Source organism: Variovorax sp. OAS795, from assembly GCF_040546685.1.
Classification (GTDB): domain Bacteria; phylum Pseudomonadota; class Gammaproteobacteria; order Burkholderiales; family Burkholderiaceae_C; genus Variovorax.
The window spans coordinates 330,601-554,148 of the sequence record NZ_JBEPOH010000001.1 but is presented as its reverse complement, the minus strand read 5'-3'; the positions used below and the strand labels follow the sequence as shown (position 1 = coordinate 554,148).

General features: G+C 66.8%; 199 protein-coding genes, 7 pseudogenes and 1 riboswitch (2 of these 207 cut by a window edge). Of the genes and pseudogenes, 113 read left to right on the top strand and 93 right to left on the bottom strand.

The annotated features are described in order from the left end of the window. On the top strand, positions 1-246 hold the final stretch of the coding sequence (locus ABID97_RS02715) for a polyhydroxyalkanoate granule-associated phasin (RefSeq protein ID WP_354397021.1). The gene continues 252 nt to the left of window position 1, outside the view; 246 of the gene's 498 nt are visible here — the last part of the coding sequence; its start codon lies beyond the left edge, outside the window; the stop codon is at positions 244-246. 12 nt (positions 247-258) lie between these two features. Here ABID97_RS02715 and ABID97_RS02710 read toward each other — a convergent pair whose 3' ends face one another. The 3 genes from ABID97_RS02710 to ABID97_RS02700 form a co-directional block, all read right to left on the bottom strand. Further along, positions 259-1,446 carry a metallophosphoesterase gene (locus tag ABID97_RS02710; RefSeq protein WP_354397020.1) on the bottom strand — a complete coding sequence of 396 codons (1,188 nt, stop codon included), beginning with the start codon at positions 1,444-1,446 and terminating at the stop codon, positions 259-261. Positions 1,447-1,636: 190 nt separating this feature from the next. Next, the gene (locus ABID97_RS02705) at positions 1,637-2,137 is read right to left on the bottom strand and encodes a hypothetical protein (RefSeq protein ID WP_354397019.1); all 501 of its coding nucleotides are present in this window, start codon (positions 2,135-2,137) and stop codon (positions 1,637-1,639) included. Between the two features lie 118 nt (positions 2,138-2,255). Further along, positions 2,256-2,774, bottom strand: a complete 519-nt coding sequence (locus tag ABID97_RS02700) for a hypothetical protein (RefSeq protein ID WP_354397018.1) — start codon at positions 2,772-2,774, stop codon at positions 2,256-2,258. Between the two features lie 299 nt (positions 2,775-3,073). Between ABID97_RS02700 and ABID97_RS02695 the strand changes: the two genes are divergently transcribed. Beyond that, positions 3,074-3,340, top strand: a complete 267-nt coding sequence (locus ABID97_RS02695) for a hypothetical protein (RefSeq protein ID WP_354397017.1) — start codon at positions 3,074-3,076, stop codon at positions 3,338-3,340. A 36-nt stretch (positions 3,341-3,376) separates the two neighbouring features. On the opposite strand, the gene gyrB is transcribed toward ABID97_RS02695, so the two are convergent. From gyrB to dnaA, 3 genes are all read right to left on the bottom strand, one after another. Then, positions 3,377-6,001, bottom strand: coding sequence for a DNA topoisomerase (ATP-hydrolyzing) subunit B (gyrB, locus tag ABID97_RS02690; protein WP_354397016.1), 2,625 nt, complete (start codon positions 5,999-6,001; stop codon positions 3,377-3,379). Between the two features lie 134 nt (positions 6,002-6,135). Next, a complete protein-coding gene (dnaN, locus tag ABID97_RS02685; RefSeq protein ID WP_354397015.1) occupies positions 6,136-7,242 on the bottom strand; it encodes a DNA polymerase III subunit beta in 1,107 nt (368 codons plus the stop codon). Positions 7,243-7,330: 88 nt separating this feature from the next. Then, the gene (gene dnaA / locus ABID97_RS02680; protein ID WP_093020203.1) at positions 7,331-8,710 is read right to left on the bottom strand and encodes a chromosomal replication initiator protein DnaA; all 1,380 of its coding nucleotides are present in this window, start codon (positions 8,708-8,710) and stop codon (positions 7,331-7,333) included. Positions 8,711-9,030: 320 nt separating this feature from the next. Here dnaA and rpmH point away from each other — a divergent pair, with 320 nt between their 5' ends. The 6 genes from rpmH (at position 9,031) to ABID97_RS02650 (ending at position 13,659) form a co-directional block, all read left to right on the top strand. Further along, entirely contained in the window at positions 9,031-9,165 is a 135-nt protein-coding gene (gene rpmH / locus ABID97_RS02675) for a 50S ribosomal protein L34 (RefSeq protein WP_007834827.1), read from the top strand. A gap of 98 nt (positions 9,166-9,263) precedes the next feature. Continuing rightward, positions 9,264-9,656: a ribonuclease P protein component gene (locus ABID97_RS02670; protein ID WP_354397014.1), complete on the top strand. Its 393-nt coding sequence runs from the start codon at positions 9,264-9,266 to the stop codon at positions 9,654-9,656. Further along, the gene (yidD, locus tag ABID97_RS02665) at positions 9,653-9,940 is read left to right on the top strand and encodes a membrane protein insertion efficiency factor YidD (protein ID WP_354397013.1); all 288 of its coding nucleotides are present in this window, start codon (positions 9,653-9,655) and stop codon (positions 9,938-9,940) included. The genes ABID97_RS02670 and yidD overlap by 4 nt, the downstream gene beginning before the upstream one ends. Then, on the top strand, positions 9,937-11,622 hold the full coding sequence (gene yidC / locus ABID97_RS02660; protein WP_354397012.1) for a membrane protein insertase YidC: 1,686 nt from the start codon (positions 9,937-9,939) through the stop codon (positions 11,620-11,622). The genes yidD and yidC overlap by 4 nt, the downstream gene beginning before the upstream one ends. 73 nt (positions 11,623-11,695) lie before the next feature. Next, a complete protein-coding gene (gene mnmE, locus ABID97_RS02655; protein WP_354397011.1) occupies positions 11,696-13,105 on the top strand; it encodes a tRNA uridine-5-carboxymethylaminomethyl(34) synthesis GTPase MnmE in 1,410 nt (469 codons plus the stop codon). A gap of 92 nt (positions 13,106-13,197) precedes the next feature. Further along, positions 13,198-13,659, top strand: coding sequence for a Crp/Fnr family transcriptional regulator (locus tag ABID97_RS02650; protein WP_354397010.1), 462 nt, complete (start codon positions 13,198-13,200; stop codon positions 13,657-13,659). Here the strand turns inward: ABID97_RS02650 and ABID97_RS02645 are convergent. Beyond that, the gene (locus ABID97_RS02645) at positions 13,652-14,026 is read right to left on the bottom strand and encodes a hypothetical protein (protein WP_354397009.1); all 375 of its coding nucleotides are present in this window, start codon (positions 14,024-14,026) and stop codon (positions 13,652-13,654) included. The genes ABID97_RS02650 and ABID97_RS02645 overlap by 8 nt on opposite strands. 94 nt (positions 14,027-14,120) lie before the next feature. Between ABID97_RS02645 and ABID97_RS02640 the strand changes: the two genes are divergently transcribed. After that, the gene (locus ABID97_RS02640; protein ID WP_354397008.1) at positions 14,121-14,693 is read left to right on the top strand and encodes a hypothetical protein; all 573 of its coding nucleotides are present in this window, start codon (positions 14,121-14,123) and stop codon (positions 14,691-14,693) included. Between the two features lie 50 nt (positions 14,694-14,743). Here ABID97_RS02640 and ABID97_RS02635 read toward each other — a convergent pair whose 3' ends face one another. After that, positions 14,744-16,729 carry a monovalent cation:proton antiporter family protein gene (locus ABID97_RS02635; RefSeq protein WP_354397007.1) on the bottom strand — a complete coding sequence of 662 codons (1,986 nt, stop codon included), beginning with the start codon at positions 16,727-16,729 and terminating at the stop codon, positions 14,744-14,746. Between the two features lie 87 nt (positions 16,730-16,816). On the opposite strand from ABID97_RS02635, the gene ABID97_RS02630 reads away from it, so the two are divergent. Genes ABID97_RS02630 through ABID97_RS02615 form a run of 4 tightly spaced genes read left to right on the top strand, consistent with a single transcriptional unit; the run spans position 16,817 to position 19,819 of the window. Continuing rightward, positions 16,817-17,815: a KpsF/GutQ family sugar-phosphate isomerase gene (locus ABID97_RS02630; RefSeq protein ID WP_354397006.1), complete on the top strand. Its 999-nt coding sequence runs from the start codon at positions 16,817-16,819 to the stop codon at positions 17,813-17,815. Beyond that, on the top strand, positions 17,815-18,363 hold the full coding sequence (locus ABID97_RS02625; protein ID WP_354397005.1) for a KdsC family phosphatase: 549 nt from the start codon (positions 17,815-17,817) through the stop codon (positions 18,361-18,363). Before ABID97_RS02630 ends, ABID97_RS02625 begins: the two co-directional genes overlap by 1 nt. Continuing rightward, entirely contained in the window at positions 18,360-19,004 is a 645-nt protein-coding gene (gene lptC, locus ABID97_RS02620) for an LPS export ABC transporter periplasmic protein LptC (protein ID WP_354397004.1), read from the top strand. The genes ABID97_RS02625 and lptC overlap by 4 nt, the downstream gene beginning before the upstream one ends. Before the next feature lie 32 nt (positions 19,005-19,036). Continuing rightward, a complete protein-coding gene (locus ABID97_RS02615; protein WP_354397003.1) occupies positions 19,037-19,819 on the top strand; it encodes an SDR family oxidoreductase in 783 nt (260 codons plus the stop codon). An 85-nt stretch (positions 19,820-19,904) separates the two neighbouring features. Here the strand turns inward: ABID97_RS02615 and rbp are convergent, their stop codons facing one another. Then, entirely contained in the window at positions 19,905-20,531 is a 627-nt protein-coding gene (gene rbp / locus ABID97_RS02610) for an RNA-binding regulator (protein ID WP_354397002.1), read from the bottom strand. A 262-nt stretch (positions 20,532-20,793) separates the two neighbouring features. Next, positions 20,794-20,976, top strand: a riboswitch (yybP-ykoY riboswitch). Positions 20,977-20,986: 10 nt separating this feature from the next. Here rbp and ABID97_RS02605 point away from each other — a divergent pair. From ABID97_RS02605 to ABID97_RS02590, 4 genes are all read left to right on the top strand, one after another. Next, on the top strand, positions 20,987-21,550 hold the full coding sequence (locus ABID97_RS02605; protein WP_354397001.1) for a TMEM165/GDT1 family protein: 564 nt from the start codon (positions 20,987-20,989) through the stop codon (positions 21,548-21,550). A gap of 127 nt (positions 21,551-21,677) precedes the next feature. Then, positions 21,678-22,856 carry a homoserine O-succinyltransferase MetX gene (metX, locus tag ABID97_RS02600; protein WP_354397000.1) on the top strand — a complete coding sequence of 393 codons (1,179 nt, stop codon included), beginning with the start codon at positions 21,678-21,680 and terminating at the stop codon, positions 22,854-22,856. Next, a complete protein-coding gene (gene metW / locus ABID97_RS02595) occupies positions 22,853-23,440 on the top strand; it encodes a methionine biosynthesis protein MetW (RefSeq protein ID WP_354396999.1) in 588 nt (195 codons plus the stop codon). Before metX ends, metW begins: the two co-directional genes overlap by 4 nt. Before the next feature lie 34 nt (positions 23,441-23,474). Next, positions 23,475-24,065 (top strand): IMPACT family protein, encoded by a 591-nt coding sequence (locus tag ABID97_RS02590; protein WP_354396998.1) that lies wholly within the window; start codon positions 23,475-23,477, stop codon positions 24,063-24,065. Here ABID97_RS02590 and ABID97_RS02585 read toward each other — a convergent pair. After that, positions 24,010-24,933: an ion transporter gene (locus ABID97_RS02585; RefSeq protein WP_354396997.1), complete on the bottom strand. Its 924-nt coding sequence runs from the start codon at positions 24,931-24,933 to the stop codon at positions 24,010-24,012. The two genes, ABID97_RS02590 and ABID97_RS02585, sit on opposite strands and share 56 nt — an antisense overlap. A 136-nt stretch (positions 24,934-25,069) precedes the next feature. Between ABID97_RS02585 and ABID97_RS02580 the strand changes: the two genes are divergently transcribed. Then, entirely contained in the window at positions 25,070-25,585 is a 516-nt protein-coding gene (locus ABID97_RS02580; RefSeq protein WP_354396996.1) for a bactofilin family protein, read from the top strand. Between the two features lie 18 nt (positions 25,586-25,603). Here ABID97_RS02580 and ABID97_RS02575 read toward each other — a convergent pair whose 3' ends face one another. After that, positions 25,604-26,401 (bottom strand): DUF72 domain-containing protein, encoded by a 798-nt coding sequence (locus tag ABID97_RS02575; RefSeq protein ID WP_354396995.1) that lies wholly within the window; start codon positions 26,399-26,401, stop codon positions 25,604-25,606. A gap of 90 nt (positions 26,402-26,491) precedes the next feature. Between ABID97_RS02575 and ABID97_RS02570 the strand changes: the two genes are divergently transcribed. Next, the gene (locus ABID97_RS02570) at positions 26,492-28,003 is read left to right on the top strand and encodes a M20 family metallopeptidase (protein ID WP_354396994.1); all 1,512 of its coding nucleotides are present in this window, start codon (positions 26,492-26,494) and stop codon (positions 28,001-28,003) included. Continuing rightward, entirely contained in the window at positions 28,000-28,863 is an 864-nt protein-coding gene (locus tag ABID97_RS02565; RefSeq protein WP_354396993.1) for an alpha/beta hydrolase, read from the top strand. Before ABID97_RS02570 ends, ABID97_RS02565 begins: the two co-directional genes overlap by 4 nt. Before the next feature lie 8 nt (positions 28,864-28,871). Here the strand turns inward: ABID97_RS02565 and ABID97_RS02560 are convergent, their stop codons facing one another. From ABID97_RS02560 to ABID97_RS02540, 5 genes and pseudogenes are all read right to left on the bottom strand, one after another. Further along, a complete protein-coding gene (locus ABID97_RS02560; RefSeq protein WP_354396992.1) occupies positions 28,872-30,047 on the bottom strand; it encodes an MFS transporter in 1,176 nt (391 codons plus the stop codon). Positions 30,048-30,178: 131 nt separating this feature from the next. Continuing rightward, positions 30,179-30,631, bottom strand: a complete 453-nt coding sequence (locus tag ABID97_RS02555) for a YidB family protein (protein ID WP_354396991.1) — start codon at positions 30,629-30,631, stop codon at positions 30,179-30,181. A 103-nt stretch (positions 30,632-30,734) separates the two neighbouring features. Continuing rightward, entirely contained in the window at positions 30,735-32,099 is a 1,365-nt protein-coding gene (locus tag ABID97_RS02550; protein WP_354396990.1) for a M20/M25/M40 family metallo-hydrolase, read from the bottom strand. Between the two features lie 68 nt (positions 32,100-32,167). Next, positions 32,168-32,903: pseudogene (locus ABID97_RS02545) on the bottom strand (16S rRNA (uracil(1498)-N(3))-methyltransferase). After that, positions 32,904-34,041: pseudogene (locus tag ABID97_RS02540) on the bottom strand (aminoglycoside phosphotransferase family protein). It abuts the pseudogene before it with no gap. A gap of 234 nt (positions 34,042-34,275) precedes the next feature. Between ABID97_RS02540 and ABID97_RS02535 the strand changes: the two are divergent. Genes ABID97_RS02535 through rsmA form a run of 3 tightly spaced genes read left to right on the top strand, consistent with a single transcriptional unit; the run spans position 34,276 to position 39,052 of the window. Continuing rightward, complete coding sequence (locus tag ABID97_RS02535; RefSeq protein WP_354396989.1) at positions 34,276-36,858, top strand: LPS-assembly protein LptD; 2,583 nt, start codon at positions 34,276-34,278, stop codon at positions 36,856-36,858. A gap of 17 nt (positions 36,859-36,875) precedes the next feature. Then, a complete protein-coding gene (locus tag ABID97_RS02530) occupies positions 36,876-38,282 on the top strand; it encodes a peptidylprolyl isomerase (protein ID WP_354396988.1) in 1,407 nt (468 codons plus the stop codon). Beyond that, entirely contained in the window at positions 38,282-39,052 is a 771-nt protein-coding gene (rsmA, locus tag ABID97_RS02525) for a 16S rRNA (adenine(1518)-N(6)/adenine(1519)-N(6))-dimethyltransferase RsmA (RefSeq protein WP_354396987.1), read from the top strand. Before ABID97_RS02530 ends, rsmA begins: the two co-directional genes overlap by 1 nt. Before the next feature lie 267 nt (positions 39,053-39,319). On the opposite strand, the gene ABID97_RS02520 is transcribed toward rsmA, so the two are convergent. From ABID97_RS02520 to ABID97_RS02510, 3 genes are all read right to left on the bottom strand, one after another. Beyond that, complete coding sequence (locus tag ABID97_RS02520) at positions 39,320-39,745, bottom strand: barstar family protein (protein WP_086012221.1); 426 nt, start codon at positions 39,743-39,745, stop codon at positions 39,320-39,322. 50 nt (positions 39,746-39,795) lie between these two features. Continuing rightward, the gene (locus ABID97_RS02515; RefSeq protein WP_354396986.1) at positions 39,796-40,209 is read right to left on the bottom strand and encodes a guanyl-specific ribonuclease; all 414 of its coding nucleotides are present in this window, start codon (positions 40,207-40,209) and stop codon (positions 39,796-39,798) included. Between the two features lie 179 nt (positions 40,210-40,388). Next, on the bottom strand, positions 40,389-42,731 hold the full coding sequence (locus tag ABID97_RS02510) for an NADP-dependent malic enzyme (protein WP_354396985.1): 2,343 nt from the start codon (positions 42,729-42,731) through the stop codon (positions 40,389-40,391). A 164-nt stretch (positions 42,732-42,895) separates the two neighbouring features. Here ABID97_RS02510 and ABID97_RS02505 point away from each other — a divergent pair, with 164 nt between their 5' ends. From ABID97_RS02505 to ABID97_RS02465, 9 genes are all read left to right on the top strand, one after another. Continuing rightward, positions 42,896-43,945: an SPFH domain-containing protein gene (locus ABID97_RS02505; protein WP_354396984.1), complete on the top strand. Its 1,050-nt coding sequence runs from the start codon at positions 42,896-42,898 to the stop codon at positions 43,943-43,945. 9 nt (positions 43,946-43,954) lie between these two features. Continuing rightward, positions 43,955-45,433, top strand: a complete 1,479-nt coding sequence (locus ABID97_RS02500; protein WP_354396983.1) for a DUF4178 domain-containing protein — start codon at positions 43,955-43,957, stop codon at positions 45,431-45,433. A 59-nt stretch (positions 45,434-45,492) separates the two neighbouring features. Then, on the top strand, positions 45,493-45,711 hold the full coding sequence (locus ABID97_RS02495; protein ID WP_354396982.1) for a DUF350 domain-containing protein: 219 nt from the start codon (positions 45,493-45,495) through the stop codon (positions 45,709-45,711). Between the two features lie 14 nt (positions 45,712-45,725). Next, positions 45,726-47,267: a polyamine aminopropyltransferase gene (locus tag ABID97_RS02490; RefSeq protein ID WP_354396981.1), complete on the top strand. Its 1,542-nt coding sequence runs from the start codon at positions 45,726-45,728 to the stop codon at positions 47,265-47,267. Positions 47,268-47,274: 7 nt separating this feature from the next. Further along, positions 47,275-48,888, top strand: a complete 1,614-nt coding sequence (locus tag ABID97_RS02485) for an FAD-dependent oxidoreductase (RefSeq protein WP_354396980.1) — start codon at positions 47,275-47,277, stop codon at positions 48,886-48,888. A gap of 138 nt (positions 48,889-49,026) precedes the next feature. Beyond that, positions 49,027-49,533, top strand: coding sequence for an SRPBCC family protein (locus ABID97_RS02480; protein WP_354396979.1), 507 nt, complete (start codon positions 49,027-49,029; stop codon positions 49,531-49,533). A gap of 281 nt (positions 49,534-49,814) precedes the next feature. Then, complete coding sequence (locus tag ABID97_RS02475; RefSeq protein WP_354396978.1) at positions 49,815-55,820, top strand: alpha-2-macroglobulin family protein; 6,006 nt, start codon at positions 49,815-49,817, stop codon at positions 55,818-55,820. Positions 55,821-55,875: 55 nt separating this feature from the next. Further along, complete coding sequence (gene pbpC / locus ABID97_RS02470) at positions 55,876-58,179, top strand: penicillin-binding protein 1C (RefSeq protein WP_354396977.1); 2,304 nt, start codon at positions 55,876-55,878, stop codon at positions 58,177-58,179. Positions 58,180-58,255: 76 nt separating this feature from the next. Then, complete coding sequence (locus ABID97_RS02465; RefSeq protein ID WP_354396976.1) at positions 58,256-59,608, top strand: esterase-like activity of phytase family protein; 1,353 nt, start codon at positions 58,256-58,258, stop codon at positions 59,606-59,608. Positions 59,609-59,633: 25 nt separating this feature from the next. Here ABID97_RS02465 and ABID97_RS02460 read toward each other — a convergent pair whose 3' ends face one another. The 3 genes from ABID97_RS02460 to speD are packed head-to-tail and all read right to left on the bottom strand — an operon-like array spanning position 59,634 to position 62,139. Continuing rightward, positions 59,634-61,028 carry an aminopeptidase P N-terminal domain-containing protein gene (locus ABID97_RS02460; protein ID WP_354396975.1) on the bottom strand — a complete coding sequence of 465 codons (1,395 nt, stop codon included), beginning with the start codon at positions 61,026-61,028 and terminating at the stop codon, positions 59,634-59,636. Next, positions 61,025-61,735, bottom strand: coding sequence for a nucleotidyltransferase family protein (locus ABID97_RS02455; RefSeq protein ID WP_354401660.1), 711 nt, complete (start codon positions 61,733-61,735; stop codon positions 61,025-61,027). The genes ABID97_RS02460 and ABID97_RS02455 overlap by 4 nt, the downstream gene beginning before the upstream one ends. A gap of 23 nt (positions 61,736-61,758) precedes the next feature. After that, the gene (gene speD / locus ABID97_RS02450) at positions 61,759-62,139 is read right to left on the bottom strand and encodes an adenosylmethionine decarboxylase (RefSeq protein ID WP_354396974.1); all 381 of its coding nucleotides are present in this window, start codon (positions 62,137-62,139) and stop codon (positions 61,759-61,761) included. A 135-nt stretch (positions 62,140-62,274) separates the two neighbouring features. Between speD and ABID97_RS02445 the strand changes: the two genes are divergently transcribed. After that, entirely contained in the window at positions 62,275-64,383 is a 2,109-nt protein-coding gene (locus tag ABID97_RS02445) for a transketolase family protein (protein ID WP_354396973.1), read from the top strand. Between the two features lie 63 nt (positions 64,384-64,446). After that, positions 64,447-65,448, top strand: a complete 1,002-nt coding sequence (gene gap, locus ABID97_RS02440; protein ID WP_028259923.1) for a type I glyceraldehyde-3-phosphate dehydrogenase — start codon at positions 64,447-64,449, stop codon at positions 65,446-65,448. A gap of 74 nt (positions 65,449-65,522) precedes the next feature. Here the strand turns inward: gap and ABID97_RS02435 are convergent, their stop codons facing one another. From ABID97_RS02435 to ABID97_RS02415, 5 genes are all read right to left on the bottom strand, one after another. After that, positions 65,523-66,119: a hypothetical protein gene (locus tag ABID97_RS02435; RefSeq protein WP_354396972.1), complete on the bottom strand. Its 597-nt coding sequence runs from the start codon at positions 66,117-66,119 to the stop codon at positions 65,523-65,525. 19 nt (positions 66,120-66,138) lie between these two features. Further along, entirely contained in the window at positions 66,139-66,735 is a 597-nt protein-coding gene (locus ABID97_RS02430; protein ID WP_354396971.1) for a hypothetical protein, read from the bottom strand. Between the two features lie 76 nt (positions 66,736-66,811). Further along, a complete protein-coding gene (locus ABID97_RS02425; protein WP_354396970.1) occupies positions 66,812-67,120 on the bottom strand; it encodes a putative quinol monooxygenase in 309 nt (102 codons plus the stop codon). 97 nt (positions 67,121-67,217) lie between these two features. Then, positions 67,218-67,556 carry a protealysin inhibitor emfourin gene (locus ABID97_RS02420; RefSeq protein WP_354396969.1) on the bottom strand — a complete coding sequence of 113 codons (339 nt, stop codon included), beginning with the start codon at positions 67,554-67,556 and terminating at the stop codon, positions 67,218-67,220. Beyond that, on the bottom strand, positions 67,553-68,623 hold the full coding sequence (locus ABID97_RS02415) for a M4 family metallopeptidase (protein WP_354396968.1): 1,071 nt from the start codon (positions 68,621-68,623) through the stop codon (positions 67,553-67,555). Before ABID97_RS02415 ends, ABID97_RS02420 begins: the two co-directional genes overlap by 4 nt. A gap of 145 nt (positions 68,624-68,768) precedes the next feature. Here ABID97_RS02415 and ABID97_RS02410 point away from each other — a divergent pair, with 145 nt between their 5' ends. Next, on the top strand, positions 68,769-69,059 hold the full coding sequence (locus ABID97_RS02410; RefSeq protein ID WP_354396967.1) for a YciI family protein: 291 nt from the start codon (positions 68,769-68,771) through the stop codon (positions 69,057-69,059). Between the two features lie 14 nt (positions 69,060-69,073). Here ABID97_RS02410 and ABID97_RS02405 read toward each other — a convergent pair whose 3' ends face one another. The 3 genes from ABID97_RS02405 to ABID97_RS02395 all read right to left on the bottom strand — a co-directional run bounded on the left by ABID97_RS02405 (position 69,074) and on the right by ABID97_RS02395 (position 72,230). Next, positions 69,074-70,234, bottom strand: a complete 1,161-nt coding sequence (locus ABID97_RS02405; protein ID WP_354396966.1) for a pirin family protein — start codon at positions 70,232-70,234, stop codon at positions 69,074-69,076. 79 nt (positions 70,235-70,313) lie between these two features. After that, positions 70,314-70,736 carry a VOC family protein gene (locus ABID97_RS02400; RefSeq protein ID WP_354396965.1) on the bottom strand — a complete coding sequence of 141 codons (423 nt, stop codon included), beginning with the start codon at positions 70,734-70,736 and terminating at the stop codon, positions 70,314-70,316. Between the two features lie 105 nt (positions 70,737-70,841). Next, entirely contained in the window at positions 70,842-72,230 is a 1,389-nt protein-coding gene (locus tag ABID97_RS02395) for an amidase family protein (protein WP_354396964.1), read from the bottom strand. Positions 72,231-72,241: 11 nt separating this feature from the next. Here ABID97_RS02395 and ABID97_RS02390 point away from each other — a divergent pair, with 11 nt between their 5' ends. Continuing rightward, the gene (locus ABID97_RS02390; protein WP_354396963.1) at positions 72,242-73,822 is read left to right on the top strand and encodes a CYTH and CHAD domain-containing protein; all 1,581 of its coding nucleotides are present in this window, start codon (positions 72,242-72,244) and stop codon (positions 73,820-73,822) included. Positions 73,823-73,849: 27 nt separating this feature from the next. Here ABID97_RS02390 and ABID97_RS02385 read toward each other — a convergent pair whose 3' ends face one another. The 4 genes from ABID97_RS02385 to ABID97_RS02370 form a co-directional block, all read right to left on the bottom strand. Then, complete coding sequence (locus ABID97_RS02385; protein ID WP_354396962.1) at positions 73,850-74,326, bottom strand: FKBP-type peptidyl-prolyl cis-trans isomerase; 477 nt, start codon at positions 74,324-74,326, stop codon at positions 73,850-73,852. Positions 74,327-74,499: 173 nt separating this feature from the next. Continuing rightward, the gene (locus ABID97_RS02380) at positions 74,500-74,679 is read right to left on the bottom strand and encodes a hypothetical protein (protein WP_354396961.1); all 180 of its coding nucleotides are present in this window, start codon (positions 74,677-74,679) and stop codon (positions 74,500-74,502) included. Then, entirely contained in the window at positions 74,661-76,160 is a 1,500-nt protein-coding gene (locus ABID97_RS02375) for an anti-phage dCTP deaminase (protein WP_354401659.1), read from the bottom strand. The genes ABID97_RS02380 and ABID97_RS02375 overlap by 19 nt, the downstream gene beginning before the upstream one ends. Positions 76,161-76,460: 300 nt before the next feature. Continuing rightward, positions 76,461-77,390 carry a LysR family transcriptional regulator gene (locus ABID97_RS02370; RefSeq protein WP_354396960.1) on the bottom strand — a complete coding sequence of 310 codons (930 nt, stop codon included), beginning with the start codon at positions 77,388-77,390 and terminating at the stop codon, positions 76,461-76,463. 187 nt (positions 77,391-77,577) lie between these two features. Between ABID97_RS02370 and ABID97_RS02365 the strand changes: the two genes are divergently transcribed. From ABID97_RS02365 to ABID97_RS02355, 3 genes are all read left to right on the top strand, one after another. Beyond that, positions 77,578-78,444 carry a pirin family protein gene (locus tag ABID97_RS02365; RefSeq protein ID WP_354396959.1) on the top strand — a complete coding sequence of 289 codons (867 nt, stop codon included), beginning with the start codon at positions 77,578-77,580 and terminating at the stop codon, positions 78,442-78,444. Between the two features lie 103 nt (positions 78,445-78,547). Beyond that, positions 78,548-79,753, top strand: coding sequence for a M20 aminoacylase family protein (locus ABID97_RS02360; protein WP_354396958.1), 1,206 nt, complete (start codon positions 78,548-78,550; stop codon positions 79,751-79,753). Positions 79,754-79,791: 38 nt separating this feature from the next. Next, on the top strand, positions 79,792-80,769 hold the full coding sequence (locus tag ABID97_RS02355) for a tripartite tricarboxylate transporter substrate-binding protein (protein WP_503012741.1): 978 nt from the start codon (positions 79,792-79,794) through the stop codon (positions 80,767-80,769). Between the two features lie 16 nt (positions 80,770-80,785). Here ABID97_RS02355 and ABID97_RS02350 read toward each other — a convergent pair whose 3' ends face one another. The 6 genes from ABID97_RS02350 to ABID97_RS02325 form a co-directional block, all read right to left on the bottom strand. Continuing rightward, complete coding sequence (locus ABID97_RS02350; protein ID WP_354396956.1) at positions 80,786-81,109, bottom strand: hypothetical protein; 324 nt, start codon at positions 81,107-81,109, stop codon at positions 80,786-80,788. Between the two features lie 87 nt (positions 81,110-81,196). Next, entirely contained in the window at positions 81,197-81,367 is a 171-nt protein-coding gene (locus ABID97_RS02345; protein ID WP_215248308.1) for a hypothetical protein, read from the bottom strand. 96 nt (positions 81,368-81,463) lie between these two features. After that, complete coding sequence (gene dbpA, locus ABID97_RS02340) at positions 81,464-82,921, bottom strand: ATP-dependent RNA helicase DbpA (RefSeq protein WP_354396955.1); 1,458 nt, start codon at positions 82,919-82,921, stop codon at positions 81,464-81,466. Positions 82,922-83,003: 82 nt separating this feature from the next. Continuing rightward, positions 83,004-83,276, bottom strand: coding sequence for a translation initiation factor IF-1 (infA, locus tag ABID97_RS02335; protein WP_015867950.1), 273 nt, complete (start codon positions 83,274-83,276; stop codon positions 83,004-83,006). 58 nt (positions 83,277-83,334) lie between these two features. Continuing rightward, positions 83,335-83,601 carry a hypothetical protein gene (locus ABID97_RS02330; RefSeq protein WP_354401658.1) on the bottom strand — a complete coding sequence of 89 codons (267 nt, stop codon included), beginning with the start codon at positions 83,599-83,601 and terminating at the stop codon, positions 83,335-83,337. A 397-nt stretch (positions 83,602-83,998) separates the two neighbouring features. Further along, a complete protein-coding gene (locus ABID97_RS02325; protein WP_354396954.1) occupies positions 83,999-85,054 on the bottom strand; it encodes a sugar phosphate isomerase/epimerase family protein in 1,056 nt (351 codons plus the stop codon). 127 nt (positions 85,055-85,181) lie between these two features. On the opposite strand from ABID97_RS02325, the gene ABID97_RS02320 reads away from it, so the two are divergent. Further along, a complete protein-coding gene (locus ABID97_RS02320) occupies positions 85,182-86,069 on the top strand; it encodes a gamma-glutamyl-gamma-aminobutyrate hydrolase family protein (RefSeq protein WP_354396953.1) in 888 nt (295 codons plus the stop codon). A gap of 36 nt (positions 86,070-86,105) precedes the next feature. Here ABID97_RS02320 and ABID97_RS02315 read toward each other — a convergent pair whose 3' ends face one another. Both ABID97_RS02315 and ABID97_RS02310 read right to left on the bottom strand, forming a co-directional pair. Continuing rightward, positions 86,106-86,288 carry a hypothetical protein gene (locus tag ABID97_RS02315; RefSeq protein ID WP_354396952.1) on the bottom strand — a complete coding sequence of 61 codons (183 nt, stop codon included), beginning with the start codon at positions 86,286-86,288 and terminating at the stop codon, positions 86,106-86,108. A gap of 83 nt (positions 86,289-86,371) precedes the next feature. Then, a complete protein-coding gene (locus ABID97_RS02310) occupies positions 86,372-89,314 on the bottom strand; it encodes a DNA topoisomerase III (RefSeq protein WP_354396951.1) in 2,943 nt (980 codons plus the stop codon). A 183-nt stretch (positions 89,315-89,497) separates the two neighbouring features. Here ABID97_RS02310 and ABID97_RS02305 point away from each other — a divergent pair, with 183 nt between their 5' ends. From ABID97_RS02305 to ABID97_RS02295, 3 genes are read left to right on the top strand one after another with little or no spacing between them, the layout of a single operon-like run. Further along, positions 89,498-90,118: an SET domain-containing protein gene (locus ABID97_RS02305; protein ID WP_354396950.1), complete on the top strand. Its 621-nt coding sequence runs from the start codon at positions 89,498-89,500 to the stop codon at positions 90,116-90,118. A gap of 2 nt (positions 90,119-90,120) precedes the next feature. Next, positions 90,121-90,942: a biotin--[acetyl-CoA-carboxylase] ligase gene (locus ABID97_RS02300; protein ID WP_354396949.1), complete on the top strand. Its 822-nt coding sequence runs from the start codon at positions 90,121-90,123 to the stop codon at positions 90,940-90,942. Positions 90,943-90,950: 8 nt separating this feature from the next. Further along, entirely contained in the window at positions 90,951-91,157 is a 207-nt protein-coding gene (locus ABID97_RS02295; RefSeq protein ID WP_354396948.1) for a sporulation protein, read from the top strand. 15 nt (positions 91,158-91,172) lie between these two features. Here the strand turns inward: ABID97_RS02295 and ABID97_RS02290 are convergent, their stop codons facing one another. The 3 genes from ABID97_RS02290 to ABID97_RS02280 form a co-directional block, all read right to left on the bottom strand. After that, positions 91,173-92,618, bottom strand: a complete 1,446-nt coding sequence (locus ABID97_RS02290; RefSeq protein WP_354396947.1) for a sensor histidine kinase — start codon at positions 92,616-92,618, stop codon at positions 91,173-91,175. Positions 92,619-92,655: 37 nt separating this feature from the next. Next, positions 92,656-93,330 carry a response regulator gene (locus tag ABID97_RS02285; RefSeq protein ID WP_157616436.1) on the bottom strand — a complete coding sequence of 225 codons (675 nt, stop codon included), beginning with the start codon at positions 93,328-93,330 and terminating at the stop codon, positions 92,656-92,658. A gap of 67 nt (positions 93,331-93,397) precedes the next feature. Further along, the gene (locus ABID97_RS02280; protein ID WP_354396946.1) at positions 93,398-93,883 is read right to left on the bottom strand and encodes a MarR family winged helix-turn-helix transcriptional regulator; all 486 of its coding nucleotides are present in this window, start codon (positions 93,881-93,883) and stop codon (positions 93,398-93,400) included. A 145-nt stretch (positions 93,884-94,028) separates the two neighbouring features. Between ABID97_RS02280 and recA the strand changes: the two genes are divergently transcribed. The 3 genes from recA to ABID97_RS02265 are packed head-to-tail and all read left to right on the top strand — an operon-like array spanning position 94,029 to position 96,075. Continuing rightward, positions 94,029-95,144, top strand: coding sequence for a recombinase RecA (gene recA, locus ABID97_RS02275; protein ID WP_354396945.1), 1,116 nt, complete (start codon positions 94,029-94,031; stop codon positions 95,142-95,144). 48 nt (positions 95,145-95,192) lie between these two features. Continuing rightward, positions 95,193-95,666 carry a recombination regulator RecX gene (recX, locus tag ABID97_RS02270; protein WP_354396944.1) on the top strand — a complete coding sequence of 158 codons (474 nt, stop codon included), beginning with the start codon at positions 95,193-95,195 and terminating at the stop codon, positions 95,664-95,666. Continuing rightward, positions 95,635-96,075, top strand: coding sequence for an SRPBCC family protein (locus ABID97_RS02265; RefSeq protein ID WP_354396943.1), 441 nt, complete (start codon positions 95,635-95,637; stop codon positions 96,073-96,075). Before recX ends, ABID97_RS02265 begins: the two co-directional genes overlap by 32 nt. A 51-nt stretch (positions 96,076-96,126) precedes the next feature. On the opposite strand, the gene yiaA is transcribed toward ABID97_RS02265, so the two are convergent. Then, positions 96,127-96,564 carry an inner membrane protein YiaA gene (gene yiaA, locus ABID97_RS02260; protein WP_354396942.1) on the bottom strand — a complete coding sequence of 146 codons (438 nt, stop codon included), beginning with the start codon at positions 96,562-96,564 and terminating at the stop codon, positions 96,127-96,129. Between the two features lie 182 nt (positions 96,565-96,746). Between yiaA and ABID97_RS02255 the strand changes: the two genes are divergently transcribed. Next, positions 96,747-97,484: a hypothetical protein gene (locus ABID97_RS02255; protein ID WP_354396941.1), complete on the top strand. Its 738-nt coding sequence runs from the start codon at positions 96,747-96,749 to the stop codon at positions 97,482-97,484. A 28-nt stretch (positions 97,485-97,512) separates the two neighbouring features. Here ABID97_RS02255 and argC read toward each other — a convergent pair whose 3' ends face one another. Beyond that, complete coding sequence (argC, locus tag ABID97_RS02250; RefSeq protein WP_354396940.1) at positions 97,513-98,436, bottom strand: N-acetyl-gamma-glutamyl-phosphate reductase; 924 nt, start codon at positions 98,434-98,436, stop codon at positions 97,513-97,515. Positions 98,437-98,641: 205 nt separating this feature from the next. Between argC and sucC the strand changes: the two genes are divergently transcribed. From sucC to ABID97_RS02140, 22 genes are all read left to right on the top strand, one after another. After that, positions 98,642-99,808 carry an ADP-forming succinate--CoA ligase subunit beta gene (gene sucC, locus ABID97_RS02245; protein WP_354396939.1) on the top strand — a complete coding sequence of 389 codons (1,167 nt, stop codon included), beginning with the start codon at positions 98,642-98,644 and terminating at the stop codon, positions 99,806-99,808. A 10-nt stretch (positions 99,809-99,818) separates the two neighbouring features. After that, positions 99,819-100,712, top strand: a complete 894-nt coding sequence (gene sucD, locus ABID97_RS02240) for a succinate--CoA ligase subunit alpha (protein WP_015867930.1) — start codon at positions 99,819-99,821, stop codon at positions 100,710-100,712. Between the two features lie 93 nt (positions 100,713-100,805). After that, positions 100,806-101,492 (top strand): TerC family protein, encoded by a 687-nt coding sequence (locus tag ABID97_RS02235; protein ID WP_354396938.1) that lies wholly within the window; start codon positions 100,806-100,808, stop codon positions 101,490-101,492. A gap of 27 nt (positions 101,493-101,519) precedes the next feature. Continuing rightward, positions 101,520-102,326 carry a Stp1/IreP family PP2C-type Ser/Thr phosphatase gene (locus ABID97_RS02230; RefSeq protein ID WP_354396937.1) on the top strand — a complete coding sequence of 269 codons (807 nt, stop codon included), beginning with the start codon at positions 101,520-101,522 and terminating at the stop codon, positions 102,324-102,326. 71 nt (positions 102,327-102,397) lie between these two features. Next, on the top strand, positions 102,398-103,051 hold the full coding sequence (locus ABID97_RS02225) for an FHA domain-containing protein (RefSeq protein ID WP_354396936.1): 654 nt from the start codon (positions 102,398-102,400) through the stop codon (positions 103,049-103,051). A 36-nt stretch (positions 103,052-103,087) separates the two neighbouring features. Beyond that, complete coding sequence (locus tag ABID97_RS02220) at positions 103,088-105,349, top strand: CHASE2 domain-containing protein (protein WP_354396935.1); 2,262 nt, start codon at positions 103,088-103,090, stop codon at positions 105,347-105,349. 29 nt (positions 105,350-105,378) lie between these two features. Beyond that, positions 105,379-106,182, top strand: coding sequence for a 3',5'-cyclic-nucleotide phosphodiesterase (locus tag ABID97_RS02215; protein ID WP_354401657.1), 804 nt, complete (start codon positions 105,379-105,381; stop codon positions 106,180-106,182). Between the two features lie 202 nt (positions 106,183-106,384). Continuing rightward, entirely contained in the window at positions 106,385-106,891 is a 507-nt protein-coding gene (locus ABID97_RS02210) for a pilin (protein ID WP_503012740.1), read from the top strand. Positions 106,892-106,981: 90 nt separating this feature from the next. Next, the gene (locus tag ABID97_RS02205) at positions 106,982-108,673 is read left to right on the top strand and encodes a PglL family O-oligosaccharyltransferase (protein WP_354396934.1); all 1,692 of its coding nucleotides are present in this window, start codon (positions 106,982-106,984) and stop codon (positions 108,671-108,673) included. Between the two features lie 41 nt (positions 108,674-108,714). Further along, positions 108,715-110,622 carry a polysaccharide biosynthesis protein gene (locus ABID97_RS02200; RefSeq protein ID WP_354396933.1) on the top strand — a complete coding sequence of 636 codons (1,908 nt, stop codon included), beginning with the start codon at positions 108,715-108,717 and terminating at the stop codon, positions 110,620-110,622. Between the two features lie 11 nt (positions 110,623-110,633). Continuing rightward, positions 110,634-111,920, top strand: a complete 1,287-nt coding sequence (locus tag ABID97_RS02195; protein WP_354401654.1) for a nucleotide sugar dehydrogenase — start codon at positions 110,634-110,636, stop codon at positions 111,918-111,920. Positions 111,921-111,927: 7 nt separating this feature from the next. Continuing rightward, positions 111,928-112,881, top strand: coding sequence for a Gfo/Idh/MocA family protein (locus tag ABID97_RS02190; RefSeq protein WP_354396932.1), 954 nt, complete (start codon positions 111,928-111,930; stop codon positions 112,879-112,881). Continuing rightward, on the top strand, positions 112,878-113,459 hold the full coding sequence (locus ABID97_RS02185; protein WP_354396931.1) for an acyltransferase: 582 nt from the start codon (positions 112,878-112,880) through the stop codon (positions 113,457-113,459). The genes ABID97_RS02190 and ABID97_RS02185 overlap by 4 nt, the downstream gene beginning before the upstream one ends. A gap of 11 nt (positions 113,460-113,470) precedes the next feature. Beyond that, positions 113,471-114,577, top strand: coding sequence for a DegT/DnrJ/EryC1/StrS family aminotransferase (locus ABID97_RS02180; protein ID WP_354401652.1), 1,107 nt, complete (start codon positions 113,471-113,473; stop codon positions 114,575-114,577). After that, complete coding sequence (locus ABID97_RS02175) at positions 114,574-115,422, top strand: class I SAM-dependent methyltransferase (RefSeq protein ID WP_354396930.1); 849 nt, start codon at positions 114,574-114,576, stop codon at positions 115,420-115,422. The genes ABID97_RS02180 and ABID97_RS02175 overlap by 4 nt, the downstream gene beginning before the upstream one ends. After that, entirely contained in the window at positions 115,419-116,609 is a 1,191-nt protein-coding gene (locus tag ABID97_RS02170; RefSeq protein WP_354396929.1) for a hypothetical protein, read from the top strand. The genes ABID97_RS02175 and ABID97_RS02170 overlap by 4 nt, the downstream gene beginning before the upstream one ends. Before the next feature lie 14 nt (positions 116,610-116,623). After that, positions 116,624-117,721, top strand: coding sequence for a glycosyltransferase (locus ABID97_RS02165; protein ID WP_354396928.1), 1,098 nt, complete (start codon positions 116,624-116,626; stop codon positions 117,719-117,721). A gap of 96 nt (positions 117,722-117,817) precedes the next feature. After that, complete coding sequence (gene wecB, locus ABID97_RS02160) at positions 117,818-118,909, top strand: non-hydrolyzing UDP-N-acetylglucosamine 2-epimerase (protein ID WP_354396927.1); 1,092 nt, start codon at positions 117,818-117,820, stop codon at positions 118,907-118,909. Next, a complete protein-coding gene (locus tag ABID97_RS02155; RefSeq protein WP_354396926.1) occupies positions 118,906-120,132 on the top strand; it encodes a glycosyltransferase family 4 protein in 1,227 nt (408 codons plus the stop codon). The genes wecB and ABID97_RS02155 overlap by 4 nt, the downstream gene beginning before the upstream one ends. Positions 120,133-120,176: 44 nt before the next feature. Further along, on the top strand, positions 120,177-120,857 hold the full coding sequence (locus tag ABID97_RS02150) for a class I SAM-dependent methyltransferase (RefSeq protein ID WP_354396925.1): 681 nt from the start codon (positions 120,177-120,179) through the stop codon (positions 120,855-120,857). A gap of 7 nt (positions 120,858-120,864) precedes the next feature. After that, positions 120,865-122,028: a DegT/DnrJ/EryC1/StrS family aminotransferase gene (locus ABID97_RS02145; protein ID WP_354396924.1), complete on the top strand. Its 1,164-nt coding sequence runs from the start codon at positions 120,865-120,867 to the stop codon at positions 122,026-122,028. Between the two features lie 5 nt (positions 122,029-122,033). Continuing rightward, positions 122,034-122,630 carry a sugar transferase gene (locus ABID97_RS02140; RefSeq protein ID WP_354396923.1) on the top strand — a complete coding sequence of 199 codons (597 nt, stop codon included), beginning with the start codon at positions 122,034-122,036 and terminating at the stop codon, positions 122,628-122,630. Positions 122,631-122,667: 37 nt separating this feature from the next. Here the strand turns inward: ABID97_RS02140 and ABID97_RS02135 are convergent, their stop codons facing one another. From ABID97_RS02135 to pilV, 6 genes are read right to left on the bottom strand one after another with little or no spacing between them, the layout of a single operon-like run. Continuing rightward, positions 122,668-123,243 (bottom strand): GspH/FimT family pseudopilin, encoded by a 576-nt coding sequence (locus ABID97_RS02135; RefSeq protein ID WP_354396922.1) that lies wholly within the window; start codon positions 123,241-123,243, stop codon positions 122,668-122,670. Continuing rightward, the gene (locus ABID97_RS02130) at positions 123,240-123,701 is read right to left on the bottom strand and encodes a type IV pilin protein (RefSeq protein WP_354396921.1); all 462 of its coding nucleotides are present in this window, start codon (positions 123,699-123,701) and stop codon (positions 123,240-123,242) included. Before ABID97_RS02130 ends, ABID97_RS02135 begins: the two co-directional genes overlap by 4 nt. Then, positions 123,698-128,089, bottom strand: a complete 4,392-nt coding sequence (locus tag ABID97_RS02125; protein WP_354396920.1) for a pilus assembly protein — start codon at positions 128,087-128,089, stop codon at positions 123,698-123,700. Before ABID97_RS02125 ends, ABID97_RS02130 begins: the two co-directional genes overlap by 4 nt. A 13-nt stretch (positions 128,090-128,102) precedes the next feature. Beyond that, the gene (locus tag ABID97_RS02120) at positions 128,103-128,726 is read right to left on the bottom strand and encodes a pilus assembly PilX family protein (protein ID WP_354396919.1); all 624 of its coding nucleotides are present in this window, start codon (positions 128,724-128,726) and stop codon (positions 128,103-128,105) included. Beyond that, positions 128,723-129,754 carry a PilW family protein gene (locus ABID97_RS02115; RefSeq protein ID WP_354396918.1) on the bottom strand — a complete coding sequence of 344 codons (1,032 nt, stop codon included), beginning with the start codon at positions 129,752-129,754 and terminating at the stop codon, positions 128,723-128,725. Before ABID97_RS02115 ends, ABID97_RS02120 begins: the two co-directional genes overlap by 4 nt. Next, entirely contained in the window at positions 129,751-130,338 is a 588-nt protein-coding gene (gene pilV / locus ABID97_RS02110) for a type IV pilus modification protein PilV (protein WP_354396917.1), read from the bottom strand. The genes ABID97_RS02115 and pilV overlap by 4 nt, the downstream gene beginning before the upstream one ends. A 128-nt stretch (positions 130,339-130,466) precedes the next feature. Here pilV and ABID97_RS02105 point away from each other — a divergent pair, with 128 nt between their 5' ends. Beyond that, the gene (locus ABID97_RS02105; RefSeq protein ID WP_354396916.1) at positions 130,467-132,203 is read left to right on the top strand and encodes a PglL family O-oligosaccharyltransferase; all 1,737 of its coding nucleotides are present in this window, start codon (positions 130,467-130,469) and stop codon (positions 132,201-132,203) included. Between the two features lie 18 nt (positions 132,204-132,221). Here ABID97_RS02105 and moaC read toward each other — a convergent pair whose 3' ends face one another. Further along, complete coding sequence (gene moaC / locus ABID97_RS02100; protein WP_354396915.1) at positions 132,222-132,704, bottom strand: cyclic pyranopterin monophosphate synthase MoaC; 483 nt, start codon at positions 132,702-132,704, stop codon at positions 132,222-132,224. Between the two features lie 54 nt (positions 132,705-132,758). Here moaC and ABID97_RS02095 point away from each other — a divergent pair, with 54 nt between their 5' ends. Continuing rightward, on the top strand, positions 132,759-134,324 hold the full coding sequence (locus ABID97_RS02095; protein WP_354396914.1) for a M48 family metalloprotease: 1,566 nt from the start codon (positions 132,759-132,761) through the stop codon (positions 134,322-134,324). Between the two features lie 21 nt (positions 134,325-134,345). Here the strand turns inward: ABID97_RS02095 and ABID97_RS02090 are convergent, their stop codons facing one another. From ABID97_RS02090 to ABID97_RS02080, 3 genes are all read right to left on the bottom strand, one after another. Further along, positions 134,346-134,699 carry a phage holin family protein gene (locus ABID97_RS02090; RefSeq protein ID WP_354396913.1) on the bottom strand — a complete coding sequence of 118 codons (354 nt, stop codon included), beginning with the start codon at positions 134,697-134,699 and terminating at the stop codon, positions 134,346-134,348. A gap of 86 nt (positions 134,700-134,785) precedes the next feature. After that, on the bottom strand, positions 134,786-135,250 hold the full coding sequence (locus ABID97_RS02085; RefSeq protein WP_354396912.1) for a hypothetical protein: 465 nt from the start codon (positions 135,248-135,250) through the stop codon (positions 134,786-134,788). A gap of 79 nt (positions 135,251-135,329) precedes the next feature. Continuing rightward, on the bottom strand, positions 135,330-136,076 hold the full coding sequence (locus ABID97_RS02080) for a TerC family protein (RefSeq protein WP_354396911.1): 747 nt from the start codon (positions 136,074-136,076) through the stop codon (positions 135,330-135,332). 485 nt (positions 136,077-136,561) lie between these two features. On the opposite strand from ABID97_RS02080, the gene ABID97_RS02075 reads away from it, so the two are divergent. After that, the gene (locus ABID97_RS02075; protein ID WP_354396910.1) at positions 136,562-137,026 is read left to right on the top strand and encodes a DUF3717 domain-containing protein; all 465 of its coding nucleotides are present in this window, start codon (positions 136,562-136,564) and stop codon (positions 137,024-137,026) included. A gap of 9 nt (positions 137,027-137,035) precedes the next feature. After that, positions 137,036-137,341: a putative signal transducing protein gene (locus ABID97_RS02070; RefSeq protein ID WP_307580501.1), complete on the top strand. Its 306-nt coding sequence runs from the start codon at positions 137,036-137,038 to the stop codon at positions 137,339-137,341. A gap of 3 nt (positions 137,342-137,344) precedes the next feature. Here the strand turns inward: ABID97_RS02070 and ABID97_RS02065 are convergent, their stop codons facing one another. The 4 genes and pseudogenes from ABID97_RS02065 to purB form a co-directional block, all read right to left on the bottom strand. Then, positions 137,345-137,905 (bottom strand): YaeQ family protein, encoded by a 561-nt coding sequence (locus ABID97_RS02065; protein WP_354396909.1) that lies wholly within the window; start codon positions 137,903-137,905, stop codon positions 137,345-137,347. A 34-nt stretch (positions 137,906-137,939) separates the two neighbouring features. Next, on the bottom strand, positions 137,940-140,072 hold the full coding sequence (locus ABID97_RS02060; RefSeq protein ID WP_354401651.1) for a TonB-dependent receptor family protein: 2,133 nt from the start codon (positions 140,070-140,072) through the stop codon (positions 137,940-137,942). An 80-nt stretch (positions 140,073-140,152) separates the two neighbouring features. After that, a complete protein-coding gene (locus ABID97_RS02055) occupies positions 140,153-141,289 on the bottom strand; it encodes a PepSY-associated TM helix domain-containing protein (RefSeq protein ID WP_354396908.1) in 1,137 nt (378 codons plus the stop codon). Between the two features lie 136 nt (positions 141,290-141,425). Next, a pseudogene (purB, locus tag ABID97_RS02050) lies at positions 141,426-142,806 on the bottom strand (adenylosuccinate lyase). Between the two features lie 118 nt (positions 142,807-142,924). Between purB and ABID97_RS02045 the strand changes: the two are divergent. After that, positions 142,925-143,536, top strand: a complete 612-nt coding sequence (locus tag ABID97_RS02045; protein ID WP_354396907.1) for a glutathione S-transferase N-terminal domain-containing protein — start codon at positions 142,925-142,927, stop codon at positions 143,534-143,536. Between the two features lie 281 nt (positions 143,537-143,817). On the opposite strand, the gene ABID97_RS02040 is transcribed toward ABID97_RS02045, so the two are convergent. Further along, positions 143,818-144,453, bottom strand: coding sequence for a glutathione peroxidase (locus ABID97_RS02040; RefSeq protein ID WP_503012739.1), 636 nt, complete (start codon positions 144,451-144,453; stop codon positions 143,818-143,820). 129 nt (positions 144,454-144,582) lie between these two features. Here ABID97_RS02040 and ABID97_RS02035 point away from each other — a divergent pair, with 129 nt between their 5' ends. From ABID97_RS02035 to ABID97_RS02025, 3 genes are all read left to right on the top strand, one after another. Next, the gene (locus tag ABID97_RS02035) at positions 144,583-145,440 is read left to right on the top strand and encodes a ferritin family protein (protein ID WP_354396905.1); all 858 of its coding nucleotides are present in this window, start codon (positions 144,583-144,585) and stop codon (positions 145,438-145,440) included. A gap of 78 nt (positions 145,441-145,518) precedes the next feature. Then, positions 145,519-146,400, top strand: a complete 882-nt coding sequence (locus ABID97_RS02030; protein ID WP_354396904.1) for an RNA polymerase sigma-70 factor — start codon at positions 145,519-145,521, stop codon at positions 146,398-146,400. A gap of 89 nt (positions 146,401-146,489) precedes the next feature. Next, entirely contained in the window at positions 146,490-146,957 is a 468-nt protein-coding gene (locus ABID97_RS02025; protein ID WP_354396903.1) for a carboxymuconolactone decarboxylase family protein, read from the top strand. A gap of 23 nt (positions 146,958-146,980) precedes the next feature. On the opposite strand, the gene ABID97_RS02020 is transcribed toward ABID97_RS02025, so the two are convergent. Further along, complete coding sequence (locus ABID97_RS02020; RefSeq protein ID WP_354396902.1) at positions 146,981-148,015, bottom strand: septal ring lytic transglycosylase RlpA family protein; 1,035 nt, start codon at positions 148,013-148,015, stop codon at positions 146,981-146,983. Beyond that, on the bottom strand, positions 148,008-150,800 hold the full coding sequence (gene glnE / locus ABID97_RS02015; protein ID WP_354396901.1) for a bifunctional [glutamate--ammonia ligase]-adenylyl-L-tyrosine phosphorylase/[glutamate--ammonia-ligase] adenylyltransferase: 2,793 nt from the start codon (positions 150,798-150,800) through the stop codon (positions 148,008-148,010). The genes ABID97_RS02020 and glnE overlap by 8 nt, the downstream gene beginning before the upstream one ends. A gap of 25 nt (positions 150,801-150,825) precedes the next feature. Between glnE and ABID97_RS02005 the strand changes: the two are divergent. From ABID97_RS02005 to ABID97_RS01990, 4 genes and pseudogenes are all read left to right on the top strand, one after another. Further along, positions 150,826-155,009, top strand: a pseudogene (locus ABID97_RS02005) (YhdP family protein). Then, a complete protein-coding gene (locus ABID97_RS02000) occupies positions 155,006-155,821 on the top strand; it encodes a carbon-nitrogen hydrolase family protein (RefSeq protein ID WP_354396898.1) in 816 nt (271 codons plus the stop codon). The pseudogene ABID97_RS02005 and the gene ABID97_RS02000 overlap by 4 nt, the downstream one beginning before the upstream one ends. A gap of 2 nt (positions 155,822-155,823) precedes the next feature. Beyond that, positions 155,824-157,872, top strand: a complete 2,049-nt coding sequence (locus tag ABID97_RS01995; RefSeq protein ID WP_354396897.1) for a two-component system sensor histidine kinase NtrB — start codon at positions 155,824-155,826, stop codon at positions 157,870-157,872. Positions 157,873-157,912: 40 nt separating this feature from the next. Beyond that, positions 157,913-158,539 (top strand): response regulator transcription factor, encoded by a 627-nt coding sequence (locus ABID97_RS01990; RefSeq protein WP_354396896.1) that lies wholly within the window; start codon positions 157,913-157,915, stop codon positions 158,537-158,539. Between the two features lie 14 nt (positions 158,540-158,553). Here ABID97_RS01990 and ABID97_RS01985 read toward each other — a convergent pair. Together ABID97_RS01985 and ABID97_RS01980 are read right to left on the bottom strand one after the other, a co-directional pair. Next, positions 158,554-159,215 (bottom strand): annotated as a pseudogene (locus ABID97_RS01985) (YiaD family glycine zipper/OmpA-like lipoprotein). A gap of 194 nt (positions 159,216-159,409) precedes the next feature. Continuing rightward, on the bottom strand, positions 159,410-159,574 hold the full coding sequence (locus ABID97_RS01980) for a hypothetical protein (RefSeq protein ID WP_354396895.1): 165 nt from the start codon (positions 159,572-159,574) through the stop codon (positions 159,410-159,412). Here ABID97_RS01980 and mltA point away from each other — a divergent pair. Together mltA and ABID97_RS01970 are read left to right on the top strand one after the other, a co-directional pair. Beyond that, positions 159,573-160,721, top strand: coding sequence for a murein transglycosylase A (gene mltA / locus ABID97_RS01975; RefSeq protein ID WP_354396894.1), 1,149 nt, complete (start codon positions 159,573-159,575; stop codon positions 160,719-160,721). The genes ABID97_RS01980 and mltA overlap by 2 nt on opposite strands. Positions 160,722-160,808: 87 nt before the next feature. Beyond that, positions 160,809-163,079: a PhoX family protein gene (locus ABID97_RS01970; protein WP_354396893.1), complete on the top strand. Its 2,271-nt coding sequence runs from the start codon at positions 160,809-160,811 to the stop codon at positions 163,077-163,079. Positions 163,080-163,123: 44 nt separating this feature from the next. Here ABID97_RS01970 and ABID97_RS01965 read toward each other — a convergent pair whose 3' ends face one another. Then, the gene (locus ABID97_RS01965) at positions 163,124-163,588 is read right to left on the bottom strand and encodes an Lrp/AsnC family transcriptional regulator (protein WP_354396892.1); all 465 of its coding nucleotides are present in this window, start codon (positions 163,586-163,588) and stop codon (positions 163,124-163,126) included. Positions 163,589-163,693: 105 nt separating this feature from the next. Here ABID97_RS01965 and mdeB point away from each other — a divergent pair. The 10 genes and pseudogenes from mdeB (at position 163,694) to ABID97_RS01915 (ending at position 175,313) form a co-directional block, all read left to right on the top strand. Next, positions 163,694-166,362, top strand: a pseudogene (gene mdeB / locus ABID97_RS01960) (alpha-ketoglutarate dehydrogenase). Positions 166,363-166,431: 69 nt separating this feature from the next. After that, on the top strand, positions 166,432-167,208 hold the full coding sequence (locus ABID97_RS01955; protein WP_354396891.1) for a FadR/GntR family transcriptional regulator: 777 nt from the start codon (positions 166,432-166,434) through the stop codon (positions 167,206-167,208). A gap of 142 nt (positions 167,209-167,350) precedes the next feature. Continuing rightward, a complete protein-coding gene (locus ABID97_RS01950) occupies positions 167,351-168,679 on the top strand; it encodes an MFS transporter (protein WP_503012738.1) in 1,329 nt (442 codons plus the stop codon). Further along, on the top strand, positions 168,672-169,616 hold the full coding sequence (gene ltnD / locus ABID97_RS01945) for an L-threonate dehydrogenase (RefSeq protein WP_354401649.1): 945 nt from the start codon (positions 168,672-168,674) through the stop codon (positions 169,614-169,616). Before ABID97_RS01950 ends, ltnD begins: the two co-directional genes overlap by 8 nt. Before the next feature lie 20 nt (positions 169,617-169,636). Further along, positions 169,637-170,653, top strand: coding sequence for a D-erythronate dehydrogenase (gene denD / locus ABID97_RS01940; RefSeq protein WP_354396890.1), 1,017 nt, complete (start codon positions 169,637-169,639; stop codon positions 170,651-170,653). A 3-nt stretch (positions 170,654-170,656) separates the two neighbouring features. Then, positions 170,657-171,928 (top strand): 3-oxo-tetronate kinase, encoded by a 1,272-nt coding sequence (gene otnK, locus ABID97_RS01935; protein WP_354396889.1) that lies wholly within the window; start codon positions 170,657-170,659, stop codon positions 171,926-171,928. A 225-nt stretch (positions 171,929-172,153) separates the two neighbouring features. Continuing rightward, positions 172,154-172,819, top strand: coding sequence for a class II aldolase/adducin family protein (locus ABID97_RS01930; protein ID WP_354396888.1), 666 nt, complete (start codon positions 172,154-172,156; stop codon positions 172,817-172,819). A gap of 18 nt (positions 172,820-172,837) precedes the next feature. Then, positions 172,838-173,656, top strand: a complete 819-nt coding sequence (otnI, locus tag ABID97_RS01925; RefSeq protein WP_354396887.1) for a 2-oxo-tetronate isomerase — start codon at positions 172,838-172,840, stop codon at positions 173,654-173,656. Beyond that, positions 173,653-174,849, top strand: a complete 1,197-nt coding sequence (locus ABID97_RS01920; RefSeq protein ID WP_354396886.1) for an amidohydrolase family protein — start codon at positions 173,653-173,655, stop codon at positions 174,847-174,849. The genes otnI and ABID97_RS01920 overlap by 4 nt, the downstream gene beginning before the upstream one ends. Continuing rightward, the gene (locus tag ABID97_RS01915; RefSeq protein WP_354396885.1) at positions 174,846-175,313 is read left to right on the top strand and encodes a RidA family protein; all 468 of its coding nucleotides are present in this window, start codon (positions 174,846-174,848) and stop codon (positions 175,311-175,313) included. Before ABID97_RS01920 ends, ABID97_RS01915 begins: the two co-directional genes overlap by 4 nt. On the opposite strand, the gene ABID97_RS01910 is transcribed toward ABID97_RS01915, so the two are convergent. From ABID97_RS01910 to ABID97_RS01865, 10 genes are all read right to left on the bottom strand, one after another. Next, positions 175,306-175,956, bottom strand: a complete 651-nt coding sequence (locus ABID97_RS01910) for a TetR family transcriptional regulator C-terminal domain-containing protein (protein ID WP_354396884.1) — start codon at positions 175,954-175,956, stop codon at positions 175,306-175,308. The genes ABID97_RS01915 and ABID97_RS01910 overlap by 8 nt on opposite strands. Continuing rightward, positions 175,953-176,924 carry a PDR/VanB family oxidoreductase gene (locus ABID97_RS01905; protein ID WP_354396883.1) on the bottom strand — a complete coding sequence of 324 codons (972 nt, stop codon included), beginning with the start codon at positions 176,922-176,924 and terminating at the stop codon, positions 175,953-175,955. Before ABID97_RS01905 ends, ABID97_RS01910 begins: the two co-directional genes overlap by 4 nt. A 20-nt stretch (positions 176,925-176,944) precedes the next feature. Beyond that, entirely contained in the window at positions 176,945-177,535 is a 591-nt protein-coding gene (locus tag ABID97_RS01900; RefSeq protein ID WP_354396882.1) for an NAD(P)H-dependent oxidoreductase, read from the bottom strand. A gap of 143 nt (positions 177,536-177,678) precedes the next feature. Further along, the gene (locus ABID97_RS01895) at positions 177,679-178,707 is read right to left on the bottom strand and encodes an ABC transporter substrate-binding protein (protein WP_354396881.1); all 1,029 of its coding nucleotides are present in this window, start codon (positions 178,705-178,707) and stop codon (positions 177,679-177,681) included. Between the two features lie 102 nt (positions 178,708-178,809). After that, positions 178,810-180,189, bottom strand: a complete 1,380-nt coding sequence (locus ABID97_RS01890; RefSeq protein ID WP_354396880.1) for an FAD-binding oxidoreductase — start codon at positions 180,187-180,189, stop codon at positions 178,810-178,812. Continuing rightward, positions 180,179-181,069: an ABC transporter permease gene (locus tag ABID97_RS01885; RefSeq protein ID WP_354396879.1), complete on the bottom strand. Its 891-nt coding sequence runs from the start codon at positions 181,067-181,069 to the stop codon at positions 180,179-180,181. The genes ABID97_RS01890 and ABID97_RS01885 overlap by 11 nt, the downstream gene beginning before the upstream one ends. After that, positions 181,053-181,841 carry an ABC transporter ATP-binding protein gene (locus tag ABID97_RS01880; protein ID WP_503012737.1) on the bottom strand — a complete coding sequence of 263 codons (789 nt, stop codon included), beginning with the start codon at positions 181,839-181,841 and terminating at the stop codon, positions 181,053-181,055. The genes ABID97_RS01885 and ABID97_RS01880 overlap by 17 nt, the downstream gene beginning before the upstream one ends. After that, complete coding sequence (locus ABID97_RS01875; RefSeq protein ID WP_354396878.1) at positions 181,838-182,659, bottom strand: creatininase family protein; 822 nt, start codon at positions 182,657-182,659, stop codon at positions 181,838-181,840. Before ABID97_RS01875 ends, ABID97_RS01880 begins: the two co-directional genes overlap by 4 nt. A gap of 150 nt (positions 182,660-182,809) precedes the next feature. Beyond that, positions 182,810-184,438: an MFS transporter gene (locus tag ABID97_RS01870; RefSeq protein ID WP_354396877.1), complete on the bottom strand. Its 1,629-nt coding sequence runs from the start codon at positions 184,436-184,438 to the stop codon at positions 182,810-182,812. Between the two features lie 23 nt (positions 184,439-184,461). Beyond that, entirely contained in the window at positions 184,462-184,941 is a 480-nt protein-coding gene (locus tag ABID97_RS01865; protein WP_354396876.1) for an Lrp/AsnC family transcriptional regulator, read from the bottom strand. A 186-nt stretch (positions 184,942-185,127) separates the two neighbouring features. On the opposite strand from ABID97_RS01865, the gene ABID97_RS01860 reads away from it, so the two are divergent. From ABID97_RS01860 to ABID97_RS01840, 5 genes are all read left to right on the top strand, one after another. Then, the gene (locus ABID97_RS01860) at positions 185,128-188,736 is read left to right on the top strand and encodes an indolepyruvate ferredoxin oxidoreductase family protein (protein WP_354396875.1); all 3,609 of its coding nucleotides are present in this window, start codon (positions 185,128-185,130) and stop codon (positions 188,734-188,736) included. A 272-nt stretch (positions 188,737-189,008) separates the two neighbouring features. Next, a complete protein-coding gene (gene yajC / locus ABID97_RS01855) occupies positions 189,009-189,344 on the top strand; it encodes a preprotein translocase subunit YajC (protein WP_018905224.1) in 336 nt (111 codons plus the stop codon). An 82-nt stretch (positions 189,345-189,426) separates the two neighbouring features. After that, positions 189,427-191,310, top strand: coding sequence for a protein translocase subunit SecD (gene secD, locus ABID97_RS01850; RefSeq protein ID WP_354396874.1), 1,884 nt, complete (start codon positions 189,427-189,429; stop codon positions 191,308-191,310). Between the two features lie 18 nt (positions 191,311-191,328). Beyond that, positions 191,329-192,282, top strand: a complete 954-nt coding sequence (secF, locus tag ABID97_RS01845) for a protein translocase subunit SecF (protein WP_354396873.1) — start codon at positions 191,329-191,331, stop codon at positions 192,280-192,282. 138 nt (positions 192,283-192,420) lie between these two features. Beyond that, positions 192,421-194,772 (top strand): DUF1631 family protein, encoded by a 2,352-nt coding sequence (locus ABID97_RS01840; protein WP_354396872.1) that lies wholly within the window; start codon positions 192,421-192,423, stop codon positions 194,770-194,772. Between the two features lie 18 nt (positions 194,773-194,790). On the opposite strand, the gene ABID97_RS01835 is transcribed toward ABID97_RS01840, so the two are convergent. From ABID97_RS01835 to ABID97_RS01825, 3 genes are all read right to left on the bottom strand, one after another. Next, positions 194,791-195,309 carry a Smg family protein gene (locus tag ABID97_RS01835; RefSeq protein ID WP_354396871.1) on the bottom strand — a complete coding sequence of 173 codons (519 nt, stop codon included), beginning with the start codon at positions 195,307-195,309 and terminating at the stop codon, positions 194,791-194,793. Positions 195,310-195,382: 73 nt separating this feature from the next. Continuing rightward, positions 195,383-196,543 carry a DNA-processing protein DprA gene (gene dprA, locus ABID97_RS01830; protein WP_354396870.1) on the bottom strand — a complete coding sequence of 387 codons (1,161 nt, stop codon included), beginning with the start codon at positions 196,541-196,543 and terminating at the stop codon, positions 195,383-195,385. Between the two features lie 18 nt (positions 196,544-196,561). After that, positions 196,562-197,776, bottom strand: coding sequence for a LysM peptidoglycan-binding domain-containing protein (locus ABID97_RS01825; RefSeq protein ID WP_354396869.1), 1,215 nt, complete (start codon positions 197,774-197,776; stop codon positions 196,562-196,564). 160 nt (positions 197,777-197,936) lie between these two features. Here ABID97_RS01825 and def point away from each other — a divergent pair, with 160 nt between their 5' ends. Genes def through ABID97_RS01800 form a run of 5 tightly spaced genes read left to right on the top strand, consistent with a single transcriptional unit; the run spans position 197,937 to position 200,998 of the window. Continuing rightward, positions 197,937-198,458, top strand: a complete 522-nt coding sequence (gene def / locus ABID97_RS01820) for a peptide deformylase (protein ID WP_354396868.1) — start codon at positions 197,937-197,939, stop codon at positions 198,456-198,458. Next, positions 198,455-198,961 carry a hypothetical protein gene (locus ABID97_RS01815; RefSeq protein ID WP_354396867.1) on the top strand — a complete coding sequence of 169 codons (507 nt, stop codon included), beginning with the start codon at positions 198,455-198,457 and terminating at the stop codon, positions 198,959-198,961. Before def ends, ABID97_RS01815 begins: the two co-directional genes overlap by 4 nt. After that, on the top strand, positions 198,958-199,923 hold the full coding sequence (gene fmt, locus ABID97_RS01810) for a methionyl-tRNA formyltransferase (protein ID WP_354396866.1): 966 nt from the start codon (positions 198,958-198,960) through the stop codon (positions 199,921-199,923). Before ABID97_RS01815 ends, fmt begins: the two co-directional genes overlap by 4 nt. Further along, positions 199,923-200,663 (top strand): AzlC family ABC transporter permease, encoded by a 741-nt coding sequence (locus ABID97_RS01805; protein WP_354396865.1) that lies wholly within the window; start codon positions 199,923-199,925, stop codon positions 200,661-200,663. Before fmt ends, ABID97_RS01805 begins: the two co-directional genes overlap by 1 nt. Then, positions 200,660-200,998, top strand: coding sequence for an AzlD domain-containing protein (locus ABID97_RS01800; protein ID WP_354396864.1), 339 nt, complete (start codon positions 200,660-200,662; stop codon positions 200,996-200,998). The genes ABID97_RS01805 and ABID97_RS01800 overlap by 4 nt, the downstream gene beginning before the upstream one ends. A gap of 9 nt (positions 200,999-201,007) precedes the next feature. On the opposite strand, the gene ABID97_RS01795 is transcribed toward ABID97_RS01800, so the two are convergent. From ABID97_RS01795 to ABID97_RS01770, 6 genes and pseudogenes are all read right to left on the bottom strand, one after another. After that, positions 201,008-201,982, bottom strand: coding sequence for a Bug family tripartite tricarboxylate transporter substrate binding protein (locus tag ABID97_RS01795; protein ID WP_354396863.1), 975 nt, complete (start codon positions 201,980-201,982; stop codon positions 201,008-201,010). A gap of 37 nt (positions 201,983-202,019) precedes the next feature. Next, positions 202,020-202,997, bottom strand: a complete 978-nt coding sequence (locus tag ABID97_RS01790) for an MBL fold metallo-hydrolase (protein ID WP_354396862.1) — start codon at positions 202,995-202,997, stop codon at positions 202,020-202,022. Continuing rightward, positions 202,994-203,197: a DUF2783 domain-containing protein gene (locus tag ABID97_RS01785; RefSeq protein WP_354396861.1), complete on the bottom strand. Its 204-nt coding sequence runs from the start codon at positions 203,195-203,197 to the stop codon at positions 202,994-202,996. The genes ABID97_RS01790 and ABID97_RS01785 overlap by 4 nt, the downstream gene beginning before the upstream one ends. Next, positions 203,194-204,844 (bottom strand): annotated as a pseudogene (locus ABID97_RS01780) (FAD-dependent oxidoreductase). Before ABID97_RS01780 ends, ABID97_RS01785 begins: the two are co-directional and overlap by 4 nt. Positions 204,845-204,851: 7 nt before the next feature. Next, entirely contained in the window at positions 204,852-205,973 is a 1,122-nt protein-coding gene (locus tag ABID97_RS01775; protein ID WP_354396860.1) for an alpha/beta hydrolase family protein, read from the bottom strand. Continuing rightward, on the bottom strand, positions 205,966-206,514 hold the full coding sequence (locus ABID97_RS01770; RefSeq protein ID WP_354396859.1) for a VOC family protein: 549 nt from the start codon (positions 206,512-206,514) through the stop codon (positions 205,966-205,968). The genes ABID97_RS01775 and ABID97_RS01770 overlap by 8 nt, the downstream gene beginning before the upstream one ends. Before the next feature lie 87 nt (positions 206,515-206,601). On the opposite strand from ABID97_RS01770, the gene ABID97_RS01765 reads away from it, so the two are divergent. The 3 genes from ABID97_RS01765 (at position 206,602) to pyk (ending at position 210,328) form a co-directional block, all read left to right on the top strand. Next, entirely contained in the window at positions 206,602-207,510 is a 909-nt protein-coding gene (locus tag ABID97_RS01765; protein ID WP_354396858.1) for a LysR family transcriptional regulator, read from the top strand. A gap of 91 nt (positions 207,511-207,601) precedes the next feature. After that, complete coding sequence (locus ABID97_RS01760) at positions 207,602-208,795, top strand: phosphoglycerate kinase (RefSeq protein ID WP_354396857.1); 1,194 nt, start codon at positions 207,602-207,604, stop codon at positions 208,793-208,795. Between the two features lie 84 nt (positions 208,796-208,879). Continuing rightward, the gene (gene pyk / locus ABID97_RS01755; RefSeq protein ID WP_354396856.1) at positions 208,880-210,328 is read left to right on the top strand and encodes a pyruvate kinase; all 1,449 of its coding nucleotides are present in this window, start codon (positions 208,880-208,882) and stop codon (positions 210,326-210,328) included. Positions 210,329-210,334: 6 nt separating this feature from the next. Here pyk and ABID97_RS01750 read toward each other — a convergent pair whose 3' ends face one another. After that, positions 210,335-211,351 carry a 1-aminocyclopropane-1-carboxylate deaminase gene (locus ABID97_RS01750; RefSeq protein ID WP_354396855.1) on the bottom strand — a complete coding sequence of 339 codons (1,017 nt, stop codon included), beginning with the start codon at positions 211,349-211,351 and terminating at the stop codon, positions 210,335-210,337. Between the two features lie 146 nt (positions 211,352-211,497). On the opposite strand from ABID97_RS01750, the gene ABID97_RS01745 reads away from it, so the two are divergent. The 4 genes from ABID97_RS01745 (at position 211,498) to ABID97_RS01730 (ending at position 215,137) form a co-directional block, all read left to right on the top strand. Further along, on the top strand, positions 211,498-212,004 hold the full coding sequence (locus ABID97_RS01745) for an Lrp/AsnC family transcriptional regulator (RefSeq protein WP_354396854.1): 507 nt from the start codon (positions 211,498-211,500) through the stop codon (positions 212,002-212,004). 57 nt (positions 212,005-212,061) lie between these two features. Beyond that, positions 212,062-213,000: an alpha/beta hydrolase gene (locus ABID97_RS01740; protein WP_354396853.1), complete on the top strand. Its 939-nt coding sequence runs from the start codon at positions 212,062-212,064 to the stop codon at positions 212,998-213,000. A gap of 64 nt (positions 213,001-213,064) precedes the next feature. Continuing rightward, a complete protein-coding gene (gene fba / locus ABID97_RS01735; protein ID WP_354396852.1) occupies positions 213,065-214,129 on the top strand; it encodes a class II fructose-bisphosphate aldolase in 1,065 nt (354 codons plus the stop codon). A gap of 102 nt (positions 214,130-214,231) precedes the next feature. Then, the gene (locus ABID97_RS01730) at positions 214,232-215,137 is read left to right on the top strand and encodes a phosphoribosylaminoimidazolesuccinocarboxamide synthase (protein WP_354396851.1); all 906 of its coding nucleotides are present in this window, start codon (positions 214,232-214,234) and stop codon (positions 215,135-215,137) included. A 25-nt stretch (positions 215,138-215,162) separates the two neighbouring features. Here the strand turns inward: ABID97_RS01730 and ABID97_RS01725 are convergent, their stop codons facing one another. From ABID97_RS01725 to ABID97_RS01710, 4 genes are all read right to left on the bottom strand, one after another. Beyond that, complete coding sequence (locus tag ABID97_RS01725; protein ID WP_354396850.1) at positions 215,163-215,603, bottom strand: META domain-containing protein; 441 nt, start codon at positions 215,601-215,603, stop codon at positions 215,163-215,165. Positions 215,604-215,665: 62 nt separating this feature from the next. Continuing rightward, entirely contained in the window at positions 215,666-216,946 is a 1,281-nt protein-coding gene (locus ABID97_RS01720) for a type II toxin-antitoxin system HipA family toxin (RefSeq protein WP_354401645.1), read from the bottom strand. A 41-nt stretch (positions 216,947-216,987) separates the two neighbouring features. After that, positions 216,988-217,296, bottom strand: coding sequence for a helix-turn-helix domain-containing protein (locus tag ABID97_RS01715; protein WP_354401643.1), 309 nt, complete (start codon positions 217,294-217,296; stop codon positions 216,988-216,990). Positions 217,297-217,422: 126 nt separating this feature from the next. Next, entirely contained in the window at positions 217,423-218,343 is a 921-nt protein-coding gene (locus ABID97_RS01710) for a tetratricopeptide repeat protein (protein WP_354396849.1), read from the bottom strand. Between the two features lie 36 nt (positions 218,344-218,379). Between ABID97_RS01710 and purE the strand changes: the two genes are divergently transcribed. Genes purE through ABID97_RS01695 form a run of 3 tightly spaced genes read left to right on the top strand, consistent with a single transcriptional unit; the run spans position 218,380 to position 221,113 of the window. Then, the gene (gene purE, locus ABID97_RS01705) at positions 218,380-218,928 is read left to right on the top strand and encodes a 5-(carboxyamino)imidazole ribonucleotide mutase (RefSeq protein WP_354396848.1); all 549 of its coding nucleotides are present in this window, start codon (positions 218,380-218,382) and stop codon (positions 218,926-218,928) included. After that, positions 218,925-220,115: a 5-(carboxyamino)imidazole ribonucleotide synthase gene (locus ABID97_RS01700; RefSeq protein WP_354396847.1), complete on the top strand. Its 1,191-nt coding sequence runs from the start codon at positions 218,925-218,927 to the stop codon at positions 220,113-220,115. Before purE ends, ABID97_RS01700 begins: the two co-directional genes overlap by 4 nt. Beyond that, the gene (locus ABID97_RS01695; RefSeq protein WP_354396846.1) at positions 220,112-221,113 is read left to right on the top strand and encodes an L-threonylcarbamoyladenylate synthase; all 1,002 of its coding nucleotides are present in this window, start codon (positions 220,112-220,114) and stop codon (positions 221,111-221,113) included. The genes ABID97_RS01700 and ABID97_RS01695 overlap by 4 nt, the downstream gene beginning before the upstream one ends. Positions 221,114-221,151: 38 nt before the next feature. Here the strand turns inward: ABID97_RS01695 and ABID97_RS01690 are convergent, their stop codons facing one another. Continuing rightward, positions 221,152-222,738, bottom strand: coding sequence for an alpha/beta hydrolase family protein (locus ABID97_RS01690; RefSeq protein ID WP_354396845.1), 1,587 nt, complete (start codon positions 222,736-222,738; stop codon positions 221,152-221,154). A gap of 129 nt (positions 222,739-222,867) precedes the next feature. Further along, on the bottom strand, positions 222,868-223,548 hold the 3' portion of the coding sequence (dacB, locus tag ABID97_RS01685) for a D-alanyl-D-alanine carboxypeptidase/D-alanyl-D-alanine endopeptidase (RefSeq protein ID WP_354396844.1). Its footprint extends 753 nt past the window's final position; the window shows 681 of its 1,434 coding nt (coding positions 754-1,434); the start codon falls outside the window, past its right edge; the stop codon is at positions 222,868-222,870.

Below are 223,548 nucleotides of genomic sequence, written 5' to 3'. Positions count from 1 at the left end.
TCGCTGGCGAACCGCGCGCTGCAGCAGTGGTTCCAGAGCGCGGGTGCATTTTTCTCGATGGCGGGCAGCATCACGCCCGCGCAGGCCGCGGTGCGCAGCGATGCTTTCATGAAGGCCACCGCGCGCGCGGCGGGCTCGGCCGGCCAGCTCTCGGGCGCCGCAGTGCGTATTGCGCGGCAGGGACTGAAGCCGATCCATGCCGCCGCCACCTCGAACGCCCGGCGCCTGGCCGAGCTGCGCGGCTGACCCGCTGCGCGGTCAGCCGCGCGCGGGCACCAGCGTCAGCAGCGTGATCTCCGACGGCGCCCCAAAGCGCTTCGGCGGTCCCCAGTAGCCGGTGCCGCGGCTCACGTAGATCCACATGTCGTGCAGCCGATGCAGCCCCGCGGTGAACGGCTGCTGCATCGGCACGAACAGGTTCCACGGAAAGAACTGGCCGCCATGCGTGTGGCCCGACAACTGCAGCTGGTAGCCGGCCTGGGCCGCGAGCGGCGCGCTGCGCGGCTGGTGCGCGAGCAGCACCCGCGTGTGCACCAGCGGAGGCGCATCGAACAGCGCCAGATGGGGGTCGCTTTCATGCGCGGCGTCGAAATGCCCCGCGGTGTAGTCGGTCACGCCGGCCAGCACCAGCTGGCTTTCAAACAGTTCTTCGTCGTTCTGCGCGCCGCGCACGTTGCGCGTCTGCAGCACCACATGCTCGTTGAGCAGCACCTTGAGGCCGAGCCGGCGCAGTTCGTCGATCCACGCGTGGGCACCGGCGTAATACTCATGATTGCCCGTGACGACGAACGTGCCGTGGCGCGCACGCAGGCCCGCCAACGGCGCGATGTGCTCGCGCAGCTCGGCCACCGTGCCGTCCACCAGGTCGCCGGTGATCGCGATGGCGTCGGCGCCGAGCCGGTTCACCGCGTCGACGATGCGCTGGATGTAGGCACTGCGGATCGTCGGTCCCACGTGGATGTCGCTGAGCTGCGCGATGGTGAAGCCCTCGAGCGCCGGCGGCAGGCCGCGGATGGGAACGTCGACGCGCTTCACGCCCGCGGTGCGACGCGCGTTGATGAAGCCGATCAGCGAGCTGCCCGTGGCCATTGCCAGCACCGCCAGCGCTGTCCATGGCAGCCACATGTCCCAGCGCACCTGCAGGCCGCCCAGCGCACTGGCCAGCCAGGCGAGCAGCAGGCCGGCGTCGCGCACCAGCGTCAAGACGAACATCGAAGAAAACCAGCCCATGCTGATCAGGCCGACCCACTTGAGCGTGTTGCCAAGCGCAGGGCGGGCCCCCGTGAGGCGCGAGACAAAGGGCAGCGGAATGGTGGTGGCCGAGATGGCAAGGGCCGCCACGGCGAGCGGCCACACGGGCGTGAGCATGGCGAGCGCAGGCACGAGGCGCAGCGCTATATAGGCATGCAAGAGCGCGGTGAGAACGCTCAGGGGACGTATCGGCATGGGGGCGATGGGGACGGGGTGACCCGGGACAGGGTATCTGCAAGGCGCGTGCCGTGCATTCAAGAACATGCCCGGGCCGCCTCACGCTATTTTTTCTATAGCGCGAGCCAACCGGATAGCGGGCGCTGCCCGCGATGAAGCAATTCAGGACCGGCGCCCCGGCCGTCGGGCGCCGGTTCAGGCAACAGGATCACTGCACCGCGTGCGTGCCCGCCGAGGCCATGTCGGTGCCTGTTGGCCACAGAAATGCCATCCGCGCGGGCGCGCCCGGCAGGACTCGGAGCGTTTGCTTGAGCGTATTGCCACGCAAGCGAGCCTCCACTTCGTAGGTACCCGGGTCCAGCCGGGCCACCATGAGTGGGCCTTCCGACGCGACGTGGTCGAGCAGCACTGTGCCCTGGGCGTCGCGCACCGTCACGCGGACATCCGATGCGAAGTCGGCACCCTTGTGGTCCTTGATCGCGAACTCGAACGTGGCCGGCCAGCGCGGCGCCACCGTTTTCATCAGCTCGGCTTCGTCGCTGCCGATGCCGCCGCTCATGTATTCGATGCCGTGCGTCATGCGGATCGGCGGGTTGACCGTGGCAGAGGCCGGCGCCATCGCCGCAAAAAAGGAAAAAGCGGCGCTGCACAGCACGGCGGCAGCCGCAGGTGCGCGCCGCTTGGGCGATGAAATCCGGGGGGCGGTCATGGTCTGGATCCTTGCTTGCGTGTGCGTGGCGGGACGCCACGGCGCCACTGTGCGGCGCACGGCTTAGGCAAGGCTTAACAAGGATCCGGGCCCCGCACGGGGGGCCGCAGGCGATGGCTCAGCGGGCCGAGGTTTGCGCCAGCGCCTGTGTCTGCGCGGCAGGCGGCAGCACGGAGGCCATGTCGAAATTCGACGGCCACATGAACACGGCGCGGGCCGGCACGCCCGCGATCACCGTCAGCGTTTGCGTCTGCGTGAGGCCGCCGAGCGTGACGTTCACGTCGTAGGCGCCCGGGTCGAGCCGCGCGAGCATGTAGGGGCCTTGCGACTGCGCCTCCATCACCGCACGCCCGGTGTACTTCTCGCGCACCTGCACTGCCGCCCGCATCGGGAAACTGGCCTTCTGCGTGCTGTCGTTGACGCCGAACTCCAGCGTGGCCGCCCAGCGCGGCGAGACCATCTGCATGAACGCGGCTTCGTCCTTGCTCGTGCCTCCGCACATGTATTCGACGCCCTGCGCCATCTGGATGGGCGGGTTGGAAAACGCATGGGCCGATGTCGCCATCGCGCCGAAGAATGCTGCTGTGCCGCCCAGTGCCAATGCAGCCATCGGCTGCCGGAGACGCATAAGGTTCATTGCTTCGATGTCCTCGATCATGGGTGACGTGAATTCCGTCGAGGATTTTGCTTAGCAAGAGTCGGGCTAGATATAGCGTTTACGAGGAACGATCCTCGGCAACGCACTGAACGCTATTGTTTTAATAGCTCGCGGGCGGCCCGGGTCGGCGCTCCAAGCCGCTTTGTAACGCTTCCCCTGTGGAAACCCTGAGACGGGTGCCATGTGCGCGCGATCCGACGCGGCGCACGCGACGGGCACCTACAGCGGTGCGCCGCCCCGTTGGTTATCAAGGAGGCCGTACAGAAAAGGAGCTTCCAATGACCATCGGATCGAAGATCGAGGCACTCAAGAAGATGGACGCGCGCCGCCCCGGCGTTCCGGGCGAGCACCTCGCGGTCCTCGGGGCCGGCCTGTTGCTGCTGCTGAAGGCGGGAAGCAGCCGTTCGCTGCTTCGCCGCGTGCTGGCCGGTGCGGCCGGCGGTGCGCTGGTCGGCCGGGCCGCCAGCGGGACCGGCGGGCTGGCCCGCGTGGCGCAGCTGATGCAGGGCGCCAGCCCCGGAGGCAAGGTGCGGCGGTCGATCTGAGGGCCGGATCACCGGCCGCTCAGTCGTTGCCTGCCTTCAAACGTCGATATTCGCCGCCCGCAGCGCGTTCTGCTCGATGAACTCGCGCCGCGGTTCCACCTCGTCGCCCATCAGCATCGTGAACACGCGGTCGGCCTCGATCGCGTCGTCGATCTGCACGCGCAGCAGGCGGCGCACGGTCGGGTCCATGGTGGTTTCCCACAGCTGGGCGGGGTTCATCTCGCCCAGGCCCTTGTAGCGCTGGCGCGAGGTGGCGTTCTCGGCCTGGCCGATGAGCCACTTCATTGCGATGCGGAAGTCGGCGACCTTTTCTTCCTTGGCGCGCTCGCCCTCGCCGCGGCGGACGATGGCGCCCTCGCTGCTGAGCAGGTTTCGGAAGGTGTTGGCGGCCTCGGCGAGCGCGGCGTAGTCGGCGCCGTGCACGAAGTCCTGCGTGAGCACGCTGCTCTTGATGTTGCCGTGGTGGCGGCGGCTGATGCGCAGCAGTGGCTTGTCGGTGCGGGCGTCGAACTCGCTGCTCACTTCGGCCGGCACGCCGGTGGTGTTGAGCTCGCGCAGCTTGGCCTGCAGCGCCACGGCGGAGGCTTCGGCCGCGGGCGTGGTGTCGAGGTCGAGGGCCACGCCGTCGGCAATGGCGCGCAAGGCTTCGGCATCCATGAAGTTGCGCAGGCGCGCGATCACGGCCTCGGCCAGCTGGTGCTTGCGCGCCAGTTCGGCCAGGGTGTCGCCGGACAGCGTGGTCGAGTTGGCCCCGCCGGTCTCGATGCTCGCGTCCTTGAGCGCCACCTTGAGCAGGAAGGAGTCGAGCGCGGGGCCGTCCTTCAGGTACTGCTCTTCCTTGCCGACCTTGACCTTGTACAGCGGCGGCTGCGCAATGTAGATGTGGCCGCGCTCGACGAGCTCGGGCATCTGCCGGTAGAAGAACGTGAGCAGCAGCGTGCGGATGTGGGCGCCGTCGACGTCGGCGTCGGTCATGATGATGATGCGGTGGTAGCGCAGCTTGGCGACGTTGAAGTCGTCCGCCCCGCCGCCCGCGCTGGTGGCGCCGGCACGGCCGATGCCGGTGCCCAAAGCGGTGATCATCGTGAGGATTTCGTTGCTGGTGAGCAGCTTCTCGTAGCGCGCCTTTTCCACGTTCAGGATCTTGCCGCGCAGCGGCAGGATGGCCTGGAACTTCCGGTCGCGGCCCTGCTTGGCCGAGCCGCCGGCGGAATCGCCCTCCACCAGGTAGACCTCGCAGAGCGCCGGGTCCTTTTCCTGGCAGTCGGCCAGCTTGCCGGGCAGGCCCATGCCGTCGAGCACGCCCTTGCGGCGCGTCATTTCGCGGGCCTTGCGCGCGGCCTCGCGGGCGCGCGCGGCCTCCACGATCTTGCCGCAGATGATCTTGGCGTCGTTCGGGCGCTCCTGCAGGTAGTCGGTGAGCAGGCGGCCGACGATGTCCTCGACAGGCGCGCGCACTTCGCTGGACACCAGCTTGTCCTTGGTCTGGCTCGAGAACTTGGGCTCGGGCACCTTCACGCTCAGCACGCAGCACAGGCCTTCGCGCATGTCGTCGCCGGTGACTTCGACCTTGGCCTTCTTGGCGAACTCGTTTTCCTCGATGTACTTGTTGATGACGCGGGTCATCGCGGCGCGCAGGCCCGTGAGGTGGGTGCCGCCGTCACGCTGGGGAATGTTGTTGGTGAAACACAGGACTTGCTCGTTGTAGCCGCTGTTCCACTGCATCGCCACTTCGACGCCGATGTGCGTGCCCGGGATGCCGCCGTAGGTATCGGCCGGCTTTTCGCCGGCGGCATAGAACGAGTTCGGATGCAGGACGGTCTTGCCCTTGTTGATGAACTCCACGAAGCCGCGCACGCCGCCGGCGCCGGAGAAGTCGTCTTCCTTGCCGCTGCGCTCGTCCTTCAGGCGGATGCGCACGCCGTTGTTCAGGAAGCTCAGTTCGCGCAGCCGCTTGGAGAGGATCTCGTAGTGGAAATCGGCGTTCTCCTTGAAGATCTCGGCGTCGGGCAGAAAGTGGACTTCGGTGCCGCGCTTGTCGGTCTCGCCGATGATGCGCATCGGTGAAACCTCGACGCCGTTCACCGTCTCCACGATGCGGTTCTGCACGAAGCCGCGGCTGAATTCGAGTTCGTGGATCTTGCCCTCGCGGCGCACCACCAGGCGCAGCATCACGCTCAGCGCGTTCACGCAGCTCACGCCCACGCCGTGCAGGCCGCCCGACACCTTGTAGCTGTTCTGGTTGAACTTGCCGCCCGCATGCAGCTCGGTGAGCGCGATCTCGGAGGCCGAGCGCTTGGGCTCGTGCTTGTCGTCCATCTTCACGCCGGTCGGGATGCCGCGGCCGTTGTCGGTGACGGAGATCGAGTTGTCCGTGTGGATGGTGACGACGATGTCGTCGCAATGGCCCGCCAGCGCTTCGTCGATGGAGTTGTCGACCACTTCGAACACCAGGTGGTGCAGGCCCGTGCCGTCGGAGGTGTCGCCGATGTACATGCCGGGGCGCTTGCGCACGGCCTCGAGCCCTTCGAGGATCGTTATCGAGCCTTCACCGTAGCTGGTGTCGGGGGGCGTGATCTCGATCGGCACCGCACTCTCGATCTCGGGCGTGTAGACCGGTTCGGTGTGGGGCACTTCGGGCTTGTTTTCTTCTGCACTCATTCGGATATTCCTCTATCTCTCACGGCGTTCACGGGAATTGGCGGGCTCGAGGAGCCTGTTTTTCCGGCCTCTTGAAAGCGCAAACCCGCGGAGGGCCGCGGGCTGTCTGCGCAAGGCGCTGTGTTTTCTGTCTGCTAGATCCGCATCGGCATCACGACGTATTTGAAGGATGCGTTCTCGGGGATGGTCAAAAGGGCGGAGCTGTTGGAGTCGGCCAGGTCCAGCTTCACCATGTCCTGGTCCATGTTGGACAGGGCATCGATCAGGTAGGTGACGTTGAAGCCGATCTCGATGGCGTCGCCGCCGTAGTCGATGTCGAGTTCGTCCTGCGCTTCTTCCTGCTCGGCGTTGTTCGATGCGATGCGCAGCAGGCCCGGCTCGATGTTCAGGCGCACGCCCTTGAACTTCTCGCTCGTCAGGATGGCGGTGCGCTGCAGGCTGGCCAACAGCGGCGCGCGGCCCAGCGTGACGCTGTTCTTGTGGTTCTTGGGAATCACGCGGTTGTAGTCGGGGAACTTGCCCTCGACCAGCTTGGTGACGAACTCCATGCCGCCGAAGCTGAACTTGGCCTGGTTGTTGGCAAACTGCATTTCGATGGCGCCTTCGGCGTCCGACAGCAGGCGCTGCATCTCGAGCACGGTCTTGCGCGGAAGAATGACTTCCTGGCGCGGCACTTCCACGTCGAGCGTGGCCGACGAGAACGCCAGGCGGTGGCCGTCGGTGGCGACCAGGCTCAGCTGCTTGCCCTCGGCCACGAACAGGATGCCGTTCAGGTAGTAGCGGATGTCGTGCACCGCCATGGCGAACGAGACCTGCGAGAGCAGGTCTTTGAGCGTCTTTTGCGGCACGCTGAACACGGGACCGAAGTTGGCGGCCTCCTGCACCAGCGGGAAGTCTTCGGCCGGCAATGACTGCAGCGTGAAGCGGCTCTTGCCGCCCTTGAGCACCAGCTTGCTTGCGCTCGATTCGAGGCTCACGGTCTGGTCGGCCGGCATGGTGCGCAGGATGTCGATGAGCTTGCGCGCGCCGATGGTGGTGGTGAAGCTGCCTTCATCGCCGCCGAGCTCGGCCGTGGTGCGGATCTGGATCTCGAGGTCGCTGGTGGTCAGCTGCAGCTGTCCGCCGGTCTTGCGGATCAGCACATTGGCCAGGATCGGCAGCGTATGGCGCCGTTCCACGATGCCCGCCACCGATTGCAGCGCAGCGAGGACTTTGTCTTGGGTTGCCTTCAAAACGATCATGTCTTCTTCCTCTTCTCTTATCTCTTTGAATCCGCTTGTAAGACGCCATTCTCCGCTGTTGCGAGGCGCATTCCTGGTGACATTGCTGTCAGCCCTTGAGCGTTTGCTCCAGCACGTGCAGCTGCTGGTTGAGTTCGGTGAGCTGCTGGCGCTCGCCCGAAATCTTGCGCACCGCATGCAGCACCGTGGTGTGGTCGCGCCCGCCGAACAGCTCGCCGATCTCGGGCAGGCTCTTTTGCGTGAGCTCCTTGGCCAGGTACATCGCGATCTGCCGCGGCCGCGCGATGCTGGCCGGCCGCTTCTTGCTGTACATGTCGGCGACCTTGATCTTGTAGTAGTCGGCCACCGTCTTCTGGATGTTCTCGACCGAGATCTGCCGGTTCTGGATCGACAGCAGGTCGCGCAGCGCCTCGCGCGCCAGGGCGATGGAGATCTCTTTCTGGTTGAAGCGGGAGTACGCCAGGATCTTGCGCAGCGCGCCTTCGAGCTCGCGCACGTTGGAGCGCACGTTCTTGGCGACGAAGAAGGCCACTTCTTCGGGCATTTCGGCCGATTCGGCGCGTGCCTTGTTGATCAGGATGGCCACGCGCATCTCGAGTTCGGGCGGCTCGATGGCCACCGTCAGGCCCGAATCGAAGCGCGAGACCAGCCGCTCGTGGATGTCGGCCAGGCCCTTCGGGTAGGTGTCGCTGGTCATCACGATGTGCGACTTCTTGGCCAGCAGGGCTTCGAACGCATTGAAGAATTCTTCCTGCGTCCGGTCCTTGTTGGCGAAGAACTGCACGTCGTCGATCAGCAGCAGGTCGAGCGAGTGGTAGCGCTCCTTGAACTCGTCGAAAGTCTTGCGCTGATAGGCCTTGACCACATCCGAGACGAACTGCTCGGCATGGATGTAGAGAACTTTGGAATCCGGCCGGTCGGCGAGCAGCCGGTTGCCCACGGCGTGCATCAGGTGGGTCTTGCCCAGGCCGACGCCGCCATAGATGAACAGCGGGTTGTACAGGTGGCCCGGCATGCCGGCCACGTGCATGGCCGCGGCGCGCGCCATGCGGTTGGCCGTACCCTCCACCAGGGTGTCGAATGTCAGGCCCGAATTGAGGCGGTTCTTGAAGCCCGCCGCGGCCGGCTCTTCACCGGGCCCGGCCACGTCGCGCGGCACGTCGGTCTCGGCCAGCACGGCTACGGGTGTCGAGCGGACGGGCGCTTCGCGCGGAGCGAGCGCTAACTCAACTGCCACGGGCTGGCCGTACATCTTCTCGGCCATGGCGGCGATCTTGCCGGCGTACTGGGCCCGGATCCAGTCGAGCTTGAAGCGGTTGGCAACGAACACCGTCATGCGCGAAAGGTCGTCCGCGACCTGCGCCGTCAGTGGCTTGATCCAGGTGTTGAATTGCTGCTCGGACAGCTCCTGCGCGAGCTGGTCGACACAAGCCTGCCAGAGGCTCTCACCGATGCCGTCAGTCGACATGGGTGCTTGAAAAAGTGGTGAGTCCCTCGGCCATTTTTTGGTATATGTATTGTGGATATTCTCTGCTGCAAGGCGGCCCGCATTCTAACTTGTCAAAACCTTATCCACATCCCCGGGTGCATCCCGCAAAGGCCCGCAAAGTTACTCGATGTTTGGTGATGGGCCGAATGTTTGCGATAATTGCGGGTTTCCCTGAAAACCTCATTGCGTCTTTCGGGGGCCATCCGAAAAACGCTCCCAGCGCTCGCATGTCCCATTGGGCCTTCATGGCTTCCTAAGGGCCGGCGTGCATATCGGGGGAATCAGCAGGAAATCTCATCATGAAACGCACTTACCAAGCTTCCAAAGTCCGCCGCGCCCGTACCCACGGCTTTCTGGTCCGCATGAAGACCCGTGGCGGCCGTGCCGTCATCAACGCACGCCGCGCCAAGGGCCGCAAGCGCCTGGCCGTCTGACGGCAGTCCTGCCGTTGCCAGCCGCCGAGCCGCCAGCGCCAGCTTTCGCCGCCAGTTCACCTGGCCCGACCAGCAACGGCGCAAGCGGTGCGGTTCCCATGCAGCGGCTCAAGACCCGCGCGCAATTCCAGGCCGTCCTCGCAGGTGCCACCGTGGCGCGCACTGCTCACTTCGCATTGCATCGCTGCGCGCTCGATTCGTCGAGCGCGCAGCCTTTGTTCGCGTCGGACGATGTCTGGGTGGGCGCCATGGTGCCCAAGCGCTGGGCGCGCCGCGCAGTCACGCGCAACGCCATCAAGCGCCAGATCTACACCGTGAGTGCCACACCCGATGCCGGCTTGCCGCGTGCGGCGCACGTGGTGCGGCTGCGCGCGGGTTTTGACCGCAAGGAATTCGTGAGCGCCTCTTCGGACAAGCTCAAGGCGGCCGTGCGCGCCGAGCTCCAGCAACTGCTGGCGCGGGCCGCGCGCTCTGCCGCATCTTCACCATGAAGCGCCTGCTGATCGGCCTCGTGAAAGGCTATCGCCTGCTCCTGAGCCCCTGGCTCGGGCAGTCGTGCCGCTTCGAGCCGACCTGCTCCCTCTATTCGATCGAGGCGCTCGAAGTGCACGGCGCCCTCAAGGGCAGCTACCTCACCCTGCACCGCATCGTGCGCTGCCAGCCCTGGTGCCAGGGCGGGCACGATCCGGTTCCACCGAAATCACCGCGTCGCACTGGCAAGCCAGGCTCGCTGTTTTCGTCTCTTCTCTCCTCCGACAAGAAGTCTTCGTCATGAACGATATACGCCGCACGATCCTGTGGGTGATTTTTGGTTTCTCGCTGGTGCTGCTGTGGGACCAATGGCAGGTATTCAACGGCAACAAGCCGACCTTCCTGCCGTCGAGCAAGCCGGCTGCCGTGGCCTCTGCGCCGGCAGGCGGCACGCCGGCCACCGCCAACGGCGTGCCGACCGCGTCCGCCGCCGGCGGCAGCCCCGCAGCCGTGCCGGCGCAAGCCGCACCGGCCGCGCCGCGCGAGCGCGTCAACGTCACGACCGACCTGTTCAAGGCCGTGATCGACAGCGAAGGCGCGACGGTCAACTACCTCGAACTGCTGAAGTACGAAGAGGCCGACCGCACCAAGCACGTGGTGCTGTTCGAGAACGACTCGGCCGCCACCCGCTACGTGGCCCAGACCGGCCTCTTGAGCCAGACCGGCGAAGCCTTTCCCAACCACCTGACGCCGATGACGCCGAAGGCCGGGCCGCGCGAAATGGCCGAAGGCCAGAACACGCTCGAGGTGAGCTTCGAGAGCGCGCCTTCGGGCGGCCTGAAGTACGTCAAGACCTACCTGTTCAAGCGCGGCGAGTACACCATCGGCGTGCGCCATGAAGTCGTCAACGTGAGCGACCAGCCGCGCGACGCCCAGCTCTACATGCAGCTGCTGCGCCACGGCACCGTGGCGGCCGGCACCATGTTCGGCACCAACACCTTCACCGGCCCGGCGGCCTATACCAACGAGAAGAAGTTCCACAAGCTCGACTTCAAGGACATCTCCAAGGGCAAGATCGAGCCGCCGCCTCCCGCCAACGACGGCTGGATCGCCATGGTGCAGCACTACTTCGTGTCGGCCTGGCTGCTCAAGGGCGACCCGGCCAGCGAACAGCTCCGGCGTGAATTCCGCGTGAAGGACCTGGGCGACAACCTCTACACCGTGGCCATGGTGGCCACGCTGCCGAAGATCGCCCCGGGCCAGACGCAGGTGGTCAACAGCGCGCTGTTCGCCGGCCCCGAGGAAGAGAAGAAGCTCGAAGCCATTGCACCGGGCCTGGACCTGGTCAAGGACTACGGCATCTTCGCGATCATCTCCAAGCCCCTGTACTGGCTGCTGAACCAGCTGCACGGCATCCTGGGGAACTGGGGCTGGGCCATCGTGGCGCTGGTGGTGCTGCTGAAGGCGGCCTTCTACTGGCTCAACGCCAAGGCGTACGCGAGCATGGCCAAGATGAAGGCCATCAACCCCAAGATCATGGAAATGCGCGAGCGGCTGAAGGACAAGCCGCAGGAAATGCAGCAGGAGATGATGCGCATCTACAAGAGCGAGAAGGTCAACCCGATGGGCGGCTGCTTCCCGATCGTGATCCAGATCCCGGTGTTCATCGCGCTCTACTGGGTGCTGCTGTCGTCGGTCGAGATGCGCCACGCACCGTGGATCGGCTGGATCACCGACCTCTCGGCGCCCGATCCCTGGTACATCCTGCCGGTCGTGATGACGCTCACCTCGCTGTTCCAGACCTGGCTCAACCCGACGCCGCCGGATCCGATGCAGGCCAAGCTGATGTGGATCATGCCGCTCGCGTTCAGCGTGATGTTCATCTTCTTCCCGGCCGGCCTGGTGCTGTACTGGATCACGAACAACGTGCTGTCGATCGCGCAGCAGTGGTTCATCAACAAGCGGCTGGGTGTGCTGGGCAAGTAAGCGCAGCCTCCGCCACCACGCAAAGGGCCGCATCCGCGGCCCTTTTCCTTTTTGCTGGAAGAATCGTGCTCCCATGACCTTCGCCCGCACCACCGATCCCATCGCCGCCATCGCCACTGCTTCGGGGCGCGGCGCGGTGGGCATCGTCCGGGTGTCCGGCGCCCGGCTCGCACCGCTGATCGACGCGCTCTGCGGCCGGCCGCTGAAGCCGCGCGAAGCCACCTACCTTCCCTTTCGCGATGCGGCCGGCGAGCCGGTCGACCATGGGCTGGCGATCCACTTTCCCTCGCCCCATTCGTTCACCGGGGAGGACGTGCTCGAGCTGCAGGCCCACGGCGGCGCGGTGGTGCTGCAGCTTTTGCTGGCGCGCTGCCTCGAAGCCGCCGCCGAACCCGATCCGGCCACCGGCAAGCCACGCCTGCCGGGACTGCGCGTGGCCGAGCCGGGCGAGTTCAGCCAGCGCGCCTTCCTGAACGGCAAGATCGACCTGGCCCAGGCAGAGGCCATCGCCGACCTGATCGACGCCAGCACCGAGGCGGCCGCGCGCAGCGCCGGGCGCTCGCTCTCGGGCGCTTTCTCGCGCGAGATCCACACGCTGCGCGACGCGCTCATCCACCTGCGCATGCTGGTCGAGGCCACGCTCGATTTCCCGGAAGAGGAGATCGACTTTCTGCAGAAGGCCGATGCGGCGGGCCAACTCGCCAGGTTGCAGGCGCAGCTGGCTGCGGTGCAGCAGCGCGCCAAGCAGGGCGCGCTGCTCCGCGAAGGCATCAAGGTGGTGATCGCGGGCCAGCCCAACGCGGGCAAGAGTTCGCTCCTCAATGCACTGGCCGGCGCCGAACTGGCCATCGTGAGCGCGGTGGCGGGCACCACGCGCGACGTGGTGTCGCAAACCATCCAGATCCACGGCGTGCCGCTGCACGTGGCCGACACGGCGGGCCTGCGCGAAAGCAGCGACGAGGTGGAGCAGATCGGCGTGGCGCGCGCATGGGGCCAGATCGAGAGCGCCGACGCGGTCCTCTTCCTGCACGACCTCACGCGTGCGAGCCTGCCCGACTACGCCGCGGCCGACGCCGGGATCCTGCGCAGCCTGCGGCAGAAGCTGCCCGCCAGCGTGCCGGTGCTCGATGTCTGGAACAAGCAGGACGCCGCCCCCATGGCCGGTATAGCCGAAGGCATCGCCTTGTCCGCCAGGACGGGCCTCGGCATCGAGGCCCTGCGCGAGCAGCTGCTGGCCATGGCCGGCTGGCAGGCCGTACCCGAAGGCGTCTACCTGGCTCGCGCGCGCCATGTGCAGGCGCTGGCCCGTGTCGACACCCACCTGCGGTTGGCCGGGAGCCACCTGGCGGCACAGGCGCAAATGCTCGACCTGCTGGCCGAGGAACTGCGCCTGGCGCAGAACGCGCTGAACGAAATCACCGGGGAGTTCGGCGCCGACGACTTGCTGGGCGTCATCTTTTCGCGCTTCTGTATCGGTAAATAGAGACAGCCGGCCCGAAAAACGTAAAGAGTTGTAGCCGAGAACCGCGCCCTTCGCGGATACTTCGGCACAGATGCGGGGGTCGAGAAAAGCACATGTCCATCCAGAACCTGAGCCGCGCCATCGCGGACAACACCAGCAACGACGCCTTCGCGTTGACGCTCAACGTACAGCAGTGGGAAACCCTGGCGGGCTACCTGCAGCCCATCACGACGGGGGTCGGCGACGTCCTCATGGAGCAGGGCACGCACGACCGCTCGGTGTATTTTCTCGAGAGCGGCGCCATCAGCGTGCACCGCGTGAGCAGCAAGGACCAGATGAAGCTGGCCGTGCTCATGCCGGGGTCGGTGGTGGGCGAAGGTTCCTTCTTCTCGCGCGAACCGCATTCGGCGCACGTGGTGGTTACCGGCGCCGGCCGTGTCTGGCGCCTCACGGCCGTCCGTTTCTCCGAAATGTCGAACCGGCAGCCCAACCTCGCGCTCGAGGTTGCGATGGGCCTCGGTGCGGTGATCGCCAAGCGCATGGCGCACCGGTCCAAGCGCGTCGCCGTCACCTGACAGCACCCGGCTCGCCGTTTTCGCCTGCAACGCGGAGCTTGGCAGCGCGCCGGGTCCGTTCCCCAACCATCGTCCCCCGTTTTTCGTAGATGTCAGTCGCAATGGCCTTGATCTGTCCGGCATGCAGCACGGAAAACCGCGAGGGCGCGAATTTCTGCAAGCACTGCGGCGGCAAGCTGGCGGCCGGCGCCGCATCAATCCCGTCGTCGAACGGTCCGGACAGCAGGTTGGATCGCGAGTGGGCCACCACGGCGCCGGCGCAGCTGCGTGCACCCGCCATTCCCGGAGGGCTTTTCGGTAGCGGGATGCCGGCCGCAGCCATGGCGACTGCAGGCGCCGCATTGCCGGGGGACGAGAAATCCATCATGGCTGCCCTCGCCCGCCTGAGGCGCCCGGCTTCGCCGCCTCGCGAGCCCAGGGCCAGGAAAGCGCCCAGGCCCAGGACGCCGCGGGCTCCCCGCGTGGCGGCCCCAAAGCCGTGGCACGCGCGGGTCAACTGGCTGTGGCTGCTGTTGCTCGTCGCGGCGCTGCTCATGATCGTGGCCGGCTGGCATGGCTACGGGACCGACAAGCCGGCCGAGGAAGCCGAAGCCCCGGCGCCGGCCGCGGCTCCCGCAGCGCCCCCGCCTTTGCCCGAGCCGGCGATGGCGGCCGTGCCGGAACCTCCTGCCCCGGTGGAGATGCCGCCTCCGCCGGACGCCACGCCGCAGGGCCCTGCCGCGACCGCGACCAACCTCAAGCCGCCATCGACCGCCGCCAGCAAGCCGCGCAAGCCGGCAACCCCGGCAGCACCGCAACCCGGTGCGTCGGAGTCCGCACCGGCCGCCGCCGCAACAACGCCACCGCCGTCCCAGGCCGCCCCGGCCTCCGCCGATCCTCTGGCCCTCTGCGGCGACCGCAACTTCATCGCCAAGGCCCAGTGCATGGCCGCGCAATGCGCCAAGCCCGAATACAAGCCGCACGCGCAATGCGAGGCCGTGCGCCGGCAGCAGCGGCTCGAAGAAGAAAAGCGCAATCCCACGCTGATCAACTGATCCGCCAGCCGGCCGCGGGCGCTCCGTGCTCGGTCGGCGTCGACGGTGACCTAGCCTTTTTGCAGCCGCTCGATGGCAACCGCCAGCGCCGCCGGCTTGCCGGACAGCACCAGGGTGTCGCCGTCGCTCAGCACCGTATCCTGGGTCAGCACCTGGGCCTGGCCGTTCTGGCGCCGCAGGCTGGCAACCCGCACGCCCAGCGGTTCCAGTGCCACCCTTGCCAGCGTCTGCCCCACCGCGCGCGCGCCCGGTGTGAGCGTGAAGGTGTTGAGCCGCTCGTGGTCGATCTCGTCGGCGTTGTCGTCGTCGGCGCCGTGGAAGTAGCCGCGCAGCAGGTTGTAGCGCGCGTCGCGCTGGTCCTGCACCACGCGGATCACGCGCCGCATCGGCACGCCCACGAGCGCGAGCGCATGGCTCGCGAGCATCAGCGAACCCTCGATGGCCTCGGGCACCACTTCGGTCGCCCCGGCGGCCTGCAGCTTTTCCAGGTCGTGGTCGTCCTGCGTGCGCACGATCACCGGCACCTGGGGCGCATGGGCGCGGGTGTTGGCCAGCACCTTCATGGCGCCCGGCACGTCGAGATAGGTCACGACCACGGCACTGGCGCGCGCCAGGCCCGCGGCCATCAGCGCCTGCAGGCGCGCCGCGTCGCCGAACACCACCGAGTCGCCGGCCGCCGCCGCCTGCCGCACACGGTCGGGGTCGAGGTCCAGCGCCATGTACGGAATGCCCTCATGCTCCAGGATGCGGGCCAGGTTCTGCCCGCAGCGGCCGTAGCCGCAGATGATCACGTGCTGCGCGGTGTTGATGGTCTTGCGCGCGATGCTGGTCATCTGCAGCGACTGCTGGAGCCAGTCGCTCGCCACCAGCTTGCGCACGATGGCGTTGGTGTACATCACGATGAACGGCGTGGCCAGCATCGACAGCACCATCGAGGCCAGCACCGGATTGGCCAGCCAGGGCGGCAGCAGGCTGCGCTCCTGCGCCAGCGCCAGCAGCACGAATCCGAACTCGCCGGCCTGCGCCAGGTAGAGGCCGGTGCGCAGCGACACGCCCGAGGTGGCGCCCAGGAGCCGCGCCAGCACCGTCACCAGCGCGAGCTTGAACGCGAGCGGCAGCAGCAGCAGCACGGCCACCAGCGCCCAGCGGTCCACCACGATGTGCCAGTCGAGCGACATGCCGACCGTGATGAAGAACAGGCCCAGCAGCACGTCGTGGAAAGGCCGGATGTCGGTTTCGACCTGGTGCTTGTATTCGGTCTCCGAAACCAGCATGCCGGCGATGAAGGCACCCAGCGCCAGGCTCAGCCCGGCCAGTTCGGTCAGCCAGGCCAGGCCGAGCGTGATCAGCAGCACGTTCAGGATGAAAAGCTCTTCGCTGCGCCGGCGGGCCACCAGCGTGAGCCACCACCGCATGATGCGCGGCCCCCCGTAGAGCAGCACGCCGATCAGCAAGGTGGCCTTCACCATCGCGAAGCCGATGGCCTTGGCCAGCGCTTCGGGCGGTGCGCCGAGCGCCGGGATCAGCACCAGCAGCGGCACCACGGCCAGATCCTGGAACAGCAGCACGCCCATCACGCGCCGGCCGTGTTCGCTTTCCAGCTCGAGCCGCTCGGCCATCAGCTTGACGACGATGGCGGTGCTGCTCATGGTCAGCGCGCCCGACAGGGCCAGCGCCGTCTGCCACCCGAGCCGCCAGGCCGGCGGGAGCTGGGAGGCGATCAGCAGCGCTCCGGCGGTGGCGATGGTCATCGTCAGCAGCACCTGCAGCAGGCCCAGGCCGAACACGTGCTTGCGCATGGCCCGCAGCTTGGGCAGGCTGAACTCCAGCCCGATCACGAACATCAGGAACACCACGCCGAACTCGCCCAGGTGGCGTATGGCTTCGGAGTTCTGCGCCAATGCCAGCGCATGCGGGCCGATGAGAATGCCGGCCGTGAGATAGCCCAGCATCGGCGGCAGTTTCAGCGAGCGGCAGACCACCACGCCGATCACCGCGGCCAGCAAATACATCAGCGTGAGATCGAACGAAGACATGGTCTGATGCTAGAGCAATGTCCATGCCTCGCGCGGGCCGCTTTCGCACCATGGCCGGCCAAACCGGGCGCCCCGTAAAATCCGGCGATGAGTTCTGCTCCCCTGCCCCCCGTGGTCGACGCCGACGCGATTCTTGCGCGCGCGCGAGCCACCTTCGACATCGAGTCCGACGCGGTGCTCGGCCTCAAGGCGCGCGTCGGCCCGAGCTTTGTCGACGCCGTGCGCAAGGTCCTCGAAGTGCGCGGGCGCGTGGTCGTCATGGGCATGGGCAAGAGCGGCCATGTGGGCCGCAAGATCGCCGCCACCCTCGCCTCCACGGGAACGCCCGCCATGTTCGTCCACCCGGCCGAGGCCAGCCATGGCGATCTCGGCATGATCAAGCCGGTCGACCTGGTGCTGGCCATCTCCAACAGCGGCGAGGTCGACGAGCTCACCGTGATCCTGCCGGTGGTCAAGCGCCAGGGCGTGCCGCTGATCGCCATGACCGGCCGCATCGATTCCACCCTGGCGCGCCACGCCGACATCGTGATCGACGCCGGCGTTGCCAAGGAGGCCTGCCCGCTGAACCTCGCCCCCACCGCGAGCACTACCGCCCAGATGGCGATGGGCGACGCGCTGGCGGTGGCGCTGCTCGATGCGCGCGGCTTCGGCTCCGAAGACTTCGCACGCTCCCACCCCGGCGGCGCGCTGGGCCGCAAGCTGCTCACCCACGTGGCCGACGTGATGCGCTCGGGCGACGAAGTGCCCCGCGTCGCGCCCACCGCCTCGCTGAGCGAACTGATGCGCGAGATGAGCTCCAAGGGCCTGGGCGCCACGGCGGTGGTCGATGCCGAAGGCCGGGCCATCGGCATCTTCACCGACGGCGACCTGCGCCGCCAGGTCGAGACCGGCGGCGACCTGCGCGGCCTGACGGCCGCCGACGTGATGCATCCCGGCCCGCGCACGCTGCGCGCCGACGCGCTGGCGGTCGAGGCGGCCGAGCTGATGGAAGAGCACCGCATCACCAGCGTGCTCATCGTCGATGCCGCGGGGCAGCTGATCGGCGCGCTCAGCATCAACGACCTGATGCGCGCGAAGGTCATCTGATGCCGCTCGACTTCCAGGCCGAGACCTTGCTCGCCGCGCAGGACGTGCGCATCGCCTTCTTCGACATCGACGGCGTGCTGACCGACGGCGGCGTGTATTTCACCGAGCATGGCGAAACGCTCAAGCGCTTCAGCATCCTCGACGGCTACGGCCTCAAGCTGCTGCGCCTGGCCGGCATCACGCCCGCGGTGATCACCGGGCGCGACTCGAAGCCGCTGCGCGTGCGGCTCGAGGCGCTGGGCATCGAGCATGTGCGCTACGGCACCGAAGACAAGCTGCCCGCGGCCGAAGCCATGCTGGGGCAACTGGGCTTCGGCTGGCACCAGGCGGCTGCGATCGGCGACGACTGGCCCGACCTGCCGGTGCTGGCGCGCGCCGGCTTCTCGGCGGCGCCGGCCAATGCGCACTTCGAGGTGCGCGACGCCGTCAACTACGTCACCCGCGCACGCGGCGGCGAAGGCGCGGCGCGCGAATTCTGCGACCTGTTGCTAACGGCCTCCGGCCAGTACAGCCGCCTCCTCGATACCGCCCGGGGTCCCAGGCAATGAAGGGCGCCTGGAACCTTGTGCGCGACGTGCTCGATCGCGGCACGATCTACCTGCCCATCATCCTCACGGCCGCGGTGGCGCTCGGCACCTACTGGCTGGTGCGCAACGCACCCAAGTTGCTCGAACCCACCGCCAAGGCCGCGCCCACGCATGAGCCCGACTATTTCATGCGCAACTTCGTGATCAAGAACTTCCTGCCCAACGGCGACCTGCGCAGCGAGCTGCACGGCAAGGAAGGCCGCCACTACCCCGATACCGACACCGTCGAGGTCGACAACGTGCGCATGCGCTCGGTTTCCCCTCAGGGCTACACCACCCACGCCACGGCCAACCGGGGCGTGTCGAACTCCGATGGCAGCGAGATCCAGCTCTTCGGCAACGCCATCGTCATCCGCGATCCCGTCGTGGGGCCGACCGGCAAGGGCACGCCGCGGCTGGAATTCCGCGGCGACTTCCTGCACGCCTTCCTCGATACCGAGCGTGTGACATCGAACAAGCCGGTCACGCTCATCCGCGGAACCGACCAGTTCACCGCCGACAACCTCGACTACGACAACCTGAGCGGCGTCGCCAACCTCACCGGCCGGGTGCGCGGCGTGCTGATTCCCTCCGCGGCGGCCGCGGCGGGCAAACCGCGTTGAAAAACACACGCCAGCCGGAAGACTTCACGCGCATGAGCACATCGCCGCTGGTCTTCATCACGGGCGCATCGAGCGGCATCGGCCAGGCCCTGGCCGCGCGCTTCTACCAGGCAGGCTACCGGCTGGCGCTGGTCGCGCGGCGCACGGGGGAGATCGAAGCCTGGGCCACCGCCCGCCAGCTGGATCCAGCCCGCTACCAGATTTATGGCGCGGACGTGGCCCAGACGGAGAGCATCCTTTCCGCCGCCGCCGCCTGCATCGAACGCCAGGGCCTGCCCGACGTGGTGATCGCCAACGCCGGCATCAGCGTGGGCGTCGACACGGCGGAGCGCGAGGACATCGACGTGATGGCCCGGACCTTCGCCACCAACAACGTGGGCCTGATGGCCACTTTCCACCCCTTCGTGGCGGCCATGCGGCAACGCGGCAGCGGCCGGCTGGTCGGCATCGCGAGCGTGGCATCCATCCGGGGTCTTCCGGGGCACGGGGCCTATTGCGCGAGCAAGGCCGGCGTGGTCGCGTACTGCGAGAGCCTGCGCGGCGAGCTGTACGACAGCGGCGTCAAGGTCGTCACGCTGTGCCCGGGCTACATCGACACGCCGCTGACCCAGGGCAACCGCTACGGCATGCCCTTTCTCATGAATGCCGACGACTTTGCGGCGCAGGCGCTGCGCGCCATCGAGGCCGGTACCAGCTACCGCGTGATCCCGTGGCAGATGGGCGTGATCGCAAAGCTGATGCGCATGCTGCCGAACGCCGTGCTCGACCGCGGCGTGCAGGGCCGCGGACGCAAGAAGCGCAGCGGCGAAAGCTGAGCCTTGCGCGGCCGGCGCAGCGATTGCCCCCAATGAAAAAGGCTCCCGAAGGAGCCTTTTGCCTCAGTGCGCTCGCGCGCGGGGCTCAGTAGCCGCTGTTTCCACCGCCGCCATACCCGCCGCCACCGCCGGAGCGGCCACCGCCGCGGGGGCCCGCGCCGTAGGGGCTGCGGAAACCGCCGTCGCCACCACCGCCGCCGCCGCCACTGCGGCCACCACCACCGCCGCCGTAGCCGCCGCCACCGCCGGAGCGGCCACCACCACCGCCGCTGCGATCGCCGCCACCGCCGCCGTAGCCGCCACCGCCGCCGCTGCGATCCCCGCCACCTCCGTAGCCGCCACCGCCGCCGCTGCGATCCCCGCCACCTCCGTAGCCGCCACCTCCACCGCCGTAGCCACCGCCACCACCACCGCCATAACCACCACCGCCGCCGCCGTAGCCGCCGCTGCGCGGGGGACGCGCTTCCATCGGGCGTGCTTCATTGACGACGACGCTGCGGCCGCCCAGGGGCTGGCCGTTCATGCCGTTGATCGCGGCCTGCGCTTCCGCGTCGCTGCCCATTTCGACGAAGCCAAAGCCCTTCGAGCGGCCCGTGTCGCGTTCCATCATGACCTTGGCACTGGTCACCGAGCCGAATTGTCCAAAAGCCTGTTCGAGATCACCGTCGCGCACCGAGTAGGGCAGGTTGCCGACGTACAGTTTGTTGCCCATCAAGGGACTCCTATAAACACATAGCAAGAAAAGCGATGGAGTCCCGAAAGCATCACTCAACCATAGAGCCGTCGAGTCGCGCGAAACTGACCGATCACCGAACTTCCTCCCGGCAAAATGAAGAGGGAGGCTCGTGCATTATGGGTGAAATATGCGAAATGCAAGCAGGATTTTGCTGCTTCCTGTAGGGCTTCAAAAACCAGGGAAAGCAAGCGCACGCTCACCCAGCCCCGCGGGCAAGGCGGGCGTGGCAGGTACAATCCCGCCGGTCATTGGGGAGTAGCCGCCTTCCACCGCGAGAAGGGCCCGCGTCAACAGACTTGTCCTGCCCCACTCGGGACATGGCGCGTGCAGTGATTCACCTGGCGAGACCTTTGACCGTGCAACTTCGGGAATATGGCCGAAGGTGTTGCACGGTCAATTGCGTCCTTCGGCCCAAGGAACCTCTCTTTCTCATGGAAGCTTTTCTCGTTGCAACCGGGGTGGTCGCGCTCGCCGAAATGGGCGACAAGACCCAATTGCTGGCCCTCTTGCTGGCCGCGCGTTTCAGAAGACCCTGGCCGATCGTGCTCGGCATCTTCGCCGCCACCATCGTCAATCACGCCCTGGCGGGCGCAGTCGGCAACTACATCACCCACTGGCTCGGCCCCGAGGTCCTGCGCTGGATCCTGGGCGGTTCATTCGTCGCCATGGCCGCGTGGATGCTGATTCCCGACAAACTCGACGAGGACGATGCGCCTGCCGCCTCGCACTACGGCGTCTTCGGCACCACGCTCATCGCGTTCTTCCTGGCCGAGATGGGCGACAAGACCCAGATCGCGACCGTGATGCTGGCCGCGCGGTTCACCGAGGCCTACCTCTGGGTGGTGGCCGGCACCACGCTCGGCATGATGCTGGCCAACGCCCCCGTGGTCTGGTTCGGCGACAGGATCGTGAAGCGGGTGCCGATCAAGCTCGTGCACGGCATCTCGGCCGCGATCTTCCTGGTGCTCGGCATCGTGATGATCGTCGGCTGGTAGGCCGGCGGGCGATATACTGCCTCCTGCGCCGATTTGCTACAGCTTGCGGGCGCTTTATAAATTCAGCTAAAGACAGTCAGTTGGAGACAACCCGGCTCGTTTTTGGCGAGGCCGGGTTTTTTCATTGATGTCGTCGTCACCTCCATTGGTCGTCTCCCCGCAGTCGATGCAGTTCGCAGGCCCGCTGGCCCTGCGCAGCGGCGCGTCGCTCGGCAGCTACACGCTGGCCTACGAAACCTACGGCACCCTGAACGCCGGGCGCAGCAATGCGGTGCTGGTGTGCCACGCCCTCAACGCCTCGCACCATGTCGCGGGCACCTACGAAGGGCAGCCCAGGTCCGAAGGCTGGTGGGACAACATGGTCGGGCCGGGCAAGCCGGTGGACACCGACCGCTTCTTCGTGATCGGCGTGAACAACCTCGGTTCCTGCTTCGGCTCGACCGGGCCGATGCATGTGAACCCGGCCACCGGCCGGGTCTACGGCGCCGATTTCCCGGTGGTCACGGTGGAGGACTGGGTCGATGCGCAGGCCGCGCTGCTCGACGCGCTCGGCATCCGCACGCTCGCGGCCGTGATGGGCGGCAGCCTGGGCGGCATGCAGGCGCTGTCGTGGACGCTGCGCTATCCCGCCCGCGTGCGCCACGCCGTGGTGGTGGCCAGCGCGCCCAACCTCACGGCCGAGAACATCGCCTTCAACGAAGTCGCGCGCCGCGCCATCGTCACCGACCCCGATTTTCATGGCGGCCATTTCTACGACCACGGCGTGATTCCCAAGCGGGGCCTGCGCATCGCGCGGATGATCGGCCACATCACCTACCTGAGCGACGACGTCATGAACGAGAAGTTCGGACGCATCCTGCGCAGCGCGGTCGAGGGCGAGGCGGCCGGACTGGACTACCGCTATTCGACGCAGGAAGTCGAGTTCCAGATCGAAAGCTACCTGCGCTACCAGGGCGACAAGTTCAGCGAATACTTCGACGCCAACACCTACCTGCTGATCACGCGCGCGCTCGATTATTTCGACCCCGCGCGCGGCCATGGCGGCAACCTCAGCGCGGCCCTCGCCGAGGCCACGGCCAAGTTCCTGCTCGTGAGTTTCAAGACCGACTGGCGCTTCTCGCCCGCGCGCAGCCGCGAACTCGTCAAGGCGCTGCTCGACAACCGCCGCAACGTGAGCTACGCCGAGATCGACGCTCCGCACGGGCACGATGCCTTCCTGCTCGACGACGTGCGCTACATGGGCGTGGTGCGGTCCTACTTCGAGCGGGTGGCGCACGAGATCCAGGCTGAAGGGAGCGCACGATGAGCGATATCGAAACCCAGCGCCTGATCGCCAACCTGGTGCCCGAAGGCTCGCGCGTGCTCGACCTGGGCTGCGGCGACGGCGCCATGCTCGACCTGCTGCAGCGCGAACGCGGCTGCACCGGCTACGGCGTCGAGATCGCCGATGGCAACGTGCTGCAGTGCATCCGCCGCGGCGTCGACGTGATCCAGCTGAACCTCGACGAGGGCCTGGCGGTGTTCGACGACGCCACCTTCGACGTGGTGCTGCAGATCGACACGCTGCAGCACCTGCGCAACGCCGAGATCATGCTGCGCGAAACGGCGCGCGTGGGGCGCATCGGCATCGTCGCCTTTCCCAACTTCGCGCATTGGCCGAACCGCATCAGCATTGCGCGCGGCCGCATGCCGGTGACGCGCCGCCTGCCCTACCAGTGGTACGACACGCCGAACATCCGGGTCGGCACCTTCAAGGACTTCGAGGTGCTGGCGCAAAAGAACAGCCTGCGCGTGCTCGATGCCTTCGGCGTGCAGGAAGGCCGCGGCGTGCGCTGGCTGCCCAACGCGCGCGCCGGGACGGCAGTGTTCAAGTTCGAGCGGGAGCGCTGAGCGGTTCCGCGTCGGCACTGACGACGGCCGCTCCATGAGCTTCACGCTTTTGCAGCCCGCGCACAGCGAGTTGCTGATCAGGAAAAGCCGCTTCATCGGCTGCGTGCAGCCGGTGGCCGACCGGGCCGCGGCACTGGCGGTCGTCGCGTCGCTGCGCAACGAACACCCGGCCGCCGCGCATGTCTGCTGGGCGCTCATGGCGGGCGGCCAATCGGCCGCCAACGACGACGGCGAGCCCGGCGGCACTGCCGGGCGCCCGATGCTCGAGGTGCTGCGGCACCAGCAGCTCGAAGGCGTGCTCGCAACGGTGGTGCGGTATTTCGGCGGCATCAAGCTGGGTGCGGGCGGGCTGGTGCGGGCCTACACCGACGCCGTGGCGCAGGCCTGCCTGGGCGCCACGCTGGTTCCGCTCGTGCGCCAGCGGCTGCTGCAATGCGCGGTGCCCTATGCGCTCGAGGGGCTGGTGCGGCGCGAGATCGCGGCCGTGGCAGGGGCCGCGCTCGTCGAGGTGCGGCATGGCGATGCGGTGCACTTCACCCTCACGTTGCCCGAGCCCGACGCCGCCGCCTTCATCGCCCGCCTCGACGATGCTGCGCAAGGGCGCGCCGCCTGGCTGCAGGTGTAAGCCGGCGCGCGGGCACCGCTGCTGGCGTGGGCGTCATCGCCAGCACGCCGCGCGGCGCGATCGCCAGTGCCACATCGTCGTCGGGACCGCGCCGTGCCATCTCGGCGGTGACGATGCCCGTCGGCACAGCCAGCACGCCCCAGCCCAGCAGCATCATCACGGAAGCGATGGCCCGGCCGAGGTCCGTCTTTGGCACCAGATCGCCGAAGCCCACCGTGGCCATGGTCGAGATGGCCCAGTAGATGGCCACGGGAATGCTGGTGAAGCCGTGCACCGGGCCTTCCACCACGTACATCAGCGTGCCCATCACCAGCACCACGAGCATCACGAAGCCCACGAACACCGTGATCTTCCTGCGGCTCGCGGCAACGGCGGAAACCAGCGCGCGATACTCCACCGAGTAGCGCGACAGCTTGAAGATGCGGAACACGCGCAGCAGCCGGAGAATGCGCACGTCGATCAGGTAGGCGAGCTCGGGCGCGAACGCCACCAGGAATGTCGGCAGCAATGCCAGAAGGTCGATCACGCCGTAGAAGCTCAGCGCATAGCGCAGCGGCTTGTTCACGCAGGCGAGCCGCGCAATGTATTCGAGCGTGAACAGGATGGTGAACACCCATTCGAGCACGTTGAACAGGGGCCGCCATTGCTCGCGGATCGACTGCACGCTGTCGAGGATCACCACCAGCACGCTGGTCACGATCACCGCGATCAACGCCAGGTCGAACATCAGGCCCGCGCGCGTGTCCGCCTCGAAGATGACCGTGAACAGGCTGCGCCGCCAGCCGCTCGCCGGCTTGTCGAAGCGCGCATCGATGGTCGAGGAAATGGCAAGGGTCCGGGCAGCAGGGGCGGTGTTCGAGCGTGTCATCTTGCGAGGCCGCAGGCACTGGAAAGCGCCATTGTCGGGCGGCGGTGCGATTTATTCAGTTACCAATCTTGCGCAATGAAGTGTGGCAGTTCGCAAGGGGGTTCTTACGATAGCCCCTTTGTCGAGGAGCTCCCCATTGGCTACACAGTCCCCCTTTTTCGGCAAGCGTGATCGTGACACCGACTCGCTGACCTCTCGCCCCGCACCGCTGGTGGGCTCGGGGACCAATCTCTCGGGTTCGCCCGTCAATCCGTCGTCACTGGGCGCCCAGCAAGGCGGCCTGGCCCCGGCCAGCGCACCCGCCAAGGAAGGCGGCAGCAAGCTCACCGTCGGCCCCAACATCAAGCTCAAGGGCGTCGAGATCACCGACTGCGACACGCTCGTGGTCGAAGGCCTCGTCGAGGCGACCATGGATTCGCGCCTGATGCAGATCGCCGAACAGGGCGAATTCAAGGGCTCGGCCGAAATCGACATCGCCGAAATCCGCGGCGTGTTCGACGGCAACCTCACCGTGCGCGAAAAGCTCGTGATTCATTCGACCGGCAAGGTCACCGGCAAGATCCGCTACGGCAAGATCGTGATCGAGGAAGGCGGCCAGTTGTCAGGCGAAATCAGCTTCGGCGCGAAGACGTCGCTGCAAGCCGCAGCCTGACCGGCGGGCTTTCCCGGCTCAGGCCGCCTCTTCGGGCGGCTCCCAACCCAGGCGCTCCAGCAAGGCACCGGCCGCGGCCGGTGCTTTTTCTTTGGCGCCATTGATGAAGTAGACGAACACCTGGCGCTTCTTGGGCGAGCCTGCCCATTGCTGCGCGCGTTCGGCCCAGCTGTCGAGCGCCTTCGGTGCATAGCCGGTCTTGAGCTTGGCGTCGGCCATCATGAGCCGCGCATAGGCGAAGTCGCCTTCGGGCTCCTCGAACGAGGGAAACTTGTCGGCGTCGGTGAACACGGTCGACACCTTGTATTTTTTCGCGAGCGCCCGGTACGCGGGCGTGATGAAGCTCTCGTGCCGGACGTCCATGACGTGCCGCAGCGCGCGGCTGCCCTCCTTCTTCGGCAGCAGCTGCAGGAAGGCCTCGAAGTCCTCGGGGTCGAACTGCTTGGTGGGCATGAACTGCCAGACGATCGGCCCGAGCTTGTCGCCCAGCTCCACCACGCCGCTCTCGATGAAGCGCTTGATCGAGTCTCCGGCGGTGGCCAGCAGCTTGCGGTTGGTGGCGAAGCGCGACGCCTTCATCGAGAACACGAAGTCGTCGGGCACCTCGTCGTGCCATTTGCGGAAGGTCTCGGGCTTGAAGGTGCTGTAGTAGGTGCCGTTGATCTCGATGGCGCTCACCTTGCGGCTCGCATAGCGCAGTTCCTTGGCCTGCGCGAGCCCCTTGGGATAGAAGTTGTCGCGCCAGGGCTCGTAGGTCCAGCCGCCGATGCCCACCTTGATATCCGTCCTGGTCCGAGTCGATGCTGCCTTGCTCACATTGCGCTCCGGGTTGAGATCGCCCGCACTCTACGCGGGGTCGCGCGCAGGCGCAAAATGCGATCTTTCGTCACCCGCGGAGAACCCCCGATGAACGCCCCCCTGCACCGCGAAATGCCCGCCGCAACGCTCGACGCCGAGCGCGCCCTGTCCGACGTCAGCGCCCGTTGGGACGGCGACATCGTCAGGCAGCTGACCGACTACATCGCCATCCCCGCCAAGTCGCCCGGTTTCGACAAGGACTGGTCGGCCAACGGCTACCTGGAAACCGTGCTGCGCAATGCGGCCGCCTGGGTCGAGGCGCAGAAGGTCGAGGGGCTGAAGCTGGAGATCGTGCGCCTGGAAGGCCGCACGCCGGTGCTGTTCTTCGAAGTGCCCTCCACCGGCACCGACATGGGCGAGACGGTGCTGATGTACGGCCACCTCGACAAGCAGCCCGAATTCACCGGCTGGCGCAACGACCTCGGCCCCTGGACGCCCAAGTACGAGAACGGCCTCCTGTACGGCCGCGGCGGTGCCGACGACGGCTACGCGGTCTACGCCAGCGTCGCCGCGCTGCAGGCGCTGAAGAGCCAGGGCGCGGCGCACCCGCGCATCGTCGGGCTCATCGAGACCTGCGAGGAAAGCGGCTCCTACGACCTGCTCCCGTATGTCGATGCGCTGCGCCCGCGGCTGGGCAACGTCGAACTGGTGATCTGCCTGGACTCCGGCGCCGGCAACTACGACCAGCTGTGGCTCACCACATCGCTGCGCGGCATGGCCAGCGGCACGCTGAAGGTCGAGGTGCTGACCGAAGGCATCCACTCCGGCGACGCGTCGGGCCTGGTGCCTTCGAGCTTCCGCATCATGCGGCAGGTGCTCGACCGGCTCGAGGACAGCGCCACCGGCCGCCTGCTGCCCGCGAGCTTCCACTGCGAAGTTCCGGCCGACCGGCTGGCGCAGGCCAAGGCCACCGCAGCAATCCTGGGCGAAGAGGTCTACAAGCGCTTCCCGTGGGCGCACTACGACTGCGGCGGCTCGACCATGTTCGCGCTCCCGACCACCACGGATCCGGTGGAAGCGCTGCTGAATCGCACCTGGAAGCCCACGCTGTCGGTCACCGGCGCAGAGGGCTTTCCGGCGCTGAAGGACGCGGGCAACGTGCTGCGTCCCTACACCGCGTTCAAGCTGTCGCTGCGCCTGCCGCCGCTGGTCGATGCGGCCGAGGCGGTGCAGAAGCTGAAGGCGCTGCTCGAGGACAACGCGCCCTACCAGGCGCGCGTGACTTTCGAGAGCGGCGGCGGCGCCACCGGCTGGAACGCGCCCGCGATCACGCCGTGGTTCGAGGAAGCGCTCAACAAGGCGTCGCAGGCGCACTTCGGCGCCTCCTGCGGCTACATCGGCCAGGGCGGCACCATCCCGCTGATGAACATGCTGAGCGCCGGCTTCCCGAAGGCGCAGATGATGGTCTGCGGCGTGCTCGGCCCCAAGAGCAATGCGCACGGGCCCAACGAGTTCCTGCATGTGCCCTATGCCAAGAAGCTCACGGCCGCGGTGGCCGAAGTGATCGCGGCCTTGCCGGCTGCGCATCGCGCCGTGGCCGCGGAGCCGGTCGCCGCTTGACCGGCGCCGCGCCGGAGCCGCGGTCGCTGCAGCGCGCTTTGCTGTCCACGCCCGACGGCGAGACGCTGTCGCTGCGCCGCTTCTCCGCCAGCGGCCCCGTGCGCGCCGTGGTGGTGCTGGTCCATGGCCTGGGGGAGCACGCCGGCCGCTATGACGCACTGGCGAAGCGCCTGCAGGATTGGGGCTTCGCGGTGTGGGCGCACGACCACCACGGCCACGGCGAATCGTCCGGCGCCCGGGGCGGCCTGCCCACTGAACTGCGCCTGGTCGACGACCTCGCGCTGGTGATCGACGACGCGCGCTGCGAGAACCCCGGCGTGCCGCTGGTGCTGCTGGGCCACAGCCTGGGCGGGCTGGTCGCTGCCAGCCTGGTGGCGCGCGGCGTGCGGCCGGTCGATGCGCTGGTGCTCTCGTCGCCGGGGCTCGATCCGGGCCTGAACGGATTCCAGAAGGTGCTGCTCGCGGTGTTGCCGCGCCTTGCGCCCAACCTGCGGGTCGGCAACGGGCTGGACGACAACTGTCTTTCGCATGACCCTGCCGTCGTGCGGGCCTACCGGGACGATCCGCTCACGCACGACCGCATCGGCGGGCGGCTCGCGCGCTTTCTCGCGCACGAAGGGCGCACGGTGCAGCAAGCCGCAGCGCGCTGGCCAGTGCCCACGTTGTTGATCTATGCGGGCGACGACCATCTCGTGCGGCCGGCCGCCAGCCGCGACTTTGCCGCGGCGGCCGCAGCCACCGGCAAGGTCGAAGCGCATTGCTTCGAAGCCCTGTACCACGAGATATTCAATGAGCTGGAGGCCGGGACGGTGTTCGCCACATTGCAGCGCTGGCTCGACAAGCGCTTTCCGCCGGGCTGAACCGCCCCTCAGGCGTTGGCGGCCGCCTCGCGGCGCCGCGTCTGCGCGAGCCAAAGCAGCGCCGCGCCCAGCAGCACCACCGGCACCAGCGAGCCGTAGTTCAGCAGCTGCCAGCCCTGGGTCGTCACCAGGACGCCCGAGGCGAACGAGGTCAACGCCACCGTCGCGAACACGCAGAAATTCAGGGCCCCCTGCGCGCGATCGCGCTCCTCCGCCGTGTAGGCCGTGAGCGAGAGCGTGGTGCTGCCGGTGAACAGGAAATTCCAGCCCACGCCCAGGAGGAACAGCGCCACCAGAAAGTGCTGCAGTTCCACGCCCGACAGCGCCACCGCGATGCAGCAGAAGTTGAGCGCGAGCCCGACGCCCATCACCGGCAGCGCGCCGAAGCGGCGGATCAGGTGGCCAGTGAAAAAGCCCGGTGCGAACATGCCGATCACATGCCATTCGAGCACCAGCGCGGCGTCCGAGAACGGCAGGCTGCAGATCTGCATGGCGATCGGCGTGGCCGCCATCAGCAGGTTCATCACGCCAAAGCCCAGCGCGCCCGCCGCGGCCGCCACGATGAAGACCGGCTGGCGCATGATTTCGGACAGCGGCCGTCCGCCCAGCGCCTGCTGGCGGGTCAGCGTGGCGGGAAATTCGATGAAGCGCATCACGCCCATCGACAGCAGCGCCACTGCCGCCAGTGCGATGTAGGCGCCCGCGAACGGCACCGCGAACACTTCGCGCGTGGCGGCCGCCAGGTTCGGCCCGGCCACCGCGCCGATCAGCCCGCCGGCCATCACCAGCGACACCGCCTTCTCGCGCCAGGCCGGCGCCGCAAGCTCGGCGGCCGCAAAGCGGTAGAGCCCGGCATTGGCGTTGTAGTAGCCCGCCACCACCGTGGCGAAGCAAAGCAGCCAGAAGTTCTTCGAGATCGCGGCGAAGGCGCACAGCAAGGCCGATCCGAACCCGACGGCCAGGCCGATCTGGAACGATCCGCGGCGCCCGAAGCGCTGCTGCGTGCGCGCCACCAGCCCGGTGGTGAGCGCACCGCCCACCACGTAGCCCATGACCGGCAGCGTGGCCATCCAGCCTTGCGGCGCAATGCCCAGGCCCACCAGCCCGTTGATGGCGATGAAGGTGACGTTGTTGGTCAGGAACAGGCCCTGGCAGATGGCGAGCAGCCAGAGGTTGCGGTTCATGGAAAGGCTGCGAAGGCGCGTTGCGGCATGGAGGCTCCGGTTCTACGCGATTCGCCTCTGGCGCGCCAGCCGGAATGGGGGGCAAAAAAAAGCACCCTTGCGGGCGCCGGAATCCCTCTGGGCGAATGTGCCTACGGTTGCCTGTTTTGCAGCAGGCCGCCGAGTGAACCCAGCAGATCGTTCTGGTCGCCGAGCCCCTGCTCCGGCACCTTGCCATGCGGCGTGAGGCGGTCGATGAGAACCGGCAGCAGCGTCGCCAGCATGGGCAGCAGCGTTTGCGCATTGATGCCGAGCCTGGAAGCGATGTTGGCGATGGTGTCGCCGCCCAACGCATCCTGCAGCTGTCCTTCGGAGACCGGCTGGTTTTCTCCCTTGCCGATCCAGGAGCCGATCACATCGCCCATGCCCGCTTGCTCGAACTTCGACACCAGCCCTCCCAGGCCTCCCTCGCTGCCGTTGTTCGCAAGCAGCCCGCCGAGCGCGCCGGCCAGTCCGCCAAGATCCCCCATTCCGCCGCCTTGGGGCTGCTGCTGCTGGCCCGCGCCTCCAAGCACCTGACCGAGTACCGAATCGAGCAAACCCATGGCCAATTTCCTTGGTGTGTGACAGAACCGCTCGCATTTTCCGGTGCAAACCGACCGCGAGCCGGTTGTTGATGAACCGACAAAAACCCTGCTGTGTGACAAATTACCGGGTACGTGCCGGGCGTTTGGGCAGCAATGCGGGGCTGACCCCTTGCACGCCGACCAGGCCGAGCACCGTGACGAGAGAATTCTGCGCCCCTTTCCATGCGTCTGTCACGTCGATCGACTCGCTCAGGGCATGAAAGCCGGTGGACTTGCCGCCGCCGCCCACGATGACGGCCGGAATGCCGTACGACATCGGCACGTTGGCATCGGTGCTGCCGCCGCGCAAAAGCGTCTTGTGGCCGAAGGCGGTGTTGGCGCGGATGGCGGCTTCCACCATCACCGAATCCGAAGGCGTCCGGCCGCCGGGCCGATCGCCGATCAGCTTGTGGCTCGCGCTCAGCGTGCCGACGTTCCAGCGCTTGTTCTCCTCGGCCACTGCCTCGTCGATGGCGGCGAGGATCTTCTTTTCCGTCTCGAGCAGCGAGGCCATGTCGTCCGATCGGATGTCGACGGCCATGCGCGCGTCGGGCGCGATGGTGTTCACCGAGGTGCCGCCGCCCACCGTGCCGACGGTGAACGTGGTCTTCGGGAAGCTCGGCGTGCGCACCTCGGCGATCTTGGCAATGGCACGGCCCATGCCGTGGATCGCGCTGGGCACCTGGCCGAACGCCGCGAAGCTGTGGCCGCCCGGCCCCTTGAAGGTGACCTCGTAGCGGTGGCTCGCGGTGCCGAGGATCAGCACGTTGCCGTCCGGCGAGGGCTCCAGCCCCACCATGCCGTCGATGTCGAGGTGGTCGCGGAAGATGGCCTTCATGCCGCGCAGGTTGCCGAGCTCTTCCTCGCCGACATTGGCGACGAACAGCAGGTCGCCCACCGTCTGCACCTTGTTGTCGTTGAGCACCTTGAGCCAGGACAGCAGCACCGACAGGCCGCGCGTGTCGTCGGCAATGCCGGGCGCATGCAGCTTGCCGTCGTGCTCCTTGACCTTCACGTCGGTGCCGGCGGGAAACACGGTGTCCAGGTGGGCCGAGATCAACAGCTTGGGCCCGTTGCCCGTGCCCTTGCGCAGCCCGACCACATTGCCCTCGGCGTCGATCTTCGCGTCGGCGAGGCCCAGTGCCTTCATGCGTGCGAGAAAGGCTTCGGCGCGCTTTTGTTCCTTGAACGGCGGTGCCTCGATCTCGGTCAGCATCTTCAGGTCTTCGACCGAACGCTCGTGGTCGGCCTTGACCGCGTCGAGCAGCTTCTGGACCGCAGGCGCCGCCATCAACTGCATGAAGGCCTTGTCGACCTCGGGAGCGACCTGCGCGGGCGTCGGTGCGACGGCGGCGTTCTGGGCCTGTGCGACCTGCACGGCGCAGAACATGGCCAGCACGAGGGCCGAAAGGGGAGCGAGCCGGAGGGCGCGTGGCGAACGAAGCATGGCGTGGAGATCCTTCTCTTGTCTGTCGTGGCGAATGGGCGAGGCACGCACGCCTCTGGAAAACATGGCTACGGACCGGCGAGCGACATCAATGCGGCGAGCGCCGCCGTTTCGGCGCGCAGCACGCGCGGACCCAGGGTGACGGGCGCAAAGCCGTTCGCCAGCGCCTCCTGCTCCTCGGCGCCGCTCAGGCCGCCTTCAGGGCCGCTCAGCACCAGCACGCTGCCGTCTCGCGGTGCCGATGTCGTCGCGTCGGCCAGGCGCCGCGTGCCTTCCGCGAGGCTCAGCACAAGGCGCAGCGCGGCACCGCCGTTGGCCGCATCGATCCAGGCCGCGGGGTTGGCAAACGGCCGCACCGGATGGATCACCGGCACGCGGTTGCGGCCGCATTGCTCGCAGGCTGCAATGGCAATCGCCTCCCAGTGCGCCCTTTTCTTCTCGGCGCGCTCGCCCGAGAGCCGCAGCACGCCGTGGGCCGTCGCCAGCGGCTGGATGCTGGCGACACCCAGTTCGGTGGCTTTCTCGACCAGGCCAGTCCATGCGCTCGTTGGCGGGCATGCCGACTGCGAGATGCACCGGGCGACCGGCCTCGCGCTCCGCAGGCGCGTGGGCACCCAGCGTCACCGAGACGTCGCTGCGCCCCATGCGCTCGACGGTGGCCTCGTATTCGCCGCCCGAACCGTCGAACAGCGTGAGCGCGTCGCCGGGTTGCATCCGCAGCACCTGGACGTGGCGCGCGGCGCCGGGCGGCAGCGCGAAGGTGGCACCCGCCACAAGTGGCACCGGGCAATGGAAGCGGGGCATCTAGACCCTGCCGTAGGCGAAGCCGGTGAGCGCCGAGCTGCCTTCGATTTCATCGATCACGCGCAAGAGCGGCGTCAGTTCCATGTAGCGGCTGGCCGTGGAGCGGATGTAGGCGATGAACCGGGGTGCGTCGGCCAGGTAGCGGGGCTTGCCGTCCCGCAGCGTCAGGCGGGCGAAGATGCCGGCCACCTTGAGGTGGCGCTGCAGCCCCATCCATTCGACCGAGCGGTAGAAGGCGCCGAAATCCGCATCCACCGGCAGCTTGGCCCTGCGGGCGGCCTCCCAGTAGCGGATCGTCACGTCGAGCACGAACTCCTCGTCCCAGCTCAGGAAGGCGTCGCGCATCAGGCTCGCGATGTCGTAGGTGATCGGGCCGTAGACCGCGTCCTGGAAGTCGAGCACGCCGAGAGGGCCTCCCGGGCCGCCGCCGGGCCGCCCCGAGGCGGCGAGCGTGGGGGCCACATTGACCATGAGATTGCGCGGCATGAAGTCGCGGTGCACGTAGACGCTCGGCGAGGCCAGGTTGCTCTCCACGATGAGCCTGAAGCTGCGTTCCAGCCGCTCCTTGAGCTTGCCTTCCACGGCGATGCCGCGGTGGCGGCCGATGTACCACTCGGGAAAGAGCGCGAGCTCCCGCTCGAGCAGCGTGCGGTCGTAGGGCGGCAGCACGCCGGGGCGCGAGGCCAGTTGCCAGCGGATCAAAGCGTCGATGGCCTGGTCGTAGAGGCGGGCGGCTCGCGTCCGGATGGGCCGGATCGATCACGTCGAGCATGGTCTGGCGGCCAAGGTCCTCGAGCAGCAGGAAGCCGCCGGGCTTGTCCCATTCGAGCACGCGCGGCGCGGTCACGCCCGCATCGGCCATCAAGCGGGCGATTTGCACGAAGGGCTCGCTGTTCTCCTTGTCCGGCGGCGCGTCCATCACGATGCGGGTGCCGCCGGGCTCGGCGGTGTCGATCCGGAAATACCGGCGAAAGCTTGCATCGGCGGAGGCAAGCCGCACGGTGGCGGGCAGCAGGCGGTGCGCGGCGGCGATGCCGGCGAGCCATTGCTGGAAGGCTGCGGCGCGCTCCGGATCGGCCCAGACGATGGGCTCTGCGGAGGGGGTGGGCCCGGAAGCCGGGAGCGGGGGTGCTGTCATGGATAATCGATTCTACAAATCCGCCTGGCGCGGCAACTCCTGCGGTCCTCCCCGGTCGAACAGGGTTGCCGCCGGCTCCTGCAACCTGCCGGCCTGCCGCGCCGTCCTCCCGACGATCCTTCGTTCCTGACCGATGCCTACGATCCAAAGCCTCCACGCTTGGCACCTTGTGCACTTGCAGTCCCCCTCGGGGCGGCTGCGGGCCTTCTGCGGAACGACCTTGCGGGTGGCTGGATGAGCCGACGCGTTGCCGCGCGGCGTTCCGGCCCGCCCCTGCCACTGGCCGTGTTGTCGCTGGCGCTGCTGCATGCGCACGGCGCGTCCGCGCAGCCGGCGGGCGGCCTCGATGGCCCGCTCGTGCTCAAGCGCACGCCGCAGCTGACCGAAACGCTGCCGGCCAATGAACGCGGCCAGCTGCCGAGCCTGATCACGGGCGACCGGCTGTCGGGCCGCCAGGACCTGGAAACCGTGGTCGAAGGCAATGCCACGCTGCGGCGCGGCGAAGTGGCCATCACCGCCGACCGCCTCGAGTACTACCAGCCCGACGACCGCGCCAAGGCGCGCGGCAACGTGCGGGTCAACCAGGCGGGCAATGTGTACGAAGGCCCGGAGCTCGAACTCAAGCTCGAGACCTTCGAGGGCTTTTTCAACAACGTGCGCTACTCCTTCCTCGCCAACGGCGGGCACGGCGAGGCGCAGCGCATCGATTTCGTCGACAGCAAGGTGTCGGTGGCCCGCAGCGCCACCTACACCACCTGCCGCCGCGAAGACTATCCGGGCTGGATGCCCGCGTGGCTGCTGACCGCCGCCACCATGACCACCGACACCGAGGAAAACGTCGGCGTGGCGACCGATGCGCGCCTGAGCTTCATGGGCATCAGCACGCCACCGATTCCGAGCGTCAGCTTCCCGCTGTCGAACGAACGCAAGAGCGGCCTGCTGCCGCCGACCGTCGGTGTCGACAACACCAACGGCATCGAGATCTCGCAGCCCTACTACTGGAACATCGCCCCCAACCGGGACGCCACCATCACGCCCACGCTGATGAGCAAGCGCGGCCTCAACCTGGGCACGGAATTCCGCTATCTCGAGAAAGAGTACAGCGGCAGCATCCGGCTGGACCTGATGGGCAGCGACCGTCTCGTCGGGCAGCGCTACAACGAAGCGCGCAGTGCGCAATTGCAGCAGCTCGCCAACGGTGAAATCCAGGCGTCGGCCCTGACCTTCGGCCCGCCGCCCAGCAGCAAGCGCTGGGGCATCTGGGCCAATCACCACCAAGACTTCGATGCCAAGGCGCTGGGCCTGGACTCGCTGTCGGCCAACATCAACATCAACCGCGTCAGCGACGACGACTACTGGCGCGACTTCACGCGCACGCCCACGCTGTCGCAGCGCCAGCTGCCGAACGAAGCGGCGCTCAACTGGGGCAAGGGCGACTGGAGCGGCATGGTGCGCACCATGCGCTACCAGACACTGCAGTATTCGCTGGCGCCGCTCGTGCCGTCGTACGACCGCATGCCGCAGATCACGGCCAACTACGCCAAGTACGACTGGCACGGCTTCGACGTCGGGCTGAACCTCGACTACACGCGGTTTCGCGTCAACACCATCCTGAGCGGCCAGCCCGGCTTCGACGCCACCCAGCAGTCGCAGCCCGACGGCGACCGCGCCTTTGCCGTGGCCTCCATCAGCCGGCCGTTCATCACGCCGAGCTCCTTCGTGATTCCGAAGCTGCAGCTGAACGCGGCTTCGTACAACTACTACCTGCCGCAGTCGGACATTCCGAAGCTCACCGTCAACGGCATCACGTACGTCAACGGCGTGCCCTACAACGGCAATTCGCTGTACTTCTTCCCGACCTCGAGCAACCGGACGATACCGACCTTCAGCCTCGACAGCGGCCTGATCTTCGAACGCGACGCGAACTACTTCGGCCGCGCCTTCCGCCAGACGCTGGAACCGCGGGCCTACTACGTCTACACGCCGTACCGCAACCAGAGCATGCTGCCGAACTACGATTCGGCCGCCAACGATTTCAGCTTTGCGACCATCTATACCGAGAATGCGTTCTCGGGCAACGACCGCATCTCCGACACCAACACGCTCACGCTTGGCGTGACCTCGCGCCTGATCGACCCCGACACTGGCGCCGAGGCGGCGCGCTTCGGTATTGCGCAGCGGCTGCGCTTCAGCGACCAGAAGGTCACGCTGCCGGGCGGCGTGCCCGTGACCGACCGGGCGAGCGACCTGCTGGTGGGCGCACAGATCAACTGGACGCCCAAGTGGAGCCTGGACACGGTCGTCCAGTACAACCCCGACACCCGCAAGTCGGAGCGCGCGGCCATCAGCGCGCGCTACAACCCCGAGCCGTACCACAACCTGAGCGCGGCCTTCCGCTACCAGGCGCCCACCACCCCCACCGCCACGGACGGCAACAAGTCGTTCGACGTGGGCTGGCAATGGCCGCTCAACGACCTGTGGGGCGACAAGGGCAAGGACCTGGGCCCAGGCAAGGGCCAGGGCGGCGGACGGTGGTATGCGGTCGGGCGCCTCAACTACAGCCTGCAGGACCGGAAACTCACGGACGGCGTGCTCGGCTTCGAGTACGACGGCTGCTGCTGGATCGGACGCGTGGTGCTCCAGCGCATCACGACCGGTCAGGTGACGGCCAACACACGCATCATGTTCCAGCTTGAATTCGTCGGCTTCTCCAGCATCGGGTCGAGCCCGATGCAGGCGCTGCGGCAAAACATCCAGCGCTACCAGCCTCTTCGCCAGCCCACCGAAGGGCCGAGCCGCTTCACCAATTACGACTGAGACGACCGAGCAACGCCATGAAACACATCCGATCCATCCTTACCCTCGGCTGCCTTGCGGCGCTGGCCGCATCGTCCGGCGCACAGGGCCTGCGGCCCGGTGGCGGCAGCGGCATCACGGACATCATGCGTGCCGGACCGCGCCTTGCGCCCCCGCCGGCGCGGCCCGCGCCCTCGGCCGCTGCACCGGTGCAGCGCTCGGCCGAGTACATCGTCGCACTGGTCAACTCCGAGCCCATCACCAACACCGAGGTGCAGTCGCGCGTCACGCGCCTCATCCGCGAAAACGCCGAGGCCGAGCGCGTTCCCCGTCCCGAGCTCACCCGGCTCGTGCTCGAGCGCCTGATCTCAGAGCGCGCCCAGCTCCAGCTGGCCAAGGAAAACGGCATCAAGGTGGACGACGTCGCCATCGACCAGGCCGAACAGACCGTGGCGCGGCAGAACCAGATCACGGTCGAAGAGCTGCGCCGCCGCGTGGTGGCCGAAGGCATCTCGCCGCGCGAATTCCGCAACGACCTGCGCGACCAGTTGCTGCTCACGCGGCTGCGCGACCGCGAAGTCGAGGCGAAGGTCAAGATCAGCGACGCCGAGGCCGACGAATACCTGCGGGACCAGCGTAACTCTCCCTCCAGGGATGCTGCGCTGCAGAACATCAACCTCGCCCAGCTGCTGGTCGCCGTGCCCGAGAACGCAACGGCCGCACAGATCGCCACCCTGCAGCAGCGCGCCCAGGGCCTCGCGCAGCGCGCCCGTTCGGGCGAAGACTTCGCCAAGCTGGTGCAGGACAACTCCGACTCGCCCGACCGCGCCAACGGCGGCGCCATCGGCATGCGCAGCGCCGACCGCTATCCGTCGCTGTTCGTCGAAGCCACGCAGTCGACCGCGGTCAACGGCATTGCCGGGCCCATCCGTTCGGGTGCCGGCTTCCATGTGCTCAAGGTGCTGGCCAAGGCCCAGGTCGGCGCGGATGCCACCGTCACCCAGACGCAGGTGCGCCACATCCTGCTGCTCAACGACCCCAAGCGCACTGCTGCGCAGGCCGTTGCGCAGCTCGCGGAATTCAAGCGCCGCCTGCAGGCCGGCACGGCCGATTTCGCCGGCCTTGCACGCGACAACTCCCAGGACGCGAGCGCCAAGGAAGGCGGCGACCTGGGCTGGTCGCGTCCCGGCCAGTTCGTGCCCGAGTTCGAGGAAGCCATGGACCGCCTCGCACCCGGCCAGATCAGCGACCCCGTGGTGTCCCGCTTTGGCGTTCACCTGATCCAGGTGGTCGGCCGCCGCGAAGCCAAGCTCACCCAGACCGAGCAGCGCGAAGCCGCGCGCGCCGTGCTGCGCGAGAAGCGGGTCGAAGAGGCCTTCACCACCTGGGTGCAGGAAGTGCGCGCGCGCGCCTACGTCGAATACCGCGAGCCGCCCCAGTCCTGATGGCCCATATCGCCAGGAAACGGTTCGGGCAGCACTTCCTGTCCGACGGCGGCATCATCGATGCGATCGTGCACGAGATCGCGCCGCAGCCTGGCGATGCCATGGTGGAGATCGGCCCGGGCCTGGCGGCACTCACGCAGCCGCTGGTCGAGCGGCTCGGGCGCCTCACGGTCATCGAGCTCGACCGCGATCTGGCCAGGCGCCTGCGCGAGCATCCGCAGCTCGACGTCATCGAATCCGACGTGCTCAAGGTCGATTTCGCCGAGCTCGCCGCCAGGTTTGCAACGCCGTTGCGCGTGGTCGGCAACCTGCCCTACAACATCTCCACACCCATCCTGTTCCACCTGCTGGGCTCTGCTCACCTGATCGCCGACCAGCACTTCATGCTGCAAAAGGAAGTGATCGACCGCATGGTGGCCAGGCCCGCCACGTCCGACTACAGCCGCCTGAGCGTGATGCTGCAGTGGCGCTACCGGATGGAAAACGTGCTGTTCGTGCCGCCCGAAAGTTTCGAGCCGCCCCCGCGCGTCGACAGCGCCGTGGTCCGGATGGTGCCGCTGGCCCAGCCGCCGGCCGTCGACGCCGCCCGCCTCGGCGAGATTGTCCAGGTCGCGTTCAGCCAGCGCCGCAAGATCATGCGACACACCCTCGGCAAGTGGCTCGAGGAGCATGGCTTTGCCGGGGAATTCGATGCCCAGCGCCGGGCCGAGGAAGTGCCGGTGGCCGAGTACGTCGCGCTGGCCCAGGCCGTTCCGCCGGCGCCCAAATAAAAAAAGCCCGTCGAAAACGGGCTTTTTTATCTCGCTTGGGCGAGCGTCAAGCTGCTGCCAGCCAGTACCCCGCGTTGAAGGGGCTGCTCATGCGCAATGCGAGCGGCGAAACGTCGACCAGTTTGTCGGTCGGCATTTTTTCGCCCTCAGGCTCCGTGCCGGTTGCCGCGGCAGCTGTGCCGCCGTTGATTTCGATGCCATCGAGTGCTGCGCCGTTCGGCTGAGCCTCGTTCGCCCGTTCTGCTTGGCTGGTGTGTGCAGAACGGGCTACAGAAAAGAATAGAAGCACCGGAACGGGACTTTTCGGTCCCCCCAGTAGTCGGAGGCGTCGCGGAAGATGTCGAGCAGCTGCTCGCGTGCTTCCTTGTCGAACTTGGCGTTGGCCGGGATCTGCTCGAGCACGATCACGAAACCGGGCTGCGGGCCCGATTTATGCAACGGGTCGGTCATGCAGTCGTACAGCGCGTCGAAATTCTTGCCGAAGTGCGCCGGAAAGGTGAACTGCTGCGCGATCAGGTCGAGAACGTCCTGCTTGGTCTGGGCGTTGCCCAGGTTGGCGTACAGGAAATGCTGGCCCGCTGCGTTCGCTGCTTCCTGCAGGTCGTTCACGCGGAACGCACGAATCGACTGCACGATGTTCGGGCGTACGGCACGAAGGGATAGTGTCATCTCCGCTGGTCTTTCCATAGTCATCATCATTTCTTCGGGGCGCTTGGGGGCGCCGCTCAAGTCGTTGTCATCGCTCATGGTGCAATCCGTCTGAAACTCGCGTAGTGGTCTGCCGTGTACCAGCAGGCCTCGGGTGTGGTGCGCTGTTCGCCGCCGCAGACAATGCGCCGTGCCCCGCGATCACGCGAGCCGGGCGTTGCCACCGTGTACTCGCGGTAATGACCGCGCCGCGCTGGCGGCAAGAGACGCTCGCGATTGCCAAATACCGTGCCGTCCTTTTCATGTCGGAAGGGGCCGCCGCTCAGAATGGCTTCGTAGGTTCGCTGGCCCTGTACCGGCAGTTCGGACAGTGCTATCGAATCCTGGGCGGGCTTTCCGGCGCCGAACCAATCGCGGCGAGCCTCGGCCCCGGTCGCCAACGCCGCCAGCAGAAAGCCGGTGAGCGCAAACTTAGTGACTGAGGACGTGATCGAGGCGTAAGCCGCCATGGGGCACCACAAGAAAAGAGCGGGATTCGAATCGGCGATCAACCTTGGGGTTAACCCGCAAATTCAAGCCCGCGAGTGTGCACCACGCTGGCGAAAATAGCAAGCGACTGCCCAAAGTTTGAGCAGTGCGAAAGATGGCGAGTGGCGGCTAAAGTGGGCGTCCACTCTCCCGGAACGGCTTATCGTTCTGCGTTCGCGTCGGCAACCGTCAAAGCCGTCATGTTCACGATGCGCCGAACCGTTGCGCTGGCCGTGAGAATGTGCACAGGTTTGGCCGCGCCCAGAAGCACCGGGCCGATGGCGATGTTTCCACCTGCTGCAGTTTTAAGCAGGTTGTAAGAAATGTTGGCCGCGTCGATGTTCGGGAATACCAGCAGATTGGCATCGCCCGCCAGCGCGCTGTGCGGCATGACGACCGCCCGCTGCTTGCTGTCCAAGGCCACGTCGCCGTGCATTTCGCCGTCCACTTCGAGCCAGGGCGCCTGCACGCGCAGCAGGTCGAGGGTCTTGCGCATCTTGATGGCGCTGGGCTCGTTGCTGGTGCCGAAGTTGGAATGCGAGAGCAGCGCCGCCTTGGGCTTGAGCCCGAAACGCATCATTTCCTCGGCCGCCATGGTCGTGATCTCGGCCAGTTCCTCGGGCGAAGGGTCGTAGTTGACGTGGGTGTCCACCAGGAACACCTGGCGGTCGGGCAAAAGGAGGCCGTTCATGCAGGCGTACACCGGCACGTCCTGCGGGGTGCTCTCGCAACCGCCGGGGCGCTTGCCGATCACCTGGTCGATGTAGTGCAGGTGGATCAGCGTGGTGCCCCAGGTGCCGCAGATCATGCCGTCGACCTCGTCCTTGTGCAGCAGCATGGCGCCGATCAGCGTCAGGCGTCGGCGCATCTCGATCTTGGCGGTCTGCACCGTCTGGCCCTTGCGCTCGGTCATGCGGTGGTAGGTCTGCCAGAAATCGCGGTAGCGGTGGTCCTGCTCGACGTTGACGATGTCGTAGTCGAGCTCTTCCTTCAGCCGCAGGCCGAACTTCTCGATGCGCTGGGCGATGATGGCCGGTCGGCCGATCAGCGTCGGGCGGGCAATGCCCTCGTCGACCACGATCTGGGCGGCGCGCAGCACGCGCTCTTCCTCGCCCTCGCAATAGGCCACGCGCTTCTTCTGCGCCCGCTTGGCGGCGTCGAAGATCGGCTTCATCGTGGTGCCCGAGGCGTAGACGAAGCTCTGCAGGCGGTCGCGGTAGGCGTCCATGTCCTTGATCGGGCGCGATGCCACGCCGCTTTCCTCGGCGGCCTTGGCCACCGCGGGCGCGATCTTCATCATCAAGCGCGGATCGAAGGGCTTCGGGATCAGGTATTCAGGCCCGAAAGACAGCTTTTCGCCGACGTAGGCGGCAGCCACGCGCTCGCTCTGCTCGGCCTGGGCCAGATCGGCAATCGCGCGCACCGCGGCAATTTCCATCTCGTCGGTGATCGTGGTGGCGCCCGAATCGAGCGCGCCGCGGAAGATGTACGGGAAGCACAGGACGTTGTTGACCTGGTTCGGGTAGTCGGTGCGGCCCGTGGCCATGATCACGTCGGGGCGCACGGCATGGGCGTCCTCGGGCGCGATCTCCGGGTTGGGGTTGGCCAGCGCGAAGATCACGGGCTTGGGCGCCATCTTTGCCACCATGGCGGGCTTGAGCACGCCACCGGCCGACAGGCCCAGGAACACGTCGGCACCATCGATCACCTCGGCCAGCGTGCGCGCGGTGGTTTTCTGCATGTACTGGCGCTTGTCGTCGTCCATGAGCTCTTCGCGGCCTTCGTAGACCACGCCGGCCAGGTCGGTCACGAACACGTTCTCGCGCTTCAGGCCCACCTTCAGCAGCAGGTTCAGGCAGGCCAGCGCCGCGGCGCCCGCGCCGGAAGTGACCAGCTTGACCTCGCCGATGTCCTTGCCCGCGACCTTGAGGCCGTTGAGCATGGCCGCCGCCACGGTGATGGCCGTGCCGTGCTGGTCGTCATGGAAGACCGGGATCTTCATGCGCTTGCGCAGCTCGCGCTCCACGTAGAAGCAGTCGGGGGCCTTGATGTCTTCCAGGTTGATGGCGCCGAAGGTCGGCTCCAGCGCGGCGATCACCTCGACCAGCTTGGCCGGGTCTTTCTCGTCGATCTCGATGTCGAACACGTCGACACCGGCGAACTTCTTGAACAGCACGCCCTTGCCTTCCATCACCGGCTTGGCGGCGAGCGGGCCGATGTCGCCCAGGCCCAGCACCGCGGTGCCGTTGGTGATCACCGCCACCAGGTTGCCGCGCGCCGTGTACTTGAAGGCGTTGGCCGGGTCCTTGACGATCTCCTCGCAGGGCGCAGCCACGCCGGGCGAATAGGCCAGCGACAGGTCGCGCTGGTTGACCATCTGCTTGGTGGCCGCGATGGCAATCTTGCCCGGCACCGGGAGCTCGTGGTACTCGAGGGCGGCGCGGCGCAGTTCGGCGCGCTTGTCTTCGGGCGTGGGGGTCGATGAGGTCGTCGAATCGGACATGAACCGTTGCTCCTGGTGGCGCTTCTTCTGGGGGCGCCGATTGTAGACCTCGGCCCGGGAAGCCATAGGCCGCATGGCGGAGATTTACCCTGCCAAAAGCATGACGGCCCGTCAAGACGATGTGGCAATATGTACGCTCCCAAAAAAATCGACGAGGAGCGGCCATGGCCCTGATGGATTTCATCAAGAAACAGTTCATCGACATCATCCAGTGGACCGAGACCGGCGACGGCACGCTGGCCTGGCGGTTCCCGATGGCCGAGATGGAAATCCAGAACGGCGCCTCGCTCACCGTGCGCGAGTCGCAGGTGGCGGTGTTCGTCAACGAAGGCCAGGTGGCCGACGTGTTCGGCCCCGGCATGTACAAGCTCACGACGCAGACCCTGCCCGTGCTCACGTACCTGAAGAACTGGGACAAGCTGTTCGAGTCCCCGTTCAAGAGCGACGTCTACTTCTTCAGCACGCGCCAGCAGGTCGACCAGAAGTGGGGCACGCCGCAGCCCATCACCATCCGCGACAAGGACTTCGGTGCCGTGCGCCTGCGCGCCTTCGGCAACTACAGCTTCCGCATCGGAGACGCCAAGCTGTTCCACACGGAGATCTCCGGCACGCGCGAGATCTACAGCGTGGCCGACCTCGACGGCCAGCTGCGCGGCCTGGTGCTGCAGAACATCAGCAATGCCATCGCCGCCAGCGGCGTGCCCTTCCTCGACCTCGCGGCCAACCAGATCCAGTTTGCGCAGGCGCTGGCGGCGCAGCTGGTGCCCGAGTTCGAGAAGATCGGCATCAAGCTCGAGAACATCACGGTCCAGAACGTCTCGCTGCCCGAAGAGCTGCAGAAGATCCTCGACCAGAAGATCGGCATGGGCATGGTCGGCAACGACATGGGCAAGTTCATGCAGTACCAGACGGCGCAGGCGATCCCCAAGTTCGCCGAGGGCGCGGGCGGTGGCGGCGGCATCGCGGGCGACGCCATGGGCCTGGGCGCCGGGGTGGCGCTGGGCCAGGTGCTGGCGCAGAACCTCGCGCAGGGCCTGAGCCCGAACGCGGCAGCCCAGGCGGCGGCGACCCAGCAGCAGCCTGCCGTGGCGGTCGTGAGCCCGGCCGACGTGATGACCACGCTCGAGAAGCTCGGCGAGCTCAAGACCAAGGGCATCCTCACGCAGGAAGAATTCGACGCCAAGAAGGCGGAGCTGCTCAAGAAGCTGGTCTAAGCACCGGCAATGGCTGAGCAACCAGGCGCCGAGCGCGCCTACCGTGCGCCCTGCCCCGGCTGCGGCGCACCGGTCGAATTCAGGTCGGCGCAATCGGCCTTCGCCGTTTGCCCGTACTGCCAGAGCACCGTCGTCCGCCAGGGCGAGACGCTCGCGCGCATCGGCAAGATGGCGGAGCTTTTCGACGACTTCAGCCCGCTGCAGCTGTTTGCCGCCGGCCGCATCCAGAACCAGCCGTTCACCATCGTCGGGCGGCTGCAGTACAGCAATCCGGGCGGGCGCTGGACCGAATGGATCGCTGCGCTCGATGGCGACCGCACCGGCATCCTCAGCGAGGACAACGGCGCCTATGTCTTCGCGCTGCCCTACGAGCTGCAGCGCGAGGCGCCGCCGCCGACCGAGCTGCGCGTGGGCGCCACCACGGCGTTCAACGGCCAGAGCTACACCGTTTCGTCGAACGAACAGGTGGCGCTGCTGTCCGCCCAGGGCGAATTGCCGCACCTGCCCGAGCTGGGCCGGCCCTTCCCCATGGTCGAGCTGCGCAACGACAAGGGCCTGGTGCTCAGCATCGACTACGGCACCCAGCCGCCCGGCGCGTACCTGGGCCGCTCCGTGCAGCTCGAAGACCTGCAGCTCACGGGGTTGCGCGACGAATCCGCCAAGGACGAGAAGGGCCGCGCCTTCAACTGCCCGAACTGTGGCGCGCCCGTCTCGGTCAACCTGGCGGACAGCAAGAGCATCACCTGCGGCTCGTGCAACAGCATCATCGACCTGTCGCAAGGCATCGGCGGCGAGCTGAAGCATGCCGAGCAGAACGAGCCGGTCCGGCCGCTCATCCCCATCGGCAGCATGGGCCAGCTGCAGGGCGCGCAGTGGCAGGTGGTGGGATTCCAGCACCGCATGGGCGTGGAGCCCGGCGACGACGAGCACTTCGGCTGGAACGAATACCTGCTGTACAACAAGAAGCGCGGCTTCAGCTTCCTGGTCGACGCCGAGGACGGCTGGAGCATGGTCAAGCCGACCACCGGCGCGCCGGTGATGGCCGAGAACGGCAGCAGCGCCACCTACCTGGGCAAGCGCTACACCCAGCAGTACGCCTACAACGCCGAGACCACCTACGTGGCCGGCGAGTTCTACTGGCAGGTGGAGCGCGGCCAGAAAACCTTCAACCGCGACTTCGCCAACGGCACCGCGCTGCTCTCGATGGAGCGCTCGGCCAACGAGCTGACCTGGTCTTCCGGGAGCAAACTGGACAGCGGCGCGGTCTCCGCCGCATTCAAGCTGGACGACAAGAAAGACATGTTCGTGCGCGGCGATGCGATGCCGGTCAGTGCCGCATCGGGCCTGGGTTGCGGCACCATCATCCTGATCGTGATCGTCGTCATCGTGCTGCTGGTCATCCTGAGCACCTGCAGCGGCTCGTCCAGCGGATCGCGCAGTTCCGGCGGGTCGTACGGCGGCTACTCGAGCGGCGGCGGCCACAAATGAAGAACGGTGAAGGTTCGCGTTGATGTCACTTATTACTGCTACTACGACTGGAGGTCCCCATGGGATTTGAATGGCTGAAACCGGGCGTGGTCCTCGGATCGCTCGTGTATGCGCTGCTTGGCGTGCTGATCTTCTGGCTCTGCTTTCTCATCATCGACAAGCTCACGCCCTATGACCTCTGGGGCGAGATCGTCGAGAAGCAGAACGTGGCGCTCGGAATGGTCGTGGCCGCCATGAGCCTGGGCATCTGCGTCATCGTCGCAGCCGCGATCCATTGAGCGGGGAGGCGGCGGTGTCCGCGCGTTCCACCGATGCGCGCGGGCCGCAGCCCGTCGAGATCGCGCTGCTCGCCAGCGTGTTCGTGGTCGCTGCATGCGGCCTGGTCTACGAACTGACCGCCGCCGCGCTGAGCTCCTACCTGCTCGGCGATTCGGTGCTGCAGTTCAGCACCATCATCGGCACCTACCTGTTCGCCATGGGCGTGGGCTCCTGGCTCTCGCGCTATTTCGAGCGCCAGCTGCCGGCCCATTTCTTGCGCATCGAGCTGCTCGTGGCGCTTGTCGGCGGCGCCCTTCCCGCCCTGCTTTTCCTCGCCAATGCCTACGTGCCCGGCGCGTTCCGGCTGCTGCTGTACGGGCTGGTGCTGGTGGTCGGCACGCTGGTGGGGCTCGAGATTCCGCTCGTGATGCGCATCCTCAAGCGCAACATCCAGCTCAAGAACCTGGTGTCGCAGGTTCTCACTTTCGACTACCTCGGCGCGCTCGCGGTGTCGGTGGCGTTTCCGCTCATCCTGGTGCCGCAGCTCGGGATGATTCGCACGGGGCTGCTGTTCGGCATCATGAATGCGGCCGTGGCCGTGTGGGCGCTGTGGCTGTTCCGGCATGAGCTGCGCCGCATCGGCGCCCACGCGCTCGCGTGCTTTCTTGCGCTTGCTGCGCTCGTCGGCGCCTTCGTCTGGGCCGACCACATCACCACGCTGGCCGAAGACAAGTTCTACCAGGACCGCATCGTCTTCAGCGCCACCTCGCCCTACCAGCGCATCGTGGTCACGCGCGGCCAACTGGGCCATCGCCTGTTCCTGAACGGGAACCTGCAGTTCGCCGAGCGCGACGAGTACCGCTACCACGAGGCGCTGGTCCACCCGGCCATGGCCGCGCAGGGCGCCCCGAAGAAAGTCGCGGTGCTCGGCGGCGGCGACGGCATGGCGGTGCGCGAGATCCTCAAGTACCCCTCGGTCGAATCCGTCACGCTGGTCGAGCTCGACCCGAACATGACGAAGCTCTTCACCGACCATGAAACCCTGGCGGCGCTCAACGGGCATGCGCTCTCGTCGCCGAAGGTGAAGATCGTCAACACGGACGCGTTCCAGTGGCTGCAGCAGCCTGGGGATGTTTTTGACGTGATCGTGGTCGACTTTCCCGACCCGACCAACTTCGCGATCGGCAAGCTCTACACCAACAGCTTCTACGGGCTGCTCGAAAAGCGCCTTTCCGCCAGCGGCTATGCGGTGATCCAGACCACCTCGCCGCTCGTCGCGCGCAAGAGTTTCTGGACCGTGGCGGCCACCATCGAATCGGTCGGCCTGCGCGCCACGCCCTATCACGCCCACGTGCCGAGCTTCGGCGAATGGGGCTACATCATCGCGAGCCGGCGGCCCTATCGGATGCCCGATGCGCTGCCTTCGGGCCTGCGCTTCCTGGCGCCTTCGACATTGCCGCTGATGTTCGACTTTCCGCTCGACATGGCGCGCGTGCCGGCGGAAGTGAACCGCCTTTCCAACCAGACCCTTGTCACCACCTATGAGCAAGAGTGGGGCAAGGTCATGACGCACTAGCCGCGGCATGCAACGGCGTGATTTTCTCGGCGTGGCGGGTGCGACGGGCGCGCTCGCGCTGGCGGGCTGCGAGGCGCCGGTGCCTCCCATCGAAGGTGGCTTCACCGGCATCGACGTGGCACGCGGCCATGCGATGCGCGACGGTTTACTCAAGAGCCAGGCGCCTTCCGCAGTGAAGCGCACGCGCGTGGTGATTGCCGGCGGCGGCGTGGCCGGCCTTGCGGCTGCGCGTGCACTGCGCCTGTCGGGCATCGAGGACTTCGCGCTGCTCGAACTCGAGGACACGCCCGGCGGCAACGCGCGCGGCGGCATGGTCAACGGCATCGCCTGCCCGCTCGGTGCGCACTACCTGCCCGTACCCAACGACGACGCACCCGAAGTGCAGGACCTGCTCGAAGAACTCGGCCTGCGGCGGCGCGTGGCGGGCCGCTGGGAATACGACGAACGCCACCTGTGCCACAGCCCCCAGGAGCGGCTTTTCTTTCGCGGCGAGTGGCAGGAGGGCCTGTTGCCCGTGCACGACGTGGGAGACAGCACGCACGCCCAGTACCGCAAGTTCGCCGAGCGGATCGATGCGCAGCAGCATGCGGCGCACTTCGCCATCCCCACGCTGCGCGTGGCCCCGACGCCCGAGCTGCTCGCGCTCGATGCCTTGCCCTTCGAGCGCTGGCTCGACGACGAAGGCTTCAGCGATGTGCAGCTGCGCTGGTACCTCGACTATTGCTGCCGCGACGATTACGGCGCGGGCATCGAGCAGGTGTCGGCCTGGGCCGGCATTCACTATTTTGCAAGCCGCCACGGCTTTCATGCGCCCGGCGATGCGAAGGGCGGCAGCGCCGATTCGACCCCCGAGCGCGACGGCGTGCTCACCTGGCCCGAAGGCAACGGATGGCTCACCCGGCGCCTGGCAACGCCGCTCGGTGACCGGCTGCGCACGGGCCAGGTCGTCACCCGCATTGCCGAACTGCGCGGCGGTGTCGAAGTCGATGCGTGGGATGTCGCATCCCGATCGGTGGTCCGCTGGCAGGCCGAGCGCTGCATCGTCGCGCTGCCCGTGTTCGTTGCGGCGCGCGTGGTCGAGAACCCGCCTTCCGTGCTCGCCAGCGCCGCCGCGCATGTGCGCTACGCGCCCTGGCTGGTCGCCAACGTGCACCTGCGCGGGCCGCTCGCCGACCGCGCGGGCGCCGCACCGAGCTGGGACAACGTGGTGTTCGGCACGCGCGGCCTGGGGTACGTGGATGCGCGCCACCAGTCGCTGGATCCCACGCCGCGCGGCACCGTCCTGAGCTGGTATCGGCCGCTAGGCCCGAGCCGCCATGACGGAGCCGATGGCCGCCGCCTGCTGCTGGAGCGCCCGTGGACCGGCTGGCGCGACGACCTTCTCGCGGAACTGTCGGTACCGCACCCCGACCTGCCCGCGCTCGCCACACGCATCGAGGTCACACGCTATGGCCATGCCATGGCCATTCCCACGCCGGGTTTGCTGGCCCGCATCGGCGCGGCCCAAGGCGGCCGCGTCGCCGCCGGCCGGCTCTCGTTCGCGCATGCGGACTGGTCGGGCTACTCGATCTTCGAGGAGGCCTTCACGCGCGGGCATGTGGCGGGCATGGGCGCTGCATGAACCGCCGGCTCGCACGAGGCGATGCGTTGCCCATCGGCGCGCACGCCTGCGCCGGTTTGCTTGCGCTTGCGGAGTTCGAGCCCGAGTTCGTGCGATGGGGCATGGTGACCGATGTGATGGACGAAAGGGAGAGGGGCCATGGCACACCAGCGCTTTGAATTCGACATGCCGGCGCCGGCCGAGGTGGTCTTCGATGCCTTCCACTATCACGTCTGGCGTGCGCGCTGGGATTCGCTGGTCGGCAACGCCCGGGTCGTGGGCGGCGCACCGTGTCCGTTCGTTGGCGCAGAAACCGAGAACACCGGTGGCGGATGGCTGCGCGCCCTGTCGATGCGCACGCGATTCGTCACCTTCGACCGGCCGCATGTGGCGGCGGCTTCGATGATCGGCCGATCCTTCCCCTTCAGCCGCTGGGCCGCGTCGATGCGGCACCGCGACACGCAACCGGGCCGATCGGTACTGATCTACGTCTACACCATCGAGGCGGGTCCGAAGCCATTGCGTTGGCTGCTTGAGCCGGTGGTCGCTTGGATCTTTGCGCGGCAGACGCAGCGGCGCTTCAGGCGCATGCGCGACTTCCTGGCTGCGCATGCGGCCGAGGTCGTGGAGTGGCAACGACTGCAACGGGGGAGTGACGCGGCATGACAGCACGACAGCCGCCCCTAGTGTGCACAGGGCGCCGGGTGCTCCCCGCAGCGAAATAAAGGAGGAGGCGAAGCCGGGGGACATTCGCGGAGGGGAGTACCCGGTGACCTGTGCACGCGCCCTGAACAACAGCGCCGCAGACAAACGCAACGCACCATGAATTGATGTAGCGCCCCCGCGCGGGCCTGTGCGGTTTTCACGCAGACTTCACACACAGCGCCGTCTCTTCACAGATCGCCAGCAGACTGCCAGGCGCCAACAAAAACATCGGGGGAGCTTCCATGCTTCAGGTTGCGAATCGAAAACTCGCGTCGCTCAGCGACGTGCTCTTCACCGGGCTGGGCCGTGCGCTCGGCTTCCTGCGTCCGCTCGCCCGCGGACTCATCGGTTCATGGCGACCACCCGGCTGGCTGCGCATCGTGGGCGCGTTTCTTCTCTTCGGACTCGGCTGGCTGCAGCAACGGCTCGCCTGGCTGGTGTTGCTGGCGCTGCTCGTGTTGGCCGGCTGGTTGGCCAGCCCGCAGCTGCTGAAATGGTGGCACGGCCTCACGCCCGACCGTGTCGAGCCCGTGGTCGCGACCGCGCAGATCGTGCCGCCGCCGCGCACGCAGATCGAGAACGACAAGGGACCGAACCCGCTCGTCATCAACTTCTCGGCCTCGGTGGCGCCGATCGCCCGCATTGGCCAGGAGGCGACCGGCATCACCATCGAACCCGCCATTGCCGGGCGCTGGACGTGGAGCGGCCAGAAGAAGCTGGAATTCCTGCCCGCGCAGGACTGGCCGGTGGGACAGCCCTACAAGGTGCAGCTTGCGAACAACGCGCTGGCGCCCCACATCGAGATGGCGCTGCGCAAGTACGAGTTCACCTCGCCCGAGTTCAGCGCGCGCATCGCGAGTGCGGAGTTCTACCAGGACCCGGTGCAGGCCAACGTGCGCCGCGCCCTCTTTCGCATGAGCTTCTCGCACCCGGTGAACACGGCCGAGTTCGAGAAGCGCCTGGTGCTGACTTACGACCAGGCCTGCGGCACCTCCTTCTTCAGCGTGGGCAAGTGCAAGAGCGAGAAGTTCACGGTCAGCTACGACAAGCTGAGGCTCGCCGCCACCCTGCAGTCCGAGCCGCTGCCCATCCCCGAGAAGACGCGTCCCGTGGTGCTCAGCCTCGCGGCCGGCGCGGTCGCGCAGAAGGGCGGCCCGGGCGTGCGCAGCGACGTCTCGCGTGCCGTCGACATTCCCGGGCTCTTCAGCCTCGAGATCGCGAGCGTCGAGCCCACCATCGTCACCGGCGAGAACGGTGAGCCCGAGCACGTGATGCACATCACGGCGTCGATGCCGGTGCACGAGCGCGAGATGGCGCGCGTGGTGCAGGCCTGGCTGCTGCCCGCCACCGAGGAAGCCAAGGGCGACCCGGACGAGAAGTTCGACTGGTCCGCCGAGCCCGCGAAGATCACCGACGCCGTGCTGCGCCGCGCGAAGAAGCTCACGCTGCAACCGATTGCGAGCGAGCGCGAGGTGACCGAGATGGTCAGCTTCCGCATGCCCCAAGCCGAAGGCGGCCGCTACATGCTGGTGCGCATGGCCAAGGGCCTCAAGACGCCGGGCGGCTACCAGCTCGGCGCCGCGCGGCAGGAGGTGCAGCTGCTCAAGACCTTTGCGCCCGAGCTCACCATCATGAGCCAGGGCTCGCTGCTCGCACTGTCCGGCGAGCGCAAGCTGCCGATCCTGGTGCGCGACCTGCCGGGCATCCGCCTGGAGATCGGCCGCCTGCTGCCGCAGCAGCTGCAGCACCTGGTCACGCAGACCAATGGCGACTTCGCGCATCCCCAGTTCAATGGCGGCCTGCAATCGGACAACCTCGTGGACCGCTTCCAGAAGGAGATTCCGCTCAGCATTCCCGCCGGCAAGGCGCACTACGAAACGGTCGACTTCGCCGAGTACCTGCGCAGCGACGTGGCCGATCGCCGCGGCGTGTTCCTGCTCAAGGTGCAGGGCTACGACCCGAAGGCCAAGAAGAAGGCCGATGGTGATGCGGCGCAGGCCCAGCCCGAAGAGGAACAACAGGAACAGTCGTCCGAAGGCGAAGGCGACCCGGAGAGCGGCAACCCCGAAGACAAGAAGGACCAGCGCCTGGTGCTCGTCACCGACCTGGGCATCGTCGTGAAGAAGTCGCTCGACGGCACGCGCGACGTGTTCGTGCAGAGCATTGCAACCGGCCAGCCCGTGGCCGGTGCGCTGGTCGAAGTGTGGGGCCGCAACGGCATGATCGTCGCGTCGCAGGCGACCGGCGCCACCGGCGCAGCCCGGCTGCCCAACCTCGCGGGCTACCAGCGCGAGAAGGCGCCCGTGGTGCTGGTGGTGCGCAAGGATGGCGATCTGAGCTTCCTGCCGTTCAACCGCAGCGACCGCACGCTGGACATCTCGCGCTTCGACGTCGGCGGCCTTCGCGCGGCCGGCGTGCCCAACCAGATGACGGCCTATGTATTCAGCGACCGCGGCATCTACCGCCCGGGCGACACCATGCACATCGCGATGATGGTCAAGGCCGGCAACTGGGGCACGTCGCTGCGCGACCTGCCGCTCGAAGCCGAGATCATCGACGCGCGCGGCCTCGGCGTGCGGCGCGAAAAACTCAAGCTCGGCCCCGGTGGCGCAGCGGAAATAAGCCATGCGACGCAGGACACGTCGCCCACCGGCAACTACACCGTCAACCTCTACCTACCGCGCGAGTCGTCGCCCGGCAGCCCGGACGTGCAGGGCTTGCTGATCGGCAGCACCACGGTCAAGGTGCAGGAGTTCCTGCCCGATCGCACCAAGGTCGTCGCCAGGCTCAGCAGCGAGAAGGCCGAGGGCTGGGTCCATCCCAAGGACCTGAAGGCGATGGTCGACGTGCAGAACCTCTTCGGCACGCCCGCGCCCGACCGCAAGGTGGAGGGCACGCTCACGCTGAGCCCGGCCTTCCCGGTGTTCCGCGCGTTCGCCGACTACGCCTTCTTCGATCCGCAGCGCGCCACCGAGAAGCAGGTGGATGACCTGGGCAGCGTGCAGACCAGCACCGAAGGCAAGGCCGAGTTCGACCTGCGCCTCTCGCGCTTCGATGCCGCAACCTACCAGGTGCACGTGCTCGCCAAGGCCTTCGAGCCCGAGGGCGGGCGCAGTGTCTCGGCCGAAGCCCAGACGCTGGTGAGCGACCTCGGCTACCTCGTGGGCGTGAAGGTCGATGGCGATACCAGCTACGTGAGCAAGGGCGCCGCGCGCAACGCCAGCGTGATAGCGATCGACCCGCAGGCGAAGAAGATCGCCGTGGCCGAGCTGAAGATCGAACGCGTGGAGCGCAAGGCGTTGTCGGTGCTGGTCAAGCAGGACAACGGCCTTTACCGCTACGAGTCGCGCAAGAAGGAGATCGTGCTCGACGAAAAGCCGCTGGCCATTGCCGCGGCTGGCAACACACTCGCGCTGAACACGTCCGTGCCGGGCAACTTCGCCTACGTGGTGCGCGACGCCGACGGCCTGGAACTCAACCGCGTGGAATACAGCGTGGCGGGCAACGCCAATGTCTCGCGTTCGCTCGACCGCAACGCCGAGCTGCAGCTCACGCTGGACCGCAAGGACTACGAGCCAGGCCAGGAGATCGAGGTCAGCATCCGCGCGCCCTACGTGGGCGCCGGCCTGATCACCATCGAGCGCGACAAGGTCTACGCCCATGCGTGGTTCAAGACCGACAAGACCGCGTCGGTGCAGAGGATCACGCTGCCCAAGGAGTTCGAAGGCACCGGCTACATCAACGTGCACTTCGTGCGCGATCCGGCCTCGGACGAGGTCTACATGAGCCCGCTGTCGTACGGCGTCGCGCCCTTTGCCACCAGCCTGGCCAAGCGAACGGCCAACCTGCAGCTCACCAGCAGCGAACTCGTGAAGCCCGGCCAGACCGTGAAGATGAAGCTCACCAGCGACAAGCCCACGCGTGCCGTGCTGTTCGCGGTGGACGAAGGCATCCTGCAGGTGGCGCGCTACAAGACGCCCGACCCGCTCAAGCACTTCTTCCAGAAGCGTGCGCTCGAAGTCGGCACCCTGCAGACGCTCGACCTGATCCTGCCCGAGTTCAAGAAGCTCATGCAGGGCGCCGCACCTGGCGGTGACGGCGAAGGCGAGCTCGGCAAGCACCTGAACCCCTTCAAGCGCAAGCGCGACAAGCCGGTGGCGTATTGGTCGGGGCTGGTGGATGTGAACGGCAGCCGCGAGTTCAGCTACACCGTGCCCGAGAGCTTCAACGGCAGCCTGCGCGTGATGGCCGTCGCGGTGAACGACGAGACCACCGCCGCCAAGAGCACCCGCACCGTGGTGCGCGGCGACATGGTGATCCTGCCCAACGCACCGCTCGCCATGGCGCCCGGCGACACGGTCGAAGTGGGCGTGGGGCTCGCCAACAACATCGTGGGCTCGGGCAAGGACGCGCCCATTGCGCTCACGCTCACCGCATCGGGCGGGCTCGAAGTGGTGGGCGATGCCACGCAAACGCTCAAGGTCAACGAGCGCGGCGAAGCGAGCACCAGGTTCAATGTGCGCGCCAAGCCCGGCGAGCAGGCGGTGCTGGGTTCGTCGGCGCTGGTGTTCACCTCGGCGCACAAGAACTTCAGCGCGCGTCTCTCGACCGAGGTGAGCGTGCGGCCCGCATCGCCTTTCGTCACGCTGGTGCAGGCCGGCAGCTTCCAGCGCGCGGGCGAGCTGTCCAGCAAGGCCGAGCTGTATCCCAACTTCCGCAGGAGCGAGGTCGCGGTGTCGGCCGCACCTTGGGCCTTTGCGAGCGGCCTCATGCAGTACCTCGAGGTCTATCCGCACGGCTGCACCGAGCAGATCACGAGCCAGACCTTCCCGGCCGTGCTGCTGGCAGGGCGACCCGAACTCGTCAAGGAGATGGCGCGCGGCCGCACGGCCGAGCAAGGCCCGATGCCCGATGCGCGCAAGACCTTCGAGCGCTACCTCGTGCAGCTGCGCGCACGGCAGACGGCCGATGGCGGCTTCGCGCTGTGGCCCGGCGCCGGGCCCGATCCCTTTGCCACGCTCTACGCGGTGCACCTGCTGGTCGAAGCCAAAGACCACAAGCTGCCGGTGCCGCAGGACCTGCTGCAAAAGGCCAACACCTACCTGCAGGGCTGGCTCGGCAGCGGCGATGCCTCGCTCGACGGCTGGCGCCAGCGCACGCAGGCGGCCTACCTGCTGACGCGGCAGGGCATCATCGCGCCGGCCGCGCTGGCCAACCTGCGCGAAGCCTGGCGCAACAAACAAACTGCGGGCTGGAGCGACGACCTCGGTGCCGCGTACCTCGCCGCGAGCTACCAGCTCGTGAAGCAGGAGCAGGTCGCGGCCGAACTGCTCAACCCCGTGTGGTCCGACCTGCTCGCCCGCGCCGAGAAGAAGCAGCGCCGCAACGTGTGGGGCGCCTACTACGACCCGCTGGTGCACGACAGCATGACGCTGCACCTGGTGGGCCGGCACTTCCCGTCCCGGCTGAAGACACTGAAGCCGCAGGTGTGGGAAGGCATGGGCGCCATGGTGCGCGACGGCTGGTACAACAGCCTGTCGTCGGCCTCGATGCTGCTCGCGGTCGATGCCTACTTCGAAGCGGTGGCGCAGAACGTCGAAGGCAAGCTCACGGCGCAGTCGGTCAACGCGCAAGGCCAGGCCGCGGCGCTTGCGTTGGGCGCGGTGAACCCGATCACGCGCGCTCCGGTGCCGGCGGGCACCGCGAAGCTCAAGCTGTCGAACGACAGCGATTTCAACCTCTACTACAGCTGGGCCGAACAGGGCTTCGAACGCAACGTGCCCACGACACCGGTGAACCAGGGCCTGGAGATCTTCCATGAAGTGCTCGATGCCAAGGGCAACCCGACCGCCAAGGCCAGGCTCGGCGAAGAGGTCACGGTGCGGGTGCGCGTGCGCAGCCTGGAACGCGCCCAGCTGAACGACGTGGCGCTGGTCGACGTGCTCCCCGGCGGACTGGAGCCCGTGCTGCAGGCCGTGGGCGACAACGAGGAAGCCGATGCCGACGCGCCGATCTGGAAGAAGCGCCTGGGCGGCAGCGGCTCGTGGAAGGTGCAATACGCCGACATCCGCGAAGACCGCGTGGTGTTCTATGGCGCGGTCGGCAAGGATCTGCTCGAAGTGACCTACAAGGCGCGCGCGACCAACGTGGGCGACTTCGTGGTACCGGCCGCGTACGGCGAGGCGATGTACGACCGGCGCGTGTATTCGCGCTCGGCCGGGGCGCGCTTCCAGGTGGTGGCGAAGTGACCAAGGCATTGCCTGCCTTGCTCCCTTTCCCGCTTGCGGGAGAGGGAGCAACACGGTGAGAGGGAGGAAGACGCTGCTTGCCTTGGCAGCCGCGGCCATGCTGTTGGCCCTGCTGCGCTTCTGGCCGCACGCCCCACTGATCCAAACCGTCGGCAGCTCGCGGGCCGTGTATGCGCAGGGCGGCGAGCTGTTGCGCCTCACCCTCGCAAGCGACGAGCAATACCGGCTCTGGGTGCCGCTCGAGCGCATCTCGCCGACGCTGGTCGGTGCGGTGCTGCTCTATGAAGACCGCCGCTTCCACGCGCACCCCGGTGTCAACCCCGCCGCGCTGGCGCGAAGCGCATGGCGCATTGCGCGCGGCGAGCGCCGGCAGGGCGGCTCGACGCTCACGATGCAGCTCGCGCGGCGCGTGTACGGCATCGACAGCCGCACGGCCGTGGGCAAGGTCGCGCAGATCGGCGCGGCACTCTGGCTCGAGGCGCGCTTCAGCAAGCGCGAGATCCTCGAGGCCTACCTCAACACCGCTCCCTATGGCGGCAACATCGAAGGCGTGCAGGCCGCGAGCCTCATCTACTTTCGCAAGGACGCCGCCAAGCTCAGCCTGCCCGAGGCGCTGACGCTCGCGGTGATTCCGCAGAACCCCGTCAAGCGCATCGCCGAGCGCGGACGCAATGCCGAACTGCAATCGGCGCGTGAGCGGCTCTGGGCGCTGTGGGCCGAACGCGACCCGGCCGCGAGGCAGCATGCGCCCGACGCGCAGCTCGCGCTCTCGGCGCAATCGCGCGGCAGCCTGCCCTTTCTTGCGCCGCACGCCACCGACATGCTGCTCGCGCAGGAGCGCGGCGTGCAGGAAGTGCGCACCACCATCGACCTGCGCATGCAGGCCACGCTCGAACGCGTGATGGGCCAGTACCTGCGCGCACATGCCGACGTGGGCATGACCAATGCGAGCGCGCTGCTGCTCGACGCCTCGACCATGCAGGTGCGCGCCTTGATCGGCTCGGCCGACTGGCACAACGACGCCATCGCGGGCCAGGTCAACGGCACGCAGGCCAAGCGCTCGCCCGGTTCCACGCTCAAGCCCTTCATCTATGCGCTGGCGCTCGACCAGGGGCTCCTGCATCCCAAGACCATGCTGAAGGACGCGCCCACGTCCTTCGGGCCCTACACGCCGGAGAATTTCGACCATCGCTTTGCGGGACCGCTCGCCGCGCAGGAGGCGTTGATCCGCAGCCGCAACATCCCCGCGGTGTCCGTCGCGGCCAAGCTGTCGAAGCCGGGGCTGTACGACTTCATGCGGCTCGCGGGCGTCTCCAAGCTGCAGAGCGAATCGCACTACGGGCTGGCGCTGGTGCTCGGCGGCGGCGAGGTCACGCCCGAGGAGCTCGCGGGCCTCTATGCCACGCTGGCCAACGGCGGCATCTCGCAGCCGCTGCGCTACACCCAGCCTGCGACCGACGAGCGGCCGGCCCAGCCGCTTCGTTTGTTGAGCGAAGAGGCCTCGTTCATCACGCTCGACATGCTGCGCCACACGCCGCGGCCCGACACCACCTTGCCCGCTCGCCCGGCCATCGCGTGGAAGACGGGCACCTCGTGGGGCTTTCGCGATGCATGGACCGCGGGCGTGTTCGGGCGCCATGTGCTCGTGGTGTGGGTCGGCAATTTCGACGGCACCAGCAACCCTGCGCTCGTCGGCGTCGATGCGGCTGCGCCGCTGTTCCTGCGCATGGTCGATGCGCTGCGCGCCGAGCGGCTCGATCCCGGCGAGATCGCCGCGCGGCAGCCTCCGGACCTGCGCCAGGTCGAGGTCTGCGCTGCGACGGGCGGCCTGCCCGATGCGCTGTGCCCGGTGCGCACGAGCACCTGGTTCATCGCCGGCAAGTCGCCGATCCAGGTCAGCAACCTGCATCGTGCGGTATGGGTCGACGAGACCACGGGCAAGGTGGTCTGCGGCCCGCAGCCGAACGCGCGCCAGCAGGTGGTCGAGCAGTGGGGCAGCGACATGCGCCGGCTGTTCCGGCAGGCCGGGCTGCCGCGCGCAAGCCCGCCGGCCGATGGCTGCGAAAAAGGCAATGCGTCTTCGGAGACGGCGCCGCTCATCACCTCGCCACTGCGCGGCGTGCGGCACACGCTGCGCGTGAAAAGGCCCGAGCCGCTGGTGCTGCGCGCCGAAGCGGCGGCCGGCACGCAGACGATCTACTGGTTCGCGGACGATGCGCTGATCGGCCGCGCCGCGCCCGGCGAGGGCATCACCTGGATGCCCGATCTCGCGGACTCGGGCCGGCGCTATGTGCTGCGCGCGGTCGATGACCAAGGACGCGCGGAGTCGCGCGAAGTGACGGTGGACATCGCGCCCTGAGCCTCACGGATGTCATGGCCGCGTCACGCGCGATGGGCATGGTCTCGCGTTTCGACTGAGACCTTTCTTCCTGCCCATGACCCGCCTCGCTTCTCTCTCCTTCATCGCCCTTGCCGCCGCGCTCGCCTGCGGCGGCGCTGCCGCACAGACGGCCTTCCACGCCACGCTCGCCGGCCATGCCGTGCTGCCCGCGCAGAGCTTCGTGACAACGCCCAAGGATGCACCGGCCGATCTGCAGCTCAGCGGCAAGTTCACCTCGGGCCAGCGCGTGGAGGCGCCGGGCACGGTCGAAGGCCTCTCGGGCGGGCGCGGCACGGGTGTCTCGCTGCCGTTCAAGGGCCAGCCGCTGCAAGGCCATTCGGGCATCAAGAAGATGGACGATGGTTCGTTCTGGATCCTCACCGACAACGGGGCCGGCGCCAAGGCCAACTCGCCTGACTTCATGCTGTACCTGAACCACTACAAGGTGGACTTCAGGAGCGGCAAGTTCAACCATCTCGACACCGTCTTCCTGCACGACCCCGACAAGAAGGTGCCCTTCCGCATCGTCCATGAAGGCACGAAGCAGCGCTACCTGACAGGTTCCGACTTCGACCCCGAGAGCTTCCAGTTCGCCGGCGGCGCGCTGTGGATCGGCGAGGAGTTCGGCCCCTTCCTCATCAAGGCCGACCTGAAGGGCAAGGTGCTCGGGGTGTTCGACACGCTGGTGGACGGCAAGGCCGTTCGCTCGCCCGACCATCCCGCGGTCACCACGCCGGGCGCCCCTGGCGGTGCGGTCGATTTCCAGGTCAAGCGCTCCAAGGGCTTCGAAGGCATGGCCGCGTCGAAGGACGGCAGCAAGCTTTATGCACTGCTCGAAGGCCCGGTGTGGAATGCCGAGAGGAGGGAGTACGAAAAGCTCGACGGCAAGGAAGCTCTGCGCGTGCTGGAGTTCGACGTGGCAACCGAGAAGTGGACCGGCCGGCATTGGAAATATCCGCTCGAAGCCAACGGCCACGCCATCGGCGACTTCAACATGATCGATGGCACCACGGGCCTCGTCATCGAGCGTGACAACGGCGAGGGTACGAGCGACAAGGCCTGCCCCGAAGGCCAGAAGCACGCCGGCTGCTTCCACGACATCGCCAAGTTCAAGCGCGTCTACAAGATCGAACTGAGCGACGCCAACGTGGGCGGTCCGGTGCGCAAGATCGGCTACATCGACCTGCTGGACATTGCCGATCCGGCCAGGCTGGCACGCAAGCCGCTGAACAGCGGCGTGTTCAAGTTCCCGTTCTTCACCATCGAGAATGTCGACGTGGTCGATGCGACGCACATCGTGATGGGCAACGACAACAACCTGCCGTTCTCCAGCAGCCGCGAGCCGAACAAGGCCGATGACAACGAGCTGGTGCTGCTCGAAGCGGGTGCGCTGCTGCAGGCGAAGTAGAAGGCGCTGCCGCCCGCGGGCGCGGTCAGGCCCGCATCAGCGCCTCGATCTCGTCTGCCTTCACCGGCACGCCGCGCGAGATGAGTTCGCAGCCCGTGGCGGTGACGATCGCGTCGTCTTCGATGCGGATGCCGATGTGGTGGAACTGCTCCGGCACGCCCTCGCCGGGCCGCACGTAGATGCCTGGCTCCAGCGTCAGCACCATGCCGGGATGCAGGATGCGGCTCGGCCGGTTCTTGATGATTTCGTTCGACAGCGGATCCTTGCGCTCGCTCACTTCGCCGACCTGCGTGGGCTCCACATAGCTGCCGCAGTCGTGCACGTCCATGCCGAGCCAATGGCCGGTTCGATGCATGTAGAACTGGAAGTAGGCGCGCTTGTCGATCACGTCGTCCACGCCGCCCACCTTGTTGGCATCGAGCAGGCCCAGGTCGAGCATGCCCTGCGACAGCACGCGCACGGCCGCATCGTGCGGATCGGTGAAGCGGTTGCCGGCCTTGGTGGCCGCGGCCGATGCGTCCTGGCTGGCCAGCACCAGGTCGTACAGCGCGCGCTGCGGTCCGCTGAACGTGCCGTTGGCCGGAAAGGTGCGCGTGATATCGCTCGCGTAGCCGTCGAGCTCGCAGCCCGCGTCGATCAGCACCAGCTCGCCGCTGCGCACCGGCGCCGCGTCGGCGCGGTAGTGCAGCACGCAGGCATTCGCGCCGGCCGCCACGATGGAGCCGTAGGCCGGGTACTGCGAGCCGCCGAGGCGGAATTCGTGCAGCAGCTCGGCGTCGAGGTGGTATTCGCGCACGTCCTTGCCTTCGCGCAGCATGCGGGCCGACAGCTGCATCGCACGGATGTGGGCGCGCGCGCTGATCTGCGCGGCGCGCCGCATGACGTCCTGTTCGTGCGCGTCCTTGAAGAGGCGCATTTCATCGAGCGGGCCGCAGAGGTCGCGCTGCTCCTCGGGGCACAGCGCGCCGTAGCGCACGCGCGCGCGCACCGATTGCAGCCAGCCGTCGATGCGGGTCTCCAGGCCCTTGTGGATCGCGAACGGAAACCACACGGTCGAGCGGTTCTCGAGCAGCTTCGGCAGCCTGGCATCGAGTTCGTCGACCGAAAAAGCCTCGTCCACGCCCAGCGCCCCGGGGGCCGCATCGGGGCCCAGGCGATAGCCATCCCAGATCTCGCGTTCGAGGTCCTTGGGCGCGCAGAACAGCGTCGCCCGGCCGTCGCCTGCGAGCACCAGCCAGGCATTGGGCTCGGTGAAGCCGGTGAGGTAATAGAAGTAGCTGTCGTGGCGGAACAAGAAGTCGCTGTCGCGGTTGCGCTGCCGCTCGGGCGCGGTCGGCACGATGGCGATGCCGTCCTTGCCCAGTTGCGAGGCGAGGCGCGCACGGCGCTCGGCGTAGATCCTGTTGTCTTCGGTGGTCATCTTGGCGTGTTCAGTTGAAGAAGCCGTTCGGGCGTGCCCACATCGGTCCAGGGTCCGGTGTAGAGCTCGGCGCTCACGAGTTCATTGTCCATCGCGGCGCGCAGGATGGGTGCGAGCGGGGCTTTGGCGCCCGCCGGATTGCCCGGGGGAATGCCGCAGTACGGCGGCGCGAAGATCGCTGCGCGGTACAGGCCGATGGTCGAGAAGGTGTATTTCTCGGCGGCCGAATCGAGCGCCAGTCCGCTGGCGGAAAGACCGAAATCGCCCTTCAGGTTGTGCGCGGGGTTCGGCACCAGCCAGAGGTGCGCGAGCTTGCCGCTGGCCACGAAGCGGTCGACCGCAGCCTGCGTGAAGGCGAAATCGGGCGCGAACACATCGCCGGCCGCAACCCAGAACACCTCGCCGAGGCGAGGCAGCGCGCGCACGATGCCGCCGGCCGTTTCCAGCGCTCCGCCAAAGTCGAGGCCTTCATCGGAGTATGAAATCGATAGCGCGCCATGCCCATCCAGCAAAGGGTTGGCACCGAAGCGCCCGGAGATCTGCTCGCCCAGCCAGGCGGTGTTGACCACCAGCTCGGAGAAGCCGCCATGGGCCAGCGCTTCCATCGGCCATTGCATCAGCGGCTTGCCGCGCACCTCGAGCAGCGGCTTGGGGGTGGCGTCGGTCAGCGGCCGCATGCGCTCGCCGCGGCCCGCGGCAAGGATCATGGCGCGAACGGAAGCGGGGGTGCTCACGCCGCCACCTGGCCGCGCATCAGCTCGTTGCGTTCGCAGTGGCGGGGCTGGAACAGCGCCAGCAGGCAGGCCATCAGCGCATGCGCCTTGGCCGAATGGTCGCCGCCGAAGTTGCACACGTACACGTCGAGCGTGGCGCCGCGCTGTTCGGGCCAGGTGTGGATGCAAAGGTGCGATTCGGCCAGCAGCACCGTGGCCGTGACCCCGCCCGGCCCCTCGGGCGTGGCGGGGAATCCATGGACCAGCGTGCCCACCGGCTGCAGCCCCGCGGCGCCGACTGCCTTGAGGCAGACCGCGCCGAGCGCCTCCTTGTCGGTGAGCCATTGCATCCCGCATTGGCAGTCGTGGAGATCGGCGGTGAGGTGCAGCCCATGCATGGGTCGCAACTCTAGCAGTCCGGCGCGCTGCCAAGGAACATCGGCGCGTGCAGGGCGCGTATTGGAGGGGGTGGGAGCGAGCCCGGTAAAATCGCGGGTTCCCCCCAATCCACATTCCCCGAAAGTCCTCCGCCCATGGCAAACGAAGCCCTGATGGCCAACGCGATTCGCGCGCTGGCCATGGATGCCGTCCAACAAGCAAATTCCGGACATCCGGGCGCACCGATGGGCATGGCCGACATGGCCGTCGCACTCTGGGGCGAACACCTGCGCTACAACCCGGCCAACCCGCACTGGTTCGATCGCGACCGCTTCGTGCTGTCGAACGGCCATGCCTCGATGCTGCTGTACGCGGTGCTGCACCTCACCGGCTACGACCTGCCGATCGGCGAGCTCAAGAACTTCCGCCAGCTGCACAGCAAGACCGCGGGCCACCCCGAGGTCGACGTGACCCCCGGCGTGGAAACCACCACCGGTCCGCTGGGCCAGGGCATCACCAATGCCGTGGGCTTTGCCCTGGCCGAGAAGCTGCTCGCCGCCGAGTTCAACCGCAAGGACCACGCGATCGTCGACCACCACACCTACGCCTTCCTGGGCGACGGTTGCATGATGGAAGGCATCAGCCACGAAGCCTGCGCGCTGGCCGGCGCCTGGCACCTGAACAAGCTGATCGCGCTGTACGACGACAACGGCATCAGCATCGACGGCCAGGTCAAGCCCTGGTTCATCGACAACACCGAAGAGCGCTTCAAGGCCTACGGCTGGAATGTCATCGGCCCGATCGACGGCAACGACGCCAAGGACGTGTCCAAGGCCATCGCCAAGGCCAAGAAGCAGGACAGCAAGCCCACCCTCATCATCTGCAAGACGCAGATCGGCAAGGGCAGCCCGAACCGCGCCAACACCGCCAAGGCCCACGGCGAGCCGCTGGGCGCCGATGAAATCACCCTCACCCGCGCCGCGCTGAACTGGCCCTACGCGCCGTTCGAAGTGCCGCAGGAAGCCTACGCCGACTGGGACCACAAGGCCGAGGGCGCCAGCACCGAAGCGGCCTGGAACGACAAGTTCGCTGCCTACGCCCAGGCCTACCCCGGCCTTGCCGCCGAGTTCACCCGCCGCATGAAGGGCGAGCTGCCGAAGAACTTCCACCAGGTGGCGTTCGACACCGTGGTGGCCGCCCACACCAAGGGCGAAACCGTGGCCAGCCGCAAGGCCAGCCAGCTCGCGCTGGAGGCCTTCACCGCCGCGCTGCCCGAAATGCTCGGCGGCAGCGCCGACCTCACCGGCTCCAACCTCACCAACACCAAGAGCACCGCGGCCCTGCGCTTCGATGCGAAGACCGGTGCCGTGGTCATGGGCCAGCCGCAGCAGCCCAACCAGGGCGCCGAAGACGAGGCCAAGCCCGACAGCACCGCCGACAAGGCCGAGCCGCCCCATGGCGTGATCGGCCGCCACATCAACTACGGCGTGCGCGAGTTCGGCATGGCGGCCATCATGAACGGCGTGGCGCTGCATGGCGGCTTCATTCCCTATGGCGGCACCTTCCTGACCTTCAGCGACTACAGCCGCAACGCCATCCGCATGGCCGCGCTCATGAAGCGCCGCGTGGTGCACGTGTTCACGCACGACTCCATCGGCCTGGGCGAAGACGGCCCGACGCACCAATCGATCGAGCACGCAGCGTCGCTGCGCCTGATTCCCAACCTCGACGTCTGGCGTCCGGGCGACACGGCCGAAACCGCCGTGGCCTGGGCCGTGGCGCTGCAGAACCAGTCGCGCCCCACGGCGCTGCTGCTGAGCCGCCAGAACATCGCCTACGCGCCCAAGGGCGATCTCGGCGACATCAGCCGCGGCGCCTACGTGCTGTCGGAGCCCGAGGCCGTCGGCCTCAAGAGCAAGAAGACCGCCGCGGTCATCATCGCCACCGGTTCCGAGGTGCAATTGGCCCTTGCCGCGCAGAAATTGCTGGCAGAGAAGAAAATTGCGGTGCGCGTGGTGTCGATGCCCTCGACCACCACCTTCGACCGCCAGGACGTGGCCTACAAGAAGAGCGTGCTGCCGAAGAAGCTGCCGCGCATCGCGGTCGAAATGGGCTGCACCGGCGGCTGGTGGAAGTACGGCTGCGCAGCCGTGGTGGGCATCGACAGCTACGGCGAGTCGGCACCGGCGCCGGCTCTGTTCAAGCATTTCGGGTTCACGGCAGAGAACGTCGCCGCCACGGTCGAAGCGGCCCTGCGCGACTGAGCCCGGCAAGGCGTTTCTTCTCTCCGTTCGATCACAAGTTTTTCAACCTTAGGAGCAAATCAGATGGCTATCAAACTCGGTATCAATGGCTTCGGTCGCATCGGTCGCAACGTGCTGCGTGCAGCGGTGCAGAACTTCAAGAACGACATCGAGATCGTTGCCATCAATGACCTGCTCGAGCCCGACTACCTGGCCTACATGCTCCAGTACGACTCGGTGCATGGCCGCTTCAAGGGCGAAGTCACGGTCGAAGGCAACCTGCTGATCGTCAACGGCAAGAAGATCCGCCTCACGCAGGAGCGCGATCCGTCGCAGCTCAAGTGGAACGAAGTCGGCGCCGACATCGTGCTCGAGTCGACCGGACTCTTCCTCACGAAGGAAACCTGCCAGAAGCATCTGGACGCGGGCGCGAAGAAGGTGATCATGTCGGCGCCGTCGAAGGACGACACCCCCATGTTCGTCTACGGCGTGAACGACAAGAAGTACGCCGGCGAAGCCATCGTGAGCAACGCCAGCTGCACCACCAACTGCCTGGCGCCGCTCGCCAAGGTGCTGAACGACAAGTGGGGCATCAAGCGCGGCCTGATGACCACGGTGCACGCCGCCACCGCCACGCAGAAGACCGTCGACGGCCCGAGCAACAAGGACTGGCGCGGCGGCCGCGGCATCCTGGAAAACATCATTCCCTCGAGCACAGGCGCCGCCAAGGCCGTGGGCGTGGTCATCCCCGAGCTCAACAAGAAGCTCACCGGCATGAGCTTCCGCGTGCCGACCTCCGACGTGTCGGTGGTCGACCTCACGGTGGAACTGGAGAAGGAAGCCACCTACAAGGAAATCTGCGCCGAGATGAAGTCGCAAAGCGAAGGCGCACTCAAGGGTGTGCTGGGCTACACCGAGGACAAGGTGGTGGCCACCGACTTCCGCGGCGACCCGCGCACCTCGATCTTCGACGCCGAAGCCGGCATTGCGCTCGACGGCACGTTCGTGAAGCTGGTGAGCTGGTACGACAACGAATGGGGCTACTCGAACAAATGCCTCGAAATGGTCAAGGTCGTTTCAAAGTAAGACTTCACGGCCCCAATGAAGAACGCGCCCCTCGGGCGCGTTTTTTCATGGGCGTGCCGACCCGGGGCGGTGCCTCAGCGCAGCTTCTCGTTCCTCCTGATCTCGCTGCTGAGCTGCGACGTCATCCGCGTCGCTGCGCGCCGGGCGGCCAGCCCGTAGTCGCCGTTGAACTCGTTGAACGCGGCCGTGCCGTTGCCGACCGCGCGCACGCGCGTCACCTCGGCGCCGGCCGGGTCGGTCACGACGCACGCCACCTCGGCGGTGAACGACGTGGGCGGCCAGGTGATCCATGAGGACGAGCTCGAATCGGTCCTGATCTGCGGCGTGAACACCAGGGACACGCCCGCTGCCTCGTTGGCCTTGGCGTCGCCGGCTGTGCGCAGCACGACCACGTCGCGGTAGACCGCGCGCAGCGCATCGCGGATCGACTTCTCGAGGTCCCGGTAGGGGTAGTAGCTCACGCGGTCGCCGCTTCCGCCGGCGGTGGTCACCTGCTGGTCGCGCTGGGCGTCGGTCATCACGTAGGCGACCTTCTTCGGAACGAGGTGGGCCGTCGCGCGCGGAGGCGCCGTCTCGGTGATCATCGTGATCGGATGGGCGCAGGCGGACAGCAAGGCAGCGAAGGCCGCGGCGGCCAGCAGGCTAGCGGTTGGGCGAAGGATCGGTGGCATGGAGGTTCTTCTTGCGCGGCTACGGGGCGATGGCCGCGATGAACTGCGCATCGGCGTAGACCTTGCGCAGCAGCGCGCGCACCAGCCGCGGGTAGGCGGCCTGGCCGGCGGGCACGGCCACGATGTTGGCGTAGCTCGAATCGAAGGCAATTTCGGCGCGGTAGGTCTTGCGCAAGCGCTCGGCGGCCGCGCGCGTCACGGTCACCTCCACGTCCATGCGGCCGGTGCCGTTGATCACGCCAAGGTCGAGCTCGTTGACGCGGAGGGTCGCCGCGATGCGGGTCGGCGCCTTGGGGTCGTAGGCCGATATTTCCGCCAGGTCGCGCATCAGCGCGTCTTCCAGGTATTGCGAAAAGGTGCCGCTGGGCGACAGCAGTCTTGCGCGGCGCAGGCTCAGCGAGTTGACGCTGTCGTTGGGATCGGTGGGCTGCACCTTTGCGACGGCCACCATGGCCGGTCGCGTGGCTTCCAGCCGGTCGAGTGCTTCGTAGTCGGCCGCGTAGGGCGGCGCGGCAAGCTGCGCGCAGCCCGACGCCAGCAGGCCCGCGGCCAGCGTGCCGAGCAATGCGGTGAAAGCGCGCAAGCGCAGACGCTGCGGTCCGATGAAGATCGCCATGCCTTCGGTCCCTCCTCGAGATGCCTGCTCCCGGGCGCGAGGGTAGCAGGCATTGCGCCGCGCGCGAAGGCCCGGTTCAGACCGGCTCGAGCACGTGGATCAGCTTGCTCTCGACCAGCGCCTTGGTCTTCTCGCCATGCGCTTTCATGTGCGGCGCGACGCCATGCGCCTGCAGGTGGGCCAGCGTTTCCCATTTCTCGATGACCACGAAAGTATCGGGACCGAAGCTGGCCTTCGATGCCGGAACACCCTGCGCATCGACGGTGGCGCCGTATTCGATGCAGCCCTCTTCGGCCAGCACGGCCGCGCGGTTGGCGGCAAAGGCTTCGAGCAGTTTGGCCCGTTGGCCCGGCTTGGCGTTGATGATGGCGACGACGTGGATCATGGAAAGAGGCTCCGGTGTGTGGTGGATGACAGGCGCCGAATCTAAAAGATCCGCCGCCAAGGCGCGGGTCGCGCGTGCGACCGCGCCGGTTGTTCGGTCAGCGGTCGGCGGCGTCTTTCCACAGATGCACCAGCGCCTCGGGCGCCTCGGTCTCGGGCACTTCGAAGCTGATCGATCCCGAATGCGCCGTCGCGCTCTGCATCACCAGTTCGACACGGTAGAAGCGCTGGTCGCCGCCGGGCGAAGCCGGACCGTCGCGCTGCGCCGCATGCGGCGCAGCGCTTTGCAGGGCTTCGCCGATCTGCTGGCGCAGCGCCTCGCTGCAGTTGCCCAACTGGTAGCTGCGCGGGCGCGAAAGCCCCGGCAGGTAGGCGACGCCGCCCTCGCGCGTCACGCGCACGACGGAGGCTTGGTCCAAGGGCGGAAGCTGAATCATGACGTTGAGACTCCCACGGTGTTCCAGGCGGTGCCCACTGCCTGGTGCACTGCGCTGCCGGTGCCGAAGCGCCTGGCCGCATTCTCTATGCAGAGCTGCGCGAAGTCCGCAAAGTCGGCGTCCTGGCGCAACCGCCTGTCGCAGACAGTGTCGTACCAGGCGCGGCCCGCCGTTTCCCATGCCGGGCCCGGAACAGCCGTGGCAGCGAGATGGAAGGCGCGGTTCGGAATGCCGGAATTGATGTGCACGCCGCCATTGTCCTGCCGCGTGTCGACGAAGTCTTTCATGTGGGCAGGCTGCGGGTCGCGGCCCAGCACCGGGTCGTCGTAGGCCATGCCGGGCTCGGCCATCGAGCGCAGCGCGCGCGCTTTCACCTTGCCGGTGAAAAGACCCGCGCCCACCAGCCAGTCGGCCTGCTGCGCCGTCTGCTTCAGCAGATGCTGCTTGACGAGCGCGCCGAACACATCGCAGATCGATTCGTTGAGCGCGCCGGGCTGTCCCTGGTAGACGAGGCCGCATTCGTGGTCGATGACGCCATGCGTGAGCTCGTGGCCAATGATGTCCACGGCGATGGTGAAGCGGTTCATGACGTCGCCGTCGCCATCGCCGAACACCATCTGCCTGCCGTTCCAGAATGCGTTGTCGTAGTCGTTGCCGTAATGCACGCTGCCGGTCAGCGGCATGCCCGCGGCGTCGATGGAATCTCGCTCGAAGACGTCGTGGTACAGGCGGTAGGTGGCGCCCAGGTAGTCGTAGGCTTCGTCGGCCGCGATGTCGCCGATGGCAGCCTGGCCTTCGGCGCGCACCTGCCGGCCGGGCAAGGCCATGGTGTGCTCCGCGTCGTGGATCGCGCGCGCGGGCGAGCCCCGCCGGAGGTAGCGCGGCACCGGGCCGGAAGACACGCCATTGGAGCCCACGGCCTCGCGCAAGCCGCGGTGTTCGCGGTCGATCAACCGCGTCTGTGCGGCGCGTGCGCTGGCGTGCGCGCCGGCGTGTTCCGCCAGCCGGTCCAGCAGGTAAGGCGGTACGAAGCTGGGTTGCAAAAGGGGCGTCGGCCGCAGCGGCATGGGCGGTTTCCTCGCGCAGTGGGACGGGTAGAAATGACGGTAGCAGAAAGCCGTAAAACCTGGATCACTCCGTTACTTCTGGTGTCATGGATTCGCCCGTTCAGGCCATAGGATCGAAGCTCCCGATCCACTTGCCGCCTTTGCCATGTTCATCGTCACCCTCAGCTATATCCGCCCCCTCGAAGAGCTCGATGCTTTGATGGACGGGCACATGGCGTGGCTTCGAAAGCACTATGAAAGCGGCCTCTTCCTGGCCTCGGGCCGGCAGGTGCCGCGCAAGGGCGGCGTGATCTTCGCGCGCTCGGGCGACCGCGCCGCGCTGGAGGCGGTCCTGGCGCGCGATCCGTTCGTTCAGAACGGCGTGGCGACCACCGAAGTGATCGAGTTCGTGCCGAGCATGACCGCCCCCGCGACCGAGATCCTCAAGACCGTCTGAACGACCCCCGGGCATCAGGCCCGTGGCAGTTCCTCGCGCCCGCCGGGATGCCGCGCAAAGCGCGCGGCGCTGTTGCCGTGCACCGGCGCCGGATCGTCCCAGGGCCAGCCGCCGAACTGCGTGCGGCGGTAGTCGGCCAGGGTCTGGCTGATCTCGGCCTGTGTGTTCATCACGAACGGCCCGTACTGCACCACCGGCTCTGCGATGGGGCGGCCCTGCAGCAGCAGGAACTCGGCGGCTTCTCCGTCGCCATTGACCACCTCCACGGGCACGTCGGCACGCAATTCGATGGCGGCGGGCCCTTCCACACGCCGGCCCGCGATGTGTGCGAAGCCGCCCTTGAAGAAGTACAGCATGCGCCGCGTGCCGGCGCCCGCGGCGGCCGGCAGCGTCCATTGCGCACCGGGCGTCATGCGCAGGGTCCAGATCGCGACGTCGGCATCGGCCTCTGCGGCCCACGAATCGGGCGGCGGTGCCAGCGGCGCGATCGGCTCCTGCCCATTGGTCGCCGCATCGCCGATGCGGCCCGCGATGACTGCGACGTCCGTGCGCCCGCCCTTCGCATCGGTGGATGCAAAGCGCGGAATCGCTTCCGACCAGAACATCGTGAAGTGCGGCTCGGCCATCTTGCTCCGGGCCGGCAGGTTGAGCCAGATCTGGAACAGCTCCAGCGGGTTCGGCGCCTGGGTGTCGAGCAGCGGAAACATCTCCGAATGCACGATGCCCTTGCCGGCCGTGAGCCACTGCACGTCGCCGCCGCCGAAACGCGCGGTGGCGCCCAGTGAGTCGGAATGGTCTACAAGCCCCTTGCGCACGATGGTCACCGTCTCGAAGCCTCGGTGCGGGTGCGAGGGAAAGCCGGGCACCGTTTGGCCGTGGTACATGCTCCAGCCGTCCTTGCGGCTGAAGTCCTGGCCGATCTGCCGGCCGGCGAGCGGTGCTTCGGGCCCCATCTGCGCGTTGGCATTGGGATAGGCGTCGTCGTGATAGACGCAGAACAGGAACGGATCGATCGTCTGCCACGGAAAGCCCAGCGGGCTCACCTGCAGCACGGGGCTGCGGCTTTCTTCAGGGCGGTTGTTGTTGCTAGGCACCTCGGTATTCCTTTCCTTGGGGCGCGCCGCGGAGGAGTCGGCGGCGCTGCTCTTCGGAATATCGGGGCGCCCGCGCTGCACGGAAGGGCCCTTCCGCGCAACAGTGAGAAGCGCATATGGAACGATGGGCATCGCGCTCGTTCTTTCCGGCCGCGCGGCGTCACGGATTCTGGTGGACCACTTCGGCGTTCGGGTCCATGTACATCAGCTCCCACAGGTGGCCGTCGATGTCCTGGAAGCCGTGGCCGTACATGAAGCCGTAGTCCTGCGGCGCGCGCGGCACCGTGCCGCCCGCGGCCACCGCCTTGGCCACCATCTCGTCGACCTCGGCGCGGCTTTCGCACGAGAGACACAGCAGCACCTCGGTGCTCTTGCTGGTGTCGGTGAGGCTCTTGTCGGTGAAGGTCTTGAAGAAATCCTCGGCCAGCAGCATCGCATGGATGCTGCCCTCCTGGATGACCAGGCACGCGGCGTTGGCGTCGGTGAATTTCTCGTTGAAGGTATAGCCGAGCGCGGCGAAGAAAGCCTTGGACTTCTCGAGGTTCTTGACGGCGAGGTTCACGAAGATCTGCTTGTTGGCCATGGTGCCTTCCTGTTGCGATGAAGAGTGGATCGGATGTTTGCCGGTGTGTTGTGTACACCGTCCACAAAAGATATCAAACAAAATGGACGGTGTCCACATATTTTTTCAGCGGGCGTATCCGGCGAGCAAGCCAGCCAGGGCAATGGTGCTGCGGTCCTCGAAAAAGGGGCCGACGATCTGCACGCCCAGCGGCAGTCCGCGCTTGGTGAAGTCGGCCGGCGCCGCCGTCGCGGGCAGCCCGCCAAGGCTCGCGAGTGACGCCCAGGCACCCAAGGTCTCATACGGTGCCGGCGTTCCATCGATAGTGATCGCTCGCTTTGTGAGATCCGGTTCGCTCACATGCTCGAAGGCCGCACACCCGACCGAAGGGCACAGTACCGCGTCGAATTCCGCAAACAACGCGCGCAACTGGGCACGGATGCGCGTGCGGCTGGCCATCAGATCGAACCAGGCGGAGAGCGCCAACGGCGAGCGGCCGCCCGGCTCGAGATGGGCGAGCACGGTCTCGACGATCTGTCCGTAGGTGTCGCCGATCTCTGCCAGGTCCGGCAGCAGGTCGGAGGCATGTGCCACGCTTGCGCCCGCCTCCGCAAGCCGTTGCCCCGCGCCTTCGACGGCCGCGCGCACCTCGGCCGCCACCGGGGCCTGCGGATGCGCCGTGACCACGAGCACGCGCCAATCCTTTGCGGCCGCGCGGCGCGGCTGGGGCAACGCGAAACCTCCTTGGGCCACTTGCGCGGCATCGGGCCCGGCGAGCACCTGGAGCGCCAGCGACAGGTCGTCAGGGCAATGGCCGATCGGCCCGATCTCGGAAGGCAGCCCGGCGGGCGCTTCTTCGGTGCCCGGAAATGCAAAGCCGCGCGCCGGCAGCAGGCCTTCGCTCGGCTTGTGCGCGTACACGCCGCAAAAGCTCGCGGGAACGCGCAGCGATCCGGTCAGGTCGCTTCCCAGCTCCAGCGCCACCATGCCGGTGGCCACCGCCACGGCGCCGCCGCCGGACGAACCCCCCGGCGTGCGCCTCGGGTCCAGGGGGTGCACCGTGCGGCCATACACGGGGTTGTCGCATTGCCAGTCGGCCAGGCCCGGCGGCACGTTCGTCTTTCCCAGGATCACCGCGCCTGCTGCCCTGAGTCGCTGCACGGCCACGGCGTCATGCGGTGGAACGAAATCGCGAAACGGCGGCAGGCCCCAGCTCGTCGGCAGCCCCGCGATGTTGAATGCTTCCTTCACCGTCATCGGCACGCCGAGCAGCGGACGGCGCTCACCGCGCGCCAGTGCCGCATCGGCGTCCTTCGCCTGCTGGCGTGCGCGGTCGAAATCGCGCACCACCACGGCGTTCAGTGCGCCATCGAGCGCCTCGATGCGCGCGATGGCGGCTTCGCAGAGCTGGACGGCGCCGACCTCCCCGGCCGCGAGGGCCTGGGCCGAGCGTGCGGCGCCGGCGGCCAGCAAGGTGACGGGGTCGGCTGTCGCGGCTGGGGTGAAGACGGGCATCATGGGTCTCCATGGAAATCGAGTTCAAGTTTCATATTCCCGCCGAACGACTGCAAGCGGTGCAGGCCGCGATGCGGCGTGGCGCTGTCGTGCGTACCCGGCTGCAGGCGCGCTACTTCGACACCGCCGGCCAGGCGCTGGCCGCGCAAGGCATCGTGCTGCGGCTGCGCAAGGAGGGCCGGCGCTGGGTGCAGACCGCCAAGGCCACTGGCGACAACGCGCTGCACCGGCTGGAGCACAACGTCGACCTGGGCGCCGCGTCGGCCGGCATCGCAACACCGGCCGTCGACCCCGAGCGCCACCAGGGCACGCCCGTCGGCGACAGGCTCGCGAAGGTGCTGGCCGCGAGCGGCGAGCCGCTGGTGGAGCGCCAGTCCACCGACATCGTGCGGCTCACGCGCGAGGTGCGCACCGGAGGGGCCGGCGCCGGCGCCGCAGTGGTCGAACTGGCGCTCGACGTCGGCAAGGTCATCGCCCATGCGGGGACGCCCGACGCGCGCGAGTCGCCCGTGTGCGAACTGGAGCTCGAACTCAAGCGCGGCGACGTGCAGGGCCTCGTCGCGCTCGCACGCCGCTGGTCGCAGCAGCATGGCCTGTGGTTCAGCACCGTCTCCAAGGCCGAACGCGGCGCGCGCCTCCTGGCCGGGGTCGAGGCGGTTCCGGCCGTCAAGGCCGAAGCGCCGCGCTTCGGCGAAGCGGCCGATGGCCGCGCCATCCAGCAAGCGGTGGTCGCCTCCTGCCTGGCGCAGATGCTGCCCAACGCCAGCGAGATCGCGGCGGGCGGAACCGACGAAGAGCAGATCCACCAGCTGCGCATCGGCATCCGGCGCCTGCGCACCGCGTTGCGCGAACTCGCGGGGTTGGACACGCGCACCGATCTTTTCAACCGCGCCGAATGGGAGCCACGGCTGGTCGACGCGTTTCGCGCGCTCGGCATGCTGCGCGACCGCGAGCAGGTCCTGGCACTGGCGCAGGCGCAACTGGGGAAAGCGGGCGCACCGGCGTTCGATCCGCTCGCCGGCGATCCGGCATCAGCCGATGCGCGCTCGCCCGGCGAGGTGGTGCGCGCGCCGGGATTCCAGTCGGTGCTGGTGTCGCTCATCGGCTTCACCGCCTCGGTGTCCGCAGAGCCGGGCCAAGCCGCAGAAGCGGCGCCGGATGACGCAGGCCCGCTGAACGCCGGCGATGCCCACCGCCTGCTGCGGCAACGCCTACAGCGACTGCATGCGCAGACCGTGCGCGACGGTCGCCGCTTCGAATCGCTCGCGACCGAAGCCCAGCACCGCGTCCGCAAGCGGCTCAAGCGGCTGCGCTACCTGGCCGAGTTCGCGGCGCCACTGTTCGCCGACGCAAGCGATGACAAGTCGGCCGCACGCTACCTGAAGCGGCTGCGCCCCGCGCAGGACGCGTTGGGCCGCTTCAACGACGAAGCCGTGGCGCTCACGCTGTACCGGAAGGCCACCGCGCGAGATGCCCGCGCCTGGTATGCCGTCGGCTGGTTCAGCGCGCGCCATGCGGCGGGCGCGAAGGCGTGCCGCAAGGCGCTGGGCAAGATCGAGAAGGCGCCGCGGTTCTGGAAGAAGAAAAACTAAGGGAACCAGGCGGTCGAGACAGACCGCTCAGTGATGGTGCCCGTGCGCCCCATGCACATGCCGATGCTCGATCTCCACCGGCAGCGCCGCGCGCACGTCCGTCACCTGCAGGCTGAAGCGCAGCGCCTTGCCTGCCCACGGATGGTTGCCATCGAGCAGCACGACCGGGCCCTTGATCTTCATCACGGTGAAGAGGTGCTGGCGGCCATCGTCGAGCCGCCCTTCCAGTTGCCCGCCGACCTTCACGCCCGGCGGAAAGTCAGCCTTCGGAATGCTGCGCACCAGCGACTCGTCGCGCAGGCCGAAGGCGTCTTCAGGCGCCAGGTGCAGCGTGGTCTGGAAGCCCGCTTCCTTGCCGTCCAGCGCTTCCTCGATCTTGGGCAGCGTGTTCTCGTACCCGCCATGCAGGTAGGCCATGGGCTCGGGGCTGGCTTCGATGAGCTTGCCCTGCGCGTCGGCGACCTTGTACTTCAGCGTGACGACGGTGTCTTTTTCGATTTTCATGCGGCATTGTCCCGCAACCGTGAGCCAACAAACGCCGACGGAAAGGAAATCCTAACGACAATGTCCAGCAATAAGGTCCATCGCGCCGGCGGATGCCAAGCAATGCTAAAGCTTCGCTTTGGCAGTACCGCACGTACGGCCAATAAGCCCGACCAATGTCGGAAAAATGCTGACTATTTTTTGGGCAGCGCCAGTACCTTGTTAGTAACTTGCACGGGATTGGATTTCTGCGTACGAGGAAAATACGCAGCATCGACTCGCGTTGATTGCCGCATCCATTCGGGCCACTGTTGAACGCGCTTGTGTGACTCCGAAAATTGATCCAAAAAGACCTTTACTGATTTTTCGTCCATTGGTCTACTCCTGGGGTGGTGCGTGTTTCATTAACTATAATATCCTCGATCATCAGATAAGTCAAAACAATTCTTTTAATCCTTGGATTTTCTGAGATCGCATCAATATCAAGTACATCTCCTTTGGATGATTTCCGGTTCCTGTTCATCTGAAAGAAATCCATGAAACTCCGCGGCGCTACCCCAACAAAAGCACGAAAATTCGCCCTATTGCCTGACAATTCCTGGGGTTCAATGCTGATTGAATCTGAATAGAGTTCTGCAGTGCGGCTTTTTTCGTACGGTTCGATAAAGACGACTTCCTTGATTCCGCTTGCCGTAATATGGCGTGCACAAATGTGACACGGGAAAGTAGTGCAAAAAAGTTTGGCGCCTCCAATTTGAACCCCTCTTCTGGCCGCGTCGGTAATAGATGCAGCCTCTGCGTGAACGGCCCGGCCGAATTCAATGACATCAAATATCAAGGAATTCTTGAGAAAAGCGTCGCCTTGAAAAAGTGAAGTGTCTGCTAGATCCTTGTTGCTATTTTTCTTTAAGCTGTGGTGAAGCCAACCTTTTTGACGCAGTCGTGAAAGTACGTCCTCCACAATTTCGGACTTGATTTTTACGTTGGAATCGTTTCCAAGCTCAAAGTCTCTAGCTACAAAGTCATCTTCCCCCCAATAGAGGCCGCCGCCAAATTTTGGTACTTCATTGCAACCAGTAGCGAGCACAGATCCGTCCGAATCGGTGATGGCGGCTCCCACTTGACGCGAGAGATCTAAGGAGCGCATCGCCGACGCCTGTGCGTAGAACATTCCTTGTTCATCACGTGTAGGTGATATATACGGGTGTCCGAAGCTTAGGCGCACGAGCCTCAGCAGATTCTCATCTAATTTGGACCGTGACTCGGCGCTAACAAAATAGTCTGCAAGCGGAAAAGTTTTTCCAACTCGTTGCCCGGATTTACGGGCTTCTTCTTCAAAGTCGCGAGAGACTAGTTGGACCGCCATTTCCTCCGCGGTTGACGTGCTTTTTCCCACGGATGATCGCAGGCGTCGCGCCAAATCTTTTACTCGAGACTGTCTTGGCGCATAAACTGAAATTAAGCAGAAGGCTTTTCCATAAGCCTGCCTATATAACTCCACCTCTTCTGGTCGTTTGAATGAACTTACGATGTATGCTGTCCGTGGCAAAGGCTTGTTTGATGTGCCCGCTTTTTCTGTGCGTATTGCTTTGATTCGCGCAATTCCTAGTCGCGCGACGATGTCGCGTTGATCAGTCTTTTCTCGTAACCGAGTTCCGCTTTCCATTAAGTTTCTAATTCTGTCGTATTCGCTGGAAGCGTTAACTTTCTTTCCCTTTAGATAGGGGTCGATAAGATCGCTCAGTTTTACGAGATGCGCTTGGTAATTAACACTCTTAAGTTGGCTCCGCAAGCTTTCATAAACTTTGGTCAAGTCGACCCCCGTCGGTCCCACCAAGCCAAAAACTAGTTCTATTCTGGGCTTTCTGGTTCCAGAGGCAGGCGTTTTCGCGTGGTTTTACGTGGGGTGACTCTTGAACTCGATTTTTCCATCTGTAGAACGTATAAAATTGATATGTACGATGTGAGTCGTCGAGCTTTTTGCGAGGCGCCTCTCGCTTGGCGCCAAAAAGATGGATCGTGGGAAGGCTGCCGGCGCCCAACACCGTCGGAACGATTCAAAAGCATCTCTTTGTAAATGATTTCGGCTCAGTCCGCATCCCGTAAGCACCTTGAAAAGACACTAGCCGCGCTGTTTGATCAAAAAACAACTTTGCTAGCTCCGTCCCAACTGCCCTATCTCAAGTAGCCCCTCCACCCCGCTCAGCTTCTCCATCACCATGCCGATGAACGCCGACACCGCGAGCGGCAGGTGCTTGCGGCTCGGGTACAGCACGCTCAGCCCCTGCCCGGTGCGCTGGTAGCGCGGCAGCACCGGCACGAGCCGGCCGGCTTCCAGGTCGAGCCGGGCCATGGTGGGCGGCAGCAGCGCGACGCCCAGGCCGGCGAGCGCGGCCTTGCGCAGCGCCTGCGCGGTGTTGCCGGTGAAGCGGCCGCTCACCTGCACTTCTTCTTCCGCGCCGCCGGGGCCCACCAGGCGCCAGACGGTGCGGCCGCTCGGATGGGCCGCGGTGACGCAGTCGTGGTTCGCCAGATCCTGCAAGCTGGCCGGCGCGCCGCGCGCGGCGATGTAGGCGGGGCTCGCCACCATGCCGTCGGTGCGAACGCTCATGAGCTTGCGGCCGACATAGCCCGAGTCGGGCAGCGCGCCGCCGCGGAAGGCGACGTCGATCTGCTCGGCGATCAGGTCGGCCTTGGCATCGCTGAGCACGAAGTCGACGCGCACCAGCGGATGCGCGGCCAGGAAGTCGGCGACCCATTCCATCGGGAAGAAATCGAAGAAGTCGGCCGTGGCCGCCACGCGCACCAGGCCGCTGGGTTCGCGGCTGCCGGTGATCAGCTCCTGCCCGGCCTCCACCAGCCCGTCGACCGCGCCCGCGCAGCGCTCGTGAAAGGCCTGGCCCGCGCTGGTGAGCGTGAGCTTGCGCGTGGAGCGCTGCATCAACCGCGTGCCCAGCTGCGCTTCCAGCTGCTGCACGCGCCGGCTCACGGTATTGGGCGGCAGCCCGAGCCGGCGCGCGGCCTCCGCAAAGCTGCCATGGCGCACCACCTGCACAAAGACGGCGATGTCGTTGAGGTCGAGCATGGCGATGATTCCTTCTCTTGATGGACGAGTGCAATCCTATTCTGCTGTCTTGTCGATCAATGGGTGCCGCCATAACCTTCGATCCACTCTCGGCGTTCCTGGCCTGGCGCCTGCGGCCGGTGCCGCAATTGCCGGTCAGGGCGGGCTGATCTTTCTTCCTCTTCTTCTATCGATTCAGGAGCACTCCATGACCACTGCCGTTGCAAGGCCCCCCATCACCGAAGCCCGCCCCATCGTCTATCGCACGCGCGGTTCGCAGCATGGGCCGATCATCCGGCTCATGAGCCCGGGCGACCTGGGCGAGTTCCTGAAGCCCTTCGTCTTCCTGGACCTGTTCGGTTTCGACACCACCGGCAGCCGCGCCGGCTTCGGCATGCACCCGCACTCGGGCATCGCCACGCTGACATGGCTGATCGAAGGCGACACGGTGTACGAGGACACGACCGGCGAAACCGGCGTGCTGCGGGCCGGCGGCGTCGAGTGGATGCGTGCCGGCAACGGCGTGTGGCATGACGGCGCGCCCGCGCCGGACACCAGGCGCGTGCAGGGATTCCAGCTGTGGGTGGCCCTGCCGGCGGCGGAAGAGAACGCGCCGGCGGAGAGCATCTACCTGGCGCCCTCGCAGGTGCCCGTCGAAGGCCCGGCGCGCGTGCTGCTGGGAAGCTACGGCGCGGCGCAAAGCCCCATTCCGGCCCCGGCGCCCATGAACTACCTGGCCGTGCAGCTGAAGGACGGCGAGCACTGGCGCTACACGCCGCCGGCCGGCCACACGGTGGGCTGGGTCGCGGTCAGCGCCGGCCGGCTCGATGCGGGCGACGGCAGCGGCGAGCCGGTCGCCACCGGCGAACTGGCGGTATTCGAGGAATCGGCCGCGGCCATCGACTTCGTCGCCCACGGCGACACCGCCTTCGTGCTGGGCTCCGCCGCCAAGCACCCGCACGCGCTGGTGATGGGCCGCTATTCGGTGCACACCAGCCAGGCGGCGCTCGACCAAGGCGAGGCCGAGATCCGGCGCATCGGCGCGCGGCTGCGCGAGCAAGGCCGCCTGCGCTGAGGCGAGCGCCCTTCCGCCCGCGTAGCGCAAACCAGCGTGCACGCGGCGGGCGGCTGCGCCAGAATCGTTCGCTTCGAACGACCCGGCCGCAGCGCCCGCTTTCATGAACATCGTCGACTCCTTCGCCAACAACGCCGCCCGCTTCGTCGATATACGGCGCGACATCCACGCCCACCCCGAACTCGGCTTCGAGGAGCACCGCACTTCCGAAAAAGTCGCGGGCCTGCTGGCCGAATGGGGCATCGAGGTGCATCGCGGCATCGCCGGCACCGGCCTGGTGGGCGTGCTGCGCAAGGGCACCGGCTCGCGCACCATCGGCCTGCGCGCCGACATGGACGCGCTGCCGATGCAGGAGGCCAACGAGTTCGCGCACAAGTCCACGCACGCGGGCCGCATGCATGCCTGCGGCCACGACGGCCACACCACCATGCTGCTGGCCGCCGCCTGGCACCTGTCACGGCAGGGGCCCGATGATTTCGACGGCACCGTGCATTTCATCTTCCAGCCCGCCGAGGAGATGGGCAAGGCCGGCGCCAAAAAGATGATCCAGGACGGGCTGTTCGAGCGCTTCCCATGCGACGCGGTCTTTGCGCTGCACAACTTTCCCGTGGGCGACGTGGGCCGCTTCGCACTCAACGAAGGCGCGCTCATGGCCTCGAGCAACACCTACAAGGTCACCCTGCGCGGACGCGGCACGCATGCCTCGATGCCGCATACCGGCATCGACCCGGTGGCCGCGGTGGTCACGCTCGCGCAGCAGCTGCAGACGATCGTGCCGCGCACGATTCCCAGCACCGAGCGCGCGCTGCTCGCGGTCACGCAGCTGCAGGGCTCCGATGCGCCCAATGTGATTCCCGACGTGGCGACCGTGGGCGGCACCATCCGCACCTTCTCCATCGAGGCCATCGACAAGATCGAGGCGCGGCTGCGCGAAGTGGCGGCCGGCGTGGCGGCGGCGCACGGCTGCACGGCCGAGGTCTTCTTCAACCGCTCCTCGCCGCCGGTGGTCAACCACGTGGCCGAGGCGCGCTTTGCGGCCGGCGTGATGCGCGAGGTGGTGGGCGACGGCATGGTGACCGACGACTTTCCCGCCGTGATGGGCGCCGAAGACTTCGCCCACATGCTGCTCGCGCGGCCCGGCTGCTATGCGTTCCTCGGCAATGGCGACGGCGACCACCGCCTTGGTGGCCATGGGCCCGGCCCTTGCATCATCCACAACACCTCGTTCGACTTCAACGACGAGATCATTCCGATCGGCGCCAGCTACTTCGTGAAGCTGGTGCAGCGCTGGTTGCCTTCGGGCAGCTGAACCCTTTTCTGTCGACGATGATGAAAGCGGCCTCCCCGATGACCTTTACCCTTTTCACCCGGCGTTCACTGGCGGCGCTCGCAGCCGCCTCGGCCCTCGTCGCGCTCGCGCCCGTGCACGCGCAGCAGCAACGCGTGATCCACATCGTCGTGCCCTTCGGCACGGGCGCGGTGCAGGACACGGTGGCGCGCGCCTTCAATGCCGAGCTGGGCGCGGCGCTCAACGCCAGTGCGATCGTCGAGAACCGCGCGGGCGCGGGCGGCACGGTGGGCGCCGCGGTCGTGGCCAAGGCCCCGCCGGACGGCAACACGCTGGTGCTCGCGGCCGCGAGCCACCACATCGCGGGCTTCCTGTACAGCAAGCTGTCCTACGACCCGCTGAAGGATTTCGTGGGCGTGGCGAACATCGGCAACGCGGGCTATGTGCTGGCGGTGGCGAGCGGGCTCAATGTGTCGAACACGGCCGACTTCGTCAAGGAGGTCAAGGCCAACCCGGGCAAGTACAACTACGCCTCGGCGGGCAACGGCAGCGCCACGCACCTGGCGATGGCTTCGTTCCTTGCCAAGGCCGGGCTGCAGATGACGCACATCCCGACCAAGTCGACCGGGGAAGCGGTGAACGAGGTGCTCGCGGGCCGCGTGCAGGCCGTCATCTCGTCGAGCATCGGCGTGATGGGTTTCCAGACCGATCCGCGCATGAAGCTGCTGGCCTCGACCGGCCAGGCGCGCAGCCCGTTCCTTCCCGCCTTGCCGACCGTGGCCGAAAGCGGCCTGCCGGGCTATGCCTTCGATTCATGGATCGGCCTGCTCGCGCCCGCCGGCACGCCCAAGGCCGAAGTCGAGCGCCTCAATGCGGCCACCAACAAGGTGCTGGCCGATCCGGCGATCCAGGAGCGCTTCAAGCGCCTGGGCGTGGAGCCGCGCACGCAAACGGCCGAAGAGTTCCAGAAGCTGCTGCGCACCGACTGGGATGCGATGGGCGCGGTGGTGAAGGCTTCCGGCGCGAAGATCGACTGAGGGAGCCCGTCAGCCTCTACGCTTCGGCGGCGGGCAGCGGCGCGGGTCCGGGCCAGCCCAGCAACTCGGCCAGCCGCGCGACGATCCAGCCGGCCTCGGCGGCCGACACGCCGGATTCGGGCGTGGCGAGTCCGGCGTGGATGCGGCGCAGGATCTCGCTTTCCACCGGCACCTCGGTGTGGTGTTGGATCTGCGCATGGCCCACGAGGTGGTTGGCGAGGTCTTCGCAGATCTCGTAGCGCTCGCGCACCACGCCGATCGGCTCCGAGAGGCGCTGGCGCGCATCGCTATACACCGCGAAGAACGAGGGCGGGATGAAGATCTGGTTGTCGTCGGACATGGCGGCCTTGTTTGTAGCGGCCCAATGACAAAACGCGCCCGGGGGCGCGTTCGTCGTGGCTCCTAAGAAAGAGCCGCGGGGGCTGGATCAGCCGCCCTTGGTCGGGCGCTTGCCCGGGTTCTTCTTGCTGCGCGTGGCGGTGCCGCGCTCGAGGCTGATCTTCTGGCCGCCACCGGTGCGAGGCGCGGTGTAGCCGGGCATGGGGATCGGCTTCGGGCTGGCAAGACGGTCGGCTTCGGTACGGATTTTCTTGGGCATGGAAAGCTCGGATAAAAAGGATGTTCGACCCCCGATTAGGCCACATCGGCAGATTTTGTCTGCCAAGCGCCGAAACGAGGGGCCATGGGAGGGATGTCAGGTGGACTGCGGTGTCAGAAGGCGCACCCTGACGCTCTTGCCTTTCACGCGGCCGTTGTCGAGCTTGCGTGCGGCTTCTTCGGCAATGCTGCGGTCCACCGCAACATAGGTCGAGTACTCGTTGACGTTGATCTTGCCGACCTGCTCCTTGGCATAGCCGCAGTCGCCGGTGAGCGCGCCCAGCACGTCGCCGGCGCGGATCTTTTCCTTGCGGCCGCCCACGATCTGCAGCGTGGCCATGGGCGGGCGCATCGGCTCGCCCTTGCCGGGCGTGAGCTCGGCCAGGTCGTGCCATTCGGATTCGCGGCCCTGCAGCTGCTCGATCTTGCCGACGCTGCCCATCTCGTCCATGCTGGCCAGGTTCAATGCGAGGCCTTCGGCGCCGCCCTGCTGGCCCACGCGGCCGGTGCGGCCGACGCGGTGGATGTGGATTTCGGAATCCGGCGTCACGTCGACATTGATCACGGCTTCGAGCTGCGAGATGTCGAGTCCGCGGGCCGCCACGTCGGTGGCCACCAGCACCGAGCAGCTGCGGTTGGCAAACTGCACCAGCACCTGGTCGCGCTCGCGCTGCTCCAGCTCGCCGAACAGCGCCAGCGCGCTGAATCCCTGGGCCTGCAGCACTTCGACAAGGTCGCGGCACTGCTGCTTGGTGTTGCAGAAGGCCAGCGTGCTCACGGGGCGGAAATGGTCGAGCAGAAGACTCACGGCGTGCAGCCGTTCGCTCTCCTTCACCTGGTACCAGCGCTGGCGGATCTTGCTGCCTTCATGCTGCGCCTGCACCGTGATCTGCTGCGGGCTCTTCATGAACTGCTGCGCGAGCTTGGCGATGCCTTCGGGGTAGGTGGCCGAGAACAGCAGCGTCTGGCGTTCCTTGGGGCACTGGCGCGCCACCTTCACGATGTCGTCGAAGAAGCCCATGTCGAGCATGCGGTCGGCTTCGTCGAGCACCAGGGTGTTGAGCGCCTCGAGGTTCAGGTTCTCGCGTTCCAGGTGGTCCATGATCCGGCCCGGCGTGCCCACCACGACGTGCGCGCCGTGCTCCAGGCTGGCGATCTGCCCGCGCAGCGCGACGCCGCCGCAGAGCGTGACCACCTTGATGTTTTCTTCCGCGCGGGCCAGCCGGCGGATTTCGGTCGTGACCTGGTCGGCCAGCTCGCGCGTGGGGCACAGCACCATCGCCTGGATGGCGAAGCGGCGCGGGTTCAGATTGGACAGCAGCGTGAGCGCAAAGGCGGCGGTCTTGCCGCTGCCGGTCTTGGCCTGGGCGATCAGGTCCTTGCCGAGCAGCGCCGGCGGCAGCGCGGCGGCCTGGATCGCCGTCATCTGCGTGTAGCCGAGCTGGGTGAGGTTGGCCAGCATCTGGGGCGAGAGCGCCAGCGCGGCAAAGCCGTGGTCGGCCGGGGCCGGGGCCTGGGCTGGGGAGCCGCCGGTGGGGGAATTGGTCGTGGTCATCGTTCGGCAGCCGGACGCGGAAAAACAAAGGCCTTGCCGGCACCCTTCGCGGGGCGCCGCAAGGCCCTTCGTCGGTCGCGGATCAGCGGCGAGGTGCGTTGTTGTTGCCGGAGTTGGTCGGCGGCGGGCCGCGACGCTCCAGGTGGCGGAAGGTGATACGGCCCTTGGTCAGGTCGTAGGGCGAGAGTTCGAGCGACACCTTGTCACCCGCCAGGATGCGGATGTGGTGCTTGCGCATCTTGCCGCCGCTGTAGGCGATCAGCTGATGGCCGTTGTCGAGCGTCACGCGGTAGCGCGAGTCGGGCAGGACTTCGGTCACCGCGCCGTTCATTTCGATCAGTTCTTCCTTGGGCATGTGTGATTACCTCTGACTCGTTCGATGTGTGTTGGAGATGAAGATGGGCGTGATTGTTTCAGCCTGCGCACGAAAGCGCGAGCGGGGCAACGCTGAGAGGGCTGCTGCGTTCGCGGATCCAGCAAAGGCCCTGGTCGACGGCGTAGCCCACCGCCGCGGCGTGGCTGGCAAATCGCGGCGTGAACCGCATGACGCGGTCGTGCATGCCGCTGCCGCGGCCGGAGCGGATCGAGACGGACGCGGCGAAATTGCCGTCGTCCTGGTGGCGGATGAGCGGGGAGACAAGGTATTTGCCCTCCGCGATACTGTGTTGAATGATGTCCATGAAGCCTTGGCATCCTGCGCGAAAGGTAGGCGCAAAATGCCGAAAAAATGATTGAAAACGGGCGTGGGCCGGCCAGAACGGCGCGGCGGACGCGCTATTCGCTTCAACAAGAACGAAGGCAGTGGTGGCAATCATGGGCGCCCGGTCTGGCGCTCCAACACACTGTGAAGCCGGCTTGAAAGAAAGAGGCCTGAACAATCCAAAGGGACGGTCCGGGTCAGCCGGCGGAGTGACGAAGTGCTTCGTCGTGGTATCGAAACGAACCCGACATTATAGCGCGCAGGGCATGACAGTTGCTTGTCTTTAAAACAACGTGCGGGAATTCAGGCGCCAAACACCCGGGACCGGACGGCCGCGCGGGTGCCTGGCGCTACAAATATCGGAGTCGGGGGGACGCTCAGCCGATCCCGAGCATCCGCTTGTTCGCGGCCACGTCCACGCCCCCCGCGGCAAAGTCGTCGAAGGCCCGCTCCGCCACGCGGATGATGTGGTCGGCAATGAAGGTGGCGCCCTCGCGTGCGCCGTCTTCCGGGTGCTTGATGCAGCATTCCCACTCCAGCACCGCCCAGCCGGGGAAGTCGTACTGCGCCATCTTCGAGAAGATGGCACCGAAATCGACCTGCCCGTCGCCCAGCGAACGGAAGCGCCCTGCCCGGTTGATCCAGCTCTGGAAGCCGCCGTACACGCCCTGCTTGCCGGTCGGGTTGAACTCGGCGTCCTTCACGTGGAAGATCTTGATCCGCTCGTGGTAGTGGTCGATGTACGCCAGATAGTCCAGCTGCTGCAGCATGAAGTGGCTCGGGTCGTACAGCAGGCACGCGCGGGGATGATTGCCCACGCGCTCCAGGAACATCTCGTAGCTCACGCCGTCGTGCAGGTCTTCGCCGGGGTGGATCTCGTAGCCCACGTCCACGCCCGCGGCGTCGAAGGCATCGAGGATCGGGCGCCAGCGGCGCGCGAGTTCGTCGAAGGCTTCCTCGATGAGTCCCGGCGGGCGCGGCGGCCACGAGTAGAGGTAGGGCCAGGCCAGCGCCCCCGAGAAGGTCGCATGCGCCGTGAGCCCGAGGTTGGCCGACGCCTTGGCCGCGAGATGCAGCTGCTCCACGGCCCATTGCTGGCGCCGCACCGGATCGCCCCGCACCTCGGGGGCGGCAAAGCCGTCGAAGCCCGCGTCGTAGGCCGGATGCACCGCGACCAGCTGGCCCTGCAGGTGGGTCGACAGCTCGGTGATCTCGATACCGTGCGCGGCGAGCGTGCCCTTGACCTCGTCGCAGTAGGTCTTGCTCCCGGCGGCCTTTTGGAGGTCGAACAGGCGCGCGTCCCAGCTCGGAATCTGCACGCCCTTGTAGCCCAGCCCGGCAGCCCAGCCGGCAATGGCATCGAGCGAGTTGAACGGGGCTTCGTCTCCCGCGAACTGGGCCAGAAAAATGGCCGGGCCCTTGATCGTCTTCATGGCTTGTCTTCCTTCTTGGTCGTAGCGGCGTTGAAAGCATACTTGGCGTGTCGTCCGACCCCGTGCGAGAGGCCAAAGCGCCACAATGGACTTTCCTTTCCGCACAGCACGCCCTGCCCGTCCCGCGATGCCGCAACCTGTTTCCGCCCGGCTGAAGATCGGCCTGTCCGCCTGCTTTTCGCACGCAGATCCGGCGCGCTCCCTGTTCACCAACAAGACACTGCAGTACGTCGAGCAGTCCATTGCGCACTGGCTCATGTCGGCCGGCGCCATGGTGGTGATGGTGCCCTGCCCCACGGGCGAAACCGCACGCGGCGACACCAAGCTCTCGCACTACGCCGAATGGCTCGATGGCGTGGTGATGCACGGCGGGGCCGACGTGTGGCCCGGGAGCTACGGCGAGGAGCCGCTCAAGGACGCATGGGTGGGCGACCGCATCCGCGACCTGTACGACCTGGCGCTGGTCGAAGCCTTCGAGCAGGCCGGCAAGCCGATCTTCGGCGTCTGCCGCGGGCTGCAGCTGATCAACGTCGCATTCGGCGGCACGCTCTACCAGGACATCGAGGCGCAGCACGGCCATCCCGAACCCATTCGGCACCGCGATCCCGTCACCTACGACCAGAATTTCCACCGGATCGAGATCGTCGAGGGCACGCGGCTGGCCAAGCTGTACCCCGAGGTCAAGACAGCCAAGGTCAACAGCATCCACCACCAGGGCGTGAAAGACCTTGCACCGGGTTTCGAGGTCGAGGCCTGGAGCCTGCCCGACCGCGTGCCGGAAGCGATCCGCCGCCGCACCGACAAGGGACGCAGCTACATCGCGGCCACGCAGTGGCACCCGGAATTCCACAAGTACGGCAGCACCGAGACGGTGGACGACACGCCCATCCTGCACGACTTTCTCTGGGCCTGCGCCACGGCACGGGTCGCGCCGCAGACCTCCCTGGGCGCCGGCCCGGGCCGCATCCGCGACCGCGCGGCACGGGTGCTGCGCCAGGCGCTGCTGCGGCGCTGAGTGGCGGGCCGATGCGGCGGGCCGATGCGCGGCCGGTCAGCGCCGGTCGGAACGGTTCGTGCTGCCGCTGACGCCGGCGTCGATGGTGCCGAACACCGTGACGCCGCTGCTGCCGGACGAGCTGGCGCCGCCAGCGTTGCCCGCCGGTCCCGTGCCGGCGCAGCCCGCCGCCAGGGCACCCATCGCGATCGCAAGAACAGCGGCAATCAATGGCTTCACGGAGAACTCCTTGGCAATGGTGAGATTTCGGCCACTATAGGCCGGCGCGTTGGCCGGCCCGTAGCACGAAGTTACCGGCGAAATCACTGCGCCGAGAGGTGCTTGCCCACGATGCCCGCGAGTTCGAACATCGTCACCTGGTCCTTGCCGAACACCGGCTTGAGCTTGGCATCGGCATTGATCGCGCGCTTGTTGGCCGCGTCCTGCAGGCCGTTGGCCTTGATGTAGTCCCAGAGCTTCTTGATGACCTCGGTGCGCGCCACCGGCTCGGCGCCGATCACGGCGGCCAGCGAGTCGCTCGGCTTCAGGCCTGCGCCGGGCTTGCGCGGCGCGGCGGCCTTCTTGGCGGCCGGTGCCTTCTTGGCCGCTGGCGTCTTCTTTGCCGCCACCTTCTTGGCGGCGGCCGTCTTGCCCGCCGGCGCTGCCTTGCCGAAGGTCTTGCGCGGCGGGAACTTGCTGCCGCCTTCGCGCGGTGCGAACTCGAAAGTCACCTTCCCCTCTTCGGCGTTCCAGGTCAGGAAGGCCTTGAAGGCGCGGCGCGTGCGCATGCTCACGAACTTGTCGAGCAGGTCGGTCTTGCCGGTGGCGAGCAGCTTTTCCATCTGCGCGCGCTCCACCGGCTGCTGCAGGATGATCTTGCCGGTCTTGAAGGTGCAGCTGGGTGTCGGCTGCGCGTTGGTGGGCACCGACTTCTCGCAGACGTAGTTGCTGCCGTGCTCGAACACCGGAGCGCCGCAGATCGGGCATGGGCCCACCGTGTCCTGCGCGCTGAAGTCGACGATCTCGCCCGTGTCGGCGTTCTTGTCGTCGCCGAAGTCGAACTCCAGCTTCCAGTTCTTCGCCTCGTCGTCGAACTTCAGGACGATCTCGGAGGTGAAGGGCCAGCCGGCCTTGGAGCGGAAGCCTTCGAGCGGCCCGATGTGCTTGTCGCGCAGGAGCGCCTCGGCCTCGGCCACTTCGAAGGTGCGCCCCGCCGGCGACTTGCCGAACGAGAAGCCGCAGGGCTCCTGTCCCGCCTTTCCGGTGCAGGTGTAGCGGCGGTAGTTCTCCTTCACCACGCCGCCGCAGTTGGGGCATGGCGTGGACAGCGTGGCGTAGTCGCCCGGCACGGTGTCGCGGTCGTATTCCTTGGCCTTCTTGACGATGTGCTCCGTCATCTGGGCGATCTCGCGCATGAAGGCGTCGCGGCTCAGCGCGCCCTTCTCCATCTGCGCCAGCTTGTATTCCCACTCGCCCGTGAGTTCGGCCTTGGAGAGTTCTTCCACGCCCAGGCCGCGCAACAGCGTCATGAGCTGGAAGGCCTTGGCGGTGGGAATCAGCTCGCGGCCTTCGCGCAGCATGTATTTCTCGGTGATCAGGCCTTCGATGGTGGCGGCGCGCGTGGCTGGCGTGCCGAGGCCCTTCTCCTGCATGGCCTCGCGCAGCTCGTCGTCATCGATGGTCTTGCCGGCGCCTTCCATGGCGCCCAGCAGCGTGGCTTCCGAATAGCGCGCCGGCGGCCGGGTCTTCAGCGCCTTCAGGTCGGCCGACTCGGTCTTGACCGTTTCGCCCGGCTTCACCACCACCAGGTTCTTGCCGTCCTTCTCGTCGTCGTCGTTGACGGCTTCCTTGCCCCAGATCGCGAGCCAGCCCGGCTTGACCAATACCTTGCCGTCGCTGCGGAAGGGGTACTTCTTGCCGCCGGCTTCCACCGTGCTGATGCGGGTGGTGACCTGGAACTCGGCGCTCGGAAAGAACACCGACATGAAGCGGCGCACCACGAAGTCATAGAGCTTCTGCTCGGCGTCCGACAGGCCGCTCGGCGCCTGCAGCGTCGGGATGATGGCGAAGTGATCCGACACCTTGGCGTTGTCGAAGATGCGCTTGTTGGGCTTCACGTAGCTGCCGTCGACCGCCTGCTGCGCAAAGGGCGCCAGATGCTTCATGCCGCTGTCGGCGAGCATCTTCATCGTGTCCTTCACCACCGGCAGGTAGTCCTCGGGCAGCGCGCGCGAATCGGTCCGCGGGTAGGTCAGCGCCTTGTGGCGTTCGTACAGGCTCTGCGCCAGCGCCAGCGTGGTCTTGGCCGAGAAGCCGAAGCGGCCGTTGGCCTCGCGCTGCAGCGAGGTCAGGTCGAACAGCATGGGCGAGGCCTGGGTGGTGGGCTTGCTCTCCTCTGTGACGGTGGCGGGCTTGCCGCGCGCCGCATCGGCGATCTCGCGCGCCTCGCGCTCGCTCCACACGCGGTCGGCGCGAATCTCGGCGTCGGCCGTGCCGTCGGGGCCGGGCGGCGGCTTCTTGAAGCCGGCGTCGAACCACTTGCCCGGGTACTGGCCGGCCTCGGCCTGGAACACGCCGTGGATTTCCCAATAGTCGCGGCTCACGAACTTGCGGATCTTTTCCTCGCGCTCGACCACCACCGACAGCGTGGGCGTCTGCACCCGACCCACGGTCGTCAGGAAGAAGCCGCCGTCGCGCGAATTGAAGGCCGTCATGGCACGCGTGCCGTTGATGCCCACCAGCCAGTCGGCCTCGGAGCGCGAGCGCGCGGCGTCGGCCAGGCCCTGCATCTGCTTTTCGGTGCGCAGCGCGTCGAAGCCGTCGCGAATCGCCTGCGGCGTCATCGACTGCAGCCACAGGCGCTTCACCGGCTTGTTCAGGCCGGTCTTGCCGCCCGCGTACTGCTCGATCAGGCGGAAGATCAGCTCGCCCTCGCGGCCCGCGTCGCAGGCGTTGATGAGTTGCGTCACGTCCTTGCGCTTGGCCTGCTTGACCACGGCGTTCAGGCGCGTCTTGGTCTTGTCGACCGGCTTCAGGTCGAAGTGCGGCGGAATCACCGGCAGGTTGGCGAAGCTCCACTTGCCGCGCTTGACGTCGAACTCCTCCGGCGCCTGGATCTCGACCAGGTGGCCGACGGCGCTGGTCACGACATAGCTTTCGTTCTCGAAGTGCTCGTCGTGTTTGTCGAACTTGCCGGCCACCGGCGTGAGCGCACGGACGATGTCCTGTGCCACCGACGGCTTTTCTGCAATTACCAAAGTCTTCATCAACATTCCTAAAAGAGTTCCCAGGCCGGCGCCGAGCCGCCTCAAGGCGGCCTGCGGCCCCCTCCGGGGGGCAGCAACGACACGCAGTGCGAGAGCGTGGGGGCCACATACAATCTGCGGCTTCCCGCGTGTGCGCACGCGCACACGCGCATGTGTGCATATTCAACCTAACAGACTTCGGCGATGCCTTCCAAATCCCCACAATTCGCCGGCCGCCGCATTCAGATGCGGCGTTCGGACGTCCACGGCAACGGCGTGTTCGCCGTCGACGACCTGGCCGAAGGCGAGACGCTGATCGAATACAAGGGCGAAGTCATCAGCTGGAAAGAGGCGCTGCGCCGCCACCCGCACGACCCGGCCCAGCCGAACCACACCTTCTACTTCCACATCGACGACGGGCGCGTGATCGACGGCAACGTCAACGGCAATGCGGCGCGCTGGATCAATCATTCGTGCGAACCGAATTGCGAGGCCGACGAGGTCGATGGGCGCGTTTATATCAAGGCGCTGCGCAACATCGCTGCAGGAGAAGAGCTCAACTACGACTACGGCCTGATCATCGACGAGCCCTATACGCCCAAGCTGCTGGCCGAATTTCCCTGCTGGTGCGGCTCCGAGAATTGCCGCGGCACCTTGCTGACGCCCAAGGACGAAGACGAGGAAAAGAAAAAGAAGAAAAAGGCCAGGAAGAAGGCCGAAAAGAAAAAGGCCGAAAAGAAAGAGGCCAGGAAGGCAGACAAGAAAGCCGAAAAGAAGGCGGAAAAAAAGAAGTCCAGGAAAGACGAGAAGGCCGGCAAGGACTGAACATGGGCACCACGGCCGCCTGGTTCGAAGACCGCATCGCCGCCGCCGTGGCGCCGCTGCTGCCCGGCTTCACGGTCGAGGCCGTGGAAGAAATCGATTCGACCAACACCGAGCTGATGCGCCGCGCGCGCGCCGGCCACACCCCACCGGTGTTGCTTGTGGCCGAGCGCCAGACCGCGGGGCGCGGCCGTCTCGGCCGGCCGTGGCAGAGCGCGCAGCAAAGCGAAGAAAGCGCCGCTTCCCTGACCTTCTCGCTCGGCCTGCCGCTCGCGCCGCGCGAGTGGTCGGGCCTCTCGCTGGCCGTGGGTGTCGGCGTGGCCGAAAGCCTCGACCCCTCGGGCGATGCCAAAGTTGCCCTCAAGTGGCCCAACGACCTGTGGGTGGACGACCGCAAGCTCGCCGGCATCCTGATCGAAACCGCCATGCCGCATGCGGGCCGCGCCGAGGGCCCGGCCACGCCGCGCTACCTGGTGATCGGCATCGGCATCAACATCGGCCCCCGCGACGCGGAGGGCATGCGCACCCCGCCCGCGTGGCTGCGCCAATGGCGCGCAGAGGCCACGGCGCCCCAGGTGCTGGCCGAACTGGCCGTGCCGCTGGTGCGCAGCGTGCAGGTTTTCGAGGCCGAGGGCTTCGTGCCCTTTGCCGAACGCTTTGCCGCGCGCGACGCGCTGCGAGGCCGCGAGGTGCAGCTCAGCGACGGCAGCGTCGGCCTGTGCGAAGGCGTGGCCTGGGGCGGCGAACTGCAGGTGCGCACCGCCGCCGGATTGCAGATGATCTCGAGCGACGAAGTCAGCGTGCGTCCGCGCGGCATGGCCTTTTGAGGATCCCGATGAAACTGCGCCTGCTGGTCGCCGCCCTGCTCCTTGCCAACATCGGCTACTGGCTCTGGTCGCGCGGCGACCTTGCCGGTTTCGCGCTGGCGCCCGCGAGCCTCAACGAGCGCGAACCGCAGCGCCTCGCGCGCCAGGTCCACCCCGAATGGCTCCAGGTCCGCAAGGACAGCAAGGACAGCAAGAGCGGCAACGGCGCGCCCTGACGCGCCGGACGCGATTCAGGGCACCGCTGCTTCGCCCTCGAAGCGCACCGTGAAGCGGGCGCCCGGCGGTTGCCGGCCCGGGTGCGCATCTTCGAGCTTGACCTGCGCATGGTGCTGGTTGGCAATCTCGCGCACGATCGGCAGGCCCAGCCCCGAGCCATCGGCCTCGTTGCCCAGCACCCGGTAGAAGGGCTCGAACACCAGCTCCCGGTCGGATTCCGCGATGCCCGGGCCGTTGTCCTCCACCTGCAGCAGCACCACGTGGCCGAACGGGTCGGCCAGCACGCGCGCGGTGATCACGCCGGGCCGTTCGGCGGTCGATGGCGTGTAGTTGATTGCGTTGTCGAGCAGGTTGCGCACCAGCTCCTTCAGCAGCGTCGGGTTGCCCTCGAGCACCACGCCCGGCGCGCCTGCCTCGGCGCCGTCGTAGCCCAGGTCGATGCGCTTCTCGATGGCGCGCGGCACCGCTTCGCGCACCACCTCGATCGTGAGCCGGGCCAGGTCGCAGGGCTGGCGGCCGGTGCCGGCGCCGGTGCTCTCGGCGCGCGCCAGCGACAGCAGCTGGTTCACCGTGTGCGTGGCCCGCACGCTGGCGCGGCCGATCTGCTTGAGCGACTGCTTGAGCTCGTCGGCATTGGCCCCTTCGCGCTGGGCCAGGTCGGCCTGCATGCGCAGGCCCGCGAGCGGCGTCTTGAGCTGGTGCGCCGCGTCGGCCAGGAAGCGCTTCTGGGTGTGGATCGATTCGTTGAGCTTGTCGAGCAGCTCGTTGACCGAGGACACCAGCGGCACCACTTCCAGCGGCACCGACGATTCGTCGAGCGGGCTCAGGTCGCCCGGGCGCCGCTCGCGGATGCGCGCCTCCACCACCGACAGCGGCTTGATGCCGCGCACCAGCGCCAGCCAGATCAGCAGCACGGCCAATGGCAGGATGGCGAACTGCGGCAGCAGCACGCCCTTGATGATCTCGGTGGCCAGCACCGACTGCTTCTCGCGCGTCTCGGCCACCTGCAACAGCGCCGTCACCGCGTCGTCGTCGCCGTCGGCCAGCCAGAGCGAGGCCACGCGCACCGGCTTGCCGCGCATTTCGCCATTGCGCAGCGTGACCACGCCCGTGACCGGGGGCTCGTCGGTGTTGGGATGCGGCACGTCGGGTTCGCCGCTGAGCAGCTTGCCGTGGCTGTCCAGCAGCTGGTAGTACACGCGGTCGGCATCGTCGGCCCGCAGGATCTCGCGCGCGGGCTGCGGCAGCACGAACTCCGTCTGTCCCTGCTGCACCGTGACCAGCCGCGCCAAGGTCTGCACGTTGTATTCGAGCGCACGGTCGAAAGGCGCATTGGCGATGCCCTGCGCCACCAGCCACGTCACGCCGATGCTCACCGGCACCAGCAGCAAGAGCGGCGTGAGCATCCAGTCGAGGATCTCGCCGAACAGGGAGCGCTGCGCGCGCTGGAACAATTTCAAGGCTTGCGGCCTCCGGGCCGCCGGGCACGCCCGGGCGTCATTGCTGGATTTTTTCGAGGCAGTAGCCGAGGCCGCGCACCGTGGCGATGCGCACCGGCCCCTTCTCGATCTTCTTGCGCAGGCGGTGGATGTACACCTCGATCGCGTTGAGGCTCACCTCCTCGCCCCATTCGCACAGGCGCTCCACCAGCTGGTCCTTGCTGACCAGCCGGCCCGCGCGCTGCAGCAGCACTTCGAGCAGGCCCAGTTCGCGCGCCGAGAGCTCGACCATCTTGCCGTCGATGGTGGCCACGCGGCCGGCCTGGTCGTAGACCAGCGGGCCGTGCCGGATCGTGTTGCTGGTGGCGCCCATGCCGCGCCGCGTGAGCGCCCGCACGCGCGCTTCGAGCTCCTGCAGGCTGAAGGGCTTGGCCATGTAGTCGTCGGCGCCGTGGTCCAGGCCCTTGACGCGCTCTTCCACGCTGTCGGCCGCGGTGAGCACCAGCACCGGCAGCTGCGAGCCGCGCGCGCGCAGCCGCTTCAGTATCTCGATGCCGTGCAGGTTGGGCAGCCCCAGGTCGAGGATCAGCAGGTCGAACTCGCTGTGTGTCATGAGGGCGGTATCGGCCTGCGAGCCGTTCGCCACGTGGTCCACCGCCGCGCCCGAGGTGCGCAGGCTGCGCAGCAGGGCATCGGCCAGCACCTGGTCGTCTTCGGCAATCAGAATCCGCATGAGCCACCTCCGGCCGGGTTCGGGCGCCGCGCTGGCGCCGCGTTCACATATGTCTCGCTGGCCGAGTCTAGCCCGCTGTATAGGCTTCCAGACCGATGGTTACCACCGTGGCCACGTCGCTGCCCACGCTGGCGCGGAATTCGCGCTCGGCCTGCGTCACCGCGCTGCGGAAGGCGTCGAGCCACGCCAGCCCGTCGGCAGTGAAGAGCACGCGCCGCGCGCGGGCGTCGAGCGGGTCGGGCCCGCGCGTCACCAGGCCCCAGGCCTCGCACTGGTCCACCAGAGCGCCCATCGCCTGCTTGGTCATGCCGGCGCGTGCGGCCATGTCGGTCAGGCGCGAACCCTCGCGCGCCAGGTGCCGCGTGATGTGGATGTGCGCGGCACTCACCTGGGCGCGGGCCGCCAGGTTCGACAGCGCCAGCGGCACGTCGACGTCGTGCGCCATGAGTTCGAGCACGCGCTCGTCGAAGCGGCGCATCGCATGGCCCAGCAGCCGCCCCAGGTGGGTTTGCCGCCAGGCGTCGGCATCGGTCGGAAAAGCGGTTTCGGCCATCCGCTAAATAGTAAAGCAAACTGACCAAAAAATGAGTTTACTCAAACCAACGAACCCCTACACTACTGTTCAAGCATCCAGCCTGTGGTTAAAAGCAGATGGATGGCAACCTCACACAAACCGTTGATTTTCAAGGAGATTCCACATGGACGCAGTCGTCAAGGGCGCAAGCATCTCGGTCGCCAACAGTGAAAAGGCCAAGGCCCTGCAGGCCGCGCTGGCCCAGATCGAAAAGCAGTTCGGCAAGGGCACGATCATGCGGCTGGGGGAGGGCGAGGCGCTCGAGGACATCCAGGTGGTCTCCACCGGCTCGCTGGGCCTGGACATCGCACTGGGCGTCGGCGGCCTGCCGCGCGGCCGCGTCATCGAGATCTACGGCCCGGAATCCTCGGGCAAGACCACGCTCACCCTGCAGGTCATCGCCGCCATGCAGAAGCAGGCCGGCACCTGCGCCTTCGTCGATGCCGAGCATGCGCTCGACGTGCAATACGCCCAGAAGCTCGGCGTGAACCTGTCCGACCTGCTGATCAGCCAGCCCGACACCGGCGAGCAGGCGCTCGAGATCGTCGATTCGCTGGTGCGCTCGGGCGCCGTCGACCTGATCGTCATCGACTCGGTCGCCGCGCTCACGCCCAAGGCCGAAATCGAAGGCGAAATGGGCGACTCGCTGCCCGGCCTGCAGGCCCGCCTGATGAGCCAGGCCCTGCGCAAACTCACCGCCACCATCAAGAAGACCAACTGCATGGTCATCTTCATCAACCAGATCCGCATGAAGATCGGCGTGATGTTCGGCTCGCCCGAAACCACCACCGGCGGCAACGCGCTGAAGTTCTACGCCTCGGTGCGCCTGGACATCCGCCGCATCGGCACCATCAAGAAAGGCGACGAGGCCATCGGCAACGAAACCAAGGTCAAGGTGGTGAAGAACAAGGTCAGCCCTCCGTTCAAGACGGCCGAGTTCGACATCCTGTTCGGCGAAGGCATCAGCCGCGAAGGCGAGATCATCGACATGGGCGTGACCGCCAAGATCCTCGACAAGTCGGGCGCCTGGTACGCCTACAACGGCGAAAAGATCGGCCAGGGCCGCGACAACGCGCGCGAGTTCCTGCGCGAGAACCCCGAGCTGTCGCGCGAAATCGAGAACAAGGTGCGCGAGTCGCTGGGCATTCCGCTGCTCGCGGCCGATGCCGACGCCACGCCAGAAAAGGCCGAGAAGCCTGCCAAGGCTTCCAAGGCAGAGAAGGCCGACAAGGGCGAGTAAGCCAGCACGGCGCGGCCTGCTCCAAGGCCGCGCCAGGCAACACCCGGCATGGCTTTCGGCGCCCCCTCCCTCAAAGGCCGCGCATTGCGGCTCCTGAGCCAGCGCGAACATTCGCGCGCGGAACTGGAGCGCAAGCTGGCCCGGCACGAAGAAGAGCCCGGCACGCTGGCCCGCGCGCTCGACGAACTGGCCGCCAAGGATTTCATCAGCGAGCCGCGCGTGGTGGCCTCGGTGTTGAACCAGCGCGCCGCCCGGTCCGGCGCCTTGCGGGTGCGCCAGGAACTGCAGGCCAAGGGCATCGCGCCCGAGGCCATCGCAGAAGCAGTGGCCAGCCTGCAAGGCACCGAAGTGGCGCGCGCCACGGCCTTGTGGCGACGCCGTTTCGACGCGCCGCCCGCCGACGCCAAGGAGCGCGCCAAACAGATGCGCTTTCTATTGGCGCGCGGCTTTTCGGGCGCCGTGGTGGCCAAGGTACTCAGGAGCGATTTCGATGGCGACGACGACAACGAAACAAGCGAATGAAGGCGGCGCGATGCAGTCCCGCGTCGTCACGCAGCGCGTGGCCTGCGACTGGCGCCGCGCCTATGCGCTGGCCTCCGACCCGGCGCGCCTGCCCGACTGGGCCAGTGGCCTGGCGAAGAGCGCCTTGGTTCCGCACGGCGATCACTGGGTGGCCACGACGCCGGACGGCGAAGCCCGCCTGCGCTTCGCACCCGCCAACGAACTTGGCGTGCTCGACCATTGGGTCGCGCCCGAAGGCGTGCCCGAAATCTACCTGCCGTTCCGCGTGATCGGTGTCGCGCCGTGCCTCTGCGAGTTCCAGTTCACGCTGCTGCGCCAGCCGCACATGGACGATGCGGCCTTCGAGCGCGACGCCGCCTGGATTGCGCGCGACTTGAAGTCGCTGCGGCGTTTGCTGGAAGCCGGCTGACTTCGAGCGTGCTTGCGCAACGGGCGTGTGGGGCCGCGCCGCAGCAGCGCGTCATTCGAGTTCAGGAATATCGGCGCCGGAGCCCGTTCCCTTGTCTTGCGACGCGACGTCGCGAACATTCTTCTGTACCGCCACAGCCCCGAAAAGGCTCAGCAGGAACGCCATGGCATAGAAGCCTTTCTCGCTGTTGGCGAGCGTTGCATTGAACAGGCCCACAGCCAGCAACCCGATTGCAAGCAGCAGCGATATCCAGCAAAAGCCAAAGTAAATGCCGGTGACCGGCGTTCCCTCGAGACGGTCGCGCACGGTCTTCTGCAGTGACACGGCGGCAAAGAGGCCGTACATGAGGAGGGTGAAGTAATAGCCCTTTTCGTTGAGCTGCATGGTGGCATTCCATAGCCCGACCAGATAGACGCCCCCGCCTGCAAACAGTGCGGCCCACGACGCGGCAACAAACGCGCCCGTGGGTTTTTGAAACTTGTGGTCCATCGAAATTCCTCCCGTTTTGTTGTGTGCGCGTGATTCTGGGCTCGCTGGCCAATGGCATGATCGAATGCGCTCGGTGCCTTCTGCACTTGTTCACGTCTGCAGAATCTTTAAGACCGGCTCGCATCGATTCCAGAGATCGACGCGCCAGAAAATAGAAAAAAAATCAGTTGGAGGAACTTCGCATGTCCACAGACCAGCCCGCCCAGCCATCGCTCGTCCGCACTGGCGTCAAGGCCGGAGCCGCGTTCGCCGGCTCCGTCATCAAGGGCGGCCTGCTTGCCCTGATTCTTGGCGGCGGCGTTTTCTTTTTCTATCTGAGCCAGTTGGCTCAGTTGGAGGGCCCCGGCAACACGGCGGCGCGCGCGGGCGGCTTTGGCGCGGTGCTCGCGCTCATCACTTCGCCGCCGCTGCTGGTCGCGGTGCTGCTGTTCCTTTTTGGCGCCGTCTACCTGATGCTGGGCGTGCACCAGGGCCGGACCAAGGCCATGCGGCACCTGGTGGCCGCGCGCGGCGAGGCCGTGTCCCAGCGCCTGGCCGGCGCGATTGCGGGCCGCATCGAAGCCATGCCGCGCACCCACGGCACGATGCAGCGTGCGGCCGACTGGCTGTCGGTCGATGCCTTGACCCAGCAGCTGGCGCCGGTGCTGGGCGAGGGCAGGGCGGTGCGTTCGGTGGTGGGCTTCGTGCTCAACCGGCTGCCGATGAGCGACATGCTGGCCGAATGGCAGCAAGGCCGTTCAGCGCAGCAAGAACCGGTGGCAGGGGAGGGTGCGGCGCAAGACCCGGCCTTGCGCGCCCTGCTCACGCGCCGCATCCACGAGACGCTGCAGGAAATGTCGACGCCGTCGCGCACGCTGCTCTACATCGCGCTCGGCGCGCACGCGGTCTTGCTGGGCGTGGGCCTCTGGCTCGTCCACTGAACCCGAGGCGAAACGAATTGGCTGGCGCTCAGAGCGCCAGCATCAGCTTCAGGTTCTGCACCGCGGCGCCGCTGGCGCCCTTGCCGAGGTTGTCCAGGCGCGCAATCACCACCGCATGGTGGTGGTCCTCGTTCGGGAACACGCGGATCTCGAGCTGGTTGGTGTCGTTGAGCGCCAGCGCGTCGAGCTTGCCGTTTTCGGTCGGCGGCAGCACCTTGACGAACTGCTCGGGCGTGTTGCTCTTGGCGTAGTGCGCAGCCAGCGCGTCGTGCAGGTCGCCGGATTTCGGCTTGCCGGGCAGCAGGTCGAGGTGCAGCGGCAGTTGCACCAGCATGCCCTGCTTGAAGTTGCCCACCGAAGGAATGAAGACCGGCCGGCGCACGAGGCCGGTGTACTTCATGATCTCGGGAATGTGCTTGTGCTTGAGGCCGAGCGCGTAGGTCTCGAACAACGGCGCCTTGCCGCTCTCGTACTCCTCGATCATGGCGCGCCCGCCGCCCGAATAGCCGCTCACCGAAGGCAGCGAGATGGGGAAGTCGGCCGGCAGCAGGCCGGCATCGACCAGCGGACGCACGATGGCGATCGCGCCGGTGGCGTAGCAGCCCGGGTTGCCGACGCGGTCGGCCTTGGCCACGGCCTGCCAGTGGCCTTCGGCGAGTTCGGGGAAGCCGAACACCCAGCCGGGTGCCACGCGGTGCGCGGTGGAGGCATCGATGATCTTGGGCTTCTTGCCTTGCAACTGGTCGATGAGCGCCACCGATTCACGCGCCGCGTCGTCGTGCAGGCACAGCACCACCAGGTCGACGCCTGCCATGAGCTCGCGCTTGGCGTTCACGTCTTTTCGCAGCTCGGGCGCAATGCTCACGAGTTCGATCTGCGGCATCGTCTGGAGCCGCTCGCGAATCTGCAGCCCGGTGGTACCGGCTTCGCCGTCGATGAAAACCTTGGCCATATCGGAGTATGCGTAAAGAGGCTAGAAGAAAGTACGTATTGACCGCAAGGGCACGTCGAGTATTGGTGCGGCGCACCATGATACAGTCCGCGGTTGTTCGCCGCCCCCAGCCGTCAGGCTGCCGTCGCCCGCGAACAACAGAGCCAAAGACGCCTCAGACCCCAGACTCCCGTTCTCAACCTCCTCCTTCCGAGAGACATCCCTCATGAAGATTCACGAGTACCAGGGCAAGGAAATCCTTGCCAAGTTCGGCGTGCCGGTGCCGCGCGGCATTCCGGCCTATACGGTTCAGGAGGCGGTCGAGGCCGCCCAGAAGCTTGGAGGCCCGGTCTGGGTCGTCAAGGCCCAGATCCACGCGGGTGGCCGCGGCAAGGGCGGTGGCGTCAAGGTCGCCAAGTCCATCGAAGACGTCAAGAAGCTCGCCGGCGAAATCCTCGGCATGCAGCTCAAGACCCACCAGACCGGCCCCGAAGGCCAGAAGGTGCGCCGCCTCTACATCGAAGATGGCGCCGACATCAACAAGGAATACTACGTCTCGGCCGTGACCGACCGCGCGACCCAGAAGGTCGCGTTCATCGCCTCGAGCGAAGGCGGCATGGACATCGAGGAAGTGGCCCACTCCTCGCCCGAGAAGATCATCACGGTTTTCGCCGACCCCAAGGAAGGCCTGACCGACGCGCAAGCCAGGCAGATCGCCGACGGCATCGGCATGCCGGCCGACTCGACCGCGCAGACGGTCGACATCCTGAAGAAGCTCTACACCTGCTACATGGAGACGGACGCCTCGCTGGTCGAGATCAACCCGCTCAACCGTGACAGCAAGGGCAACGTCATGGCGCTGGACGCCAAGTTCAACTTCGACAGCAACGCGCTGTTCCGCCACCCTGAAATCGTGGCCCTGCGCGACCTCGACGAAGAAGACGCGGCCGAAGTCGAAGCCTCCAAGTTCGACCTGGCCTACATCAGCCTGGACGGCAACATCGGCTGCCTGGTGAACGGGGCCGGCCTGGCCATGGCCACCATGGACACCATCAAGCTGTTCGGCGGCGAGCCGGCCAACTTCCTGGACGTGGGCGGCGGCGCCACCCCCGAGAAGGTCACCGAAGCCTTCAAGATCATGCTGAAGAACAAGAACGTCGAGGCCATCCTCGTCAACATCTTCGGCGGCATCATGAAGTGCGACACCATCGCCACCGGCGTGATCGCAGCCTGCAAGGCCGTGAACCTGCAAGTGCCGCTGGTCGTGCGCATGAAGGGCACCAACGAAGTCGAAGGCAAGAAGCTGCTGGCCGATTCGGGCCTGCCCATCATCAGCGCCGACACCATGGCGGACGCGGCCCAGAAGGTCGTCGCAGCAGTGAAAAAGGCCTAAGGAACAAGTCATGTCGATCTACATCAACAAAGACACCAAAGTCATCACGCAAGGTATCACCGGCAAGACCGGCCAGTTCCACACCGAGAAGTGCCAGGAATACGCGAACGGCAAGAACTGCTTCGTCGCGGGCGTGAACCCCAAGAAGGCCGGCGAGTCGATCTTCAACATCCCGATCTTCGGTTCGGTGAAGGAAGCCGCGTCGCAAACCGGCGCCACCGTGTCGGTGATCTACGTGCCGCCGGCCGGCGCGGCCGCCGCCATCTGGGAAGCCGTCGAGGCCGACCTGGACCTGGCGATCTGCATCACCGAAGGCATCCCCGTTCGCGACATGCTCGAAGTGCGCAACAAGATGAAGGCCAAGGAAGCGGCCGGCGGCAAGAAGACCTTGCTGCTGGGCCCCAACTGCCCCGGCCTCATCACGCCCGACGAAATCAAGATCGGCATCATGCCGGGCCACATCCACCGCAAGGGCCGCATCGGCGTGGTCTCGCGCTCGGGCACGCTCACGTATGAAGCCGTGGCGCAGCTGACCGAAATCGGCCTCGGCCAATCCTCGGCTGTCGGCATCGGCGGCGACCCGATCAACGGCCTGAAGCACATCGACGTGATGAAGGCCTTCAACGACGATCCCGACACCGACGCGGTCATCATGATCGGCGAGATCGGCGGCCCCGACGAAGCCGACGCGGCGCGCTGGTGCAAGGAACACATGAAGAAGCCGGTGGTCGGCTTCATCGCCGGTGTCACCGCCCCTCCCGGCAAGCGCATGGGCCACGCCGGCGCGCTGATCTCGGGCGGCGCCGACACGGCCGATGCCAAGCTCGCCATCATGGAAGAGTGCGGCTTCACCGTGACGCGCAATTTCTCGGAACTCGCAAAACTGCTGAAGGCACAGCTCTAAGCCTCCGCAGTTCTCCCGCACCACGCAAAAAGTAAAAAGCGCCCGCAATCATTGCGGGCGCTTTTTTCACTACAACACAGTGGGACAAGAGACATGGAACTCGTTCAAAGCGCGGACTTCTGGATTGGCCTCTTCAAGATCATCTGGATCAACATCATCCTGTCGGGGGACAACGCCGTGGTGATTGCCATGGCCGCGCGTTCGCTGCCGCCTGCGCAGCAGCAGAAGGCGGTTCTGTTCGGCTCGGGTGCGGCCGTGGTGCTGCGGATCGTGCTCACCGTGGTGGCGGCCAAGCTGCTGGCGCTGCCGTATCTGCAGATCGTCGGCGGCCTGCTGCTGCTCTGGATCGGCGTGCAGCTGCTGGGCGAAGAAGACGAAGGCGAGGGCGAGAGCAAGGAGTACGGCAGCATGCTGGCCGCCGTGCGCACCATCCTTTTGGCCGACCTGGTCATGAGCCTGGACAACGTGATTGCCGTGGCCGCCGCGGCACATGGCAGCATGGTGTTGCTGATTCTCGGCCTGGCCATCAGCATTCCGTTGGTGATTTTTGGCAGTACCCTCATGATCAAGCTCATGGAACGTTTTCCGATCATCGTCATGCTGGGTGCCGCCCTGATCGGCTGGGTCGGGGGCGAAACCATCGCGAGCGACGTTGCCCTGAAGGGCATGCTGGGCGCCAACCCCTGGCTGCACTATGCGGCCGCCGCTGCCGGCGCCCTGTTCGTGGTGGCCGCCGGCCGCTTTCTGCAACGGCGTGCGCGCGCCGCTGCGCGGCACTGACGGCACGGCGCGCCCCGGCTGCAAGACATGGCGAGCGTTGGCGCGTCCCTCTTCTCCAACCGGCCTTCACTGGGCTGGGAGTACGCGGCCCTGACCGACGTCGGGCGTACGCGGGCGCACAACGAGGACGACCTCAAGGTGGACCCGGCGCTCGGCCTGGCCGTGCTGGCCGACGGCATGGGGGGCTACAAGGGCGGCGAGGTGGCGAGCGCCATGGCCGTGACGATGGTTCATGCGAGCTTCGCGCGGTGGTACGCACAAGCCGGATCGCAGGCGCCCGCCCGCGTGATCCGGCGTGCGCTGCAGGCGGCCACCGACGAGGCGAACGCGGCCATCTTCGAAGCCGGCATGACCAATGCCGAGGTGCAAGGCATGGGCACGACGCTGGTGCTGGCCGCCTTCAGGCCGCAGCGCGTGGTGGTCGGCCATATCGGCGATTCGCGCTGCTACCGGCTGCGCAACAACAAGCTCGAGCAGCTCACGCGCGACCATTCGCTGCGGCAGCAGCAGCTCGATGCCGGCGCCATCACCGCCGAAGAGGCCCTGAACTCGCCCCACCGCAACCTGGTGACCCGCGCCGTCGGCGTGGAACCCCAGGTGCTGCTTGAGATGCACGAGCACACGGCGCGGCCTGAAGACCTCTACATGCTGTGCTCCGACGGGCTCAGCGAGATGATTTCGGATGCGCACCTTTTCACGCTTTTGAGCCACGACGTCGGCCTGAAACAGAAAGCCTCGCTTTTGGTTGCAGTTGCAAACGAGAATGGCGGCCGCGATAACATTTCAGTTGTTCTGGCAAAAGCGCGCGTCGACCACGCGGCTGGCGCCGCCTAGTCGCAGGCCCTGGCGACACCCGTCGCCCCCGCCTGCGGTCGATCAAGTTCTGCAAATCGGGGAAATCGGCAATGCCGAAAATGATCATTTCGATCGATGGCGTTGTCATCGCGCAAGTGGCGCTCGCCAAAGACCGCACCACGCTGGGCCGGCGCGCCTACAACGACATCGTGATCGACAATCTCGCGGTCAGCGGGGAGCATGCCGTGGTCCACATGCGCGGCGGCACGGTCGAAATTGAAGATCTCAACAGCACCAACGGCACCTACGTCAATGCGCTCGTCGTCCAGAAGCAGGTGCTGCAGGACAACGACGTCATCGAGCTTGGCGGCTGCCGCATCCAGTTTCGCGCCAGCAGCCACCTGGCGGTGGGCGGCGGCGCGGCGCACAACGACGCCCAGGGCCACTTCGCCGACTCGATTCCGCTGTCGTCGGCGCCCACCGAATCCGCCGGGCTCGTCGAGCTTGGCGTTCCGGTGCTGCGCGTCCTGGCCGGCGCCAACAAGGGCGAGGATATGCCGCTGCAGAAGGTGGTCACCACCATCGGCAAGCCCGGCATCGCCGTGGCGGTGGTCACGCGCCGCCGGCAAGGCTACGTGGCCGCCAGCGTCATGGGCGGCGTCACGCTCAACGGCGCGCCGCTGGGCACCGATGCTGTCGGCCTGCAGGAGCGCGACGTGCTGGAACTCGGCGGCGCCACGCGCATGCAGTTCATGCGGGTCTGACCCCGCCTTGAGCGCGGCCCGCGTGCGCCCGTCGCCATGAAAGCGCTCCGGCGGCACTGGCCGCGCATTGCCATCACCTTGCTGCCGGTCTTGCTGGCGCTGGCGCATTCGACCGGCCTCTGGCGGCTGGGCGCGATCGATCGGCTCGACCACCAAATTTACGACACCCGGCTGCGCGCCACCATGCCGCGCACGACCGATCCCCGCGTGGTGATCGTCGACGTGGACGAGGCCAGCCTGGCGCGGCAAGGCCAGTGGCCCTGGGCGCGCGACAAGCTCGCGCGGCTCACCGAGGAACTCACCGTGCGCCAGCAGGTGGCGGTGCTGGGCTTCGACGTGATGTTCATCGAGCCCGACCGCAGCTCCGGCCTCGACAAGTTGCGCCAGATTGCCAGCGGGCCGCTGCGCGGCGTGCCCGATCTTTCAGCCGGCATCGAACGGCTTGCCTCCGCACTCGACAACGACGCCATCTTTGCCGGCGCGCTGGAAGGCCACCGCGTGGCGCTCGGCTACTACTTCACGCGGACCGAAAAGCCCATCGCGAAAGGCCGGCTGCCCGCCGCCCCGCTGCTGGCGCCCGAGGCTTTTCCGCCCGGCCGTGACCACGCCACGGCGTGGAATGGATTTGGCGCCAACCTGCCCGTGCTGGCCACCGCCGCGCCCTCGTCGGGCTTCGTCAACACGCTGGTCACCTCGGTCGACGATGGCCTGATCCGCGAGGCGCCGCTTATCGCGCGCTATGAAGGCAGCCAGGGGCAGGGCGGCTACTACGAGTCGCTGGGGCTTGCGGTGTACCGGCTCGCCAAGGGCATGCCGCCCGTGCTGCCGGCCTTTGCCTCCGGCGGCGACGCGCCGCGGCTCGAGTCCTTGCTGGTCGGCGGGCTGCGCATCCCTGTCGACGAGAACGCCAGCATGCAGATCCCCTTCCGCGGACCGGGCGGCGCCAGCGGGGGCTCCTTCCGCTACGTGGCCGCCGCCGACGTGCTCGAGGGCCGGCTCGCGCCGGATGAACTCAAGGACATGATCGTCTTCGTCGGCGCCACCGCGCCCGGCCTGCAAGACCTGCATGCCACGCCGCTGGGCGCCGGCTTCCCGGGCGTCGAGGTGCACGCCAATGTCGTGTCGGCCCTGCTCGACCAGCGGCTGCTCGCGATTCCTGACTATGCCGCCGGCTACGAAGTGCTGAGCGTGCTGGTCGCGGGCATCGTGCTGGCGCTGGGCCTCTCGCTGCTGCCGGCCACGCGCGCCGTCTTGCTGGGCATGGCCACGCTCGTGTTGCTGGTCGGCCTCAACGCCTGGCTCTACCAGGTCCACAGCCTCGTGCTCCCGGTGGCCTCGGCACTGGCCATGGCCGCGCTCGCCTTCATTCTCAACATGGGCTGGGGCTACTTCATCGAATCCCGCGCGCGGCGCGGGCTGGTGCGGCTCTTCGGCACCTACGTGCCGCCGCAGCTCGTCGACGAAATGCTCACCGACCCCGGCCGCTACAGCATGCGTGCCGAGAGCAGGACCATGACCGTCATGTTCTGCGACATGCGCGGCTTCACCTGCCTGTCGGAGCAGATGGCGCCGACGGAGCTCCAGGCCTTCTTGAACACCGTGTTCAGCCGCCTCGCCGACGTCATCAGCGCGCACCGAGGCACCGTCGACAAATACATGGGCGACTGCGTCATGGCCTTCTGGGGCGCACCCGTCGCCACCCCCGACCACGCCACCCTGGCCGTGCGCGCCGCGCTCGACATGGCGCAGGCCGTGCGCGACATCAACGACGCCCAGCGCGCCGCGGGCCACCCTGAAATCAGCGTGGGCATCGGCATCAACAGCGGCGTGATGTGCGTGGGAGACATGGGCTCGGCGGCGCGGCGCAGCTACACCGTGGTGGGCGATGCGGTCAACCTTGCCTCACGCCTGGAAGGCCTCAGCGCGCACTACGGCGTTGAAATTGTCGCCAGCGGCGCGACGCGAGAACTCGCGCCCGGCTGCCTCTGGCAGGAGCTCGACAGCGTGCTCGTCAAGGGCAGGGCACAGGCCGTGGCCGTGTACACGCCCCTGGCGGCCGACACCCGGGCGCCGGGCTCCGCCGCACAGGCGCAAACCGAGCAGCTGCAGCGCTGGGGCCAGGTGCTGGCCGCCTACCGCCGGCAAGACTGGGCGGCAGGCCGCAACCTGCTGGACCCGCTGCTCGCCGCCGACGCCAAAAAAGTCCTTTACCAGCTCTATGCCCAGCGATTAGCCTCGATGGCATTGCGGCCCCAGGACCCCGAATGGGACGGCGCAACCCGGTTCGAAACCAAATGACGACAGACACAAGCAGGGGGTCTTCCAAGATGCAGGTTCGCGTGCTGGGATGCTCGGGCGCCATTGCCAAGGACTGTCGCACCACCTCGTTCCTGGTCGACCACGACCTGCTCGTCGATGCGGGCACCGGCGTGGGCGACCTCACGCTCGACGAAATGGCCGCCATCGACGACGTGGTGCTCACCCATTGCCACCTCGACCACATCGCCGCGCTCCCCCTCATGCTCGACGCCGTGGGCGGCCGCCGCACCCGGCCACTGCGCGTGCATGCCTTGCGCGCCACCATCGAGGCCCTGCGCGCCCATGTGTTCAACAACGTCATCTGGCCCGACTTCGAGAGCATTCCCAGCCCCGAAGCCCCCTTCGTGAGCTTTCACGACATTGCCGTCGGCCAGACCCTGCAACTGGGCACCGGCGCCCCCAAGCACATCGAGGTGCTCCCCGCCGTCCACACCGTGCCCGCCTGCGGCTTTGCCGTGAGCCGCGCCGGCGGCGGCGCCCATTGGGTCTTTTCAGGCGACACCGAACGCAACGCCCCCTTCTGGGACCGCGTCAACGCCCTCGACGTGGCCATGCTCGTCATCGAAACCGCGTTCAGCAACCGCGAGCAGGCCCTGGCCGACCGCAGCCTGCACCTGTCCCCCAGGGTGCTGGCGGACGAACTCGCGCACATCGGCCCCGGCAAGCACTACCCCATCTACATCACCCATACCAAGCCCGCCGAAACGGGAGAAATCATGAGCCAGATCGAGGCGCTGGTAGGGCGGCAGGTCGCCGGGCTGGCGCAGCGGGATATCCGGTGGCTGAAGGCGGATGGGGTGCTGACGTTTTGAGTCGGCCTTTGTCAGTGCATGACAAATTTGTCACGTTCTGTAGCATCCAACGCCGAATGTGTCACTTGATGTAAGTTTGCTGCGTACAAAAGTGTTCACTTTTCTATTTCAAGCTACTTGGAGGTGGGTGGCACAGATGCTGCGGAGGTACAGCGCTCCGGGCTGGTTCCCGGGCTCTACCAACCAACCTGGAGTTTTTTCAATGAACCGTCGTTTGATTGCACGCAACGTGCAAAAGGGTTTCACCCTTATCGAATTGATGATCGTCGTGGCGATCATCGGTATCTTGGCTGCTGTGGCTCTGCCGGCTTATCAGGACTACACGATTCGTGCCAAGGTTTCTGAAGCGATTCTGGCCGCGTCGTCCTGCCGCACCAGCATCACCGAAACGATTCAATCGAATTCGGGTGCGACCCTTCCTGCCGCCGATAACTGGGGCTGCGAGGTCCTCACTGCTAGCGCTCCTGCAAGCAAGTATGTCAACACGATCAACACGACCGACGCTGGTCAGGTGATTGTGGCTACGACTAGCGTGACGGACCTCGGTGCTGCTGGTGGCAAGACCTTCGTCCTTACTCCTTACTCCAGCGATACCGTCGCGTTCACCAATGGTTCGGCTTCAAAGACCGTGTTCAAGTGGGTCTGCGGCCCTGGCGGAACCGCCGCGATCGCTCCCAAGTACCTTCCCGGTTCCTGCCGCGGTAACTAATTCGACATAGCCTGAGCTTTAAGCTCCCAAGATGAGGCGACGCGTTGAAACGCGTCGCCTTTTTTCGTTGATCACCTTTCGGAGCTCCACTTGACGCGGCGCCTAATGATTTTTATGGGAATGGTGCTTGGCCTAGCCTATTTGGTTCCCAATCACATCCCGCCTTGGGTCGTGTTCCACGAAGACGCAGTCGCCGCGGCCGCATTCATACCGCTACTGATCTGGGGATTGTTTCCGAGGCAGCCAAAACCGACATTGATGCTGTTGGCTCTCATAATGGCCGCAGTCCCCGTTGGTCAACTTCTGAGTGGACAGATACTCTTCGCGAGCGATAGTTGGCTTGCTTCGCTGTACTTATTAGGTTTTGCCTTTTCTGTATTGGCTGGCGCTCGGATTGTCTCCGCAGAGCCCGCACAACATTTGGCGCTGAAAGACCTCGCACCACTGTTCGCGTGCTTCATCTTTGCCGGCCTCTTGTCAGTGGCCTTTGCAATTCATCAGTGGCTTGACCTGGGAATCTCCGGCCTCTATGTGGTTGATCTGCGTTTTGGAGAGCGCCCCTATGCAAATCTAGCTCAGCCGAACCAACTGGCCACTCTTCTTCTACTTGCTCAGGTAGGTCTGATATTCATGTTTGAGATGCGGGCCATTCGTGCGCCCGTTGCCCTCGCAGGAGCAACAATATTGGCGTTTGGGTTGGCGATGACGCAATCTCGCTCTGTTTTCATTGCGCTTTTTTTCTTCTGGGCTGCATTTTTGGTGCTAAGGACGCGTGCATCGTTGCGAACAACTTTGCTGCCGTTGCTGAGCATTACGGTCTTGTATGCCTGCGTAGCGTGGGCCTGGCCCACTATCAATGACTTACTGTTGCTCTCCGGAGGCAGTTCACTTGCCGAGCGTCTTCATCAGGATTTGAGACTCACGGTGTGGATGCAGATGCTCGACGCCGTGTTGCGTTCGCCTTGGCTGGGTTATGGGTGGAACCAAGTTCCGATAGCTCAGTATGCAACGGCGTTGGAGCATTCTGCGACAAATCATTTCTTTACTTCTGCCCATAATCTATTTTTCGATCTTGCAATTTGGTGCGGCTTGCCTTTGGCCACTATTGTGATCCTGTGCCTATTGGTTTGGTTTGTCCAGCAAATCAAGCATTGCCGTGATCCGCTATCTTGGTGTGCCTTGGTCGCAATTATTTTGGTATTTGGACATTCTTTGGTGGAATTTCCGCTGTACTACGCCTATTTTCTGCTCCCCATTGGGCTCCTCATGGGCGCATTACAGGTGAATTTGCCGAAAACAAAAACTTGGAATATTCGACTTCCGCAGTTTCCATTGTGGAGTGGCGCCATTGCTGCCATTGCACTTTTCGCCGCCATCCTTGTCGAGTACCCCCCTTGGGAGCAAGAATGGCAACGACTTCGATTTGAAAAAGCGAGGATTGGCGCCCGAGAGAATATCCCCGCACCGCGCGTTTTCCTGCTGACTGAGTTTCCGGAAATTGCAAAATTTGCCCGTGCCGAGGCAAAGCCTAATATGTCAAAGGCTGATCTTGACGAGATGTTTCGTGTAGTTCAGCGATTCGGGTGGGCTAACAATTTGTTCAAGTATGCTGTTGCAACCGGCTTGAACGGCGATCCCAAGAAGGCCGAAGAAACGCTAGCTCGACTGTGCAAGATGCATACTGAGAAAAATTGCATGGAGGCGCGAGAGACGTGGCGAGAGTTGAGCAGGGAAAAATATCCTGAACTGGGCAACATCAAATTTCCGACACTGCGAGACTAGTCGATCGAGAATCACTAGGACGCAGGTTGCCAGAGGCGTAGATGCAGAAAACCATTCTTAACTGGTCCCGAGCTAAGAAGCAATCGCTGGTCATCGGGCTAGACGTTGGACTGGCCTTGGCCTCGATGTGGCTCGCGTTTACGCTTCGACTCGACTCATTTCATCGCCCCGTGGGGGCGGAATGGCTCGCGTACGCGATTTCGCCAATTTTAGTCATTCCAGTATTTATCAAATTTGGGCTCTATAGAGCGATTTTCCGCTACACAGGAATCACGACAATCCTTGATACCGGCAAAGCAGTCGCGATCTACGGGGCCGTGTTATCTCCTTTTATCTGGGCGCTCTATCATTGGGAAGGAGTTCCTCGCAGTTTGATCATTCTGCAGCCCGTGATTTTCTTGTTACTTGTAAGCTCGAGCCGAACATTGGGATGGCGATGGTTGGCGGGACCCGGTAACAGAGCGGTAAGGCGTCTCCTAATCTATGGGGCTGGTACGGCAGGCGCTCAAACGGCCGCGGCGCTCGCGGGTACTGAGCACTACGTCCTTCTTGGTTTCATTGATGATGATCCGTCGAAGAACGGCCGATCTATTAATGGCGCTCCGGTCTTTTCCTCGGCTGGAATTCAAGAAACGATTTCACTCTTCTCGGTTACTGACGTGCTACTGGCACTGCCCAGCGCCAGCAGGCAACGACGCAATCAGATCATCAAGCGATTGCAGCCGCTGCCGGTTCGTATCCGGTCGCTGCCCAGCCTTGCAGATTTGGCCAGCGGCCGTATCACAGTCAGGGATTTTCAGGATCTAGATATTGAAGACCTGCTGGGTCGTGAGCCGGTCGTCTCGGACCCTGCCCTTCTTGCCCGCAGCCTTGCAGAGCAGGTCGTAATGGTGACGGGGGCTGGCGGAAGCATCGGCAGTGAACTTTGTCGCCAAATTATTCTGCAAAAGCCTCGGCAAATGATCTTATTGGATCACAGCGAGTTTCTGCTTTACGGGATTCATCAGGAACTGTTGCAACTGTTGGCTGCTTGTAATCTGAATGTAGAGCTTATTCCTCGGTTGGCCAATGTCTGCAATTACGAGCGGATTTATGCGTTGTGCTGTGCTCATCGGCCGGTAGCGATTTATCATGCCGCCGCATACAAGCACGTGCCGCTGGTCGAGCAAAACGCAGAAGAAGGCGTCATCAATAACGTGCTGGGAACCTGGACAATGGCCCGAGCGGCAATTAAATCAAAGGTCAATCGATTCGTTTTGATTTCTACCGACAAAGCGGTACGCCCGGCCAATATCATGGGAGGAAGTAAGCGCATTGCTGAGATGATCTTGCAGTCATTGGCTGCGAATAGCGACTACCAGATGGTTGCTGACGACCAAGTTGAGCATGATTTTCATCGAACATGTTTCTCGATGGTGCGTTTTGGTAATGTACTTGGCTCTAGCGGCAGTGTGGTCCCTCTTTTCAGATCGCAGATTGCAGAAGGAGGGCCACTCACCGTTACGCATCCGGAGGTTACTCGATTTTTTATGACGATTCCCGAGGCTGCTCAGTTGGTTTTGCACGCTGGAGCGATGGCTCAAGAGGGAGATCTTTTTGTGCTGGATATGGGGAAGCCGGTCAAAATCATCGAATTGGCCAAGCGGATGATTGCATTGTCTGGACATACTGTTCGCGACCAAGAGAATCCCAACGGAGATATTCCAATATTGATTACGGGATTGCGAGCTGGCGAGAAACTCTATGAGGAATTGTTGATCGGTGAGAACCCGCTTCCGACCGCGCACCCTCGCATCATCAAGGCCAGGGAGGATTTTATGCCTTGGCCGGAGTTCTCGATACTCTTGGAAGCCCTCTTAAAGGCTGCACGGTCGGGAGATTTGTCGACAATGCAGCACACTATGCGTCTACTGATACCTGCTTTCAGCCCACAGGAGGCATTATCTTGACAGCTGGAAACATGAAGATCAAAATAGGAATAGTCGGGCTTGGCTATGTCGGCCTGCCTCTCGCCGTGGCATTTGCGAAGCTGCACTCGGTAGTCGGATTCGACACAAATTCGCATCGCATCCGCGAATTAGAGGCTGGGAGCGACGGCACCTTGGAAGTGAGTGCGGCTGAACTTCGAACAGCTTCTTCCCTGCAGTTGACAGCCGATGCCAGCGATCTCCGTGATTGTAATGTTTTCATCGTTACAGTACCTACGCCAGTTGATAGCGCTAATCGTCCAGATTTTTCTTGCCTAATTAGTGCCAGCGAGACTATCGGCAAGAACTTGCAGCCAGGAGCTATAGTAATATTTGAATCAACGGTGTATCCCGGCGCTACTGAGGAAGTTTGCGTTCCCGTACTCGAGAAGTTCTCAAACAAAGTTTTTAATAGAGACTTCTTTTGCGGCTATAGCCCGGAGCGCGCCAATCCCGGTGACAAGATCAATACCTTGACGACGATCCGCAAAATAACCAGTGGAAGCACACCGGAGATTGCAGACGTTGTTGATCGGCTCTATGCCACAATCATTTCCGCTGGCACCTATAGGGCGAGTAGCATCAAAGTTGCCGAAGCAGCCAAGGCGATTGAAAATACGCAACGCGATCTGAACATCGCGCTTATGAATGAGTTCTCGGTGCTTTTCGAGAGGTTAGGCATTGACACACTTGAAGTGCTCGAAGCCGCAGGCAGCAAGTGGAACTTTCTTCCGTTTCGCCCAGGCCTCGTTGGTGGCCACTGCATCGGTGTCGACCCCTACTACCTCACCTACAAAGCCGAGCAAGTCGGCTACATCCCCCAGATCATCCTGGCCGGACGGCGCATCAACGACAACATGGCTCGCTATGCTGCGCGCAATACCATCAAGCTCATGCTGCAGGCTGCCATGGATGTACCGCGTTGCAAGATCGGCGTGCTGGGCATCACCTTCAAGGAGAATTGCCCGGACATCCGAAACAGCAAGGTGGTGGACCTGGTTCGAGAACTCCAGTCGTGGGGAGCGCAGGTGGTGGTGGCGGACCCTTGGGCCAACGCGGAAGAAGTGCAGCACGAATACGGCCTGGCGCTCGGTGTCATCGATGAAAGCAACCCGGTAGATGCGTTGGTCGTGGCGGTTGGGCATACAGAGTACCGAGCCCTTTCGCCTGCTGTGCTGCGCCGTTATTGCCGCCACGTAACGCCGGTGCTGACCGACGTCAAATCGCTTTACGACCGCCACCAGGCAGCCAGCGAAGGTTTTGCCGTGTTCAGGCTCTGACGTTGAAATGACGAACAAGAACTTCGCACTCATCGGCGCGGCGGGATACATTGCCCCGCGGCACATGCGCGCCATCAAGGAAACTGGCCACACGCTGGCCGTGGCCTACGACATCAACGATTCCGTCGGCATCATTGACAGCCTGTCTCCGAATGCGGCGTTCTTCACCGAATTCGAATCGTTCTACGAACATGCGCACCGGCTCAAACGATCCGAAGCTAGCGCTCTGAATTACGTGTCGGTCTGCTCGCCCAACCACCTGCATCATGCGCATTGCGCGGCTGGCTTGCGGCTGAGGTGCGACGTGATCTGCGAGAAGCCACTCGTGCCCTCGCCCGATGCGCTCGATGAACTCGCGCGGGTTGAAAGCGAATCAGGCCAACGCGTTTTCACCATCTTGCAGTTGCGCCATCACGAGGCGATTCTCAGGTTGCGCAACAAGGTCGCCGCTGCGCCTACGGACACAAGGTTCGACGTCGACCTGAGCTACATCACATCGCGCGGCAAATGGTACGCGGCCAGCTGGAAAGGCGATCCGCGCAAGTCGTTTGGCGTGGCCACGAATATCGGCGTGCACTTCTTCGACATGTTGCACTTCGTCTTCGGCAAGCTGCAGGGCAACGTGGTTCATTACAGCGCCGAGCACAAGGCCGCTGGTTTTCTTGAGTATGAACGTGCCCGTGTGCGGTGGTTTCTCTCCATCGATGCCGAAGACCTGCCCGCTGAGGTCAAGGGCAAGAAGACGACCTACCGCTCCATCACGGTGGATGGCGAGGAGCTCGAATTTTCAGAGGGCTTTACCGACCTGCACACCGTCAGCTATGGCGAAATCCTGGCGGGGCGCGGCTATGGCCTTCAAGACGCGAGGCAGGCGGTTGAGGCAGTGCATGCCATTCGAACAGCGCGAGTCAACCCATCGCATTCCGAGCAGCATCCGTTCACGAAAAGGTTGAGCGCATGAGCGCGACGATTCACGAGACGGCCATCGTCGACCCAGGGGCTGTGGTGGGGCCGACCACGCGCATCTGGCATTGGGTGCATGTGAGCGCGGGCGCAGTCATCGGCGATGGCTGTTCGCTGGGGCAGGGCGTCTTCGTGGGCAACGATGTCCAGATCGGCAACAACGTCAAGATCCAGAACAACGTCAGTGTCTATGACGCGGTCACGCTCGAGGACGATGTGTTTTGCGGCCCGAGCATGGTCTTCACCAATGTCTACAACCCACGTTCTTCGGTGAGCCGAAAGGCGGAGTACCGGCGCACGCTGGTGCGCAAAGGCGCAACCCTGGGCGCGAACAGCACCATCGTATGCGGGGTGGTTATTGGCTCGCACGCCTTTGTGGGGGCGGGTGCCGTGGTGAATCGCGATGTGCCTGATTTCGCCCTGATGCTTGGCGTGCCGGCACGGCACGCAGGCTGGATGAGCAGACATGGCGAACGCCTGGTGTTCACAGATGGGCGCGCGACCTGCGCGGCGACGGGGGAAAAGTATGTGCTGCGCGACGGCCTTTGCGCGTTGGCGGCTGAGGTCGTGCCATGAGCGGCAACAAGATGGAGTTCGTGGACCTGAAAGCCCAGTACCGGGCTTTGAAAGTCCAGATTGATGAGCGCATCCAGCGAGTACTCGACCATGGCCAATACATCATGGGTCCGGAGGTCGCAGAGTTGGAGGAAAGGCTTGCCGCATTCACCGGCGCCAGGCATTGCATCACGGTGGCAAGCGGGACCGAAGCACTGCTCATCTCGTTGATGGCAATGGGGTTGAAGCCGGGTGATGAAGTCATCACCACGCCATTCACCTTTGCTGCCACTGCCGAGATGATCGTGCTGTTAGGTGGTAAGCCGGTGTTCGTGGACATCGAAGCCGACACCTGCAATATCGACGCCAGCCTGATCGAGGACAAGATCACCGATCGAACGCGCGCCATCATGCCGGTGAGCCTGTACGGACAGTGCGCGGACATGGACGAGATCAACGCGATTGCCGCTCGACACGGCTTGGCCGTGATCGAGGACGCGGCGCAGAGCTTCGGGGCCACTTACAAGGGGCGGCGCAGTTGCAATCTCAGCACCTTCGGTTGCACCAGTTTTTTCCCTAGCAAGCCGTTGGGTTGTTATGGGGACGGAGGTGCAATATTCACAAGCGACGACGCGCTCGCGCAAGCGTGCCGCGAGATACGTGTACACGGGCAGAGCGCCCGCTATGTACATACTCGCGTGGGTGTGGGAGGTCGAATGGACACATTGCAGTGCGCGATAGTGTTGGCCAAGTTGGAGCGTTTTGAATGGGAGCTCGCCCAGCGATTCGCAATTGGTAAACGCTACGACGAGCTGCTGGCCGGAACGCTTGGCGTGGAACTGCTGAAAGTGCGAGATGAGCGCAGCTGCGTGCGATCTCAATATACGGTCTTCATTGAGGGGCGCGAAGCGGTCCAGAAAGCACTTACCAAACAGGGCGTTCCGTGCGCCGTGCACTACCCGAGGCCTGTGCACCTTCAGACCGCATATGCGGACCATGCCGCAAAAGCGGATTGCCCGCAGAGTGTCCTCGCAGGAACGCGCGTGCTAAGCCTGCCAATGAGCGCCGACCTGACGCAACCACAGCAAGATCGAGTTGTTCGCGCACTATCTTCAGCCCTCGCTGCGAGGACCGGATGAGCGACGATATGTCCAAGGACCCAGTGACTCGGATTCGATCGTCGCCCTCGGCGATCGATTACTCCGCGCTCTACAACGAACATCCAGAATATGTCGCGCGTCGGCAGGTGGGTTCGTATGAACAGGCGCAGATCGATATTGAAGTTCGTCGATTCAAATTGCCGAACCTGATGCGCCTTGTTCCGGCTGAGCAGAAGTTTGGAGATGTACTTGAAATAGGGTGTGCTACGGGGGAGCTGATAGCGGCCGTGCCCGTAGGTGAGGGCGGACGCAAAGTCGGGATAGATATCTCCAGTGCCAATGTTGAGAGTGCACGGATGCGCTTCCCGCAGGTCGAATTTCGCTGCGGCGATTTCCGCACGGCTGCGCTCAGCGACTTCTTCGATGCAGTGATCATGAGCGATGTCCTCGAACATGTGCCAGACGATCGAGAGTTTCTCCAAGACGCCGCAACCCTCGGTCAAATTGTGCTCGTAAATCTTCCCTTGGAAGATAACTGGCTCAATCGAAGGCGTCGCTACGGTCCCGAGGACGTGTCGGGGCATTTGCGGAAGTATTCGTTGGAAGACGGTTTGGAGTTGTTCGAGCGTGCCGGATTGGAGGTCGTCGCTTACTCCCGGGTCTGGGTCCATGAAACGCCCACGGAACAGGCACGCCGTGCGCTCAGGTATGAACGCTTTGGTGCTGCCTTTGCCGGCGCATGGCCGATGCAAGTATTGCGGAAAGCAGTTTTCGCAGCCGCGTCTGCAATGCCGTGGTTCGGTCGGCGGCTGCTCGCGTCAAATCTCTTCGTCGCTGCTCGTCGGAAGCCTCTTGTAGTCGCCGATCAAGGGCGAGGGTCTTGACTCTGCGGAGCCAACTGCTGTCGTCGTTCGGGCTGCAGGGGGCAGGTGCGGCGTCGGTGCTTCTGGCGACGCTTGCAATCGGAATCGTCTTGGGACCAGAGGTTCAGGGTGGCTTCAGTCAAACCAAGTCGGAAATAGAGTTCGTCGCTGCATTTGCGATGCTGGGTCTGCCGCAGGCACTGTTTTTTTATGTGAAGTCAGGCGGCCTGGACATGCGCACGGCGATGCGCTGGGCGCTACGTAGCGTCGTACTTGCGTTGGCGGTCGGCACTGCATACGGCCTCATCCGCCATCGAAATGCAGGCTTGATCTTGGCCGTAGCGTGCGGAGCCGCTGTTGCGGCGACGGTGGCGCATGGCCAGTTGCGGGCGCTTTCGTTGGTGCGGGAGCGCGTTGCCTGGTTTAACGTACTGACAGCGCTGCCGCAAATGCTTGTGCTATTGGGCGTTTTCTGTGTCTTTGCGATCTTCGCGGCGGGAGCGCCGTGGAACCTAGTCTGGACCGCGTTGTTCGGCCTTGCGTACGGAGGTGTCGCCGCACTTGCATGGCGTCGTTTGGCAGCCGCGCCAGGAAGCGCGCAGGACTCCCAAGCGGGATGGCGTACGCTGGGGCGATATGGAATGGCAACTTGGTTGGTAGCCGCGCTCTCGACCGCCGCCATTTTGGCAACGCAGCACGAAGTAGACGTGCGAGCGGGGGCGGCTGCACTGGGCAAATTCACGATGGCAATGACCTTGGCTCAGATCCCATTGACGCCGATCAGCTATGCGGCGCCACTGTTGTGGCGCCGATGGATGGAGCGGCCAAATACGCAGGCGTTGCGGACTGGCGCCAGCATTCTGTTTGTCTCGCTTCTGGGAGTCGCTGCCGTTGCGTGGGCGCTCGCAAATGTGTGGCCAGACCTGGGCTTGGGCGAAGCCTATGCTGGAGCGACCCGTGCACTCGCAGTTCTGTTGGCGGGTGGTGCCGCAGAGGCAGCTTCCCGAGTGTTGACAGTGCACTCGAATGCGAGCGGCCTGCCTTGGGTCGGTGTACGAGCAGAAATAGCTCGCTGGTGCGTGCTTGCCATCGGATGGGCGCTTCCGCTTCCTTCTGGCATGTTGCCGGTGTGCGTAGTCTGGGCCATCGCGGCGGGCGCGGCATTGCTCGTGTTTGTGCACCATGCGCTGGCTGAAGCCAAGAACTGAAGAGGAAACAGACAATGCGCTTGGCGCTACTTGGCCCTGCGAGTTCGATCCACTTGCAACGTTGGGTCGCAGCGTTAGCGAGCCGGGGCCATGAATTGCTTGTGATTTCTCAGCACCGGTGCGACAGAGAGTTGCTGCCCGCTTCGGTGGAGATTGCTTGGCTGCCACATCAAGGCTCGTTGGGCTACTTTCGCAACGCGCTCTTGTTGCGTCGAACACTCGCGCGGTGGCAACCGGACCTATTGAATGTGCACTACGCGAGCGGCTACGGCACAACGGCGGCCCTATGCGGATTTGGTCCCACCCTACTTTCTGTATGGGGCAGCGACGTGTATGACTTTCCGTATGAGAGTTTTTTGAAGGGGCGGCTCATTCGTTGGAACTTGCGGCGTGCGACGGCACTTGCATCGACTAGTCGCGCGATGGCGCAGCAAGTGCAACGCTTGACACCAGAGCGCCGCGAGATTGCGGTGACACCATTTGGCGTCGACCTCGCGCATTTTTCACCTCGATTGCTTCGACTGGCGCCAGACGGGCTGATGATCGGAACCGTCAAATCACTTGCGCCGAAGTATGGTGTGGACCTTCTGCTCCACGCCTTTTCCGAGTTGCTGGCGGACGCCGAGGTCCATGCGGTGGCAGCTGAACTCAAGTTGCTCATTGTTGGTGATGGCCCGGAGCGCGCGGCGTTGGAAGCACTCGCCTGGGAACTTGGCATTGAACAGCGCACACAATTCAAGGGCGCTGTGGCTCATGTGACTGTTCCACTATGGCTTGGTTGTCTGGACATCTACGTCGCGCCGAGTCGCATGGACAGTGAAAGCTTCGGTGTCGCTGTAATTGAGGCCAGTGCGTGTGCATTGCCAGTGGTGGTGAGCGACGTAGGAGGGCTGCCAGAGGTAGTGCGAGACGGTGAAACCGGGATCGTAGTGCCTCGTAACGACGTCTCAACACTGCGCGAGGCGCTCAAGTGCTTGGTTCTCGATCCAAGTCGACGCAATGAACTTGGACGACAGGGGCGAGCTTGGGTTGAGCAAGAGTACGAATGGGGACATTGCATCACTCAAATGGAGCAATGCTATGAAGACACGATTGCGCGCGCAAAAAGGTGATGACTCAATGAGTGGCTTGATTTTTTCCCCTCTCAACCGTATTGGTTAGTCTTAAAGGCGCTGAAACAGAACCAGCTGTCCAGTTCTTGGAGTTACATGAACCTCATTACCGTCGTCGGTGCACGACCCCAATTTATCAAGGCTGCGGCTCTGAGCAGCGAACTGCAGAAGCGTACCGGCATGCAAGAAAGGCTGCTTCACACCGGTCAGCACTTCGACGACAACATGTCGAACGTATTCTTTCGTGAGCTTGGTATACCGGCACCTTGTTGGAATCTGGGCGTGAATGGTGGTCCCCATGGAGCGATGACCGGAGCGCAGCTCGAAGGCATCGAACGGGTGCTGATGAAAGAGAAACCTGATGCTGTCCTGGTCTATGGCGACACTAATTCCACGCTTGCCGGCGCGCTGGCGGCAGCCAAGCTCCACATCCCTGTCGCGCACGTCGAGGCAGGACTTCGATCATTCAACCGGCGAATGCCCGAGGAAGTCAACCGGGTCTTGACGGATCATGTGGCGCACTGGCTGTTCGCGCCAACGGAAGCGGCAGTTCTCAATCTACATAGCGAGGGAATCACCGGTTCCAAAATTCAGCTGGTAGGTGACGTGATGTGCGATGCCGCGCTGCATTTCGTTGCTGTCGCCGCCGCCCGGACTCAAGGCCCGCAGGTGCTCGAAGGCCTGTCAGGCCGCCCTTTCGTACTCGCGACCATTCATCGCGCCGAAAACACCGACAACAGCGAGGCCCTTCAAACCATCGTGCAAGCACTGCTCGAACTGGCGCGCGACATCGATGTGGTCTGGCCTTTGCATCCTCGAACTCGGGGCGTACTCGCAAACCTGGGACTGAATGTGAATGCGAATGCGGGGCTGCACTGCATCGAGCCCCTGGGCTATCTCGACATGATCCAGATGGAGCAGTCGGCTCAAATGATCGTCACCGACTCGGGAGGCGTCCAGAAGGAAGCCTTCTTCTTCGGCAAACCGTGCGTCACGCTGCGCGACGAAACCGAATGGATCGAATTGGTAGAGGCTGGCTGGAATCGCCTGGCGCCCCCCACTTCTGCCGCAGCATTGCAGACCGCGTTCCGCGCGGCACTGGGTACAACGGGCAAGGCCATCGAGCCGTACGGTCGGGGCGATGCTGCGCGGCGCATCGCGGACATCCTTCAAGCATCGTCCCTGTGAAGATTCTGCTGATCAATCACTATGCCGGTTCCCTTCGGCATGGCATGGAATACCGGCCGCACTACCTGGCGCGCGAGTGGGTTCGTTCCGGCCACACGGTGCGCATCGTGGCCGCATCCCAATCGCACGTACGCAGCATCCAGCCGGAGTTCGTCGGTCGCCGGCACCAGGAAAATGTCGATGGCGTCGACTACCTTTGGTATCGCACGCCTTCCTATAGAGGAAACGGAGTTGGACGTGCATTGAACATCGCCACGTTCTGCACGCAGCTGATGTGGGACGCGAAGCGGTTGGCACGCGAATTCAAGCCCGATGTCGTGGTGGCGTCCAGTACCTATCCCATGGACATCTGGCCCGCCCATCGCATTGCACGACTATGTTCGGCCAAACTGGTGCACGAGGTTCACGATCTCTGGCCTCTCTCGCCAATGGAGCTCAATGGCATGTCGGCGCGTCATCCGTTCATCGCCGTATGCCAGATGGCAGAAGACTTTGCCTGCAAGCGCTCGAATGCTGTGGTGTCCATGCTGCCCAAGGTTCAAGACCACATGGCTGCGCACGGGTTGGATCTGTCCAAGCTGCATATCGTGCCTAACGGCGTGTCTACCGAAGAGTGGGACAACGTCAACGAGACCTTTGCGCCGGAGATTGCGCAGCACATCCAGAAGGCCCAGAGTGAGGGCCGCCTCGTGGTGGCCTATGCGGGCGCGCATGGTTTGGCCAATGCGCTGGACTCCTTGCTCGATGCCGCGGCCATCCTGCTGTCGGAGCCATTCAGTTTCGTTCTGATCGGTGGCGGGCCTGAACGGGAGCGGCTGAAACGCCGGGTTGCTTCAGAAGGCTTGCACAACGTAGCCATGTTTGGCCCCATCCCCAAGGGTCAGATCTCGCCCATGTTGGCCGCCGTCGATGTGGCGTACATCGGCTTGCAGAGCGTGCCGCTGTTCAGGTTCGGCATCGCTCCAAACAAGTTGATGGACTACATGATGGCTGGTTGCGTGGTACTCAGTGCGATCGAAGCTGGAAACGATCCGGTGGCAGAAGCAGGGTGCGGCGTTTCAGTGCAGGCTGAATCTGCTCCAGACATTGCGCAGGGTCTTCGAATAATCGCGTCAATCGATCCAGATGTTCGGCGGCAGATGGGTTTGCGCGGAAGATCCTATGTCCAGGAGCATCACACTTGGCCCGTTCTGGCCAAGCGCTTCATCGAGGCCGTGTCTTGAAAAGCAGAGACTCGAACGCAGGGCCGGGGCAAGAGCTCGATGCCGTGCGCGCACGCTACCAACGAAGAAACGCCGAGGTACCGGACCGGCGCTACAGCTTTCTGAATCCCGCAGTTTGGCAAACGGTGCACGAGCGTCAGCGCGCGCTGCTCCGCCTGATCTCTCATTTGGGTTGGCTCGATCTGAGTGAAAAGAGCCTGGTCGAGGTGGGATGCGGAAGCGGCGGTAATCTGCTGGAGCTGCTCCGCTTTGGCTTTGATGCGGCGCACCTGCAAGGGATTGAACTGCTCGAGGAGCGCTACGCTGAAGCGCGCCGCATACTGCCAGCGGAGTTGAGGCTTGCCCAAGGCGATGCCTGCGAGTGGAACATCGCACCCGGGAGCCAGGACATCGTTTTCCAATCGACCGTCTTTTCCTCGCTGCTCGACGACGCATTCCAACAGCGCTTGGCCAGTGCCATGTGGAACTGGGTAAAGCCAGGCGGAGGGGTGCTCTGGTATGACTTCACGTTCGACAATCCCAACAACACCGATGTGCGCGGTGTCTCCCTGCGCCGAGTGCGCGAGTTGTTTCCAAACGGACAAGTGAGCGCGCAACGTGTGACGCTTGCACCGCCCATCGCACGCCGCGTTGCACGGGTACACCCCTCGCTCTACAGCTTGTTCAACTTAGTTCCGCTGCTCCGCACGCACGTGCTGGCGTGGATCGCCAAACCATCGAACTGACATCCCCATGACCTCGCAGCCACCGTTTCTGCCTTTTGCGCTGCCGGACACCGGGGAAGAAGAGATTGCCCTGGTTGCTGAGGCTATTCGTTCGGGATGGGTGACCACCGGCCCCAAGGCCAAGCGCTTCGAACAGGAAGTCGCCGCATTCCTCGGCGATGAACGGCTCCACTGCATGGCCGTCAATTCGGCAACCGCTGGCCTTCACCTTGCCTTGGAGGCACTCGGTGTGGGTCCAGGTGACGAGGTCATCACCACGACGCACACCTTCACCGCTACCGCCGAAGTGGCGCGCTATCTCGGTGCCGATGTGGTGCTGGTCGACATCGATCCTCGCACGCTTTGCATCGACGTGAATCAGGTCGAGGCTGCAATCACCGCACGCACCAAGGCAGTCATCCCCGTTCACTACGCTGGCCTTGCCGCGGACATGCCCGCGCTGATGGCAATCGCGCGCAAGCATGGCCTCAAGGTGGTGGAAGACGCCGCACACGCATTGCCCACGACATCCGCGGGCCGGCTCGTGGGAACGCTCGATTCCGACTTCACGGTGTTCAGTTTCTACGCCAACAAGACAATCTCTACGGGCGAGGGCGGCATGGTCGTGACCCGCGACGCGGCCCTTGCCGAGCGCGTCAAGATCATGCGTCTGCATGGCATCAATCGCGATGCATTCGATCGCTTTCGCTCGACAACGCCGGCCTGGTACTACGAGGTGGTCGCTCCCGGTTTCAAATACAACCTGACCGACATTGCTGCGGCCATGGGCCTCGCCCAATTGGCGAAGTTGCCGCGTTTTCTGGAGCGCCGCCAATACCTGGCGGCCCGCTATCGCGAGCAGTTGTCGAGCCTGCCGCTGATCCTTGCACCAGAGCCTCCGCCCGGCGAAACACATGCGTGGCATCTCTATGTGATTCGCCTCGATGCCACCGCCCGGCTGGGCCGCGACGCGTTGATCCAGGCGTTGTCCGATCGCGGCATCGGCACCAGCGTGCACTACATTCCTCTGCATCGGCAGCCCTACTGGCGTGACCGCTACAGCCTCAACGCCGAGATGTTTCCGCATTCAGAAGCCGCGTACCAGCGGATGCTCAGCATCCCTCTTTTCACCGCAATGACCGATGCCGATCAGGATCGGGTCATTGCCGCCTTGCACGAGCTACTGGGTTGAGAGCAATGGCCAAGCGGGCTTTCGATGTGCTGGTTTCGATCTGCGCGATCGTGTTGCTGTCCCCTTTGCTGATTGCACTCGCAGCTTGGGTCAAGATCGACTCGAAAGGCTCCGCGTTGTTTCGCCAAACGCGCGTGGGAAGGCATGGCGTCCCGTTCGAGATCCTCAAGTTCAGGACCATGCGCGCGGATGCATCGGCGGAAGGCCCGCAAATCACCGTGGGCAACGATTCGCGCATCACACGCGCCGGCGCAATCCTGCGCCGCTACAAGCTCGATGAGCTGCCGCAGTTCTTCAATGTCCTGCGCGGCGAGATGAGTGTCGTGGGCCCCCGACCCGAAGTGCCCCGCTACGTTGCGCTCTATACAGAACGGCAAAAGGCGGCTGTGTTGAGCATGCGGCCGGGCATCACCGATGCAGCGTCTCTTGCCTTCAGGAACGAGTCGGAGCTGTTGGCAAAGGCGGACGATCCTGAAAGCTTTTATACCCAGGTGATTTTGCCGGCAAAGCTTGCGCAAGCGGAAGCGTATGTGGCGACGCACAGCCTTGGCGGCGACATCCGAATAGTGCTACGTACCGTCGCGATGCTCGCCGCACGGTAGTGCCGGGCCGCACTGACAATGCTGCTTTGAGCCCGGACTACTCGTCCGCGCTTGCTGTGCAAGTGGTGTCGGTCGCAGGCTTGCAAGCCCGGGCACGCCCAGACTTGGCGATGACAATGCGGCGCGTCTGCTCGGATAGCGCTGCACCGCTCAAGTCGTTTCGGGCGATGGTCATCGTGAGGGCGCCGAAACCGGCCGTTTTCGTTTTCGCATACCCGGATGCATCGAACATGATGTAGGCCGGTGTTTCGCTCGCGGTGCCCTGTCCGGTGGCGCTGAAGTAGCTTGCCAGCGCCGGTTGCTGGATCACGGTGAAGTCTCCCGTATTCAGTGTGCCGCTCCGATCCTGGTCTACGAAGACTGTCCAGCCCGAGCTCCAGTCGGCGCCGGTTGCCGGCACAAGCATGGCATTCATGCCGCGCTTCATCGCCTCGCCTCTCGCTGCATTGACGGCTGCAACGAATGAATTGGTAGCGGAAGTCAGCTCGGAGTTTCTCTGGAAGTTCACGAAGCTCGGCGCGGCCACGACAAGCAGTACCGCCGCAATGGCGACGGTGACCATCAACTCGATCAGGGTGAAGCCAGCAAGCCGGCGTGAAGGGGGAGCGTTCATGGCCAGCAAAGCTTGGTGTTGGGAGGATTGCCGCTGCAGCTTTTGACGCCGGTACTGGTCATGCTTAGCACGCCGACCACCGAATCAGTTCGGACGGGACTTGCTTCGACGCGAACGCAGTCACGCAACGACATGCCAGCAGAACATTCCTTCGCCGATAGCCGATAAGACGGATTGGAAGCGTTGTCACCGCTGAAAGTCTTGAACGTCGTGGCGGCTCCCGCGGGATCAGTCACGCCGTTCGTGTTGCTGAATCCTAGATATGTACCCCGCTGCGTCATATAGCGCTCCTGCTGCTGCATCAACTCCAGCACCGCAGTCCTGCCTTCTGCACGGCGACCCTTCATGACCGAGTCCTGGTAGGCGGGATAGGCAATTGAAGCAAGGATGCCGACGATCGCGACGACGATCATCAACTCGATGAGCGTGAAGCCTCTTTGGATGGGCGGCTTTTTCATGGTGCGTTCTTCAAGTCTTGATAGTTGTTGATCTGGCGCCAGCTCAGGCGGCCGGCGACGATCGTCTTGGTTGTCTTGTCGCCGGAACCCGATGCGGTATCGATGCCGCCGGAGCCTTGCTTGATCACCTGGCTTGTGATCGTCCGGGTTCGGCGCCCGGTGCTGTTGCTGACCGTCTCGGTCGAACTGGCGAGCTCGATCACCAGCGGTTGGCCGAGGATGCCCACGGTCGACACCCGGTAATCGCCGTCACCAGTGTCCACATCCAACCGGTACTCGTTACCGCTTCCGCCGCTCACGCCGCAAGCACTGGCGCCGCCGGTCGAACCTGGGATCAGGCTGCCGAAGATCAGCGTCTGGCCGTTCAGGAGGGCATTGCTGATCTGCTTCTCTCCGCTGGTCGCGTAGTCGAAGTACCAGCCGGACCGCTGGGTGGCGTCCGCATCGGACGTCGCCCGGCCCCACACGAAGGGTGCGATGGCAACAGTCCGTGCGGTCGTGTCCACCGTGCCTGCCTGCAGTCGGGCGCGGCCGCTGATCACGCTGGCACCGGCAGGGCTGGCGTCAGGCGTTGTCGACCCGTTGTCGTGCACTGCGTAGAAAGTGTTCTGGGGCGTCGATGAACGATCGTCGGCTTCCAGGTATTTGCCGGTTCCGAATGCAACGTAGGTGCTGTTGCCGCGTTTGCCGGCAATCAGCGCCGGGGCCATCGAAATAGGCTGGACCTTGCCGGTGCTGTCCTTGGCAATGAAAAGCGGGTAAGGCACCGGACTGGCATCCGTGCCCTTGTTGAAGGCGGAAAGCTTGTCGATGTTCCAGTTGCTGACTCCGAAGGGCCGGAAGTCGAGCTTCCACACCTTGCCGTGCAGGTCGCCGGCAAAAACCTGCGTCACTTCGCGTTCCGCGCCAGGAACGGCCGAGAAGTTGATCACGCCTGGCGCCACAGTCTGTGCCAAGGTGGTGTCGACAGGCAGGGAGACCTTGTAGTAGTTGGATCCGAGCGTCCAGGCCGTCGCGGCAGGCTTGGCAAGGTCGAGAATGAACAGGGCGGGGCGGCCCGTCGAACTGAACACGCCCGCACTGTCCCTCACGTAGTTGTTCACGCCGCTGGCGACCAGGGCAAACCATTTGTATGTGGCTGCGGCGCCGGCTGCGCTGGTGCGCATTTTCAGTATCTGCGGCTTGCCGACTACAAAGCCCAGATCGGCATCGTCCGCGTTGGTGAACTCCCACATCACCTTCGTTGCATCGAAGGCTGCAGGGTTGGTCACGTCCAGTGCAAAGACGCCGCGGCCACCGGCGCCGGTGCCTGAAACCAGCACCGTTTTCCAGTCGGCCTTGGTGCCGGCAGATCCGACTTGCGCCTCGGCCACCGCAGGCGATGCGTCGACGTAGCTCTGGTGGTCGGACACGTAGGTGGGCGACGCGAGTGCCGAAAGCTTGGGTCCGAGCCAGCTGGGGATGTACCCGAAAAGCTCGTCGCCTGTTCCCGCGTTGAAGGCATGCAGCATGCCGTCGTTGGCGCCGACGAAGACGGCAGCTGTCCGGCTCAGGTTGTCTTGCCGGAAGGCCGCGTAGGTGGTGGAACTGATGGTTGAGGGCGGCGCTCCGGAATACGCAACGCCAGAATTGATGATGTCGCCAAGCAGCTTGTTGTTGCGGCGGCGGAACGTGGTGCCTTCGCTCGCCGAGCTTCCACGCAGGTAGTTCAGCCGCGCTTCGCCTTGCGTGTCTGCTGCGGCGGCGGGTGAAGGCTTGTTGAGGTGGGCCTTCATCTCGGTGGAGATCGCGCTCCAGGTAAATGCCGTTGCCGTTGTTGCGGCCGTCGCACCCGCATTGCCGATCACGATGTTGCGGGAGGTCGCTGGCGCGGAGAGCGCTGCCAGGCGATCGGAGGCGCTCCAGGTCGCGGTCGAGCTGATGGAGACATTGCCATTCGTATCCGCGCTGACGCCGAACGCCTGCAAGTCTCCGGACCAGTTCGACGTGTCGAAGGAGCCCTGGTAGATCTTGTTGTCCGCCGTGAGCTTTTGCGATGCAACGGCGGTGCCCGCGATGCTTCGCGCTGTGGTCGATGCCCGGCTGAAGATGCTGTCGAAGGCGCTCAGCACGCCGCGTGCGCTGCTTTGCAGGTAGTACGTTCCTGCTTCGCCGGGATGGTCCGGGTCTTGCCAGACGTCATTGTTGGCCGTGCCATCTTCCTTGCGGAACGGATTGCCGTAGGTATTGAATGGCTTGCTGCCCAGATTGCTGCTGTCGGACTCGAAGCCGCCGTACTTGGACGCCGTGAAGAACTGATTCCGTGTACGCCGGGTGTTGGCGTTGTTCTGGTCGCCGTACTCGTTGACGTCGAAGATGAAGGTCTTCACCCGCAAGCCAGGCCGTTGCTTGGCGGGCTCGTCGGTCCAGCCAGCGCCTCGAATGTCGTGCGTGTGGGCCCAGTAGGAGTAGCCGATGATGGCGTCTCCCTTCGGGTTGGTGTTGACCGCATTGGGGTTGCTTGTCTGCCGCGTGGTGCCTGCGCCGTCGGTATAGCTGCGAACGACGCCCTTCTCGAAGTCCTGGACGACACCGGTCCATGTGCCTAGATTGGGAATGTTGCCCGCAGCATTGGCTGCCGGAAAGCGGCTTCCGTCATGCGTATTGATGTCCCCGATGACCACGATGTTGTTCTTCAGGCAGGCATAGGCGCCGGTGTTGGTGCGTCCGCCACCGAATGGATCGAGGTTGGTCCAGTCGGTGTAGACCGGAAAGCCGTCCCTCAGCGTGTCTGTGATGCCGGTGATGGCGTCCGGGCTGGGCCCCAGACCCTGCATGTATCGCAAGGTCTCGTAGTAGAGCTCGCTCACCGGGTCGTACTTCTTGTACTTGCCGGGTGTGCCGGTGCGGCCGAACTTGTTGAGGTAGTTGACGACGCCGCTGATGCCCATGGCATGCGCGTCCGGATTGGCCTTGAAGACCCCGGTGGTTGCATCCCACTCCGCATTCGCGTTGCCCGATGCAGGTGTGCTGTCCTGGCCATAGATATCGAAGGTCTTCGCGCCCACGTACTTCATGGGTGCGCGCAACACGCCACCGTAGCGGCCACCGTCGTAGCTGGCGGTTTGCTCCAGCAGGTAGCCGAAGGCCGCAAGCCGCAACTGGTCGCTGTATTTCTGCACCACGCCGCCCGGCTTGAAATTGCCGCTCGGGTACTTGGTGCAGAACGGATAGTCGCGGGTGTCGAGCAGATTGCCGGCGCTGTCCTTCTGGCAAACCTGCACCCGGGCATAGAAGAATCCATCGCCACCGGCTGGCGCCGTCCATGACCCGGAATAGGCGCGCGTGTAGCACGCCTTGGCCGAGCCATTGATGGGGTCGCCGAACACAGCGTTGCTGCACGCCGTGCTGAGGTTGGCGGGAGCCACTTTCCATTTCTTGTCTGCGCCATACCAGACCTCCTTGACGCCCGTGAAGCTGCAGGTCTGGCCTTCATTGGCACAAAAGGTCAGGTCGTTGGGCGGATTCTTCTTGTCGTCGATGGGGCCGATGGCGGCCGCCGGCGGAGGGTTGCCCAGCGAGTAGCTGCCTGTATCGCCGCATCCACCGCCTCGGGCCGTTCCAAAGTACATGCGGTTCAGCGTGTTGCCGACGAAGATGTCGTTGTTGCCCGCGGCCGCGATCATGGCTGCCGGCACTGCGCCCCAGAATGCCTTGCCGCTCGCGCCGCCTGCGCGCAGGAGCCGCTTGGCCGGAAAGTTGGTGCTGTTCCACATGCAGACCGGGTCGCCGTTGGGGATCACCGCGCGCTGAAGAATGGTGAGATCGGTCGTGTCGATGTAGCGGTCGCCACCGGAGAGCGCCAGCCGAAGCATGTCGATGGCGGAGTTGCCGGCCCAGTTCAGGAAGTTGCCGCTGAACGCGTTGGGATACGCGTCGGCACAGGTGCGGCTGGTGGCCCGCCCGACACGATCGAAGCGCTTGTAGTCGGCGGCAGTGAAGCCTGTTGCAGGCGTTTCGGTGGGCGCATTGTTGTAGGCGTAGCAAGACTCCGCGTCGTAGTAACCGAGGTACTCGTTCGTGTTGCTGTAGGTGTTGTCGTCGGCGCCGCCCGGGGTGTACTGCGCACCGACAGTCGGAAACTCCACGGAGAGTGCAAGTGCGAGCGTCGGCTTGTCGCCGGATGTCGTGGCGTAGAGCGGGTCGCTCGAAAGGCTGATGGCCTTGAAGGCCGGTGCCGAGGTCTGGCTGTTGACCACGAAAGAGATCGCAAGAGCCGCGAGCGGCAGGGCGAACCACAAGGCGGAGCGCTGCCGGGACGACCACAAGCGCGGATGAATCGCGAATTCCCATGTGCGCGAAGCTTGCGAGGCAAAGGCGCGCAAAGGAGATTTTTGGTGTTTGTTCATTTGCATTGCCGCCTCAGTCGCGGTAAAGAATTTGCGCGACAGCCTGGATGTCATCGCGCGGACCAAAGCCCATTGCCGTCACCCGATAGACGTAGGTGGGCGGCTTGTCGAATGTCTTGTCGCGGTTCAGCGGATCGGAGATCGGCTCGATGATGTAGCGCGGCACCTTGGCGGGTTGAACGCCGGTCTGTCCTGCAGCGAAGGTGCGGCTGGTGAAAAGCCCGAACGGAACGGTTTTTGCGCCAGTGGCTTCGCTGGTGAAGTCGGCGACCAGCCAGGCTGGTTTGCCTGTTTCCACCAAGGCACACAAGCCCTTGCTGTTGCCGGTGGTGCCGCATCCGGCAACGAAGTCGTTGGTGTTGTTCATGCTCGTGAACAGCGCCTTGCGGGTGGCCGTGCCCGGCCCATGAATGTCGAACTCGGCATCCATCAGCGCGGCTTCGGCTGCTTGCCATGCCACCTGCATGTCGCGGTCGTTTCGCGCACCCCGCTCCGCCATCATGGCAATCTGGGCGCCGCCGACCCCGAGGATCGAGACGATGATCAGGATCAGCATCACGACGATGAGCGATGCGCCTCGCTCCTGACCGCGCAAAGCCGAAGGAGAGCTCGATGAACGCTGGGCGAGGTATGTCATAGGCCCTGGTCGTTGCGCAGGTGGATCGTGAAAGAGACGGTCTGGCGCAGCCGGCCGTCCGGTGTGGGCTGGAACGAGGTTCCCGCATCGGCCGAATTGGCGAATGCCGATCCGAGGTCACCCCCCGCCGTACCCTTGGCGGCGCCGAAGGGCAGGAAGGTCTGTGCCGCCATGTCCTGGCTGGAGCCCGGCGCACTGCGCAGCACCATGCCAACGCGAATGCTTCGAACCCGGCGCCAGTTGGCCTTCGTGTCGTTGGCAGAACCGGCGACCGTCATCTGGTCGGCCCGCAGGTAGCTGTCCGGCACATCGGGCGCGGCCGCGGTCGCGGAAGGCGCGGTATTGGCAGTGACGCCATCCACGCCGTAAAGCAACTGGAAGTTTTCGACGCCCTGAATCACCGGCACGGTGGTCCACGGTGCTGCGCCGGTGCTCGAATAGGTGCACATCAAGGTCGGCTCTCCCTGGCTGATCGCCACATGGAAGATGCTGACGATGCGGCGGTCGTACGCCTGCGCGACTTTTGCCGGATCGATGTCCTTGGGGTTCGGCACGCTTGCCACGGTGTTGCCGGCGCAATCGATCATCGTCTGGTCGGCCACCACCGCCTTGGTGCTGTCTTCCGAATTGCTGTAGAGCTGCGACGCCTGGTACCTCAGGACGAGGATGTCGCTTCCATAGCCCACCACCCCGGTGGTGCGAGCCGTCGATGCGGTGGTCGGATTGGTTGCATCCAGCAGCGCGTTGTTGAAACCACCGACGTTCGCGTCGCGCGCGGCATCATCGGAAGTCAAGCCGGCCGCGATGAAAACGTCGCGATAGCCTGCCTGCGCACCGACGCGCTGGATCAGGTCGGCTGCAAAACGGCCGCTGTCGCGCAGCTGCGAAGCAGCATCCACCGTTGTGAAGCCCCGTCGCGCGACGGTGAGCGCGGCAACGGCCGCCAGGACGATGACAAGCCCGATGACCATGGCCACGAGCAGCTCGATCAGCGTCAGGCCGCGCATGGATCGCGTGCGTGCCGTCACAGCGTGCTCCCCGCAGTGACCGGCAGAATCACGGAGGGTGCGGCGGCCTGGTCGAGGGTCGTGTCGCCCCGGCGGGTGCTGGTGCGCGTCCAGCCGATCTTCACCACGACGACATCGGTGGTCGCGCTGCTCGTGCAGGTCCATGTGGGCAGGCCTGATGAGCCGTAGGGGGCCGAATCGTGGCAAATTTTGACGTGGGCGCCGGGCAGCTCGGCGTCGACGCGGGCCAGCCATTCCGTCAACTCTGCCTGCGCCGTGGCTTCCGCCGTGGCGCAAGTCGCCCCCACTGCCATGCAATAGTTGGCCGTGCCTGGGACCAGTGGGCTCGAAAAATCGCCGAGGTACGGATTTCCGGTGGCAAGCAAAGCAACCGCTTTGTTCCCCCGCATCATCTCGGCGAACTCGCGGGCAAGTACCGTGGCGGCGGACTGCAGCCGCGCATCCCGGTTGGCCTGGAGCGACGCGGCCTGGAGGCCTACCATCCCGAGCAGCCCGAAAGACAGCACCACGATGGCTATCAGAACCTCGATGAGGCTGAAGCCCGCGTTCGCCGCTCGGCGGCCGGAAACCAAGAGTGTTTTCATCTCTTCAACGTTTGCAAACGTGTCCAAATGTGACGGTCGATCGTAAGTTTTGCGTGGTGCCCTTGTCACACCCGCTCGTCTCCCGTCCGTAGCCATTCGTCGGCCCGCCCGCTCGGCACAATCGGCGGATGACCTCCCGTGCAGCCCCCCTCGAGGTGGCCGTCCTCCCCTCGAAAACCATCGGCGCAGTGCGTGCCGGGCTGGTCGCATTCCCGTTCCTCTGCCCGTTGGTGGCGGGCCCTTCTGTGCAGGCGTGGCAGCTGCTCGCGACCTGGGTCTGCCTGGCGGCGATGCTGCTGGCGATGGCGCCGGGCGCGCCGGCGCGGGGGGTGTGGCTGTGGCTGGCGGGCGGCATGGCGGCCATCGCGCTTTCTTCTTGCTTCTCGTTCTTCCATGCCGGCTTGGCTTCGTGGCTGCCCGCCGCGGGGGTCCTTGGCGCCATGGCGGCTGCGGCCTGCGTGGGGGCGGGCATGGCGCGCGGCGGGCCTTCTAGTGCGGCGCCGCTGGCGATGGGCATCCTCGTGGCGGGGCTGGTGAGCGCGGTGCTGGGGCTGCTGCAGTACTACGGCATGGCGGAGCCGCTGGTGCCGTGGACCACCACGCCGGCGCTGGGGCAGGCCTACGGCAACCTGCGCCAGCGCAACCAGTTCGCCACGCTGATCAGCATGGCGCTGGTGGCGGCGCTATGGCTCCACGCCATGCAGCCGTCGGTGCGAGTGCGGCGCTGGCTCGTCGCGGCGGCGTTGCTGCTGCTGGTGGCCGCGGCGGCGTCGACGTCGCGCACGGGCCTGCTGCAATTGCTGTCGATCGTGGGGGTGGGCGCGCTGATCGCGTGGCGCGAGCGCCGCGGCAAGGCCGATGGCGCGAATGCCGCCCGCTTCAGCTTGCCGCCGCCGTGGGCGCTGCTGGCCATGGTCCCGGTCTATTTCGCCATCGCCTGGGTGCTGCCGCAACTCGCGGCGGGCGAGGTCGAGGGCATGATGCAGCGCCTGCAGGAGGGCGCGCCCGGCGACCACACGCGGCTCATCCTGTGGCGCAACGTGCTGACGCTGATCGGCCAGCATCCGCTCGCGGGCTGGGGCTGGGGCGAGCTGAGCTTCGCGCACTACAGCACGCTGTATGACGGGCCGCGTTTCCCCGAGATCCTGGACAACGCGCACAACCTGCCGCTGCACCTGGCCGTGGAGCTGGGCATCCCCGTGTCGGTGATGGTTTGCGGCGGTTTCATCTGGATGGTGCTGGCGGCCCGGCCCTGGCGCGAACTCGACCCGGCGCGGCTGATGGCATGGGGCATGCTGGGTGCCATCGCGCTGCACAGCCTGCTGGAATATCCGCTCTGGTACGGGCCCTTCCAGCTGGCGTTCGGGCTGTGCATGGGCCTGCTGTGGCCGTCGCGGCGCAGTGCGCCATCCCCGTTGCGGCAGCGCTTCAACGGCCGCTGGAGGGAGCCTGCCGTGCTGTCTTCGGTTGCCGCGGCCGTGCTGACGGCGGTGGTCGGCTATGCCGCGTGGGACTACATCCGCATCAGCCAGATCTACCTGCCGCGCGACGAGCGGCTGCCGGCCTATGAAGAAAACACGCTGGCCAAGGCGAAGGCATCGTGGCTCTTCGCCAGGCAGGTGGGGTTTGCGGAACTGACGCTCAAGGCCGTGACGCCCGCCAATGCGGCCGCGATGCACGCGCTGGCCGAGCGCACGGTGCATTTTTCACCCGAGCCGCGTGTGATCGTCAAGCTGATCGAAAGCGCCGAGCTGATGGGGCAGCGCCAGGAAGCTCGCGACCAGGCGGAGCGCTTGCGCATTGCGTTTCCGGACGCGTACGAGCGCTGGCTGAAGGGCCAGCCGCTCGACGCCGAGAGGCCTTAGCCCATCACGGCACCGGCCTCAACCCGCCACGTAGCTCCCCGACTTGCCACCATGCTTTTCCAGCACATGCGCATCGGTGATCCGCATGCCGCGGTCCACGGCCTTGCACATGTCGTAGATGGTGAGCAGCGCGACCTGCACGGCGGTCAGGGCTTCCATCTCCACGCCGGTGGGCCCGACAGTCTCGACCGTGGCGGTGCAGACCACCTGCGGCGCATTGCCTTTCTCGGCCAGCGTAAAGGCCAGCGCCACGCGCGTGAGCGCGAGCGGGTGGCACAGCGGAATCAGGTCGCTGGTTTTCTTGGCGGCCTGGATGCCCGCGATGCGCGCGATGCCGAGCACGTCGCCCTTCTTCGCGGTTCCCGATTCGATCAGCGCCAGCGTCGCGGGCTGCATCTCGATGCGACCGGTGGCCACGGCCACGCGGTGGGTGGCGGGCTTGGCCGCGACGTCGACCATGTGGGCCTGGCCCTGCGCGTCAAAATGGGTGAGGGAACTCATGTGTGAACGATCGGTGTGTGGATGCATCATACGAGCCCGAGCCATGGACGAGGAATGCCGCATTTGATGCCTTCTGCCCGTAGAAAGACTTTTGCCGTGCCCGCATTGCGGACCCTGTGCGCTACCGTTCTCATAGCGTCGCAGGTCTTGCTGCCGGTGCCCGCCCGCGCGCAGCTGCAGGTGCTGCCGGGCCTGGGCGACGGCGGCGAAATGACCGCCAGCGCCGAGCGCCAGCTGGGCGACCAGATCGCGCGCGAGCTCTACCGCGACACCGACTACATCGACGATCCGGTCATCGCCGCCTACGTGCAGGAGATCTGGCAGCGGCTCCTGGCCGCCGCCCGCCAGCGCGGCGAACTCACGCCCGAGCTGGACGAGCGCTTTGCCTGGACCATCCTGCTGGGGCGCGACCGCAACATCAATGCCTTCGCGCTGCCGGGCGGCTACCTGGGCCTCAACATGGGGCTGGTCGCCACGGTCGGCAGCCGCGACGAGTTGGCCACGGTGCTCGGCCATGAGCTGTCGCACGTCACCCAGCGCCACATCTCGCGCATCATGAGCCGGCAGGGCAAGCAGATGCCGTTGATGCTGGCCGGCCTGATCCTCGGCATGATCGCGGCCAGCAAGAGCCGCAACGCCGATGCGGGGCAGGCCGTGATCATGGGCAGCCAGGCGCTCTTCATGCAGAACCAGCTGAGCTTCTCGCGCGACATGGAACGCGAGGCCGACCGCGTCGGCTTCGGCGTGATGACGCAGGCGGGCTTCGCGCCGCAGGGCGCGGCGGCCATGTTCGAGAAGCTGCAGTACGCCGCGCGCCTGAACGACAACGGCTCTTACCCTTACCTCCGCAGCCATCCGCTCACGTCGGAGCGCATCTCGGACATGCAGGGCCGGTTCCAGTTCCGCCTCGATGCGGCGCCGCCCATGCCGCTGGCCATGGACCACGCCATGATCGCCGCGCGGGCGCGCGTGCTCACGCGGCCCGGTGTCGACGTGCTCAGGCTCTGGGTCGAGTCGGCTTCCAGCGGCGAGTTCGCCAAGAGCAGCCCGGCCCAGCAGGCCGGCACGCTCTACGCCGCCGCGCTCTCGGCCAGGGACCTGCGCGACTTCAAGGCGGCGCGCGCGCTGTCGGAGCGGCTCACGGCACGCACCGCCGAAGACCCCTCGGCCGCCAGGCTGGCACGTTGGCTCAATGCCGAGATCGAGCTTGCCGGCGGCGCCGCCGCCAAGGCCGCCGCGCTCCTCGATGTGAAATCGAAGGAACGCCCCGAGATGCTGCTGGCCGCCGAAGCGGCGGTGGCCACGCGCCAGCCCGCGCCCATGGTGCCGGTGCTGCGCGACTGGGTGGCCACGCATCCACGCGATGCCACCGTCTGGCGCGCGCTGGCCAACCTGTACGGCGCGCAGAACGACACGCTGCGCGCGGTGCGCGCCGATGCCGAAGCCAACGTCGCCATCCTCGACTATCCCGCCGCGCGCGACCGCTTCAAGGCCGCGCAGGAACTGGTGCGCAAGCCCGGCGCGCCCATCGACCACTACGAGGCGTCGATCATCGACACCCGCGCGCGCGACGTGGAAGCATTGGTCAAGCGGCAGGCCGAGGAGCCGCCGCTCAGGTAGCAGCGCGAAGCTGCCGGCGGCTCAGCGCTTCGACAGGAGCCCGCCAAGCGCGGCTTCGATGATGAGGCCCAGCAGCGAATAGATCAGCGAGCCGATCAGCGCGGCCACGAAGCCGCTGACCTGGAAGCCCGAGAGCAGGCCCGATGCAGCCCAGAACAGGAGCGCATTGATCACGAACAGGAAGAGCCCCAGCGTGACGATGGTGACCGGCAGCGTGAGCACCACCAGCACCGGCCGCACGATCATGTTGAGCAGGCCGATGACCGCCGCTGCAAGCAGCGCGGAGCCGAAACTGTTGACCTGGACACCGGGATAGAGATAGGCGACCGCCAGCAGCGCGACGGCGCTGAGCAGCCATTTGAGGATGATGCGCATGCGTTGCAGGATACCCCACCGTGCGCCGAAAAGACGAGAGCCCCGGCGCGTTGCCGCACCGGGGCTCTCCCTGTCAGGGGGATGTGTTATTCGGCCAGTTCGTTCGCGAGCACCAGCAGCGCGCCCATGCCGATCACGGCACCCGGCAAGGCCCAGCCCGACTGGCGCGGGGGCGTCTGGTCGAGCGAGACCGGCTCCAGGTCGACACCGATCTTGGGCCGGCGCGCATCCACCACATGCGTGGCCGAGTGCGCGCGCTTGAGCTGCTGCGTGAGTTCGGTCAGCGGGCCCTTGGCCAGCACCGGGGTCACCTGTCCGCCATTGCGTTCGAGCACCGGCAGCAATTGCGCCTGCACCTTGCTGAACCACTTGGCACGCCAGTTCTCGCGCGCGCTGTGGCTCACCCACTTGCTGATGCGGTGCGTCATGCGCGGTGCGCAGGCCACCAGCACCCAATGGCGCGCCACGACGCTGTTCGCGTCGGGAGCAAGTTCGGCGAACTGCTCGCAGGCGTAGCCGGCGTCGTCGACGTAGAGAATGATCGTTTCCACGGTGCGCTCCTTCAGGTAGCTAGGATGGCAGAGACTGGGCGATAGGGGAAGGGCATTTTTGCGGATGCCCTCGTGGCGTTTAGCTTGCGCTGGTGGCGGGAGCGGGCCGTTGGCGCGCCTGGCGCATGGCCACCCACTTGCCGATGACCAGCACCAGCAGCGCGCCGCCCACGCCGGCCGCATACCGGATGACGTCCGTCTGCGGCACCTTCGGCACCCAGGTCCAGGCTGCGGTGTTCGACAGCGCAGGGTCGGACACGGCCATGGTTCCGGCGATCCAGCCCAGCAGCATGCCGCCCAGCGTGATGATGATCGGGAAGCGGTCCATCAGCTTGATGACCAGCTGGCTGCCCCAGACGATGATCGGAATGCTCACCAGCAGGCCGAAGATCACCAGCGGCATCTGGTGCGCCTGGCCCGCACCCTGTGCGGCGCCGGCAATGGCGATCACGTTGTCCACGCTCATCACCAGGTCGGCCACGATCACGGTCTTGACCGCGCCCCAGAGCTTGTCGCTGGCCGTGATGCTGCCGTGCGCATCGTCATGTTCGGGCGCCAGCAGCTTCACGCCGATCCAGAGCAGCAGCACCGCGCCGGCAAGCTTGAGGAACGGAATGGCCAGGAGCGTGAGCGCGAAGAAGATCAGGATCACGCGCAGCACGATGGCGCCGGCGGTGCCCCACAGGATGCCCTGCGTGCGCTGTGCCGGCGGCAACTTGCGGCAGGCCAGGGCAATGACGACGGCGTTGTCGCCGCCCAGGAGGATGTCGATCATGATGATCTGACCGACCGCGACCCAGAACTCCGGGGTCATGAACTGTTCCATAGCTTCCTCTTGTCTTCGTGCACTGCCCGTCGCCTTGTTGGGATGGCGGCAGTCCGGCGCGTGTACGCGTGTTTCGATTCATCCCGTGCGGGAATGGCCAAAGCGATGACGAAGACCGGGGTAACGACCGGGGACTCAGGAACGCTTCGATCAAACCTGCACAGGTTCAAATCGAAGGTCTTGCTCGACAACGCGCACCGGGGGCACGTGTTGCCCGACAGGCCGGAAGTGTTGTGCTTCGTATTGACGACCTGTCGATTTCCGCTGCCGTAAACAGCGGTCGGGAGCTACTCCCCTTCGTGGCGGGATTAGAGCATCCGCAGCGGGGCGCTGGCAACCTGAATTTTTGGGCGCTTCAAGGGGAATGCCCCTGAAGGCCTCGACCGCTAACGGGATGGAGCTATGAATCTTGTAGCGCCTATAACCTTCGGCGGGCGCGGGGCATTGCCGGACTATGATCGTCGCTCGCTGTTTTTTCTCTCTTCATGGCCGCCATTCACATCATCGACATCGAGGCCGCCATCAACCATTGGCGCGAGAAGAGTCCTTCGCCCGACGGCATCACCCTGGCCCCCGAATTGCGCGCGCTGGCCGAGGTGTACGCCCTCATGGTGTTCCACCACGAGGACGAGGTCGACGAGTTCGGCTTCCCCCCCGATGCCTGGGCCGCGTGGCTCGACTGGTACCACAGCACGCCCGACACGCCCTGCATCGCGATCTGCTCCACCAGCCAGGGCGACGACGAGTGCAAGGGCTGCGGCCGCAGCTTCGACGAGGTGCAGCACTGGCCCGCCATGTCGCCGGCCGAGAAGCGCGTGACCTGGCGCCGCATCACCATGGAAGACACGGCCTGGCGCTTCAACAAGTACGCCGAACGTGCGCGCGAGGCCGAGCCGACGCAGTGGCCCGAGGACCCGGCCGAGCCCCTCGGCCCCGACGACACCGCCTGAAAGGGCCGCATGCGCCGCCTCGCCCAAGCACCGAACCTCGCGATCGCGACCCTCTGGGTGCATGCGTTGCGGGAGGAGGGCGTCGAGGCCACGGTGCAGCGGGAATTCCTCGGCGCCGTGATGGGCCAGTTGCCGCCCGACCAGTGCCTGCCTGAAATCTGGATCGACGACGAAGCGCAGTTCGAGCGCGCGCAGCAGGTGCTGCACGCGGCGCAGCATCGACCGCAGCGCAACTGGCAATGCGTGTGCGGCGAGCGGATCGAAGGCGGCTTCGAGCAGTGCTGGCACTGCGGCGCGATGATGCCGGGCGCCTGAGGGCTACTTCCAGCGCAGCAGTTCGACGTCGATGCTGTTGGCCCCGTCGCCCAGCGTCAGTGTGTTTTCCTGGACGGTCGCCTGCAGCTGCATGCTGCGCTGCGCCAGCGCGGCCAGCGCCTGCGAGGCCTCGGTCGGCACGCGGTAGACCTGCAGGTTCTGCGGCCGCGTGAGCTTGTTCTCGATGCCGCGCCACCAGATCTCGGCCGCATGGTTGAAGCAATACACGATCACTTCGTCCGACTTGCCGCAGGCCTTGATGATGGGCTTGTCTTCGGGCTGGCCGACCTCGATCCACAGCTTGGTCTCGCCCGTGAAATCGCGCAGCCACACATCGGGCTCGTCGACGTTCGACAGGCCCGCGCCGAACGCCAGGGTGCCGTCGCCCTGGCACACGTCCTGCAGCTTGTGCGCATTGAGCGCGAGCGCGACGAGCCGGATCATCATCCGCTCGTCGGTCTCGCTCGGGTGGCGCGCCAGCGTCAGCGCGTGGTCGGCGTAGTAGCCGTGGTCGATGTCGGCCACCGCGAGGGCGGCCTTGAAGATGGTGGATTTGAGGGCCATGGGTGCGCGAGTGTATGCGCCCCCGCGGGCGCCGTCAGAACGCCACCGAGGCCTGCAGGTACAGCGTGCGCGGCTGGCCCACGTACTTGCCGCCGTTGTTGTCGACCGAGCGGTTGTAGTAACGGCGGTCGAACAGGTTCTTGACGCCCACGGCCAGCTTCAGGTTGCTCATCGACGGTCCGAAGTCGTAGGCGGCGCGCAGGTTCATGGTGGCGTAGCCCGGAATGTTGCCGAAGCGGCCGGTCGAATCCTCCCGCGTGATGTACTGCGCGCCGTCGTCGGGCGAGCCCGGCGACCGCTGCTTCGATTGCGCGTACACGTCGGCGTTGAATGTCCATGGCCCACGCGCGTAGCGCGCGCCGAGCGTCGCCACCTGGCGCGAGTAGAACGGCAGGTCGCGGCCCGCGAACGCGCCCGCCTTCGAGGTGGCCTGCGTGTACGTGTAGGTTGCCGACACCGAGAGGCCCTTGAGCGAATCGCTCAGCGTGCCAAGGTCGTAGCGCAGGGCCGACTCCACGCCGCGGTGCCGCGTGGCGCCCAGGTCGGTCCATTGGCCGACGTCGCCTGTGATGGAGCGTGCCAGCAGCAGCTCCTTGTCGAAGTTGATGTTGAACAGCGTCAGCTCGCCGCTCCAGGCCTCGCCCTTGTAGTGCGTGCCGATCTCGTAGGTCTTGGCTTTCTCGGGATGCAGGCCCGTGGTCGACTGCGCGAGCTGCGCGTACTGCTGCGGGCCGAACGACACGCCGGCATTCGCGAACACCGACCAGCGGTCGCTCATGCGGTAGAGCACCGACAGCGTCGGCAGCACCTCGTTCGAGTCGATCTTCGGATAGATCGCGCCGGTGACCCGGTTGTTGGCCATCGTGTACACGTCGTTGTGCGAGCGGATGGATTCGTAGCGCACGCCGGGCGTGATCGTCCAGTTGCCGAAGTCGATGCGGTCGTCGATGTAGAACGCGTGCGCGGTCGTGCCGCCCTTGCTCGTCTGGTAGGCCGGCTGCGCGAGCGTGAATGCATCGAAGCCGGGGCGCGGCCGGTAGTAGGCGCTGCGCGTTGCCACTTCGGAGGCTTCTTCCTTCAGGTAGCGCGCACCCACGCTGATCTCCTGCACCACGCTGCCCGAATCGATCAGGCGCGAGTAGCGCGGCTCGACGGCAAAGGTCTTGTAGTTGCGCGGCGCGCTGGTGAGGCGCCGATTGTTGGCGTTGGCCCCGCTGCCTTCCTGTTCGAGGTAGCTGCTGCGGAACGAGTCCGTGTAGTAGCCCAGCATCTCGAACTTGTTCACGCCGTCGTTGTGCGTGTACTTGACCGAGCCGTCGGTCCGGCGGCCGGAAAATTCGTCGAAAGGGCGGTCGGACTGGAAAGGGTTCGCAGCAAACTGCGCCGTCGTCAGGCCGCCGGGCATGCGTCCCTTGCCCTCGAAATGATGCAGCGAAATGGCGATGTCATCGGTGCTTGAGAGACGGTAGGCGCCCTTCAGCATCAGGTCGTCGATGCTCGTGTGGTCGTTGCCCTGGCGAAAGCCGTCGCCGTGCGTGCCCGAATAGAGCAGCGCGAGGCCCAGGCCGTTCGCGTTGGTACCGCCCATGAACAGGGTGGGCGTCGTCTTGATGCCGCCGCCATGGCTCGCGCTCTCCACGCCCAAGCCCGCTTCGCCCGCGAACTGCTTCGGAATCGCCCGCGTCACGAAGTTGATGATGCCACCCACGTTCTGCGGCCCGTAGCGCACCGAGCCCGCGCCGCGAACCACGTCGACCGCCTCCAGGCTGCCGAGCGACACGGGGGCGAGCGAAAGCTGCGGCTGGCCGTAGGGCGCATAGGCCAGCGGCACGCCGTCCAGCAGCACGGTCGAGCGCGGCGACAGGCGCGAGGTGAGGCCGCGCACGCCCACGTTGAGCGAGATGTCGCTGCCGCCGGTGCCGTTGCTCTCCTGCACCTGCACGCCGGGAACCTGGCGCAGCACGTCGCGCACGCTGCTGGAGCCGCTTTCCTGGATCTGCTTGCGCTCGACGATGCTGCGCGCGCCCGGGTGCTCGAGCACCTTGGTTTCACTCGGCGTGCCGAGCCAGTCGCCCGTGACGGTCACGGCCTCCAGCGACTTCGCGCCGTCCACTGCCGGCTCGGCTTCGGCCGCCAGGCTCTGGAAACTGATGGGAAACAGCGCCATGACCAGGGCGGCGCACTTCTTCTGCTTGAACACGGTTACTCCTCTAGGACTCAATGAAATCGACCGCAGCGGACGTCCGTTCAGGAGGTCGTGCGGTTGCGGTTGTTGGAAAGCGCGGCGTCTCGGACCGCGGCGGCCACGGCGCGGCGCCGCCACCAGAGCCAGATGCCGCTCAGGCCCAGTCCGCCGAGTGCGAGGCCAAGCAGCGCGACCACCGCCTGGTGCACCGGCCCGCCCAGCACGCCGGTGTGCAGCGGATAGATCACCGCCACCGCGCCATTGCCGGCGTCCAGGTCCTGCCAGCGGCGCACCGCCAGCACCTCGCCCGTCAGAGGGTGCAGCCACACCGAGCTGATGCCGTTGGGATGCGGATCGTCGGCCAGCCTGAAGCGCACCCGCATCGGGCGGTTGGGCTTGGCGGGCACCTGCACATAGCCGATGGGCTGGCCCGGGAACACGTTTTGCGCGCGTGCGACCAGCGCATCGAGCGAGAGCCGCGGCCCCGCGGCCGTGCCCTTGGGCACCGTGGGCGGCTTGACCGGCTCCTGGCCCATGGCGGCCGAGATGAAGTTGCCCAGGGGCCGCCAGGCCATGTAGGCACCCGTGAAGACCGACACCGCGATCAGCAGCCCGAGCACCGCGCCGCCGGTCCGGTGCAGGTCGAACAGCCCGCGCAGCAGGCCCCTGTTCAGCGCAATGCGCAGCGAAGGCGGCCAGCGCGTCGGCCACCAGAGCACCACGCCGGTGACCAGCAGGAACAGGTAGGCCAGGGCCACGAAGGCCAGGATGCCCTTGCCGGTGTCGTCCATCAGCAGGCTGCTGTGCAGCTCGAACAGCAGGTTGTAGGCGCCTTCGTGCGATTCGCGGCGGCCTTGCTCGGCGCCGGTGGAGGGGTCGAGGTAGAGCGTACCTTCCCACGGCCCGCGCACATACACCCAGAGCGTCTCACCGGGGCTGCGTGGTGGCCGCAGCGTGAAGTTGGTGTCGGGCCCGAACTCGGCCACGAGGCGCTGGCGCAGCGGCTCGAGCGGCAACGGGGACACAGGGGTGGCCGTGCTCCGGCCGACGAAGAGTTCGGGATGCGCGCAGCGGTCGATCGGCAGGGCCACCACCAGCACGGCGCCGAGCAGCGCGGTGAGGGCAAGGACCGGTCCGAGCGAGAGACCGATCCAGCGGTGAATCTTGAGCCAGAGGCGTCGGAGGGGAGCGCGCAGCATGAACAACAGGGGCCTGTAAGCCCCGCCGGGTTGTTGGCTGGCGCACCCGCGGAGGGGCGCGTTGGCTGGAAGAGGGGCCGTGGAACGACGCCGCAAGCCGCCTCAAGGGGCGGCGGGGGCGTCGGGACGGGAAGGCTCAGATTCTACTGGCGAGCTCCGCGGCCTTGCCGGTGTAGCTCGCGGGCGTCATGGCCAGCAGGCGCTCCTTTTCCGCGTCGGGAATGTCGAGCGAGCGGATCAGTCCGTGCAGCGCCTCGGCGGTCACGGTCTTGCCGCGCGTCACTTCCTTGAGCTGCTCGTAGGCGCCCTGCACCCCGAAGCGGCGCATCACGGTCTGGATCGGTTCGGCCAGCACTTCCCAGGAGCTGTCGAGGTCTTCCGCCAGCGCTTCCTCGTTGAGCTCGAGCTTGCCCAGGCCCGTGGCCAGGCTCGCGTAGGCCAGCGTGGCATAGCCGAAAGCCACGCCGATGTTGCGCAGCACGGTGCTGTCGGTCAGGTCGCGCTGCCAGCGGCTGATCGGCAGCTTTTCGCTCAGGTGGCGCAGCACCGCATTGGCCAGACCCAGGTTGCCCTCGGCGTTCTCGAAATCGATCGGGTTCACCTTGTGCGGCATCGTCGAGGAGCCGATCTCGCCCTTCTTGAGCCGCTGCTTGAAGTAGCCCAGGCTCACATAGCCCCAGATGTCGCGCGAGAAGTCGACCAGGATGGTGTTGGTGCGCGCCACGGCGTCGAACAGCTCGGCCATGTAGTCGTGCGGCTCGATCTGGATGCTGTAGGGCTGGAAGGTGAGGCCCAGGCCGAGCGGCGCGGGGGTTTCGATGACCTTGCGGCTGAACGCTTCCCAGTCGAAATCGGGCCAGGCTGCGAGGTGGGCGTTGTAGTTGCCCACGGCGCCGTTCATCTTGCCGAGCAGCTGCACCGACGCAATCTGCGCGCGGGCCTTGGCCAGCCGCACCGCCACGTTGGCGATTTCCTTGCCCACCGTGGTCGGGCTGGCGGTCTGGCCGTGGGTGCGCGACAGCATCGAGACGCCTGCGAACTGGTGCGACATTTCGCGCAGCTTGGCAATCAGGCCGTCGATGGCGGGCAGCAGCACCTTCTCGCGCGCGGCCTGGATCTGCAGCGCGTGGCTGGTGTTGTTGATGTCTTCGCTGGTGCAGGCGAAGTGCACGAACTCGGCCGCGGCCAACAGCTCGGGCCGGGCTTCGAACTTGGACTTGATCCAGTATTCGACGGCCTTCACGTCGTGGTTGGTGGTCTTCTCGATTTCCTTGATGGCCAGCGCGTCGGCCTCCGAGAAGTGGGAAACCAGGCCCAGCAGGTACTTGCGGGCGCCGCCCCGTGAGCGGCTTGAATTCGGCAAAGCCGCAGTCCGACAGCGCAATGAACCAGGCCACTTCGACCTGCACGCGCCGGTGCATGTAGCCCTGTTCGCTCATCAGCGGGCGCAGTGCCGCGAGTTTGGCCGCATAGCGGCCGTCAAGTGGGGAGAGGGCGGAGACGGTGGAAAAGCTCATGCCCGAATTTTAGGCGGGCCGCGCCGGGGCGAGTTCCGGGCCGATCGAACCTGCCCTTTTGGTGTTCCCCTAAAATGAAGGTGAACAAACGTTATCAAAGCCAAGGGAGAGAGCTTTCATGAAACTGATCGGATCGGCCGCCAGCCCTTATGTGCGCAAGGTGCGCGTGGTGCTGGCCGAAAAACGGCTCGACTACCAGTTCGTGATCGAAGATGTCTGGGCTGCCGACACCACCATCGCTCACTCGAACCCGCTGGGCAAGGTGCCCTGCCTGATCATGGAAGGTGGCGACGCGATGTTCGATTCGCGCGTCATCGTCGAATACCTGGACACCCTGTCGCCGGTGGGCAAGCTCATTCCGCAGCAGGGCCGCGAACGCGCCGAGGTCAAGACCTGGGAGGCGCTGGCCGACGGCGTCATGGACGCCGGCGTGCTCTGGCGCCTGGAAGCCACCTGGTCCGGACGCGGCGACGGCGAGCGCAGCGCGGCTTGGATCGGGCGGCAGCGCGCCAAGGTCGAGGGCGGCATCGCGGCCATGGCCAAGGGGCTCGCGGACAAGCCCTTTTGCAGCGGCATTCACCTGAGCCTGTCGGACATTGCCGTGGGCTGCGCACTGGGCTGGATCGGGCTGCGCTTTCCCGAGATCGATTGGCGCGGCCAGCACTCGAATCTTGCAAAGCTGTACGACAAGATGCTGCTCCGGCCCAGCTTCATCGACACGCAACCATGAAAAAAGGCGCCCGAGGCGCCTTTTTTCGTTCCAGGGCGCCTGCTTGGCCGCCCGCCCCTGAGGGAAATACAAAAATGCTGCGAGGCGCCCCGACGCGAAGGAGGGAGGGAGGGAGGAGGAGAAGAATCGCCTCGGGATTGCAACCAGACTGGACGCCCAGAAGACCTCGCAACATGAAACCGGAGGGCATTTGCTGCCCGCACTCGATATGAGCACAGTGTGCCAGCGCGGTTCCCTGCCCGGTGGTAAACGTTTGTGACGACTCGTTCGCGTCCGTCCGCTCAGTTGGCCAGTTGGCTCTCGACCACCTTGAGGAACGCCGCTTCGTCGGGCGCCGTCATGCTCGACCAGGCCTGGACCACCTTGCCGTCCCGGCCGATGAGGTATTTGTAGAAGTTCCATTTCGGCGTGGTGCCGGAGGCCAGCGCCAACTGCTTGAAGAGCGGGTTGGCATTGGTGCCGCGCACCGATGATTTCGCGAACATCGGGAATTTCACGCCGAAGGTGCTTTCGCAGAAATCGGCAATTTCCTTGTTGGAACCCGATTCCTGGGAGAAATCGTTCGAGGGGAAGCCCAGCACGACGAGACCGCGGGAGCGGTATTTGCCGTCCAGCGCCTCCAGGCCCTTGTATTGCGGGGTAAAGCCGCAGAAGCTCGCGGTATTGACGACCAGCACCACTTTTCCGGAGTACTGGCACAAAGATTGGGGTTTTTCGTCCTGCAGCCGCGGAAAGGTGTGCTGCAGGGTCGCGGGGCAGGCGGTGGCAACGCCGTCCGCGGGGCTGGCTGGCATGGTCGCGGCCGGCTCGGACGAGGGGGACTGGGCACTGGCCGTCCCGAGGGAAAAGAGGCATGCTGCCAGTGCGGCGGCCGGAGCGCAGCGCCTAGGCGCCAGCGGTCGGGTGGGGGTTCGCATGGGGCTCTCCTGAGGCAAAAAATAGGGTGTGAATCCGTGCCGGCAGGCAGCGCGTATGCACATCATCGCGCGACTGTCACCTGCACGCCTGACTGGCCGACTAAAATCAGCGGCCTTAGAAAGATTTTGATGCTTTATCCGGAACTCTTCAGACAACTCGAATCTGTCCGCTGGGACATGGACAAGGACATTCCCTGGCAGTCGTTCGATGCTTCGCTGCTGTCCGAAGAACAGGCGCAAACCATCAAGATGAACGCCATCACCGAGTGGGCGGCGTTGCCGGCCACCGAGATGTTCCTGCGCGACAACCGCCACGATAGCGACTTTTCGGCCTTCATGTCGATCTGGTTCTTCGAGGAGCAGAAGCACTCGCTGGTGCTGATGGAATACCTCAAGCGCTTCAGCCCCCAGCATGCGCCCACCGAGCAGGAGCTGCACGAGGTGCGCTTCGACTTCGATCCGGCGCCCCCGCTGGAAACCCTCATGCTGCACTTCTGCGGCGAGATCCGCCTCAACCACTGGTACCGCCGCGCCGCCCAGTGGCACACCGAGCCGGTCATCAAGCACATCTACACCACGTTGAGCCAGGACGAGGCCCGCCACGGCGGCGCCTACCTGCGCTACATGAAGCGCGCGATGGAAAAGTTCGGCGACGAGGCCCGGGCCGCGTTCACCAAGGTCGGCGTGCTGATGGCCAGCGCGCGCCGCACCGCCCAGGCGCTGCACCCGACCAACCTGCACGTCAACAAGGCGCTGTTCCCGAACGACACCATCCAGAGCCGCATGCCCGACCCGGACTGGCTCGAGCACTGGCTCGACAAGCAGATCAAGTTCGACGCCGTCTGGGAAAGCAAGGTCGGCGAGCGAATCCTGCACAACCTGAGCCTCTTGATGGACCGCAGCTTCAAGACCGTGCAGGAGCTCAACCGCTACCGCAAGGAACTGGCCGCCACCCTGGGCCCGAAGCCCGAATACCAGGGCGCATGACGGCGGGCGCTCGCTCATAATTCCGGCCGGAGGGCGGGCAGCGTGTCACAAGGGCACATGGCTGGCCGTCTACCGGACATGGACGACGCCACACTCGCTTTCGACAGCCACCGCCGACGCCTCCAGGGCATCGCCTACCGCATGCTCGGCTCCGTCGCGGAGGCCGAAGAAGTGGTGCAGGACGCGTGGCTGCGCTGGCACGAGGCCGACAAGGCCAGCCTGGGCAGCGCCGAAGCCTGGCTGGTCACCGTCGTCACCCGCCTCTCGATCGACCGGCTGCGCGCCGCCAAGGTCCAGCGCGAGCACTACATCGGCGCCTGGATGCCCGAACCGACGCTGACCGAGCCGCCCGACACGCCGGAAGAATCGCTGGAGCGCGCCGACAACATCTCCGTGGCGTTCCTGGCCGTGCTCGAGCGGCTGGCGCCCGAGGCACGGGCCGCGTTCCTGATGCGCGAGGTGTTCGACGCCGACTACGACGAAGTGGCGCTCACGCTCGGCAAGAGCGAGGCCGCGTGCCGCCAGCTGGTGCACCGCGCCAAGGCGCAGCTCCAGGAAGCGCGTCCGCGCTACCCTGTGCCCCGCGAAACCCACCAGCGCCTGCTGCGCGCCTTTGCCGACGCGGCTGCGCGCGGCAGCCTGCAGGACCTGAAGGCGCTGATGGCCGAGGAGGCCGAGCTCATCGGCGACGGGGGCGGCAAGGTGCAGACCTTCAGCAAGGTGCTGCGCGGCAGCCAGCGCTTGGCGCAGCTCTATTTCTCCCTCTGGCGGCGCATGGGCGCGGCGGTGCGCATGGAGCTGGCCGAGATCAATGGCGAGCCCGGCCTGCTGCGCTTCGTGGACGGCGAGCTCGAATCGGCGCAGACCTTCGAGATCGAGGGCGAGCGCATCGTGCGCATCCGCGTGCAGCGCAACCCGGACAAGCTGGCGCGCATCGCACGGCATTTTTCTTCGAGATAGTTCGCCGGGCGTGTCACAGGGCCGAGGGCTGGCCCGTCTTCAACAGGTAGCAAGCAGATTTTCAATCGCAACCACCTGGAGTACACGCCATGAGCAACACCTTCGCGCCCCGTCTCAACTGGTACAAGACCGCCCCCAAGGCCTTCCAGGCCATGATCGCCGTCAACGGCGCCATCGAGTCGAGCACGCTCGGCAAGGTGCTGATCGACCTCGTCTTTGCCCGCGTCTCGCAGATCAACGGCTGCGCCTACTGCCTGGACATGCACGTGCGCGACCTGCGCCAGCAGGGCGAAGACTGGCAGCGCATCAACAGCCTGCCGACCTGGCGCGAAGTGAGCCTGTTCAGCGAGCGCGAACGCGCGGCGCTCGGATGGGCCGAAACGCTGACGCGCCTGGCCGACCGCCATGAAGAACGCGACGCGGAGTTCGAGGCGCTCAAGGCCCATTTCAGCGAACTCGAGATCGTCGAGCTCTCCATCGCCATTGCACAGATCAACGCGTGGAACCGCATGGGTGTCGGCATGCGTTCGCAGGTGCTGGCCAAGCCGATGCCCTGAGAGCGCGCGGCCGATGCCGCGCTTCAGCGGCGCTCCACCACCATCGGTGCGATGCGCAGGCTCTCGCGCAGTTGCGCGACGGCTTCTCCGGCCGCCGAGCGTGATGGAAAGGGGCCGGCCTGCAGGCGGTGCGTGCCGGCTTCGCTGAAAACGCGCAGCTGCGGCGCCAGCGTGGGCAGGCCGCGCGCGGCCTCGCTCATGAGGTTCTCGGCGCCGTCGCGCTCGCGGAAGGCGCCCAGCTGTACCCAGAAGCCCGCAGTTGCAGCGGCGAAAGAAGGCGATGCCGTCGAGCGCGCCGCGGATGCCGGGGGATTGGCGGGCGCCATCGGCGGCAGTTCGGCGACCTCGATCGCCGGCCGCGGCGATGGCGCGTCCGGCGCCGGCTGAGCCGTTGGCGTTGTCGGCGGTGCCGCCGGTGCCATGGCCGTCTGCGGCGCCACCGGCATCGTCGAAGCATACGCGGTGCCCGAGTCCCGGCGCCAGGCGCCGGTGCGGATGTCCTCGTTCGTGATGCGCTCGATCTCCACCGGCGCCACGCCGCGCAGCAGGTCGAGCTTGAGCGCCGCCGTGTAGCTCAGGTCGATGACGCGGCCATCGACGAACGGCCCGCGGTCGTTCACCCGCACGATCACCTCGCGCCCGTTGGCCGGGTTGCGCACCCGCACGTAGCTGGGCAGCGGCAAGGTCTTGTGCGCAGCCGTCATGGCGTACATGTCGTAGGGCTCGCCGCTCGCGGTCGAGGCGCTGTGGAACTTGCGGCCGTACCAGGACGCGATGCCCGACTCGCGGAACGGCCGGTCGTCGGTGATCGGCTGGTAGGCCCGACCCAGCACCGTGTAGGGCTTGCTGGTGCCGCCGCCGTTGCGGATCGGCTCGACGCGGGGCTCGGCATCGGGCACGCGGTCCAGGTCCGCTGGAATGTTGCTGCCGGCGCCGTCCCGGCCGCCGCTGGCGCCGCTGCCGCGCGGACCGCTCGCGCAGCCGGCCAGAAGAACGGCCGCCGCCAGCGCGCAGGCGGCCCATGCCGAAGCGGCGCGGGTGCGGGCTCCGTCAGCCAAATACCGCCTTCCACAGCGCCAGCATGGCTTCGCGTTCCCGCGACAAGGCGGGCGGTGCGACCTGCGTCGGCTCTTCGTTGAGGCGCGCGCGGTGCTGCACGCGGCGCAGCTCGCGGTACGCCGCGGCGGCATTGCGGCCCACGGCGGCAGGCAGCAGTCCGGCTTCTTCGGCGCGCACCAGAAGCGCGATGTTGCCGACGTTCGGAATCAGCTCCGGATGGCCGGCCGACTCGGACAGCACCAGGAACTGCACCGCGAACTCGGCGTCCACCATGCCGCCAGGACTGTGCTTGACGTCGAAGTGCCCGGCTTTCACCGGCCGCGCGCCGCGCACCTTGTCGCGCATGGCGATGATCTCGGCCTTGAGCGAGTGGCGGTCGCGCGGTGCCACGATCACGGCCTCGCGCACGCGATCGAAGCGGGCGCCGAGCTCGGCGCTGCCGAGCACGAAGCGGGCGCGCGTCATGGCCTGGTGTTCCCAGGTCCATGCGGTGTTGCTGCCGCGGCCGAGCTGGTAGCGCTCGTAGGCCTCGAAGGTGGTCGTCAGCAGGCCCGAATTGCCGTTCGGCCGCAGCGCCGTGTCGATCTCGAACAGGTCGCCCTCGCGCGTCTTCACGGTGAGCCAGTTGATCAGCTTGCGCACATAGGCCGCATAGACCTCGCCCGCGCGCTCGTCGTCGTCGTCGTAGACGAACACGATGTCCAGGTCGCTGCCGTAGCCCAGCTCCTTGCCGCCCAGCTTGCCGTAGCCGATGACCGCGAACTGCGGCACTTCGCGGTGGATGTTGCGCACGTGCGGCCAGCACCAGCGGGCCGTCACGCGCAGCGTGGTGTCGGCCAGCGCGCTCAGGTCGTCGGCCACCTGCTCCACGGTGATGCGCCCGTCCACGTCGCGCGCCAGCGTGCGGAACACCTCGGCATGGTGGGCGTGGCGCAGCAGGTTGAGCAGGCGCTCCTCGTCGGCTTCGCCGGTGCGGCTCAGCGAGGCGTGGCGCGCCTCGAGCTCGCGCTCGAACTCCGCCGCCACGAACCGGCCCGACAGCATTTCGTCGCTCGCGAGCTCGTCGATCACGCCCGGGTGCTGCATCAGGTAGCGCGCCGGCCACTTGGCCGCGCCCAGGAGCCGCAGCAGCCGCTCCTGCACGGCGGGCCGTTCGACCAGCAGCGCCAGGTAGCTCTCGCGCCGCAGCAGCGGCTCGATCCAGTCGGCCCATCGCAGGGCCGCATCCACGTGGCGCGGCGTCTGTCCGGGTCCGTCGCCATCGGGCTCCTTGAGCCACTGGCCGGTGCGCTGCACCAGCTGGCGCAGCCGTGCCCGCGTTTCTTCGCGCAGCGCCATCACGCGGGGGTGCTCGCACCAGTTGCGGATGCGCTCGGCAAACGCAGGCGGCAGCTCGTCGAGCAGGTCGGCCAGGTCGGCAGGCGCGGCGGCCTTCTTGCCGCTGCATTTGCCGCTGCACGGCTTCTCGCCGCCGAGCAGCTTGTCGAATTCCTGTGCGACCAGTTCGCGGTGCGTGTCGAGTTGCGCGAGAAAGGGGCAGCAGCCGGGGTAGCCCATGGTCTGCGCGATCCAGCGCAGGTCGTCGTCGGCCACCGGCAGCACGTGCGTCTGCTGGTCGTCCAGGTACTGGATGCGGTGCTCGACCTTGCGCAGGAACTCGTAGGCGGAGGCCAGCGCATCGGCAGTTTCCTGCGGCATGAGCCCGGCCCGCGCCACGCGCTGCAAGGCGTCCAGCGTCGGCCGGGTGCGCAGTTCGGGAAACTGGCCGCCGCGCACCACCTGCAGCAGCTGCACCGTGAATTCGATTTCGCGGATGCCCCCGCGCGACAGCTTGACGTCGTTCGCGCGCTCGGGCCGGCCGGCGCTGCGGCGTGCCGACTGCTCGCGGATCTGCCGGTGCAGCGTGCGCAGCGAATCGAACACGCTGTAGTCGAGGTAGCGGCGGAACACGAAAGGCAGCACCGTGCCGCGCAGGCTTTGGGCCAGGCCCTGCGCAACGATGTCGCGCGGCGCCACCACACGGCTCTTCATCCAGGCGAAGCGCTCCCACTCGCGGCCCTGGACCTGGAAGTATTCTTCGAGGGCGTCGAGCGACACCACGCTCGGCCCCGAGTTGCCGTTGGGCCGCAACGCCAGGTCGACGCGGAACACGAAGCCATGCTCCGTGGTGTCGCCCACCAGCGCATAGATGCGCTTCACGGCGCGCGAAAAATATTCCTGGTTCGAGAGGCGGCCGCGGCCGTCGGCATCGCCGCGGGTTTCGCCGTCCAGGTCGTACAGGTAGATCAGGTCGATGTCGCTGGACACGTTGAGCTCGCGCGCACCGAGCTTGCCCATGCCCACCACCCAGAGCTGCGCGCGCTGCCCCTCCGGCCCGAGCGGCGCGCCGTGGATCGCATCGAGCTCCTGGCATGCGTCGCGGCAGGCGATGTCGAGCGCGAATTCCGCGAGCTGGGTGACGGCAGTGGTCACCACGGCCAGCGGGGCCTGCGCATCGCAGTCGAGCGCGACGAGCCGCTCCATCACCAGCTGCCGCACAATGCGCAGCGCATCGCCGACGTTGTCCCCGCGTGCACGCAGCGCCTCGTAGGCCTGCATCATCGACTCGCGCAGCGGCGCGCCAGGAGGAAGCAATGCAAGCTCGCCCGCATACCTGCGGCGCAGGCGCTGGACGAAGCGCGAATAGGAAGAAAACGCGGCTTCGATCGCGATCGGTGGCGTGGCTGGCAACTGGTTCACGCTGATATTGGTTTCCGTGGAACCCCTCTGAGTGCTGGCGGTCATAATTCCTGACACAGCGCGATCCTCAATGAACGACACGGCGTCTTCCCCTTCACGTCTGCTCAAGATCACCGCTGCGACGGCGCGCTGGCTGTTGGGTCTGCTGATCGCTGCATGGCTTCTGCTGGCGCTGTCAGTGGTTGTCCTACACGCGTGGATTGTGCCGCGAATCGGCGACTACCGTGGCGCGCTCGAGGCACAAGCCAGCAAGGCCATCGGGGTACCCGTTCGCATCGGGTCGATCACCGCGCGTTCCGATAGCCTGTTCCCAGTCTTCGAGCTGCGCGACGTGGTCCTGCACGATGCCCAGCAGCGAGAAGCCCTGCGGCTTCAGAAGCCCTGCGGCTCGTGCGGGTTGTGGCGAGCGTCTCGCCGCGTTCGCTGTGGCGCCTGAACTTCGAGCAGCTCTATATCGAAGGCCCGCAGGTCGACGTGCGGCGCGACGCGTTCGGCAAGCTGCACGTGGCGGGCCTGCACATGTCCAACGACACGACCGGAGAGACCCGCGCCGCCGACTGGTTTTTTGCGCAGCGCGAACTGGTCGTCGAAGGCGGCACCGTGCGCTGGACCGACGAGCAGCGCCAGGCCGAGCCGCTGCTGCTGACCGACGTGCGCTTCGCGGCGCGCAATGGCGGCCGCCGCCACGGCCTGCGGCTCGACGCCACGCCGCCGGCCGGATGGGGCGAGCGCTTCACCCTGCGCGGCCAGTTCCGCCAGCCGCTCTTGTCGGTGCGCTCCGGCCGGTGGCAAACCTGGGACGGGCAGATCTACGCCGACCTGCCCTACATGGACGTCACCCGCCTGGGCCGCTATGTGTCCATCGACGCGCGCATCCGCGAAGGCAGCGGTGCGCTGCGCCTCTGGGCCGACGTGAAAAAAGGCCAGCTCGTGGGCGGCGCGGCGGACCTCGGCCTGCACCGCATCGACGCCTCGCTCGGCCGGGAGCTCCAGCCGCTGGTGCTGCGTTCGGTCACCGGCCGCCTCGCGGGCCAGCTGAATGAAGAGAACCTCGAGTTCTCGACCACCGCGCTGCAGTTCGACACCGCCGACGGCATGCGCTGGCCGGGCGGCAACCTGTGGCTGCAGCATTCGCCCGCGAGCGGCCGCACGCCGGAGCACGGCGCGCTGCGCGCCGACCGTCTCGACCTGGCCGCGCTGGCGCTCATCGCCGACCGCCTGCCGCTGGGCGACGCCACGCACCGCGCGCTCGACGCCTATGCGCCGCGCGGGCTGGTCGAGCGCATCGACCTGAACTGGCAAGGCTCGCTGGGCGCGCCCGAGCGCTACCAGGCCAAGGGGCGGATCAGCGGCCTGCGCGTCGCTTCGCAGCCGGCCGCGCCGGAAGCCCCCACGGCGGCGCCGCCACAGCACCCGCATGCCGGATCGCCCGGTGTGAGCGGTGCCACGCTCGACTTCGACGCCACCCATGCCGGCGGCACTGCCGCGCTGAGCGTGGCCAAGGGCACGATCGAGTTTCCGGGCGTGTTCGAGGAGCCGGTGATTCCGATCGACCGGCTCGCCGCCCAGCTGCAGTGGAAGCTCGACAAGGACAACGCGCAGCTGCAGGTGTCCAAGCTGCGCTTTGCCAACACCGATGCCGAGGGCGAGGCCGAGGCCAGCTGGCGCACCAGCGATCCCGCCGTGTCGTCCGGGCGCGCGCGCTACCCCGGCGTGCTCGACCTGCAGGGCAAGCTCACGCGCGCCGACGGCACGCGGGTGTACCGCTACCTGCCGCTCGTCATCCCGCAGCACACGCGCGACTACGTGCACAGTGCGGTCACCAAGGGCACGGCCAGCAGCGTCGACTTCCGTGTGCGCGGCGACCTGCACGACATGCCTTTCATGGACCCGAAGAAGGGCGACTTCCGCATCGTGGCCAAGGTGGCCGACGTGACCTACGCCTACGTGCCCCCCACTTCGGCCATCGCCGCATCGACGGCCGCCAAGGCGGGCGCCCCTGCGGCGCGCACCGGCACGCCGGCACCGGTGTGGCCGGCGCTCACCGGCCTCTCCGGCGAACTGGTGTTCGAGCGCGCGGGCATGCTGGTGCGCAACGCGCGCGGGCGGCTGGCCGGCGCGTCCGGCATCGAGGTGACCAAGGCCGAAGCGCAGATTCCCGACATGTCGCACCACGCCTCGCTGCTGCGCGTGGATGCACAGGCCAAGGGACCGCTGGGCGAGCTGCTGCGCGTGGGCGCGCCGCTGGCGGGTGAAACCGGCGAGCTGCTGTCCCGCGCGCGCGCCACCGGCGCGGCCGACTACCGCCTGCACCTGGAGCTGCCGCTCGCGGCCATGCAGGAGGCCAAGGTCCAGGCCAGCATCGCGCTGTCCGACAACGAACTGCAGTTCGTGCCCGAGGCGCCGTCGTTCAGCCAGGCGAAGGGCACGGTGAGCTTCACCGAAACGGGCTTTTCGCTGGCCAACGTGCAGGCGCGCCTCCTGGGCGGCGACATCCGGCTCGAGGGCCGCGGCCGCTTTGCCGGTGCCAACCGCGAGGTGGCGCTGAAAGCGCAGGGCACGGCCACGGCCGAGGGGCTGCGCGGTGCGCGCGAAGCCGGTTGGCTCACGCGCATCGCGGCCAAGGCCAGCGGCAGCACGCCCTACGCGGCCACCTTCTCGATGCGCGACGGAGCACCGGAGTTCTCTGTCACCAGCACGCTGCAGGGCCTGGCGCTGCAGCTGCCCGCCCCGCTGGTGAAGACGGCCGACGAGCAGATGCCGCTGCGCATCGAGAAGAAGGTGCTGCAGCGCGAGACCCGCGCGGGTGCCCAGGTCGCGGTGCAGGACCAGCTGTCGATGGAGCTCGGCCGCATCGGCGCGGTGCAGTATGTGCGCGACATCTCGGGGCCCGAGGCGCGGGTGCTGCGCGGAAGCGTCGGCATCGGCCTGGCGCCGGGCGAGACCGCCAGCGTGCCGGACCGCGGCGTGACGGCCAACGTCAACATCGCCAAGCTCGACATGCCGGCCTGGCAGGCCCTGGTCGGCGACGCGGGCACCGGCGCCGCCTCCGGCGCGGCCGAGGCGCCCGGCGGTGCCGAGGACGGGGCCATGGGCTACGTGCCCACGCGCCTCGCGGTGCGCGCGCAGCAGCTCGGCATCGGGGGCCGCACGCTGCACAACGTGGTGCTCGGCGGCACGCGCGAGGGCACGCTCTGGCGCGCCAACATCGACGCCACCGAGCTCAGCGGCTATGCCGAGTACCGCCATACGCAGGCCGGACGGCTCTATGCACGCCTGGCGCGGCTCAAGATCGCGCCCGCCGAGGCCACGCAGGTCGAAGCGCTGCTCGACGAGGAGCCGGGCACGCTGCCCGCGCTCGACATCGTCATCGACGACTTCGAGCTGCTGGGCAAGCGCCTGGGCCGCGCCGAGATCGATGCCGTCAACCGCGGCGGCGCGGGCCGCGAATGGCTGCTCAACAAGCTGAGCTTCAGCATGCCCGAGGCAAGCTTCACGGCCAAGGGCACCTGGGCCGCGAGCGGCGCCGCCACGCCGGGCCGCTCCGAGCGCCGGCGCACCGCCATGACCTTCAGGCTCGACATCGCCGACGCGGGCAACCTGCTCACGCGCTTCGGCATGCCCGGCGTGCTGCGCCGCGGAAGCGGGCGGCTCGAGGGCGAGGTCCACTGGCGCGGTTCGCCGTTCTCTCTGGACTATCCCACGCTGGGCGGCCAGATCCAGGTCAACGTGGAGTCGGGCCAATTCCTGAAGGCCGATCCCGGGCTGGCCAAGTTGCTCGGCGTGCTGAGCCTGCAGGCGCTGCCGCGCCGGCTCACGCTGGACTTCCGCGACGTGTTCAGCCAGGGCTTCGCCTTCGACTTCATCCGCGGCGACGCGAAAATCACCAACGGCATCGCGAGCACCAACAACCTGCAGATGAAGGGCGTCAACGCGGCCGCGCTGATGGACGGTTCGGCCGACATCGTGCGCGAGACGCAGGACCTGCGCGTGGTCGTGGTGCCCGAGATCAACGCCGGCACCGCGGCGCTGGTGGCCACCGCCATCAACCCCGCGATCGGCCTCGGCACCTTCCTCGCGCAGTGGGTGCTGAGCAAGCCGCTTGCCGCGGCCGCCACACAGGAGTTCCACATCGAAGGCACCTGGGCCGACCCCAAGATCGCCAAGGTGCCACGATCCATCCTGCCGAACGCCTCGATTTTTCCCGCGCCGCCGGCGAGCGGCGAAGGCAAGAAAACGGAGACCACGCAATGAAAGTCGCAGCCATCCAGATGGTGTCCGCCATCGCCCGCGAAGCCAACCTCGCGCGCGCGCACAACCTGCTGGCCCAAGCCGCCGAAGGCGGCGCCGAGCTCGCGGTGCTGCCCGAGTATTTCTGCATGATGGGCGCGCGCGACACCGACAAGCTGGGCCTGCGCGAAACCGCCGGGGCCGGCACCGTGCAGGGCTTTCTTGCCGATGCGGCGCGCGAGTTCGGGCTCTGGATCGTCGGCGGCACGCTACCGATCGAGACCACGGATGCCGATCACGTGTTCAACAGCTCGCTGTGCTTCTCGCCGGAGGGCCGGTGCGTGGCGCGCTACGACAAGATCCACCTGTTCTATTTCGACAACGGCACCGAGCGCTACGACGAGCGCCGCGTCATCGCACCGGGTGCCGCGCCCGTGGTGTTCGACCTGCCATCGCGCGATGGCCACCGCTGGCGCGTGGGCATGAGCGTTTGCTACGACCTGCGCTTTCCGGAGCTCTACCGCGCGCTCGCCAAAGAGGGCGCCGACCTGCTGCTGGTGCCCAGTGCCTTCACCCGCACCACCGGCGCCGCGCACTGGGAAGTGCTGCTGCGCGCCCGGGCCATCGAGAACCTGGCCTGGGTGGTGGCGCCCGCGCAGGGCGGCACGCACGAGAACGGCCGCCACACCTGGGGCCAGTCGATGGTCGTCGATCCCTGGGGAACGGTGGTGGCGCAGCAGGCCAGCGAGGAAGGCGTGGTGCTGTTCGACATCGACGCCGGGCAGGTCGCGCGCATGCGCGCCCAGCTGCCGGTGCTCTCGCACTGCGTGCTCTAGCGATGGAAGGTGCCTTGCACGTCGCACCGCCGCGGTGGGCGCTGGCAGCGTTCGTGCGCCTGCGCTCGCTGTGGCAGCGCTGGTTCCTCTGGCTGATCCTGGCCGTGCTGGTGTCGGCGCTGCTGGTCACCGTGGTGTGGCTCGCGGGGCGCCACGAGGTCGAGCAGGTGCAGGCCACGCTCGACCGCGACACCGCCGACGCCGTGTCCGACCTGCGCATCGGCCTGCAGCGCAATGCCCAGAGCCTGCGTGCCACCCAGGTCTCCGGCGTGGACCGCACGCACTGGCCCGAGGCCGCGGCCAGCCTGCTGCGCGAGCACCGGGAATGGCTCCGGCTCGAATGGCGCGATGCCGCGCTGCGCCCGCTGGAGGCCGTCAACACGCCCTACCGCATGCGGCTGATCGACGACGAGAGCCGCGGCCCCGACCAGTCCGACGTGGCGCTTGCCTGCGCCGCCGCGCGCAAGCTCGGTGCGCCGGCCTATTCGCCGAGCCACTACGTGCCGATCCTCGGCGGCGGCGGCGTCGAGGTGATGGAGCTGTGCGTGCCCATCGACGCAGGCGGCTTCCTGGTGGCCAGCTACTCGCTGCGCGACACGCTCACCGAACTGGTCGGCCCCACGCTCACGCGCGGCCAGGAGGTGGCTTTCACCGAGGCCGACGGCACGCGCCTGGTGGCGCTCGGCACTTCGCGCCGCACGGGCACGCGCGTGTTCACCTCGCAGCAGCTGATCGACCTGCCCGGTGTCGCGCTGATGCTGCGCGTCGATGGCTGGCGCTCCGCGCCCGATCTCTTTCCCAACGTGCTCACGGCGCTGGTCACGGCCATCTCGATCGCGCTGGTCTCGGTGCTGGCGCTGCTGGCGCGCGACACGCGGCGCCGGCTGCGCGCCGAGCGCGACCTGGCCGATGCGCTCGCCTTCCGCAAGGCGATGGAAGACTCGGTCATCACCGGCCTGCGCGCACGCGACCTGCAGGGGCGCATCACCTACGTGAATCCCGCCTTCTGCGAAATGGTCGGCTTCAGCCCCGAGGAGCTGATGGCCGGCAGCGGCGAACCGATCGAGGCGCCCTACTGGCCCACCGAACTGGCGCACGAATACCAGCAGCGCCAGGCCCGGCGCCTGGCCGGCGGCATGCCGCCGCGCGAAGGCTTCGAGTCGGTCTTCATGCGCAAGGACGGCACGCGTTTTCCGGTGCTCATCTTCGAGGCCCCGCTGATCAACGCGCAGCGCGTGCAGACCGGCTGGATGAGCGCGTTCATCGACATCAGCGAACAGCGCCGCATCGAGGAACTCTCGCGCGCCAGCCAGGAGCGCCTGCAGGCCAGCGCGCGGCTCGCCACCGTCGGCGAAATGGCCTCGCTGCTGAGCCACGAACTCACGCAGCCGCTGGCGGCCATCGCCAGCTACGCGACCGGCTCGCTCAACATGCTGGGCCCGCACGCCAAGGGCGAGCAGGCCGAGGTGGCCATGGCGGTGCGGCGCATTGCCGAACAGGCCGACCGCGCGGGCCAGGTGATCCGCAGCGTGCACGACTTCGTCCGCCGGCGCGACCGCACGCGCGAAGCGGTGGCCGCGCAGGCGCTGATCGACGCGGTGCTGCCGCTGGTGCGGCTGCAGGCGCGCAAGCTGGGCGTGAGCATCGAGGTGGTGCTCGAGGAAGGCCTGCCGAAAGCCATGTGCGACCGCACGCTGGTCGAACAGGTATTGCTCAACCTGGCGCGCAATGGAATGCAGGCGATGGACATGGCGGAGAGCACCACCGGCCGCGTCCTGCGGCTGCGTGTGGCGCGCGTGGTGGCCGTGGGCGGCTCCGGCGCGGAGGACGCGCGGCGCTGGCTCGAGTTTTCGGTGGCCGATGTCGGCTGCGGCATCAGCGACGAGGTGGCGAGCCGCCTCTTCACGCCTTTTTTCACCACGCGGGCCGATGGCATGGGCCTGGGCCTCAGCCTGTGCCGCACGGTGGTGGAGCAACATGGCGGCGTGCTCATGTTCGAGCCCAACGGCGCCCGCGGCACCGTGTTCCGGTTTACCCTGCCGGTGGCCTGACCATGGCCCGCCGCGCGACATTCATCTGGATCGACTTGATATGCAACCGCTGATCGATGGTCTCATCTTCATCGTCGACGACGATGCCAGCGTGCGCGAGGCGCTGGCCTGGCTGCTGCGTTCGCGCCGCCTCGAGAGCGAGCATTTCGCGAGCGCCGAGGCGTTCGAGCAGCGGCTGGCCGACGGCCCGCTGCCCGAGCAGCCGCTGTGCCTGCTGCTGGATGTGCGCATGCCCGGCACCAGCGGACTGGTGCTGTTCGACCGGCTCGCGGAACGCGGCCTGCTGGCTGCCATGCCGGTGATCTTCCTGACCGGCCACGCCGACGTGCCGACCGCGGTGGACGCGGTGAAGCGCGGCGCCTTCGATTTCTGCGAGAAGCCGTTTTCCGACAACGCCCTGGTCGACCGCATCGAGCAGGCGCTGGGCGCCTCGCTCCGGGCGCTGGACCTGCAGCGCGCGCGGCGCCGCCTGGCCGGCCGCGTCGCCGAACTGACCGAACGCGAGCGCGACGTGATGCGGCTCGTGGTCGAAGGCCTGCCCAACAAGCTGATTGCCGACCAGCTGGCGATCAGCGTGCGCACCGTGGAGGTCCACCGCGCGCGCGTGTTCGACAAGATGGAAGTGAAATCGGCGGTCGAGCTGGCCAACCGCCTGCGGGAACTCTAGGCTCCCGTTGCCGGTCAGCCGCGTGGCGCGCGCTCGCCCACGTAGATCTCGACGCGGCGGTTCTGCGCCCGGCCGGCGTCGCTGTTGTTGTCGGCAATCGGCTCGCGCGCGAGCCGCGGCCTTCGATGCGGAAGGCCGCTGCGCTCACGCCGCGCGCCACCAGGTAGTCGCGCGTGCTTGCGGCGCGGTCGACCGACAGCGGGTTGTTGATGGCGTCCGAGCCGCTGCTGTCGGTGTGGCCGATGATGCGCACCTCGGCATTCGGGTTGTTGCGCAGGCCGTTGGCGAACTGGTCGAGCACCGGCGCAAAGTTGGACTTGATGTTCGAGCGGCCCACGTCGAAGGACACGTCGCTCGGGATCTGGAGCTTGAGCTCGTTGTTCTGGGTTTGCGTCACGGCCACGCCGGTGCCCTGGGTGGCGGCTTCCATCTGGCGCTTCTGGTTCTCCATGCGCTGCGACCACAGGTAGCCGCCGAGGGCGCCGGCTGCGGCACCCACCACGGCGCCGGTGCCGATGGCACCGCGGTTGCCGCCGGTGGCGGAGCCGATGGCTGCGCCGCCCAGTGCACCGATGCCGGCGCCGATGCCGGTGTTGCGCTGGGTGTCGGTCATGCCGCCGGCACAGCCGGACAGGACGAGAGCGGCGGCGGTGGTGGCAAGTACGAATTTTTTCATTGCGATCCCTTTCGAGGTTGAATCAGGCGGCACAGCTTAGCGTCGGCAAGCACGCAGCGGTACGGCCTTGCTGCCTTGCAGAAAAGGTGAGAAACCTCTGCCAAGCACCGTGGATACTCAAAAGATTGCTACTTAAACAATAGCTAATAGCCGATTTTCCGACAGATCACCGGGTCGTTCGGCTACGCCGGAATTCACGGTTTCGGCGGCGGATTCTTTTCGGCGGGGCCGTCGTGGTCCTCGGTGGCCTCCGCATCGTCGTGCAACTCGCCTTTCTTCCGGCCCGAAAACATGGTCCACCAGACGATCAATATGAAGACGAGCCCGGCCCCGAGGGCTTCAAGCAAAATCAGACCCATGAGAAATGGACTCCAGTGGCTGGTTGGGCTCGCGATCGTAGCAACGCTGGCCGGCTGCTCGACAGCGCCCCCCGCACCCAGCACGCCGGCGCGGCCTGCCGCCACACCCCCCCGCGATCTCGGACCGCTGACCGGAACGCTCACGCATCCCAAGAGCCGGTGGGTGCCGGTCGGCTGGTCGGAACTGCCGGGCTTCAGCGACGACCCGCTGCACGAAGCCTGGATTGCGCTGCTCGCCAACTGCGCACGGCCCAACACCGCGTTTGCACCGCTGTGCCGCGAGGTGCGCCAGCTGGCCATTGCGACGCCCCAGGAACAGCGCCAGTGGATGACGGACCGGCTCCAGCCCTACCGGGTGGAGTCGCTCGCAGGCTCGAGCGAGGGCAAGCTCACGAGCTACTACGAGCCGGTGTACGAGGCCTCCCGCGTGCCCACGGCCACCTTCAACGTGCCGATCTACCAGGCGCCCGAGGGCCTTGCGCCGCGGCGCCCGTGGTACACCCGGCAGGAGATCGACACCCTGCCCGAGGCGCAGGCCGCCCTGCGCGGCCGCGAGATCGCCTGGATGGCCGATCCCATCGATGCGCTGATGCTGCACATCCAAGGCTCCGGGCGGCTTCGCATCACCGAGGCCAATGGCGTGCAGCGCACGGTGCGCGTGGCCTACGCGGCCACCAACGAGCAGCCCTACAAGAGCGTGCAGCAATGGCTGATCTCGCAGGGTGTCGCCAAGGTCGGCAAGTGGCCCGACGACACCAAGGCATGGGCGGCGCAGAACCCCCAGCGCGTGTCGCAGCTCTTGTGGAGCAATCCGCGCTACGTGTTCTTCCGCGAGGAAACCCTGAGCGAGGTCGATGCGGCCTTCGGCCCGCGCGGGGCGCAAGGCGTGCCGCTCACGGCGGGCCGCTCCATCGCGGTCGACCGCGAGAGCATCCCTTACGGCACGCCGGTGTGGCTGGCGTCCAGCGGCCCTGCGGCGCAGTTGCAGAAGCTGGTGGTGGCGCAGGACACCGGCAGCGCCATCCTGGGCGCCGTGCGCGCCGACTACTTCGCGGGCACCGGCGCCGATGCCGGCCGCCTCGCCGCCAGCATGAACCAGCCGCTGCGCCTGTGGGCCCTCTGGCCGAGGCAGTTGCCGGCGCCCTGACCGGGGGGCGGCCTGGATTCATGGAGGTGTCATGCGAACTGACTAACTTCGCGGGTTGATTTGTTCAACCCACGAAAGACATTGCGCATGACAGCAATCTCCCGCAGCGACGATCCTTCGATCGATCTCGACGACATCGGCACCAATCCCACGGCCAACCCGTCCTTCAACGACCTCGTCGCGTCGCGCCTGAGCCGCCGCCAGCTGTTCGGCCTGGGTGTCGGCACCGCCAGCACGGCGCTGCTGCAGGCCTGCGGCGGTGGCGGTGGAGGCGGCGCTGCTTTCCCGGTGCTGCCCCCTGCGCCGGCGCCGGCACCACCGACCCCGCCGCCGCCCGCCCCCGCTCCGCCGGCACCCGCACCGGCACCCCTGAAGCTCAACTTCAATGCCGTGGCCAAGAGCCTAGACGACGTGGTGAGCGTGCCTGCCGGCTACACCGCCAGCGTGCTCTACCGCCTGGGCGACCCGATCGCGGCCGGCGTGCCGGCCTATGCCAACGACGGCACCGATGCGCCCGCCACCTATGACCGCCGCGCCGGCGATCACCACGACGGCATGACCTTCTTCGGCATGGACGCCTCCAACAAGTGGAGCCCCGCCAGCGCGTCGCGCGGCCTGCTGGCCATGAACCACGAGGCCATCACACCGCTGTTTCTGCACCCCACGGGCCAGACCATCGCCGGCACGGGCAACGCGGCGGTGCGCACGGTGGCGGACGAAGTGCTGCGCGAGTTCTACCTGCACGGCGTGAGCGTGATCGAGGTCAACAAGAGCGGCAGCAGCTGGAGCTACAAGCAGGATTCGAGCTTCAACCGGCGCGTCCACACGCTCACGGACATGGCGTTCTCGGGACCGGCGGCCCGGACCGATTACCTGAAGACCCGGTACTCGGCCGACGGCAGCAAGACCCGCGGCACGCTGAACAACTGCGCCAACGGCACCACGCCCTGGGGCACCTACCTGACCTGCGAGGAGAACTGGGCCGGCTACTTCCGCCGCATCGCCGCAACCGACAACCCGAATCGCAGCGCGAAGGAAATCACCTCCTTCAACCGCTACGGCGTTTCGAGCACCGGCCGCGAGCTGTGGGCCACCGTCACGCCCGACACCCCGGACAGCCTCTACGGCCGCTGGAACGCCCAGGTGGTCGGCGCCAGCGCCACCGACGATTTCCGCAACGGCGCCAACACCTACGGCTGGGTGGTCGAGATCGATCCCTTCAACCCCGCCAGCACGCCGAAGAAGCGCACCGCGCTGGGCCGCTTCGGCCATGAAGGCGCCTGCCTCGGCCCGGTCGTGGCCGGCAAGCCGCTGGTCTGGTACATGGGCGACGATTCGCGCAACGAGTACATCTACAAGTTCGTCTCGGCCAAGCCCTGGGACGCGGCCGACGTCGGCGGCGGCATGGCGGCCGGCGACAAGTACATGGACGACGGCAAGCTCTACGTCGCGCGCTTCAACGCCGATGGCACCGGCAACTGGCTGGAGCTTTCGCTGGGCGTGAACGGCATCACCGCCGGCAATGCGACCTATGCCTTCGCCGATGCGGCCGACGTGCTGGTCAACGTGCGCCTGGCGGCCGACGTGGCGGGCGCCACGCGGATGGACCGGCCCGAGTGGACGGCCGTCAACCCGAAGACGGGCGACGTGTACGTCACGCTCACCAACACCAATGCCGCCTCGCGTCCCATCACCGCGACCGACGGGGCCAACCCGCGCTACTACAACGACCCCAAGGGTGTGTCCGCCACGGCGCAGACCGGCAACCCCAACGGCCACATCGTGCGCTTTGCGGACGACGGCGCCAATCCGGCTGCGCTGAGCTTCAAGTGGGACGTGTACCTGTTCGGCGCGCGCGCCACGGCCTCGGCCGACATCAACCTGTCGCAGCTGAGCGCCGACAACGACTTCTCCAGCCCCGACGGCATGTGGTTCAGCCACGCCACCGCGGGCCTGCTGTGGCTGGAGACGGACGACGGCGCCTACACCGACGTGACCAACTGCATGCTGCTGGCCGCGTTGCCGGGCCAGCTTGGCGATGGCGGCGCGAAGACGGTCACCAACGTCGACGGCGCCACCACCCGCACGCAGGCCACCTTCGTCGGCAAGGCACCCGGCACCGACGGCCTGCGCCGCTTCCTGGTGGGCCCGAAGGACTGCGAGATCACCGGCATCGCCGAATCGGGCGACGGCCGCGCGCTGTTCGTGAACATCCAGCACCCGGGCGAAACCACGCCGGCTGCGAGCATCGGCGACCCGACCAAGTTCGGCAGCCACTGGCCGCAGGGCGGCAGCGCCCGCCCGCGCTCGGCCACGGTCGTCATCACCAAGGACGACGGCGGCTTGATCGGCCTCTGAGGAAAAGCGCCGCTGCGAGTCCTCCCGAATTGATCCGGGAGGACTCAGCGCGGCAGCGGCAGCGCGGTCTTGTACCTGACCTGCTTGAGCGCAAAGCTCGAGCGGATCTTCTCGATGCCGGGGATCGGCGTGAGCTGCTCCAGGATGAATTTCTCCAGCGCCGCCATGTCGGCCACGGCGATGCGGATCAGGTAGTCGCTGTCGCCTGTCATCAGGTAGCACTCCATCACCTCGTCGTGCTCGGCAATGCGCTCTTCGAAGTCGGCGAGCGACTGCTTGCTTTGCGTCGTGAGGCTGATCGAGATGAACACGTTGAGCCCCAGGCCGAGCGCCTTGGCGTTCGCGAGTGCCACGTAGCGATCGATCACCCCGTTCGCTTCCAGCATCTTCACGCGCGCGAGGCACGGCGACGGGGACAGGTGCACGCGGCGCGCCAACTCCACGTTGGACAGCGCGCCGTCGCGCTGCAGCTCGTCGAGTATGCGCAGGTCGATGGCGTCGAGTTGCATGAAATGCCGCAAAATTAAATAACGCCGGAATTTTATGCTGCGAAGACGGCATGGGAATGCATGCGCCGGTAGCTAATTTGTCTCGAGGCGGCCTAAAGTGCTGGCATGAATGCCCCGATTTCCGCCGACCAGATGCGCGCGCTGCTCCCCGACGCAGCGCTCTCGCACGACCCCGATCCCGCCGAAACCGCCGAATGGCGCGAGGCCTTCCTGGCGCTGGCGCAAACGCACGGTCCCCAGCGCGCACGGCAGATGCTGGTGGAGCTCGCGCGGCTCGCGCGGCAGCAACGCATCGGCTGGCAGCCCGAGCTCGCGACGCCCTACGTCAACACCATCGCGGTGGAAGACCAGCCGCCCTTCCCCGGTGACCTGGCCATCGAGGAGCGGCTGGCGTCCCTGATGCGGTGGAACGCACTCGCGATGGTCGCCAAGGCCAACCAGGCGTACGGCGAACTCGGCGGGCACATTGCGAGTTATGCGAGCGCGGCCGACCTGTTCGAGACCGGGTTCAACCATTTCTTCCATGCGCGCAAGGATTCGGGCGACGGTGCGCATCGTGGCGATCTCGTGTTCTTCCAGCCGCACAGCGCGCCGGGCGTCTATGCCCGCGCGTACCTCGAAGGCCGCCTCGGCGAAGAAGACCTGAAGCACTACCGCCAGGAACTCACCGCGCCCGCCTTCACGCAAGGCAGCGGCGCACGCGGCCTCAGCAGCTATCCGCATCCCTACCTCATGCCGGACTTCTGGCAGTTTCCCACCGGCTCGATGGGCATCGGCCCGATCAGCTCGATCTACCACGCGCGCTTCATGCGCTACCTCACGCACCGCCACCTGCTCGACTGCGAAGGGCGGAAAGTGTGGGGCGTGTTCGGCGACGGCGAGATGGACGAGCCGGAATCGATGAGCGCGTTGACGCTCGCCGCGCGCGAGAAGCTCGACAACCTCGTGTGGGTCGTCAACTGCAACCTGCAGCGCCTGGACGGCCCGGTGCGCGGCAACGGCCGCATCATCGACGAGCTCGAAAAGCTCTTTGCGGGCGCAGGCTGGAACGTCATCAAGCTGGTCTGGGGCAGCGACTGGGACGGCCTCTTCGCGCGCGACACCAGCGGCGCCCTTGCGCGTGCCTTCGCCCACACCGTGGATGGCCAGATGCAGACCTTCGCGGCCAAGGACGGCCGCTTCAACCGCGACAACTTCTTCGGCCAGAACCCCGAGCTCGCGCGCCTGGCCGAGGGCATGACCGACGAGCAGATCGACCGCCTGAAGCGCGGCGGCCACGACCTCGTGAAGATCCACGCCGCCTATGCCGCTGCGGCAGCGCACCAGGGCCAGCCCACGGTGATCCTCGCCCACACCAAGAAGGGCTATGGCATGGGTAGCGCCGCGCAGGGCAAGATGACCACGCACTCGCACAAGAAGATGGGCGACGTCGACCTGATCGAGTTCCGCGACCGCTTCAGCCTGCCGCTGACCGATGCGCAGGCCATTGCGATGGACTTCTACCGCCCGCCCGAAGACAGCGCCGAGATGCAGTACCTGCGCAGCCACCGCGCCGCGCGCTCGGCGGCGCCATGCCGCGCCGCGAGACCGCGTGCGACGTGGTGCCCAAGCCCGAGCTCGCGGCCTATGCGCAGTTCGCGACCGCGGCGGCCGGCAAGGAAATGAGCACCACCATGGCCTTCGTGCGCATGCTGGGCAACCTCATGAAGGACAAGGCCCTGGGTCCGCGCATCGTGCCCATCGTGGCCGACGAGGCGCGCACCTTCGGCATGGCCAACCTGTTCAAGCAAGTCGGCATCTATTCGAGCGTGGGCCAGCGCTATGCGCCCGAAGACATCGGCTCGGTGCTGAGCTACCGCGAGGCGACCGACGGGCAGATCCTCGAAGAGGGCATCAGCGAGGCCGGCGCCATCGCCAGCTGGACGGCTGCCGCCACCAGCTACAGCGTGCATGGCCTCGCGATGCTGCCCTTCTACATCTACTACTCGATGTTCGGCTTCCAGCGCGTGGGCGATGCCATCTGGGCCGCGGCCGACCAGCGTGCGCGCGGCTTCCTGCTGGGCGCCACCTCCGGGCGCACCACGCTCGGCGGCGAAGGCCTGCAGCACCAGGACGGCAGCAGCCATCTCGTGGCCGCGACCATCCCCAACTGCAAGGCCTACGACCCGGCCTATGCGGGTGAGATGGCGGTCATTGTCGATGCGGGCATCCGCGAGATGATGATCGAGCAGAAGGACGTGTTCTATTACGTCACGCTCATGAACGAGAACTACGCGCAGCCCGATGTCCCCGAGGGCGCGGACGCCGACATCCTGCGCGGCTGCTACCGGTTCGGCGTGTTCGGGCAAGCCGAGGGCAAGGCGAAGAAGAAGGTCACGCTGATGGGCTCTGGCGCGATCCTCACCGAAGTCGTCAAGGCCGCGCAGCTGCTGGCCGATGAAGGCATCGAGGCCGAGGTGTTCAGCGTCACGAGCTGGAGCGAACTCGCGCGCGACGGGCTGGCGTGCGAGCAGCGCGCGATGGCAGGCGAGAAGGACGCCGGCGTGCCGTTCATCGCGCGGCAGCTCGGCGCCGGCAAGGGCCCGATCGTCGCCGCCACCGACTACGTGCGCGCGGTGCCCGAAAGCGTTCGCGCCTTCCTGCCCCAAGGCCGCCGCTACCTCACGCTCGGCACCGACGGCTTCGGCCGCAGCGATACGCGCGCCGCGCTGCGGAAGTTCTTCGCGGTGGATGCGGCAAGCATTGCGCGGGCGGCGCGGCACGCGCTGGGCTGAGCCTCGCCCGCGGGGATGTTCATCGTGCAGGGCTGCGTTAGAGTCGCAGACCCACCGCCTCCCCAGCCCATGACCGCCCGTTTCCAGTCCGTTGCTCCCACCGTTCGCCTGGCCGACCAGGTGGCCGACGCGTTGGCGGCGGAGGTGCGGAGCGGGCGCCTGTCGGAGGGCGACCGCCTGCCGACCGAGGCTGCGCTGGCCGAGCAATTCGGCGTCAGCCGCACCGTGGTGCGCGAGGCGGTGTCGCGGCTCAAGTCGCTCGGGCTGCTCGATTCGCGCCAGGGCAGCGGCGTGTACGTGCGTGCCGCGGGCGTGGAGCCGCTGCGCTTCGAGATGCCGCACGTGGCCTCGCGCGAAGCCGTGATCCAGATGGTCGAGCTGCGCCGCGCGCTCGAGGCCGAGGTGGCCGCGCTGGCCGCCGAGCGGCGCACACCCGCGGACGTGCAGCGCATCCGCGAAGCCATCGACGCGCTGCATGCGGCGGTGGCCGCGGGCGGCAACGGCGCCGATGAAGACGTGCGCTTTCATCGCGCCATCGCCGAGGCGGCGCGCAATCCGTTCCTGATCGGCACGCTGCAGTACCTGCGGCAGTTCCTGCATGGCGCCACGCGCGTCACGCGGGCCAATGAGGCGCGCCGTGCCGACTTCGCGCGCGAGGTGGCGCAGGAACATGCGCAGATCGTCGAAGCCATCGAGGCCGGCGATCCGCTGCGCGCCCGCGAGGCCGCCAAGTCCCACATGGACAACGCGATCCGCCGCATCGAGCAGGCCGACCCCGCGTTCTGGCAGCAGGAAGGCGCGCGACTGGCGCGGCCGCTGGTCGAAGACTGGCCCGCGGGCCAATAGGGCAAAGGAAACGAGGTGTAGTTTTCCGGGTTTACCCGAGTCGGGCAATCGGATTCAGATTTGTATGATGACCTGACAAATAGAGACGGCGCGCTGTACCCCACACCGCGTGGATCAGTTCTTCATCCAACGGACCTCCCCCATGAATCCAACACTCCAGGCGTCCCAGGCCGCCACCGCAGGCATGCAGGCCGACGGGTCACTCGAGAAGCGTGCCTACGCCAAGGTGTTCTGGCGCCTCGTTCCCTTCCTGATGCTCTGCTACGTGGTCGCCTACCTGGACCGCGTGAACGTGGGATTTGCCAAGCTGCAGATGGGACAGGACCTGGGCTTCAGCGAAACCGTGTTCGGCCTTGGCGCGGGCATCTTCTTCCTCGGCTACTTCCTGTTCGAGGTGCCGAGCAACCTGCTGCTCAACCGCGTCGGCGCGCGCATCTGGATCGCCCGGATCATGATCACCTGGGGCGTGTTGTCGGCCTGTTTCGTGTTCGTGGAAACCTCGACCAGCTTCTACATCCTGCGCTTCCTGCTCGGCGTGGCGGAGGCCGGCTTCTATCCCGGCGTGATCCTCTACCTGACGCAGTGGTATCCGGCCCATCGGCGCGCGCGGATCATCGCGGTCTTCATGTCGGCGATCCCGGTGGCCGGCATCTTCGGCAATCCGCTCTCGGGATGGATCATGGACAGCTTCCATGGGGTCTCGTCCATGCATGGCTGGCAGTGGATGTTCCTCATCGAAGCCGCGCCGGCCATCCTGGTCGGCATCATGGTGCTGCTCTACCTGGACAACGGCATCCAGCAGGCGCGCTGGCTCGATCCCGACGAGAAACGGCTGCTGCAGCGGGAAGTCGAGCGCGACCAGGCGCACGGCGCGAAGGGACCGCACTCGGTGGCGGCCGTGTTCCGCGATGCGCGCGTGTGGTGGATGGCGCTGATCTACTTCGCCTTCGTCATGGGCCAATACGCGCTGACCTTCTGGCTGCCCACGCTGGTCAAGGCCACGGGCGTGAAGGGCAACCTGCACATCGGCCTCTTGAGCGCGATTCCGTTTGTCTGCGCGATCGTCGCCATGAACCTCTTCGGCCGCAGCGCCGACCGCCGGCAGGAGCGCCGCTGGCACCTGATCGTGCCGGCGCTCATGGGTGCCATCGGCTTCACCGTGGCCGCCTCGTACACGCAGAACACGGTCGTGTCGCTGGCGTTCCTTTCGCTTGCCGCGGCCGGCGTGCTCACCTGCGCGCCGCTCTTCTGGTCGCTGCCCACCGCCTTTCTCTCGGGCACGGCGGCGGCGGCAGGCATTGCAGCCATCAATTCCGTGGGTAACCTTGCGGGGTTCGCAAGCCCGTACCTCATCGGCTACCTGAAGGACCTCACCGGCAGCACGCAGATCGGCATGTACGTGCTGGCCGGCGCGCTGGTGCTCGGAGCCATCGGCGTGTGGCTCACGCCCAAGCAACTCGTCAATCGCTGATCGAAGGAAGACTGACATGACCAACAGCAATACACCCGTCGTCGGCGTCGTCGGCCTCGGCGCCATGGGCAACGGCATGGCGCAATCGCTGCGCCGCGCGGGCCATGCGCCGCGCGTGTTCGACGTGCGCCCCGAAGCGGCCCAGGCCTTCGCACGCGATGGCGGCGTGGCCTGCGACACGCTGGCCACGCTCGGCGCGCAGTGCGACATCGTCGTTTCCGTGGTCGTCAACGCGGCGCAGACCGAGTCGGTCCTGTTCGGCGACGGCAGCGCGCCCGGCTGCGCGGCATCCATGAAGCCCGGCAGCCTGTTCGTGATGTGCTCCACCGTGGACCCGAACTGGTCGGTCGCGCTCGAGGCGCGGTTGGCCGCAGAGGGCATCCTTTACCTCGACGCGCCGATTTCCGGCGGCGCCGCCAAGGCCGCGAGCGGCCAGATGACGATGATGACCGCCGGTACGCCCGCGGCCTACGAAAAAGCGGGTGGCGTGCTCGACGCCATGGCGGCCAAGGTTTATCGTCTGGGCGACCGTGCGGGCGCGGGCAGCAAGGTCAAGGTCATCAACCAGCTGCTGGCCGGTGTGCACATCGCCGCGGCGGCCGAAGCCATGGCGCTCGGCCTGCGCGAGGGCGTGGACCCGGCCGCGCTGTACGAGGTGATCACGCACAGTGCAGGCAACAGCTGGATGTTCGAGAACCGCATGGCGCACGTGCTGGCGGGCGACTACACGCCGCTCTCGGCGGTCGACATCTTCGTGAAGGACCTGGGCCTGGTGCTCGACGTGGCGCGCGCCAGCAAGTTTCCGCTGCCGCTCTCGTCCACCGCGCACCAGATGTTCATGCAGGCGTCGACGGCAGGCTTCGCACGCGAGGACGACAGCGCGGTCATCAAGATTTTTCCCGGCATCGAACTGCCGGCTGCGGGCAAGAAGGCCTGAAAAAAAGGAAGACAAGCACCATGAACATCCTCATCACCGGCGGCTGCGGTTTCGTCGGCGCGCGGCTGGCGCGCACGCTGCTTGCGGGCGGCCCGCTGGCACTGGCGGGCGGCGCGGCGCAGCCCGTCCTGCGCATCACGCTGGCCGACCGCGTACCGCCACCCGCCGACCTGGCGGCCGACAACCGGGTGCAGTTCGTTCAGGGCGACCTGCACGATCAGGCCACCGGCGGCGCGCTGCCGCTGGCCGATACGCATGCCGTGTTCCATCTGGCTGCCGCGGTGAGCGGCGAATGCGAGGCCGATTTCGACCTCGGCATGCGCAGCAATCTCGACACCACGCGCGCGCTGCTCGAAGCCTGCCGCCGCGCGGGCCATGCGCCGGTGTTCGTGTTCTCCAGCTCGGTGGCGGTCTTCGGCGACTCGCCGGAGCAGCGGCTGCCCACGGTGATCGAGGACACCACGCTGCCGACGCCGCAGAACAGCTACGGCATCCAGAAATTCATCGGCGAGCAGCTGGTGGCCGACTTCACCCGCAAGGGTTTCGTGCAAGGCCGGAACGTGCGGCTCATGACGGTCTCGGTGCGGCCGGGCCGGCCCAACGGCGCGGCCTCGAGCTTCCTGAGCGGCATGCTGCGCGAGCCCCTGTCCGGCGAGCGCGCGCGCTGCCCGGTGGCGCCCGAGACGGCGGTTGCCTTGGCATCGCCGGGCAACACCGTGGCGGGCATCGTCCGCGCGGCCACCGCCAGCGCCGCCGAATGGGGCGCGCGCACGGCGGTCAACCTGCCCGCCTTGACCACCACCGTGCGCGAGATGGCAGCGGCGCTCGAACGCATCGCGGGCAAGGAGGCCACGGGCCTGATCGACTGGGAGCCCGATGCGGCCATCGCCAGAATCGTGACCAGCTGGCCGAGCCGCATCCATGCGGCGCGCGCCGAGGCGCTGGGCCTCAAAGCGGACGAGAGCTTCGATGCCATCCTTCGCGCGTACGTGCGCGAGAACCCAGGGGCAGTCAAGCTGGCCGTGGCGAAGGACTGAACCATGGCGAAACTCTTGCTGGGCTGCATTGCCGATGATTTCACCGGCGCCACCGACCTGGCCAACAACCTCGTGCGCGCCGGCATGCGCGTGGTGCAGGCCATCGGTGTGCCCGCCGCTTCGCTCGACGCGGATGTCGATGCCGTGGTCGTCGCGCTCAAGTCGCGCACCATCGCGCCGGCCGAAGCCATTGCGCAGTCGCTCGAAGCGCTGCACTGGCTGCAGGTGCAGGGCGCGCAGCAGATCTACTTCAAGTACTGCTCCACCTTCGACAGCACGCCGGAAGGCAACATCGGCCCGGTGGCCGAGGCGCTGATGGAGGCGTTGCACTGCGACTTCACCATCGCCACGCCGGCCTTCCCCGACAACAAGCGCACGGTGTTCAAGGGCTACCTGTTCGCGGGCGACGTGCTGCTGAACGAGAGCGGCATGCAGAACCATCCGCTCACGCCGATGACCGATCCGAACCTGGTGCGGGTGATGCAGGCGCAGTGCCGGCGCAAGGTGGGGCTCATCGACCATGCGGTGGTGGCGCGCGGCGCGGCGGCCATCTCGGAGCGCATCGAACAGCTGAAGGGCGAGGGCGTGTCGATCGCCATCGTCGATGCGGTGTCGAACGACGACCTGCTGCGGCTCGGCCCTGCGCTTGCAAGGATGCCGCTGCTCACGGCGGGCTCGGGCGTGGCCATCGGCTTGCCCGCCAACTTCGGTTTGGCGCCCTCGTCGCAGGCCAGTGCGCTGCCCCCGGCCGGCGGTTTGCGCGCCGTGGTCTCGGGCAGCTGCTCGCTTGCGACCAACCGGCAGGTGCTCGATTTCATCCAGCGCGGCGGTGCGGCCATGGCGATCGATCCGCTGCGCATTGCCGCAGGTGTCGACGTGGTGGGCGAGACCCTGGCATGGGCCGCGCCGCTCGTCGAGAAGCAGCCGGTGCTGGTCTATTCCACGGCCGAGGCCGGTGCCATCAAGTCGGTGCAGGGCCGGCTCGGCGTCGAGCAGGCCGGCGCCATGGTCGAGCGCACCATTGCCGCGATTGCGCGTGGCCTGGTCGAATGCGGCGTGCGCCAGCTGGTGGTGGCGGGCGGGGAAACCTCGGGTGCCTGCGTGCAGGCGCTGGGCATCGCGCAGATGCAGATCGGTCCGCAGATCGATCCGGGCGTGCCATGGTGCCATGCGCGCACCGATGTTGCTGAAGGCACGCCGGTGCACATCGCGCTGAAGTCCGGCAACTTCGGGGGGGACGATTTCTTCACCAAGGCATTTACAGTGTTGGCATGACGTTCAATCTCAGCGTTCGAGCACGTTCAGGGCGCGCTCCCGCCGACGGGGTATCTTTCTCCGCGAATATCCCCCGCCCTTCGGGCTCCTCCTTTATTTCGCTGCGCAAGGCACCCCGCCAGCGGGAGCGTTGGTCAGAGCGGTCGTTGATCAGCCAGCACAACGACGGTGCCCGGTGGCCTGTGCACGCGCCCTGAACAAGCACAACACGACGCATAAAAAAACATGACAGAAAGCCAAGCCCGCGAAGAAATCTGCCGCGTCGGCCGCAGCCTTTTCGAACGCGGCTACGTGCATGCGACCGCAGGAAACATCAGCGTACGGCTCGACGACGGTTTCCTCATCACGCCTACCGATGCGTGCCTGGGGTTCCTGGACCCGGCGCGCCTGGCCAGGCTCGACACGCAAGGCAACCAGACCGGCGGCGACCGCGCGAGCAAGACCATCGCGCTGCACACGCGCATCTACGCCGCCGTGCGCCGCTTCGATGCGGACACGGGCTGCGTGATCCACACCCACAGCACCCATTGCGTCGCGCTCACGCTGAATGCGACGGGCGACGAACTGCTGCCCCCGCTCACGCCGTATTTCGTGATGAAGGTCGGCCACGTGCCGCTCGTTCCATACCACCGCCCCGGCGCACCCGAAGCGGCCGCGCTGGTGGCGCAGGCCATCGAACGCCATGGCGCGGCCGGCACGCCGATCCGCGCCGTGATGCTCGAACGCCTCGGCCCCAACGTCTGGCACGAGAGCCCGGCCGCCGCCATGGCCGTGCTCGAGGAACTCGAGGAAACCGCCAAACTCCATCTGCTCACCGGCCCCGCCAAACCCGAGCCCTTGAGCAACGAACAGATCGATGAACTGCGCCGCACTTTCGGTGCGCGCTGGTAGCCAGAGTAGAAACACGCCATGCCCCAATTCGCCGCCAACCTCTCGATGCTCTATCCGGAGCTCGACTTCCTCGACCGCTTCGAAGCCGCTGCGAAAGACGGCTTCAAGGCCGTTGAATATCTCTTTCCCTTTCCCTACGAGCGCCGCGAGCTCGCGGCCCGCCTGAAGGACAACGGCCTGCAGCAGGTGCTCTTCAACGCGCCGCCGGGCGACTGGGAGGGCGGCGAGCGCGGCCTGGCGTGCCTGCCGGGCCGCGACAGCGAGTTCCGCGAAGGCATTGCCAAGGCCATCGACTATGCGGTGGCGCTCGACTGCCCGCGCATCCACGTCATGGCGGGCCTGGTGCCCGAAGGCCTGGAGCGCGAGGCCGTGCAGCCCGTGTACGTCGACAACCTGCGCTGGGCCGCCGCCGAAGCGGCCAAGGCCGGCCGCGACGTTCTGATCGAGCCGATCAACACGCGCGACATTCCGCGCTTCTTTCTCAACCGGCAGGACCATGCGCACGAGATCGTCGACATGGTGGGTGCGCCCAACCTCAAGGTGCAGATGGACCTGTACCACTGCCAGATCGTCGAGGGCGACGTGGCGATGAAGATCCGCAAGTACCTGCCGACCGGCCGCGTGGGCCACATCCAGATCGCCGGCGTGCCCGAACGCCACGAGCCCGACATCGGCGAGCAGAACTACCCGTATCTGTTCGACCTGATCGACGAGGTGTCGGCAGAGGGCGGCTGGCAGGGTTGGATCGGCTGCGAGTACCGGCCGAGTCGCGGCATGGCGCCCGGCGGCACCTCGGCGGGCCTGGGCTGGCTGCGGGCATTGCAGCAGCGCGCATGAAGCTCGAGGCGCTGCGCATTCCACAGCGTCTGCGAGGCTTTGACGCGGACGATGCGCAAGTGTTCGACGTCACGCTCGCGGGCGATCGCGTGCAGGCCGTCGTGCCGAGCGCGTCGCAGGCCGAGGCGCGCGGCACCCTGTTGAGTGCGCTGGTCGAGGCGCATGTGCACATCGACAAGAACTACACCGCGCCGGAAGTCGGCGCGGCCGAGGGCAACCTGTTCGACGCGATCGAGCGCATGGACAGGCACCGCGCGGGCTGGACCGGCGAATCGCTGCGCCCGCGCATGGAACGCGCATTGCAGGAGGCCTGGCACGCGGGCACGCGCGCGCTGCGCACGCACATCGACTGGGTGCAGGCCGAACCGCCGGCCACGCTCGCCGTGTTCGAAGCCTTGCGCCGCGAATGGCGCGGCCGCATCGAGCTGCAGTTCGTATCGCTCACGCCGCTGGACCTGTTCGCGGACCTCGAGGCTGGCGAGCGCATCGCACGCGAGGTGAAGCGCGCGGGCGGTGTGCTGGGCGCCTTCGTCTACCGCAACGAGGGGCTCGTGCACAAACTGGGCCGCGTGTTCGACCTGGCGCAGGACCAGGGCCTCGGGCTCGACTTTCATGTCGACGAGGGACTCGACGCCGACGCCAGCGGCCTGCGCAGCATCGCGCAACTGACGCGCGCGCGCGAATTCCGGCATGGCGTCGTGTGCGGCCACTGCTGTTCGCTGGCGATGCAGGATGACGCCGTGGCCAACGAAACCCTCGCGCTGTGCGCCGGTGCCGGCCTGCACATCGTCGCGCTGCCGACCACCAACCTGTATCTCCAGGGTGCCTGGGACCGCACGCCCGTGCCGCGCGGCATCACGCGCATCCGCGAGGCGGCGGCACGCGGCTTGCGTGCGAGCCTGGCAACCGACAACGTGCAGGACGCCTTCTATCCCTATGGCAGCTACGACCTCCTGGAGACTTTCGGGCTCGGCGTGCAGATGGCGCACCTCGCGCCTGCTGGCGAATGGCTCGACGCGATCACCGTCAGTCCCGCCCGGGCGCTGGGGCTTGCATGGGACGGCCGCATCGCGCCCGGCTGCCCTGCCGACCTGGTGCTGCTCGCGGCCACCGGCGAGCATGAACTCATCGGGCCGCGCGGGCGCCAGCGCACCGTGATCCGCGGCGGCCGAATTCTGGAGCAGACACAATGAGCATGGGCAAGCCAATGGCCAACTACGCCGCCGCCAAGCGCGTGGGCGATTTCGTCTTCATGAGCGGCGTGGTGGCGGTCGATCCGGCCACGCGCCGCGCAGTGGCCGGCTACGACGCCATTCCCGAGGAAGCGCGCACGGCCTTGCAGGGCGTGGGCTATGCCACGGGGCAGATGTCGGTCGACATCTTCGAGGCGCCGATCGTGGCGCAGAGCTGGTTCGTGCTCGAGCGCATCCGCCAGATCGCGGCCGAGCATGGCGGCACCATGGAAGATGTCGTCAAGCTGGTGCAATACTTTCGCCACCTGCCGCACTACGCGTTCTACAACCGTGTGCGCGGGCTGTTCTATCCCGGCGAGCCGCCGGTCAGCACGGTGGTCGAGGTGTCGCGCTTCCTGCCGGGCGACGAGGTGCTGGTCGAGGTCGAAGCCACCATGTACCTGCCGCAGCACCGCACTATTTGACCCCCGCGCCCTTGAGCAGGAACTCGGTCACCTGCTCGATCAGGTAGCGCCGGTCTTCGTCGCCGCCCTCCTGGGCCACGTTGCGGAAGTATGCGGCCTGCGTCGCGTGGTCGGCATAGAACTGGGTCACGGCCCAGACGTGGAACAGCACCAGCATCGGATCGGCCTTGTCCATCAGGCCCTGGTCCATCCAGTTCCGGATCACGGCCGCAGCCTGGTCGGTGCGGGCCTTGCTCGTGTCCATCATGCCGCCCAGCACGGGCGCGCCGCGCATCATCTCGGCGGTGAAGATGCGCGAGCGCAACGGGTGCTCGAACGAGAACACCATCTTGCGGCGGATCAGGTCGCCCAGCACCTTGCGCGGACCGAAGGCCTCGTCGGCAAAGCCGAACACCACGATCCAGTCGTCCAGGATGTCCTGCAGGATCTGCCGGTAGAGCGCCTCCTTGCTCCCGATGTAGTAGTGCAGCTGCGCCTTCGAGAGCCCGGCCTTGTCCGCGATGGCCTGGGTCGATGCGCCGGCGAGCCCTTCGCTTGCGAACACCTCGATGGCCGCCTGGTCGATGAGCCGGAGCACCTGCGTGTACTTGCGCGACCGGCCGCGCGTGGCGGGGGCCTCGCCGTGGCTTTCTTCGATGCTCACAGCTGCAGCACCAGTTCGTGGCCCTTGGCGCGCGAACAGCACAGCGCCACGCGCGTGCGCCGCTCGCTGCCGGTGAGGCAATGGTCGCGGTGCTCCGCGCCTTCGCCGTCGCCTTCGACCACGCAGGTGCCGCACAGGCCCTGCTGGCAGGACACCGGGATGTCGATGCCGACTTCATGCAGCGCATCGACGGCGGTCTGGTCGGCCGCCACCTGCACGCGGATGCCGCGTTGCGCGAGGTTCAGCGTGAAGGGCAGGCCGGTCGTGGTCTTGGCGCCGTCCGGCGCGGCGAAGTACTCGGCATGCAGCGCGTCTTCGGGCCAGTGCGCGGCGGCTTCGTGCACGGCCTTCATGAAGCCGCCGGGGCCGCAGGCATAGAGGTGGGTGCCGGGTGCGCGTTCGGCGAGCAATGCGCGCAGGTCGATGCGCTGCGAGGCGTCGCCCTGGTCGAGGTGCAGGCGAAGATGCGTTGCCAGTGCGGGGTCGCGCAGCGCGCTGGCGAACGCCAGGTGCTCCTCGCTGCGCGCGAAGATGCACAGCGTGAAGTCCGCGCCGCCCGCCGCGAGCGCCTGTGCCATCGCCAGCAGCGGCGTCATGCCGATGCCGCCGGCCAGGAGCAGGTGGCGCCCTGCTTCGGCGCGCAGCGGAAAGGTGTTGCGCGGCGCGCTGATGGCGAGCAGGTCGCCTTCGCGCACCCGCTCGTGCATCGAGGCCGAGCCGCCGCGGCTCGCGGCCTCGCGCTTGACGCCGATCACATACGACGCCGCGTTGGACGGTGCATCCGAAGACCAGCGCGCCAGCGAATACTGGCGCGAGAAGCCGCCGGGCATGTGCACGTCGATGTGCGCGCCCGGCTCGTAGCCCGGCAGCGCGCGGCCCCATGGATGCGAGAGCTCGAAAGCCAGGATCTCCGGCGTCTCGCGCGAGATGCGCTCGACGCGGACGGTGAGCGTGCGTTCGGGGCTCATGGTGTGGGGTGTCTCCGGGGCTAGATGCTTTGCAGCTTGCGCGAAACGCGTTCGATGAAGTGGGAGCGGTCGCGTTCGGTCACGGCGTTCATGTCGTGCAGCTGCAGCCAGGTCACCTTGCAGCGCCACGCGAACAGCGCGCGCAGCGCGCGCGTGAAGAGACGCCGGCCCGGGTCGCCGATGACCATCACGAACCAGCGCGGCGAGCCGCCCGTGGTCACCACCGTGAGCCGCCGGATGTGCCGCAGCCCGGATTTGGCGATCTGTCCCTTGCGCTCCGCCGGCAAAAAGGCCACGCCCGGCAGCCACACCCGTTCGAGCCAGCCCTTGAGCATGGACGGCGGTCCATGGAACCAGGTGGGGTAGACGAACACCAGGTGTTCGGCCCACAGCAAGGCCTCGACATGCGGCTTCACGCGTTCGCGGATCAGTTCGGGGTTGTCGAGATAGGCGATGCGCTCTTCGCGCGTCAGCGTGGGATCGAAGCCTTCGGCATACAGGTCGATGGCCTTGACGGGATGCCGCGGCTCGAGGGCTTGCAGCGCTGTGCGGTAGAGCGCGTGGTTGAAGCTGTCGGGATTCGGATGGCAGTGGACGACGAGCGTTTTCATGAAAGAGAGGGCCGAATCGCCTGTCGGCGAGACGGGGTCAGAGCCCAACGAGGAAAGGTCCGCGCGGTGCCTTATGGCAATCCAGGCACCGGCATCTGACCCCGGCGCAAGCCCCGCGCGGCCACGGGAGAAAAAGGGCGCGCCTACTTTCCGGCGAGCTTCTTGCGAACGTCGACGCCGACGCCCTTGTTGACGAACTGCGTGGTGACGACCTTCGAGAGATCGATCTCACCGGCCTTGTACAAGCCGGCCTTCACCATCTTGTCGTAGAAGTCCTTCACGCGGGCTTCGTCCATCGCGCCGATGCCCTTGGTGAGCGATTCGCCGCTGTCGACGATGCCCATCTTCTTCATGAGCTCGATGGAGCCCTGCGATGCGGCGACGGGCGAGTCGGGATTGATCTTGGCGATCATCTCGTTGGCGGCCTTGTTGTCGCCGTAGAGATAGTTGTTCCAGCCGACGATCGAGGCCTCGACGAACTTGCGCACGGTCTCGGGCTTGGTCTTGACGAGGTCGGCGCGCGTCTCGATGGTGGTCGAATAGGTCGAGAAGCCGTTGTCGGCCAGGAGCTGCACCACGGGGTCGAAGCCGGCCTGGGCCTTGATCGAGAGCGGCTCGGAGATGGCGTAGCCCTGCTGGATGGACTTCTTGTCGGCCAGGAACGGGCCGACGTTGAAGGTGTAGGGCTTGAGCTGCGAATCCTTGAAGCCGTGCTCCGACTTCATCCACTGCCAGAAGCTGAACTGGCCGTCCTTGCCGATGAACGCGACGGGCGCCTTCGCCATGTCCTTGAAGGTGTCGAAGCCCTGGCCCGGATGCGCGAACATGGCCTGCGGATCTTTCTGGAAGAAGGCCGCGACCACGACGGTTGGTACGCCGTTCTTCACGTTGTCGAAGGACTGGAGCAGGTTGCCGGTCATCAGGAAGTCGACCTTGCCGGCGGGCAGCATCGGCCGGTTGTTGACCATCGGGCCGCCCTGCTGGATGTCGACGTCCAGGCCGTATTTCTTGTAGGTCCCGTCCACCAGTGCCTGGTAGAAGCCGCCATGGCCGGCCTGGGCTTTCCAGTTGGTGGCGAACACCACTTTTTCCTGCGCCTGCGCGGCGAGGGCGGTGGCTGCGAGGGCGAGGGCTAGAGCAAGCGGACGGATGGTCAGGGCGGAAATGCGCATGTGGACTCCTGGGTTGAATGCTGCGGGTGGATTTTCATGTCAGCGGCGGATCCTGTGATGGATTTTCTGACTGAGCTGTTGTTCCTGGCGCTGTTGTTCATCTCAACGCTCCACAGCCATGTCCGAAGTCCAGCCGCGCGTTTTCCCAGGGTTCATCAACCCCATCGGATCGCTGCGCTTCTTGAACTCGATCTGCTGCGAGTCGATGGTCTTCATGCCGCCGTCCTCGATGGTCACCACGTGCGGGTTGAAGATCTTGCAGCCGCCCTGCGACTCGATCTCGCGGATCACCTCGTACTGGTGCGCCTCGCCTTTCCAGCGCACCAGCAGGATGCCGAAGGTGCCGCATTCGTCGCCGGCGCGCGCGAAGTCCTGGTGCTGCAGCACCTCGTCCCCGAAGATCTGCAGGTGGCGCTCCACCACCGCCGGGTCGAAGGGCTGCGCATAGGCCACCTGCAGGTAGGTCCAGCCGCGGTCGGCCTTCAGCGCCTGCAGCGTCGTGTGGTTGAACGCGCATTCGTAGGCAGGCGGCAGGCCTTCGGCCAGCAGCTCGGCTTCCGTGCCGGCAACGGACATGGTGCCGCCGTGCGCAGCAGCCAGCGCGCGGAAGTCCGCCATCGAGCCGGGTGCGACCATGGCGAACGCCGCATGCCGGTTCGGCGGGAAGCGGTCGCGCATGGCCGTGTAGTAGGGCGAGAAGCGCGCCTCCACGGTCGAGAGCAGGAAGATGTCGAGGGCGGGCGCCTCGGCTGCGACGGCGAAGCCCAGCGCACCGCGGTACGTCTCGAACAGCACCGTGCAATGCACCCATTCGACCGCGGGGCTCAGCGCGACTTCCACGTCCAGGATCACACCGTTGGTGCCGTAGGCATGATGCACCTGCTGGATCTCGTCGCCGTGCAGTTCGATGATGCGCGGCTCGCGCTCCACCGTCATCACGCGCGCGCGCAGCAGGTTGCCGGGATCGCGCAGGATGCCGTGGCGGAACGAGCCGATGCCGCCGAAGCCACCCGCGATGAAGCCGCCGATGCTGGCCACGTGCCAGGTCGAGGGCCACATGCGCAAGGCCTGGCCGGTCTCGCGCGCGGCCAGGTCGATGTCGTGCATGCGCGCACCGGCCTCCACGCGAATTCGGCCGGGCTGGAGGTCGAGCACGCGGCACATCTGCGTCACGTCGAGCACGATGCCGCCTTCGAGCGGCACGCACTGCCCGTAGTTGCCGGTGCCGCCCGCGCGCACCGTGAGCGGCAGCTTCCACTTGGCGGCCGTCGCGCAAACCTGGCGCACGTCATCCTCGGTGCTGACCTTGACGACCAGGTCGGCCACGCAGCCCGCGAGCTGCGCGGTGAGGATCGGGCTGTACCAGTAGAAGTCTTTGGACAGCTGCCTGCGCTGGCCCGGTGCGGTGATGACGTTGAGGCCGCGCAGGTCTTCGCGCACGGCGTCCCAGTCGACAACAGGCGCGAGGGTCCTAGCGTTCACGGCGCATCTCACTCTCGTGCCAGTGGCCGAGCACGAGCCGCGACAGGGCGGCGAACACGATGAAGATCACGATCCCGAGCAGGGACACCAGCAGCAGCGCCGCGAACATCATCGGGATTTCGGTGCGGAAGCTCGATTCGAGGATGCGCGAAGCCAGTCCGGTTTCCTTGCCCGCGGTGCCGGCCGTGAACTCGGCCACCACGGCGCCGATCAGGCTCAACCCGCCCGCGATCTTCAGGCCCGCCATGAAATAGGGCAGCGCGCTGGGTGCGAGCAGGTAGCGGAAGGTCTGCCATGGCGAGGCCTTGTAGAGCTGGAACAGGTCGCGCAGGTTGCTGTCGGCGCTCTTGAGCCCGATGACGGTGTTCGACAGGATCGGAAAGAACGCCACGATCCACGCGCACAGCAGCAATGCGGCGGTGGTGCTCGACACATAGATGAGGATCAGCGGCGCGATCGCGATGATCGGCGTCACCTGCAGGATCACCGCGATCGGGAACAGCCCGATCTCCACCCACTTGAAGAGCGCGAACGCGATCGCCAGCAGCACGCCGCCCACGATGGCCGCGCCGAGCGCCAGCAGCGTGAGCTTCACCGTGAACCACAGCGCGCTGGACAGCGAGCCCCAGTTGTCGAACAGCGTCCGCAGGATGAGCGAGGGCGCGGGCAGGATGTAGTGCGGGATGTTGTTGGCGCGGACCATCCATTCCCACGCCAGCAACAGAACCATGACGATGGCGGCGGGCACCACGATGCGCAGCATCGATTCGCGACGGCGCAGCCTGTCTTCATGCGCGCGCAGCATCGCTTCGGAGGGGGCCACGTCGGCCGCATCCATCGGCAGCTCGGACGCCGCTGCAGGCTCAGTGATCGACGTCATGCAGCGCTCCATGCAGGGACCGCGACACCGCGGTGCAGTGCGCGTTGTAGCGGCTCGAGGTGCGGAAGTCCTCGCCGCGCGGGTACGGCTCGTCGATGCGGATCTCGTCGATCACGCGGCCCGGCCGCGCGGCCATCACCACGATGCGGTTCGAGAGGTACACCGACTCGTAGACGCTGTGCGTGACGAACACCACCGAGAAGCGGTGTTCGCGCCAGATGGCCAACAGGTCGTTGTTGAGCTTGATGCGCGTCATCTCGTCGAGGGCGGCAAAGGGCTCGTCCATCAGCAGGAGCCGCGGATGCGTGACCAGCGCGCGCGCGATCGACACGCGCATCTTCATGCCGCCGGAAAGTTCGCGCGGATACACGTCGGCGAAGCGCGAGAGGCCCACCATCTCGAGCACCTGCCGCACGACGGGCGCGGCCGCGTCGCGGCTCTGGCCCGCCAGCTTGAGCGGCAGCCACACGTTGTCGAACACCTTGGCCCATGGCATGAGCGTGGGCTCCTGGAACACGAAGCCCAGGTCGCGGTCGCTCTGCGTCTGGCCGGTGTTGGCGCCGGACCACTGCATCTCGCCCGAGCTGAGCCGCGTGAGCCCGGCGATGAGCCGCAGCGCCGTGCTCTTGCCGCAGCCCGAGGGGCCGAGAAAGCTGATGAAGTCGTGCTCGCCGATGTCGAGCGTCATGCCCTGCAGCGCCAGCGTGCCGTTGGCAAAGCGCTTGCTGACGTGGCGCAGGCTGACCAGCGGCGGGGTGGCGGCGGCGCTCATTTCCAGGCCGGCTCGTTGGCAAGTCGCGAGAGCGGGAAGCGGTCGACCTCTTGCAGCAGTAGGGCGAAGCGGCGGCCCACGTGCTCGAGCACCGCGGCGCCCTTCTCGGCGGTGGCGCGGGTGGCGTCGCCGGCCGCGCCCTCGGGGTTGATGTCGTGCATCTGCCAGCCGAGCTTGCCGGTGGGGGTGATGGAGAGAAACTTGTTCTCGGCGGCCAGTTGCTCGGTCATCGAGCTGAAGTTCTGGAACCGGTCCTTGCGCACGTAGTCGGGCGCGAGATGCAGCATCACCGAGCTTTCGAGGTCGCCGGCGTGGATGCCGTGCCTGCCCTCGTGCGCGGTGAAAAGCCCTTCGGGGAGCCCCAGCGTGTACCAGTTGGCGGCCACGACCATCATGCCGTGCGCCTCGCGCAGGTCGCGCGCGACGATGTCCATCACGCTCATCTGGCCACCATGGCTGTTGTAGAGCACCAGCTTGCGCACGCCCGCCCTGGCAACGCAGGCGCCGATGTCCGTCCACAGCGAGATCAGCGTGGTGGCCGACACGGTGAGCGTGCCCGGGTAGCGCGAATGCTCGTTGCTCTTGCCATACGGCACGGTGGGCAAGAAGAGCACCGGCAGGTCGTCCGGCAGGTGAGGGAGCGTGGCGCGCACCATGCCGTCGATGGTGGCGGTGTCGGTGGACATCGGCAGGTGCGGACCGTGCTGCTCGGTGGCGCCCACGGGCAGGACCGCGATGAGCCGTTCGCGGTCGAGGCGGGAGAACTCTTCGCTGGTCAGGTCGGACCAGAAGCGGCTTCGCAAGGGGACCGGGTTCATCGTGGCGTACCTCGTGGTGGGGGCAATCAGGCGGGATGATGAGCTAAATTATCCAATCGGTCAAAAAAAGATGACTCGGTAGATACCCACATGCGGCCGGCCGCAGTACCCAGGGCGCTGCCTTGGGGGTAGCCGGGGCAGCCGGACGGTTCAGCGCCTGACGACGTATCGCGTGACCACCGGCGGCGATTCGCCGACATGGAACGCCAGCCGCCGCTCGCGCAACGCCATGTCGGCGGCGGTGGCGCGGTTGAAGCGGCGCAGGTGGTCGGTCCAGCTTTCGTCCACGATCTGTTCCACGTAGCGCGCCGGCTCCGAGATGTCGTGCAGCAGCTCCCAGCCGACGGCGCCTTGCCCGAGGCGGGCGCGGCGGGTCTGGTGCATCACCAGGTGGAAGGCGGCCGCGCGCGCGGGGTCGATCATGTATTCGATCGTGATGACCACGCGGCCGTTTTCTTCCGGTGTCTCGGCCGGCGGGCCTGCCGCCCAGCCGGCGCGTGCCGGGCTCATGTCGGCTTCCTCGCCCGAGACGTCGGTCACCCAGCGCAGCGCCGCGAGCATCAGCAGCGTGCCGCTCAGCGCGGCGATCTCGAGGCTCGAACGCAGGTCGGAGACCGTGGCCACCTGGCCCCAGAGCGCCGCGCCGATCGCGCTCGCGCCCATGATCGCCATCTGGTAGGTCGACATGCCGCGCGCGCGCACCCAGTCGGGCAGCGCGAGCTGCGCCGAGACCGAGAGCGAGTTGGCCACCGTGATCCACGCCATGCCGCCGAAGAACATCGCGGGCACCGCAACCCATGCGTTGGGCGCAAAGGCCATCACGCCGGTGGCGAGCGATTGCAGCACGGTGCCGCGCAGCACCAGCTGGTCGCGGCCCAGCGCCTGGCGCAGCCGCGGCAGGAACAGCACCGCGACGATCGCGCCCGCGCCCATGGCGGCCAACAGCAGCGTGAAGGTGCCGGCGCCCCCGCCCTTGAGGTTGCGTGCCAGCAGCGGCAGCAGCGCGAGCAGGGCCGTGGAATGGAAGAAGAAGATGGTGATGCGCGAGAGCACCGCGCGCATGCGCTGCGACTGCCAGACGAACTGCACGCCTACGCGCATCGCACTGATGAGCTTCTCGCGGCCCAGGGGGTTGGGCGTGTGCTCGCGCCGCCAGCGCAGCACCACGAAGCCCGAGGCGACCGACAGCACCGCGTTGAGCGCGAACACCCAGACGCTGCCCGCGCTGGCGATCAGCATGCCGGCCGTGAGCGGGCCGATGATGCGCGAGGCGTTCATCGCGATGCCGTTCAGCCCCAGGGCCGCCGGCAGCTGCGGCCGCGGCACCAGCTCGGGCACGATGGCCGAGAACACCGGCCAGCGCAGCGCCAGGCCGATGCCGTTGGCGAAGGTGAGCGCCAGCAGGAGCGGCGCGGTCATCATCTCCAGCGCGATGGCCGCGCACAGCACGATGGCCGTGCCCGCCAGCCAGAACTGCGTGGCCACGAGCCAGCGCCGGCGGTCGAGGATGTCGGCCAGCGCCCCGCTGGGCAGCCCGAGCAGGAACACCGGCAGGGTGGAGGCCGACTGCACCAGCGCCACCCAGATGGGCGAGGTGGTGAGCGAGGTCATCATCCATGCCGCCGCCACGTCGTTCATCCACATGCAGATGTTGGCGATGAGCCAGGTGCTCCACAGCATGCGGAACACGGGCAGCTTGAGCGGCACGAGCGCGGCGAACTTCGGCGGTTGCGGCCGCGCGGGGGGGATGGGTGTCTCTTCGGGCGATATCGGTGGCATCGGGTCCGCCATTGTCGCCGACGCTACCTGGCCGACAGGTGCGCCAGCGGCAGCGCGCTGCTGGCCTTCACCTCGCCCAGCGAGAAGCTGGTGTGCAGGTCTTTCACGTTGGGCAGGTTCATGAGGTGCCGCCGCGCGAACGCCGAAAAGCTGTCCAGGTCCTGCGCCACCACCTGCAGCTCGAAGGTGCCGGTGCCGCTGATGTAGTGGCAGGCCACCACTTCAGGCAGCTTGCGGATCGCGTCTTCCAGCTTCAGGGTGGCGTCGTTGGTGACGCGTTCGGTGTCCACGCGCACGAAAGCGAGCACGCCGAGCCCGATCTTGTGGCGGTCGATCTCGGCGTGGTAGCCCTTGATGAAGCCGGCCTCTTCCAGCGCGCGCACGCGGCGCCAGCAGGGTGCGGCAGAAAGCCCCACGCGCTGCGCAAGCTCGGCGTTGGTCAGGCGGCCATCGGCCTGCAGTTCTTGCAGGATGGACAGGTCGAACTTGTCAATGCTTTCCATAAGAGCCTATCTTAAGCAAGATTCTTTCTGAAAGCCGCTTTCCAGGGGCAAAGAACGCAAACACCTGTCGCGAGCCCCGGCATACACTTTGCGTGATCATGGGCTCGCGCCCTACCCGGGCACAGACCCACAGGCATCAGCCAGACAGCCAGGCCCACGAGGCCCCGCCACCAGGAGACGACAGATATGAACGCACCGCTGCCCGAGCACATCCGCAAGGCGCTGGAAACCGTCACGCTCGACGACAAATACAGCCTCGACTACGGCCGGGCCTTCATGAGCGGGGTGCAGGCGCTGGTCAAGCTGCCGATGCTGCAGCGCCTGCGCGACAAGCAGGCCGGCAAGAACACGGCGGGCTTCATCAGCGGCTACCGGGGCTCGCCGCTTGGCGGCTACGACCAGGCGCTGTGGAAGGCCAGCAAGTTCCTGAAGGAACAGAACATCGTCTTCCAGCCGGGCGTGAACGAAGAGCTGGCCGCCACGGCGCTATGGGGCACGCAGCAGCTGGGCTTCTCGCCCGCGGGCACCAACAAGTTCGACGGCGTCTTCGGCATCTGGTATGGCAAGGGCCCGGGCGTGGACCGCTGCTCCGACGTCTTCAAGCACGCCAACATGGCCGGCACGACCGAATGGGGCGGCGTGATCGCGGTGGCGGGCGACGACCACATCTCCAAGAGCAGCACGGCGGCGCACCAGAGCGACCACATCTTCAAGGCCTGCGGCACGCCGGTGTTCTTTCCGACGAACGTGCAGGAGATCCTGGACCTGGGCATCCACGCCTTCGCCATGAGCCGCTTCTCGGGCGTGTGGTCGGGCATGAAGACGATCCAGGAAATCGTCGAGTCGAGCGCCACGGCGATGATCGACCCGGACCGTGTCGAGATCGTCATTCCCACCGATTTCCAGATGCCGCCCGGCGGCCTGCACATCCGCTGGCCGGACCACGCGCTCGAGCAGGAGGCGCGGCTCATGCACTACAAGTGGTATGCCGCGCTGGCCTACATCCGCGCCAACCGGCTCAACCACAACGTGATCGAAGGCCCGAACGACCGCTTCGGCATCATGGCCAGCGGCAAGGCCTACAACGACACGCGCCAGGCCCTGATCGACCTGGGCCTGGACGACGCCACCTGCCGCCAACTGGGCATCCGGCTGCACAAGGTGGGCGTGGTGTGGCCGCTGGAGGCGCAGCTCACGCGCGACTTCGCCACCGGCCTGCAAGAGATCCTGGTGGTGGAAGAAAAGCGGCAGGTCATCGAATACCAGCTGAAGGAAGAGCTCTACAACTGGCGCGCCGACGTGCGGCCCAACGTTCTGGGCAAGTTCAACGAGCTCGACGGCGATTTCTCTGGCGGCGAATGGGCCATGCCCAACCCCACGGCCAACACGCTGCTGCGCGCCAACGCCGACCTGAACCCGGCGCTCATCGCCAAGGCCATTGCGCAGCGCCTGCGCAAGCTCGGCATCCTGGACCAGGCCGGCGCCGACATGCATGCGCGCATCGATGCGCAGATCGCCATCCTCGAAGCCAAGGAGCGCTCGATGGAAGTGCTCAAGGTGGGTGGCGTGCAGGGCGCCGACCGCCAGCCCTGGTTCTGCTCGGGCTGCCCGCACAACACCAGCACCGTGGTGCCCGAAGGCTCGCGTGCCATGGGCGGCATCGGCTGCCACTTCATGGCGACCTGGATGGACCGCTCCACCATCGGCTTCACGCAGATGGGCGGCGAGGGCGTGCCATGGGTCGGCCAGCAGCCTTTCACCACCGACCAGCACATCTTTGCGAACCTGGGCGACGGCACCTACTTCCACAGCGGGCTGCTCGCCATCCGGCAGAGCATTGCCGCGGGCGTGAACATCACCTACAAGATCCTCTACAACGACGCCGTCGCCATGACCGGTGGCCAGCAGGTCGGCGAGCGGCCCGAGGGCCACTCGGTGCTGCAGATTGCCGAGAGCCTGCATGCCGAAGGCGCGAAGAAGGTCGTCATCGTGACCGACGAGCCCGAGAAATACGAAGGCGTGACCATCCCCGGCGACCATGTGGCGGTGAAGCATCGCGACCTGCTCGACGAGATCCAGCGCGAGTTCCGCGAGATCGCCGGCACCACGGCCATCATCTACGACCAGACCTGCGCCACCGAGAAGCGCCGCCGCCGCAAGCGGGGCACGGCCGTCGATCCCGCCAAGCGCGTGGTCATCAACGACCTGGTCTGCGAAGGCTGCGGCGACTGCAGCGTGAAGAGCAACTGCCTGTCGGTGGAGCCGCTCGAGACCGAGTTCGGCCGCAAGCGCACCATCAACCAGAGCAGCTGCAACAAGGACATGAGCTGCCTCAAGGGCTTCTGCCCCAGCTTCGTCACGGTCGAAGGCGGCCAGCTCAAGAAAAAGTCCAGGAACAAGGCCGATTCGCCGTTCGAACTCGGTCCGCTGGCCGACCCGGTCGTGCCGGCGCTGGCCGAAGACCAGGTCTGGGGCATCGTGGTCGCCGGCGTCGGCGGCACGGGCGTCATCACCATCGGCCAGCTGCTGGGCATGGCGGCGCACATCGAGGGCAAGGGCATCGTCACGCAAGACGCCGCCGGGCTCGCGCAGAAGGGCGGCGCCACCTGGAGCCATGCGCTCATCGGCGCCTCCCAGGACGCGATCCGCACCACCCGCGTGGGCACCGCCGCGGCCGACCTGATCCTGGCGGCCGATCCGCTGGTGGCCGTCAACGCGGAAACCCTGGCGCGCATGCGCGAAGGCCGCACGCACGTGGCGCTCAATACCCACAGCACGCCCACGGCCGCCTTCGTGCGCAACGCCAACTGGGTCAATCCGCAGGACGACTGCGCGAACCAGATCGCGCGGGTCGTCGGCCCGGAAGCGCTCGGCACCTTCGACGCCGATGCCGCCGCCACCACGCTGATGGGCGACAGCCTCTACGCCAATCCGATGCTGCTCGGCTTTGCCTGGCAAAAGGGCTGGATCCCGCTGGCGCTGGAATCGCTGATGCGCGCCATCGAACTCAATGCCGTGGCCATCGACAACAACAAGGCCGCCTTCGCATGGGGCCGCCAGGCGGCCGCGAATCCGGCCGCGCTGCAAAAGCGCGTGCGCCCGGGCCAGGTGATCGAGTTCAAGAAGCGCGAGAGCGTCGAGAGCCTGGTGGCGCGCCGCGCCGAGTTCCTCACGGGCTACCAGAACGCGGCCTATGCCGACGAATACCGGCAGTTCGTGGGCAAGGTGCGGCAGGCCGAATCGGTGCTGGGCAAGACCGCGCTCACAGAAACCGTCGCCCGCTACCTGTTCAAGCTCATGGCCTACAAGGACGAGTACGAGGTGGCGCGCCTGCACACCGACCGCGCGTTCCTGGACCGTGTCGAGGGCATGTTCGAAGGCCAGATGGGCAAGGACTTCAAGCTCAACTACCACCTGGCACCGCCCCTCATCGCGAAGAAGAACGCCAAGGGCGAGCTGCAGAAGCAGAAGTTCGGCCCCTGGATGCTCACCGGCTTCAGGCTGCTGGCCCGCTTCAAGGGCCTGCGCGGCACGGCGCTGGACATCTTCGGGCGCACCGACGAGCGCAAGACCGAGCGCGCACTGATCGGCGAGTACCGGGCAGCCATCGAGGAGGTGGTGTCGCGCCTGAACGGCGACAACCACGCCCTGGCGCTCGAAATTGCGAGCCTGCCCGAGCAGATCCGCGGCTACGGCCACGTGAAGGAGCGCAACCTGGCGGCGGCCCGCACCCGCTGGAGCGAACTGCTCGCCAAGTGGCGCAACCCGCAGCCGGCCCAGCGCTCGGCGGCCTGAGTTTCGCGGGCGGCCCGGCCTCTGGCGGCTCGCCCGCTCGCGGGGCTGCTATTCAAAGCAGAGCAAGCCAGCCGCGGCCGGCTTGCCTGGAAAGCCCTGTCCCCGGCGCCGGATAAGCGCACGGGGCAGGGCCTTGCCACGAATACAATGCCCGCTGCCGTGCGTGGCCCACGCCGCGCCGCGCTCTGGCTCGCGGCCTTTTTCACGGGGCCGCGGAACCGCGGGCCCGGCTCGCGCTTCTGACATTCCTCTTCTCTCTGCTGGAGACTCTCTTGTTCATTTCCTCTGCTTTCGCCCAAACCGCGCCCGCTGCTTCCGGTGGTGGCGACATGTTGTCCTCGCTGGGCAGCATGCTGCCCCTGGTGCTGATGTTCGTGGTGCTGTATTTCGTCATGATCCGTCCGCAGATGAAGCGCCAGAAGGAAGCCCGCGCCATGATCGAAGCGCTGGCCAAGGGCGATGAAGTGGCGACGGCCGGCGGCGTCCTCGGCAAGATCACCTCGCTGGGCGACCAGTACCTCGGCCTTGAAATCGCCAATGGCGTGGAGATCAAGATCCAGCGCAGCGCTGTGGTCCAGGTCCTGCCCAAGGGCGCCGTCAAGCAGTAACCAACCAAGGCGCGGCCGGCCTTGCGCTTCGCGGCGCAAGGCCCCAGGTCACGCGGTGTCCCGTTTCTAAAAGCGCTTTCTCATGAACCGTTACCCGGTCTGGAAGTACGCGATCATCGTGATCGTGCTGCTTGTGGGGTTGATCTATTCCCTGCCCAATTTCTTCGGCGAGGCGCCTGCGGTGCAGGTCTCCGCGGCCAAGTCGACCGTCAAGGTCGACGCCGCCACCCAGAGCCGGGTCGAGGAGGCGCTGAAGACAGCCGGGGTCACGCCCGACCTGTTCACCCTCGAAGGCGGTTCGCTGCGCGCGCGCTTCGCCAGCACCGACGAGCAGCTGAAGGCGCGCGATGCGGTGCAGCGCGCGCTGGTGCCCGATCCGGCGGACCCGTCGTACGTGGTGGCGCTGAACCTGGTGTCGCGCTCCCCGTCGTGGCTGACGGCGCTTCATGCGTTCCCGATGTACCTGGGCCTCGACCTGCGCGGCGGGGTCGACTTCCTGCTGCAGGTCGACATGAAGGGCGCCATCGACAAGAAGGCGGAATCGTTCGCGGGCGACCTGCGCACCACCTTCCGCGACAAGGGCATCCGCGGCACCTCGGTGAACCGCAACGGCCAGGCCATCGAGGTGTCGTTCCGCGACGCCGCCGCACTGCAGTCGGCCAAGCAGCTGATCCAGGACCAGTTCCCGGATCTCTCCACCACCGACAGCCAGGAAGGCAACCTCTGGCGCCTCACGGCCACCATCAAGCCCGAGGCCGCGCGCCGGCTGCAGGACGCGGCCCTGAAGCAGAACATCACCACCCTGCACAACCGGATCAACGAACTCGGCGTGGCCGAGCCGGTGATCCAGCAGCAGGGACTCGACCGCATCGTGGTGCAGCTGCCCGGCGTGCAGGACACCGCCAAGGCCAAGGACATCCTCGGGCGCACCGCCACGCTCGAAATGCGCCTGGTGGACGAAAGCCCCGAAGGCCGCGCGGCCGAACTGAGCGGCGGGCCGGTGCCCTTCGGCTCGGAGAAATTCCTCGAGCGCAACGGCCGCCCGGTGATCGTGAAGAAGCAGGTGCTGGTCACCGGCGAGAACCTCACCGATGCGCAGCCCGGCTTCGACCAGCAGAGCAACCAGCCCAAGGTCGACTTGACCATGGACGCCAAGGGCGGCCGCATCATGCGCGACGTGAGCCGCGAGAACTTCAAGAAGCGCATGGCCATGCTGATCTTCGAGAAGGGCAAGGGCGAAGTGCTCACGGCCCCGTCGATCAACGGCGAGCTCGGCAACCGCTTCCAGATCTCGGGTTCGATGAATGTGGCCGAAGCCGCCGACCTCGCGCTGCTGCTGCGCGCCGGCTCGCTGGCCGCACCGATGGAAATCATCCAGGAACGCACCATCGGCCCGAGCCTGGGCGCCGACAACATCGAGAAGGGCTTCAAGAGCGTGATGTATGGCTTCCTGGCCATCATGGTGTTCATGTGCGCCTACTACGCGCTGTTCGGCCTGTTCTCGTCCATCGCGCTGGCCGTCAACCTGATGCTGCTGGTGGCCATTCTCTCGATGCTGCAGGCCACGCTCACGCTGCCCGGCATCGCCGCCATGGCGCTGGCCATCGGCGTGGCGATCGACTCCAACGTGCTGATCAACGAGCGCGTGCGCGAAGAACTGCGCAACGGCGCCTCGCCGCAGGCCGCCATCCATGCCGGCTACGACCGCGCCTGGGGCACGATCCTGGACTCCAACGTGACCACGCTGATCGCCGGCATCGCCTTGCTGGCCTTCGGCTCCGGGCCGATCCGCGGCTTCGCGGTGGTGCACTGCATCGGCATCGTCACCTCGATGTTCTCCGCCGTGTTCTTCTCGCGCGGCCTCGTCAACTTCTGGTACGGCCAGAAGAAAAAGCTCAAGACGGTGTCGATCGGCACGGTCTGGCGTCCCAAGACCGACGGCACCGCCGTGGCCGAAGGCAAGTAAAGGTCAAGGACAAGCGCCATGGAATTCTTCCGCATCCACAAGACCATCCCGTTCATGCGCCACGCGCTGGTGCTGAACATCATCTCTTTCGTCACCTTCGCGCTGGCGGTGTTCTTCCTGCTGCACCGCGGGCTGCACCTGTCGGTCGAGTTCACGGGCGGCACCGTGATGGAAGTGGCCTACCAGCAGTCCGCCGACATCGGCAAGGTGCGCGAGGCTGTCGGCAAGCTCGGCTATCCGGACGTGCAGGTGCAGAGCTACGGCACTTCGCGCGACGTTCAGATCCGCCTGCCGGCCCAGAAGGGCATGAACTCCGACCAGCAGAGCGCGCAAGTGATGCAGGCTCTCAAGGCGGTCGACCCGTCGGCCACGCAGCGCGGCATCGAGGTGGTCGGTCCGCAGGTGGGCGACGAGCTCACCACCAACGGCCTCAAGGCGCTGGGCATGGTGGTGGTGGGCATCATGATCTACCTGGCGTTCCGCTTCGAATGGAAGTTCGCCGTGGCCACGGTGCTGGCCAACCTGCACGACGTGATCATCATCCTGGGGTTCTTCGCCTTCTTCCAGTGGGAGTTCTCGCTGGCGGTGCTGGCAGCCGTGCTGGCGGTGCTGGGCTATTCGGTCAACGAGTCGGTCGTGATCTTCGACCGGGTGCGCGAGAATTTCCGCCGATACCGCAAGATGAACACCGTCGAAATCATCGACAACGCCATCACCTCGACCATCAGCCGGACCATCATCACGCACGGATCCACCCAGCTGGTGGTGCTCTCGATGTTCTTCTTCGGCGGTCCGACGCTGCACTACTTCGCGCTCGCACTGACCATCGGCATCTGCTTCGGCATCTACTCGTCGGCCTTCGTGGCGGCGGCCATCGCGATGTGGCTGGGCGTCAAGCGCGAGGATCTGGTCAAGGGCCCGGTCAAGCGCGACGGCGGTCCGGACGACCCGAACGCGGGCGCGGTGGTCTGAAGCCGGGGATCGCAGAAGAGCGCGGCGGGGACCAGCGAGAATGCCGAAGGTAATGCACACTTGTGCGGTTGCGTTTCCCGATGCAAGCTCTCGGTCATTGCCAACCCACAGAGCCCCCCAGGTCTTCCCGATCCTTCAATGAGCATTGCGCGGTCCGCCTCTTCCCTGCAGCTCGCACGCGAGACGCGCGAGCGTTTCGTCCTGGCAACCGGGGGCGTGATCGCCCCGCTGGCACAAGCCATCCGGGACCGCCTGACGCAACAGGCTTCGGAAATGAGCAATGCCCGCGCCATGCAGGAGAGCCGCGACGACTTCGTCGCTTTCCAGGGCCAGGCTTCGCATTGGGTGGCGCTCGCGCAGACCGGCTGGCGCAAATCGATCGACACCGTGTCCACCACGGCGGGCATGTCGTCGAACGCCAAGCTGCGGCTGGAGCTCATCGACGACGACGCGATGGAAAGCAGCATTCTTTCGTCGCGGCTGGCACAGGTGATCCACGACAAGGCCAGCTTCGAGCTCAGCGACCTGCGGCTGCGCATCCAGCATCTGGAGGGCTCCAGCGAACTGGACGCCCATGACGTGCTCCGGCCCGAAACGCTGGCCAAGCTGCTGGTCGACCAGTGGCTGGCGGCCGGCCTGAGCCGCACGCTCTGGGCGCGCGTGCAGGACACCGTTCAGCAGCTGCTCGTGGGCGTGATCGTCAAAGCCTACGAAGATGCCAACGCCTTCCTGATTTCCAGGGACGTGATGCCGGAGATCGATCTCAAGAGCTTCGTCCGGCGAACCGGCGCTTCAGGCAGCGGACCGTCGACGGTCCCGGCGTCGGTGAACACCACCGGCGCCGTGCAGCGGCAAGCCTTCGAGGCGCCCTCGCAGCCGCGGGCTTCCGGCGCTACCGGGCCCGCCGCGACCACCGGCGGCTCGCCGCTCCTGGTGGCGCGCCAGCGCGCGCAGACCGCGCTCCTGAGCCTGAAGCGCTTCGTTGCGGCCCGCATCGGCGCGGACCTCTCCAACGTCTCCTCCTCGCCAACGACGACAGGACTGGACGGCCGGGTGCAGGATGCCGGTGCCGGCGGCGCCACTTCCCGTGCCGCGTCCAAGACCTTTGCCAACGTCATCGCCGAGGCCGAGGCTGCCTACCGGATGGCCGCCACGCAGTACATGGAGGGCTCCGAAGAGCAGGCCACCATCATCCAGCAGGCATCGGTCGACCTGCGGCGGCGCAGCGCCGAGCTTAAGAAAAGGGCGCCCACCACCGCCGACAAGGCCACGGTCGAGATCGTGGCGCTCATGTTCCAGGCCATCCTTGCCGAGGAGCGCATTCCGTTTTCGGCGCGCGTCTGGTTTGCGCGGCTGCAGATGCCCGTGCTGCGGGTGGCCATCGCCGAACCCGAATTCTTCGGCACGCTGCAGCACCCCGCGCGCATGCTGATCGACCGCATGGGCTCCTGCGTGATGGGTTTCGATGCGGCGGCGATCTCGGGCAGTGCGCTCGAGGGCGAGATCCGGCGCGTGGTGCAGGTGATCGAGCAATACCCGGAAACCGGGCAGCGCGTGTTCAAGCTGGTGTTCGACGAGTTCGTCGCGTTCCTGAACCGCTATCTCACGCAGAGCGACGCCACCCAGCGCGTCATGAGCGTGGCGCAGCAGGTCGAGCAAAAGGAGACGATGGCGATCCAGTACACCATCGAGCTGCGCAAGATGCTCAACGACATGCCGGTGCGCGACGAGATCCGCGAGTTCCTGTTCAAGGTCTGGGCCGAGGTGCTGGCGATTGCCGCCTTGCGCTACGGCGCGCAGGGCGAGCAGACCGTCATGCTCAAGCGCGTGGCGTCCGAACTGGTGTGGGCCGCGAGCGCAAAGCCCAACCGCGCGGACCGCACGCGCGTGATCCAGGACCTGCCGCAGCTGTTGCAGCGCCTGCGCCTGGGCATGAACCTGCTCGGTGTCATCGACGAACCGCAGGAGGCCCACATCAAGACCATCGGCGCGACCTTGTCCGATGCCTTCCTGTCCAAGACCGAAGCCATTCCGGCAGCCAAGATCGAAGCCATGGCCGCGCACCTGGCGCACCTGGAAGATTTCGTCAGCGACGACGGCAGTGCCTCCAGCCTGCCGCTCGACGCGAACAGCATCGAACTGCTGCTGGGCGTGGATGCGGCCTCGATCGAGGTCGTGGCCGATATCGCCGGCGGCGCCCCGGCCGAGGACATGCTGGCCTGGGCCCACGAACTGGAAGTGGGCAACTGGTTCATGCTCGACCACAACGAGCGCGTGAGCCAGGTGCAGTTCGTCTGGCGCAGCGACCGCAAGCAGCTGCACCTGTTTGCAACCGCCGACGGCCGCAGCTTCCTAATCCAGGTCGGCCGGCTGGCCAACTACCTTCAGGCCGGCCTGCTGGTGCCCGCCGAGGAAGAGACCTTGACCGTGCGCGCCACGCGCGAGGCGCTGGCCAAGCTCGATGCGAATCCGGAGCGGCTGCTGAACTAGCCTGTCCGGCCAGCCAGGCTAATGGGCCAGGCGGCCCTCGCGGCTTTCGCAGAGTTCATCGAGCACCAGCGCGTCGGGCTCGATGCCCGTGCTCCAGTGAACCATCAACACGATGATCTTGAGCTCGTCCAGCGCGACCGGGTCGCCCGGCGCCGCCATGGCGCGTTCGATGACGACCTCGCGCAAGCCGCAGGACAGCACGTCCGACGACTCGAGAAAGCGGATGAAGCCGAGGCAGTCGGCGCCCAGGTGCTCCTGCTCGGCCTGCGAATAGACCCGCATGGCATTGGCCGATTGCGGCAGCGCCGGCTCCGGCGCGCCCTGCAGCGTGACCGTGGCCACCGCCGCATCCGTGGGACTTCGCTCGAACTGCAGGCCCTGGGTCGCCAGGCTCAGCCCGTCGAGCCATTGCAGTGCATCGCGGATTTCCTCCGCCTCGAAGCCGTGTGCGCTGAGCTTGCGGCCCAGTTGTTCGGGTTCGGGACAGGCATCGCCGCGCCAATAGTTTTCGTAGACAAACACGAGCACTTCGAACATGGGCCCAATATAGCCGAAGCGGGTCGCCCGTCCACCGGCTTCGCACGCTGTGCGTGCAATTCGCTGCGAGTGCCTACGCCGCCGCCGCTCTTTGAAACAGGCCGCCGGGCAGCCGCGCGACATGGCCGTCGAGCTCGAGTTCGAGCATCTTGGCCTGCAGCGCCGCGGCGCTCCAGCCGGTGCGCGCGCTCAGTGCATCGAGGCTCACGGGGTCGAAGCCGATCGCCTCGAGCAGCGGGTTCTCCGGCGTGGCGGACTCCGCGTTGCCGTCGCCCTCGTTCCCGAAAAGACCCGCAGACGCGCCGCCCGCGCTGCGCAAGGCAGGCAACTCTTCGAGGATGTCGTTCACCGACTCGACCAGTTTCGCGCCCTGCCGGATCAGTGCATGGCAGCCGCGCGATTGCGGCGAATGGATCGACCCGGGAATGGCGAACACTTCCTTGCCCTGTTCCGAGGTGAGCCGCGCGGTGATGAGCGAGCCCGATTGCAGCGCCGCCTCGACCACCAGCGTGCCGCGCGCCAGGCCGGCGATCAGGCGGTTGCGCTTCGGGAAATTCTGCGTGAGCGGGGGCGTGCCGAGCGGCAGTTCGCTCACGATCAGGCCGTTCGACATGATGCGGTGCGCGAGGTCGCGGTGCCGCGCGGGATAGACGCGGTCCAGGCCGGTTCCCACCACCGCCACGGTGGCAAGCCGCGGCGTCTGGCCGACTGCGTCGAGCGCGCCCTGGTGCGCGGCGCCGTCGACGCCCAGCGCCAGCCCCGACACCACCGGCAAGCCCGCTTCGCCCAGTGCCCGCCCGAAGGCGCGGGCATTGGCCGCGCCCTGCGGCGTGGGGTTGCGGCTGCCCACCACGGCTATGCTGTGTTCGAGCTGCGTCAGGTCGAAGGCCGCGGCGCCGAGCACGTAGAGCATCAGCGGCGGGTCGGCCATCTCGAGCAGCGACGCGGGATAGCCCGCATCGCCCAGCGTCACCAGGCGGCGGGTGGCGGCGCTGTCATCGGCGGCGGGTTGCAGCCATTGCCAGGTCTGGTCGACCTGGGCCTGCAGGCCATGGGGTGCCTGCTGCAAGGCCTCGGCCTGTGCCGGCGAGACGACTTGCCGCAGCGCCGCTGCGCCCTGCGCAAAGATTTTCTCTGGCAGGCCGAAGGCCGCCAGCAGCCGGCGCGCGCCGCCGTCGCCGATGCCCGGCGTCAGTGAAAGCCGCAGCCAGCCTGCGAGTTCTGCGCGTTCCAAACGACAGCGGGAAAAGCGTCAGGGATTGACGAGGAAGTCGCCGGCACGCGGGGTGTCGGTAATTTCGAGCACCAGCGCGTACGAGACTTTTTCGAAGGTCCGGAACACCATCAGCAGGCCGATGCGTTCATTCGGCAGCTTGATGGTTTCCTTGCGCTCGCCGGTCCGGTCGAGAATGGTTTCGCCATTCTTCAGGATGGCCAGCACATGGCCGCTGTCGATGCCGTCGCGGGTGCCCCTGTTGATGGCCACCACCTGGTTCTGGGCCGCGAACTGAACCGCGTTGCCATAGACCGAAATGATGCGGCCCTCGACCTGCGTGGACGGTGCGCGCGGCACGTAGCTGAGCAACTGGCGCGGCGGTTCAGGCAGCAGGCGGTCGCCGGCGCGGATTTCCTCGCGCGCCGCGATGATGTCCAGGCTGGCCGGCACCACCGTGATGACGTCCTTGTCCTTCTGGGTCTCGACCGTGGTCGATTCGCCGCGCTTGAGCTGGGCCTTGCCCAGGTACTGCGCCTCGTAGCCGAGGATTTCGCCGGTGCCCGGGTCCTTCAGCGGCGTGGCGGTGCGGAACACCCGGAAATTCTGCAGCGGGCCCGGGGCCTCGAGCAGCGGCGTATCGGCATTGCCGCGCGCATAGGCGCGGTCGCCGCGCGACAGCAGCACGCGGCTGTCGTTGCCCGCGACGATGCGCGGCGCCGCTTGCAGTGTGTCGGCGTCCACCACGATCGGCTCGCTGAGGAAAGGCTCGATGACGCTCGGGTTGAGCGTGGGCAGCGCCATGCCGGCCAGCGAGTCGAAGCGCGTGCGCGGCGACAGCTTGATGGTGCCGCCGTCGGCACTGCCGCCCATGCCGCGGCGCAGGGTGAGGCGGGCGCGGCCGCCGCTCTTGTCCAGGTAAAGCACCTGGCCCGGGTAGATGCGGTGCGGGTTGGCGATCTCGCTGATGTTCATGCCCCAGAGCTCCGGCCAGCGCCACGGGCGCAGCAGGAACAGGCGCGAGATGCCCCAGAGCGTGTCGCCGGGCCTGACCGTGTATTCGTCCGGCGCGTTGGGCGCCAGCTCGCTCAGCGGCACGCCGTTCTGGGCCGTTTGCTGGGCCGTGGCGCGCTGCTGCGGCGTGACAGGGTAGTTTTGCGCCCACGCCGTCGAGCCGCCGCTGATGACCGCAAGGGCAGCCAACGTGGCGAATAGAGGCGTGCGCTGGCGGGCAGGGGTTCGGAGCATTTTCATGTCTGGATGGGTGAGCGCACCGAGTATCGGTGCACATACGAATCTCACAATTTGCTACGAATTCTGCGCCCGAAGCCCTTGGGAGGGCAACGTTTTCAGGCAATCGCGGCTCATGGCGTCGCGGAATTGGCGAAAATAGCCACAACTTTTCCCCTTTTTCATGGCCAAACGAATCATTCTGAGTTACCCGGACAAGCGCCTGCACACGGTGGCCAAGCCCGTGCAGGGCGTGGACGCGCGCATCAAGGCGCTGGTTGCCGACATGCTGGAGACCATGTACGACGCCAGCGGCATCGGCTTGGCCGCGACCCAGGTCGACGTGCACGAACGGCTGGTCGTCATCGACGTCTCCGAGGAGCGCAACGAGCCCATCGTCCTGATCAATCCGGAGATTATCTGGGCCAGCGACGAGAAAGTGCTCAACGAGGAAGGCTGCCTGTCGGTCCCCGGCATCTACGACGGCGTCATGCGCTCCACGTCGGTCAAGGTCCAGGCGCTGGACGAGCACGGCGAAATGCGCATCATCGAGGCCGATGGGCTGCTGGCCGTCTGCATCCAGCACGAGCTCGACCACTTGCTGGGAAAGGTGTTCGTCGAATACCTGTCGCCGCTCAAGCGCAACCGCATCAAGAGCAAGCTGCTCAAGCAGCAGCGGGAAGAGGCCAAGGAGGGCCGGGCGTGAAATTTCCGGCGCCGCGGCCCTGGGCCTCCGTGCTCGCCTCGGGGCTCGTGCTCGTCGTGGCCGGCTGCGTCAGCGAGCCGACGCGCATCGTCCCGGGGACCACGGCCGCTGAAACCCTGCAGCGCCTGGGCGCGCCCACCGGCCGCTACCCGCTCAACGGAGGGGGCGAGCGGCTCCAGTATTCGCGCATGCCCGCGGGCTTCGAGGTCACGGACATCGACGTCGATGCCTCCGGCAAGGTGGTTTCCGTGACCCAGGTGCTCAACGAAGCGCGCTTCGGCCACGACATCAAGGTCGACCAGTGGCGCCAGAACGACGTGATCGCCTTCTACGGCCGTCCGTATGAAGTCAGCCGCGTCAGCTCCTTCGACGGCGCCGTCTGGACCTGGCGCTACAAGGCGGTGAACGAGCGCCGCATGCTCTATATCTACATCGATCCGATGGGCGTGGTCCGGCGCTATCACACGGGGGACGATCTCGAGCTCGATCGGATCCGCGATTGAATCCGCTCAGAGTTGTTTTCGCGGGCACGCCCGAGTTCGCGCGCGTCGCGCTCGAAGCCATTGCCGCCGCCGGGCATGACATCGCGCTGGTGCTGAGCCAGCCCGACCGGCCCGCGGGCCGGGGCATGAAGCTGCAGGCTTCGCCGGTCAAGCAATGCGCCGTGGCGCACGGCTGGCCCGTGGCCCAGCCCCGCAGCCTCAGGCTCGACGGCAAGTACCCCGAAGACGCCGCGGCCGCGCGCGCGGCCCTCGCAGCGGCACGGCCCGACGTGATGGTGGTCGCCGCGTACGGGCTCATCCTGCCGCAATGGGTGCTCGACCTGCCGGCATCCGGCTGCCTCAACATCCACGCCAGCCTGCTGCCGCGCTGGCGCGGCGCGGCGCCGATCCACCGTGCCATCGAGGCCGGCGACGCGCAGACCGGCATCACCATCATGCAGATGGACGCGGGCCTGGACACGGGCGACATGCTGCTGCGCGAAGCGGTCGACATCGGCGGCGACAACACCGCGCGCCTGCACGACCGGCTGGCCGAACTGGGCGGCCGGATGATCGTCCACGCGCTGGCCCGCGTCGGCCAGCTGGCGCGCACGCCGCAGCCGGCAGAGGGCGTCACCTATGCCAGCAAGGTCGAGAAGCACGAGGCCCAGATCGACTGGAACCAGCCGGCAGAAGCCATCGTGCGGCGCATTCGCGCCTTCGATCCCTTTCCGGGCGCCAACAGCCCGCTCGACGGCGAGACCGTCAAGCTCTGGTCCGCGCATGCGGTGCCCGCGGAGGTGCCGGCCGAAGTGTCGGCCGCGCCGGGCACGCTCCTGGCCGTGGCCGACACCGGTGTGGCGGTGGCGGCGGCGGGCTCCATCGTGATGGTCACCGAGCTCCAGCGTCCCGGCGGCAAGCGCCTGGCCGTGGCCGATTTCCTGCGCGGCTTCGACCTGAAGCCCGGGCAGCGCTTCGGCTGATGTTCCTGTCCGCCGCCATCCGCCGCCGGCCCGAATTCCGCATGGGCATGCGCGACATGTCCTCGGCCGCCCTGGGCATCGGCGCCTGGGGCCTCATGACGGGCGTGGCCATGGTCAAGTCGAACATGAGCGTGCTCGAGTCGGTGGCCATGACGCTGCTGGTCTATGCCGGCAGCTCCCAGCTCGCGGCCATTCCGCTGCTGTTCGCGGGCGCGCCGGCCTGGGTGATCCTGGCGACGGGGTTCTGCGTCAACCTGCGCTTCGTGGTGTTCAGCCTGCACCTGCGGCCCTACCTGATGCACATGCCGCGCTGGCGCCGCATGACGCACGGCTATCTCACGGCCGACCTCAGCTACGCGCTCTTCACCAGGAAGTACCCTTCGCCGCCGCTCGCCGGCGATGCGCAGAAGGCGCAGGAGGCCTATCTCACCGGCAACTACTTCGTGACCTGGTGCTCGTGGATGGGCATGAGCCTGCTGGGCATCGCACTGGCCAATTTCATCCCGCAGACCTGGGGCCTGGGCTTTGCCGGCGTGCTGAGCCTCGTCGCCATCGTCTGCTCGATGGCGACCACGCGGCTGCGCGTGCTGGCCGCGCTCATTGCCAGCGTCACCGCCGTGGCCGCCTATGCGCTGCCGCTCAAGCTCAACATCGTGGTGGCCATCGGCGCCGCGGTGCTGCTGTGCTTCTGGCTCGAGAAACAGTTCGGGCTCGATCCTGACGCGGAGGACGACAAGTGAGCGCCACCACCGACTGGTGGACGCTGGGCGTGATCGTCGGGCTGGCGGCGGTCACGGTGCTCACGCGCTGCTTCTTCTTCATTCTCGACCGCCCCTGGGGCCTGCCCGAGTGGGCGCACCGTGCCTTGCACTACGCACCGGCCGCTGCGCTCGCGGGGGTGATCGCGCCCGAGATCGTCATGACCCAGGGCCACCTGGTCACCACGCTGCACGACGCGCGGCTGTATGCCGCGGCCGTGGGTGCCGCTTACTACTACTGGCGGCGCGGCGTGCTGGGCACGATGCTGGCAGGCATGGCGGTGTACCTGCCGCTGCACCTGGGGCTTGGCTGGTAGCGTGGCCGGTCAGTCCAGCTTCACGCCCGCGGCCTGGATGATCTTGCCCCAGCGATCGCTCTCCGCGCGCGAGAGCTTGTAGAACTCCTGGGGCGTGCCCGGCAGCGCCTCGAAGCCGAATTCCGAGAACAGCTTCACCACCTTCGGCGCCTTCATGGCCTTGTGCAGTTCGCTGTTGATGCGCGCCACTGCCTCCGGCGGCATGCCGGCCGGGCCGATCAGGCCATGGAAGGCGTAGGCGTTGACGTCGCTGAAGCCAGCCTCGACGAAGGTGGGCACCTCGGGCAGCGCGCCCGCACGCTGGGGCAGGGCGATCGCGAGCACGCGCACCTTGCCGGCCTTGATGATCGGCAGGCCCGAAGCGAGGTCGAGCATCATCGTCGGCACCTGCCCGCCCATCACGTCGGTCATCGCGGGCGCGGCGCCCTTGTAGGGCACGTGCGTGATGCTGAGGCCGGCCTTCTGCTTGAAGAGCTCCATCGCCATGTGGTGCGGCGAGCCGTTGCCCGGCGAGGCGTAGCTCACCTTCTCGGGGTTCGCCTTCACGTAGCGCACGAACTCGGCCACGTTCTTCGCGGGAAAGTCCGGATGCACCACCAGCGCCACCGGAAAGCGGCCGATCGCGCCGATGTAGGTGAAGTCGGTCGCCGGCTTGTAGGGCAGCTTGGCGAACATGTGCTCGTTGAAGAGCAGTGCCGCGTTCTCGGCCTGCATGATGGTGTAGCCGTCGGGCTTGGCCTGCATCAGCACGGACACGCCGATGTTGGTGGACGCGCCGGGCCGGTTGTCGATGATCAGCGGCTGTCCGAGCGACGGCTGCATGGCCTCGGCCAGCGCGCGTGCCAGGTTGTCGGTGCCGCCGCCGGCCACGTAGGGCACGATCCATTTCACCGGCTGGCTCGGGTAGGCCGCCGGCTGCGCGGAGGCGAAGGGGCTGGCGGCCAGCGCGAGGGCTGCGGCCAACAGGGGAAGGAAGCGTTTCATCGTCTTTGTCTCCGTTGCTTGCTTGAAATCTGAGGGTTCATCCGCCGCGCAGCGTCTGCCACAGTTCGCGGTCCCGCTCCGCCGTCCACACCTTGGGATGCTCGATGCCGCGCAGCTCGTCATAGGCGCGCGAAACGTCGAAGGGCAGCACATGCTGGAACACCGGCCAGCTGCCGAAGCGCGGCGCCATCGCGGCCTCGGCCCGTGCGAAGCAGCCCTTGAGCGTTTCGCCGGCGTCGATGCCCGCCTTCACGCTGCCGAGCAGCGTCCCGAGAAACGCCTTGGTGAGCCCGATGGCCTCGGCGCAGGCGGCTTCGTCCTGCAGCACCGCGCCGCGTCCCGGCACCAGCACGCGCGGCTCGAGCGCGAGCACGGCGTCGAGCGTGCCGGTCCAGTCGCCGATGTAGGCATCGCCCGCGTAGACGCCGCAATGGTTCTCCACCACGTCGCCCGAGAACAGCACCCCGCAGCCGGGCAGCCACGCCACCGTGTCGCCGCTCGAATGCCCGCGGCCCAGCGCCATGAGGCGCAATTCGCGGCCCGCGCCTTCGCGGGGACCGAGCCACAGGCTCATCTGGCGCTCGAAGCTCATCGTGGGGAACGTGAGGCCGGGGATCTCTTCGACGCCCGCGAACAGGCGCGGAAAGCGGCCGACCTCCGAGTCGAAGTCGGCCTGCCCGCGCGTACGGATCCAGTCCAGCGTGCCGTGGCTCGCGATGATGGCCTCGACCTCGCCGAAGGCGCTGGCGCCCATCACGCGCACCGCGTGGTAGTGCGTGAGCACGATGGTCTTGATCGGCTTGTCGGTCACGGTGCGGATGGCGGCGAGAAAGTCGCGCGCCATGCGCGGCGTGGGCCGCGTGTCGATCAGCACCACCTGGTCGTCGCCGACCACGAAGCCGCAGTTCGGATCGAAGTCGCTGATGTAGCCGTACACATCGGGCGCGAGTTCGTGCAGCCGCGGCTTCTGCTCGCGCATGTCGGAAGCGGAGGCGAAGGAGACGTTGGTGTTCATGTGGCCTTGCTTGTTCGAGAGTCTTCGGCCGCCGCTCGGATGCACTCCAGCAGCACCTGCTGGTCGCCGCACTGGTTGGCCAGCAGCAGCACGAGCCGCGCGTTCAGGTCGGCGCTGCGGGCTTCGTCCAGGCCCTCGTGCGCGGCAAGCAGGGCGGCATAGAAGCCGTCGGGATCGGGAATGCGGGGCTCGGTGATCATGGGGCGGCGTCCTTGGCAAGGGCCGTGCGCAGCGCGGCCGCGATCGCATCGGGGGTGGCGTGCGCGAGCATCACGGCGCGGTAGGCATCGGGGCGCACGAGCGCGAAGCTGCCCGGCTCGCGAAGGCCCAGGTGGCCGGTGAGCTGGTCGTCGGCGTGCAGCGTGGGCAGGCCGCTGTCGCCGCCAATGGCCATCAGGCGCAACGCAAGCGACGCGGTCGCTGCCAGTGCCGCGTCGGCTTCGGCGCGTGTCGGCGCCAGCCAGAGCCCGATGCACCCGGTGTCCTCGGCCAGCAGCTGCATCAGCGTCGTCTGGCGCCCGTCGGCCCAGCGCAGCGGCAGGTTCTGCACGCTGCGGCCGCCTTCGGGCAGCAGCGGCGCGGGCGGGTAGTCGTTGGCGACCGACATGCGGCCCGTGTTCACCAGCGCTCGCGCGAACGGATGGCGCGCGGGCCAGCGACACCACTGCGCGCCGCAGCGTGTGCTCGGCCGGCGAACGCGGCGCCAGGAAGCGCGCCGAGCGGCTCGTCACTTCCAGGTTCTGCCTTGCGGCGGGCTGGCGCTCGGCGTCGTAGCTGTCGAGCAGCGCATCGCCGGCCTGCCCTTGCGCCACCAGCGCGAGCTTCCACCCGAGGTTGACGGCATCCTGGATGCCGCTGTTGCCGCCGCGTGCGCCGAAGGGGCTCACCACGTGCGCGGCATCGCCGATGAAGAACACCTGGCCGTGGCGGAAACTGTCGAGCAGGTGGTCGCGGTAGCCATACGGGCCGATCCACACGAACTCGAATTCCACGTCCGGCCCGAGCTGTTCCCGCAGCCGCGCGCCCGCCACTTCGGGCCGGCTGATGGCGGCGGTGTCGCAGTCTTCAGGCATCTGGTAGTCGATGCGCCAGACACCATCGGCCATCAGGTGCTGCCACACGCCGCGTCCTTCGTTGAACGGGGCATCGACCCAGGTCCACCGCTCGACGGGCAGCGGCTTCTTGAAGCGCACGTCGCTGATGCACCAGCGGTCGGTGCTGCGCGACGAATGCGCGTCGATGCCGAGCTGCGTGCGGATCGCGCTGTTCGCGCCGGTGGCGTCGATCAGCCGGTCGGCCTCGATCGTGTAGCGGCCCGCCGGTGTTTCGACTTCGATGCGCGCGCCATCGCCGAGCGGCTCCACGCGCGTCACCCGGCTCTTCCACCGCAGGTCGGTGAGGCCGAGCTCGATAATGCGCTCGACCAGGAACCACTCGACGTAGAACTGCTGCAGGTTGATGAACGGCGGCTGTGCCGAAACGCTGTTCGCCTGCAGGTTGAAGTTGTAGACCTCCTGCTCGCCCGAGAAGGTGCGCCCGAACGACCAGGTGATGCCCTTGGCCGCAATGCGCTCGTAGATGCCGAGGCGCTCGAAGATCTCCAGGCTCTTCTGCGCATAGCAGATGCCGCGCGACGAGGCGCCGCGAACGCCGACGGTGTCGTCCTCGTCGAGCAGCACGGCGCGCACGCCGCGTCGGGCCAGGTCGCAGGCCAGCGTCAGGCCCGAAGGCCCGGCGCCGACGATCACGATGGGGTGGCGCACGGTCTGGCTGCTGCCCAGTTCGGGCGGCGTCGTGAAGGGCCAGCTCGGAAGCGCGTAGGCCGGCGCGAATGCAAAGCTTTCCATGTCTTTTCTAGAGCGCGTGGGCGAATTCGGCGATGGCATCCGCCGCCCGGGGCACCAGCTCGGGCTGGCCCGCGAGATAGTGGTTGCCGCCCACGATGTCGACATTGCGGATGCGCGCACCGCCCGCGGCCATCCATGCATCGCGCGTGCTCGGGAAGGTCGACTGGTCGCCCGTGTAGGTGAGCAGCAGCTTGGGCACCGTGGTGCGCGCCAGGTTGGTCGGTCCGTCGGCCTGCGAGCGCGACGACCATTGCGACAGGAACGCCGTGAGCGAGGTGGTGCGCCCCATCGCATTGGCCGAGTAGTTCACCTGCCGCGCATCGCCCCACACGCTGCCCGGCAGGCGGTCGTTGGGGTCGAGCGAAAGGTCCACGCAGCGCGGATCGGCGTGCGTGCGGTAGATGACGAAGGCCTGGTCGCGCGGCGCACCGGGCGTGCTGCGCAGCTGCGCGAGCCGGTCCATGCACCACTGCTCGATGCGGTCGAGCCGCGCCTGCTGCGCCGCGCTGAAGCGTGCGAGAAATTCGGCCTCGTAGGGCGGGCGGTGGCGCGGGTCGTACATGTCGAGCGCGGGGTCCACCGACAGCGGATCGTGCTCGTCGGTCACCGAGGGGTCGATCCAGTCGCGCATCAGCCGCGTGCGGCCCAGGTGGGCGGCGCACAGTGCAATGCCGTCCACCGGCGGCAGGTCGTCCGGGTGCAGGTGGGTCGGGTCGCCGTCGGGCAGGTGCGTGGCCGTGAGCTTCTCGGCCTGCGCCTGGTAGAAGCTCGCGAGCGCGGCGCCGCCCGAGTTGCCGACGAGGAACACCTTCTCGTAGCCGGCTGCGCGCAGGTACTGCACCCCCGCGCCCAGGTCCTGGATGGCGCGCTCCATGAGCAGCACCGTGTCGTTGCCCACGTAGCGCGAGTTCAGCCCCATGCAGCAGATGCCGCGTTCGGCCAGCGGTGCGATCAGGTAGTGCCCCATGAAGTTGCTGGTCGGGTGCATCACGATGGCTGCGATCTTCTTGGGGCCTGTCGGCGCGCGAAAGGCGCCGTAGATGCGCGGACGCAGCATCTGCAGCCCCGACTGGCTTTCCATCGCCGCCCCGGGCTTCACGTCGATGACGGCGAGTTGCAGCTCAGGCATTGGTACCGCCTTTCGCTGCACGAAGCTGCGCCTTGCGCTCGGTCCATGCGTCGAGGTCTGCGCGGGCGCGCTTCGCATGCGCGTCCATCTCGGCCTGCGGCACGGTCGGCGTGGTGAGCTCCAGCCGGATGCCGTTGGGGTCGAAGAAATAGATCGACTCGATGATGTGGTGGTCGGTCACGCCCAGCACTTCGACGCCCGCGGCTTCGAGTCTCGCCTTGGCCGCGAGCAGGTCCTCGACCGAATCCACGCGCAGCGCGATGTGGTTCACCCACGCGGGGGTGTTGGGTGAAGGCAGCGCGGCCACGTCGTCGCCCAGGTCGAAGAAGGCGATGTACGAGCCGTCGCGCATCTGGAAAAAGATGTGCACGTACGGGCAGTACTCGCCGGTGCTCGGCACGTGGTCGCTCTTGATCACGTGGGCGAGCGGCAGGCCCAGCAGGTCCTCGTAGAAGCGGCGCGTTTCCTCGCTGTCGCGGCAGCGCCAGGCGAAATGGTGCAGCCCGCGAACTGCGGGGGCCGTGGGGGCGGTCGTCGGCATTGGCTTTGTCTCCGGTGAGCCGTGATTGGGCAATGCCGCGTCCTATGATGCAATCGAAATTAATTCATTCATTGATGAAATAGACATATGAATCTGACCCTGCGCCAATTGCGCGCCTTCAAGGCCGTGGCCGAGGCCGGCGGCTTCACGGCCGCCGCGCAGCAACTGCATCTCACGCAGTCCGCGCTCAGCGTGCTGGTGCGCGAGCTCGAGCGCGAGATGGGCGTGCAACTGCTCGACCGCCACACGCGCCGCGTGCAGCTCTCCGAGGCCGGCCGCGAATTTTTGCCGTCGGTGCACAGGCTGCTGGGCGACCTTGCGAGTGCGGTGGCCGGCGTGACGGATTTACGTGACAAGAAGAAAGGTCTGTTGCGTCTTGCAGCGCCGCAACTGATGGCCTGCACGCTGATGCCGCGCGTGATCGCGGTCTACCGCAAGGCCTATCCCGACGTCGACGTGCGCCTGGCCGACACCCTGCCGGAGCACCTGCTCGCCGGCGTCATGGCCGGCGATGTGGAGTTGGCGGTGGGGCAGGACGTGGCGGTGGACGGTGCCATCGAGCGCCGGACGCTGTTTCGCGACAGGCACTGGCTGATCTGCCCGCCCGGCCATGCGTTTGCCGGGCGCCGCAAGTTGCGCTGGCATGAACTCGCGCCCTACACCTTCATTGCGCCCACGCGCGACTTTCGCCAGCGCGTGCTGCCCGAACTGGGGCCGGCGGAGCGCGCGTACATGCTGCGCCCCGAGACGCAGGAGGTGTCGTACATGACCACCGCGCTCGGCATGGTCGCTTCGGGCCTCGGGCTCACCGTGTGCCCGACCTATTCGGCGCCGCTGGTGCGCGCGCATGGCCTGCAGATGGTGCGGCTGGAGTCGCCCGACTTCCACCGCGAAGTCTGCGTCTACAGCGCCGCGCGCCGCACCCTCTCGCCGGCCGCCGCGAGCTTCGTCGAAGTCCTCGAGCGATTTGCGCGGGCGCAGCACAAGGGCGGCTGAAAAGCATCGGTGCGCGGTCGGGCGCGTATGGAGCCGCCGCGGGGCGAAACCTACAATGCGTGCGACCTGTCTTCCACCACACCAGACCCCCATGAACGTCATTCGATTCACCGACCTGTGCGCACAGGGCAAGGCCGCCGGCCAGCGCGTCTTCATCCGTGCCGACCTCAACGTGCCGCAGGACGATGCCGGCAACATCACCGAGGACACGCGCATCCGCGCCTCGGTGCCCTGCATCCAGCTGGCGCTCGATTCCGGCGCGGCCGTGATGGTCACCTCGCACCTGGGCCGCCCGACCGAAGGCGCGTTCAAGCCCGAGGACTCTCTGGCGCCCGTGGCCAAGCGACTGGGCGAACTGCTGGGGCGCGAGGTTCCGCTGGTGGCCGACTGGGTCGACGGCGTCGACGTGAAGCCCGGCCAGGTCGTGCTGCTCGAGAACTGCCGCGTGAACAAGGGCGAGAAGAAGAACGACGAAGCGCTGGCGCGCAAGCTCGCCGCGCTCACCGACATCTACGTGAACGATGCCTTCGGCACCGCGCACCGCGCCGAAGCCACCACCTACGGCATCGCGCAGTTCGCCAAGATCGCGGCGGCCGGCCCGCTGCTGGCGGCCGAGATCGACGCCATCTCCAAGGCGCTGGCATTGCCCAAGCGGCCGCTGGTGGCCATCGTGGCGGGCTCCAAGGTGAGCACGAAGCTCACCATCCTCAAGAGCCTGTCGGCCAACGTCGACCAGCTGATCGTCGGCGGCGGCATTGCCAACACCTTCATGCTCGCGGCCGGCCTCAAGATCGGCAAGTCGCTGGCCGAGCCCGACCTGATCGACCAGGCCAAGGCGGTGATCGAATCCATGCGCGCCCGCGGTGCCGACGTGCCGATTCCGGTGGACGTGGTGACGGCCAAGACCTTCGCGGCCGATGCGCCCGCCACGGTGAAGGACGCGAACGACGTGGCCGATGACGACCTGATCCTGGACATCGGCCCGAAGACCGCCGCGCAACTGGCCGCGCAGCTGCGCGAAGCCGGCACCATCGTCTGGAACGGTCCGGTGGGCGTGTTCGAGTTCGATGCCTTCGCGGGCGGCACCAAGGCCATCGCGCAAGCCATCGCCGAAAGCAGCGCCTTCTCGATTGCCGGCGGCGGCGACACGCTCGCGGCCATCGCCAAGTACGGCATCGAGAAGCAGGTCGGCTACATCTCGACCGGCGGCGGCGCCTTCCTCGAAGTGCTCGAGGGCAAGACGCTGCCGGCCTTCGAGATCCTTTCCAGGCGTGCCGCGGGCTGATTTTTCTTGCGCGCCTGGCGCGCCCGCTTCCTGTAGCGACACAAAGTGTATACAGTAGCGGATACAAAAACGGAGACTTCTTCAATGATCACGGATCGCCTTCCCCGCCACGCCACCAAGATTGTCGCCACGCTCGGCCCGGCGTCCAACACGCCCGAGCTGCTGGAGCAGATGATCCTGAACAAGGTCAGCGTGGTGCGGCTCAATTTCAGCCACGGCACGGCGCAGGATCACATCGACCGCGCGGCCATGGTGCGGGAAGCCGCCCGCAAGACGGGCCGTGAAGTGGCGATCATGGCCGACCTGCAGGGCCCCAAGATCCGTGTCGGCAAGTTCGCGCAAGGCAAGGTGTGGCTCGAGCCCGGTGCCAAGTTCGTGCTCGACGCCTCGCGCACCGAACCCGGCGACACCGACGCGGTCGGGCTCGACTACAAGGACCTGCCCCGCGACGTGCGTCCCGGCGACAGGCTGCTGCTGAACGACGGCCTCATCGTGCTCACGGTCGATGCGGTGCGCGGCGAGGCGGTGCACACCACGGTCCGGCTGGGCGGCGAGCTCTCCAACAACAAGGGCATCAACAAGCAGGGCGGCGGCCTCACGGCGCCGGCGCTCACGGCCAAGGACATGGAAGACATCAAGACCGCGATGAGCTTCCAGGCCGACTACGTGGCGGTGAGCTTTCCCAAGAACGCCACCGACATGGAAATGGCGCGCCAGCTGTGCAACGTGGCCGCGGCCGAGTATGGCCACAAGCCGGGGCTGATCGCCAAGATCGAGCGTGCCGAGGCGATTCCCAAGCTGGAGGAAATCCTGCGCGCCAGCGACGGCATCATGGTGGCGCGCGGCGACCTGGCCGTCGAAGTGGGCAACGCCGCCGTACCGGCGCTGCAGAAGAAGATGATCCGCATGGCGCGCGACATGGACAAGGTGGTGATCACCGCGACCCAGATGATGGAGTCGATGATCACCAACCCCGTGCCCACGCGCGCCGAGGTCAGCGACGTGGCCAACGCCGTGCTGGACGGCACCGATGCCGTGATGCTCTCGGCCGAAACCGCCTCGGGCCGCTACCCGCTCGAAACCGTGCAGGAGATGAGCCGCATCTGCGAAGCGGCCGAATCGGCCGAGGACAAGATGCTGGACGCCGACTTCAGCGGCAAGACCTACAGCCGCATCGACCAGTCGATTGCCATGGGCGCGCTGTTCACCGCCCATCACCTGGGTGCCAAGGCCATCGTGGCGCTCACCGAGTCGGGCTCCACGCCGCTGTGGATGAGCCGCCACCGTGCGCACATCCCGATGTACGCGCTGACCTCGCGCCTTGCCACGCAGCGCCGCATGGCGCTGTACCGCAACGTGCGCCCGCTGCTGATGGATTCGGAGAGCGACCGCGACACCGCGCTCGAGCAGGCCGAGGCCCACCTGAAGAAGCGCGGCATCGTGCAGACCGGCGACGTCTACGCCATTACCTGCGGCGAGCCGATGGGTGCCCCCGGCGGCACCAACATGCTGAAAATTTGCCGGGCAAGCTGAATTCGCTCAGCCATTGCGGAACAGGAAGCTGTAGGCGTTCAGCGCCGGCACGCCGCCCAGGTGCGCATACAGCACCTTCGAGCCGGCGGGGAATTCGCCCAGGCGCACCTTCTCGATCATCCCGTGCATCGACTTGCCCTCGTACACGGGGTCGGTCAGCATGCCTTCCAGGCGCGCGCAGAGGCGGATCGATTCCAGCGTGCCTTCGTTCGGCAGGCCGTACTCGGGCCCGCCGAACCGGCGGTCGAGCACCACGTCCTGGTCGGTGATGTCGCGGCCCAGTTCGACCAGTTCGGCCGTGTTCCGGGCGATGCGCACGATCTGCTCGAAGGTCTGCTGCGGCTTGGCCGAGGCGTCGATGCCGATCACGCGGTCGGCCCGGCCGTCGGCCGCGAAGCCCACCACCATGCCGGCCTGCGTGCTGCCCGTGACCGAGCAGGTCACGATGTAGTCGAACTTGAAGCCGAGCTCGGCCTCCTGCTGCCGCACCTCCTCGGCAAAGCCGACGAAGCCGAGGCCGCCGTAGCGGTGCTCCGAGCAGCCCGCGGGTATCGGAAAGGGCTTGCCGCCGGCCTTGCGCACGTCGTCCATGGCGCCTTCCCAGCTCTTGCGGATGCCGATGTCGAAGCCCGCGCTGTCCAGCCGCACGTCGGCGCCCAAGATGCGCGACATCTCGATGTTGCCGACCCGGTCGTACACCGCGTCCGAATAGTTGACCCAGTTCTCCTGCACCAGCACGCACTTCAGGCCCAGGTGCGCGGCCACGGCGGCCACTTGGCGCGTCTGGTTCGACTGGATGCCGCCGATCGACACCAGTGTGTCGTAGCCGCCCGCGAGCGCCTCGGGAATCAGGTACTCGAGCTTGCGGGTCTTGTTGCCGCCGAAGGCCAGGCCGCTGTTGCAGTCCTCGCGCTTGGCGTAGAGCTCGACTTCGCCGCCCAGGTGGGCGCTGAGGCGCTTGAGCGGATGGATCGGCGTGGGGCCGAAGGTCAGGGCATGTCGGGGAAATTTCTTCAGGTTCATCGATGCGCTCCAGTGGAAATTGAAGGGAGGAATGGCATCGATCGTAGGAAGAAGCCCGCGAAACGTGCTTGCGAACTTTGGTGGAAGTTCGGCCGAAACAAAGGCAAGATCGGCAATTCGGAGATTCCCGTTTTGCAGAACAGCCAATGAGCACAACAAAGTTGCGCGCCGCCCCGGCGCAGCCGGCCGAGGCACCGGCCCTGGACCGGACGGATCGCGCCATCCTGCGCGCGCTGCAGCGCGATGCGTCGGTGTCCAACGTGGCGCTCGCGGCCAAGGTCAACCTCAGCGCGCCCGCGTGCCTGCGCCGGGTCGAGCGGCTCAAGGCGGCGGGGCTCATCCGGGGCATCGTCGCGCTGCTCGATGCGAAGGCGCTCGAACTCGGCATGCTGGTGATGATCGGCGTGGTGCTCGACCGCTCCACGCCCGATTCGTTCGCCGATTTCGAGAAGGCCGCGCAGAAGGTGTCGGGCTGCCTCGAATGCCATGTGGTCACGGGCGAATTCGACTATTTCATGCTCGTTCGCACGCACGACAACGACAGCTTCAACCGGCTGCACGCCGAGCAGTTGCTGTACTTGCCCGGTGTGCGGCAGATCCGGACTTTCGTGGTGCTCAAGCAGGTCCTGTCGACCACCCAGCTGCCGATCTGAAAACGCCGCTGCGGCTGCGGCGCAAAACCGAAGTCCTCCGGACTGCGTACAGCGTCGATGCAATTCCTTATCAATACGGCCTTCCGCCGTGTGCGCCGCTTGCGCCGCGGCGCCGCCTCCGTGGCCCCCGCGCTTGCGGGCATGGTCCTGGCAGCCTGTTCCCCGGTCAAGCTGCTCAACGGACTGGTGCCGGGCGATACCTACCAGTTCCAGGGCGGCATCGCCTACGGCGGGGCACCGCGCCAACGGCTGGACGTCTACCAGCCGCTGCCTGCCGCGCGCCAGGCCCAGGGCGGGCGCCCGCTGGTGGTGTTCTTCTTCGGCGGCACCTGGACCCACGGCGACCGCGCGAGCTACCGGTTCGTCGGCGAGGCGCTGGCCGCGCGCGGCGCCGTCGTGGTGGTGCCGGACTACGGGCTGTCGCCGGCTTTCACGTACCCGGCCTTCCTGCGCGACAGCGCGCAGGCGGTCAGGTGGGCGCTCGACAACGCCGCGCGGCTCGGCGCGGACCCGCGGCAGGTCTATGTCATGGGGCACAGTTCGGGCGCCTACAACGCCGCGATGGTGGCGCTGGACGAACGCTGGCTCGGCGAGGTCGGCGCCGCACCCTCGCAGCTCGCGGGCTGGATCGGCCTTGCGGGCCCCTACGACTTCCTGCCCATCGGCGACCGCGACGCGCGTGCCGCCTTCAACTGGCCCCGCACCCCGTCCGATTCCCAGCCGCTGGTGCATGCGTCTTCCGCGGCGCCGCGCACGCTGCTGCTGGTCGCCTCGAAGGACGAGCTGGTCAACCCGGCGCGCAACAGCGCGCAACTCGCCGCGGCCCTGCGCCAAGCGGGCGCCGAAGTGCAGCTGCGCGAGTTCGACAACCTGGGCCATGCCACGCTGATCGGGGCGGTCGCGACCCCCATCCAGTGGATCGGCGGACCGGTGCTGCCGCCGCTTCTGGAGTTCCTCCAGCTGGTGTCGGTGCCGTCCCACAAGGGGGCTCGATAGAATTGGGGCAGTTTTCTCTCGTCTTTCTGCCTTCTTTTCCCCCAATTTCCGCGAGGTATTTCCCATGGCACTCGTCTCGATGCGCGAACTGCTGGACCACGCAGCCGCCAACGGCTACGGCATTCCGGCTTTCAACGTCAACAACCTGGAGCAGGTCCAGGCCGTCATGGAGGCCGCGAAGGAAGTCGGCGCGCCGGTCATCCTGCAGGCCAGCGCCGGTGCGCGCAAATACGCCGGCGAGGCGTTCATCAAGCACCTGATCTCGGCCGCGATCGAAGCCTATCCGTCCGTTCCGCTCGTGATGCACCAGGACCACGGCCAGAGCCCCGACGTGTGCCGCGGCGCCATCGACCTGGGCTTCAGCTCGGTGATGATGGACGGCTCGCTCGAGGCCGATGGCAAGACCATCGCCAGCTACGACTACAACGTCGAGGTCACCCGCAAGGTGGCCGACATGGCGCACAAGGTCGGCGTGACGGTCGAAGGCGAACTCGGCTGCCTCGGCTCGCTGGAAACCATGAAGGGCGACAAGGAAGACGGCCACGGCACCGACGACACCATGACGCGCGAGCAGCTGCTGACCGACCCCGAGCAGGCCGCCGACTTCGTCAAGCGCACCCAGATCGACGCGCTGGCCATTGCCATCGGCACCAGCCACGGCGCCTACAAGTTCACGCGCGAGCCCACCGGCGACATCCTGGCGATCGACCGCATCAAGGAAATCCACCGCCGCATTCCCAACACCCACCTGGTGATGCACGGCTCGTCGAGCGTGCCGCAGGAACTCCTGGCCATCATCCGCCAGTACGGCGGCAACATGAAGGAAACCTACGGCGTGCCGGTGAAGGAAATCCAGGAAGCCATCAAGCACGGCGTGCGCAAGATCAACATCGACACCGACATCCGCCTGGCCATGACCGGCGCGGTGCGCAAGTTCCTGGCCGAGAACCCCGAGAAGTTCGATGCCCGCGAATGGCTCAAGCCCGCGCGCGAAGCCGCCCGGCTGATCTGCAAGCAGCGCTACATCGAGTTCGGCTGCGAAGGCCAGGCGCCCAAGATCAAGGGCGAGACGCTCCAGGTCGTCGCCGCCAAGTACGCCAAGGGCGAGCTCGCGCAAGAAGTGCGCTGAAACTTTTTCCGGCGATTCGCAGGCCACCGTTCGCGGTGGCTTTTTTCTGCGCGCACAATCCGTTTTTCCCGTCACGCCACCCGTTTCCGTACAGCACGCCCCATGACCACCGTCCACACCTCCTCCATCCAGAGCCTGCCCCTGCTTGCGCGCGGCAAGGTGCGCGACAACTACGCCGTCGGCAACGACCGCATCCTGATGGTCGCGAGCGACCGGCTCAGCGCCTTCGACGTGATCATGGGCGAGCCGATCCCGGGCAAGGGCGAGATCCTCACGCAAATGGCGCTGTGGTGGTTCGACCGCCTGGGGCAGCTGTGCCCCAACCACCTGACGGGCGAAGCGCCCGAGAGCGTGGTCACGCCGGAAGAAGTGCCGCAGGTCACGGGCCGCTCGATGCTGGTCAAGCGCCTGACGCCGATCCCGGTCGAGGCCGTCGTGCGCGGCTACCTGGCCGGAAGCGGCTGGAAGGAATACCAGGAAAGCCGCTCGGTCTGCGGCGTGCCGCTGCCCGAGGGCCTCACCAACGCCAGCAAGCTGCCGCGCCCGATCTTCACGCCCGCCGCCAAGGCCGCGGCCGGCGAGCACGACGAGAACATCAGCTACGACCGCGTGGTCGAGATCGTCGGGCCCAAGCTGGCGCAGCAAATCCGCGAAACCAGCCTGGAGATCTACGAAACCGCCGCGCAGATCGCATTGGCCAAGGGAATGATCATTGCCGACACCAAGTTCGAGTTCGGCCTGGACGAGGCCGGCACGCTGGTGCTGATGGACGAAGTGCTCACGCCCGACAGTTCGCGCTACTGGCCGGTCGAGGGCTACCAGGCCGCGCTGGCCGCCGGCACCAATCCGCCGAGCTATGACAAGCAGTTCGTGCGCGACTGGCTCGAAGCCACCAGGATCAACGGCAAGCCCTGGGACAAGACGCCGCCCGCGCCCCGCCTGCCGGCCGAAGTGATCGAGAAGACCGCGGCCAAGTACCGCGAGGCGCTGGAGCGCCTGACCGGCTGAGGCCGGGTGGCCCCGGCCGCCTGCGTCAGCGGCCTGCCGCGTTCAGCGTCGCGACGGTTCGCCCGGTCGCGTCGAGCAGCGCGAGTTGGCCAGGGCCGGCGAGCCGATAGCTTGCGGTGGCCTGGAGCGCCGAAATGAACTGCGCCTCATTGGCGCCGCGCACCGGGTCGGCGCAAGCCATGCGGGTCGATGCCAGCTGGCCGATGCGCAGCGCAACGCCGCTGCGCGTGAACGAACCCGACACGCGGTTGCAGCCGCCCGATCCACTGACGCGGCCACTGCTGCGATCGAACTGCACCTGCGCTTCGCCGCCGGGCGCCACGGGTTCGCTGCCCAGCTGCACGAGGCGCCAGACCGGACCTTCGATCGGCTCGTCGAGGCTGATGCCGCTGCCGCAGGCGGACAGCGCGCCCGCCAGCAGTGCGGTCGCGAGGACGGGGAGCGCGAGGCGGGCGGGGAAACGCATGGCCGGTTCTTCCTTCTGAATTGCAACAAGTTGAATCGGCGCCAATCGTATGCGACGCCGGCCTAGCCCGCCAAGGCCGTGCCGCCGGCCAGCCGGGCGCGCACGCAATGGCGCACGCTGGCGGGCGTGGCCGCGTCGTCGAGCAGCGCGGGCCAGGCGGCCTGCGCCTGCCGCACGGTATCGCGCGCAATGGCCATGAGCCGGCCGGGGCGCAGCAGGCCCGCGGCGCGCAGCAGCGCTTCCAGCGCGGGCCAGTCGAACGCGCGAAGGCGCGCATCGATGGCGCGGTTGACCGCGTAGTCGGTGGACGGCACGTCTTCGAAGAATGCCGCCACGCACACGGGATCGTAGAGCGGCGCCAGCACCGGCGCGATGCCGTCCGGATAGCGCAGCGCCCAGTTCTTCAGGTGAGCGTCGCTGTTGCCCAGCAGGATGAATGCGACGATGCGCCGCACGCATTCGCGCACGTCGGCCACCGGGTTGGGCGACAGCCGGTCCAGCACGCGCAGCATGGCGGGCCAGTCGACATTGAGCCCGCGGCCGTACTTCTGGCGCGGCTCGTACTGCAGCACCTGGGCGAATTCCTCCATGTGGATGCGGCCGCCGCCGGCCGTGCGGTCGAAGCGGCGCACGGCAAGAATCTGCCCAAAGGGCACCTGCTCGGGCAGGTCGGCCTCGCTGCGCTCGATCACGCTGGCCTCGGCGCAGTCGAGACCGAGCGCGCCGCACAGGCGGTAGCCGGTGTGCTCGTTGGCGACCAGGTCGGGGTGGCGCGTGGTCGGCAGCTTGAGGATGAAGGAGCCGGCCGCGCCGTGGCGCCGCACCACGTAGCGGCGGCCGTCCTGCACGGCCGAGAACTTGGTCACCACGCCGGGGATGGCGGCCGCGTCCTCGACCGGCAGCTCGACGAAGCCGGGTTCGAGCACGTCCAGCCCGAGCGCGGTGTGCCAGTGCCGGACCGTGTCGGGAATGCCTTCGGCTGCGGGCACGGGCTCGACCTCGAGCGCGCCCATCAGGTCGTGGCCGGCGGCGGCCAGCAGTTCGAACTCGTCGTCCGCGCTGCAGCCCCGCTGCTGGGCCAGGCGCTCGCGGTTGTGCCCTTCGGGCAGCAGGTTCTGGAAGTAGCTCGGCCAGTGGCCGTCGCCGCGCGACACCCGGGCGTCGCGGGCCGAAGCCAGGATCGCGCGGGTGGCGGCCTCGTCGGCGCCGCGGTAGGCCAGCGACAGCGTGGGGCGCGCCGGATCGGCCATGTAGGCCTCGTCGAACGAGACACGGAGGATGTCGCCGTATTGCGAGAGATGGCCGATGGCGCGCCGCCCTCCGCCGGGCGCGTGCAGGTACATCCGCAGGTAGCGGATGCCGGTGTTGAACGCGGCGCTGGTGCTCACCGGCCCTCGTTGGCCAGGCTCTGCGCGATGGAAGGCGGTGCGCCCGAACCCGCGGGCTGGCCGAGCAGCCGCCCGCCGGAGCGCACGAAGTCTTCGAGCTGCGGGCGCAGCGCGGCGGGCACCGTCATGAGTTCGAGCCCCAGCACGCGCGCCATTTCGAGCAGTGTCGAAAGCCGCGGATCGATCTGGCCGCTCTCGATGCGCTGCACCGTCATGCGCGAGAGCCCCGCACGCGTGGCCAGCGCCTCCTGGCTCAGGGCGGCCGCCTTGCGGGCCTTTTCAAGTTCTTCGGTGAGTTGGATCATTGCCATACGCTTTTCCCCGGTATTGAGTAGCAATGCTATCTATTTGAGATCAAGCATGCAAACAAAAAAGCGACTGGAAAGTCGCTTTTTAATGAAATTGCGCATCGGGGTGCGCAGAAATTCTGCTCAGCTCAATACCACGCTGCTCAGGCGGCGGCGGTAGGTGGCCACGACCGGGTCGTCCGGCGGAATCTGCCCGTCGGCCACCTTCACCCGCGGCGGCTCGATCACATCGAGGATCGCGATGTAGGTCTTGCGCGCGAGATCCTCGTTCCAGCTCTTGTCGCGCATCAGGATCTCGAGCAGCTCGTCCATCGCGTCGGTCCAGCGCTGGGCGTGCATCAGCAGGCGCGCGCGGCCAAAACGCGCATCGAAATCGCGCTTGCCGGCGGCAATCTTCGCGTCGAACCCGTCCAGCGTGGGCGCGGGGCCCGACACCGGGGCCGCAAAATCGATCGCGTCCATCCAGCGCTGCAGCGAATCGAAGCGGCGCACCAGCGTGGTCTTGGCGATCACCGGCGCGAACGCCACCTTGGCCTCGTCGATCCGGCCGGCCTGCAGCAGCAGCTTGACGTAGTCGAAGCGTGCGTCGTCGTTGGCGGGGTCGGTGGCCACGGCATGCTGCAGCCGCTCCAGCGCGCCCTCGGTGTCCCCTTCGGCCAGGGCCTCCTGCGCCGCCGCTTCCTCCGAAGCGGCCTCGGCTTCCTCGGCACCGGGCACGTGCTTGTCGAGGAACTCGCGGATCTTGTCGGCCGGAATGGCGCCGACGAAGCCGTCGACCGGCTGGCCGTCCTTGAACATCACGCAGAACGGGATGCTGCGCACGCCGAACATCTCGGACAGCTGGGTCGAGATCTGCGGCACCTTGTCGGCATCGAGCTTGGCCAGCGTGAAGCGGCCGGCGTACTCGACTTCGAGCTTTTCGAGCACCGGCCCGAGCTGCTTGCACGGCCCGCACCACTCGGCCCAGATGTCCAGCAGCACCGGCGTGGCGACCGAGCCTTCGATCAGTTCGGCCTGAAAATTTTCGAGAGTGATGTCGATCATCGGAACCAGCTGGGGGTGAAACGTAAAATTGAAACCATGAACGAAACCATTCAGGTCGGTGTAGTGATGGGCTCGAGCTCCGATTGGGAGACGATGCGCAACGCGGTCGAGATTCTCCAGCAATTCGGGATCCAGCACGAAGCGAAGGTGGTCTCGGCCCACCGGATGCCCGATGCGCTCTTCGCGTACGCCGAAAGCGCCGCGGGGCGCGGGCTTGCCGCGATCATCGCCGGCGCCGGCGGCGCAGCCCACCTGCCGGGCATGCTGGCCTCGAAAACCACGGTGCCGGTGCTTGGCGTGCCGGTGGCCAGCCGCCACCTGCAGGGGGTCGATTCGCTCTACAGCATCGTGCAGATGCCCAAGGGCGTGCCGGTGGCCACCTTTGCCATCGGCAATGCGGGCGCGGCCAACGCGGCGCTGTTCGCGGTGGCGATGCTGGCGGTGAACGATCCCGCGCTGCGGGCCCGGCTCGATGCCTTCCGTACCGCGCAGACCGCCGCGGCCGAGGCCATGAGCCTGCCGCCGCCCGCGGCGGACGGCGGCGCCGTGTCCCCCTTTTCGCCCCAGGGCGGGGGTGCGCTGTGAGCAGCAACGGCCTGCCCATCCTTCCCGGCGCCACGCTCGGCGTGCTCGGCGGCGGCCAGCTCGGCCGCATGTTCGCCCATGCCGCCCAGCGCATGGGCTATTTCACCGCCGTGCTCGACCCCGACGCCGACAGCCCGGCCGGACGCGTGAGCCATCACCACATCCACACCGACTATGCCGATGTCGACGGCCTCGCGCGGCTAGCGGGCCTGGCCGATGCCGTCACGACCGAATTCGAGAACGTGCCGGCGCCTTCGCTGGACAAGCTCTCGGCGGCCCGGCCGGTGTCGCCCGATGCGGCCGCCATTGCCATCGCGCAGGACCGCATCGCCGAAAAGGCCCATTTCACGCGCTGCGGCGTGGCCTGCGCGCCGTACGCCGTCATCGAGACGGCGGCCCAGCTCGCCGCGGGCGAGGACGGGCTGCTGCCCGGCATCCTGAAGACCGCGCGCCTGGGCTACGACGGCAAGGGGCAGCAGCGCGTGACCACGCGCGCCGAGCTGGTCGATGCCTGGCAGGCCGCGCACTGCGTGCCCTGCGTGCTCGAGAAGATGCTGCCGCTCGAATTCGAATGCTCGGTGATCGTGGCGCGCGGGCGCGACGGGCAGATGGTGCACTTTCCGCCGCAGCGCAACCTGCACCGGGACGGCATCCTGGCCATGACCGAGGTGCATGCGCAGAACATGCCCAAGACCGTGGCGCAGGCGGCCATCAATTCCGCCAGGAGCATCGCCACCGGGCTCAACTATGTCGGCGTGCTGTGCGTCGAATTCTTCGTCCTGACCGACGGCTCGCTGGTGGTGAACGAAATGGCGCCGCGGCCGCACAACAGCGGCCACTACACCATGGAAGCCTGCGACGTGTCGCAGTTCGAGCTGCAGGTGCGCACGCTCGCGGGCCTGCCGCTGGCACCGCCGCGCCAGCACAGCCCGGCGATCATGCTGAACCTGCTGGGCGACCTGTGGTTCACCGCGGGCGGCACCAAGCCGGCCTCGCCGCGATGGAGCGAGGTGCTCGCGCTGCCCGGCGCTCACCTGCACCTGTACGGCAAGATCGAACCGCGACGCGGCCGCAAGATGGGCCACCTGACGCTCACCGGCGCCACGCTCGAGAGCGTGCGCGCCACGGCCTCCGAGGCCGCCGCGCTGCTCGGCCTGCTGCCGTTGTCGGCGGCGGACTTCGCATGATCCTCGACGGGCAGGATCCCCATGCCATCGCCGAGGCGGCGCGCGTGCTGCGCGCGGGCGGACTGGTCGCGTTCCCCACCGAGACCGTCTACGGCCTGGGTGCCGACGCCACCAGCGACATGGCGGTGGGCGGCATCTTCAAGGCCAAGGGCCGGCCGGCCGACCATCCGCTGATCGTCCACGTCGCGGCCGGCATCAAGGGCACCGAGGCGCTGTCGCGCTTTGCGCAGCCGCTGCCGTTGTTCGCACAGAAGCTGGTGCAGGCCTTCTGGCCTGGCCCCTTGACGCTGATCGTCACGCGCCAGCCTGGCGTGGCGGCCGCGGCCGCCGGCGGGCAGGACACGATCGGCCTGCGCTGTCCTTCGCATCCGCTCGCGCAGGCGCTGCTCGAGGCCTGTGCCGAGCAGGGGGTGCCGGGCCTCGCGGGCCCCAGCGCCAATCGCTTCGGCCGCGTCAGCCCGACCACCGCGCAGCATGTGTTCGACGAATTCGGCGACGCCGTGCCCGTGATCGACGGGGGTGCCTGCGAAGTCGGCATCGAATCGACCATCGTCGATTGCAGCCGCGGCGCGCCCGTGCTGCTGCGCCCCGGCGTGATCACGCGCGCCCAGATCGAGGCCGCCGCGGGCGAGCGCCTGCGCGACCGCGAAGTGCTCGAGACGCCCGACCCGCGCGCTTCCGGCACGCTGGAGGCGCACTACGCACCCAACGCCAAGCTGCGGTTGATGGACGCCAAGGCCATCCAGACCGGGCTCGACGTGCTCGGCGCGGGCGCCGCCAACATCGCGGTGTGGTCGCGCGCCGAATTGCGCAGTCCGTCGCAGCGCGTGCTGCAGCGGCGCATGCCCGACGACGCGGCCGCCAGCGCGCACCAGCTGTTCGCGGTGCTGCGCGCGTTCGACGCAGAGGGCGTCAAGCTGATCTGGGTCGAGACGCCGCCCGACACGCCCGAGTGGGAAGGCGTGCGCGACCGCCTGCACCGGGCGGCCGCGGCCTGAGCTTCAGGGCGGCCGCGGCTTGAGCGGTCCGGGCAGCCTCAGCCGCCCGCAGCCAGCACGCCCTGGAAGAAGCCCCGGGCCGAGGCCAGGCAGAACGGCGGCACCAGCGTGCCGTGGTAGGCCTGGGTGACAGCCTGCCGCTTGTCGGCGTCGCTGCCGGCGGTGTTCTGCGCCAGCGTGCTCCTGGCCTGCGCAAAGCCCGCACGGGCGGCGGAATAGGCATCGGTGGCGGCCGTGTCTTCCAGGTCGATCACGGTCAGCGCGGCGGCGGGCATGCCGCGGGCGCGGAAGTAGCCGGCGGTGGCACGGGTGCTGAGGAAATTCACCGTCGGATCGTTGGCGCCGCCGCACATGAGCACCGGCCGGGCCGGCAGCCAGTTGCGAAGGTCGTTGGCGCGCGCGGCCTTGCGGAAGCCGAGTGCCGGCCTGCAGTCGAGCGGTGAGGTCGTGCTGAGCGAGGCGGCCGTTGCGGGCAGCGCATTGCCCGGGCAGGGGTTGGCCTGCGCGTCGCCGGCCGCCTGCGTGAGATAGCTCTGGCGGATCAGGTTGTTGGCGCCGTAGAAGATCGACAGCTCCGGGGTCACCGGGCCCGGCGTCGCGCCGGCCGGAAAGAGCGCGAGCTGCGGCAATTTGCCATTGGCATACAAGGTGGTGAGGGGCGTCAGGCTCGGCAGCAGGGTGTCGATGCCGGTGGCGTACTGCGCCTCGTAGACGTCGGTTGTGCTGGCGTACACGTCGCCGAACTGCCGCTGCCAGCTGGTCGAGAGCAGCGGCACGAAGAGCGTGCTGCCGAGGGCCGGCCAGCCCTGGAAGTTGTAGTCCACCAAGAGGCTGATGGCCGACGGCGCGGAGAGCGGCGCCGACGCCGTCACCGCCTTGCCCGTGGCCTGCATCTCGCGGTGCGCTGCCATCGCCACGTACCCGCCCTGCGAATAGCCGGTGATCAGCAGCGAGCCCGCGTCCTCCGCGCCGATGCCCGGCAAGGTCTTGCGCGCCGCGGCCAGCGCATCGACCATGTCCTTGCCCTGCTGGTCGCCGTTGAGGTACGGGTGATAGGGCAGCGTCGACTTGTCGTAGCCCGCGTAGTTGGGCGCCACCACGATGTAGCCCTGCGCCGCGAACATCGCGGCGACCGTCAGCCCCTCCCCGGCGGCCGGCTGGGTGGAATCGGTCCAGGCGGCGAGGTTGTAGTTGCGCGCCGCGGTGGTGCCGTGCGCATACAGCACCACGGGCCGCGCGCCGTTGCAGGCCACGTCGGTGCCCGAGGGCAGCATGACGGCGGCCGTCGCGTTGGTGGCCTCGCCCTTGCCGCCGACGGTGCGGTATTCGAGATAACGCACCTCGACCCCGCACCGGGGCGTGCCGGCCACCTGCAGCAGGGCCTTGCCCTGGTCGCTGGCCTGGAGGCTGGACCTGAACTGGTCGGCGGTCAGCTTGGCGGTTTGCGGGGGCGGGTCCGTCACGACCGTTCCGCGGCCGGTGTCGCCGGCTGGCAGCGGAAAGCCCACGCCGATCCCGCCGCCGCCGCCGCCGCCACCACCGCAGGCGGCCAGCAGCAACGCGGCGCCGGCGAGAACGCCGAACCGGCGCAGCGGCGTGAATGTATTTTTCTGGAGCTGGTTCAAGGCGTGCCTCCTGCGTGGGTTGCTTGTCGTCGAATCGAACGGGCGTCCGATTCTGTGCAGGGCCCCGCCCGCGCGCAAGCGGCGCGTCTACCTAGCGCGTCTACCTAGTGAACCAGGCCGCCCGCCGGCTCAGTTGTCCTGCGAGGCCCAGTCGACCAGCGCGTCGAACGCCGTGCGCGCCGCCGCTGCGTTCTCGCCGTTGGCAATGGCCACCAGCACGTAGCGCCGGCCGCTCGCGCCGTGCACGTAGCCGGCGACCCCCGCCGAATCGCGCAGCGAGCCGGTCTTCAGGTGGGCCGCGCCGCCCGATCGCAGCGCGCGCTTCCTGAGCGTGCCATCCACGCCCGTGGCGGGCAGCGACGAGACCAGTTCCGGCATCACCGGCGAGCGCCAGGCCACCTGCAGCATCCTGCCGAGCGCCGCAGCGCTGATGCGTTCCTCGCGCGACAGGCCCGAGCCGTTGTCGAACACCGGCGGCGCCTCGCCGGTGCCGATGCGGTCGCGCCACCATTGGCCCAGCGCGCTGCGCGAGGCCTCGAAGCTGCCGCGGTTCTTCTGCGTGAGCCCGATCGTCAGGAACACCTGCTGCGCCATCACGTTGTTGCTGTACTTGTTGATGTCGCGCACCACCTCCGAGAGCGGCGGCGAGCCGAATTCGAACGCCGGGCGCAGGCCCGCCGGCACCCGTCCGTCGCGCATCTGCCCGCCCACGCGGCCGCCCATCTCGGCCCACAGGCCGCCGATCGCGCGCAGGCCGTAGGTGCGCGGGTCGGCATACGCCACGGCCCAGCTTTTCTCGCCGCAGGCCGT

What these genes read in the sequence shown, in the direction of transcription:
- def (WP_354396868.1), top strand. Translation starts at nt 197,937, where the DNA reads ATGGCCAAACGAATCATTCTGAGTTACCCGGACAAGCGCCTGCACACG.
- ABID97_RS02075 (WP_354396910.1), top strand. Translation starts at nt 136,562, where the DNA reads ATGGCCGCCATTCACATCATCGACATCGAGGCCGCCATCAACCATTGG.
- ABID97_RS01745 (WP_354396854.1), top strand. Translation starts at nt 211,498, where the DNA reads ATGAGCACAACAAAGTTGCGCGCCGCCCCGGCGCAGCCGGCCGAGGCA.
- ABID97_RS02385 (WP_354396962.1), bottom strand. Translation starts at nt 74,326, where the DNA reads ATGAAAATCGAAAAAGACACCGTCGTCACGCTGAAGTACAAGGTCGCC.
- ABID97_RS02190 (WP_354396932.1), top strand. Translation starts at nt 111,928, where the DNA reads ATGACGAACAAGAACTTCGCACTCATCGGCGCGGCGGGATACATTGCC.
- ABID97_RS01765 (WP_354396858.1), top strand. Translation starts at nt 206,602, where the DNA reads ATGAATCTGACCCTGCGCCAATTGCGCGCCTTCAAGGCCGTGGCCGAG.
- ABID97_RS01730 (WP_354396851.1), top strand. Translation starts at nt 214,232, where the DNA reads ATGACCACCGTCCACACCTCCTCCATCCAGAGCCTGCCCCTGCTTGCG.
- ABID97_RS02670 (WP_354397014.1), top strand. Translation starts at nt 9,264, where the DNA reads ATGCAGCGGCTCAAGACCCGCGCGCAATTCCAGGCCGTCCTCGCAGGT.
- pyk (WP_354396856.1), top strand. Translation starts at nt 208,880, where the DNA reads ATGATCACGGATCGCCTTCCCCGCCACGCCACCAAGATTGTCGCCACG.
- ABID97_RS01875 (WP_354396878.1), bottom strand. Translation starts at nt 182,659, where the DNA reads ATGAACCCGGTCCCCTTGCGAAGCCGCTTCTGGTCCGACCTGACCAGC.
- ABID97_RS02180 (WP_354401652.1), top strand. Translation starts at nt 113,471, where the DNA reads ATGGAGTTCGTGGACCTGAAAGCCCAGTACCGGGCTTTGAAAGTCCAG.
- secD (WP_354396874.1), top strand. Translation starts at nt 189,427, where the DNA reads ATGAACCGTTACCCGGTCTGGAAGTACGCGATCATCGTGATCGTGCTG.
- dnaN (WP_354397015.1), bottom strand. Translation starts at nt 7,242, where the DNA reads ATGATCGTTTTGAAGGCAACCCAAGACAAAGTCCTCGCTGCGCTGCAA.
- speD (WP_354396974.1), bottom strand. Translation starts at nt 62,139, where the DNA reads ATGCATGGGCTGCACCTCACCGCCGATCTCCACGACTGCCAATGCGGG.
- recX (WP_354396944.1), top strand. Translation starts at nt 95,193, where the DNA reads ATGGCTTTCGGCGCCCCCTCCCTCAAAGGCCGCGCATTGCGGCTCCTG.
- mltA (WP_354396894.1), top strand. Translation starts at nt 159,573, where the DNA reads ATGAGAAATGGACTCCAGTGGCTGGTTGGGCTCGCGATCGTAGCAACG.
- ABID97_RS02325 (WP_354396954.1), bottom strand. Translation starts at nt 85,054, where the DNA reads ATGAAGACGATCAAGGGCCCGGCCATTTTTCTGGCCCAGTTCGCGGGA.
- lptC (WP_354397004.1), top strand. Translation starts at nt 18,360, where the DNA reads ATGAAGGGCGCCTGGAACCTTGTGCGCGACGTGCTCGATCGCGGCACG.
- ABID97_RS02435 (WP_354396972.1), bottom strand. Translation starts at nt 66,119, where the DNA reads ATGCCACCGATCCTTCGCCCAACCGCTAGCCTGCTGGCCGCCGCGGCC.
- yidD (WP_354397013.1), top strand. Translation starts at nt 9,653, where the DNA reads ATGAAGCGCCTGCTGATCGGCCTCGTGAAAGGCTATCGCCTGCTCCTG.
- gyrB (WP_354397016.1), bottom strand. Translation starts at nt 6,001, where the DNA reads ATGAGTGCAGAAGAAAACAAGCCCGAAGTGCCCCACACCGAACCGGTC.
- ABID97_RS02225 (WP_354396936.1), top strand. Translation starts at nt 102,398, where the DNA reads ATGCCGAAAATGATCATTTCGATCGATGGCGTTGTCATCGCGCAAGTG.
- ABID97_RS02295 (WP_354396948.1), top strand. Translation starts at nt 90,951, where the DNA reads ATGAAACTGCGCCTGCTGGTCGCCGCCCTGCTCCTTGCCAACATCGGC.
- ABID97_RS01905 (WP_354396883.1), bottom strand. Translation starts at nt 176,924, where the DNA reads ATGAGCCCCGAACGCACGCTCACCGTCCGCGTCGAGCGCATCTCGCGC.
- denD (WP_354396890.1), top strand. Translation starts at nt 169,637, where the DNA reads ATGAACATCCTCATCACCGGCGGCTGCGGTTTCGTCGGCGCGCGGCTG.
- ABID97_RS02065 (WP_354396909.1), bottom strand. Translation starts at nt 137,905, where the DNA reads ATGGCCCTCAAATCCACCATCTTCAAGGCCGCCCTCGCGGTGGCCGAC.
- ABID97_RS02265 (WP_354396943.1), top strand. Translation starts at nt 95,635, where the DNA reads ATGGCGACGACGACAACGAAACAAGCGAATGAAGGCGGCGCGATGCAG.
- secF (WP_354396873.1), top strand. Translation starts at nt 191,329, where the DNA reads ATGGAATTCTTCCGCATCCACAAGACCATCCCGTTCATGCGCCACGCG.
- ABID97_RS01770 (WP_354396859.1), bottom strand. Translation starts at nt 206,514, where the DNA reads ATGCCGACGACCGCCCCCACGGCCCCCGCAGTTCGCGGGCTGCACCAT.
- ABID97_RS02500 (WP_354396983.1), top strand. Translation starts at nt 43,955, where the DNA reads ATGGCTGAGCAACCAGGCGCCGAGCGCGCCTACCGTGCGCCCTGCCCC.
- ABID97_RS02560 (WP_354396992.1), bottom strand. Translation starts at nt 30,047, where the DNA reads ATGAACCGCAACCTCTGGCTGCTCGCCATCTGCCAGGGCCTGTTCCTG.
- ABID97_RS02630 (WP_354397006.1), top strand. Translation starts at nt 16,817, where the DNA reads ATGAGTTCTGCTCCCCTGCCCCCCGTGGTCGACGCCGACGCGATTCTT.
- ABID97_RS02535 (WP_354396989.1), top strand. Translation starts at nt 34,276, where the DNA reads ATGAGCCGACGCGTTGCCGCGCGGCGTTCCGGCCCGCCCCTGCCACTG.
- ABID97_RS02345 (WP_215248308.1), bottom strand. Translation starts at nt 81,367, where the DNA reads ATGCCCAAGAAAATCCGTACCGAAGCCGACCGTCTTGCCAGCCCGAAG.
- ABID97_RS02235 (WP_354396938.1), top strand. Translation starts at nt 100,806, where the DNA reads ATGGAACTCGTTCAAAGCGCGGACTTCTGGATTGGCCTCTTCAAGATC.
- ABID97_RS02195 (WP_354401654.1), top strand. Translation starts at nt 110,634, where the DNA reads ATGAAGATCAAAATAGGAATAGTCGGGCTTGGCTATGTCGGCCTGCCT.
- ABID97_RS02120 (WP_354396919.1), bottom strand. Translation starts at nt 128,726, where the DNA reads ATGACATACCTCGCCCAGCGTTCATCGAGCTCTCCTTCGGCTTTGCGC.
- metW (WP_354396999.1), top strand. Translation starts at nt 22,853, where the DNA reads ATGAGCGATATCGAAACCCAGCGCCTGATCGCCAACCTGGTGCCCGAA.
- ABID97_RS02140 (WP_354396923.1), top strand. Translation starts at nt 122,034, where the DNA reads ATGGCCAAGCGGGCTTTCGATGTGCTGGTTTCGATCTGCGCGATCGTG.
- infA (WP_015867950.1), bottom strand. Translation starts at nt 83,276, where the DNA reads ATGCCCAAGGAAGAACTGATCGAAATGAACGGCGCGGTGACCGAAGTC.
- mnmE (WP_354397011.1), top strand. Translation starts at nt 11,696, where the DNA reads ATGACCTTCGCCCGCACCACCGATCCCATCGCCGCCATCGCCACTGCT.
- ABID97_RS02070 (WP_307580501.1), top strand. Translation starts at nt 137,036, where the DNA reads ATGCGCCGCCTCGCCCAAGCACCGAACCTCGCGATCGCGACCCTCTGG.
- ABID97_RS01915 (WP_354396885.1), top strand. Translation starts at nt 174,846, where the DNA reads ATGAGCATGGGCAAGCCAATGGCCAACTACGCCGCCGCCAAGCGCGTG.
- ABID97_RS02130 (WP_354396921.1), bottom strand. Translation starts at nt 123,701, where the DNA reads ATGAAAAAGCCGCCCATCCAAAGAGGCTTCACGCTCATCGAGTTGATG.
- ABID97_RS02355 (WP_503012741.1), top strand. Translation starts at nt 79,792, where the DNA reads ATGACCTTTACCCTTTTCACCCGGCGTTCACTGGCGGCGCTCGCAGCC.
- fba (WP_354396852.1), top strand. Translation starts at nt 213,065, where the DNA reads ATGGCACTCGTCTCGATGCGCGAACTGCTGGACCACGCAGCCGCCAAC.
- ABID97_RS02310 (WP_354396951.1), bottom strand. Translation starts at nt 89,314, where the DNA reads ATGAAGACTTTGGTAATTGCAGAAAAGCCGTCGGTGGCACAGGACATC.
- ABID97_RS02125 (WP_354396920.1), bottom strand. Translation starts at nt 128,089, where the DNA reads ATGAACAAACACCAAAAATCTCCTTTGCGCGCCTTTGCCTCGCAAGCT.
- ABID97_RS02210 (WP_503012740.1), top strand. Translation starts at nt 106,385, where the DNA reads ATGAACCGTCGTTTGATTGCACGCAACGTGCAAAAGGGTTTCACCCTT.
- dbpA (WP_354396955.1), bottom strand. Translation starts at nt 82,921, where the DNA reads ATGACCACGACCAATTCCCCCACCGGCGGCTCCCCAGCCCAGGCCCCG.
- purE (WP_354396848.1), top strand. Translation starts at nt 218,380, where the DNA reads ATGAACGAAACCATTCAGGTCGGTGTAGTGATGGGCTCGAGCTCCGAT.
- ABID97_RS02425 (WP_354396970.1), bottom strand. Translation starts at nt 67,120, where the DNA reads ATGATCCACGTCGTCGCCATCATCAACGCCAAGCCGGGCCAACGGGCC.
- gap (WP_028259923.1), top strand. Translation starts at nt 64,447, where the DNA reads ATGGCTATCAAACTCGGTATCAATGGCTTCGGTCGCATCGGTCGCAAC.
- ABID97_RS02305 (WP_354396950.1), top strand. Translation starts at nt 89,498, where the DNA reads ATGCCTTCCAAATCCCCACAATTCGCCGGCCGCCGCATTCAGATGCGG.
- ABID97_RS02395 (WP_354396964.1), bottom strand. Translation starts at nt 72,230, where the DNA reads ATGCCCGTCTTCACCCCAGCCGCGACAGCCGACCCCGTCACCTTGCTG.
- ABID97_RS02080 (WP_354396911.1), bottom strand. Translation starts at nt 136,076, where the DNA reads ATGGAACAGTTCATGACCCCGGAGTTCTGGGTCGCGGTCGGTCAGATC.
- ABID97_RS02165 (WP_354396928.1), top strand. Translation starts at nt 116,624, where the DNA reads ATGCGCTTGGCGCTACTTGGCCCTGCGAGTTCGATCCACTTGCAACGT.
- ABID97_RS02030 (WP_354396904.1), top strand. Translation starts at nt 145,519, where the DNA reads ATGGACGACGCCACACTCGCTTTCGACAGCCACCGCCGACGCCTCCAG.
- sucD (WP_015867930.1), top strand. Translation starts at nt 99,819, where the DNA reads ATGTCGATCTACATCAACAAAGACACCAAAGTCATCACGCAAGGTATC.
- wecB (WP_354396927.1), top strand. Translation starts at nt 117,818, where the DNA reads ATGAACCTCATTACCGTCGTCGGTGCACGACCCCAATTTATCAAGGCT.
- ABID97_RS02445 (WP_354396973.1), top strand. Translation starts at nt 62,275, where the DNA reads ATGGCAAACGAAGCCCTGATGGCCAACGCGATTCGCGCGCTGGCCATG.
- ABID97_RS02045 (WP_354396907.1), top strand. Translation starts at nt 142,925, where the DNA reads ATGAAACTGATCGGATCGGCCGCCAGCCCTTATGTGCGCAAGGTGCGC.
- yidC (WP_354397012.1), top strand. Translation starts at nt 9,937, where the DNA reads ATGAACGATATACGCCGCACGATCCTGTGGGTGATTTTTGGTTTCTCG.
- ABID97_RS02320 (WP_354396953.1), top strand. Translation starts at nt 85,182, where the DNA reads ATGCCGCAACCTGTTTCCGCCCGGCTGAAGATCGGCCTGTCCGCCTGC.
- ABID97_RS01900 (WP_354396882.1), bottom strand. Translation starts at nt 177,535, where the DNA reads ATGAAAACGCTCGTCGTCCACTGCCATCCGAATCCCGACAGCTTCAAC.
- ABID97_RS01980 (WP_354396895.1), bottom strand. Translation starts at nt 159,574, where the DNA reads ATGGGTCTGATTTTGCTTGAAGCCCTCGGGGCCGGGCTCGTCTTCATA.
- ABID97_RS02370 (WP_354396960.1), bottom strand. Translation starts at nt 77,390, where the DNA reads ATGCTCGACCTCAACGACATCGCCGTCTTTGTGCAGGTGGTGCGCCAT.
- ABID97_RS02590 (WP_354396998.1), top strand. Translation starts at nt 23,475, where the DNA reads ATGAGCTTCACGCTTTTGCAGCCCGCGCACAGCGAGTTGCTGATCAGG.
- ABID97_RS02520 (WP_086012221.1), bottom strand. Translation starts at nt 39,745, where the DNA reads ATGACTATGGAAAGACCAGCGGAGATGACACTATCCCTTCGTGCCGTA.
- ABID97_RS02555 (WP_354396991.1), bottom strand. Translation starts at nt 30,631, where the DNA reads ATGGGTTTGCTCGATTCGGTACTCGGTCAGGTGCTTGGAGGCGCGGGC.
- ABID97_RS01970 (WP_354396893.1), top strand. Translation starts at nt 160,809, where the DNA reads ATGACAGCAATCTCCCGCAGCGACGATCCTTCGATCGATCTCGACGAC.
- ABID97_RS02200 (WP_354396933.1), top strand. Translation starts at nt 108,715, where the DNA reads ATGCAGAAAACCATTCTTAACTGGTCCCGAGCTAAGAAGCAATCGCTG.
- ABID97_RS02530 (WP_354396988.1), top strand. Translation starts at nt 36,876, where the DNA reads ATGAAACACATCCGATCCATCCTTACCCTCGGCTGCCTTGCGGCGCTG.
- ABID97_RS02420 (WP_354396969.1), bottom strand. Translation starts at nt 67,556, where the DNA reads ATGATTCAGCTTCCGCCCTTGGACCAAGCCTCCGTCGTGCGCGTGACG.
- ABID97_RS01860 (WP_354396875.1), top strand. Translation starts at nt 185,128, where the DNA reads ATGAACGCACCGCTGCCCGAGCACATCCGCAAGGCGCTGGAAACCGTC.
- ABID97_RS02625 (WP_354397005.1), top strand. Translation starts at nt 17,815, where the DNA reads ATGCCGCTCGACTTCCAGGCCGAGACCTTGCTCGCCGCGCAGGACGTG.
- ABID97_RS02350 (WP_354396956.1), bottom strand. Translation starts at nt 81,109, where the DNA reads ATGTCCGACGACAACCAGATCTTCATCCCGCCCTCGTTCTTCGCGGTG.
- ABID97_RS02135 (WP_354396922.1), bottom strand. Translation starts at nt 123,243, where the DNA reads ATGAACGCTCCCCCTTCACGCCGGCTTGCTGGCTTCACCCTGATCGAG.
- rsmA (WP_354396987.1), top strand. Translation starts at nt 38,282, where the DNA reads ATGGCCCATATCGCCAGGAAACGGTTCGGGCAGCACTTCCTGTCCGAC.
- otnI (WP_354396887.1), top strand. Translation starts at nt 172,838, where the DNA reads ATGCCCCAATTCGCCGCCAACCTCTCGATGCTCTATCCGGAGCTCGAC.
- ABID97_RS02615 (WP_354397003.1), top strand. Translation starts at nt 19,037, where the DNA reads ATGAGCACATCGCCGCTGGTCTTCATCACGGGCGCATCGAGCGGCATC.
- ABID97_RS01825 (WP_354396869.1), bottom strand. Translation starts at nt 197,776, where the DNA reads ATGAAAATGCTCCGAACCCCTGCCCGCCAGCGCACGCCTCTATTCGCC.
- ABID97_RS02255 (WP_354396941.1), top strand. Translation starts at nt 96,747, where the DNA reads ATGTCCACAGACCAGCCCGCCCAGCCATCGCTCGTCCGCACTGGCGTC.
- ABID97_RS01775 (WP_354396860.1), bottom strand. Translation starts at nt 205,973, where the DNA reads ATGCCTGAGCTGCAACTCGCCGTCATCGACGTGAAGCCCGGGGCGGCG.
- ABID97_RS01870 (WP_354396877.1), bottom strand. Translation starts at nt 184,438, where the DNA reads ATGCCACCGATATCGCCCGAAGAGACACCCATCCCCCCCGCGCGGCCG.
- ABID97_RS02550 (WP_354396990.1), bottom strand. Translation starts at nt 32,099, where the DNA reads ATGCTTCGTTCGCCACGCGCCCTCCGGCTCGCTCCCCTTTCGGCCCTC.
- yiaA (WP_354396942.1), bottom strand. Translation starts at nt 96,564, where the DNA reads ATGGACCACAAGTTTCAAAAACCCACGGGCGCGTTTGTTGCCGCGTCG.
- ABID97_RS01835 (WP_354396871.1), bottom strand. Translation starts at nt 195,309, where the DNA reads ATGTTCGAAGTGCTCGTGTTTGTCTACGAAAACTATTGGCGCGGCGAT.
- metX (WP_354397000.1), top strand. Translation starts at nt 21,678, where the DNA reads ATGTCGTCGTCACCTCCATTGGTCGTCTCCCCGCAGTCGATGCAGTTC.
- ABID97_RS01990 (WP_354396896.1), top strand. Translation starts at nt 157,913, where the DNA reads ATGCAACCGCTGATCGATGGTCTCATCTTCATCGTCGACGACGATGCC.
- recA (WP_354396945.1), top strand. Translation starts at nt 94,029, where the DNA reads ATGGACGCAGTCGTCAAGGGCGCAAGCATCTCGGTCGCCAACAGTGAA.
- ABID97_RS02040 (WP_503012739.1), bottom strand. Translation starts at nt 144,453, where the DNA reads ATGCGAACCCCCACCCGACCGCTGGCGCCTAGGCGCTGCGCTCCGGCC.
- ABID97_RS02410 (WP_354396967.1), top strand. Translation starts at nt 68,769, where the DNA reads ATGTTCATCGTCACCCTCAGCTATATCCGCCCCCTCGAAGAGCTCGAT.
- ABID97_RS02495 (WP_354396982.1), top strand. Translation starts at nt 45,493, where the DNA reads ATGGGATTTGAATGGCTGAAACCGGGCGTGGTCCTCGGATCGCTCGTG.
- ABID97_RS01995 (WP_354396897.1), top strand. Translation starts at nt 155,824, where the DNA reads ATGGAAGGTGCCTTGCACGTCGCACCGCCGCGGTGGGCGCTGGCAGCG.
- ABID97_RS02400 (WP_354396965.1), bottom strand. Translation starts at nt 70,736, where the DNA reads ATGGCCAACAAGCAGATCTTCGTGAACCTCGCCGTCAAGAACCTCGAG.
- ABID97_RS02000 (WP_354396898.1), top strand. Translation starts at nt 155,006, where the DNA reads ATGAAAGTCGCAGCCATCCAGATGGTGTCCGCCATCGCCCGCGAAGCC.
- ABID97_RS02605 (WP_354397001.1), top strand. Translation starts at nt 20,987, where the DNA reads ATGGAAGCTTTTCTCGTTGCAACCGGGGTGGTCGCGCTCGCCGAAATG.
- glnE (WP_354396901.1), bottom strand. Translation starts at nt 150,800, where the DNA reads ATGACCGCCAGCACTCAGAGGGGTTCCACGGAAACCAATATCAGCGTG.
- ABID97_RS02390 (WP_354396963.1), top strand. Translation starts at nt 72,242, where the DNA reads ATGGAAATCGAGTTCAAGTTTCATATTCCCGCCGAACGACTGCAAGCG.
- ABID97_RS02360 (WP_354396958.1), top strand. Translation starts at nt 78,548, where the DNA reads ATGAACATCGTCGACTCCTTCGCCAACAACGCCGCCCGCTTCGTCGAT.
- ABID97_RS02095 (WP_354396914.1), top strand. Translation starts at nt 132,759, where the DNA reads ATGCCGCATTTGATGCCTTCTGCCCGTAGAAAGACTTTTGCCGTGCCC.
- ABID97_RS02460 (WP_354396975.1), bottom strand. Translation starts at nt 61,028, where the DNA reads ATGACCACCGAAGACAACAGGATCTACGCCGAGCGCCGTGCGCGCCTC.
- ABID97_RS02060 (WP_354401651.1), bottom strand. Translation starts at nt 140,072, where the DNA reads ATGGCGCTGTTTCCCATCAGTTTCCAGAGCCTGGCGGCCGAAGCCGAG.
- ABID97_RS02090 (WP_354396913.1), bottom strand. Translation starts at nt 134,699, where the DNA reads ATGCGCATCATCCTCAAATGGCTGCTCAGCGCCGTCGCGCTGCTGGCG.
- ABID97_RS02705 (WP_354397019.1), bottom strand. Translation starts at nt 2,137, where the DNA reads ATGACCGCCCCCCGGATTTCATCGCCCAAGCGGCGCGCACCTGCGGCT.
- ABID97_RS01720 (WP_354401645.1), bottom strand. Translation starts at nt 216,946, where the DNA reads ATGTACCTGCACGCGCCCGGCGGAGGGCGGCGCGCCATCGGCCATCTC.
- ABID97_RS02570 (WP_354396994.1), top strand. Translation starts at nt 26,492, where the DNA reads ATGAACGCCCCCCTGCACCGCGAAATGCCCGCCGCAACGCTCGACGCC.
- ABID97_RS02230 (WP_354396937.1), top strand. Translation starts at nt 101,520, where the DNA reads ATGGCGAGCGTTGGCGCGTCCCTCTTCTCCAACCGGCCTTCACTGGGC.
- ABID97_RS02480 (WP_354396979.1), top strand. Translation starts at nt 49,027, where the DNA reads ATGGCACACCAGCGCTTTGAATTCGACATGCCGGCGCCGGCCGAGGTG.
- ABID97_RS02215 (WP_354401657.1), top strand. Translation starts at nt 105,379, where the DNA reads ATGCAGGTTCGCGTGCTGGGATGCTCGGGCGCCATTGCCAAGGACTGT.
- ABID97_RS02285 (WP_157616436.1), bottom strand. Translation starts at nt 93,330, where the DNA reads ATGCGGATTCTGATTGCCGAAGACGACCAGGTGCTGGCCGATGCCCTG.
- ABID97_RS02465 (WP_354396976.1), top strand. Translation starts at nt 58,256, where the DNA reads ATGACCCGCCTCGCTTCTCTCTCCTTCATCGCCCTTGCCGCCGCGCTC.
- ABID97_RS01840 (WP_354396872.1), top strand. Translation starts at nt 192,421, where the DNA reads ATGAGCATTGCGCGGTCCGCCTCTTCCCTGCAGCTCGCACGCGAGACG.
- ABID97_RS02025 (WP_354396903.1), top strand. Translation starts at nt 146,490, where the DNA reads ATGAGCAACACCTTCGCGCCCCGTCTCAACTGGTACAAGACCGCCCCC.
- ABID97_RS02645 (WP_354397009.1), bottom strand. Translation starts at nt 14,026, where the DNA reads ATGATGGATTTCTCGTCCCCCGGCAATGCGGCGCCTGCAGTCGCCATG.
- ABID97_RS01715 (WP_354401643.1), bottom strand. Translation starts at nt 217,296, where the DNA reads ATGATCCAACTCACCGAAGAACTTGAAAAGGCCCGCAAGGCGGCCGCC.
- ABID97_RS01885 (WP_354396879.1), bottom strand. Translation starts at nt 181,069, where the DNA reads ATGACGTCGATCACTGAGCCTGCAGCGGCGTCCGAGCTGCCGATGGAT.
- sucC (WP_354396939.1), top strand. Translation starts at nt 98,642, where the DNA reads ATGAAGATTCACGAGTACCAGGGCAAGGAAATCCTTGCCAAGTTCGGC.
- ABID97_RS02430 (WP_354396971.1), bottom strand. Translation starts at nt 66,735, where the DNA reads ATGGCGATCTTCATCGGACCGCAGCGTCTGCGCTTGCGCGCTTTCACC.
- pilV (WP_354396917.1), bottom strand. Translation starts at nt 130,338, where the DNA reads ATGAAAACACTCTTGGTTTCCGGCCGCCGAGCGGCGAACGCGGGCTTC.
- ABID97_RS01805 (WP_354396865.1), top strand. Translation starts at nt 199,923, where the DNA reads ATGTTCCTGTCCGCCGCCATCCGCCGCCGGCCCGAATTCCGCATGGGC.
- ABID97_RS02510 (WP_354396985.1), bottom strand. Translation starts at nt 42,731, where the DNA reads ATGTCCGATTCGACGACCTCATCGACCCCCACGCCCGAAGACAAGCGC.
- ABID97_RS02650 (WP_354397010.1), top strand. Translation starts at nt 13,198, where the DNA reads ATGTCCATCCAGAACCTGAGCCGCGCCATCGCGGACAACACCAGCAAC.
- ABID97_RS02380 (WP_354396961.1), bottom strand. Translation starts at nt 74,679, where the DNA reads ATGGACGAAAAATCAGTAAAGGTCTTTTTGGATCAATTTTCGGAGTCA.
- ABID97_RS01710 (WP_354396849.1), bottom strand. Translation starts at nt 218,343, where the DNA reads ATGATCGACATCACTCTCGAAAATTTTCAGGCCGAACTGATCGAAGGC.
- argC (WP_354396940.1), bottom strand. Translation starts at nt 98,436, where the DNA reads ATGGCCAAGGTTTTCATCGACGGCGAAGCCGGTACCACCGGGCTGCAG.
- rpmH (WP_007834827.1), top strand. Translation starts at nt 9,031, where the DNA reads ATGAAACGCACTTACCAAGCTTCCAAAGTCCGCCGCGCCCGTACCCAC.
- ABID97_RS01795 (WP_354396863.1), bottom strand. Translation starts at nt 201,982, where the DNA reads ATGAAACGCTTCCTTCCCCTGTTGGCCGCAGCCCTCGCGCTGGCCGCC.
- ABID97_RS02365 (WP_354396959.1), top strand. Translation starts at nt 77,578, where the DNA reads ATGACCACTGCCGTTGCAAGGCCCCCCATCACCGAAGCCCGCCCCATC.
- otnK (WP_354396889.1), top strand. Translation starts at nt 170,657, where the DNA reads ATGGCGAAACTCTTGCTGGGCTGCATTGCCGATGATTTCACCGGCGCC.
- ABID97_RS02700 (WP_354397018.1), bottom strand. Translation starts at nt 2,774, where the DNA reads ATGAACCTTATGCGTCTCCGGCAGCCGATGGCTGCATTGGCACTGGGC.
- ABID97_RS02220 (WP_354396935.1), top strand. Translation starts at nt 103,088, where the DNA reads ATGAAAGCGCTCCGGCGGCACTGGCCGCGCATTGCCATCACCTTGCTG.
- ABID97_RS01695 (WP_354396846.1), top strand. Translation starts at nt 220,112, where the DNA reads ATGATCCTCGACGGGCAGGATCCCCATGCCATCGCCGAGGCGGCGCGC.
- ABID97_RS01865 (WP_354396876.1), bottom strand. Translation starts at nt 184,941, where the DNA reads ATGGAAAGCATTGACAAGTTCGACCTGTCCATCCTGCAAGAACTGCAG.
- ABID97_RS02635 (WP_354397007.1), bottom strand. Translation starts at nt 16,729, where the DNA reads ATGTCTTCGTTCGATCTCACGCTGATGTATTTGCTGGCCGCGGTGATC.
- ABID97_RS02475 (WP_354396978.1), top strand. Translation starts at nt 49,815, where the DNA reads ATGCTTCAGGTTGCGAATCGAAAACTCGCGTCGCTCAGCGACGTGCTC.
- ABID97_RS01965 (WP_354396892.1), bottom strand. Translation starts at nt 163,588, where the DNA reads ATGCAACTCGACGCCATCGACCTGCGCATACTCGACGAGCTGCAGCGC.
- ABID97_RS02455 (WP_354401660.1), bottom strand. Translation starts at nt 61,735, where the DNA reads ATGATCCTTGCCGCGGGCCGCGGCGAGCGCATGCGGCCGCTGACCGAC.
- ABID97_RS01920 (WP_354396886.1), top strand. Translation starts at nt 173,653, where the DNA reads ATGAAGCTCGAGGCGCTGCGCATTCCACAGCGTCTGCGAGGCTTTGAC.
- ABID97_RS01950 (WP_503012738.1), top strand. Translation starts at nt 167,351, where the DNA reads ATGAATCCAACACTCCAGGCGTCCCAGGCCGCCACCGCAGGCATGCAG.
- ABID97_RS02185 (WP_354396931.1), top strand. Translation starts at nt 112,878, where the DNA reads ATGAGCGCGACGATTCACGAGACGGCCATCGTCGACCCAGGGGCTGTG.
- ABID97_RS01955 (WP_354396891.1), top strand. Translation starts at nt 166,432, where the DNA reads ATGACCGCCCGTTTCCAGTCCGTTGCTCCCACCGTTCGCCTGGCCGAC.
- ABID97_RS02415 (WP_354396968.1), bottom strand. Translation starts at nt 68,623, where the DNA reads ATGCCGCTGCGGCCGACGCCCCTTTTGCAACCCAGCTTCGTACCGCCT.
- ABID97_RS02515 (WP_354396986.1), bottom strand. Translation starts at nt 40,209, where the DNA reads ATGGCGGCTTACGCCTCGATCACGTCCTCAGTCACTAAGTTTGCGCTC.
- ABID97_RS01760 (WP_354396857.1), top strand. Translation starts at nt 207,602, where the DNA reads ATGAACGTCATTCGATTCACCGACCTGTGCGCACAGGGCAAGGCCGCC.
- ABID97_RS02145 (WP_354396924.1), top strand. Translation starts at nt 120,865, where the DNA reads ATGACCTCGCAGCCACCGTTTCTGCCTTTTGCGCTGCCGGACACCGGG.
- ABID97_RS01740 (WP_354396853.1), top strand. Translation starts at nt 212,062, where the DNA reads ATGCAATTCCTTATCAATACGGCCTTCCGCCGTGTGCGCCGCTTGCGC.
- ABID97_RS01750 (WP_354396855.1), bottom strand. Translation starts at nt 211,351, where the DNA reads ATGAACCTGAAGAAATTTCCCCGACATGCCCTGACCTTCGGCCCCACG.
- ABID97_RS02585 (WP_354396997.1), bottom strand. Translation starts at nt 24,933, where the DNA reads ATGACACGCTCGAACACCGCCCCTGCTGCCCGGACCCTTGCCATTTCC.
- dnaA (WP_093020203.1), bottom strand. Translation starts at nt 8,710, where the DNA reads ATGTCGACTGACGGCATCGGTGAGAGCCTCTGGCAGGCTTGTGTCGAC.
- ABID97_RS02280 (WP_354396946.1), bottom strand. Translation starts at nt 93,883, where the DNA reads ATGGCCGAAACCGCTTTTCCGACCGATGCCGACGCCTGGCGGCAAACC.
- ABID97_RS01895 (WP_354396881.1), bottom strand. Translation starts at nt 178,707, where the DNA reads ATGCGCATTTCCGCCCTGACCATCCGTCCGCTTGCTCTAGCCCTCGCC.
- rbp (WP_354397002.1), bottom strand. Translation starts at nt 20,531, where the DNA reads ATGGGCAACAAACTGTACGTCGGCAACCTGCCCTACTCGGTGCGCGAC.
- ABID97_RS02330 (WP_354401658.1), bottom strand. Translation starts at nt 83,601, where the DNA reads ATGGACATCATTCAACACAGTATCGCGGAGGGCAAATACCTTGTCTCC.
- ABID97_RS01785 (WP_354396861.1), bottom strand. Translation starts at nt 203,197, where the DNA reads ATGATCACCGAGCCCCGCATTCCCGATCCCGACGGCTTCTATGCCGCC.
- ABID97_RS02505 (WP_354396984.1), top strand. Translation starts at nt 42,896, where the DNA reads ATGGCCCTGATGGATTTCATCAAGAAACAGTTCATCGACATCATCCAG.
- ABID97_RS02695 (WP_354397017.1), top strand. Translation starts at nt 3,074, where the DNA reads ATGACCATCGGATCGAAGATCGAGGCACTCAAGAAGATGGACGCGCGC.
- ABID97_RS01930 (WP_354396888.1), top strand. Translation starts at nt 172,154, where the DNA reads ATGACAGAAAGCCAAGCCCGCGAAGAAATCTGCCGCGTCGGCCGCAGC.
- ABID97_RS02105 (WP_354396916.1), top strand. Translation starts at nt 130,467, where the DNA reads ATGACCTCCCGTGCAGCCCCCCTCGAGGTGGCCGTCCTCCCCTCGAAA.
- ABID97_RS02035 (WP_354396905.1), top strand. Translation starts at nt 144,583, where the DNA reads ATGCTTTATCCGGAACTCTTCAGACAACTCGAATCTGTCCGCTGGGAC.
- ABID97_RS02300 (WP_354396949.1), top strand. Translation starts at nt 90,121, where the DNA reads ATGGGCACCACGGCCGCCTGGTTCGAAGACCGCATCGCCGCCGCCGTG.
- ABID97_RS02485 (WP_354396980.1), top strand. Translation starts at nt 47,275, where the DNA reads ATGCAACGGCGTGATTTTCTCGGCGTGGCGGGTGCGACGGGCGCGCTC.
- ABID97_RS01790 (WP_354396862.1), bottom strand. Translation starts at nt 202,997, where the DNA reads ATGAACACCAACGTCTCCTTCGCCTCCGCTTCCGACATGCGCGAGCAG.
- ABID97_RS02175 (WP_354396930.1), top strand. Translation starts at nt 114,574, where the DNA reads ATGAGCGACGATATGTCCAAGGACCCAGTGACTCGGATTCGATCGTCG.
- ABID97_RS01880 (WP_503012737.1), bottom strand. Translation starts at nt 181,841, where the DNA reads ATGAGCGCCGCCGCCACCCCGCCGCTGGTCAGCCTGCGCCACGTCAGC.
- moaC (WP_354396915.1), bottom strand. Translation starts at nt 132,704, where the DNA reads ATGAGTTCCCTCACCCATTTTGACGCGCAGGGCCAGGCCCACATGGTC.
- ABID97_RS02710 (WP_354397020.1), bottom strand. Translation starts at nt 1,446, where the DNA reads ATGCCGATACGTCCCCTGAGCGTTCTCACCGCGCTCTTGCATGCCTAT.
- ABID97_RS01725 (WP_354396850.1), bottom strand. Translation starts at nt 215,603, where the DNA reads ATGCGTTTCCCCGCCCGCCTCGCGCTCCCCGTCCTCGCGACCGCACTG.
- ABID97_RS02055 (WP_354396908.1), bottom strand. Translation starts at nt 141,289, where the DNA reads ATGCTGCGCGCTCCCCTCCGACGCCTCTGGCTCAAGATTCACCGCTGG.